The following is a 225,588-nucleotide window of genomic DNA, read 5'->3' on the forward strand; positions in this document are numbered from 1 at the left end:
GCCACCGCCCAGCTCTGGCTGCGGGCATCACCGAGGTCGAAAGCGACACGGATGTTGGTGAAATACACCTGATTCATCGCCACTTCGTTGGAGTCGACCAGGGTCAGGTCTATCTGGCCTTCATCGACCATGCGCAGCAGGTCGACCACTTCGACGGCGTCGGACTCTTCGTATTCGATCCCGGGATATTGGCGTTTCAGCTCGGCAAGCTGTTCGGCGTGGGTGCTGCCCTTGAGCACCATGATCTTCTTGCCGACCAGTTCACTGGCGTCGGTCGGCCGGGACTGGCCGTTGCGATAGATGATCTGCGGCGTGACTTCGAGGTAGGAGTGGGAAAAGCGCACCTGTTTCTTGCGCTGATCGCTGCTGACCAGGCCGGCGGCAGCCAGCACCGGGCCGTTGGGCTTGCCGATCTGGTCGAACAGGTCGTCGAGGTTGTCGGCGGTCTCGATCTTCAGCTCCACCCCCAAATCGTCGGCGAAGCGCTTCACCAGCTCGTATTCGAAGCCGGTCTCGCCGCTGCGATCCTGAAAGTAGGTGGCGGGGCTGTTACGGGTGATCACCCGCAGCACACCATCCTCCTTTACGCGCTCGAGGGTGTTGGGTTTATCAACACAGCCACTGAGCATCAGGAAGAGTCCGGTAGCGATCAGCCATTTGGCGTACCGCGGACGCAAAGCCGTTGGGAAAAACATGTGCGCAGTATACGCAAAGCGCAACGGGCGCCATATCTCGACAGTGGAGGGGGAGTCTGCTAGCGACTGAAAAAGCGCCCGCAACCCCGCAGGAACGGGGCCGGACAGCATTTTGTGACAGAAAAAATAAGCGGCTGTCCTGCAGGCTCGAATTCTGACTCCAGAGGCAGAAACACAGATTGAGGTCCGAGTGCAACCGTGCGTAGCGTTTCGGGTGATGTTGAGGGCGGTTTAGGCTAGAATGCACGGCCTCAAAGCACACCCCTTCCCGAGGCTGTCCCGAAGATGTTGATCCTGCGCGGCGCTCCTGCCCTTTCTGCCTTTCGCCACAGCAAACTCCTTGAGCAACTGAGCCAGAAGGTTCCAGCTGTCAGTGGCCTGTATGCTGAATTCGCTCACTTCGCCGAAGTCACCGGCGTCCTGACCGGCGACGAACAGCAGGTGCTTGCGCGCCTTCTGAAGTACGGCCCAAGCGTTCCGGTTCAAGAGCCGACCGGTCGTCTGTTTCTGGTGCTGCCGCGTTTCGGCACCATCTCGCCATGGTCCAGCAAGGCCAGCGACATCGCCCGCAACTGCGGCCTGAGCAAGATCCAGCGCCTGGAACGCGGCATCGCGTTCTATGTGGCCGGCCAGTTCAGCGAAACCGAAGCGCAGCAGGTCGCCGACGTCCTGCATGACCGCATGACCCAGATCGTTCTGGGCAACCTCGAACAGGCTGCCGGTCTGTTCAGCCACGCCGAGCCGAAGCCGTTGACCGCCATCGACATCCTTGGCGGTGGTCGCGCCGCGCTGGAGAAGGCCAACGTCGAGCTGGGTCTGGCCCTGGCCGAAGACGAGATCGATTACCTGGTCAACGCCTTCAACGGTCTCAAGCGCAACCCGCACGACATCGAACTGATGATGTTCGCCCAGGCCAACTCCGAGCACTGCCGCCACAAGATCTTCAACGCCAGTTGGGATATCGACGGCGAGAGCCAGGAAAAAAGCCTGTTCGGCATGATCAAGAACACCTATCAGATGCACAGCGAAGGCGTGCTGTCCGCATACAAGGACAATGCCTCGGTGATCGTCGGCAACGTCGCCGGCCGCTTCTTCCCGGATCCGGAGACCCGCCAGTACGGTGCGGTGCAGGAGCCGGTGCACATCCTGATGAAGGTCGAGACCCACAACCATCCGACGGCGATCGCTCCGTTCCCGGGTGCTTCCACCGGTTCCGGTGGCGAGATCCGCGACGAAGGCGCAACCGGTCGTGGCGCCAAGCCGAAGGCCGGCCTCACCGGTTTCACCGTATCCAACCTGCAGATTCCGGGCTTTGAACAGCCGTGGGAAGTGCCGTACGGCAAGCCTGAGCGCATCGTCAACGCGCTGGACATCATGATCGAAGGCCCGCTGGGTGGCGCCGCGTTCAACAACGAATTCGGCCGTCCGGCCCTGACCGGCTACTTCCGTACCTTCGAACAGTCGATCACTACGCCGCACGGTGACGAAGTCCGCGGCTACCACAAGCCGATCATGCTCGCTGGCGGCATGGGCAACATCCGTGAGCAGCACGTGCAGAAAGGCGAGATCGTGGTCGGCTCCAGGCTGATCGTGCTCGGCGGCCCGGCGATGCTGATCGGCCTGGGCGGCGGTGCTGCCTCTTCCATGGCCACTGGCGCCAGTTCGGCGGATCTGGACTTCGCTTCGGTTCAGCGTGAAAACCCTGAAATGGAACGTCGCTGCCAGGAAGTCATCGACCGTTGCTGGCAACTGGGTGACAAGAACCCGATCAGCTTCATCCACGACGTGGGTGCGGGCGGTCTGTCCAACGCCTTCCCGGAACTGGTCAACGACGGTGACCGTGGTGGCCGTTTCGAACTGCGCAACATTCCAAACGACGAGCCGGGCATGGCCCCGCACGAAATCTGGTCCAACGAGTCCCAGGAGCGTTACGTGCTGGCGGTCGCTCCGGCCGACTTCGAGCGCTTCAAGGCCATCTGCGAACGTGAGCGCTGCCCGTTCGCCGTCGTCGGTGAAGCCACCGCCGAGCCGCAACTGACCGTGACCGACAGCCACTTCGGCAACAGCCCGGTGGACATGCCGCTGGAAGTGCTGCTGGGCAAACCGCCGCGCATGCACCGTTCGGTGGTCCGCGAAGCCGAACTGGGCGATGATTTCGATCCTTCGACCCTGGACATCGCCGACAGCATCGAGCGCGTCCTGCATCACCCGGCCGTGGCGAGCAAGAGCTTCCTGATCACCATCGGCGACCGCACCATCACCGGCCTCGTGGCCCGTGACCAGATGGTCGGCCCATGGCAGGTTCCGGTGGCCGACGTGGCCGTTACCGCCACCAGTTTCGACGTGTACACCGGCGAAGCGATGGCGATGGGCGAACGCACCCCGCTGGCACTGCTGGACGCCCCGGCGTCGGGCCGTATGGCCATCGGCGAAACCCTGACCAACATTGCCGCTTCGCGCATCAACAAGCTCTCCGACATCAAACTGTCGGCGAACTGGATGTCCGCAGCCGGCCACCCGGGCGAAGACGCGCGTCTGTATGACACCGTGAAAGCGGTCGGCATGGAACTGTGCCCCGAGCTGGGTCTGACCATTCCGGTGGGCAAGGACTCGATGTCCATGGCCACCCGCTGGAACGACAACGGCGAAGACAAGACCGTCACCTCGCCGATGTCCCTGATCGTGACCGGTTTCGCGCCAGTGGCTGACATCCGTCAGACCCTGACGCCGGAATTGCGCATGGACAAGGGCACCACCGATCTGATCCTGATCGACCTCGGTCGCGGCCAGAACCGCATGGGCGCCTCGATTCTCGCTCAGGTTCACGGCAAGCTCGGCCAGCAGGCTCCGGACGTCGATGACGCCGAAGATCTGAAAGCCTTCTTCGCCGTGATCCAGGGCCTCAACGCCGACGGTCACCTGCTGGCGTACCACGACCGTTCCGACGGTGGTCTGCTGACCTCCGTGATGGAAATGGCCTTCGCCGGCCACTGCGGTCTGAACCTGAACCTGGACAGCGTTGCGCAAAACTCGGCAGAAATCGCCGCCATCCTGTTCAACGAAGAACTGGGTGCGGTGATCCAGGTCCGTCAGGACGCGACTCCGGGCATCCTCGCGCAGTTCAGCGCTGCCGGTCTGGGCGACTGCGTTTCGGTGATCGGTCAGCCGATCAACAACGGCCAGATCATCATCACCTTCAATGGTGAAACCGTGTTCGAGGGTCAGCGTCGTCTGTTGCAGCGTCAGTGGGCCGAGACCAGCTACCAGATCCAGCGTCTGCGTGACAACGCCGACTGCGCCCGGCAGGAGTTCGATGCACTGCTGGAAGAAGACAACCCGGGCCTGGGCGTCAAGCTGAGCTACGACGTCAACCAGGACATCGCTGCGCCTTACATCAAGAAAGGCATCCGCCCTCAGGTTGCCGTGCTGCGTGAGCAGGGCGTCAACGGTCAGGTGGAAATGGCCGCCGCGTTCGACCGCGCCGGTTTCAGCGCGATCGACGTGCACATGAGCGACATTCTGGCCGGCCGTGTCGACCTGAACGAGTTCAAGGGGCTGGTGGCCTGCGGTGGTTTCTCCTACGGCGACGTACTCGGCGCCGGTGAAGGCTGGGCCAAGTCCGCACTGTTCAACAGCCGTGCCCGCGATGCGTTCCAGGGTTTCTTCGAGCGCAACGACAGCTTCACCCTCGGCGTGTGCAACGGTTGCCAGATGATGTCCAACCTGCACGAGCTGATCCCGGGCAGCGAGTTCTGGCCGCACTTCGTGCGCAACCGCTCCGAGCAGTTCGAAGCGCGGGTGGCGATGGTGCAGGTCCAGGAGTCGAACTCGATCTTCCTGCAGGGCATGGCCGGTTCGCGCATGCCGATCGCCATCGCTCACGGTGAAGGCCATGCCGAATTCGAAAGCGAAGAGGCGTTGCTGGAAGCCGATCTGTCCGGTTGCGTGGCGATGCGGTTCGTCGACAACCACGGCAAGGTCACCGAAGCCTACCCGGCCAACCCGAACGGCTCGCCCCGCGGGATCACCGGCCTCACCAGCCGCGACGGTCGCGTGACGATCATGATGCCGCACCCGGAGCGTGTGTTCCGCGCCGTGCAGAACTCGTGGCGCTCGGAAGACTGGACCGAAGACGCTCCGTGGATGCGCATGTTCCGTAACGCGCGTGTGTGGGTGAACTAAGCGCCGTGTACAAGCTCGCGTTTTTTGTTCCCGACAGCCATGTCGAGGTGGTCAAGGACGCCGTATTCGCTGCCGGTGGCGGGCGAATCGGTGACTATGACCGCTGTGCGTGGCAGGTGCCTGGATCGGGTCAGTTTCGGCCTTTGGACGGCAGTCAGCCGTTCATTGGTGAAGCTGGGCAGGTCGAGCGGGTCGAGGAGTGGAAGGTCGAGCTTGTCGTGGGCGATGAGTTGATTCGTGGGGTGGTGGCGGCTTTGAAGTCCAGCCATCCTTACGAGACGCCGGCTTATGAGGTTTGGCGGTTGGAGGATTTTTGATCTTCCTTGCCGTTTGAACAGAAAACCCGCTGAGAGTGATTTCAGCGGGTTTTTTGGTTTTTGGGGTCGAACGGCGCTGCGCGCCCACCCCGGATAAATCCCTCCACTCAGCCTGCCGATGGGGCCAGCACGTCAAAAGCGGTACTCGAGCTGACGCTCATCGTGTTGAGTGGTGGACCTATACCTTCGCACTCACCTCACTGCGATTAACCAACCCCTCCAGCGCCGCACTCAAACTCTGCGCCCGCTCACCCACCAGCAGGTGCCAGACGCCATCTTCCAGCGCGCTCACGCCCAGACATCCAAGCTCTTTCAATCGGCTTTCCGACAGCGCCTTCCCATCGGCCAGTTGCAGGCGAATCCGGCTCATGGCGATGCAGTCCAGTTGCAGCACGTTGTCGCTGCCGCCCAGAGCAGTCAGCCATTGCTGTGCGAGCGGTGCAGCGACTGCAACCGGTTCGCTGGTTTCGATGGCTGCGGCAGGCCCAGCCACCACGGCACGGCCCAATGCGGGCATCGCCAGTCGAATTTCATCGGCAATGCTGTCGGCCATCGGCCCGACGACCACTTGCAGACTGCCGCCCTTGCCCGGACGCACAACGGCCATCGCGCCCAGTGCTTTCAGATCGGCATCCGACGCTTTGTTGCGATCCACCATTTCCAGTCGCAGCCGCGTGGTACACGCGCCAACCGTCACCAGATTCTCTGCGCCACCGAGGGCCTTGATGTACGCGCCGGCGCGCTCGTTTTCGGTCAGCACCGCTTTGTCGGCGATGGCAACGTCTTCGCGCCCCGGCGTCTTCAGGTTGAACCGACGGATGCAGAAATTGAACACCGCGTAATAGATGACCGCATAGGCCAGGCCTACCGGAATCACCAGCCAGCCATTGGTGGACCTGCCCCAGCCGAGCACCATGTCGATGAAGCCGCCGGAGAAGGTGAAACCCAGATGAATGTTCAGCGCGTTGGTGATCGCCATCGACAGGCCGGTCAGCAGCGCATGCACCAGATAAAGCAGCGGAGCCAGGAACATGAAGGCGAATTCGATCGGTTCGGTAACGCCGGTCAGGAATGAAGTCAGGGCCATCGACAGGAAGATCCCGCCCATCACCTTGCGCCGTTCCGGCAGGGCGTTGCGGTACATTGCCAGGCACGCGGCGGGCAGGCCGAAGATCATCATCGGGAACATGCCGGTCATGAACTGGCCGCCTTTCGGGTCACCGGCGAAGTAACGCGACAGGTCGCCGGTGACCAGGGCGCCGGTGGTCGGGTCGGTGAAGTTGCCGAACACGAACCACGCCATGTTGTTGAGGATGTGGTGCAGGCCGGTGACGATCAGCAGGCGGTTGAACACGCCGAAGACGAAGGCGCCGAAGCTGCCGCTTTCCATCATCAGGCTGCCGAAGCTGTTGATGCCGTGCTGGATCGGCGGCCAGATATAGCCGAACAGCACGCCCAGGCCCACCGCCGCAAAACCGGTGACGATCGGCACGAAGCGTCGTCCGCCGAAGAAGGCGAGGTATTCCGGCAGCTTGATGTCCTTGAAGCGGTTGTACAGCGCGCCGGCCATCAGGCCGCTGACGATCCCGGCGAGCATGCCCATGTTGATGCTGGCGTCGAGCACCTTCAGCGTGGAGATCATCACCAGGTAACCGATCACCCCGGCCAGGCCTGCGGTGCCGTTGTTGTCCCTGGCGAACCCCACCGCGATGCCGATGGCGAAGATCATCGCCAGGTTGGCGAAGATCACTTGACCGGCATCGTGGATGATCGCGACGTTCAAGAGGTCGGTGTCGCCCAGACGCAGCAGCAGACCGGCAATCGGCAGGATCGCGATGGGCAGCATCAGCGCCCGGCCAAGGCGTTGCAGGCCTTCGATGAAGAGTTGGTACATGGCGTTTGTCCTTGTTGTTTTTGTCAGCGCAGTGGCCAATGTTGATGACAGGCATGCCGCACGGCGGCGGCGCTGCTCAGCTTGAGCAGGTCACGGGCGAGGCGTTGGCATTCGGCTTCGTGCAACTGGCGCACGCGATCCTTGATTTCACCAATTTGTACCGGGCTCACCGACAGTTCGGTCACGCCCAGACCGATCAACACCGGTGTCGCCAGCGGATCGCTAGCCAGTGCGCCACAGACGCCGACCCAACGCTTGTGCACCGCCGCACCTTCGCAGGTCATGGCGATCAGACGCAGCAGCGCCGGGTGCATGGCATCGACCCGAGCGGCGAGGCCGGCATGGTCGCGGTCCATGGCCAGGGTGTATTGCGACAGGTCATTGGTGCCGATGGACAGGAAGTCGGCATGTTCGGCCAGTTGTTCGGCCTGAAGCGCGGCGGCCGGGACTTCGATCATCACACCGATTTCCGGACGCTGGCTGACACCCAGTTCCAGACACAGCGCATCGACCCGCTGGCGGATGTGCAACAGTTCGTCGACTTCGGTGACCATCGGCAGCAGGATCCGGCAGCGCTGCAGCGGGCTGACTTGCAGCAGGGCGCGCAGTTGCTGATCGAGGATTTCCGGGCGGGCCTGGGCCAGGCGGATACCGCGCAGACCCAGCACCGGGTTGGCTTCCACCGGCAGTGGCAGGTAATCGAGTTGTTTGTCGCCGCCGACGTCGATGGTGCGGATGATCACCGATTTGTCGCCCATGGCATCGATCACGGCCTGGTAAGCGCTGCGTTGCTCTTCGACGTCCGGCGCGGTGTGGCGGTCGACGAACAGGAATTCGGTGCGCAACAGGCCAACACCATCGGCGCCGTTGGCGAACGCGTCTGCCGCTTCATGGCTGGACGCGACATTGGCGACCACTTCGATGGCCACGCCGTTGCGGGTTTCGGCCGGGAGATGGGCCTGGAGTTGCTGGGCTTCACGTCGTTGCTGACGGTCCCGTTGCGCTTGTCGGACGTCGGCCAGACGCTCGGCGTTCGGTGTCAGTTCGAGACGACCGCCGTCAGCATCGAGGACCACGGACTGGCCCTGGGCCTGATCGAGTAACGCCGAGCCCAGGGCGACCAGGCACGGCAGGCCTTTGCCCCGGGCCAGAATCGCCACGTGGGACGTCGCGCCCCCTTCGGCCATGCACAAACCGGCGACGCCTTGCGCACTCAGTTGCAGCAGGTCCGAAGGGGTCAGTTCGTGGGCGGCGACGATGGCGCCGGGCGGCACTTCGTAATGCCAGGCTTCGCCGAGCAGCGCGCGCAGCACCCGTTGTTTCAAGTCGCGCAGGTCATTGGCACGTTCGGCCAGCAGCGGGCTGCCAGTGTTTTGCAGCACTTCGCATTGCGTATCGATGGACAGGCTCCAAGCGTGGGTCGCCGCGGTGCCTTTGGCAATCGATCGTTGCGCGGCGTCGAGCAGGGCCGGGTCTTCCAGCAATGCCAGATGCGCGGCAAAGATCGCTTCCTCGTCAGCGTTACGCTGCTTTTTCGCCTGGGTGAGGGTTCCGTCGATTTCACTGCGAACCTGATTCAGCGCCGTATCGAGATTCTGCAATTGTTGCTCGGGCTGATGGTTGCCGGAGTCCGCCGGCAGGCTGATGGCATTCAAGCGAAACAGCGGCCCGCCCACCAGGCCCGGTGCGGCGCAAACACCCCGCAACACGCCGGCCTCGGCCGGGCGATGGCGGGGGGCGGCTACGGGGGGCGCCGCGTGCTGATCGTCGGGCAGCGCGGTGGTCAGTGCAGTGAGCAAGGCTTGCAACGCCGCTTGCGCATCGGAACCCTGGCAACTGACCTGCACTTCATCCTGCTCGCCAATGGCCAGCCCCATCAGGCCGATCAGGCTGTTGCACGGTGCTGACTTGCCGGCGAAATGCAGTTGCGACTGGCTCTTGAAACCCAGCGCCGTCTGGCGGATCAACGCCGCCGGGCGTGCATGCAGACCGCCACGGTGGGCGACCCGCACGTGGCCATGAACTTCCGGGCCGGAGGGTTCTTCTGCGTTCGCTGCTACGCTGCGGCGAGCGACGATGTGCAGCAGCGGCTCGCCGGTTTTTACCGTTTTCAGGGTGATGGGCCGCGCCTGGAAATCCTGGCTGTTAGTCAGGATCAGCAGACTGATCAGGCTTTTGCATCGGCGACCGACCTTGTCAAGGTCATAGCGCACCAGCGGCTGGCCACTGCTGACCCGCGTGCCTTCCTTGACCAGCATCGAGAAGCCCTCGCCCTGCAACTCGACGGTGTCGAGCCCCAGATGCAGGAGGATTTCCGCGCCGTTGTCGGCACGCACGGTCAGTGCGTGACCGGTACGGGCGACGTGGATCACCACACCGGCGCAAGGTGAATACAAGGTGTCGTTCAACGGATCGATGGCAATGCCGTCGCCCATTGCGCCACTGGCGAACACGGCATCCGGAACTTTAGCGAGCGTGAGCACCGGGCCGCTGAGCGGGGCGCTTAAAGTCAGCTCTTTATTGTTGTTGTGCATGGCTCGGTCTCATCAGGAAAACGTTCGGTTCGGACTCAGTGCGTACGAGTGACTTTGCTCAGGTGGCGCGGCTGATCCGGGTCCATGCCGCGGGCCACGGCCAGGTGGGCGGCCATCACGTAGAAACTCTGGATCGCCAGGATCGGATCGAGCGCCGGGTGTTCGGCGCGGCTCAGGGTGAGGTCGCGTTCGAGCACGTCATCCGGTGCGGCCAGCAGCACGCGTGCTCCGCGCTGGCGCATTTCCGCCGCCAGGCTCAGCAGGCCGGCCTGCTCGGCACCGCGCGGGGCGAAGACCAGCAGAGGATAGTTTTCATCGATCAGCGCCATCGGGCCGTGACGCACTTCGGCACTGCTGAAGGCTTCGGCCTGGATCGCCGAGGTTTCCTTGAATTTCAGCGCGGCTTCCTGAGCGATGGCGAAACCGGCGCCACGGCCGATCACCATCAAGCGTTCGCAACCGCGCAGGGCGTCGATGGCCGCGCTCCAGTCCTGTTGCGCGGCTTCGCGCAAGCCTTCCGGGAGAGCGTCATGTGCCTCGAGCAGTTCGCTGTCTTCCTTCCAGTGCGCGATCAGGCGGGCGCTGGCGCTGAGGGTGGCGATGAAGCTTTTGGTCGCGGCGACACTGCTTTCGGTGCCGGCCAGCAGCGGCAGGCTGAATTCGCACGCGGCCTCCAGCGGCGAATCAGGGGCGTTGACCATCGACACGCTCAGGGCACCACGTTTGCGCAGCAGACGCAGGCTGTTGACCAGATCCGGGCTCTGGCCTGACTGGGAAAACGCGAACGCGACCTGACCGCTGACCTTCAACGGCGCCTGCTGCATGGTCACCACCGACATCGGCAGCGAGGCCACCGGAATCCCCAGTTGCTGCATGGTCAGGTAGGCGAAGTAGCTCGCCGCATGATCGGAACTGCCACGGGCGACGGTCATCGCCACTTGTGGCGGCTGACGGCGCAGACGACCGGCGATCTCGATCATCGAAGCATCGAGCTGTTGCAGTTGGGCTTGTACGGCCTCGAACGAGGACAGCGCCTCCTCAAGCATTTTTGAAGTCAATGTCTTCTCCTTCGACCATGACGGCGGTCAGTGTGAGTGAGCGATCCAGCCGCACGCAGTCGGCCCGGGCGCCGGGTTGCAGGCGCCCGCGTTCGGTGATGCCGAGGTAGTCGGCGGGGAATTGCGAAAGACGTTGCGAGGCCTCGGCGAGCGGCAGACCGATCTTCACCAGATTGCGCAAGGCCTGATCCATGGTCAGGGTGCTGCCGGCCAGCGTGCCGTCCGGCAGGCGCACGCCGCCCAGGCATTTGGTGACCGTGTGGCTGCCAAGCTTGTACTCACCGTCGGGCATGCCGGCGGCGGCGGTCGAATCGGTGACGCAATACAGGCAAGGGATCGAACGCAGGGCGACGCGGATCGCGCCGGGATGCACGTGCAGCAGGTCCGGAATCAGCTCGGCGAATCTGGCGTGGGCGAGTGCGGCGCCGACGATGCCCGGTTCGCGGTGATGCAGCGGGCTCATGGCGTTGTACAAATGGGTGAAACTGGTGGCGCCGGCTTCAAGGGCGGCGACACCTTCCTCGTAACTGCCGAGGGTGTGACCGATCTGCATGCGAATGCCACGGCGGCTCAGTTCACGAATCAAGTCGTCGTGACCGGAGATTTCCGGGGCGATGGTGATTACCCGGATCGGCGCCAGCGCCAGATACGCTTCGACTTCAGCCATCAACGCGGTGTGGGCGAAATTCGGCTGTGCGCCAAGTTTTCCTGGATTGATGTACGGGCCTTCGAGGTGAACGCCGAGAACCCGGGCGCAGCCCTTCGGCCGCTGTTCGCAGAATTCGCCGACATCCTTGAGCACGCTGGCGATCTCGGCACTCGGCGCGGTCATGGTGGTGGCCAGCAGCGAGGTGGTGCCGAAACGCACATGGGTTCGGGTGATGGTTTCGAAAGCGCTGGCACCTTCCATGATGTCTTTGCCGCCACCGCCATGGACGTGCAGGTCGATGAAACCCGGCAGCAGATAAGGCAGGTCGTTGTCCGCCGGATCACAGGGCGTGCCTTCGATGGACACGATTCTGCCGTGTTCGTGGATCAGCCGACCGCGAATCCAGCCGTCAGCGGTGAGGATGTTGTCTTCGGACATTTCGCTTCTCTCGTTTGGCCTGGCTGCCGGTCAGCGGCGCAGCTCTGCAACAAAGTCGTAGTAGTCGTTGCGGCAATAGGTATCGGTGACTTCGATCGGCGTGTTGTCTTCCAGGTAGCCGACCCGGGTCATCAGCAGCATCGCGGTGCCGGGGGCGATGCCGACCAGCGCGGCGAATTCGTCCGACGCATTGATGGCCTGAATGTGCTGCAAGGCGCGGACGACCGGTTTGCCGATGCTGTCGAGGTGTTCATAGAGCGAGTCGCCCACCACTTGAGGCCTGGGCATGATCGAGGCGGGCAGGGTGCTCATTTCGATGGCCATCACGGTGTCGTCGGCCTTGCGCAGGCGTTTCATGCGCGCCACCTTGTCGTTCGGCGACAGGCCCAGGCGGATCAGTTCTTCGTGGGTCGGCAGGGTGATTTCCCGCTCGAGCCATTGCGAGCCGGGCACGAAGCCCTTGAGACGGAGCATTTCGCTGAATCCCGACAGGCGTGACAGCGGTTGTTCAAGGCGTGGGGTGATGAACGTGCCGGAGCCTTGCAGGCGGCGGATCAGACCCTGGTCGAGCAGGACTTCCAGCGCTTTGCGGGCGGTGACGCGGGAAATGCCCAATTGCTCGCTGAGGTGGCGTTCGGACGGCATCGCCTGCTCGGCTTTCCACTGCCCGGCATGGATCGCCGATTCCAGATTACGCGCCAGTTGCAGGTACAGCGGCGTAGGCTGAGAGTCGTCCGGGCGTAGGGCGTGGAGGTCATTCATGTAGGCGATTTCCGGCGAGAGTATAGGATTGTTGTGGCTCGCTTCTCGGGCGGAAATTAATACCACTTCAATACCATGTCAACGCAGTGGATTGGCCGTAAGCCCCATGAAATCGAGGGTTCAGGGCGGGGTGTTTTCAAGTGGTATTAGTGGTGGGCTGTAAAAAGCAAAAGATCGCGGTCTGCGCCAGTACCGGCTAATCAGAGTGGTATCACTCCTGCCGGTGCTGCCGAAAACGGCGATCTCTTGAATTATTTTTTTGATGGCGACCAGTGGTCGGGCGTTACGGGCGGATCTCGATCATCGTACCGTCCGGCACCAGGCCCCAGACTTCGCGCATGTCCATGTTGCGCATGGCAATGCAGCCGTCGGTCCAGTCCAGGGTATGGAACAGGTCTTCGGGGGTTTCTTCCGAGTCCGGCGTGCCGTGGATCATGATCATCCCGCCGGGCTCGACGCCTTCACGCCGGGCACGCGCCGAATCGCTGATGTTCGGGTAGGAGATGTGCATGGCCAGATTGAATTTTTCGCTGACCTTGCGCCAGTCGATCCAATAGAGCCCTTCAGGTGTGCGTTTGTCGCCTTCGATCAGCTTCGGACCTTTCTTCGCGCCTTTGCCCAGAGAAATGCGATAGGTCTTGATGGGTTTGCCGTTGGCGATCAATTGCAGTTGATGAGCGGATTTGAGCACCAGGATTTTTTCGATCATCGGCGTGTTCGAAGGCGTCACGGTGGTCACGAATGACGCTTGGGAAACAGTGACGAACGACAGACAGAACAGGGCAAGCAACCAGCGCATTGAAACAATTCCCCAGGAAGTGACGCAGATACTTTATTTATAGGTGTTTTCAGGTGATGGCAGGCTGGGCCAGCGGTGGAAACGACTCGGAGCGAACCGGGTAGAGCTCTGCACGGCGGTCAGCGAAGAAGCATTCTAAGGTACGTCCCACGGTGCGGAAAGCCAGCTCGTCCCACGGAATGTCGGCTTCCTCGAACAGCTGTACCTCGATGCTCTCGGGGCCGGCGGCAAAATCCAGATCTGCAAGCTCGGCGCGGAAGAACACATGCACCTGACTGATGTGCGGCACGTCGATCAGGGTGTAGATGCTCAGGTTGCGTACCCGGGCGCAGGCTTCCTCGGCGGTCTCGCGGATCGCGGCCTGTTCGATGGTTTCACCGTTCTCCATGAAGCCGGCGGGCAGTGTCCAGTAACCGAGGCGCGGTTCGATGGCGCGGCGGCAGAGCAGAACCTTGCTACCCCAGGTCGCCACACACCCGGCCACAATGTTGGGGTTCTGATAGTGAATGGTCTGACAGCTGTCGCAGACAAATCGCAGCCGCGAATCGCCATCGGGAATGCGCTGGGTCACCGGGTTGCCGCACTGGCTGCAAAATTTCATGCTGGAGTTCCTGAATGCTGCGCCTATCTTGGCGCGCAGAGGTGGCTGTCGGCAAGTTGTCGTTTCGCGACATGACGCCTGTCCGGGGCTTGGGCGGTCGCCATGATTGGTGCATGATGCAGGGCAAGGCACAGATCGAGAACACTTATGCTGGACGAGCTACTGCACCGGGTAAGCAATCACACGCCGCGCACGCTGGAGACCGACACGCGTTTTCCCGAGGCCGCCGTTCTGGTGCCGATTACTCGCAGTGACGAACCGGAGCTTGTCCTGACCTTGCGTGCCAGCGGGCTCTCGACCCACGGTGGCGAGGTCGCCTTTCCCGGTGGCCGGCGTGATCCGGAAGATCCCGACCTGACCTTCACCGCGCTGCGAGAGGCTGAAGAGGAAATCGGTCTGCCGCCCGGTCTGGTCGAAGTGATCGGGCCGCTCAGTCCGTTGATCTCCCTGCACGGCATCAAGGTCACACCTTATGTCGGAGTGATTCCGGATTTCGTCGAATACCAAGCCAATGATGCCGAGATCGCTGCGGTATTCAGCGTGCCGCTGGAGTTTTTCCGCAAGGATCCCCGCGAACACACCCACCGCATCGATTATCAGGGTCGCAGCTGGTACGTGCCGAGCTATCGTTACGGCGAATACAAGATCTGGGGGCTGACGGCGATCATGATCGTCGAGTTGATCAACCTGCTCTATGACGCCAGAATCAGCCTGCACCAGCCACCGAAAAGCTTTATCAACACCTGAAGCCATCGCGAGCCCTGAGGAACACACGATGAAATACCGCCTGGGCGACGCCCGAGTCGAAACCCATCCGCAGAGCTGGGTGGCCCCCAATGCCGTGCTGGTGGGCAAGGTCAAACTGGAAGAGGGCGCCAACGTCTGGTTCAACGCCGTCCTGCGAGGCGACAACGAGCTGATCCTGATCGGCAAAAACAGCAACGTGCAGGACGGCACCGTGATGCACACCGACATGGGCTATCCACTGACCATCGGCACCGGCGTGACCATCGGCCACAACGCCATGCTCCACGGCTGCACGGTGGGCGATTACAGCCTGATCGGCATTAACGCCGTCATCCTCAACGGCGCGAAGATCGGCAAGAACTGCATCATCGGCGCCAATTCGCTGATCGGTGAGGGCAAGGAAATTCCCGATGGTTCGCTGGTGATGGGCTCGCCGGGCAAAGTGGTGCGCGAACTCACCGAGCCGCAAAAGAAGATGCTCGAAGCCAGTGCCGCGCACTATGTACATAACTCGCAGCGCTATGCGCGGGATCTGGTCGAGCAAGAAGAATGACAACGTCCGAAAGACCTGTCGCCTCGCCTTGCGTCAGTATTTGCGCACTGGACGAGGACGACATTTGTACCGGCTGCCAGCGCACGGTCGAGGAGATCACCCGCTGGAGCCGGATGACCAATGACGAGAGACGGGTGGTACTCGGGTTGTGTCATGAGCGGGCGAAGGCCAGTGGCCTGGTCTGGATGGTCGGCAAAACGCCAGGGCAATAGCCGATTCGATTGGCGTCACCGAAGGGCTGAAGTAACCTGTGCGCCAAATTGACAGGTCACGTCCATGATTTTCCTCATCGCTTACATCAGCAGTGTCGTGCTGATCAACTTCGCCTTCTCCACCGCGCCGCACCTGGACATCATCTGGTCGGCGTGGGGCGGGCTGGTGTTCGTGCTGCGTGACATGGTGCAGATCCGCTTCGGGCATGGCGCGATTGTGGCGATGCTGGCGGCGCTGGTACTGTCCTACGTCACTTCCGATCCCTCGATCGCGCTGGCCAGCGCTACGGCTTTCGCGGTCTCCGAGTGCATCGATTGGCTGGTGTTCACCATTACCAAACGTCCGTTGCGTGACCGCTTGTGGATAAGTTCGGCGCTGAGCATTCCCCTCGATACGTTCATCTTCTTCGGCATGATCGATCTGCTCACGCCGCCGGTGCTCATCACCGCGCTGGCCTCGAAGTTCGCCGGGGTCACTGCGGTCTGGCTGATCATGGCCTGGCGCGAACGCAAACAGGCTGTCGCCGGCTGAAGCCAAACCCTCAGGTTCATGTAAAATGCCGCGCTTTCTCCCCATGGGAAGTGCGCCTTTGGCCGCGTCCCTCGATGATCCGCTTCTTTGAGGACCTGAGATGACCCGTATCGGAACTCCATTGTCGCCGACCGCGACCCGCGTATTGCTGTGTGGCTGTGGTGAGTTGGGCAAGGAAGTGGTGATCGAGCTGCAACGCCTTGGCGTTGAAGTGATCGCTGTTGACCGTTACGCCAATGCGCCGGCCATGCAGGTCGCCCATCGCAGCCACGTGATCAACATGCTCGACGGCGCTGCGCTGCGTGCGGTGATCGAAGCCGAGAAACCGCACTTCATCGTGCCGGAAATCGAAGCCATCGCCACCGCCACCCTGGTCGAACTGGAAGCCGAAGGCTTCACCGTGATCCCGACCGCCCGCGCCGCTCAACTGACCATGAACCGCGAAGGCATTCGTCGTCTGGCCGCCGAAGAGCTGGATCTGCCAACTTCGCCGTACCACTTCGCCGACACCTTCGAGGACTACAGCAAAGCTGTTCAGGACCTGGGTTTCCCGTGCGTCGTCAAACCGGTGATGAGTTCGTCGGGCAAGGGCCAGAGCCTGCTGCGCAGCGCCGATGACGTGCAGAAAGCCTGGGACTACGCGCAAGAAGGCGGCCGTGCCGGCAAAGGTCGCGTAATCATCGAAGGCTTCATCGATTTCGACTACGAGATCACCCTGCTGACCGTTCGTCACGTCGGCGGCACGACCTTCTGTGCACCTGTTGGTCACCGTCAGGAGAAGGGCGATTATCAGGAGTCCTGGCAGCCGCAGGCCATGAGCCCGATTGCGCTGGCAGAGTCCGAGCGTGTTGCCAAAGCCGTGACCGAAGCGCTGGGTGGTCGTGGCCTCTTTGGCGTCGAGCTGTTCATCAAGGGGGATCAGGTGTGGTTCAGCGAAGTATCGCCGCGTCCGCACGACACCGGTCTGGTGACCCTGATTTCCCAGGACCTCTCGCAGTTCGCCCTGCACGCCCGTGCCATCCTCGGCCTGCCGGTGCCGCTGATCCGTCAGTTCGGCCCATCGGCCTCGGCGGTGATTCTGGTGGAAGGTCAGTCGACCCAGACCGCATTCGCCAATCTCGGCGCCGCTCTTAGCGAACCGGATACCGCGTTGCGCCTGTTCGGCAAGCCTGAAGTCAATGGTCAGCGTCGCATGGGCGTAGCCCTGGCGCGTGACGAGTCGATCGAAGCGGCTCGCGCCAAGGCGACCCGTGCTTCTCAGGCGGTCGTTGTAGAACTGTAATCTCGCGGTCTGATTGCTCCCGCCCGTGCGGGAGCAATCAATGCGCTTATGGCACCTGATTCAGGTCGCTGTGGCGCGTTTCCTTCAGGCACAGCACAGCGATCAGGCTGAGCACCGCCGCCCCCGATACGTACCCGCCGACATAACTCAAACCACCCATCGCCACCAGTTTCTGCGCGAAGAACGGTGCCGCCGAGGCCCCGACAATTCCGCCGAGGTTGTAGGCCGCCGATGCGCCGGTATAGCGCACGTGTGTCGGAAACAGCTCCGGCAGCAGCGCACCCATCGGTGCGAAGGTCACGCCCATCAGGAACAGCTCGATGCACAGGAACAGCGCCACGCCCCAGGTCGAACCCTGAGTCAGCAATGGCTGCATCAGAAAGCCGGAAAGAATCGCCAGCACACCACCGACGATCAGCACGGGTTTGCGCCCGTAACGGTCACTCGCCCAGGCCGATAACGGCGTGGCGGCTGCCATGAACAGCACCGCGAAACAGAGCAGACCGAGGAATGTCTCGCGACTGTAGCCGAGCGTTGATACGCCGTAGCTCAGGGAAAACACGGTCGAGATGTAGAACAGCGCGTAGCAGACCACCATCGCGGCCGCGCCCAGCAGTGTCGGAGCCCAGTACTGGCTGAACAGTTCGACCAATGGCACCTTCACTCGCTCCTGGCGGGCGATGGCGTTGGCGAATACCGGGGTTTCGTGCAGCTTGAGGCGCACGTACAAGCCGACCATCACCAGCACGGCGCTGAGCAGGAACGGAATCCGCCAGCCCCAGCTGCGGAACTGTTCGTCGCTGAGGGTCATGGCCAGGGTCAGGAAAAGGCCGTTGGCCGCCAGAAAGCCGATCGAAGGGCCAAGCTGCGGGAACATGCCGAACCACGCCCGTTTGCCTTTCGGGGCGTTTTCGGTGGCCAGCAGCGCCGCACCGCCCCATTCGCCACCCAATCCCAGGCCCTGGCCGAAGCGCAGCACGCACAGAAGGATCGGCGCCCAGGTCCCGATACTGTCGTAACCCGGCAGCACGCCGATCAACGTGGTGCAGACACCCATCAGCAGCAGTGAGGCCACGAGCGTCGATTTGCGCCCGATGCGATCGCCGAAATGGCCGAACAATGCCGAACCCAACGGGCGGGCGAGGAAGGCGATGCCGAAGGTGAGGAACGCCGAGAGCATCTGTGCCGTGCCGGACGTCTGCGGAAAGAACACCGGCCCGATCACCAGCGCAGCGGCGGTGGCATAGACGTAGAAGTCATAAAACTCGATGGCGGTGCCGATGAAGCTCGCGGTGGCCACCCGAGTGGCGGAGTTGGCCGGTTGGGTCGGCGCGGTGTCGCTGTAAGCGGTACTGGTCGTCATGCGGTGATCCCTGACAGTCATGAGCTCCATTGGAGCGAATTATTATGGTCGACTACCCGGGGATGTGGGATAGGGCGCGAGCGCTGTTCCAGGTAGGAACAATCGTCGGTGTAATGCGGAAAGCAGCGGTGGACCGGCCGGAACCTGTCGGGTGCGGGGTAAGCACTCGGTTCGGCGGGGCTTGGGTAAGCGCCCCGATTATAGGAAGGTGGCTAACGAATGAACAAGGGGCGAACTAGCGGACAGCGGCGAGCACCGGTGCCGAGCTGGTGTGCCAGATGAGTACTTTGCTCACACGGTTCTCCTCGGTTTCGAGAATCTCCAGGCGATAGCGTCCGATCTTCAGGCACACCGCGCTTTCCGGGATGGTTTCCAGTGCTTCGGTCACCAGGCCGTTGAGCGTCCTGGGGCCGTCGCTGGGCAGGTGCCAGCCCAGGCATTTGTTCAGTTCGCGGATCGAGGCGGCGCCGTCGATGATCATGCGTCCGTCGGCCTGCGGATGGATGTGCGGATTGTCGAGGCTGTGCTCGCTTTCGAATTCGCCGACGATTTCTTCGAGAATGTCTTCCAGGGTGACGATGCCCAGCACTTCGCCGTACTCGTCCACGACCATGCCCAGACGTCGCTGCTGCTTGTGGAAGTTCAGCAGTTGCAGTTGCAGTGGTGTGCTTTCCGGAACGAAGTACGGCTCGTAACTGGCGGCCAGCAAGGCTTCGCGGGTCAGGCTGCGATCGTCCAGCAAGTGCCGGATCTGTCGGGTGTTGAGGACGGCCTCGACCTGGTTGATGTCACTGTGGAAGACCGGAAGGCGCGTGCGCTTGTTGTGGCGCAACTGCTCGGTGATCTCTTCGATGGAATCGTCGAGATTGATGCCGTCGACGTCGCTGCGAGGGACCAGGATGTCGTTGACCGTGATGTTGTCCAGCGCATGGATGCCGGAAACCGGGTGCGGCCGAGACGGATGTTCCGTGTCGTCAAGGCGTTCCGGCGGGATGTCGTCTTCACTCTGCTGCACGACCTGAGCCTTGCGCACCAGCGGGCGCATCAGCAAGCCACTGATGCTGCTCAGCAGCCATGCGAGGGGATAGATCACTTTCAGCGGCACCGCGAGCAACGAATTGCCGAATGACAGCACGGCGTCCGGATAGCGTTGGGCGAGGGTGCGCGGGAAGTAGTCGGCAAATACCAGCAGCACGGCGCCGGCACCCAGAACGGCTGCCCAGGGACCGTTTTCTTCACAGAGGAAAATCGCCAGCAGCGTGGCAAGTACCACGGCCAATGCGCGGCACAGGGTGTTGCACAGAATCAGGCTGTCGAGCGGGAAACCGAGTTTCGCCAGCGGCTTGTCGCTGGCGCGCGAGGCCGTCCGTTGCGCCAGCAGATGCTGTTGCGCGATCTCGACCGCAGTGAACAGCCCCGACCAGAGAATCAGCAGGACAAATACCGCGAGCATCGGCCCTATGGGCAAACCGTCCATTTATGCCGCCCGTCAGATATGCAGGATGTATTCACGGACCAGTTTGCTGCCGAAATACGCCAACATCAGCAGGCAAAAACCGGCGAGGGTCCAGCGGATCGCCTTGTGGCCGCGCCAGCCGAGGCGGTTGCGGCCCCACAACAGCACGCTGAACACGACCCAGGCCAGGCAGGCCAGCAGGGTCTTGTGCACCAGATGTTGGGCAAACAGGTTCTCGACGAACAGCCAGCCGGAAATCAGCGACAGCGACAGCAGCGTCCAGCCCGCCCAAAGAAAGCCGAACAGCAGGCTTTCCATGGTTTGCAGCGGCGGGAAGTTCCTGATCAGCCCGGACGGGTGCTTGTGCTTGAGCTGGTGATCCTGTACCAGCAGCAGCAACGCCTGGAACACGGCGATGGTGAACATGCCATAGGCGAGGATCGACAGCAGGATGTGCGCAAGTATGCCCGGTTCTTCGTCGATGATCTGCACGGTGCCGGTCGGCGCGAACTGGGCCAGCAACACGGTGATCGCTCCCAGCGGGAACAGCAGGACCAGCAGGTTTTCCACCGGGATTCGCGAGCAGGCCAACAGCGTCAGGGCAATGACCGCCGCGGCAATCAGGCTCGAAGCACTGAAGAAGTCCAGGCCCAGACCGATCGGCGTCAACAGGTGGGTCAGCAGGCTGGCGCCGTGAGCCAGCACGGCGAACACGCCAAGCGTGACCAGCAGGCGTTTGTCGGCCTTGGCGCCAGTGGCCAGGCGGGTGCCCTGATAAAGGGTCGCAGCGGCATAAAGAAGGGCGGCGGCGAGGGTGGTCAGCAAACTCGGTGACAAGGGGAGCATAAATCCTGTTAGGCAAGCCCGAAAGGGGCTGAGTTTGGCATAGAACCGCCATCGCACGAAAGACTCAACGAGCTGACAGCGAGGTGTCCGCCAGACGCAGTCTTCGCTATAATCCGCGACCTGCCCACGCCGCAGGCTCGCCGAGTACATGTTGATTCCGGTCCGGGCCGCCATTATCCCGGTCTACACAGGGCCTGAAAGGATCGCGCAATGTTTGAAAACCTAACCGACCGTCTCTCGCAGACGCTGCGCCATGTCACTGGCAAGGCGAAGCTGACCGAAGACAACATCAAAGACACCCTGCGTGAAGTGCGCATGGCGCTGCTTGAGGCCGACGTCGCCCTGCCGGTGGTCAAGGACTTCGTCAATTCGGTCAAGGAGCGCGCTGTCGGCACCGAGGTGTCGCGCAGCCTGACGCCGGGTCAGGCGTTCGTGAAGATCGTCCAGGCCGAACTCGAAAGCCTGATGGGCGCGGCCAACGAAGACTTGAACCTCAGCGCCGTACCGCCAGCCGTCATTCTGATGGCCGGTCTGCAGGGTGCGGGTAAAACCACTACGGCCGGTAAACTGGCGCGCTTCCTTAAAGAGCGCAAGAAGAAGTCGGTCATGGTCGTGTCGGCGGACATCTATCGTCCTGCCGCCATCAAGCAGCTGGAAACCTTGGCCAACGACATCGGCGTGACGTTCTTCCCGTCCGATCTGAGCCAGAAACCGGTCGACATCGCCAACGCGGCCATTAAAGAAGCAAAACTGAAATTCATCGACGTGGTCATCGTCGATACCGCCGGTCGTCTGCACATCGACGATGAGATGATGGGCGAGATCAAGGCGCTGCACGCGGCGATCAATCCGGTCGAAACCCTGTTCGTGGTCGATGCCATGACCGGTCAGGATGCCGCCAACACGGCCAAGGCCTTTGGCGATGCGCTGCCGCTGACCGGTGTGATCCTGACCAAGGTCGACGGTGACGCCCGTGGCGGTGCCGCGTTGTCCGTACGTGCCATCACCGGCAAGCCGATCAAGTTCATCGGTATGGGCGAGAAGACCGAGGCGCTGGATCCGTTCCACCCTGAACGTATCGCCTCGCGGATCCTCGGCATGGGCGACGTGCTCAGTCTGATCGAGCAGGCTGAAGCGACCCTCGACAAGGAAAAGGCCGACAAACTGGCCAAGAAGCTGAAGAAGGGCAAGGGCTTCGATCTCGAAGACTTCCGTGATCAGTTGCAACAGATGAAAAACATGGGTGGCCTTGGCGGGCTCATGGACAAGCTGCCGAGCATCGGCGGCGTCAACCTGTCGCAGATGGGCAATGCCCAGAGCGCGGCAGAGAAGCAGTTCAAGCAGATGGAAGCCATCATCAACTCCATGACCCCGGCCGAGCGCCGCGATCCCGAACTGATCAGCGGTTCTCGCAAGCGTCGGATCGCCATGGGATCCGGTACTCAGGTGCAGGACATCGGTCGCTTGATCAAGCAGCACAAGCAGATGCAGAAGATGATGAAGAAATTCTCCGCCAAGGGCGGAATGGCGAAAATGATGCGCGGCATGGGTGGAATGTTGCCCGGCGGCGGCATGCCGAAACTGTAAAAGAACTCGCCGGTCGTCGTACCGGCGCAGTCCCGCATGGAAGCGGGATTCACAGTAAACCCGCATTCGGCGGGAGCTGACCGGCCGTTTTCATCGACGGCTCTATCGCAAATCTGCACGGCATGCCATAGGCGCCGGAAAAAGTCATTTGCAAAAGTCCGGATATTCCTTAGAATATGCGGCCTTTCGGGCACCCATGCCCGCTGTGCATTTAGATTTGCAGCACCGACTACAGGAACGATGTTCACATGCTAACAATCCGTCTTGCCCTTGGCGGCTCCAAAAAGCGCCCGTTTTACCACCTGACCGTAACCGACTCGCGTAACCCGCGTGATGGTTCCCACAAAGAGCAGATCGGCTTCTTCAACCCGGTTGCCCGTGGTCAGGAAGTTCGTCTGTCCGTAAACGACGAGCGTCTGAACTACTGGTTGAGCGTTGGCGCGCAGCCATCTGAGCGTGTTGCTCAGTTGCTGAAGGAAAAAGCCAAGGCTGCAGCCTGAGCTATATGAACGCGACGCCAGAAAAAGCGGACGACCTTATCGTTGTCGGCAAGATTTTTTCGGTTCACGGCGTTCGCGGCGAGGTGAAGGTCTTTTCCTTTACCGATCCGATTGAAAACCTGCTGAATTACCGTAACTGGACGCTTCGGCGCGAAGGTGTGGTCAAGCAGGCAGAGCTGGTCAGTGGCCGTTCCACTCAAAAGGATCTGGTCGCCAAGCTCAAAGGCCTCGACGATCGTGATGAAGCCCGTCTTCTGAGCGGTTACGAGATTTGCATCTCGCGAAGCCTTTTGCCCAACCTGACTTCCGACGAGTACTACTGGTACCAGTTGGTGGGTCTGAAAGTCATCAACCAGGACGAACAACTGTTCGGCAAGGTTGATCACCTGTTGGAGACCGGCGCGAACGATGTACTGGTGGTCAAACCCTGCGCAGGCAGCCTGGATGATCGCGAGCGTTTGTTGCCCTATACGGAGCAATGCGTGCTGGCCATCGACCTTGAAGCAGGCGAAATGAGGGTGGAATGGGACGCGGATTTCTAAGCAATGGCAAGCCTGCGCGTAGAAGTCATCACGTTGTTCCCCGAGATGTTCTCGGCTATCAGTGAGTACGGCATTACCAGTCGTGCGGCCAAACAGGGGCTTTTGCAGCTCACCTGTTGGAATCCGCGGGATTACACGACGGATCGGCATCACACTGTGGACGATCGCCCGTTTGGCGGTGGTCCGGGCATGGTGATGAAGATCAAACCCCTGGAGGATGCTCTGGTTCAGGCCAAGGCAGCAGCCGGGGAGGCGGCGAAGGTGATTTACCTGTCCCCCCAAGGCCGTCAGCTGGCTCAGTCGGCGGTACGCGAACTGGCGAAATCGGATGCATTGATCCTGATTGCCGGTCGTTATGAAGGCATTGACGAGCGCTTTATTGAGGCTCATGTCGATGAAGAGTGGTCGATTGGGGACTATGTCCTGTCTGGCGGCGAGCTGCCGGCGATGGTCCTGATAGATGCGGTTACACGACTGCTGCCCGGAGCTTTAGGGCATGCGGACTCCGCGGAGGAAGACTCCTTCACGGATGGTTTGCTGGATTGCCCGCACTACACCCGACCGGAGGTGTATGCGGATCAGCGTGTTCCCGACGTATTGCTAAGCGGCAATCACGCACACATCCGGCGTTGGCGTTTACAGCAGTCCCTTGGCCGGACCTGGGAACGACGCGCCGATCTTCTGGAAAGCCGCTCGCTTTCTGGAGAAGAGAAGAAGCTGCTCGAGGAATACATCCGCGAGCGGGACGATAGTTAACAACGTATCGATGGTAGATCCCGACGATTTACCTTAGGAGCACAGCATGACCAACAAAATCATCCTTGCACTCGAAGCAGAGCAGATGAGCAAAGAAATCCCTGCCTTTGCCCCGGGCGACACCATTGTCGTTCAGGTGAAAGTGAAGGAAGGCGATCGTTCCCGTCTGCAAGCGTTCGAAGGCGTTGTAATCGCCAAGCGCAACCGCGGCGTGAACAGTGCGTTCACCGTTCGTAAAATCTCCAACGGTGTTGGTGTAGAGCGTACTTTCCAGACCTACTCCCCGCAGATCGACAGCATGGCTGTCAAACGTCGCGGTGACGTACGCAAAGCCAAGCTGTACTACCTGCGCGACCTGTCGGGTAAAGCAGCTCGCATCAAGGAAAAACTGGCTTAAGTCCAGCTTCCGATGCAGAAAAAAGCAGCCTACGGGCTGCTTTTTTGTTGTCCGCAATTTATCCGATGCATTTCAGCTTTGTAGTCATTGATGATGACAAACGCCCGGTACCGGTGTTGCCAGGTTTTGTTGCCTGGCGGTTTCGTGAGTGAGCGGGCTATGAAAGACTGTCCGCCATCCCTGTCTTGCCAGAGTTTTTATGCCCGCCATCGACCACCCGCTGATTGACCAGTTTCTCGACGCCCTGTGGCTGGAGAAGGGGCTTTCCGACAACACCCGCGACGCCTATCGCAGTGATCTCGCCCTGTTCAACGGCTGGTTGCAGGAAAAAGGCCTTGAGCTGATCAACGCCGGTCGCGAGTTGATCCTTGATCATCTGGCCTGGCGTCTGGAGCAGAATTACAAACCGCGTTCCACCGCCAGGTTTCTTTCGGGCGTACGTGGTTTTTATCGTTATCTGCTGCGGGAAAAACTGATCGCGGTCGATCCGACCTTGCGCGTCGACATGCCCCAACTGGGCCGGCCATTGCCAAAATCCCTGTCGGAAGCTGACGTCGAAGCGCTGCTGAAGGCGCCGGACCTGAGCGAAGCCATCGGTCAGCGAGATCGTGCCATGCTCGAAGTGCTTTACGCCTGCGGGTTGCGGGTGACCGAGCTGGTCAGTCTGACCCTGGAACAGGTCAACCTGCGTCAGGGCGTGTTGCGGGTGATGGGCAAGGGCAGCAAGGAGCGGCTGGTGCCAATGGGTGAGGAAGCAATTGTCTGGGTCGAGCGTTACCTGCGCGATGGACGTGCCGAATTGCTGGGCGGACGTCCCAGCGATGTGCTGTTCCCCAGTCAACGCGGCGAACAGATGACTCGCCAGACCTTCTGGCATCGCATCAAGCATCAGGCCAAGGTTGCCGGGATCGGCAAATCGCTGTCGCCACACACGCTGCGTCATGCCTTTGCCACACACCTGCTCAACCATGGCGCGGACTTGCGGGTGGTGCAGATGCTGTTGGGTCATAGCGACCTGTCCACCACGCAGATTTATACCCATGTCGCGCGGGCGCGACTGCAGGATCTGCACGCGAAACATCACCCGCGAGGTTGAGCATTCTGTATTGCGACAGGCGCATTCGGCCATGCGGGCCTTATGTGGTAGGCTTTGCCGGTTTGCACGATGGGCGGTTATGACCCGGTGTTCCGGCACGGGCGTTCTGATCGCTCCATTTGTCCGCCTTCAGGAGTTCTCATGCGTCTGACCCAGATTTTCGCCGCCGCAGCCATTGCGTTGGTCAGCACCTTTGCCGTCGCCGACGATGCGGCCGACAAAGCCATCCGCCAGAGCCTGGAAAACCTCCAGCTCGATGTTCCGGTGGACACCATCACCGCCAGTCCGCTGCCGGGCCTGTACGAAGTCAAGCTCAAGGGCAGCCGTGTGCTCTACGCCAGCGCCGACGGCCAGTACATCGTCCAGGGCTACATGTTCCAGCTCAAGGATGGCAAACCGGTCAACCTGACCGAGAAGACCGAACGCCTGGGCATTTCCAAACTGATCAACGGAATTCCGGTCGCCGAGACCGTGGTCTATCCGGCCGTGGGCGAGACCAAGTCGCACATCACCGTGTTCACCGACACCACTTGCCCGTACTGCCACAAGTTGCATGCTGAAGTGCCTGAGCTGAACAAGCGCGGCATCGAGGTGCGTTATGTGGCATTCCCGCGTCAGGGCCTGGGTTCGCCGGGCGACGAGCAGTTGCAAGCCGTGTGGTGCTCGAAGGACAAGAAAGCGGCCATGGACAAAATGGTCGATGGCAAGGAGATCAAGGCCGCCAAGTGCGATAACCCGGTTTCCAAACAGTTCGCTCTCGGTCAGTCGATCGGTGTGAACGGCACGCCGGCCATCGTATTGGCCGACGGACAAGTCATTCCGGGCTACCAGCCTGCGCCACAAGTCGCCAAACTGGCGCTGGGCGCGAAGTAATTCGCTTCGTCACGTCAAGGCGTGACGAGCGTGGCCCGGCGGCAGTTTGTCCGGGCCATCAATAGAGAGCCGCAATTGCGCGGTTGTTTTCACGGCCGGCCTCGCGTCGGCCGTTTTATGGGGAGTTCACAGTGAAACCGGTCAAAGTAGGCATCTGTGGGTTAGGGACCGTCGGTGGCGGTACCTTCAACGTACTTCAGCGCAACGCCGAGGAAATCGCTCGTCGTGCCGGGCGTGGAATCGAAGTGGCACAAATTGCCATGCGCACGCCAAAGCCTCAGTTCCAGACGACCGGTATTGCGATTACCAACGATGTCTTCGAAGTGGCCACGAACCCTGAGATCGACATCGTCATAGAGCTGATGGGCGGCTATACCGTTGCCCGCGAGCTGGTACTCAAGGCCATCGAGAATGGCAAGCATGTGGTCACCGCGAACAAGGCTCTGATTGCCGTTCACGGTAATGAAATTTTTGCCAAGGCGCGCGAGAAAGGCGTGATCGTGGCATTCGAGGCGGCGGTTGCCGGCGGCATTCCGGTGATCAAGGCGATCCGTGAAGGCCTGTCCGCCAACCGTATCAACTGGGTGGCGGGGATCATCAACGGTACCGGCAACTTCATCCTCACCGAGATGCGCGAAAAGGGTCGCACCTTCGAAGACGTGCTCGCCGAGGCGCAAGCGTTGGGTTACGCAGAAGCCGATCCGACCTTCGACGTTGAAGGCATCGACGCGGCGCACAAGCTGACGATCCTGGCGTCCATCGCATTCGGTGTCCCGCTGCAGTTCGACAAGGCCTACACCGAAGGCATCACCAAACTGACCACCGCCGACGTGAACTACGCCGAAGCGCTGGGCTACCGGATCAAGCACCTGGGCGTGGCACGCAGCACCGCCGCCGGCATCGAGCTGCGCGTACACCCGACGCTGATCCCGGCCGATCGCCTGATCGCCAACGTCAACGGTGTGATGAACGCAGTGATGGTCAACGGTGACGCTGCCGGTTCGACCCTGTTCTACGGAGCTGGCGCCGGCATGGAGCCGACGGCATCGTCGGTGATCGCCGACCTGGTGGACGTGGTTCGCGCCATGACCTCCGACCCGGAAAACCGTGTGCCGCACCTGGCCTTCCAGCCGGACTCGCTGTCGGCCCATCCGATCCTGCCGATCGAAGCCTGCGAAAGCGCCTACTATCTGCGCATCCAGGCCAAGGACCATCCGGGCGTCCTTGCTCAGGTGGCGAGCATCCTCTCGGAGCGCGGCATTAACATCGAGTCGATCATGCAGAAGGAAGTCGAGGAACACGACGGCCTGGTGCCGATGATCCTGCTGACCCACCGCGTGCTGGAACAGCACATCAACGATGCGATCGCCGCTCTTGAAGCCCTGGCGGGCGTGGTCGGTCCGGTCGTGCGGATCCGTGTCGAGCACCTAAACTAAAGCAGCGGCGAGCTACGAGCTGCAAGCTGCAAGCCTGACGCCGCGTTGCTCAGCTTGCAGCTTGCAGCTTGAAGCTCGAAGCTCAAACCGAAGGTTTGAAAACATGCGTTACATCAGTACCCGCGGCCAGGCACCGGCCCTGAATTTCGAAGACGTCCTGCTGGCCGGTCTGGCCACAGACGGTGGTCTGTACGTTCCGGAAAACCTGCCACGTTTCACCCAGGAAGAAATCGCTTCCTGGGCCGGCCTGCCGTATCACGAGCTGGCTTTCCGGGTGATGCGCCCGTTCGTCACCGGCAGCATTCCGGACGCCGATTTCAAGAAAATCCTTGAAGAAACCTACGGCGTGTTCGCTCACAACGCCGTGGCACCGCTGCGCCAACTCAACGGCAACGAATGGGTCATGGAGCTTTTCCACGGCCCGACCCTGGCGTTCAAGGACTTCGCTCTGCAACTGCTCGGCCGCCTGCTCGACTACGTGCTGGCAAAGCGTGGCGAGCGCGTGGTGATCGTCGGTGCCACTTCCGGTGATACCGGGTCGGCCGCCATCGAAGGCTGCAAACACTGCGAAAACGTCGATATCTTCATCCTGCACCCGCACAACCGTGTGTCCGAAGTGCAGCGTCGGCAGATGACCACCATCCTCGGTGAGAACATTCATAACATCGCCATCGAAGGCAACTTCGACGACTGCCAGGAAATGGTCAAGGCCAGCTTCGCCGACCAGAGCTTCCTCAAGGGCACGCGTCTGGTGGCGGTGAACTCGATCAACTGGGCGCGGATCATGGCCCAGATCGTTTACTACTTCCACGCAGCCCTGCAACTGGGCGGCCCGGCGCGTTCGGTGTCGTTCTCGGTGCCGACCGGCAACTTCGGCGACATCTTCGCCGGCTACCTGGCGCGCAACATGGGCCTGCCGATCAATCAACTGATCGTCGCCACCAACCGCAACGACATCCTGCACCGCTTCATGAGCGGCAATCAGTACGTCAAGGAAACGCTGCACGCCACGCTGTCGCCGTCGATGGACATCATGGTCTCGTCCAACTTCGAACGTCTGCTGTTCGACCTGCACGGTCGTAACGGCGCCGCGATTGCCGGTCTGATGGACTCGTTCAGGCAGGGCGGCGGTTTCAGCGTCGAACAGGAACGCTGGACCGAGGCGCGCAAGCTGTTCGATTCGCTGGCCGTGGACGATGCGCAAACCTGCGAAACCATCGCCGAAGTCTTCGAACAAACCGGTGAGGTACTGGACCCGCACACGGCCATCGGTGTCAAAGCCGCTCGCGAATGCCGTCGCAGCCTGGACATCCCGATGGTGATCCTGGGCACCGCCCATCCGGTCAAGTTCCCCGAAGCGGTGGAAAAAGCCGGTGTAGGAAAAGCTCTCGAACTGCCTGCACATCTTTCTGATTTGTTTGAGAGAGAAGAACGTTGCACCGTTCTGGCAAACGAACTGAAAGCCGTGCAGGCCTTTGTCAGTCAGCATGGCAACCGCGGCAAACCGCTTTAAGCCCTGAAAGCTGTCACATTTTGAAGCCCGTCTCCTGACGGGCTTTCTTGTTTTTGCATGCCACACTGCTCGGGTTTCGCCGATGAAGGATGGGCGAGTCGAAGACGAAGGATGTGGCAATGCGGTTTTACTCAGGATTGAAGCCGGCACTGAGCTGGTTGGTTTTGTTGGGCATTTCTTTTTTTATGCAGTGGAGCGGGGCGGCTCATCTGTCCATGAGTCCCCATGCGCCGGCGCTGGATGTTCCGCCGATCGAACTGGACGCCCGTGAGCGCCAATGGATACGCGATAACCCCAGGGTGACAGTGGCCTCGGTACAGTACCCGCTGTATCTGTTTCAGGACGAACATGGTCAGTGGAGCGGCTTGAACAACGATGTGCTCGAGCGCATCAGCGCCATGACCGGTTTGCAGTTCGTGCATCAGGAGTCGTTCTCCACCGACCATATGCTGGAGCGACTTGAAAGCGGTATTGCCGATATCAGCACGACCCTGGCAATGAACGAGGAGCGCCGGCAATTCCTGGATTTCAGCCATGCCTTCGGCGGGGCGGGATGGGTGTTCGTCGGGCATGCCGGCAGGGCGGCAGTCCGATCGTTTGACGACCTGCAAAAGCGGGTTCTGGTGCTGCCGGCAAGGCATGCTCTGGAGGACATCATCCGCCGGGACTTCCCCGCGATCGAGATACGTTCAGTCAAGACGTATGCCGAGGCCCGGGCGTTGGTCGAGAGTGGCGAGGCCTACGCAACGATCGAAAACGAGATCGGTGCGCAGCTGTATCCCTCTGGCTTGCTCAAGGTCGGTGGGCTGGTGGAGGGGAAGTGGGAAGCGGATCATCTGGCCGTGCGCAAGGGCATGCCGGAGCTGCTGAGCATACTGAACAAGGCGCTGGGGGCCTTTTCGGTCGCCGAACTGCGTGCCATGCGCCTGAAGTGGCTGGAAGGCATTTCGCCTGCTCCGGCGCCGTCGCTTGGAGCTCGCGTGCTCAAGTGGAGCTGTTGGGGCATGGGCGCCTTCGGGGTATTGGGCCTGCTTTCGCTGTTATGGAATCGTCGGCTCGCGACCGAAATAAAGCAACGAGGTGAGGTGGAAAAGAAGCTGGGCGATCAACTGGCCTTTCAGCATGCACTGATCGATGCCATGCCTGACCCGGTGTTCGTTCGCGATCTGCAGGGATGTCTGGTGATGTGCAACCGCAGTTATGAAGAGGCGCTGGGTGTGCGTCTGGAGCAGGTGCAGGGGCGGACGCTGCATCAACTTGACGTACTTCCGCAAGCCACTGCTTTGATGCTGCATGATGAGTTCATGGTGCAACTGCGCACTCGCAGGACACTGTTCAGCAAGCGGCAACTGATGTTCAAGAACGGCCCACGGCAGGTCTATCAGTGGACCGTGCCATTCTACGGTGCCGACGGCGCTTTACGCGGTTTGCTGGGGGGATGGACGGACATCACCCAGAGACAGGCCTGAAAGCGGACGGCGATGTCTGGTTGAAGATAGGAAACGTCCTATAAGACGTGGCTACTTTTCTGATGGGAGGCCTAGGACGACTGCCCTAGAGTGACAGACCCCTGCGGCAAGAAGCCGTGTTCGTCTTGCAAGAGGTCATCCGATGCGCTCGCTCAGAATCCTGCTTCTCGAGCCTGATCCATTTCAGTTGATGGCGTTGCATCAGATGCTCAACGCCATGGGAGTCTACGACGTGTTGACCGCGCCTTCGCTGGGTGCGGCAAAACGTTCGCTGGAGCGGCGAGGGGCCGTCGATATCGCCATCTGCAATCCGCAGCTCAAAAGCGGTGAAGGACTGGCCTTGATCAGGCATCTGGCTGCCCGACAGGAAGCGCAAGCGTTGATTCTGCTGGGGGTGGTGGCCCCCAGTCTGCTGGCCGACCTGGATCCTGTGCTGAGTGAGGGTGACGTGCGACTTCTGGGCAGGCTGTGTACACCGGTTTCTGCAGTACTGATGCGGAATCTGCTCGACAGTTACCTGTCACAGCCCCGACGTTCGGTCGGTTCCTGAAGCCGGCGGTTATTTTTCTGTCATCTTCTCCATGCATGCTCGAACAGGACGGTGACGCTGCGCAAGAGGTCGCCGAAGTACAGAACTTTCTTCTCGGGCCGGTGGTCATTGATTGTGTACACGCCCCAGGCACTGTGTTTTCGGACTATTGAGTGGAGATCGGGATGGAAAGTATCAGTCTATTGCTCGGTGAGGCTCTGAGCCCGTATCAGGTAACGCTGGCCCCGTGCGGTCTGCATGGCGAATGTCTGGTGACGCTGAAGAACGGCAGTGGCGCCATCGTGGTGGAACGAGAATTCAATCAGGCGCAATTGAGTGACAAGCGCCAGTTGACGGATGTGGTCGACGGTCTGCACCGCGACATCCTTATTGCCGAGGGCCGGCTGGAGCCCTGCGTGATCGCGGCATTGCGCAACGCCGCGCGGGACAAGCATCCGGCACTCTGAACAGATTTGTCTTTTGTGGGAACCTTCCTGCATCCCCGTCAGTCAGACCCGATAGCAGCAGGATCAAGCATTGTGCTCCGGTGCTTGTCGCTTGCTGCCACGGGTCTTTGATCAAGACCACGTTTAACCCCGAGTCGTCTCCCCACTTCTCGGGGTTTCTTTTTGCCCGAGATTTACTGCGCAGCCTGTTGCCGGAAGTAAATCCGTGCCTGTTCCAGATAGTCCGGGCGCATTTCAGGGTCGAGCCATTCGGCGTAGAGCTGACTCAGCTGTTCGTGGGGCAAGGTGCGCAGCAGTTGATCGATTTCACGGATCGCTTGCCGCCCCTCAGTGGTGTCGGTGCAGCCGACATGGCCGGAGATGTACTTGTCGGATCCGTGAATGGGAAAAAATTCCAGATCCTCTTCAGTGATTTGAACCTGGCGTGCCTGGTAGCGGATTTCCGGCCAGTAACCCAGTACCGCTTGCAGGCGGCCCAGCCGCTGCATCGAGAGCAGGCTGCTGAGCGCGTCGTTGCCGTAGTGAGGGGTCAACGAGTCATTCGGCGCCTGGCGCAGCAGAGTGTCGACGTAGTCTCCATAACTTCGCTCAGCCACTACCCCGATCTTTTTCTCGCCTGTGGCCATGTACGATGAAAGATCGACCTGGCCTTCGACCAGAAACGGTTCCAGTCCTTCGCGATCCTTGCGAAGAATCACCAGCCCATTACTGACGGCGCGGAAGGCGGGAATGGAGAACGCGATCCATTGCGCCCTTTCCTTGTTCCAGACCAGTGAGGGATCGCAGGCAAACGTGTGTTCATGCAGCATCTGACTGCCGCGGGCGCGGTTGACCCGCATCAGGGTGTGTTCGTATTGCGGCATGCCGGCTATCAGCATCGGCATCAGTTGATCGATGACCCCCTGGCCCTTTTTCGGACCTTCGAGAATGGTCAGAGGTGGCAGATCGCGCAACAGCCAGATCAGCGTCGGTTTGGCCTGCGCCCACGCTGGCAGCACCAGCAGAAAAAGCAGGCCGAACAGCCGCCAGGTCCACCAGTGGTGGGCGCGGTTGGAGGCCGGGACCTGTCGGTGTTTCAGCTCAGATGGCTCCGTCTTCGCGCAGCCGGGCGATCTGCTTCTCGTCGTAGCCAAGATCGTGGAGTACCTGCGCATTGTGTTCACCGAGCTGCGGTCCGACCCATTCGGACGTACCGGGTGTCTCAGAGAGTTTCGGCACGATGCCGGGCATCTTGAAGGGTTTGCCGTCCGGGAGTCTGGCGTGCAGGAACATCTCCCGGGCCAGGTACTGGGGATCGTTGAACATGTCTTCGGCGCTGAAGATCCGGCTGGCCGGGACGTCAGCCTGGTTCAGCAGATCCAGCACGGTTTGCAGCGGCAGCGAATTGACCCAGCGGTCGATCACGCCATACAACTCGTCGCGACGGGCGTCACGTCCGTCATTACTGGCCAGTGTCGGGTCATTGGCCAGGTCGTCGCGGCCGATGATCAGCATGAAGCGTTTGAAGATCGCATCGCCGTTGGCACCGATCTGTACATGTTTGCCGTCGGCGCTGGTGTGGATCGAGGACGGTGTGATACCCGGCATGATGTTACCGGTGCGTTCGCGGATGAAACCGAACACGTCGAACTCCGGGACCATGCTTTCCATCATCGCGAAAATCGCCTCGTACAACGCCACGTCGACGACCTGGCCGAGACCGCCGTTGACCTCGCGATGACGCAAAGCCATCAATGCGCCGATCACCCCCCATAACGCAGCAATCGAGTCGCCGATGGAAATTCCGGTGCGCACCGGTGGCCGGTCCTCGAAACCGGTAATGTAGCGCAGGCCGCCCATGGATTCGCCGACGGCACCGAACCCCGGCTGATCTTTCATCGGGCCGGTCTGGCCGAAGCCGGACAGGCGCACCATGACCAGTTTGGGGTTCAGCGCATGCAGGGTTTCCCAGCTCAGGCCGAGTTTCTCCAGGACGCCGGGGCGGAAGTTCTCGATCAGGATGTCGGCTTCGCCCAGCAGCTTTTTCAGGATCGCCAGGCCGTCGGGGTGTTTCAGATTCAGCGTCAGGGACTTTTTGTTGCGCGCCTGGACGAACCACCACAGGGAGGTCCCCTCATACAGCTTGCGCCACTTGCGCAGCGGATCACCCCCGTCCGGCGATTCGATCTTGATCACTTCGGCACCGAACTCGCCGCAGATTCGCGAAGCGAACGGGCCGGCAATCAAGGTACCCAATTCAATGACTTTCAGACCGCTGAGAGGTTTGTTGGCGAACGGCATGCGAAATCCTGTAGGACAAGGCTGGGCAGATACAGCGTTTTAACATAGCCGGCCGTCAGTCGCGCAAGGTTGATCGCCATCAATTCGTGGATTGCCTGCGGCATCGGTTAGACTTGCCGACTTTCCTCGTATCAAGAAGCCCGTTCATGGCCCAGCCGTCCACTACCTACAAATTCGAACTGAACCTCACCGATCTTGACCGCAACGTCTACGAGAACGTGAAGCAGACCATCGCCCGCCACCCTTCGGAAACCGAAGAACGCATGACCGTGCGCCTGTTGGCCTACGCGCTCTGGTACAGCGAGCAACTGTCCTTCGGTCGTGGTCTGTCGGACGTGGATGAACCTGCGCTGTGGGAAAAGAGCCTGGACGACCGCGTCCTGCACTGGATCGAAGTCGGTCAGCCGGATGTCGATCGCCTGACCTGGTGCTCCCGTCGCACCGAGCGCACCAGCCTGCTGGCCTACGGCAGCCTGCGCGTCTGGGAAGGCAAAGTGGTGCCGGCGGTCAAGGGCCTGAAAAACGTCAACATCGCCGCCGTTCCGCAGGAAGTCCTGGAAACCCTGGCTCAGGACATGCCCCGCGTCATCAAGTGGGACGTGATGATCAGCGAAGGCACGGTCTTCGTCACCGACGACCGTGGCCAGCACGAAGTGCAGTTGACCTGGTTGCTGGGCGAGCGCGGTTGAGTCCGCGCCACTCCCGAAAAATCCCACGAATTCAAGAGAAGTTGCTGTCACCCCATGCGTATCGATCCTCGCCCGTTGCCCGCCACACTGCCATTTCTCGGTGACTTGCCGCCGCTGCTGACCCGCCTGTACGCGGCGCGGGGCGTGCAGTCCGAGGCGGAGCTGGACAAGAGCCTGGCGCGGTTGATTCCGTTCCAGCAGCTCAAGGGGATCGAGGCGGCCGTCGACTTGCTGGTGACGGCGCTGGAGCAGCGTCAGCGCATCCTGATCGTCGGTGACTTCGACGCCGACGGCGCGACCGCCAGCACCGTGGGCGTGCTCGGTTTGCGCTTGCTGGGTGCGGCGCATGTCGATTATCTGGTGCCGAACCGTTTTGAATACGGGTACGGCCTGACCCCGGAAATCGTTGAAGTCGCGCTGACCCGTGAACCGCAGTTGTTGATTACCGTGGACAACGGCATTTCCAGCGTCGAAGGCGTGGCCGCCGCGAAACGCTCGGGACTGAAGGTCTTGATCACCGACCACCACTTGCCCGGCGATGAGCTGCCGCAGGCCGATGCGCTGGTCAATCCCAACCAGCCCGGCTGCGCATTCCCGAGCAAGGCGCTGGCCGGCGTCGGGGTGATTTTCTATGTGTTGATGGCCTTGCGCGCACGCCTGCGCAGCCTCGGCTGGTATGAGAGCAAGCCGCAACCGAACATCGGCGAACTGTTGGATCTGGTGGCATTGGGCAGCGTTGCCGACGTGGTGCCGCTGGACGCCAACAACCGGATCCTGGTGCATCAGGGGCTGGAACGGATTCGCGCCGGGCGTGCGCGGCCCGGGATCAAGGCGATCCTCGAAGTGGCCAAACGTGACGCGTCGCGCATCACGTCCACCGATCTCGGCTTCATCGTCGGCCCGCGCCTGAACGCGGCGGGGCGACTGGATGACATGAGCCTGGGCATCGAGTGTCTGCTGACCCACGATTTTGCACTGGCGCGGGAAATGGCCGCGCAACTGGACGGCATGAACCAGGATCGCAAATCCATCGAGCAGGGCATGCAGCGCGAAGCGCTGGCCCAGCTCAAGGATTTGCCGGTCGAGTCGATGCCGTTCGGCCTGTGCCTGTTCGACCCGGAATGGCATCAGGGGGTCATCGGCATTCTGGCTTCGCGGATGAAAGAGCGTTATTTCCGTCCGACCATCGCCTTTGCCGATGCCGGCGACGGCTTGCTCAAAGGGTCGGGGCGCTCGGTGCAGGGCTTTCATATTCGCGATGCGCTGAGCGTGGTGGCAGCGCAGCATCCTGATCTGATCAGCAAGTACGGTGGCCACGCGATGGCGGCGGGTCTGACCCTGCCGCAGGAAAATTTCCCGTTGTTCGCCGAGGCCTTCGATGCCGAGGTGCGCAGGCAGCTTCGCGAAGAGGACCTGACCGGGCGCCTGCTGTCGGACGGCACCCTGGCAGTCGAGGAGTTTCATCTGGAACTGGCTCGTGCCCTGCGTCACGCCGGGCCATGGGGCCAGCATTTCCCGGAACCGCTGTTTCACGGCGTATTCCAGCTGGTCGAGCAACGGGTGGTCGGCGAACGGCATCTGAAAGTGGTGCTGAAAAGCGAATGCGGTTCGGTGAAACTCGATGGCATCGCGTTCGGCATCGATCGTGACGTGTGGCCAAATCCGACCATTCAATGGGTGGAGCTGGCCTACAAGCTCGACGTCAACGAATTCCGTGGCAATGAGACGGTGCAGTTGATGATTGCCCACATCGAACCGCGTTGACCCTTTCGCGAGCAGGCGCGCTGTTGTTCTTGTAAGAGCGAGCCTGCTCGCGAAGGCGGACTTGCACACACACACAATACAGAATCACTCTGAACCCTCCTGCATCTCCGGATGTCGACTAGGCTCTAAGCACTGCTTGATTGGCCTTGTGACGTCTTGTCGATTTTTTTGCCCGCGGGGGCGGGTGCTGTACCTTTTCCTGTCACTCGTCGACTTTTCAAACAGAACCCTGGAGCCTGCCCACTGATTCGAGAGGTGCCCCATGAGTCTGCTGCTTGAACCCTTCACCCTTCGCCAACTGACACTGTCCAACCGCATCGCCGTATCGCCCATGTGCCAGTATTCCAGCGTCGACGGCCTGGCCAACGACTGGCATCTGGTACACCTCGGCAGTCGTGCGGTGGGCGGCGCGGGCCTTGTATTTACCGAAGCCACGGCGGTCACCGCCGACGGGCGGATCACTGCCGAAGATCTGGGATTGTGGAACGACGAACAGATCGCGCCGCTGCAACGCATCACCCGGTTCATCAGCGCACAGGGCGCAGTGGCCGGCATTCAACTCGCCCACGCCGGGCGCAAGGCCAGTACCCATCGGCCGTGGATCGGCAAGCACGGCAGCGTCAAGCCCGAGGATGGCGGCTGGACGCCGGTGGGGCCGTCGCCGATTGCCTTCGACCCGCAGCACACCCAACCGAAACAGCTGGACGAAGGGCAGATCAACCAGGTCATCGAGGATTTCGTGGCGGCAGCCAGACGTGCGCTGACCGCCGGTTTCAGTGTGGTCGAGGTGCATGCGGCGCACGGTTATCTGCTGCATCAGTTTCTCTCGCCACTGAGTAACCAGCGCCGCGACCAGTACGGCGGCTCATTCGAAAACCGTATTCGTCTGGTGCTGCAAGTGACCGAAGCTGTGCGCGCCGTCTGGCCGGAGGAATTGCCGGTGTTTGTGCGTCTGTCGGCCACCGATTGGGTCGAGGATGGCTGGAACCCGGATGAAACCGTGGAGCTGGCACGACGCCTGAAAGCGCTCGGTGCGGATCTGGTCGACGTTTCCTCGGGCGGCACTGCAGCCAATGCCGAAATTCCGGTGGGACCGGGTTATCAGACACGCTTCGCCGAAAGGGTGCGCAAGGAGTCAGGCATTGCCACCGGCACCGTGGGCATGATTACCGAACCGGCTCAGGCCGAACACATCCTGAGAACCTGTCAGGCCGATATCATTTTCCTCGCCCGCGAGCTGCTGCGTGATCCTTACTGGCCGTTGCATGCCGACGATGACCTGGGCGGTCGCAAAGCGGTGTGGCCGGCGCAGTATCAGCGAGCGACCCATCGGGATCAGCCGATTCACGAGTCTGATCTGCGGGATTGATTCCGACCTGTCGCAAAGCCTATAAAACCCGCCAATAAAAGGGCGGGTTTTTTCTTGCCTGCCGTCTGCAATTGCAAAGGAATGGATCGCAATGTTGATCGAACGCGCGCTGACTGAATCGGACTTGCCACTGTTGGCGTTGATCGACCGCAGTGAACAGGTCGAAGCGTGCTATCGCGTGGAAAACGGTGAGCTGATTCTGTATCCGGCGCATTTCGACATGCGCGGATGGCCGGAGGGAGAGGCGGAGGAGAATGCGCGGGTATTGGAAAAGTGCTGGCGCAGTGGCGGCTGGCTACACGGACTTTTCGATGGAGAAACACTGGTGGCGGCGGTGGTTGTGGATAACCGGGTTATTCACAATCAGGGCCTGAACATGCGCCAGATGAAGTTCCTGCATGTCAGCCGCGCTTACCGTGGGCAGGGATGGGGCGGGCGCCTGTTTGCCCGCGCCTGCGAATATGGCCGCAAGGTGGGGGCCGAGGCGTTGTATGTCTCGGCGACCGAATCGCGCAACACCGTGGAGTTCTACCAGCGTCAGGGTTGCCGGCTGCTGGCGCAACCGGATCCCGGGCTGTTTGCACTCGAACCCCACGATATTCACTTTTACTGTCGCCTGGACTGACGCCATCGCGAGCAGGCTCGCTCCCACAGGTTTTCGGTTGTTCACAATTTCTGTAATCAATCGATATCCATACGGGAGCTGGCTTGCCAGCGATGAGACCCGATCTGACGCTCGAGAATCATCAAGGGTACTTGCGCTTGTCCGGCGCCGGCGGGAAGTACTGGTACAACCAGGTCTCGCTCAATGTGCGGTCGTTGGTGCGGATGAACAGCCGCAGTTCCACCGGATCGACGCTGTCATTGGTCGGATACCAGTCGAACAGGATCCGGTAACCCTTGATGTCATCCAGCACCAGTACGCTGAAATCCTGCACCTTGCCGTTGGAGCAAGTCACCACTGGCTCGATCCCGGTGCCCTGCGGCAGGCGTTCGAGGCCGCCGCCGGTGAAGTCCACGGCAAAACGCCGGGCCCAGACCGGCGGGTAATGCTCGCCCGGTGCCCAGCCTTCGACGAAACCACCCATGCCCGAACGGGTCGCATGTACCCGCGCCAGCGGTGTGCCGACCGGCGGCAGTGCGCTCCAGTAGAGCTTGTAGCCGTAGTTCAGCGAATCACCGGCGGCGACCGGTTTCTTCGGCGTCCAGAACGCGACGATGTTGTCGAGGGTTTCGCCGGTCGTAGGAATTTCCAGCAGATCGACGGAGCCTTCTCCCCATGCGGTTGTAGGTTCAACCCACAGGCTCGGGCGCTTGCTGTACCAGTCGACGGTGTCCTGATAGTTGGCGAACTCGTGGTCGGTCTGCACCAGGCCGAAACCTTTCGGGTCGGTGTCGGCGAAGGCGTTGAATTGCAAGGTTGCCGGGTTGTTCAGCGGACGGCAGATCCACTCGCCGTTGCCGCGCCACATGGCCAGACGATCCGAGTCGTGGATTTGCGGGTGAATGGTGTCGCACATCCGGCGCTCATGGGTGCCGCAGCTGAACATGCTGGTCATTGGCGCGATGCCCAGTTGTTCGATGGCGGTGCGGGCATTGACGTGGGCGTCGACTTCCATGACTACGCGCTCGGCCTGGCAGTCGATGTCGAAGCGATAGGCGCCGGTCGCGCTCGGCGAATCCAGCAGGGCGTAGACCACGAAGCGGGTCGCGTTCTGATCCGGCGTTTCGAACCAGAACTTGGTGAAGTCGGGAAATTCCTCGCGCTTTTTGGCGTAGGTGTCGATGGCCAGTCCACGGGCGGAGAGGCCATATTGGCCAGTGGCATCCACTGCGCGGAAGTAGCTGGCGCCGAGGAACGACACCACGTCATGGCGATCGAGTTCCGGTGCCTTGAACAGTTTGAAGCCGGCAAAACCCAGGTCGCCCTTGAGCTGCTGGGTGTCGACCGAGGTATTTTCATAGTTGAACAGCTGAGGGCGGAAATGCACCTCGCGGGCCGTGCGGGTCTTGGGATCGACGCTGTACATGCGCACCGGTTGGCGGAAACCCATGCCGACGTGGAAAAACTGCACGTCGAGCTGACCCTTGTTCTCCTTCCACAGCGAATGCTCGCCGTCGTAGCGGATCGCGTTGAAATTCTGCGGGGTCATGGTCGCCAGGGTCGGCGGCAGCACCTGTTTGGTGTCCTGATAGGCGCTGCCGGCCAGTTGTTTGGCCTGGCGCTTAAGCGCTTCGAAGTCGAAGGCCTGGGCTTCACCGTCGGCGGCACCGCCAGAGGCGGCCCAGGCGCGAGAGGCCAGCAGGCCGGTGGCCGAAAGACCGGTATAGGCCGCAATGGCCATGGACGCTTTGAGCAAATTCCTGCGGTGCATAGATACAACCTGTCGTGGACAATCCCGCGCCGTTCCTGGCACGTACTGGATCAGAAATTACGGTTCGGACAAGCCTTCGGCCAAACGCTACGGACTAGTAACAGATGCGCGCTAGCTTAATCCGTTCGCTGATTTTGCAAAAATCATTGATAGCACGGCGATAGCGTCTCAATGAAACAAGACGTTACGGTTACTTGTCCCACAGCCTTTTCTGATTTAGAGGGCATTTCTGCTTTTTTCGACTAATTACTCTAAAAACCGCTTTTCAGCGCCGAATTAATTTCTATTCTATGGGCAAGGCCGGTCTCGACCGATCCGACCGGCAGGGCTCAAATCGCTGCTAAAGGAGCAGGGCGATGGAGTTTTCGAGAAATTTCTGACGTACTGGAAAAGGACATCGTCCATGGCAAAAGGACAAGGCATCACCGAAATGTTGGGCATCTTTCCCTGCCTCACCCACGTCCGGCGAAGACGCCGGCTCAGTCCCGATGAACTGAAGCTGGTGGAGCGTTACCGGGAGTTGTCGGAAAGCGACCGGATTGCGATGCGGTATCTGGTGGATGCGATGAGGAGTGTTTCGCGGTTTTGAAGTGAAAAAGCAAAGGGGCGGACTGTGAAATTCGCCCCTTTTTCATTTTTGAGACTTACCGGGGATGCTGCGCCTGTACCAACTCAGGCATGTCCCGCCATTTCACCCAGGCCTGTTGTTGCCAGTGGAGCAGCGGCACGGTGACGCCGGCCCAATGCACCGAGCTCAGGCTCGGGCAGTTTTCCGCTGTTGTTGAGCTGGTTTCCCGCAGGATGGGAATGACTTCATTACTCAGCCATTGGCGCAGGTTGCGGTTTTCCGGGATGAAATGGTGAACCAGCAGCGCATACATGCCGGATTCGCTGACCATCGGCGTCTCGACAACTTTGCCGTACCTGTTCAGTCGGACGGTACGGCGTTGGTCGGGGTCGAGTTTCAGCGTGACGCGTGGGTTCAAGGGATGGCCCATCATGCGGCCCAGATCTTGAGCGCAGAACCAGGCTTGATGATCAAGCAGGAGAGCGTGGAGGAAGCGGTTGTGGCGAGTGAAAACCGTAGGGATAAAGTGCGTCTGGGTCTCAGGTGAATTTTGCGCGTGCATAGTCAATTTCTACTCCATGTTGAAATGAGAGCCGCCACTAATCCTTCGACAGATTTGGGTGGCGAACCGCGCGGCGTTCGAAGTCGGAACATTCTCGATCAACATGGAAGCCGAGAGGCCCGCGCCACGCGGTCCGCCATAACGCGAATCCGAAAGGCAAAAAAACCTCGGTTTCTATGGAGGACGCAGTTGCGCCATGTTGATGATGTACCGGCTTCGACCCCGGGCCGCTGATAGGGCAGCGACGGGATAAAGCCTATCGGTCAGGCGCTAGCGGCGCCAAGTCTACTCTGCCGACGGATGTTGTAGGAATTGCAGCTATTTCAAGAAGGGCGGATCTGTAGGAGTTTCCTGTATTTGCCGTGAGCTTACGAAAGCTCCACTTCTCCCCGTGAGTTTCCTATATCTATCCAACTGAAACCGATTACTGCGGTGACCCGGAGCAGACCATTGAACAAACACAGCAAGGGCAGCCGTCCGAAAGATCCTGAAGATTGTTTCGACAAGGTGCGCGGAAAAGCGGATATCAAATGGCGTACCGACGATTTGATGGTTTTGCTTCGCGGAGACGATGCCGATCAAGCCCCGGAATCAAACAACGATGCCGGGGCTATTCAAATCAGCGGCTAACTTTCCACGCATCCCCGGCCGGCGCCTTCCCATGGTCATACGGCTTGCCGATCCACATGTAAACCAGCCCCAGCCCAATCACGATTGCCGTGCTCAGCACCATCGCGTAGTTGATGTACCACGCGGCATCCGGCGTGCGCGGCCAGGCCATGTTGATGATTGCGCCGACGCCGTACACCAGCGCGCCGATGTTCACCGGCCAGCCCCAGGCGCCGAGGGTGAATTTGCCGCTGGGTTTCCAGCCCTTGCTGCGGGCGTACAGGGCGGCGAGGACGATCATCTGGAACGCAAGGTAGATGCCGATGGCGGCGAAGCTGACGATGGTCGCTACGGCGTCTTGCAGGAAGAAGCCGAGGGCGATGATCAGGCCGGGCAGGACGCCGGACACGAACAGCGCAGCAACCGGCACCTGGGTCGCAGGAGAAATCTTTTTCAGCAGTCGGCTGCCGATGACCATTTCATCGCGGGCGTAGGAATACAGCAGACGACTCGCCGCCGCTTGCAGGCTGATGACGCAGGAGATGAAGGAAATCATCACCACGCCCATCACCACTTTCGAACCGACCGTGCCGAAGGCGTTGTTGAGGATGGTGGTGACCGGGTCCTTGTCGGTGCCGTTGATCACCGCTTGCATGTCCGGCACGGCGAGGATCAGCGCCAGGCAAGCGAACATCGCGGCGATGCCGCCGATGTAGATGGTCATGCGCATGGCTACCGGGATTTTCTTGCTCGGGTTCGGGGTTTCTTCGGCCACGTCGCCGCAGGCCTCGAAGCCGTAGTAAAGGAACATCCCCGCCAACGAAGCGGTGAGGAATGCCGGCAGGTAGGAGCCGTCGACGCTGATATCGAAGGTGTTGAACAGCACGCTGATCGGCTGGTGACGCTCGAAAATCAGCAGGTACACGCCGACGATCACCGCGCCCACCAGTTCGCAGAGGAAGCCGAACAGGGCAATGCGTGCCAGTGTCTGCGTGCCGCTGAGGTTCACCAGTGTGGCGAACAGCGTCAGTACCAGGGCGATGACGATGTTGGTGTTGTTGCTCGGTTCAAACCCCAGCATGGCCGCGAGGTACGGGCCGGCGCCGACCGCAACGGCGGCGATGGTCACACACAGGGCGATGGAGTAGATCCAGCCGACCATCCATGCCCATTTTTTGCCGACCAACCGACGTGCCCAAGGGTAGACACCGCCGGAAATCGGGAACTGCGAAACCACTTCGCCGAAGACCAGGCACACCAGTAATTGGCCGCAACCGACCAGCAAGTAGGCCCAGAACATCGGCGGCCCGCCGGCCGCCAGGCACAGGCCGAACAGGGTATAAACCCCTACGACCGGTGACAGATACGTGAAGCCCAACGCGAAGTTTTCCCACAGGCTCATGCTGCGGTTGAAGTTGGACGTGTAGCCCAGTTGGCGCAGTTGTTCGGCATCGCTGTCGGCAACGGCGGTTGAGAGATCGGGTGATGCACTCATGTGTGTCTGCTCCGTGAAATCGGCAGATTTCGGATGGCCGAAACCGTGGCGGGGCTTGGTGAGCGCCGCCCGGATCGGTGGTTATTGTTTTGAATGCCTGGTGGTGCGTAGTGCCGGTTTCCTTCCTGAAACCGGGGTGACGTCATCGCTGGCAAGCCAGCTCCCACAAGAGCTGCACTGAACCCTGTGGGAGCTGGCTTGCCAGCGATGCTTTTAGTGCTTGAACATCACATGCCGGACCGTGGTGTAGTCCTCCAGCCCGTACATGGACATGTCCTTGCCGTAGCCGGACAGTTTCTGACCGCCGTGGGGCATTTCGCTGACGAGCATGAAGTGGGTGTTCACCCAGGTGCAGCCGTACTGCAAACGGGCGGACAGGCGATGGGCACGTCCTACATCCGCCGTCCATACCGATGACGCCAGGCCGTAGTCCGAATCGTTGGCCCACTCCAGTGCCTGAGCTTCATCAGTGAACTTGGTCACCGACACCACCGGCCCGAACACTTCGCGGCGGACGATTTCGTCGTCCTGCTGGGCGTCGGCCAGAACGGTCGGTTCGAAGAAGAAACCGTTACCGTCCACAGCCTTGCCGCCGGTGATCAAACGGATGTGCGGTTGTGCCACGGCGCGCTCGACAAACCCGGCCACGCGGTCGCGATGCTGGGCGGTGATCAGCGGTCCCAGTTCGGTCGACGGATCATCCTGCAAGCCGTACTTGATGCTGCTGACCGCCGCGCCGAGCTTCTCGACGAATTTGTCGTATATGCCTTGTTGTGCGTAGATCCGGCACGCAGCGGTGCAATCCTGGCCGGCGTTGTAGAAGCCGAAAGTACGAATGCCTTCGACGGCGGCGTCGATATCGGCGTCGTCGAAGATGATCACCGGGGCCTTGCCGCCCAGTTCCATGTGCATGCGTTTGATGCTGTCGGCGGTGCTGGAAATGATGTTCGAGCCGGTAGCGATGGAACCGGTCAGCGAGACCATGCGCACTTTCGGATGGGTCACCAGCGGACTGCCCACGCTCGGCCCACGCCCGAACACCAGGTTGAGTACGCCGGCCGGGAAAATATCCGACGCCAGTTCGGCCAGACGCAACGCGGTCAGCGGAGTTTGTTCCGACGGCTTGAGCACCACGGTATTACCGGCGGCGAGGGCCGGGGCGATTTTCCAGGCGACCATCATCAGCGGGTAGTTCCACGGCGCGATGGAGGCGATCACGCCCACCGGGTCGCGGCGGATCATCGAGGTGTGGCCGGGCAGGTATTCGCCGCCGGCCGAACCGCTCATGCAACGGCTGGCGCCGGCAAAGAAACGGAACACGTCGGCAATCGCCGGAATCTCGTCGTTCAGCGCGGCGCTGTAGGGCTTGCCGCAGTTGTCCGATTCCAGTTTCGCCAGTTCTTCGCCATGGGCTTCGATGGCGTCGGCGAGTTTGAGCAACAGCAGCGAACGGTCTTTCGGCGTGGTCTGAGACCATTCGGCGAAGGCGCTGTCGGCGGCGCGCACGGCAGCATCGACCTGGGCTTCGGTGGCTTCGTTGATTTCCACCAGCACTTCACCGCGTGCCGGGTCGAGCACCGGTTGCGCCGGGCCTTCGCCGTTGACCAGTTGGCCGTTGATCAAGAGTTTGGTTTGCATGGGGTAGTCCTCTTTGAAGCAATTGTTATTTTTCTGAAGAAACCGGGTTTCATTGTGGGAGCGAGCCTGCTCGCGAAAGCGCCAGGTCAGTCGACATCAATATTGGCTGTGCCGGCCCCTTCGCGAGCAGGCTCGCTCCCACATTTCGTTCCGGTTTCTTCGGTTATTCGGTTACTTCCCGCCACTGCCCGCCACGCTCTCGCCACCCCGGGTCAGGTAGTAGGCACCGAGGATCGGCAGCATGGTCACCAGCATCACGAGCATCGCCACGACGTTGGTCACCGGCACATCCCGTGGGCGGCTCAATTGGTTGAGCAGCCACAGCGGCAAGGTGCGTTCGTGGCCGGCGGTGAAGGTGGTAACGATGATTTCGTCGAACGACAGCGCGAACGCCAGCATGCCGCCGGCGAGCAGGGCCGAGCCAAGGTTCGGCAGAATGATGTAGCGGAAGGTCTGCCAGCCGTCGGCGCCGAGATCCATCGATGCTTCGATCAAACTGTGTGAGGTGCGGCGCAGACGGGCGATGACGTTGTTGTAGACGATCACCACGCAGAAGGTCGCGTGGCCGACGATGATGGTGAACATCCCCGGCTCGATGCCCAGCGTCTTGAAGGTCGCCAGCAGCGCGATCCCGGTGATGATCCCCGGCAGTGCAATCGGCAGGATCAGCATCAGCGAAATGCCCTGTTTGCCGAAGAAGTCCCGGCGGTACAACGCCGCTGAAGCCAGTGTGCCGAGCACCATGGCGATCAGCGTGGCAATGGCTGCGATCTGCAACGACAGTTTGATTGCCTCCAGCACGTCCGGCCGGGAAAACGCCACGCTGAACCAGTGCAGCGTGAAGCCTTTCGGTGGAAAGCTGAACGCCGCGTCTTCGGTGTTGAAGGCGTAGAGGAAGATGATCAGGATCGGGAAGTGCAGGAACACCAGCCCACCCCAGGCTGCAATGCGCAAGCCTGTTGAAGCCTTTTCCCCCTGCTTTTCTGAATTAGAGCGCATCGAAGGCCCCCAGACGTTTGACGATGGACAGGTAAATGGCGATCAGCACGATCGGCACCAGCGTGAACGCCGCAGCCATCGGCATGTTGCCGATCGCGCCTTGCTGCGCGTAGACCATGCTGCCGACGAAGTAACCCGGCGGGCCCACCAGTTGCGGCACGATGAAGTCGCCCAGGGTCAGCGAGAAGGTGAAGATCGAACCGGCCGCAATCCCCGGCACCGACAGCGGCAGAATCACCTGCATGAAGGTCTGGCGCGGTGTGGCCCCGAGGTCGGCGGAGGCTTGCAGCAACGACGGCGGCAGGCGCTCCAGCGAGGCCTGGATCGGCAGGATCATGAACGGCAGCCAGATGTAGACAAACACCATGAACCGCCCCAGGTGCGAGGTCGACAAGGTGCTGCCGCCGACCCCGGGAATCCCCAGAATGAACTGCAGAACCGGCTCCAGCCCCAGGTGCTGCACGAACCACTGCGCCACGCCGCCCTTGGCCAGCAGCAATGTCCAGGCATAGGCCTTGACGATATAACTGGCCCACATCGGCATCATCACCGCGATGTAGAAAAACGCCTTGGTCTTGCCGGTGGTGTAGCGCGCCATGTAGTAGGCAATCGGGAACGCGACGATGGCGCTGGCGATCGACACCACGACGGCCATGCTCAGGGTGCGCAGGATGATGTCGAAGTTCGACGGCTGGAACAGCGCGGCGAAGTTGGCCAGGGTCAGGTCGGGCGTAACCGCCATGGTGAAGTCGTCGAAGGTGTAGAAGCCTTGCCACAGCAGCACCAGCAGCGAACCGAGATAGATCGCGCCGAACCACAATAGCGGCGGCACCAGCAGCATCGACAGGTACAGGTTCGGCTTGCGATAGAGCAGGTTGGAAAACCTGCGCAACGGCGCCGATTGAGGAAGGGCGAGGGCGGTCATGTCATACCCCGCTCGCAACGGTGTCGTGCAGCGCAATCATCGCTTCCCGCGCCCAGCGTGCGCTGATGCGCTGACCGGTCTGGTGCTGCGCGCCGTTGTCGCCCCACTGATTGTTGGCCTGGCTGATGCTCAGGGTCTGGCCGTTATCCAGTTTCAATTCATAGCGCGTGGCGCTGCCTTGGTACTGAATGTCGTGGAGCAGGCCGCTGACTTCGATTTCATGGCTGGCCAACGGGCCTTCGGCGAAGCGCACGTGTTCCGGACGGATCGAAAACGGCTGCGGATGACCGCTGAGCTGGCGCGCCAGATCGCCGCGAATCACGTTCGAAGTGCCAACGAATTCGGCGACAAACGTCGTGCCGGGCTTCATGTACAGATTGCGCGGGGTGTCGACCTGCTCGATGCGGCCCTTGTTGAATACGGCCACACGGTCGGACATCGACAGCGCTTCAGTCTGGTCGTGGGTGACGAAGATGAAAGTGATGCCGAGCTGGCGCTGCAGCTTTTTCAGTTCGCTCTGCATCTGTTCGCGCAGCTTCAGATCGAGAGCGCCCAAGGGTTCGTCGAGCAGCAGCACCCGAGGGCGATTGACCAAGGCGCGGGCGAGGGCGACGCGCTGGCGCTGGCCGCCGGACAACTGCACCGGCTTGCGTGCGCCGTAGCCGCCGAGGGCCACCATGTCCAACGCTTCTGCGGCGCGTTTGTGGCGCTCGGTCTTGTTTACGCCTTTGACTTTCAAACCGTAGGCGACGTTGTCCAGCACGTTCATGTGCGGGAACAGCGCGTAATCCTGAAACACCGTGTTGACGTCGCGCTGATAGGGCGGCAATCCGGCAGCTTCAGCGCCGTGAATGCGGATCGAACCGGCGCTCGGTTGCTCGAATCCGGCGATCAGGCGCAGGCACGTGGTCTTGCCCGAACCGGAAGGGCCGAGCATGGAAAAGAACTCGCCGTCCTGGATATCGATGGAAACCCGGTCAACGGCTTTCACCTCGCCGAACTGCCGGGAAACGTTGGTGAACTGGACTGCAAGCGTCATGATGCGGTGCTCCAAAAAGGCGAGGGCCGTCGCAGCGGCCCTGCCTGGACTTCTGAAAAACGAACAACGGTTATCTGTTGCCAGGTGAGATCGCGGTATTGGCGGTGATCTCATGTGGGAGCGAGCTTGCTCGCGAAGACGGTGGGTCAGTCACCTGCAATGTTGGATGTGATACCCACTTCGCGAGCAAGCTCGCTCCCACAGGAAAGATCGATTACCTGCCACCCATGATCGCAATGTAGTCCTGCGTCCACCGGCTATAGGGCACAAACTTCCCGCCCTCGGCCTGCGGGGTTTTCCAGAAGGCGATCTTGTCGAACTGATCGAACCCGTTGGTCTTGCAGCCTTCAGCGCCGAGCAACTCACTGCCCTGACACGCCGCCGGAACCGCCGGCAACGAACCGAACCAGGCCGCCACATCGCCCTGGACTTTCGGTTGCAGCGACCAGTCCATCCATTTGTATGCGCAGTTCGGGTGTTTGGCTTCGGCGTGCAGCATCGTGGTGTCGGCCCAGCCGGTGGCGCCTTCTTTCGGCACGGTCGAGGCGATCGGCTGCTTGTCGGTGATCAGGCCGTTGACCTGGTACGGCCAGGCGCTGGACGCGACCACGCCTTCGTTCTTGAAGTCGCTCATCTGCACCGTGGTGTCGTGCCAGTAGCGGTGAATCAATTTCTGCTGGGCGCGCAGCAGTTCCAGTACGGCTTTGTACTGATCTTCGGTGAGTTGATACGGATCCTTGATCCCCAGCTCAGGCTTGGTGGATTTCAGGTACAGCGCCGCGTCGGCGATGTAGATCGGGCCGTCGTAGGCTTGCACGCGGCCCTTGTTAGGCTTGCCGTCGGGCAGGTTCTGTTCTTCGAATACCACGCTCCAGCTGGTCGGCGCGGTCTTGAACACGTTGGTGTTGTACATCAACACGTTCGGGCCCCACTGGTACGGGGTGCCGTAGGTCTGTTTGTTGACTACGTACCACGGCGCGTCTTTCAGGCGCGGGTCGAGGGATTTCCAGTTCGGGATCAACGCGGTGTTGATCGGTTGCACACGCTTGCCGACGATCAACCGCAGCGAGGCATCGCCCGACGCGGTCACCAGATCGTAACCGCCCTTGGCCATCAGGCTGACCATTTCATCGGAGGTGGCGGCGGTTTTCACGTTGACCTTGCAGCCGGTTTCCTTCTCGAAACCGGTCACCCAGTCGTAAGCCTTGTCGCTTTCACCGCGTTCGATGTAGCCGGGCCAGGCGACGATATCCAGCTGGCCTTCGCCGGCACCGACTGCCTTCAGCGGATCCGCCGCCTGAACGCCGGCGCTGGCCAGCAGGGCCGTGGTGATTGCACTGAGCAGTGCGGTCTTGTGCACGAACATGGTGAACCCTCTTCTTTAAATTATGGTCGGGGCAGTTGTGAACGCGGTGGAGCATGCCGTCAGCGGCTTGTTATTAGCGTAGTCAGAGATGCTGGCCGTGGCGGGCCATGATGTGCCGCACCACGCTGTAGTCCTGTAGTGAATCGCTGGATAAGTCTTTGCCGTAACCGGAGCGTTTCAGGCCACCGTGAGGCATTTCGCTGACCAGCATGAAATGGCTGTTGATCCAGGTGCAGCCGTATTGCAGGCGTGCGGCAACCTGCATTGCTTTGTCGAGGTTCTGGGTCCACACCGACGAAGCAAGGCCGTATTCCGAGTCGTTGGCCCAGTCCACCGCTTGCGCCAGTTCGTCGAAGCGGGTCACGGTCACCACCGGGCCGAACACTTCGCGCTGGACGATTTCATCGCTCTGTTTGCAACCGGCCAGCAGCGTTGGTTGATAAAAGAAACCTGCGCCAGAGTGCGCCGCTGCACCGGTCACCCGTTCGATGTGTGGCTGGCCGAGGGCGCGCTCGACGAAACTGGCCACCCGATCGCGCTGGCGGGGGCTGATCAGCGGGCCGATTTCGTTATCGGCGTCACGCTTGCCGGCAAAGCGCAGGCTGCTGACCGCCGCGCCCAGTTCGGCCACCAGTTTGTCGTGAATCCCGGCCTGGGCGTAGATCCGGCACGCGGCGGTGCAATCCTGCCCGGCGTTGTAATAACCATAAGTGCGCACGCCTTCGACCACGGCTTTCAGGTCGGCGTCGTTGCACACGATCACCGGGGCCTTGCCGCCGAGTTCAAGGTGTGTGCGTTTGAGGGTTTTGGCGGCGGCCTGGAGGATTTTCTGGCCGGTGACGATATCGCCGGTGAGCGACACCATGCGTACCTTCGGATGCCCGACCAGATGACTGCCAACACCTTCGCCGCCACCGCAGACAATGTTGATCACCCCACGCGGCAGGATTTCGGCCAGCGCCGGCGCCAGCGCCAGGATCGACAGCGGCGTGTGCTCGGACGGCTTGAACACCAGCGTATTGCCGGCGGCGAGGGCCGGGGCGATTTTCCACGCGGCCATCATGATCGGGTAGTTCCACGGCGCAATCGAGGCAACCACGCCAATCGGATCGCGGCGCACCATGCTGGTGTAGCCCGGCACGTATTCGCCGCTGAGCTGACCGGTCTGGCAGCGCACGGCGCCGGCGAAAAAGCGGAATACATCGACGGTGGCGGTCAAATCGTCCTGCCGTGCCAGGTGCAGCGGCTTGCCGCAGTTCAGGGCTTCGAGGCGGGCGAGGTGGTCGGCATGTTTCTCGACGGCGTTGGCGATTTCCAGCAGGAAATTTGAGCGTTGTTGCGGGGTGGTGCGCGACCATTCGGCAAAGGCGCGGTGGGCGGCGAGGATGGCGGTTTCGACCTGCTCGGTGCTGGCTTCGGCGATCTGGGTCAGGACTTCGCCGGTGGCCGGGTTGAGGATCGGCTCGACAAAACCCTGGCCGGCGACCAGTTCGCCGTCGATCAGCAACGCGGTGTGCATGTGGGTCTGCGCGCCAGCCATTTTCCGGGATCTCTTTTCTTGTGTGGTCATATTGCTCCCTTGTCCGGGAGCCGACCGTCTTATTGATGCAGCAAGACTAGTGCGCGGCTCCGGGGTCGACAAATTCTAAATACTGAATGTGGCATTCGATTAAATAGATGGCTTGCGTCCGCCGTGAGGCTGCTCGCGGGCCACGGTCAGGAACGGATCGACCAAAGCCGGGCGGGCGGTGCCGCGACGCCAGGCGAGGCCGACGTCGAGGGTCTGGCTGAGGTCGGCAATCGGTCGGGCCTCGATGATGTCGCCTTCCAGCGACCAGGGGCGGTAGGTCATGTCGGGCTGTATCGACACGCCGAGGCCCGCCGCCACCAGACTTCGCACCGCCTCTGTAGACGCCGTTCTGAGGGTGATTTTCGGTTGCAGCCCGGCACCGCGCCAAAGGCGTTGAGCGTTGCGATCCATCTCGTCGACATTCAGTTGAATCAACGGCTCCCGGGCGACATCGGCGAGGTTGATGCTGTCGTGTTCCAGCAACGGATGCTGGGCCGGCAGCCACAAACGGTGCGGCGAGTGGGTCAGCACTTCGGTCTGCAGGGCGTGACGGTCTTCGAGGTTGGAGAGGATCAGCACCCCGACATCGATCTCGCCGCTGACCAGCAGATGCTCGATGTACGGCCGTTCGTCCTCCATCACCCGGATTTCGACATTGGGATAAGCGCGCTGGAATCGAGTGAGCAAATCCGCCAGGTAATAACCGGCCACCAGACTGGTCACGCCAACGATCAACTGCCCGGCGACCTGATCGGTGCTCTGTTGCAGGCTGCGCTTGGCGTTGTCCACGGTGGCCAGAATCAGGTGCGCCTGGCGCAGGAACTGGTGCCCCTGATGGGTGAGCGTCATGCCCTTGGCGTGGCGGTTGAACAGGCTGACGCCGATTTCTTCCTCCAGTTGCTGGATGGCCAGGGTCAGGGTCGATTGGGAAATGAACGCGGTTTGCGCAGCGGCGGAGATCGAGCCGGTCTCGGCCACGGCGATGAAATGGCGGATCTGACGCAAGGTCATCATGGAAGATTTACCCGGTGGGCGGTTTTTATAGATTGCCTCGAGTGTATATCGATTTTTCAGAGGGGCGTTGCGAGCGAAGCTGCAAGCAAGACGTGAGTCGCACGCCTAAGGTTCTACGGGGGCGATGCCGAGGCTGTGGGTTGCAGATCATCTACCAACGCATGACCGATCCAACGCCCCTTTTTGCCATTACGTCACTGGCACGCCCCCTCCGGTTACCTGAAAGTCCCGGTCCAGAGCCCATCCCGTTTCCATCGGATGGACCGGGCGCGGCAAACCGTCTTATAAATGAAACACCGCCCTCAGCTATACTCCCCCGCATTTCGACCTGGCCCCGAGGACTGACTGTGAAGAACTGGACGTTGCGCCAACGCATTTTGGCGAGCTTTGCGGTGATTATCGCCATCATGCTGTTGATGGTGGTTGTCTCGTATTCACGGTTGTTGAAGATCGAAGCCAGCGAGAGCAGCGTGCGTGATGACGCGGTTCCCGGTGTCTATTACAGCTCGATGATCCGCGGCAGCTGGGTCGACAGCTACTTGAAGACCCAGGAGTTGCTGGGGCTCAAGGAAGACCAGGGCGTCAGTGCCGAAGACGCGGCAAATTACAAGGCGTTCGAGGCCAGGCTTCAGATGTTCATGGGCAGCTACCGCAATACGCTGCTCACCGACGAGGATCGCACCGAGTTCGCCGCATTCGAGAAGGATCACGACGATTACATGCAGATCCAGGATGTCGTACTGGACCTGCACAAACGTAATCAGGAAGTCGAAGCCATCAAGATGTTCAACGAGAAGTTGACTCCGGCGTGGATCAACGGCCGCATGAAGCTCAACGACATCATTGACGAGAACAAAAAGGTCTCCGAGCAGGCCATGAACGCTATCAATGATGCGGTGGCGGGTGCCAAGTTCAGCATGTTCGTTTCACTGGTGGTGGCGGTGCTCGCGGCGGGCCTCTGTGGCTTGCTGCTGATGCGGGCAATCATGGCACCGATGAACCGCATCGTGCAGATCCTGGAAACCATGCGCACGGGCGACCTGAGCAGCCGTTTGAACCTTGAGCGCAAGGATGAGTTCGGCGCCGTGGAAACCGGCTTCAACGACATGATGACCGAGCTCACCGCGCTGGTGTCCCAGGCCCAGCGCTCGTCAGTGCAGGTCACCACATCGGTGACCGAGATCGCCGCCACCTCCAAGCAACAGCAGGCCACCGCCACTGAAACCGCTGCAACCACCACTGAAATCGGCGCCACCTCCCGCGAGATCGCGGCCACCTCCCGTGATCTGGTGCGCACCATGACCGAAGTTTCCACCGCCGCCGATCAGGCCTCGGTGCTGGCCGGTTCCGGGCAGCAAGGCCTGGCGCGCATGGAAGAAACGATGCACTCGGTGATGGGCGCGGCGGATCTGGTCAACGCCAAACTGGCGATCCTCAACGAGAAGGCCGGCAACATCAATCAGGTGGTAGTGACCATCGTCAAGGTCGCCGACCAGACCAACCTGCTGTCGCTGAACGCCGCGATCGAAGCGGAGAAGGCCGGTGAATACGGTCGCGGTTTTGCCGTGGTCGCCACTGAAGTGCGGCGGCTGGCGGATCAGACCGCCGTGGCCACCTATGACATCGAACAGATGGTCCGCGAGATCCAGTCGGCGGTGTCCGCCGGGGTGATGGGCATGGACAAGTTCTCCGAGGAAGTGCGTCGCGGCATGGCCGAAGTGCAGCAGGTCGGCGAGCAGTTGTCGCAGATCATCCATCAGGTACAGGCGCTGGCGCCGCGGGTGCTGATGGTCAACGAGGGTATGCAGGCACAGGCCACTGGCGCCGAGCAGATCAACCACGCGCTGGTGCAACTGGGTGATGCCAGCAGCCAGACGGTCGAGTCGTTGCGTCAGGCCAGTTTCGCCATCGACGAACTGAGCCAGGTGGCCGTGGGCCTGCGCAGCGGCGTTTCGCGATTCAAAGTCTGATGAGCGAAATCACCGCCAGACGCAACGCTGCACCTGTGGCGAAGCAGGCCCTGTTCCTGCTGTTTCGCATCGGCAGCGAGCGCTATGCCTTGCGCGCCACTGAGGTGGCCGAAGTGCTGCCGCGCCTGCCGTTGAAGCCGATTGCCCGGGCGCCGCACTGGGTGGCGGGCGTGTTCGCCTACCGCGGCTCGGTCGTGCCGGTGATCGATCTGAGTGCCTTGACCTTCGGTCAACCCGCCGAGGTACGCACCAGCACACGTCTGGTGCTGGTGCATTACCGTGCGGACGATTCGCAGCCGTCGCAATGGCTCGGGCTGATTCTCGAACAGGCCACCGACACCCTGCGTTGCAACCCGGATGATTTTCAGCCGTACGGTCTCGACAATCGTCAGGCACCGTACCTGGGTCCGGTGCGGGAGGATGCTCGCGGGCTGGTGCAATGGGTGCGGGTCAACGACTTGCTGGATGAGTCAGTGCGTTCGTTGCTGTTTCCGACGCCGCCGCTGGACCCGAAGCGACTTGAGGAACAGCCATGAGCAGAGATCAGCGCTTCTTCGACTTCCTCAAGGAACGCATCGGTCTCGATGTCGCTTCAGTGGGGCCGGCGATTATCGAGCGGGCCGTACGCCAGCGCATCACCCTGTCGCAGACGGTCACGGCCGACGAGTACTGGCAAACGCTGCAAGGCTCGCGGGATGAACAGCAAGCGCTGATCGAAGCGGTGATCGTCCCCGAGACCTGGTTTTTCCGTTACCCGGAATCCTTCGCCACCCTGGGCAAACTGGCGCGCAAACGCCTGGCCGAGCTGAACAACATGCGGGCGCTGCGCATTCTCAGTCTGCCGTGCTCCACGGGTGAAGAACCCTATTCGATTGCCATGGCATTGCTGGATGCAGGTCTCAAACCCCATCAATTCAAGGTCGACGGCATGGACGTCAGCCCCCTGTCGGTGGACAAGGCGCGACGGGCGCTCTACGGCAGGAACTCGTTTCGCGGCCAGGAGCTGGACTTTCGCGAGCGGCACTTCCTGGCGGAGAACGAGGGTTATCGGGTGAATGAAATCGTCCGCGAACAGGTACGCCTGCAAGTGGGCAACGTGCTCGATCCGGCGTTGCTGGCCAACGAGCCGCCGTTCGATTTTGTGTTCTGCCGTAACCTGCTGATCTATTTCGATCAGCCGACCCAGCAGCAGGTATTTGCGGTGCTCAAGCGCCTGACCCATGTCGACGGCGTGCTGTTCATCGGCCCGGCCGAGGGCAGTCTGCTCGGGCGGCTGGGCATGCGTTCGATCGGCATCCCGCAGTCTTTCGCGTTCAGTCGCCACAGCGATCCGCAGCCCGAACCGTTGCCGATGCCGGTCGCGATCCCGACGCCGTTGCCCGTGCGCCAACCGGTGCGCAGTGCGCCACCGCCGCCGGTGCGCAGTCGCCCGTTTGCCGCTGTGACGCCGATGTCCGCCACCGCCAACAGTACCCATCCCGACGCCGCGACCCTGCTGGCCCGCATTGCCGCCCTGGCCAATGAAGGCAAAAGCCCCGAGGCCCGTGCCGCGTGTGAACAATACTTGCGCAGTCATGAGCCGGTGGCCCAGGTGTTCTACTGGCTCGGGTTGCTCAGCGATGTCGCAGGCTCTGCGCTCGAAGCCCAGGGCTACTATCGAAAAGCCCTGTACCTTGAACCGCAACACCCCGAAGCCCTGATGCACCTGGCCGCGCTGCTGCAGGCCCAGGGGGATGCGGCGGGTGCCAGACGATTGCAGGAGCGTGCCGCCCGCAGCGGGCGCACCGCCGACAGTGAGCGTAAACGATGATCCCGTCCGACACCTTGAACGTCACCCACGAAGACGCCCGGGCGATCGACGATTGCTGGAACCGCATCGGCATCCACGGCGACAAGTCCTGTCCGTTGCTGGCAGAACACATTCATTGCCGCAATTGCTCGGTGTACTCGGCCGCAGCCACGCGCCTGCTCGACCGCTATGCATTGCAGCAGGACGAGCGCGATCCGGTAGCGACCCAGGTCGAGGCCGAGCTGAAAACCCGTTCGCTGCTGATGTTCCGGCTCGGCGAAGAATGGCTCGGCCTGGCCACCCGCAGTCTGGTGGAGGTCGCGCCGATGCAGGCGATTCATTCCTTGCCGCACCAGCGTTCGCGGGCCCTGCTTGGCGTGGCGAACGTGCGCGGCGCGCTGGTGGCATGCCTGTCGCTGGTCGAACTGCTCGATCTCGATAGCAGTGCTGCCCCGGTAACGGGGGCGCGGATCATGCCGCGCATGCTGATCATTGCGGCTCAGGGCGGGCCGGTGGTGGTGCCGGTGGACGAAGTCGATGGCATTCACGCGATCGACGAACGCATTCTTGATGCCGCCTCGCGCTCCGGGGCGCAGGCCAACGCCAAATACACCCGCGGCGTGCTGCCTTTCAGAGGTCGCAGCTTGCGCTGGCTGGATGAAGAACAGTTGCTGTCTGCCGTGACCCGGAGCCTCACATGACCCCCGAGCAAATGCGCGACGCCTCCCTGCTGGAACTGTTCAGCCTCGAAGCCGAAGCCCAGACCCAGGTCCTGAGTGCCGGGCTGCTGGCGCTGGAGCGCAATCCGACCCAGGCCGATCAGCTTGAGTCCTGCATGCGTGCGGCGCACTCGCTCAAGGGGGCTGCGCGGATTGTCGGCATCGACAGTGGCGTCAGCGTCGCCCACGTCATGGAAGATTGTCTGGTCAGTGCCCAGGAGGGGCGCCTGTTCCTGCGTCCGGAACATATCGATGCGCTGTTGCAGGGCACCGATCTGCTGATGCGCATCGCCACACCAGCCAACGGCCCGCTACCGGCGGACATCGATGCGTATGTGGCGTTGATGGGCAAGCTGCTTGATCCGGCAGGGCCGGTGGTCGAGGTTGCCGCACCGGATACGCCGGCGATGGCCGAATTGCAGCTGGAGCCTGCGCCTGCGCCGTTGAGTGAGCCGGTGCCGGTTGATGCCCCTGTCGAGATTCCTTCGGTGGAACCTGCACCCGCTCCGCGCAAGAGCAAGCGCGCTGCCGAAGGCGGCGAACGGGTGCTGCGGGTGACGGCCGAACGCCTGAACAGCCTGCTCGATCTGTCGAGTAAATCCCTGGTGGAAACCCAGCGCCTCAAGCCGCACCTGGCCACCATGCAGCGCCTCAAGCGCATGCAGAACAACGGCCTGCGGGCGCTGGAAAGTCTCAATGTGCATCTCAAGGAACATGCCCTGAGTCTGGAGGCTCAGGAAGCGCTGGAGGATGCGCGACGTCTGCTCGCCGAGTCCCAGCAATTGCTCTCGGAGAAAAACGCCGAACTCGACGAGTTTGCCTGGCAGGCCAGTCAGCGTGCGCAAGTGCTGTATGACACGGCGCTGGCCTGCCGCATGCGGCCATTTGCCGATGTGCTGTCCGGGCAGGTGCGCATGGTGCGGGACCTGGGCCGCAGCCTCGGCAAACAGGTGCGCCTGGAAATCGAAGGCGAGAAAACCCAGGTCGACCGCGACGTGCTGGAAAAGCTCGAAGCGCCGTTGACCCACCTGCTGCGTAACGCAGTGGACCACGGCATCGAAACGCCGCAGGAGCGTTTGCTCAGAGGCAAACCCGAAGAGGGGGTGATACGCCTGCGGGCTTCGCACCAGGCTGGCCTGCTGGTGCTGGAACTGAGTGATGACGGCAACGGTGTGGATCTGGAAAAAGTCCGGCGCAGCATCGTCGAGCGTCAGTTGTCGCCGGCGCAAACCGCCGCGCAGTTGAGCGAAGAGGAACTGCTGAGCTTCCTGTTCCTGCCCGGTTTCAGCCTGCGGGACAAGGTCACTGAAGTCTCCGGCCGTGGCGTCGGTCTCGATGCGGTGCAGCACATGGTCCGCCAGTTGCGCGGCGCGGTGGTGCTGGAGCAGACGGCAGGCGAGGGCAGTCGCTTTCATCTCGAGGTACCGCTGACCCTGTCGGTGGTGCGAAGCCTGGTGGTGGAGGTCGGCGACGAGGCCTACGCTTTCCCGCTGGCACACATCGAACGCATGTGCGACCTGGCACCGGACGACATCGTGCAGGTCGAAGGCCGTCAGCATTTCTGGCACGAGGGGCAGCATGTCGGTCTGGTCGCGGCCAGTCAGTTGTTGCAGCGCCCGGCCAGTCAGAACAACAGCGAAACGCTGAAGGTCGTGGTGATCCGCGAGCGCGAGGCGATCTACGGCGTGGCGGTCGAGCGCTTCATCGGCGAGCGGACGCTGGTGGTGCTGCCGCTGGACGAGCGACTGGGCAAGGTGCAGGACATTTCCGCCGGGGCCTTGCTCGATGACGGGTCGGTGGTGCTGATCGTCGATGTCGAAGACATGCTGCGCTCGGTGGACAAGTTGCTGAACACCGGGCGCCTGGAGCGCATCGCGCGCCATGGCCGTCAGGGCACAGAAGCGGCGCGCAAGCGGATTCTGGTGGTCGACGACTCGCTCACCGTGCGTGAACTGCAACGCAAGCTGCTGCTCAATCGCGGCTATGACGTGGCGGTGGCCGTGGACGGCATGGACGGCTGGAACGCCCTGCGTTCCGAGGATTTCGATCTGTTGATCACCGACATCGACATGCCACGCATGGACGGCATCGAACTGGTGACGCTGCTGCGTCGTGACAATCGCCTGCAATCGCTGCCGGTGATGGTGGTGTCCTACAAGGATCGCGAAGAGGACCGGCGCCGGGGACTGGACGCCGGGGCGGATTATTATCTGGCCAAGGCCAGTTTCCATGACGACGCCTTGCTCGATGCGGTGGTTGAACTCATCGGAGGAGCGCGGGCATGAAGATCGCGATCGTCAACGACATGCCCCTGGCGGTGGAGGCCCTGCGCCGGGCGCTGGCCTTCGAGCCGGCGCATCAGGTGCTCTGGGTCGCCAATAATGGCGCCGAAGCGGTGCGGCTATGTGCGGAAAATACGCCGGACCTGATCCTGATGGACCTGATCATGCCGGTGATGGACGGCGTCGAGGCGACCCGTCGAATCATGGCCGAGAGCCCCTGCGCGATTGTCATCGTCACCGTCGACCGCCAGCAAAACGTGCACCGGGTGTTCGAGGCCATGGGCCATGGTGCGCTGGACGTAGTCGACACGCCGGCCCTCGGCGCCGGCGACGCCCAGCAGGCGGCGGCACCGCTGCTGCGCAAAATCCTTAACATTGGCTGGCTGATCGGCGAAAAGACTGCGCGCTCGCGGCCGGCCCAGAGCACGCCGCGCAGTTCGGCATCGCGCCAGCGACTGGTGGCGATCGGTTCGTCAGCGGGTGGCCCGGCGGCGCTGGAGGTTCTGCTCAAAGGCCTGCCGCGCAGTTTTTCCGCCGCCATCGTGCTGGTGCAGCATGTCGATCAGGTGTTCGCCGCCGGCATGGCCGAATGGCTGGCCGGCGCCAGTGGCCTCGACGTGCGCCTGGCCCGGGAAGGCGAGCCGCCGCAGGCGGGTGCGGTGCTGCTGGCCGGCACCAATCATCACATCCGGTTACTCAAGAACGGCACGCTGGCCTATACCGCCGAGCCGGTCAACGAGATCTATCGCCCCTCGATCGACGTGTTTTTCGAAAGCGTCGCCCACTACTGGAATGGTGACGCTGTCGGGGTTTTATTGACCGGGATGGGACGCGACGGGGCCCAAGGGCTTAAGCTCATGCGTCAGCGGGGCTATCTGACCATCGCGCAGGATCAGCAAAGCAGTGCCGTGTACGGCATGCCCAAGGCCGCCGCGGCCATCGATGCAGCCGTAGAAATCCGTCCACTGGAAAAGATTGCGCCACGATTGCTGGAGATTTTCCCCAAATGAACGTATTCATCCGCAATCCGGGCCTTTGCAGCACTCAGGTGACCGCCCATGAATGACTTACAGATCGATGACATCAAAACCGACGAGAACGCCGCCATGGTGTTGTTGGTGGACGATCAGGCGATGATTGGCGAAGCCGTGCGCCGCGGGCTGTCGAATGAAGAGAACATCGACTTTCACTTCTGCTCCGACCCACAGCAGGCTGTGGCCCATGCGGTGCGGATCAAACCGACGGTGATCCTGCAGGATCTGGTGATGCCCGGTCTCGACGGTCTGACGCTGGTGCGCGAATACCGCAATCATCCGGCGACCAAGGACATCCCGATTATCGTCCTGTCGACCAAGGAAGACCCGCTGATCAAGAGCGCGGCGTTCTCCGCCGGGGCCAACGATTACCTGGTGAAACTGCCGGACAACATCGAACTGGTTGCGCGCATCCGTTACCACTCGCGCTCCTACATGACCCTGCTGCAGCGGGATGCGGCGTATCGCGCGCTGCGGGTCAGCCAGCAGCAGTTGCTCGACACCAACCTCGTACTGCAACGCCTGATGAACTCCGACGGCCTGACCGGGCTGTCCAACCGCCGGCACTTCGATGAATACCTGGAACTGGAATGGCGCCGCTCGCTGCGGGACAAGAGCCAGTTGTCGTTGCTGATGATCGACGTTGATTACTTCAAGTCCTACAACGACACCTTCGGTCATGTCGAAGGCGACGAAGCCTTGCGCAAGGTCGCCACGGCGATCCGCGAGGCCAGTGCCCGACCGTCCGACCTGCCGGCACGCTATGGCGGTGAGGAGTTTGCGCTGGTGCTGCCCAACACCTCGCCGGGCGGGGCGCGGCTGGTGGCGGAAAAGCTGCGCCAGACCGTCGCCGCACTGAAGATCCCGCACAATGCGCCGGCCGAAGGTTCCAGCCTGACCATCAGCATCGGCCTGGCGACCATGGTGCCCGAGGCGGGCAGCGATTGCCGGTTGCTGATCTCGGCGGCGGATCGTGGTCTGTACCAGGCGAAGAACAACGGGCGCAATCAGGTAGGGATCGAATGAACCATCGGGTTCATTCGCCTCAAGAGCCGCCGGACGGGCTGCCGTGACAGCTTGATTACGTTATACTCGCCGGCTTTCAAAAGTTTGCCAACGAGTGCTGCCCGCCATGGAAATCAATCCGATCCTGAACACCATCAAGGACTTGTCCGAGCGCTCCGAATCTATTCGGGGGTATCTTTGACTACGATCAAAAGCATGAGCGTCTGATCGAAGTCAATCGCGAGCTTGAAGATCCTGCCGTCTGGAACAAGCCCGAATACGCCCAGGAACTGGGCCGCGAGCGCTCTGCGCTGGCGCAGATCGTCGAGACTCTGGACGAACTGGCCACCGGCCTGGCCGACTCCCGCGAGCTGCTCGACATGGCCGTCGAAGAAAACGACGAAGGCGCGGTCAACGACGTCGTCGAAGTGCTGCAAGGCCTTGAAGAGTCCCTGGCGCAGCTGGAATTCCGTCGCATGTTCAGCGGCGAGATGGACATGAACAACGCCTACCTGGACATCCAGGCTGGTTCCGGCGGCACCGAAGCCCAGGACTGGGCCAACATCCTGCTGCGCATGTACCTGCGCTGGGCCGACAAACGCGGTTTCGACGCGACCATCATGGAGCTGTCGGCCGGTGAAGTCGCCGGGATCAAGGGGGCCACCGTACACATCAAGGGCGAATACGCCTTTGGCTGGTTGCGTACCGAGATCGGTGTACACCGTCTGGTGCGCAAGAGCCCGTTCGACTCCGGCGCCCGTCGCCACACCTCGTTCTCGGCGGTGTTCGTATCCCCCGAGATCGACGACCGCGTCGAGATCGACATCAACCCGTCGGATCTGCGCATCGACACCTACCGTTCTTCCGGTGCCGGTGGTCAGCACGTAAACACCACGGATTCCGCGGTACGTATCACCCACGTCCCGACCAACACCGTGGTCAGTTGCCAGAACGAACGTTCTCAGCACGCGAACAAGGACACCGCCATGAAAATGCTGCGGGCCAAGTTGTACGAGCTGGAAATGCAGAAACGCAACGCCGCCTCCCAGGCGCTGGAAGACAGCAAGTCCGATATCGGCTGGGGTCACCAGATCCGTTCGTACGTTCTCGATGACTCGCGCATCAAGGACCTGCGTACCGGCGTCGAGCGCAGCGATTGCCAGAAAGTCCTGGACGGCGACCTCGACGGTTACCTGGAAGCCAGCCTGAAATCGGGGCTGTAAGCCTGCAATACAGGATCGCCTGACACCGCGATTCCTGTAGGAGCCAGCCTTGCTGGCGATCCCCGGGCCGTCAGGCTCGGGGGCAACGAACCTGTGATGGAAAATTTAAAGACATGAGCGACCAACAACCCGATTCGCAAGCCCTGCAACAGGAAGAAAACTCCCTGATCGCCCTGCGCAAGGAAAAGCTTGCTGCCGAGCGCGCCAAGGGCAATGCCTTCCCGAACGACTTCCGTCGCGAAAACTACTGCGATGCGCTGCAGAAACAGTACGCGGACAAGACCAAGGAAGAGCTCGCAGAGGCTGCGATCCCGGTCAAGGTTGCAGGTCGCATCATGCTCAACCGTGGCTCGTTCATGGTGATCCAGGACATGACCGGTCGCATCCAGGTCTACGTCAACCGCAAGACCCTGTCCGAAGAAACCCTGGCCGCGGTGAAAACCTGGGACATGGGCGACATCATCGCCGCCGAAGGCACCCTGGCCCGTTCCGGCAAGGGCGACCTGTACGTCGAGATGACCAGCGTGCGCCTGCTGACCAAGTCCCTGCGCCCGCTTCCGGACAAGCACCACGGCCTGACCGACACCGAACAGCGCTACCGTCAGCGTTACGTTGACCTGATCGTCAACGAAGACGTGCGCCAGACCTTCCGCGTGCGTTCGCAAGTGATCGCGCACATCCGCAGCTTCCTGATGAAGCGCGACTTCCTCGAAGTCGAAACACCGATGCTGCAGACCATTCCTGGTGGCGCCGCGGCCAAACCGTTCGAAACCCACCACAACGCGCTGGACATGGAAATGTTCCTGCGTATCGCGCCGGAGCTGTACCTGAAGCGTCTGGTGGTCGGTGGCTTCGAAAAAGTGTTCGAGATCAACCGCAACTTCCGTAACGAAGGCGTTTCGACTCGTCACAACCCTGAATTCACCATGTTGGAGTTCTACCAGGCTTACGCCGACTACGAAGACAACATGGACCTGACCGAAGAACTGTTCCGCGAACTGGCGCAACTGGTGCTGGGCAGCACCGACGTGCCTTACGGCGACAAGGTGTTCCACTTCGGCGAGCCGTTCGCCCGTCTCTCGGTGTTCGACTCGATCCTCAAGTACAACCCCGAGCTGACCGCCGATGACCTGAACGACATCGACAAGGCGCGTGAAATCGCCAAAAAGGCCGGCGCCAAGGTGCTGGGCTTCGAAGGTCTGGGCAAGCTGCAGGTGATGATTTTCGAAGAGCTGGTCGAGCACAAGCTCGAGCAGCCGCACTTCATTACCCAGTACCCGTTCGAAGTCTCGCCACTGGCCCGTCGCAACGACGAGAACCCGAACGTCACCGACCGTTTCGAGCTGTTCATCGGTGGCCGTGAAATCGCCAACGCCTACTCCGAGCTCAACGATGCGGAAGACCAGGCCGAGCGCTTCATGGCCCAGGTGGCCGATAAGGATGCCGGCGACGACGAAGCCATGCACTACGACGCCGATTTCGTTCGCGCGCTGGAGTACGGCATGCCGCCAACGGCCGGTGAAGGTATCGGTATCGACCGTCTGGTGATGTTGCTCACCAACTCGCCGTCGATCCGCGACGTGATCCTGTTCCCGCACATGCGGCCACAAGCGTAAGTGCTTCAATAAAAAAGCCGCCTGAAATGGGCGGCTTTTTATTGCCTGTCTGGTACAAACGTATCAAATGGTTAATTTTGAACAAAACAACAGAGGTATGCCTGTCGTGATCGGTGCAATGGCTCAAGAAGGTGCAGCGGGTATCGCCACTGCGGTCGCTGAAAGTGTTCAGTACCAGGGTCGCAAGGCCAGCCGACAGGGCAGCGAGCAGCGTCGCCAGGACATTCTCGATGCGGCGATGCGCATTGTCGTGCGCGATGGCGTGCGCGCCGTGCGCCATCGTGCGGTGGCGGCCGAGGCTGGCGTGCCGTTGTCGGCCACCACTTATTACTTCAAGGATATCGATGACCTGCTCACCGATACCTTCGCCCAGTACGTCGAACGCAGTGCGGCCTACATGGCCAAGCTGTGGATCAACAACGAAGGCCTGCTGCGCGAAATGGTGGTCAGCGGCGACGGCAGCCCGGAGTCGCGCTCACAGCTGGCGGATGATATCGCCCGGTTGATGGCCGACTACGTGCACCGGCAACTGGTCAATCGCCGGGAGCATTTGATGGCTGAACAGGCTTTCCGCCAGGAGGCACTGCTCAACCCGCGGCTGGCGGAACTGGTGCGTTCCCACCAGCAGATTCTGTTGCAGGGCACCTGCCAGTTGTTCCAGGTGCTGGGCTCGCGCGAGCCGAAGCAGGACGCCAAGGTGTTGACGGCGATTATCGGACGGATGGAATATCAGGGCCTGCTCAACGACGCCGAGCCTTTGGCCGAAGAGGACATGCTCGGCATTCTGACGCGCTATATGCACCTGGTACTCGCGTCGGTGTAACGCAATCCCCTGTGGGAGCGAGCTTGCTCCGGGCGGCGATCCGACGATTGCGATTTGTCATTCAAAGTCTTCATTGGCTGACACTCCGCCATCGCGAGCAAGCTCGCTCCCACAGGTTCGCTGGTGAGTTCGGGTCTAGGGAGTGTCGAATGAAAGCCTGGCGTGGCGCATTGATCGCGCTGTCGTTCCTGCTGCTCAGCGGTTGTCTGGTGACCTTCAAGGAGCCGCTGCCCGCCCGTGAGCCGGCGCCCAAAGGGCTGCTCGGGCAATGGGCGAGCACCAATGCCTGGGGCGAACCGATGAATCTCGAGCTGACACGCCTGGGCAATGACCGCTATCAGGCGGTGACCTGGTTCAAGGCGCGGCCTCGGGAGCGTGAAGCCTACCCGTTCACCGTGTCGCACCATGGCAACCGCTGGTACCTGTCGGCAAAGGTGCCGGCGCAGTATGGCGGGCACTTCACCATCGCCGGTTTCGAGATCAACGACAAGCGCGAACTGGTGATCTACAACCTCGACCTCGAACAGATCAACCAGGCCATCGCGCAGAAAAGCCTCGACGGGCAAGGGTTCCAGACCGATGACGGTGACGGTGTGCTGGTCGACAGCGCGCTGGAAAAGGTCTTTGCTTACCTCGACGATCCGGCCAACTCCGACGTATTCGTCGAAACGGCGCGCTATCAGCATCAGGCCAAAACCAAATAATTCAGTTCGTCACGTTTTCTACAGGAGTTTCGGGTGGACGATTACCAGCAGACGATACGCACGCTGTCCGATCGCATTGTGCTGGCGCAGACGCCGATCCGCGTGCTCGATGCGGTCAAGTGGGACGAGAACATCCGCAAGGGGTTCCTGAAAGCCAAGGGCAAGGAAATGCCGGCGGTGGATCGGGACTATTACCTCAACCGGCCGCTGACCTTCGATTCGAGCAAGGTCAAGCTGGAATTTCAGAACATCGAACGGGATATCACCCGCCAGCTCGGTCAGTTCAACCCGGTCGGCCAGATCATGCGGCGCATGTGCAAGGAATACCGCATGGTGGTGCGCATGCTCGAAGCGCGCGGCACCGAAGATTTCGGCCTGATTTCCCAGGAACTGTACGGCGCCGCATCCGATGCGTTCCATGCCGGTGACCCGACGCTGGCCGACCTTGGCCTGATGATGTCGGACTATCTGAATAACATTGATGGCCGCGGCGATCTGAAGGACGAACCGAAGACGCTCACTGCCAAGGATGCCGTGCACTTGCTGCAAACCCGGTTGAACAAGGTGTTCGGCGAGGCGGAGGAAACCATCCGGGTGTTCGAGTCCGACGGGATCGTCGCCGATGCGGCGGCGGGGGCCGACTACATCAAGATCCGCACCGACGCGATGTTCAACGATCGCGACGTGCGTGCGCTGGAAGTCCACGAGGGATTGGTGCACGTCGGTACCACGCTCAACGGCCTGAACCAGCCGATCTGCACCTTCCTGTCCAAGGGGCCGCCCTCGTCGACGGTGACTCAGGAAGGCCTGGCGATCCTGATGGAAATCATCACGTTCGCTTCCTATCCAAGCCGCCTGCGCAAACTGACCAATCGCACCCGCGCCATTCACATGGTCGAGGAGGGCGCGGACTTCTTGCAGGTCTTCGAGTTCTTCCGTGAACAGGGCTTCGAGATGGCAGAAAGTTACGGCAACGCCAGTCGGGTTTTCCGTGGATCGACGCCGACCGGTCTGCCATTCACCAAAGACTTGTCCTACCTCAAGGGCTTCATCATGGTTTACAACTACATTCAGTTGGCCGTGCGCAAGGGCAAGCTCGAGCAGATTCCGCTGTTGTTCTGTGGCAAGACCACGCTGGAGGACATGCGAACCCTGCGACAACTGGTGGACGAAGGCCTGGTGGTGCCGCCCAAGTATCTGCCGGATCAGTTCCGTGACATGAATGCGTTGTCGGCGTGGATGTGCTTCTCCAACTTCCTCAATCACTTGAGCCTGGACCGGATCGAGGCCGATTACTCCAACATCCTGTAGGCCCATTGATCATTCCCGCGCTGTGCGCGGGAGTCCGAACCTTGCGAGATTTCACCGGATGAGAATCCTCGGCATTCTTTGCCTGCTCCTGACCCTCGGCGGTTGCAGCTCTTTGCTGTTCTACCCCGAGCCAGGCCAGATATTCACCCCGGAAAGGGCGAAGCTCGAATACCGCACCGTCACCCTGACCACCGCCGACGGCCTCAAGTTGAACGCCTGGTGGCTGCCGGCCAGACCCGGTGTCGAGGTCAAGGGCACGGTGCTGCACCTGCACGGTAATGGCGGCAACCTGCCAATGCATCTGGGCGGGAGTTGGTGGTTGCCAAAAAACGGCTATCAGGTGCTGCTGGTGGACTATCGCGGCTACGGCTTGTCCGAAGGCAAACCGAGCCTGCCGGCGATCTATCAGGACATCGACGCCGCGTTTGCCTGGCTGGATCAGGCGCCGGAAGTCAAAGGCAAGCCACTGATCCTGCTCGGCCAGAGCCTTGGTGGGGCGATGGCCGTGCATTGGCTGGTGCAGCACCCGGAAAGACAAAAACAGCTCAAGGCCTTTGTGCTCGACGGGGTCCCGGCCAGTTACCGCAGCGTCGGCCAATACGCCCTCAGTACATCGTGGATGACCTGGCCCTTCCAGGTGCCGCTGTCGTGGCTGGTGCCGGACAGCGACAGCGCAATCCATTCGATGCCGCAGCTCAAAGGCGTGCCGAAACTGATCTTCCACAGCATCGACGATCCGCTGGTGCCCCTTTCCAACGGCATTCGCCTGTATCAGGCTGCGCCGCCACCCCGGGTTCTGCAATTGACTCGCGGTGGGCATGTGCAGACCTTCGGCGATCCGGTGTGGCGTCAGGTCATGCTGCGTTACCTTGACGACCCCGAGCATTTCAACGGCTTGCGCCGCCTCGGTGAAATCCCGAATTACCCGCAACCCCCGAATTCTGAAAACGAGAGTCCGCAATGACTGAAGAACGCAACGCCATCCCGCTGATCATCACCGGTATCTGCAGCATCCTCGGCACCGTCGGCGCCCTGTGGTACTACGGCTACCTGCACTTCGCCAAACCCGAGGATGCGTTGCTGCTCAACGAATTCACCATGCTCAAGACCATTCCCGGCGAAGACTACAAAGTCTCGCTGACCCCGGCGCCGCAAGTGGCGCAATGCATCGATGGCGTACTGGTGCTGTTCGACACCGAACAGAAAGGCCTGACCGGCGTGTTGGTCAACAGCCAGAAAAAGGCCGTGCGTTGTATGGGGCAGGAGACGCCGCAGAAGCTGGAAGAGTGATTCTGCAGGCATAGCCCTCACCCTGACCCTCTCCCAGGGGCCAAGCCGAACACCGTAAACGAAAAGCCCCGCCTGATCACTCAGGCGGGGCTTTTCACATGCCAGCGTGAAGCTTAGTTCGAGCTGACCGCCGAACGCGGCATGACCGGCTGGTTGTCGTTGGAAATGGTCACTTCCACCCGACGGTTCATCGCACGGCCCGAGACGCTGCCGTTATCCGCCACCGGGTATTCCTTGCCATAACCCTGAGTCACGATGCGCGACGGATCGACGCCCATCTTGATCAGTGCGACCTGTACGGAAGTGGCACGACGCTCGGACAGCGACTGATTGTAGTTCGCCGAACCGGTGCTGTCGGTATAACCCTCGACGATCACTTTGCGATCCGGGTTTTGCTGGAGGAACTGCGCCAGTTTGTTGATGTTCACCAGGCCGCTGGATTTCAGGTCGGCCTTGTTGGTGGCGAACAGCACGTCACCGAAGGTCACCAGCGTACCGCGATCAGTCTGCTTGGCGTTGAGGCTGTCCTGCAGTTGCTTGATCTGCTGATCACGGGCATCCAGACGAGCCTGGGCACGTTGGGCGGCGGCGTTCTTCAGGTTGTTTTCAGCGGTGCGCAGGGCGATGGTCTGCTTGGCCACTTCCACGCGCTGGTTGGTCAGGTAGGCCAGCTGGTCGACCTTGGATGCTTTTTCCTTGTCCAGATAGGCCTTGTCAGCCTTGTCCAGGTAATCGCTGGCGTCCTTGGTTTCCAGTGCCGCCACTTTGCTCGCCTGCGGGTTGGCCTGCAGGCCGGCATAGTTGGTGCGGGCCTGTTCCAGGTTCGGGTTGGGCGGCGTGGAGCAGGCAGCCAAGGCAACGCTTGCGGCCAGGAGAGCGGGGATCATCAGTTGTTTACGCATAATCGTTCGTCCTTTCTATCGATAAGAGATTCAGCCTTGCGGTCGGGATGCGCGCTTACTGCACGGTGCGCTGACTTTCCTGACGCAGTTCCTGAACACCTTTCTGGGAATCCTTCAGCGCCTGCTCGGCTTTCATCGCCTGAGCCTTGCGTTCGGCAACGCGGGCGTCCCACTCGGCTTGCTCGGCGAGCGTGCGGGCCTCGTCATACTTCTTGTCGTGCATGGCGATTTCGGCTTGCTTGAGCTTGTCCTGCGCCTGCTTCATTTCCACGGCGGCGAACTCGGTACCACCGGCGCTGACCGCGCTGTTGACCGCCGATTGAGTCACGGCGTACTGCTCGGTCGGAGGATTGCCGGCGCATCCGGCCAGCACGAAGCTGGTACCGATGGCCAGGGCGGCCAGTTTCAGACCGCGCAGGTGAGAGAACGAGGTTTGGGTCTTCATGGTCTTCAACTCCATTGGTTAACTCCTTGGAAGCTTCGAAATCCATCCTGGTAGCGGAGCCGCAACCGTCATGTGCAAGTGCGTTTTGAAACGCTCGTTCCAGGCGTGGTTACCTGTTCCGACCGAAGGCTTTTTTTAAAAGTTCAGAAAAGATGGCTCATCGCCCAAAAAAAATCTGACCGAACGGGCAAGGCTCTAAAGCGGGAACTTTGGCGGTGCTGAGGGGTACGCGCAGGCGTTTAAAATGCCAAAAACACACCTGTTTGCAGGCGGGAATAAAGTCAATGTGGGAGCGAGCCTGCTCGCGAATCCGGTGGCACAGTCACTATCGATGTCGACTGATGCCCCGCTTTCGCGAGCAGGCTCGCTCCCACAGTTTTGATCTCATTGGTGTCAGTGTTTTTGTTTGCCGGCAGCAGCGCAGAGGTCTTGCAAATGCCTTCTCGAAAGCGCGAGAAAACGCGGCGTCGGGCCGACGTCTTCGTACAGCGGATCACCTTCTTCATCGGTGGCGACCACGGTCGAACCTTTCACATACGGCAGGCTCGCTTCGAACTCTTCAAGCGCCGCGCCGATCAGTTCACCGAGCAGTTCTTCGGCATGGCGTTTGGGGTACATCTCGGCGATTGCCGCCAGGCGTGCGGCAGCTTCCACATCCAGATGAATCGTGTAGCCGGTGTCGGTCAGGCGACCCTTGGCGGTTTCTTCCCAATGCTGGGCAAGTTCACGGATTTTCATGATGACCTCATGTCTTGCCTGCTCGTGGCAGGTCAGGGTGAGTGTCCGCCGTCAGCCGGCGGCAAGCCGTTGTGGGGCTTACTGTTGAGACTAGCTTCAAGGAACAAGGTTTAAAGTCCCTTCGTCGTCTGCTTGTAAGAAGCGTCCCGGAGCGGCACTCTCTGCTCATCCACTCACTTGCGATCCGTTACCGATTACTGCTGGAGAGATGCCGATGACCGATATTGATGCACGCTTGCGCGAAGACGTTCACCTGCTCGGTGAGCTGTTGGGCAATACCATCCGTGACCAGTACGGCGAGGCGTTTCTCGACAAGATCGAGCAGATTCGCAAGGGCGCCAAGGCCGACCGCCGTGGCTCGATGGACGCCGAACTCAGCGCCAGCCTCAATCAATTGAGCGAGGACGAACTGCTGCCGGTGGCGCGGGCGTTCAACCAGTTTCTCAACCTGGCGAACATCGCCGAGCAGTACCAGCTCATCCATCGCCGCGAAGAGTCGCAGGCCGCGCCGTTCGAATCCCGTGTACTGCCGGAGCTGCTCGCCCGCCTGCGTGAAGAAGGGCACAGCGCCGACTCACTCGCCCGACAATTGTCACGGCTGGAAATCGAGCTGGTGCTGACCGCGCACCCGACCGAAGTGGCCCGGCGCACGCTGATCCAGAAGTACGACGCGATTGCCGCGCAACTGGCGGCGCAGGATCACCGCGACCTGACCAGCGCCGAGCGCGCGCAGATCCACAGCACCCTGCAACGCCTGATTGCCGAAGCCTGGCACACCGAGGAGATCCGCCGCACCCGCCCGACTCCGGTGGACGAGGCCAAGTGGGGGTTTGCGGTGATCGAACATTCGCTGTGGCAGGCGATTCCCAACCATATGCGCAAGGCCGATCAGGCGTTGTTCGCCGCCACAGGCCTGCGTTTGCCGCTGGAAGCCGCGCCGATCCGCTTCGCTTCGTGGATGGGCGGAGACCGCGACGGCAACCCGAACGTTACCGCAGCCGTGACCCGCGAAGTGCTATTGCTGGCGCGCTGGATGGCGGCGGATCTGTATTTGCGGGATGTCGATCACCTGGCAGCCGAACTGTCGATGCAGCAGGCCAGCGATGCGCTCAAGGCCAGGGCCGGTGACAGCGCCGAACCCTATCGAGCGGTGCTCAAGCAATTGCGTGAACGCCTGCGCGCCACGCGCAATTGGGCCCATGCCTCGCTGACCGCCACCACGCCGGCACCGGCTGATGTGCTGCACAACAATCGCGACCTGCTCGATCCCCTGGAGCTGTGCTACCACTCGCTGCACGAGTGCGGCATGGGCGTGATCGCCGACGGCCCGCTGCTCGACTGCCTGCGTCGGGCCGTCACGTTCGGCCTGTTCCTGGTGCGTCTGGATGTGCGTCAGGACGCGTCGCGCCACAGTGCGGCGATGACCGAAATCACCGATTACCTCGGCCTCGGGCGTTATGAGGATTGGGACGAAGAGCAGCGCATCAGCTTCCTGAGCCGCGAGCTGCAAAACCGCCGACCGCTGCTGCCGGCGTATTTCAAGCCTTCGGCCGACACCGCCGAAGTGCTCGCCACCTGCAAGGAAATCGCCGCCGCACCGGGTGCGTCGCTGGGCTCCTACGTGATCTCCATGGCCGGCGCCGCCTCTGATGTGCTGGCGGTGCAATTGCTGCTCAAAGAGTCCGGTGTGCTGCGGCCGATGCGCGTGGTGCCGTTGTTCGAAACCCTCGCCGACCTCGACAACGCCGGTCCGGTGATCGAGCGCCTGTTGCTGCTGCCGGGCTACCGCGCACGCCTGCAAGGCCCGCAGGAAGTCATGATCGGTTATTCCGACTCGGCCAAGGACGCCGGCACCACCGCTGCAGCGTGGGCGCAATATCGGGCGCAGGAGCGGCTGGTGGAGATCTGTCGCGAGCAGCAGGTCGAACTGCTGCTGTTCCACGGTCGCGGTGGCACCGTGGGCCGTGGCGGTGGCCCGGCTCACGCGGCAATCCTGTCGCAGCCGCCGGGCTCGGTAGCCGGACGGTTTCGCACCACCGAACAGGGAGAAATGATCCGATTCAAATTCGGCCTGCCGGACATCGCCGAGCAAAACCTCAATCTCTATCTGGCGGCCGTGCTCGAAGCTACCCTGCTGCCACCGCCGCCACCGACGCCGCAATGGCGGCATCTGATGGATGAACTGGCCGCCGACGGTGTCGCCGCCTACCGCGCCGTGGTGCGGGAAAATCCTCAGTTCGTCGAGTATTTCCGCCAGTCGACGCCGGAGCAGGAACTGGGGCGTCTGCCACTGGGCAGTCGTCCGGCCAAGCGCCGCGCCGGTGGTATCGAAAGTCTGCGGGCGATTCCGTGGATCTTCGGCTGGACCCAGACACGCCTGATGCTGCCGGCCTGGCTCGGTTGGGAAACCGCACTGAGCAAGGCACTGGAGCGCGGTGAAGGCGAACTGCTGGGACAGATGCGCGAGCAGTGGCCGTTCTTCCGCACCCGCATCGACATGCTGGAAATGGTGCTGGCCAAGGCCGATGCCGACATTGCCTTGTCCTACGATGAGCGACTGGTCGAGTCGGACTTGTTACCTTTGGGTGTGCACTTACGCGACCTATTGTCGCAGGCATGTGCCGTGGTCCTCGGCCTGACCGGTCAGTCGCAACTGCTGGCACATAGCCCGGACACCCTGGAGTTCATCCGCCTGCGCAACACCTATCTCGACCCGTTGCATCTATTGCAGGCTGAATTGCTGGCCCGTTCGCGACAGCCGAACGTTGAGCAGGACAGCCCGGTAGAACAGGCGTTGCTGGTGTCTGTGGCGGGGATTGCCGCCGGTTTGCGAAATACCGGCTAAGGTTTTCTGCGGGGGACGAGGTACCCGGGGTTCGCGTCGGGTGCCGTTTATCGAGCGTGGGAAACAGGCGGGCAAGCGACAGTTAATGACGGGGTTGCGACTTGGGGAACCGCGTCGCAAGGTCGCGGCAGACGCCGGTTTCTCCGACTTTTGGCGTCTTGTGTGGGGGCAGCCTGCTGTGTATCTTGGTCAGCCTCTGGCCGTTTGAGCGGTCACGACCCTATTTCCAGGATTTCGCCCCATGAGGCGAATCCGTTGTTTTGCAAAAGCTTTTTATAAAAAAATTGAGGAGCACATCTAATGCGCGTCATTCTGCTGGGAGCTCCCGGGGCCGGTAAAGGTACTCAGGCTAAGTTCATCACCGAGAAATTCGGCATTCCGCAAATCTCCACCGGCGACATGCTGCGTGCTGCGGTCAAGGCCGGCACCGAACTGGGCATCAAGGCCAAGAGCATCATGGATGCCGGTGGCCTGGTGTCGGATGACCTGATCATCGCACTGGTAAAAGACCGCATCGCTCAGGCTGATTGCGCCAACGGTTTCCTGTTCGACGGTTTCCCGCGCACCATTCCTCAGGCTGAAGCGCTGGTGACTGCCGGTGTCAACCTGGATGCCGTGGTTGAAATCGCCGTTGATGACGAAGAAATCGTTCAGCGCATCGCTGGCCGTCGTGTTCACGAGGCCAGCGGCCGCGTGTACCACATCGCCTACAACCCGCCGAAAATTGCCGGTAAAGACGACATCACCGGTGAAGAGCTGGTGCAGCGCAAGGACGACACCGAAGAAACCGTGCGTCATCGCCTGTCGGTCTACCACTCGCAGACCAAGCCGCTGGTGGATTTCTACCAGAAGCTGTCGGCCGCCAACGGCAAGCCGAAGTACAGCCACATCCCGGGTGTCGGTTCGGTTGAAGCGATCACCGCCAAGGTGCTTGAAGCGCTGAGCTGAAAAACCTGATCCGCTGCATCATCCACGGCCCGCTTGCGGGCCGTAGTTGTTTATACTGGCGCACTTTTCCCCACCTGATTTACGGACACATCGATGAGCACCTTGCTGGCCCTGGACACCGCGACTGAAGCCTGCTCCGTTGCCTTGCTGCATGACGGCAAGGTCACGAGCCATTACGAGGTGATTCCGCGCCTGCACGCGCAGAAACTGCTGCCGATGATCCAGCAACTGCTGGCGGACGCCGGCACCACCTTGCAGGCAGTGGACGCGATCGCCTTCGGTCGTGGCCCGGGCGCGTTCACCGGTGTGCGCATCGCCATCGGCGTGGTGCAAGGCCTGGCGTTCGCCCTGGATCGTCCGGTGTTGCCGGTATCGAACCTGGCGGTGCTGGCGCAACGTGCTTATCGCGAGCACGGTGTGAAACAGGTTGCAGCGGCCATCGATGCACGTATGGATGAAGTGTATTGGGGCTGCTACCGCGAGACGGCGGGAGAGATGCGTCTGGTCGGTACCGAGGCGGTGTTGCCGCCGGAAACTGTCGCACTGCCGGATGATGCTGCCGGCGGCTGGTTCGGTGCGGGCACCGGTTGGGGCTATGGCGAGCGGCTGGCTGTTACGGCGAGCGGTACCGATGCAAGCATGCTGCCCCATGCCGAAGACCTGCTGACCCTGGCCCGGTTCGCCTGGAAGCGTGGCGAGTCGATTGCGGCGGACGACGCTCAACCGGTTTACCTGCGCGATAAGGTCGCCACGCCGAAGGCCCGCTGATTCACCCCGACCCTGTGGGAGCGAGCCTGCTCGTGAAGGTGTCGTGTCAGCATAAATTGATGTTGAATGTGCCGGCCTCTTCGCGAGCAAGCTCGCTCCCACAAGGTGTGGCGTTATGGCTGAACGCTGCCAATCGTCCGTTTCCAACCCCGCGCTTTAAACCTTTTGTCTTTTATGTGTTCTAGTTATCACTCGGCGATTTGCTAAGTCGGTCAGGTGCCGCTAAATTGCCATCATCGATACCGAGCATGACTTTATGCGTATAGACGGCGTTTCCACTCATTCCTATCCCATCAAGCGCAAGCCTCGCAAAGGCAATCCGGCGCTGGATGAGTCCGTCGACGATATCGAAGGTGAACTGGAATTCCCCTCCGAGGCACAACTGGCCGCCCGTGCTGCCAAATCTGCCGCGCAACGCCTGAGCAACCTGCCCGCCCGTCAACAGGACATGATTTATCACCGTGCGATGAAAAAGAGCGTGGCCATGGCCCTGGCCAGCTACCTGAGCACCGCCGGTTTTGTCGATTGGGAAGCGGACGTGCTGGGCCTTGATCTCTACATCTGATGGATCTGCCTTACTACCTCGGATGCCCGTCCTGGAGTGAAAACGCCTGGCGCGAGTATCTGTATCCGGCAGATGCCAGGACCACCGATTTCCTCGGCCTGTATTCGCAAGTGTTCAACGCCGTGGAAGGCAACACGACTTTCTACGCCAGTCCGTCGCCAGCCACCGTGCAGCGTTGGGCCGAAGTCATGCCCGAGCACTTTCGTTTCACCGCCAAATTCCCCGGCGACATCAGCCACGGCGGTGATCTGCGCGATCAACTGACCGCCGCGCAAAGCTTCATCCAGCTACTGGCTCCTCTCGGCGAGCGCGTGTCGCCGCTGTGGCTGCAACTGTCGAAAAGCTTTACTCCGCAGCGATTGCCAGAGCTGGCAGCCTTTATCGATGCGTTTGATCGACCGCTGGCGGTGGAAGTGCGCCATGAACAGTTCTTCGCCAAAGGCGAAAGTGAACGCCTGCTCAATCGCCTGTTGCTGGATCGCGGCGTCGAGCGCATCTGCCTCGATCCGCGTGCGTTGTTCAGTTGTCTGTCCACCGAGTCTTCGGTGATTCACGCGCAATCGAAAAAGCCCCGCGTGCCGACGCGTCCGGCAGCGTTCACCCAATTCCCGCAGGTGCGCTTCATCGGCCATCCCGAACTTGAAGCCAATGATCCGTTTCTGGTGCCATGGGTGGCGAAGATCGCCGAGTGGATCGAAGAGGGCCGCACGCCGTACATCTTCCTGCACACCGCCGATAACATTCTGGCGGCGAAGCTGGCGCAACGGTTCCATGCGCAACTGATGCAACGTTTGCCTGGCCTGCCATCGCTGCCTGAGCTATACAGAGAACCCGCCGCCGAGCAACTTGACCTGCTCTGAGGCGGATTTTTTTTCCTGCCCGGGAGCCTGTCCATGGACGTCCAAGCCCTAAAAGAACAAACCCGCAAAGCCGAAGCCTTCAAAGCGCTGCATGCGCGTCCCGGGATTTTCGTGATCCCCAATCCGTGGGATGCAGGTTCGGCGAAGATGCTTGCCAGCCTGGGTTACCAGGCGCTGGCGACCACCAGTGCCGGTCATGCGTTTTCTCAAGGAAAACCTGATGGTGCGTTGGGGCTCGAACAGACTCTGGACAACGTTCGGGCGATTGCCGCCGCCACGGACTTGCCGGTGGCGGTGGATCTGGAAAACGGTTTTGCCGACGACCCGACCGAGTCCGCGCAAAGCTTGCTGCGCGCAGCCGAGGCGGGTGCGGTGGGCGGTTCCATCGAAGATGCCACGGGACGTCCGGATGCGCCGATCTACTGTTTCGAACACGCCGTGGCGCGGATCGAAGCCGCGGTTGCGGCGGTGCGCACGCTGCCGTTTCCCTTCATCCTGACGGCCCGCGCGGAAAACTACCTGCACGGTCATCCCGATATCAACGACACCATTCGCCGTTTGCAGGCGTTCGCCGAGGCCGGTGCCGACGTGCTCTACGCACCGGGGTTGAGAACGGCTGAAGAAGTGTTGGCCGTGGTGCGCGCAGTGGCGCCGAAACCGGTCAACGTGCTGATGTCCGGTGGCCTGAAATTGACTGTGCAACAGTTGCAGGACATGGGCGTGAAGCGCATCAGCACCGGCTCGGCGCTGGCACTGGCGGCGTTTGGCGAATTTTTCCGGGCTGCCGAGGAAATCCAGCAGTCGGGCACGTTCGATTTCACCACGCGATCGATGCCGTACGCCAGGGCCAATCAATTCTTCAAGGGTTGAAGCAAGGCGGGATCAGGCAGCGATGCGCAGGTTCTGCTGAACGATCGGGCGTACCCAGCCGTTATCGAAGTCCAGGGCTTTTTGCTGTTCGATGATGTCTTCCGGCGGGAATGGCGGGTATGGCTGCAGAAGGTCCAGGTCGAACTCGGCAATCGGCAGATACAGCGGCTTCTTCTGCGGGGCAGGGCCAGGCTCAGGCAGCGGCTGGCCGTTGTTGATCACGATCGGGCGTACCCAGCTGCTGTCGAAGTCCTGCTGCTTCTGCTGAGTCTTGATGTCCTCCGGCGGGAACGGAGGGTACGGCTGGGCCAGTTCCATGTCGATTTCGGCGATCGGCAGGAACAGCGGCTCAGGCGGGCGAACCGGGGTGTCCACTACGTTGCATTCGCGCTGGTCGATGATGTGGGCGTGGAGTTCGCTGCCGATGGTCGGTTCTTCAGGGCTTTCCAGATCGACCGGCGGAAAAGTACCGCAGGCCGGCACCCCATCACTCGATTGTTCGGCCAGTGCCTGGGCAAAGAAATCCTGCCACAGGTGACTGACGCCGCCCAATGCTTGAGTGTTATGACGGCTGAAATCGCCTGTGGGCGAAATGTAGCCAATCGATGTGGGAAGAATGCCTGACATTTTTTTCGGTCGACGCTCAGCTCTGGCAAAATGCGCGTTGATTGGGTTATCGGCGGTTTTTGCCGATCCTTAACTTTTTTGAGCGTGTTTTCATGATTGAGCAACCCGCGGCCTGCCGCATCCATGTCGAAGCACTCGGCCCGACGTTCGAGGCACAGGCCGGGCAGTGGGCCGAGCGCCTGAATCTGCCGTTGCAGCTGGCCGATGGCGAGTTTGCCTTGCAGGTCGGCGAGCAGGGCCTGCAGTTGCAACAGCTGGGGCCGGATGCGCCGGGCCCGGTACGGGTGGACTTCGTCGAAGGTGGGGCGGCCCATCGCCGGTTGTACGGTGGCGGCAACGGACAGATGATCGCCAAGGCCGTAGGCATCGCCCAGGGCGTGCGTCCACGGGTGCTGGATGCCACGGCCGGCCTGGGCAAGGATGCGTTCGTACTGGCGAGCCTGGGGTGCGAAATGAGCCTGATCGAACGTCAGCCGCTGATCGGCGCGTTGCTGGAGGATGGCCTGGCCCGGGCGGCGGAAGATTTCGACGTGGCGCCCATCGTGGCGCGGATGAAGCTGCTCAAGGGCAACTCCATCGACGTGATGCGCAACTGGGAAGGTGAACCACCGCAGGTGATCTATCTCGACCCGATGTTCCCGCACCGTGAGAAAACCGCCCTGGTGAAGAAGGAAATGCGCCTGTTCCGCCCGCTGGTGGGCGATGATCCGGATGCGCCGGCCTTGCTGGAAGCGGCGCTGGCGCTGGCCTCGCACCGCGTGGTGGTCAAGCGTCCGCGCAAGGCACCGTGCATCGAGGGGCCCAAGCCGAGTCATGCGCTGGATGGCAAATCCAGTCGTTATGACATCTACCCGAAGAAAGCGCTCAAACCCTGAGACCGAGTCACCGCCCTTCGCGAGCAGGCTCGCTCCCACATTGCAATGCATTTCAAATGTGGGAGCGAGCCTGCTCGCGAATGGGCCAGCCCAATCTGCGGATTTCTAGGGCCTGTAGGCCCGCATGAACAGCCCGACCACTTCCTGCACATGGCTTTCTGCTGCCTCGCCGGTCAGTGGTTCACCGCAGCCATAGAGCAGGCGGAAATTCCCCGCACCCTTGATCAGGCAGAAGAAGTGCTCGGCGGCGTTGTGCGGGTTGTCGATGCTCAGCACGCCGGTTTCATCGATCCGTCGCAGCAGCCTTTCCATGCCCTGCACCATGCGCTGGGGGCCGGCCTCGAAGAAAATCAGTGACAGCTTCGGATCCTGACTGCCCAGGGCCATGATCAGGCGATGCAGGTTCACTGACTCATCGCTGTTGATCAGGTGATGGAAGCCTCTGGCAATGTTCAGCAACACATTTTCCACCGCGATGCCGTCCGGCAATTCGAAGAACAGCGGTGGCAATTGCTCCTCGCATCGGGCCACGACGGCGGCGGAAAACAGCGTTTCCTTGTCGTTGAAATGGCTGTAGACCGTCAGCTTCGACACGCCAGCCTCGGCAGCCACCGCGTCCATGCTGGTGTTGGCGTAGCCGTGACGCAGAAACAGGATTTTCGCCGCTTCGAGAATGGCCTGGCGCTTGGCCGGATCCTTCGGGCGGCCGGGGCCGTTTGGTGCTGAAAGAGTGTTCGGCATTCTTCGCTTTTAATACTGGACTGGTGAGTTTGCTATTAATAACATACCGGCCAGTATAATTATTCCAAGCCACCTTAGCGAAAGGTCCTTCACCATGTTCCGCCATGCGTTGTCTGTCGCGTTGCCAGTCGGTCTGGCTGTTTTTTTGTCGGCATGTGGCCAGGAGGAGGTCGCGCAAGTCAGCGTCCGACCCGCCATGGTGGTCCAGCCAGAGCCTTCGGTGCAGGCAATGGAAAGCTATCCGGGCGAGGTTCGCGCCCGGTATGAACCGGATCTGGCGTTCAGGATCGGCGGTAAAGTCAGCCGACGACTGGTCGAGGAAGGTCAGCGGGTGAAGGCCGATCAGCCATTGGCCGAGCTCGATCCGCAGGACGTGCGCCTGCAACTGGAAGCCACTCGCGCCCAGGTCACTGCCGCCGAAGCCAACCTCAATCTGGTGCGCGCCGAGCGTGATCGCTACAAGACCCTGATGGAGCGGCAGATGGTCAGCCGCTCGGCCTACGACAATGCCGAAAATCTCTACCGTTCCGGTGAAGCGCGCCTCAAACAGATCAAAGCCGAATTCAACGTCTCGACCAATCAGGCCGGCTATGCCGTTTTGCGCGCGTCCCAGGACGGAGTAGTGGCCAGGCGTACGGTGGAGGTCGGGCAAGTCGTGGCGGCGGGGCAAACCGTATTTACCCTGGCGACCGATGGTGAACGCGAAGTGTCGATCAGTCTGCCGGAACAAAGCTTCGGACGGTTCAAGGTCGGTCAGCCTGTTTCTGTGGAACTCTGGACTCAACCGAACCAGCGCTTCGCCGGCAAGATCCGTGAACTGTCGCCGGCGGCCGATCCGAAATCCCGTACCTTCGCCGCTCGCATCGCCTTCACCACCGGCAACGTGCCGGTCGAACTCGGCCAGAGCGCCCGGGTGTTCGTGCAGACCGCAGACGTCATCCCGCTGTCGGTGCCGCTCTCGGCCCTGACCGCAGAAAACGGTGCGACCTACGTCTGGGTCGTCAGCGCCAACAACACCTTGAAAAAGACCCCCGTGCGCGTCGGTCCGTTCGGCGAGAAAACCGTGCCGGTTCTCGAAGGCCTCAACGCCAGCGACTGGGTCGTGGCTGCCGGCGTCCATGTTCTGCTGGAAGGGCAGCAGGTGCGTCCCGTGGATCGCTCCAACCGTGTGGTCAAACTGGCGGACAAGGAGTAAGTCCCGATGCGCTTCAACCTTTCCGAATGGGCGTTGCGTAATCGCCAGATCGTACTGTTCCTGATGCTTCTGCTGGCCATCGTCGGCGCATTGTCCTACACCAAGCTCGGTCAGAGCGAAGACCCGCCGTTCACCTTCAAGGCCATGGTCATCCAGACCCGCTGGCCCGGCGCCACGGCGCAGGAAGTCTCGCGTCAGGTCACCGAGCGCATCGAAAAGAAGCTGATGGAAACCGGCGAGTATGAACGCATCGTTTCGTTTTCCCGCCCCGGCGAATCCCAGGTCACCTTCATCGCCCGCGACTCGATGCATTCGGCGGAAATCCCGGACCTCTGGTATCAGGTGCGCAAGAAGGTCGGCGATATCCGCCAGACCCTGCCGCCGGGGATTCAGGGCCCCTTCTTCAACGATGAGTTCGGCACCACTTTCGGCAATATCTATGCGCTGACCGGCGACGGTTTCGACTACGCCGTGCTCAAGGATTACGCCGATCGCATCCAGATCCAGCTGCAACGGGTCAAGGACGTGGGCAAGGTCGATTTGTTGGGGCTGCAGGACGAGAAGATCTGGGTCGAACTGTCCAACGTCAAACTCGCCACCCTTGGCCTGCCGCTGGCAGCGGTTCAGCAGGCGTTGGAAGAACAGAATGCGGTGTCCACTGCCGGCTTCTTCGAAACCGGCAGCGAACGCCTGCAACTGCGGGTCTCGGGGAATTTCCAGACGGTCGACGAAATCAGGAACTTCCCGATCCGGGTCGGCGATCGCACGTTCCGCATCTCCGATGTCGCCGATGTGCGACGCGGCTTCAACGATCCGCCAGCGCCACGCATGCGTTTCATGGGCGAAGATGCGATTGGCCTGGCAGTGGCGATGAAGGACGGTGGCGACATTCTGGTGCTGGGCAAGGCGCTGGAAAGCGAATTCTCTCGCCTCCAGAAAAACCTGCCGGCCGGGATGCAACTGCGCAAGGTTTCCGATCAGCCGGCGGCGGTAAAAAACGGTGTCGGTGAGTTCGTCCAGGTGCTGGTCGAAGCGCTGGCCATTGTGCTGCTGGTGAGCTTCTTCTCCCTCGGTGTGCGCACCGGCATGGTGGTGGCGCTGACCATTCCGCTGGTGCTGGCGATGACTTTCGCCTGCATGTATTACCTCGGGATCGGTCTGCACAAGATCTCTCTCGGGGCGCTGGTGCTGGCGTTGGGCTTGCTGGTGGACGACGCGATCATCGCCGTGGAAATGATGGCGATCAAAATGGAGCAGGGTTTCGACCGGATCAAGGCCGCCAGTTATGCCTGGACCAGCACCGCGTTCCCGATGCTGACCGGTACGCTGATCACTGCCGCAGGCTTCCTGCCGATTGCCACTGCCCAGTCCGGCACCGGTGAATACACCCGCTCGATTTTCCAGGTCGTCACCATCGCGTTGCTGGCTTCGTGGGTGGCGGCGGTGATGTTCGTGCCGTACCTCGGGGAAAAGCTGCTGCCGGATCTGGCGAAAATTCATGCGGCCAAACACGGTGGCGACGGTCAACCGGACCCCTATGGCACGCCGTTCTATCAAAGGGTTCGACGGCTGGTGGAATGGTGCGTGCGTCGGCGCAAGACGGTGATCGTGCTGACGGTGGGGCTGTTCGTCGCTTCGGTGATGCTGTTCAAGTTTGTCCCCCAGCAGTTTTTCCCGGCCTCCAACCGCCTGGAACTGATGGTCGATCTCAAACTGGCGGAAGGCGCTTCGCTGGCCAACACCACTGCCGAGGTCAAACGTCTGGAAGCAATGCTCAAGGACCGCGCCGGCATCGACAATTACGTGGCCTACGTCGGCACCGGTTCACCACGTTTCTACCTGCCGCTGGATCAACAACTGCCGGCGGCGAGCTTCGCCCAGTTCGTCGTGCTGGCGAAAACCATCGAAGAGCGTGAAGCACTGCGCACGTGGCTGATCGATACCTTGAACGAACAGTTCCCGGCACTGCGCTCGCGGGTCACGCGGCTGGAGAACGGCCCACCGGTCGGCTATCCGGTGCAGTTTCGCGTGACTGGCGAGCACATCGAGGAAGTCCGTGCGCTGGCCCGGAAAGTCGCAGCCAAGGTGCGTGAGAATCCGCACGTGGTGAACGTGCATCTGGACTGGGAAGAGCCGAGCAAGGTCGTGTACCTGAACATCGATCAGGACCGCGCCCGGGCGCTTGGGGTGAGTACGGCGAATCTGGCGAAATTCCTTCAGAGTTCGCTGACCGGTTCCAGTGTCAGCCAGTACCGCGAAGACAACGAGCTGATCGAAATCCTCCTGCGCGGCACCGTGCACGAGCGTACCGAGCTGTCGCTGCTGCCGAGTCTGGCAGTGCCGACCGACAATGGTCGCAGCGTCGCGCTGTCGCAGATCGCTACCCTGGAATACGGTTTCGAGGAAGGCATCATCTGGCACCGCAATCGCTTGCCGACCGTGACCGTGCGGGCCGATATCTATGGCAAGGAGCAACCGGCGACGCTGGTGAAGCAGATTCAGCCGACCCTCGATCCGATCCGTGCGCAATTGCCTGATGGTTATCTGCTGGACGTCGGCGGCACCGTGGAAGACTCCGAGCGCGGCCAGAAATCGGTGAATGCCGGTGTGCCGATGTTCATCGTCGTGGTGCTGACGTTGCTGATGGTGCAACTGCGCAGCTTCTCACGTACGGCGATGGTGTTCCTGACGGCGCCGCTGGGGTTGATCGGGGTGACGCTGTTTCTGTTGGTATTCCGCCAGCCGTTCGGGTTCGTGGCGATGCTGGGGACGATTGCGCTGTCGGGGATGATCATGCGCAACTCGGTGATTCTGGTGGATCAGATCGAGCAGGATATTGCGGCGGGCTTGAAGCCTTGGCAGGCGATTATCGAGGCGACGGTACGGCGGTTCCGGCCGATTGTGCTGACCGCGCTGGCGGCGGTGCTGGCGATGATTCCATTGTCGCGCAGTGTGTTTTTCGGGCCGATGGCGGTGGCGATCATGGGCGGGTTGATTGTGGCGACTGCTCTGACGCTGTTGTTTTTGCCGGCGTTGTATGCGGCCTGGTTCCGGGTTCGCAAGGAGGCTTGATTGGGTTGGGTGAGCGTGGCGGCCTTCGGGCCGACCATGCTTTGGGTGTTCTTTGTGAATATCCGTTTGTTCGGTGTTGCGGCTGGCGGTTTCGCCCTGACGGCGAGTCACTTTTTTCAAACGCCGGAATGCCGGCCCAGCAAAAAGTAACCAAAAACGCTTGGCCCCGGCGTTCGGCACCTCGCTTTGGCTCGGTGTTCCTTCGTTACGGGATTCATCCGGGGGCATCGCCTACGGTTTGCTTCGCTGCACCTCCTCTCGATGTGTTTGGCTTCGCCAAACGGCGCTGCGCGCCTGCCCCCGGATAAATCCCTCCACTCAGCCTGCCGATGGGGCCGGCACGTCAAAAGCTTTGCTCGAGCTAACGCTCATCGTGTTGAGTGGGGCGGCTGCGCCGCATCCTGCGGTGTCTCCTACAAGCTTTTCAGAACTCTCTGATATTGAGGCCGTCCGGTCCGGGGTGTTGTACTCGGTCCTCCGTTTTTGTGAGTGGTCGAGAGGTTTTTCATGAAGAAGCCGCCAGTGTTGAAAGGACGGTCCGACCCGGTGTTCGACTTGTTGGCGCGGGCGCCGCACAAGCAGCATCTGGAGGATTATCTGGCGCTGCTCAAGCCTCTCGATGATCGGGGGCGTTATTTGCCTTTCGAGGATTTACGCTATCGCTGGGCGCCGGGGCTGGACGCTCGTTTGTGTTGGGCACTGGTGAAGAGGGCGAGGGCTGCGCAGTACATCAATCTCCTGCCGTTGGGTGAACCGCTGCAGTGGGGCAAGTATTTGTTGACACCGTCGGCACGGAAAACCCTTTCGACCGTCGATCTGCAGACGACTTCCGCTTCGCTGGAATGCATGACCGGGCAGATCGGCGAACGGTCGCATTTCAGTTATTTGCTCAATGATCTGATCGAAGACGAAGTGATCGCCAGCAGCCAGTTGGAAGGTGCGGCAACGACCACGCGAGTGGCCAAGGACATGCTCAAGTATCAACGGCAGCCGCGCACGCCGGATGAGCGCATGGTCATGGGCAATTACAGGATGATGAATTTCGCCTGGGAAAACCGTTACCAGCCCTTGAGCGTCGACTTGATCGCGGCAATGCATCGGGTGGGTGTCGAGGGGATCGATGACGCGCAATACAGTCCCGGTTTTTTCAGGACGAACGATGAAGTGGTGGTACAGGATGGCGAGGGCAACACGGTGCATGCACCGCCGCCGGCTGTCGGGCTGGTGATGCGTCTGCAGAGGCTCGTACGCTGGATCAATCAGCCACTCGGTTCACCTCAGGAAAGGGACTGCCTGCACCCGTTGATCAAGGCGATCACGCTGCATTTTTCTCTGGGCTACGAACATCCGTTTCGCGATGGCAACGGACGGGTTGCGAGGGCGTTGTTCTACTGGTTCATGTTCAAGCACGAGTTTTCGGCATTTCGCTACATTGCGATCAGTCCTTTGTTGCGCAATGCGCCGGTGAAGTACGGGCGGTCGTATCTGCATAGCGAGGCCGATGAGCTGGATCTGACGTATTTCATCGAGTTCCAGTGTTCGGTGATTCAGCGTGCAGTCACTCGTTTCACGGATGTTTACCGCAAAAGTCTGGCGTACACGCACGACTTTGAGCGCTGGCTGATGGCGTCGGGTTTTTTCGAGCGGCTGACGCCAAGGCAGCGGGCGCTGTATCAGGTGGCCAAGAGCGGAGTGGCGAAGGAGTTTACGGCGAGCAACGTAAGGGAACACCTGGGCTGTTCTTGCAGCACCGCGATGTCAGCCCTGAATGGACTGGTCGAGTTGCAGGTCTTCGAGAAAAGGAAAATGGGCAGCGAGTGGGTGTTCTTCTTACGCAGTCCAGCCGGTGTGTTGAAGGACGGGAGCGAGTTGTCTCGCTCCCGTGCAGCGTCGGCCTAGAGCGTACCAAACACCTTCTTCGCCAGACTCGTCGCCGCAGCGGCCGGGTTCTTGCGGATGGTTTCTTCCTGTTTGCCGATCATCTCGAACAGGCCGTTCAGCGCTTGTTCGGTCACGTAGCTTTCGATGTTGGCGCTCTTCGCGTCGACCACACCCAGCGTTGCAGCCTGGCCGGCGAACGAGTTGTACTTCTGCGCCACGCCTACTTTGTCGGTCGCCTGTTTGACGATCGGCAGGAACTTCGCGCGGATCTGTTCGCGACTGGTTTTGTCCAGGTATTGGGTGGCGGAATCGTTGCCGCCGCTGAGGATGCCTTTGGCGTCGGCCACGCTCATTTTCTTCACCGCATCGACCAGGATCGGCTGAGCCTGGGTCACGGCGGTTTCCGCGGCCTTGTTCATGGCGGTTTCCAGCTCATCGACCTGGGCGCCCATGCCAAATGCTTTCATCTTGCCGGCAACCTTGCCGAGTTTGCCCGGCAGCTCGATTTTCACCTCCGGGTTGTTGCTGAAGCCGCCGGGGGTGCCGAGTTGTTTGACGGCCAGTTGCGCGCCCTGGGTCAGGGCGTCCTTGAGGCCGCCGGTGGCGTCGCCTTGCGACAGGTCACCGAGGGACAGTGCCAGCACGTTGGCGGAGATCATCAGGCCTGCGCACAGGCCGGCGAAGCGAAGGGTAGGGCGGAGCATGCAGGCTTCCTTGTTCGATAAGCGTTAGCGGGCAGCGTCGACGCGGATCTTCAGTGGCTGCGGATCCTTGCCATCCAGCTGCACGGCATGGTTTTCGGTGGTGATGAACATCAGCTCGCCATTGACTTCGATGCGGGCACTGACGGAGTAGCGATGGCCAGGTTTGACCTGGGCCGGATCGTAGCTCAAGTGGAACGGCAGAGGAACCTGGCCTTTGACCGGGCCTTTCTGTTCATCGAGCACGACGGCAGGTGCATCGGCCAGCGAAACGTCCTGCAGGCTCACGCTCAAGGTCGCGCTTGACGGCAGAGCGATGCGTTGCAGGTAGAACACTTCGCCGTCGAGACTCGCTTTGCCGCCCGGTGTGGTGGACTGGCAGGCGCTGAGCAATGTGGCCGCGGCCAGCAGGGAAATTTTTTTCATCGGAATTCTCCGTATCGACGGCGCCAGAAGAAGCCTGACGCCTTCAGGAATCTAGTCGTTTTGCGTGGAGTCGGCGGGCTGATCGGCCGCATCTTCGCTGCGATGCAAGGCCACCTGACGGATCGACAGACGAATTTCCGCCGGCAGTACCCGCTTGGCTGCACCTTCGGCCAGTTCGCCGAGCAGTTCGTGATAGCTCAACTTGCCTGCTTCGTCGCGACGCAACACATCGAGGTCGAGCATGGTCTGGATGAAGTGACGGAACAGGCTCTTGTCGAAGAACTCGGGCGCGTTCAGGCCATGCAGGATCGACAGGCGCTGGGCCATGACCGTGCACAGATCTTCCAGCTCTTCGGCGCTGAGAGCGTTCTGACCGGCGTTGAGCAGCAACGATACCGTCATGTAGAAGCGCTGCAGGGTCTGGGCGATGCTCTTCGACAGCAGGGTCAGCAGCACGAAATGCCGTGAACTTGGAGCGGGGCGCAGGTAAACGTCTTTCTCGAAGCGCAGCAGGCCTTGTTCGACAAAGGCCTCCAGCCACTGATCGATCACCGCATCCAGTTCTTCCAGGCTCCAGCGGATGAACAACTCCGCCTGCAGGTACGGATACAGCGCGCGGGTGTAGCGCAGGATCTGTTCGCGGCTCATGCGCGAAGTGCTCTGGAAGAAACTCGCCAGCAACGCCGGCAGGGCGAAGATGTGCAGCACGTTGTTGCGGTAGTAGGTCATCAGGACGGCGTTCTGCTCATCCAGATAGAGAATCTTGCCCAGCGCATCGTTCTGCTCGGACAGCAGATCCATGTCCTTCACGTGTTCGATCAGCGCCCGGCCATCGCCTTCCGGCAGGGTGGTGTGCGGCGAGTACGGGACTTTGCGCAACAGCGCCAGGTACAGATCCAGCACTCGCGCCATGGCGCGGTCGTCCAGTGCTAGGCGAGTGGTCGACAGCAGCGCCAGCGCCACCAGATTGACCGGGTTGATCGCCGCTGCTTCGTTCAGATGCTGCGCGACTTTCTCGCCGAGACGGTTGGTGGTTTCGTTGAGCCACGCAGGCTTGTACTGCGGGCCCAGTTCCTGCTGGCGCCAGCCCGGTTGTTCGCTGTCGAGGAATTGCGCCAGTTTGATCGGCTCGCCGAAGTTCACCGCCACCTGGCCAAAGCGCTGCTTGAGGGCGCCGATGACTTTGAAGATGTCGAAGATCGATTCTTTCTTCTTGCTCGCGCCACGCAGTTCGCCGAGGTAAGTCCGGCCTTCAAGTACGCGCTCATAACCGATGTACACCGGCACGAACACGATCGGCATCCGCGAGGAACGCAGGAAGCTGCGCATCGTGATCGCCAGCATCCCGGTTTTCGGCTGGAGCATGCGCCCGGTGCGCGAGCGCCCGCCCTCGACGAAGTACTCGACCGGAAAGCCTTTGGTGAACAGGGTGTGCAGGTATTCGTTGAACACCGAGGTGTACAGCGGGTTGCCCTTGAATGTGCGGCGCATGAAGAACGCGCCGCCACGACGCAACAGACCGCCTATTACCGGCATGTTGAGGTTGATCCCGGCGGCAATGTGCGGCGGGGTCAGACCGTTGCGGAACAACAGGTAGGAGAGCAACAGGTAGTCGATATGGCTGCGGTGGCACGGCACGTAGATCACTTCGTGACCCGGGGCGACCTTCTGCACGCCTTCGATGTGGTTGACCTTGATCCCGTCGTAGATCTTGTTCCAGAACCAACTCAGTACCACTTCCAGAAAACGGATCGCGGTGTAGGTGTAATCCGAAGCGATCTCGTTACCGTAGCGCAGGGCCTGGGCTTTGGCTTTTTCCAGGGAGATGTTCTCGCGCTCGGCTTCGTCGAGAATGGCCTGCCTGACCAATGGCTGGTTGAGCAGGCCCTTGACCAGATTGCGCCGGTGGGAAATGTCCGGGCCGATCACCGCCGCTTTCAGGTTGCGGAAGTGCACCCGCAGGATCCGCTGGGCCATGCGCACGGTGCGCTCGTGGCCCTTGTTGTGTTCGATCAGTTCGCGCAGGTGGATCGGAGCGGAGAACTGCACCCGGGTCTTGCGTCCCAGCACGATGATGCTCAACAGCCGGCGCAGACGCCCGGTGACCGCCCAGCTGTCGGCGAACAGCAGCTTCCAGGGGCTGTTTTCGCTGTCCGGCGACTGGCCCCAGAACACGCTGACCGGAATGATCTGCGCGTCTTCGGCGGCATTCTGGCTGAGGGCGCTGACCAGCCGGGTCAACGTCGGCGGTGCGCCGCGTTTGTCCTGACGGCCGAGCCAGTCCGGGTCCGGCGTCAGATAAAAGAACGCCGCCGGTTCGATCAATGAACCCACGGACACCGGCAGCACCGGGCGTGGCAGGCCGGCCTTGGTGCACTCGGTGTCGACCACGGCCAGGTCGGTCAGCGAAGGGTTTTGCAGGACATAGAACACCGGACGACTGCGGTCGAGGTTGAGGGTGAACGACGACTGATTGATCGTCTCGGAGCGAACCCAGAGATACAACAGTCGGCGCAAGGTGCCAAAAACAAGACGGCGGAACGGGGAACGGGTCATACGGCTTCTGCGTGAGTGGATAAACCGAGCGTTTGCTCGGGAGGTCAGGGGGCGTTCTTCATGAGTTTTCGTGCCGCGCCGCGCCTGCTGTTGTGCAGGGCAAGGCGCGAGAAGCGTGGTTTGGTCATTCCAAATAAGCTTCGAGCAACGCAGCCCTGCACAACAGCAGGTGCGGCCCTTCGGGTCCGCTTTAAGGCGACAACGCGGCGCGAAAACTCATGAAGAACGCCCCCTTAGTTTGCCGTATTCATCGAAAATCGGCAAAAAAGCGGCGAAGTAATCTCCTGTTGAGAGTTTCGTCGCCTGTCATATACTCGGCGGTCTGTCGCCGGGGCCCTTTTATGGACGTCGGACGCAGGCTGACGTTCCGCAAAGGCTTTCCTGCGAAAAGCCTGTTCAATAATAAAAAAGGAGTATGAACAGATGGCAACACGTGAAACCGGCAGCGTGAAGTGGTTCAACGATGCCAAGGGCTACGGCTTCATCCAGCGCGAAGACGGGGTGGACGTGTTCGTGCACTACCGCGCGATCCGCGGCGAAGGCCACCGTTCGCTGACCGAAGGTCAGCAGGTCGAATACGCGGTGGTGGAAGGGCAGAAGGGGTTGCAGGCTGAAGACGTTGTAGGTCTGTAACGCAAATCTTCAACACCGAAAACTCTGTGGGAGCGAGCTTGCTCGCGATAGCAGGCTGACATTCAGCATCATTGTTGACTGAAAGGGCCCCATCGCGAGCAAGCTCGCTCCCACAGGTTTTGTGCATTGTCTGTTACGCAGTTTTCCAGGTGATTTCTTCTTCACCATCGGCGCTGATCCGGATCCAGCGATCGGCCGATTCCTCACCTTCTTCCTCGACCCAGCTGCCAGGCGCGCAGCGCACCTCGACGTTCAGCGCGGCGAAAGCGGCCCGGGCGCAGGCGATGTCGTCGTCCCACGGGGTTTCATCGCTTTCCAGGTACAGGCTGTTCCACTTGCCCACGGCTTTCGGCAGCCAGGTCACCGGGATGTTGCCGGCCTTGCACTTCCAGGTCTGGCCTTTCTGTACCCAGTCGCTGCATGGGCCAAGGGCTGCGCCCAGCCAGGCGGAAATGGCCTTGTGGTCGACGTCGGCGTCTTTCAGGTAAATCTCGATGTCCGGTTGGCGCATGGATATCCTCACTGCGGGTCTGAAAAATCCATTCGCGGATTTAGCCGGCCCCGGGCTGCTTGCCCGAGTCCAAAAGTTATTGAAGAACGAAATAATCGTAGCGCATCGACACGGTGGTCACGAACGGCTCAGGCTGTTCTATCACCGCCGCACGGCGTTCGGCACTGGCGCGCCAGCCGTGAGGCGTCATCGCCAGCAGGTTGGCGCGATCCTCGGGCTTGTCCAGCGTCAGTTTGAATTCCAGTGTTTCACTATGGACCAGTGCCATGCCCTCCGGCACCAGGGCCAGGTGCTTGTCGTCGGTGTACTCGCGCACTTCGTCGTACAGGCGTTCGCGCAGTTCCATCAGATGGCCGCTGGTCGGGCCGACTTTCATCAGGCCGCCGCCGACGCTGAGCAGACGTTTGGCCTCCTCCCAGTCCAGCGGACTGAAGACGCTGGCCAGGAATTGGCAGCTGCCGGAAGCCAAAGGCACCCGGGCCATGCTGGCGATCAACCAGGTCAGCGCCGGATTGCGTTTGCAGGCGCGTTTGACCGCTTCCTTCGAGATGTCCAGCGCGTAGCCGTCAGCGTCCGGCAAGGCTTCGGCGATCTGCGCGGTGTAGTAGCCCTCGCCACAACCGATATCGACCCATCGGGCCGGCGCATAACCCGCCGCCAGTTCCGCCAGGCGCCAGGCCACCGGCGCATAGTGCCCGGCGTTCAGGAAGTCGCGACGGGCCTCGACCATGGCCTGGTTGTCGCCGGGATCGCGGCTGTTCTTGTGCTGCACCGGCAGCAGGTTCAGGTAACCCTGACGTGCGCGGTCGAAGCGGTGGCCGGCGGGGCAGACCACGCCGTTGTCCACCGCGTTCAGCGGTTCACTGCAGATCGGGCACGCGAGCATCAGGCGAGCAACTTGATCAGGGTCTGGTAGTAGATCTCGGTCAGCAAGTCGAGATCGGAAGCCAGCACACGCTCGTTGACCTGGTGAATGGTCGCGTTGACCGGGCCCAGTTCAACCACTTGGGTGCCCATGGTTGCGATGAAGCGGCCATCGGACGTGCCACCACTGGTGGACGCCTTGGTCTCGCGGCCGGTGATCTGTTTGATGCTCGACGACACCGCATCGAGCAGCGCGCCCGGTTCGGTGAGGAATGGCAGACCGGACAACGCCCAGTCGATGTGCCAGTCCAGGTTGTGCTTGTCGAGAATGTCGGCGACGCGCTTCTGCAGGCCTTCGACCGTCGACTCGGTGGAGAAACGGAAGTTGAACAACGCCACCAGATCGCCCGGGATCACGTTGGTCGCGCCGGTACCGGAATTGACATTGGAAATCTGGAAACTGGTCGGCGGGAAGAAATCGTTGCCGTGATCCCAATGCTCGGCAGCCAGCTCGGCCAGGGCCGGTGCGGCGAGGTGGATCGGGTTCTTCGCCAGGTGCGGATAGGCCACATGGCCCTGTACACCGCGCACGGTCAGTTTGGCGCCGAGGGAGCCACGACGACCGTTCTTCACCACGTCGCCCACCAGCGTCGTGCTCGATGGCTCGCCGACGATGCACCAGTCCAGACGCTCGTTACGGGCCGCCAGACGCTCGACCACGGCCTTGGTACCGTGATGCGCCGGACCTTCTTCGTCGCTGGTGATCAGGAATGCGACCTTGCCCTTGTGATCCGGGTAGTCGGCGACGAAGCGTTCGGCGGCCACGGTCATCGAGGCCAGGCTGCCTTTCATGTCCGCCGCGCCACGGCCACAGAGCATGCCGTGCTCGTCGATCACCGCGTCGAACGGGTCGATCTGCCACGCAGTCACCGGCCCGGTCGGCACCACGTCGGTGTGACCGGCGAAGCACAGCACCGGGCCGTCGTTTTTGCCGTGAGTCGCCCAGAAGTTATCCACATCTTCGATGCGCATCGGTTCCAGCTGGAAACCGGCATCGCCCAGGCGCTGCATCATCTGCGTCTGGCAATCGGCGTCGACCGGCGTCACGGACGGACGGCGGATCAGGTCGATGGCCAGTTGAAGGGTCGGCGAGAGGTCGGCGTGGGCCGTCATGGAAAACTCCGGATGCTGTAAATGTGGGAGCGAGCTTGCTCGCGATGACGATGTCCTGTTCAACATAAGGGTTGAATGTGACGGACTCATCGCGAGCAAGCTCGCTCCCACAGGTCTAGTGGCAGGCCATCGGGGCCTTGGCCCCGCAAAATGGCGGTTATCTTAAAGCAAAACGGCGACCATTGGCCGCCGTTTAGTGCTTCGTCGAGGAATTAGACGACAGGTGCCGGTTCAGGCGCTGCCGCCGGTTTCGGCAGCGACGACAGGAACGCCATGATCAGCGCTGCCACGTATGGCAGCGACTGCACCAGCAGCATGGCCACCCAGAAACGCATGTCGTTGCTCGGAATGCCCTGCACCAGGAAAATCCCCAGCGCCGCGCCCCACAACAGCAGCATGATGAACAGCTCTTCCCGGGCTTCGGAAATCGCCACCCAGAAGCCGTGGTTATCGGCGTTCTTCGGGGTGCGGAAGAACGGAATGCTGCTGGTGAAAAAGCCGTACAGCACCGCTTTGGCGATGGTGTGCGACAACGCCAGGCCGGCCAGTGCCGCGCAGAACGCATCTTTCAGGTTCACGCCCACGGCGCGACGGTAAAGGAAGATGATCTTGCCGACCTTGAAGATGAACAGCGCCAGCGGCGGGATCGCGAAGATCAGCAAGGGCGGATCGACCCGCTGCGGTACGATGATCATCGCCGCCGACCACAGCAATGCGCCGACGGTGAAGAAGATGTTCATGCCATCCGCCACCCACGGCAGCCAGCCTGCAAGGAAGTGATAACGCTGGCCGCGAGTCAGTTCGGTGTCCTTGCCGCGCAGCAGGCTGCGGGTGTGACGCTTGATGATCTGGATCGCACCGTAGGCCCAGCGGAAACGCTGCTTCTTGAAGTCGATGAAGGTGTCCGGCATCAGACCTTTGCCGTAACTGTCATGGTAATACGCCGCCGACAGGCCTTTTTCGAATACCCGCAGGCCCAGTTCGGCGTCTTCACAGATACACCAGTCGGCCCAGCCCAGTTCTTCCAGAACCGAACGACGGGTCATGGTCATGGTGCCGTGCTGGATGATCGCGTCGCGATCGTTTCGGGTCACCATGCCGATGTGGAAGAAGCCTTTGTATTCGGCGTAGCAGAGCTTCTTGAAGGTGCTTTCGTTCTGGTCGCGATAGTCCTGCGGCGACTGCACCACGGCGATTTTCGGGTCGGCGAAGTGCGGCACCATGTGCTTGAGCCAGTTCGGGTGCACGCAGTAGTCGGAGTCGATCACCGCGATCACTTCGGCGTCCTTGGCGGTGTGCGGGATCAGGTAGTTCAGCGCGCCGCCCTTGAAACCGGCCAGGGGCGAAACGTGGAAGAACTTGAAGCGTGGACCGAGGGTTTCGCAATAGTCGCGCACCGGCTCCCACACCGCCGGATCCTTGGTGTTGTTGTCGATGATCAGGACTTCGAAGTCCGGATAGTCGAGATTGGCCAGGGCGTTGAGGGTCTGTTTGACCATCTCCGGCGGCTCGTTGTAGCACGGCACATGGATCGACACTTTCGGGCGGTAGTCCGAATCGCCGACCACCGGCAGGAATTCACGGCGACGCTTGTGGATCCACACCGCCTCGGCCAGTTCATGGGCCTCGGTCAGCAGCACAATGAACACCCCGAGCGCACCGAGCGCCAGCAGGAAGCCCACTGTCAGGCTGAACCACGTGCTGTATTGCTGGCTGTAGTCGTAACCGATCCACACCAGAACCGACCCACACAGGAATGCAATAAAGGTCAGGAAGGTACGACCGCGCTGGCGCAGGGCCGAGCCGTCGATCATCAGCAGGGTCAGCGACAACAGCGCCAGCACCACCGAACCGATTGCCAGCACCCGCCATTGCGGGATCGCTACCACCGGGCCCTCGAAGTTGAATTTCTGCTGGCGTGCGGCGTTGAACACGCCCCAGTAGGCGCCGACCGAGCCTTCGTCACTGGCCTTCCATGGCTGGTCGAATGCTTCGATCACGAAGTAGTTGAAGCCCTGGCGGTTGAGTTTGTTGACCAGCGTGCGCAGGTAGATCGCCTGATCCGCCGGCGACGCATCGGCGCCACCACGCATGCGGCCGTTGCTCGGCCAGCCCACCTCGGACAGCAGCAGCGGCTTTTTCGGGAACATCTTTTTCAGGTCGCGGGCGCGGTCGAAGACGAACTGCCCGGCCTTGTCCACCGGAATGAATTCCCAGTAGGGCAGGATGTGGGCGGCGATCAGGTCGACGTGCTTGGCCAGTTCCGGGTGTTCTTCCCAGACGTGCCACTGCTCGGACGTGGTCACCGGCACTTTCACGGCGGCACGTACGCGGTCGAGCAGGACGCTGAGTTCTTTGGCGGTGATTTCCTTGCGGAAGATCGCCTCGTTGCCGACCACCACGCGAACCACGCTGCGCGAAGTGTTGGCGAGTTCGATGGCGCGGGTGATTTCCCGTTCGTTGCGTTCCTGGTCGGGGCTGATCCAGATCCCCAGGGTCACGCGCAGGCCGAACTCTTCAGCCAGTTTCGGGATGTCTTGCAGGGAGCCGTCGACCGAGTAGATACGGATGTTGTCCGTCAACTTGCTCATGATCTCCAGGTCGCGGCGCATTTCGTCGTCAGTCGGATACTGATCCTTCTGCGGAAATTGTCCCTGCTGGAACGGTGAATAGGAGAAACCGGAGATCTGCTCCGGCCAGTTCGGCGCGGAGACGGGGCGGTTGATCAGCGCCCAGAAACCGGTGAACAGGGCGGCGATTGCCAGAACCACCACCAGGTTGAGTCCAAATTTACGCGATGACATAGCTGTGTCGGGTTCCAAGGTCTGTGGAACGAAGGGTCGGCTGGTTGACGCCTGAGGGCGCGCATCCTACACCGGCAGTTCGCCGAGTCCTACAACAGACAGGGAAATGCCGGACGTTGGGCAATCCAACCCGACTTAAGTTCTGTGGTGAGGGAGCTTGCTCCCGCTGGATTGTGAATCGATCCCTTTTTTCAGGGGCGCTACCGGTCCCGACGGGAGCAAGCTCCCTCGCCACAGGCCTGTCAAAAGCATAGGTGTGTTCGCCGTTCATAGCGCAAAGGTGCTCTTGGCCGCCGACGGCCCTATAATGCGCGCCGGTTTTTGGGGTAATGGTCATGAGTACAGAAGATCCGCGGTTTGCAGGCATCGCCCGTTTGTATGGCGTTGAGGGAATGGCGCGTCTGCGCGCCGCCCACGTGGCGATTGTCGGCGTAGGCGGCGTCGGTTCCTGGGCGGCGGAAGCCATGGCCCGTTGCGGGGTGGGCGAGATTTCCCTGTTCGACCTCGACGACGTCTGCGTCAGCAATGCCAACCGGCAGTTGCATGCACTGGACAGCACCGTCGGCAAGCCCAAGGTCGAGGTGATGGCCGAACGTCTGCGCGGGATCAACCCGGACTGCAAGGTGCACGCCGTGGCGGATTTCGTCACCCGCGACACCATGGCCGAGTACATCACGCCGGACATCGACTGCGTGATCGACTGCATCGACGCCGTCAACGCCAAGGCTGCGCTGATCGCCTGGTGCAAGCGCCGCAAGATCCAGATCATCACCACCGGCGGCGCCGGCGGGCAGATCGATCCGACGCTGATTCAGGTCTGCGACCTCAACCGCACCTTCAACGATCCACTGGCCTCGAAAGTGCGCTCTACATTGCGCCGCGACTACGGTTTTTCGCGTACCGTGACCCGTCATTACAGCGTGCCGTGTGTGTTCTCCACAGAACAACTGCGCTATCCGAAACCGGATGGCAGCATTTGCCTGCAGAAGAGTTTTGTCGGTGATGGCGTGAAGCTGGACTGCGCCGGCGGATTTGGCGCGGTAATGATGGTGACGGCGACGTTCGGCATGGTCGCGGCGACCAAGGCCGTGGACAAGATTGTCGCGGGCGTCCGGCGGCCTGCGGATCGGGTCAAGCCTCAGGCCTGAAACCGAGGGCTGCGCAGCAGCCCTTTTACCGGGCCAGCTCGTTCATCCGTTGCAACACGGCATTCAAGCCATTGCTGCGCGAAGGAGACAGCTGGCGCGACAACCCCAGCTGATTGAACCAGTCCGGCAGATCCACCTGCTGCAACTCGTCGGCGGTCAAACCGTTGACCCGCAGCAGCAACAACGCCACCAACCCGCGAATCATCCGTGCATCGCTGCTCGCTGCGAACTGCCAGCGGCCATCGCGCAACTCCCCGACCAGCCACACCTGACTTTCGCAGCCGTGCACCCGGTTGGCCTCGCACTTGTCCGTATCGCTCAACGGCGGCAGGCGATCACCAATCTGCATCAGCAGGCGCGCCCGTTGTTCCCAGCCGGCAGCATTCTGAAACGTTTGCAGGGCTTCGGCAGCCTCGACCGGCAGGCTCATCGCAACAGCTCCAGCGCCTGGTCCAGCGCGTCGAAGAAGCGCTCCAGATCTTCGGAATCGTTGTACAGCGCCAGCGACACGCGGATCGCCCCGGCCAGTTCGAAACGCTTGAGCAGCGGCATCGCGCAATGATGCCCGGCGCGCACGGCAATGCCTTGTTCGGTCAGCAAGTGCGCCAGATCGGCGTTATGCACGCCTTCGACGACAAAACTGGCCAGCGCCAGTTGTGGCTTGCCCAGCAGGCGAATGCCATTGCGGGCGGCGAGGCCGCGCAACAGGTAATCGTGCAGCGCCGCTTCGTGGGTGGCCACCGCGTCCTGATCCAGCCCCGCGAGGTAATCGAGGGTCGCACCGAGGCCGATCACGCTGGCGATCGGCGGCGTGCCCGCTTCGAAGCCCAGCGGCGCAGGGCGGAAACGGGATTCGTGATAATTGGCTTCCAGCACCATTTCGCCGCCGAACTGCCACGGCCGCAGTTGTTCGAGCGCTTCGTTGCGCCCGAACAGCACGCCGAGGCCATCGGGGCCGTACAGCTTGTGGCTGGAAAACACATAAAAGTCGCAACCCAGGGTCTGCACATCATGGCGGCCGTGGACCACGCCTTGAGCGCCATCGACCACGGTCAGCGCGTTCTGCGCCTTGGCCATCGCCAGCAGCGCCGGCAACGGTTGCCACGCGCCGACCACATTGGACAATTGGCTGACCGCCAGCAGGCGGGTGCGCGGACCGATCAGGTGAACGGCGGCGGCGAGGTCGATCACACCGTCATCGTCCAACGGCAGGATCACCAGTTTCAGGTCGCGACGGTGTGCCAGTTGCTGCCACGGCAGCAGGTTGGCGTGATGCTCCAGGGCGCTGATGACAATTTCATCGCCCGGTTGGAAAAGATGTTCCAGGCCATACGCCAGGAGATTCAGCGCGCTGGTGGCGCCGTGGGTGAAGATGATCTGCCCGCTGTCACCGGCATTCAGCCACTGGGCGACCTTCAGGCGACTGTCCTCGAACGCCTGCGTAGCGTGAGCGCCGGGCAAGTGCTGCGCGCGGTGCACATTGGCTGCGCCATTGGCGTAGTAATGCGCCAGCGCGTCGAGCAGGGCCTGGGGTTTTTGCGTGGTGGCGGCGTTGTCCAGGTAGGTCTGGTCCTGCCGTTGCAGGGCGGCGATGGCCGGGAAATCGGCGCGCCAGGGGGAGGGGATCATCACGGTTTCAAGCCCTGGTGAATATGGGCGGATTAACGCCGAACCCTGTGGGAGCGGGCTTGCCCGCGAATGCGATCGTTCGAACGCCATCGCGGGCACGCCGGTTCCCTCAGGTGTGCGTCTGGCGCTTAGTTGTGAGCGTGCAGCGCTTCGTTCAGTTCGATCGCCGATTTGTGGGTCTTGCATTCCACGGCACCGGTTTCCGAATTGCGACGGAACAGCAGGTCGGTCTGGCCGGCCAGCTCACGGGCCTTCACGACTTTGACCAGGTTGTTGTTTTCGTCCAGCAGTGCGACTTTGGTGCCGGCGGTGACGTACAGACCCGACTCGACGGTGTTGCGGTCGCCCAGCGGGATACCGATACCGGCGTTGGCGCCGATCAGGCAGCCTTCGCCGACCTTGATCACGATGTTGCCGCCGCCCGACAGGGTGCCCATCGTCGAGCAACCGCCGCCCAGGTCAGAACCCTTGCCGACGAACACGCCAGCGGAGACGCGGCCTTCGATCATGCCCGGGCCTTCGGTGCCAGCGTTGAAGTTGATGAAACCTTCGTGCATCACGGTGGTGCCTTCACCCACGTAGGCGCCCAGACGCAGACGTGCGGCATCAGCGATACGCACGCCGGCCGGTACCACGTAGTCGGTCATTTTCGGGAACTTGTCCACCGAGAACACTTCCAGCAGTTCGCCACGCAGACGGGCTTCGAGTTGCAGCTCGGCCAGTTCGCTCAGGTCGATCGCGCCCTGGCTGGTCCAGGCCACGTTCGGCAGCAGCGGGAAAATCCCGGCCAGGCTCACGCCATGCGGCTTGACCAGGCGATGGGACAGCAGGTGCAGCTTCAGGTAGGCCTCTGGGGTGGAAGTCAGCTGATTGTCTTCGGCCAGCAGGGTCGCGACCAGCGGCTTGTGGCTTTCAGCCAGACGGGTCAGCAACTTGCCTTGTACCGCGTCAACGCTTTTTACCGCTTCAGCCAGTTGCGCAGCTTGTGCGGTGGTGAAAGCGATGGCCTGGTTGCCTTCGGTGTAACCGAGAATCGGCGCGACCGCTGCGACCAGTTCAGCGGACGGGTTGAGCAGCGGTTGGGCGTAGAACACTTCCAGCCATGCGCCTTGACGGTTTTGAGTGCCGACGCCGAAGGCCAGGCTGAACAGGGATTTGGACATGTGAATACCTCTGCGAAAAGTGACGGGCTGCTTACTTGAGCGCGGCCGCGTAGATATCTGGCTTGAAGCCAATCAGGGTTCGGTCACCGAGATCGAGCACCGGGCGCTTGATCATCGAGGGTTGAGCGAGCATCAGTTCGATGGCTTTCGACTGGTCGAGATCGGCTTTGCGTTCGTCGTCGAGCTTGCGAAAGGTCGTGCCTGCACGGTTCAGCACCGTTTGCCAACCGTGTTCGTCGCACCATCGGGTCAGATGTTCACGGTCGATGCCGGCGGTCTTGTAATCGTGAAAATCGTAGCTGACAGCGTGTTCATCGAGCCAGTTGCGCGCCTTCTTCATGGTGTCGCAGGCCTTGATGCCGAAAAGGTGCAACGTTTTGCTTGAAACGGTCAAGGAATCGTCCCCTTTACAGGTGCTGGGAAAAAATGGTGTCGGATTATGCCATGACCAGACGGTTTCGCGGCGCCGAGGTTGCTTTTGCAATGGGGCCTGCGACATAGGTGCAACGGTCAGCCACAGCCCAAGCGGCTAATATGGCAGTTCAACGCTGTCGATTGTCCGGGATTTCCGCTTTATGCAAACCGCTTATACCGTCCTGATCCTGCTGATGCTGGTCAGCGTCTCGCGCCTGGTGGGACGGGTGATTCCACTGCCGTTGCCGCTGGTACAGATTGCCGCCGGTGCCCTGTTGGCCTGGCCGACTCTGGGCCTGCATGTGGCGCTGGATCCCGAGTTGTTTCTGTTTCTGTTCCTGCCGCCGCTGTTGTTTTCCGATGGCTGGCGTATGCCCAAACGCGAGTTGTGGCGTCTGCGCGGGCCGGTGCTGACGCTGGCGGTCGGTCTGGTGCTGTTTACGGTGGTCGGTGCCGGCTACTTCATTCACTGGCTGCTGCCGACGATACCGCTGCCGGTGGCCTTCGCACTGGCGGCGGTGCTGTCGCCGACCGACGCCGTGGCCGTGTCGGCCATATCACAGAACCGCCTGCCGACGCCGCTGATGCACATGCTGCAAGGCGAAGCGTTGATGAACGATGCTTCGGGTCTGGTGACGTTCAAGTTCGCCCTGGTTGCGGCAGTCACCGGTGCATTCTCGCTGGCCAATGCCAGTCTGACGTTCGTGCTGGTGGCGGTGGGCGGGCTGGCGGTCGGTGTCGTGCTGAGCTGGCTGGTGGGCCGTTTGCGCGCCTGGATGATCGCCCGGGGCTGGGATGACCCGGCCACCCACGTAGTGTTCATGTTGTTGCTGCCGTTCGCCGCTTATGTGCTGGCCGAACGATTGGGCGCGTCGGGCATTCTCTCGGCCGTGGCGGCGGGGATGATGCAGAGCTGGCTCGATCTGCTGCCGCGCCAGACCAGCACCCGCCTGCTCAATCGCAGTGTCTGGTCGTTGCTGGAGTTTGCCTTCAATGGATTGATCTTCCTGCTGCTCGGCCTGCAACTGCCGGACATCATCAAGGCCGTGGTCAGCCACGAAACCTCATTGTGGCCGACCCTGTTCTACCGCTGCCTCGATGTGGTGGCAATATTCCTGGCGCTGGTGCTGCTGCGTTTCATCTGGGTGCAAAGCATCTGGCGTCTGTCGGTGTTGTTGCGGCGGTGGCGCGGCAAGGGCGAACTGACACAGGTGCCCACGGCTCGTTCCTGTTGGTTGCTGACCGTCGGCGGAGTGCGCGGTGCGGTGACGCTGGCCGGCGTCATGTCGGTGCCGATGCTGATGGGCAGCGAGGCCTTTCCCGAGCGCGACCTGCTGATCTTCATCGCCGCCGGGGTGATCCTGATGTCGCTGGTGGCGGCCTGCATTGCGTTGCCGTTGCTGTTGCGCGGGATTCAGAAAAGCCCCGACGACAAGCGCCGCCAGGAAGTCCGTGATGCCTGGCGCAAGACCGCCGAAGCGGCGATCCATGCGCTTGAGGTCGAAGAGGTCAACCCGCAGGACGCTGCGCAAGCCGCACTGTCGGCGGAGCTCAAGGCGCGGATCATGTCCGAGTACCGTCATCAGCTTGAGGTCTTCAATGACTCTGTCGAGGCTCAGGCGCTGGCCTTTCAGATGGACTTGCTTGAGCGCCGTTTGCGACTCAAGGCGCTGCGTGCGCAGCGTCTTGAGTTGTACAGCCTGAGTCGTCAACACCAGATCGGCGACGACGTGTTGCGTGAAGTGTTGGGTGAGCTTGACCTGAGTGAGGCGAATCTGGGGCAGGTCAAATAGGGAAAGTTACCCGGGGATAGAGCAATCTCATCAGGCGTTTGTCCTTTTTGCTGATTTTGCGGTTGATCGGCACTTCCCAGTCGCCCACCGTCAATGTGTTGGCGACCGGGTGGTGCATGATCGACCTGCGATCGTATGAGGTGTAGATCGCATCCAGCGTGTCGAAGGACGCGAACAGGTTTCTGTCGACCTGCTCCTCGGTCAGCGGGTTCATTTCACGGTTCTTGTAGAACTCATACACCTTGGGCTTATCCCACGGAATATTGGCTTTGGGGTGTTGATGCTCGTGCATCGCACCCAATGCGTGGCCGAACTCGTGTATGACGATTACCTCGAAGTCTTCATGTTCCGGTTTGACCCCCAGATTCATGGTGGGATGGTCGGGGTGGATCAGCAGTGCGTCGGTGCCCAGCATCGAACTGTTGTCGTTGTTTTTTGTGGCAATGCGGATGTCGCCTTGCAAATCGTCGACGAAATCGAACTTGAGGTTGATGTACGGCAGCCACCGGCTGGCGGCGCAGATGATTTTCGCCTTGTGCTCTGCATCGGGAGCGTCCATGAAGGCGATTTTCAGTGTGCGGCCATTGGCCCACAGCTTTGAGTAATGGAGTACGGAGCGCTTGCGGCGAGTGCCGGAACGCTGGCCGGCATTGGCGGGGTTTTCGTTGATGGCTGCGATGTAGGCGGCTTGATCATCGGGCCACTGAATGAGCTGACAATCCAACAGATCGTTCATGTCGACTTCTTCCTTGAAGTGGGTTCGCGAGGGCGCACGGCTGTGCGCCGCTCAAGACTAACGTCTGGCCGACAGGCTGATGGGCGTAAATAGTTGAGCGATCTGTAACCGGATGCAAAAGGCGCCCGTGCCGGATCACCCGGCCCGGGCGTTCAGGCATTACTTGTGACGCAGGACGAAATCGCGGATGCGTTCGGCCGCTTCCACACATTCCGCCAGCGGTGCGACCAGCGCCATGCGCACACGACCGGCGCCCGGGTTGACGCCGTCGACATCCCGGGACAGGTAGGAGCCCGGCACGACCGTCACATGTTCCTCGGCAAACAGATCACGGCAGAACACGGCATCATCCCCTTGCACGTTCGGCCACAAATAGAAGCTGCCATCCGGACGCTGCACGTCCATCACCGGGCCGAGGATGGCCAATACGGCATCGAACTTCTCGCGATACAGCGCCCGGTTGGCGCGCACATGCACTTCATCGTTCCACGCGGCAACGCTGGCCAGTTGGGTCTGCACCGGCATCGCGCAGCCGTGGTAGGTGCGGTACAGCAGGAAGCCTTTGAGGATCTCGGCGTCACCCGCAACAAAGCCCGAGCGCAGGCCGGGGAGGTTCGAGCGCTTGGACAGGCTGTGGAACACCACGCAACGCTTGAAGTCCTTGCGACCCAGCTCGGCGCAAGCGCTGAGCAGGCCCGGCGGTGGCGTCTGTTCGTCGAAGTACAGCTCGCTGTAGCACTCGTCGGCGGCGATCACGAAGTCGTATTCGTCGGCCAGGGTGATCAGTTTTTTCAGCACATCGACCGGAATCAGCGCGCCGGTCGGGTTGCCCGGCGAGCACAGGAACAGGATCTGGCAGCGTTTCCAGATGTCCGGCGACACCGCGTCGAAGTCCGGGTTGAAGCCGTTTTCATCCAGGCATGGCAGGTAGTGCGGCTTGGCGCCGGCGAGGAACGCCGCGCCTTCGTAGATCTGATAGAACGGGTTCGGGCTGACCACCAGTGCGTCTTCGCCACGATTGACCACGGTCTGGGTGAAAGCGAACAGCGCTTCACGGGTGCCGTTGACCGGCAGCACATTGCGCGCCGGGTCGATCCAGCCTTTCGGCACGTTGAAACGACGTTCGCACCAGGCGGCGATCGCTTCGCGCAGGGCCGGAATGCCGAGGGTGGTCGGGTACACCGCCATCTGATCCAGGTTGTTGGCCAGCGCTTCGGCGACAAAACCTGGCGAGCGGTGTTTCGGCTCGCCGATAGACAGCGCGATCGGGCGCTTGTCCGGGTTCGGCGTGACGCTGCCGAGCAGGGCGCGGAGCTTTTCGAACGGGTAGGGCTGCAGCTGGGTCAGAGCGTTGTTCATCAGTGCTGGGTCTCGTGCAAAGCGGTTGAATCCGGGCGCTCAGTCAAATGCTGATGCGCGACAGTTTGATGTCGGGTTCCTGATTGACGCTGAGCTGTTCGACGATGGCATCCTGCAAACGGCTGCACAGCAGCGGGTCGGACAGCGGCTGGTTGTGGGCGTCGGTGATGAAGAACACGTCCTCGACCCGTTCCCCGAGGGTGGCGATCTTGGCGTTTTGCAGCGACAGGTCGAACTCCAGGAAAATCCCGCCGATCCGCGCCAGCAGGCCCGGCCGGTCGGGTGCAGTCAGTTCCAGAACCGTTACCGGGCGCTGGGCATCGTTGTGGATCGTGACTTGCGGAGCAAAGGCAAAGTGCTTGAGCTGGCGCGGCACCCGGCGCTGGATGATCGTCGGATACTCGTCCGGGTTGCGCAGGGCTTCGGTCAGGCCGTCGCGGATCTGCTTGATCCGCAGCGGATTGTCGCCGATCGAATCGCCATCGGTGTCGAGCACGATGTAGGTGTCGAGGGTGAACTGGCTGCTGGAGGTGATGACCCGGGCGTCATGAATGTTCAGGTTGAGCTGATCCATCGCGGCCACGGTCACGGCGAAAAAGTCGTGCTGGTCCGGCGCGTAGATGAAGATCTGCGTGCCGCCCTCGAATTCGCGCTGGGTGGTTTCCTTGATCAGCACCAGCGGCCCGCCGTCGGCCGGCTGCTGCAGAATCGCATCGCTGTGCCAGGCCACGTCGCCGGCCGTGTGGCGCAGGAAGTAGTCATCGCCCAGTTGCGCCCACAACTGCTCGACGTCGTCCGGATCGGTGCCGCCGCGTACCAGAATGTCCAGCGCCGCGCTTTGGGTCTGGCGGATCTGTTCTTCGCGATCCACCGGGTTCTCCAGGCCGCGGCGCAGGGCGCGTTTGGTCTCGGTGTAGAGCTGGCGCAACAGGCTGGCACGCCAGGAGTTCCAAAGGGTCGGGTTGGTCGCGTTGATGTCGGCCACCGTCAGTACATACAGGTAGTCGAGCCGGGTTTCATCGCCGACTGCCAGGGCGAAGTCGTGGATGACTTGCGGGTCAGACAGGTCCTTGCGCTGGGCGGTGGTCGACATCACCAGGTGGTTCTGCACCAGCCAGACGATCAGGCGGCTGTCCCATACCGGCAATTGATGGCGCTGGCAGAACGCCTCGGCATCGACCGCGCCGATCTCCGAGTGGTCGCCATGCCGGCCCTTGCCGATATCGTGATACAGGCCCGCCATGTAGATGAGTTCGGGCTTGGGCAGTTTGGCCATGAGCTTGGCGGCCAGCGGAAACTTCTCCGACACCTGGGTGTACTGCAATTTGCGCAGGTGTTTGATCAGGTTCAGCGTATGCGCATCGACCGTATAGATGTGAAAGAGGTCGTGCTGCATCTGCCCGACGATGAAACCGAATTCCGGCAGATAGCGCCCGAGGATGCCGTAACGGTTCATCCGTCGCAGGTTGCGGTGAATGCCGATCTTGCACTTGAACAGTTCGATGAACAGGCTGGTATTGCGGATGTCGTTGCGAAAATTGTCGTCGATCAGGTGACGATTTTCCCGCAACAGGCGAATGGTATCGGCGCGCACACCCTTGATTTCCGGCTGCTGGGCCATCAGCACGAAAATCTCGAGCATCGCGAACGGCGTGCGGCGGAAGACGTTGTCGTTGCGTGCTTCGATGTAACCGTCATGGAGCTGGAAGCGCGAGTTGATCGGCTGTGGCGGTGCTTCGTCTTCCGGGGCGAGAATGACTTCCTCGAAGTGCTGGATGATCAGGTCGCTGAGCTGGGCAATGCTCATCACCACGCGGAAGTATTGCTGCATGAAGTTTTCGACGGCCTGCTTGGCGTCGTCGCCCTGAAACCCCAGCAATCCGGCGATGGTGCGTTGGTGATCGAACAGCAGCCGGTCTTCGGCGCGCCCGGCCAGCATGTGCAGGGCATAGCGCACCTTCCAGAGGAATTCCTGGGACGATGCCAGCAGGGCGTTTTCACTCTCGACCAGGAAGCCTTCGCCGGCGAGGGCGCGCAGATTCAGGGTGCCGTACTGGCGCCGGGCGACCCACAGGATCGTCTGGATGTCCCGCAGTCCGCCGGGCGAGCCCTTGACGTTGGGTTCCAGGTTGTATTCGGTGTCGTTGTACTTGTGGTGGCGGGCCTTCTGTTCGGCGCGCTTGGCCAGGAAGAACTCCTTGCTCGGCCACATGTGCGCGGTGCTGGTGACATCGAGCATGCGCTGGCGCAGGCGCTCCGGGCCGCAGATGGTGCGGCTTTCCATCAGGTTGGTGACCACCGTCAGGTCGGCGCGGGCCTCTTCGGCGCATTCCTCCACCGAGCGAACGCTCTGACCGACCTCCAGGCCAATGTCCCACAGCAGCGTCAGAAACCGCTCGATGGAGTCGCGGAAAATTTCGTGATCGGCGCTGTCCAGCAGAATCAGCAGGTCGATATCGGAATAGGGATGCAACTCACCGCGACCGTAGCCGCCGACCGCGACCAGCGCGATGTCGGCGTCTTCGCTCCAGCTGAACTGGTCCCAGGCCTTTTGCAGGATGTTGTCGACGAACCAGGCGCGATCCTCGATCAGCCGGCGGATGTCGCGGCCACTGCGAAAGCGTGCGTCCAGCACCTCGCGGGCCTGGCGGATCGCCTTCTTGAACGCGGCGATGGGGCTCGCTTTCAGGGCCAGTTCAGCCTGGAACTGGCCGCGGTCGAAGAGTTCGGGATCCACCTGCGGCATCGATTGGCTTTCCTTCTATAGGCTGGGAGCGGTTTGCGGATCAGGCCGATACGCGCGGGATCGTGTCATCGCTGCGCAGGGTGAAGATTTCGTAACCGGTGTCGGTGACAAGCAAAGTGTGTTCCCACTGCGCCGACAGCTTGCGGTCCTTGGTGATCGCGGTCCAGCCGTCGCCCAGCACCTTGGTGTCGGCCTTGCCCTGGTTGATCATCGGCTCGATGGTGAAGGTCATGCCGGCCTTCAGTTCCATCCCGGTGCCCGCACGGCCGTAGTGCAGTATCTGCGGCTCTTCGTGGAAGACCTTGCCGATGCCGTGGCCACAGAATTCGCGCACCACGGAGAAGCCGTTCTTTTCAGCGTGCTTCTGGATGATCTCGCCGATATCGCCGAGGCGGCAGCCGGGTTTGACGATCTCGATCGCCTTGTACATGCATTCCTGGGTGACCTGGGACAGCCGCTCGGCCCAGACCGGCACAGTGCCGACGTGGAACATGCGGCTGGTGTCGCCGTGGTAACCATCCTTGATCACGGTGACGTCGATGTTCAGGGTGTCGCCGTTTTTCAGCGGCTTGTCGTTCGGGATGCCATGGCAGACCACGTGGTTGATCGAGGTGCAGATCGACTTCGGGTAGCCCTTGTAGTTGAGCGGGGCCGGGATCGCCTGCTGCACGTTGACGATATAGTCGTGGCAGATCCGGTTCAGCTCATCGGTGGTCACGCCCGGCTTGACATGCTCGGCAATCATTTCCAGCACATCGGCGGCCAGTTTGCCGGCGACACGCATGCCAGCGATGTCCTCGGGAGTTTTGAGGGTGACGGTCATACAGGCTCTCTCTGCGCTCGACGGCGCTTGCTGATACGGACAGGGCAGCGGTTTTCGCCATGCCACCCTGAAAAACGCGATTCTAACAGACCAAAGGCGCAAATCCGCGCCTGCGTGCATCGCTTCTCTCTATACAATAGTGCGCGCAAGGCCGATTCCAAGGGGGGCGGGATCCATGTCCCTGACGCGATTACAGATTCCGGGTTCCGTTTGCGGCCTTGCTGTGGTATAAAATGCGCCGCTTTCCGGGGATAGCTCCGGGAACATTAACCCACACACGTGTCGACACGATGACCTGGGTGCCTTTGATCCTCGGATCAGGGGTTGGTCATTGGGATACGTGGAGGCCCAACCCGACTTATCAAGGAACTATCATGTCCCAAGTCAACATGCGCGATATGCTGAAGGCCGGTGTGCACTTCGGTCACCAAACCCGTTACTGGAATCCGAAAATGGGCAAGTACATTTTCGGCGCGCGTAACAAGATTCACATCATCAACCTTGAAAAAACCCTGCCAATGTTCAACGAAGCTCTGGCTTTCGTAGAGCGTCTGGCCCAGGGCAAAAACAAGATTCTGTTCGTCGGCACCAAGCGTTCCGCTGGCAAGATCGTCGCTGAAGAAGCAGCACGTTGCGGTTCGCCGTACGTCGATCACCGCTGGTTGGGCGGCATGCTGACCAACTTCAAGACCATCCGTGCTTCCATCAAGCGTCTGCGTGACCTTGAAGTACAGGCCGAAGACGGTACTTTCGCCAAGCTGACCAAGAAAGAAGCGCTGATGCGCTCCCGTGATCTCGAGAAGCTGGATCGCTCCCTGGGCGGCATCAAGGACATGGGCGGTCTGCCAGACGCTCTGTTCGTGATCGACGTCGACCACGAGCGCATCGCGATCACCGAAGCCAACAAGCTGGGCATCCCGGTCATCGGCGTTGTCGATACCAACAGCAGCCCGGAAGGCGTTGACTACATCATCCCAGGCAACGATGACGCAATCCGCGCCATCCAGCTGTACATGGGTTCGATGGCTGACGCTGTTATCCGTGGTCGCAACAATGTTGCCGGCGGTACTGTTGAATTCGCAGCTGAAGAAACTCAGGCTGCAGCTGAGTAATTGACGCCCTGGCGTTGACTCAGTAAGCAAAAAGGGGGCTTGGCCCCCTTTTTGCCACCTCGAAAACCATTTGTCGGCGCCCGATTGTGGCAGCGCTCCCCCAGCATCTGTAACGTGCGGCGGGTATAAGGTGTTTCGGGAAGAATTGAACGCCCGTTCGATCGGGTGGAATGGTTGAATACCTATCCAAGAGGAATTTGAAAATGGCAGCAATTACTGCAGCGTTGGTCAAAGAACTGCGCGAGCGCACCGGCGAAGGCATGATGGATTGCAAGAAAGCCCTGGAAAAGGCTGGCGGCGACATCGAAAAAGCCATTGATGACATGCGTGCTTCGGGCGCGATCAAGGCTGCCAAGAAAGCCGGCAACGTTGCCGCTGAAGGCGCTATCGCTGTCAAGACCGACGGTAAATCCGCCGTTCTGCTGGAAGTTAACTCGCAGACCGACTTCCTGGCTCTGCAGGATGACTTCAAGAACTTCGTCAGCGAAAGCCTCGAAGAAGCCTTCGCTCAGAAGCTGACCGATGCCGCTCCGTTGATCGCTTCCCGTGAAGCGGCTCGTGAAGCCCTGGTTGCCAAGTGTGGCGAAAACGTCAACATCCGCCGTCTGGCGCGTGTTGAAGGTGACGTTGTAGGTGCTTACCTGCACGGCAACAAGATTGGTGCAGTGGTCGTTCTGAAAGGTGGCGACGTCGAGCTGGCCAAGAACATCGCCATGCACGTTGCGGCTTCGAACCCGGAATTCCTGGATGCTTCGGAAATCTCCGCCGAGGCCATCGAGCGCGAGAAGAACGTATTCCTGCAACTGAACGCCGACAAGATCGCCGGCAAGCCGGAAAACATCGTTGAGAACATGATCAACGGCCGTATCACCAAGTTCAAGGCTGAAGCCTCGCTGAAAGAGCAGGCGTTCGTCATGAACCCGGAAGTCAAGGTTGGCGAGCTGGCCAAGAAAGCCGGTGCCGAAATCGTTTCCTTCACTTACTTCAAAGTAGGCGAAGGCATCGAGAAGCCAGTTGACGACTTCGCTGCTGAAGTTGCTGCTCAAGTGGCTGCCGCCAAGCAATAAGACGGTTTTCGACTGTCGCCCGAAAGAGGCTGCCCGCTCACGCGCGCAGCCTCTTTTCAGATAGGGTTGCCAGTTTTTAATTGGTTTCCCCTTGGAACTGACTTACAAAGCCATGTTCCGATGGCGCTGAAGCAGCGCCACGCTAGAGTGAACGCAGCTGCAAACAGCTCGCAAAGAATTTTTAAATACGCCGCAGGAGAGATTCGCAATGGCTCAGCAGGGCAGTGGTTATCAGGCTCGCTATAAACGCATTCTACTCAAGCTTAGCGGCGAGGCCCTGATGGGGTCGGAAGAGTTCGGGATCGACCCGAAAGTGCTGGACCGCATGGCGCTGGAAGTCGGCCAGCTGGTCGGCATCGGTGTTCAGGTCGGCCTGGTGATTGGCGGTGGCAACCTGTTCCGTGGCGAGGCGCTGAGCAAGGCGGGCATGGATCGGGTCACGGGCGACCACATGGGCATGCTGGCCACTGTGATGAACGCCTTGGCCATGCGCGACGCGCTGGAACGTGCCAATATCTCGGCCATCGTGATGTCGGCCATTTCCATGGTCGGTGTGACCGATCACTATGATCGTCGCAAGGCCATGCGCCATCTGAACTCCAAGGACGTGGTGATTTTCGCGGCCGGTACCGGCAATCCGTTCTTTACCACGGATTCTGCAGCCTGCCTGCGTGCAATCGAAATCGACGCGGACGTCGTGCTCAAGGCGACCAAGGTCGATGGTGTCTATACTGCCGACCCGTTCAAAGACCCGCATGCCGAGAAGTTCGATCATCTGACTTACGATGAAGTACTGGATCGCAAGCTGGGCGTAATGGATCTGACGGCTATCTGCCTGTGCCGCGATCACAAGATGCCATTGCGCGTATTCAATATGAACAAGCCCGGCGCCCTGCTGAACATCGTGCATGGTGGCGCTGAAGGAACCCTGATCGAGGAAGTTCAACAATGATCAATGAAATCAAGAAAGACGCCCAGGCGCGCATGCACAAGTCGCTGGAGTCGCTGAATCACGCTTTCGGTCAGATTCGTACCGGCAAGGCCCACCCAAGCATCCTGGGTAGCGTGATGGTGCCTTACTACGGTTCGGATACCCCGTTGAGCGGTGTTGCAAGTGTCACCGTGAAAGACAACCAGACCCTGCAAGTCGTGCCGTTCGAGCGCAACATGCTCGGTGCCATCGACAAGGCCATTGGCAGCGCCGGTCTGAACCTCAATCCGACGAACCTGGGTGAGCTGCTGCTGATCAAGATGGCGCCGCTGACCGAGGAAACCCGCAAGGGCTTCACCAAGCAGGCGCGTGCCGCTGCCGAAGATGCTCGCGTTGCGGTACGCAACATTCGTCGCGACGCCATGGGAGAGCTGAAAAAACTGTCCAAGGACAAGGAGATCAGCGAGGACGAAGAGCGTCGTGCAAGTGCCGAGATCGACAAGCTGATCAAGGACTTCGAAGCTCAGATCACCAAGGCGACTGACGAAAAAGAAAAAGACCTGATGGCCGTATAAGGGTCGAGCTTTAAATGGAAAAGACCAAGCAGACTGCGCCGTCCGCGGTGCCGCGCCATGTCGCGATCATCATGGATGGCAACAATCGCTGGGCGAAAAAACGCTTCATGCCGGGCGTCGCCGGGCACAAGGCGGGTGTGGATGCTGTGCGGGCGGTGATCGAAGTGTGCGCCGAGGCCAAGGTCGAGGTGCTGACGCTGTTCGCCTTTTCCAGCGAGAACTGGCAGCGCCCGGCCGATGAAGTGAGTGCCTTGATGGATCTGTTCTTCAAGGCACTGCGTCGTGAGGCCAAGCGCCTCAACGACAACAACATCAGCCTGCGCATCATCGGTGACCGCTCGCGTTTCCATCCTGAGCTTCAGGCCGCCATGCGCGAAGCGGAGGCCATGACCGCAGGAAGCAATCGATTCATCCTGCAGATCGCTGCCAACTACGGTGGTCAGTGGGATATCGCGCAGGCTGCGCAGCGTCTGGCCCGCGAGGTTCAGGCCGGGCACCTGCGGCCGGATGACATCACGCCTGATCTGCTGCAAACCTGCCTGGCGACTGGTGACCTGCCGTTGCCGGACCTGTGCATCCGCACGGGCGGCGAGCATCGCATCAGCAACTTCCTGCTTTGGCAGTTGGCTTATGCCGAGTTGTACTTCTCCGACCTGTTCTGGCCGGACTTCAAACACGATGCCATGCGCAATGCGCTGGCCGATTTCGCTTCGCGTCAGCGTCGTTTCGGTAAAACGAGCGAGCAGATCGAAGCTGGAGCCCGGGTTTAATGCTTAAACAACGAATCATCACTGCGCTGATCCTGCTGCCGATCGCTCTGGGCGGATTTTTCCTGCTCGAAGGTTCGGGCTTTGCGCTGTTCATCGGTCTGGTTGTCAGTCTGGGTGCCTGGGAATGGGCGCGCCTGGCCGGTTTCACTGCGCAATCGTTTCGCGTTGGTTATGCGGCGGTCGTCGCACTGATGCTTTTCGTCATGTATATCCTGCCAGGGCTGGCCCCCTGGGTGCTCGGTGCTTCGGTGATCTGGTGGGTGGTGGCGACCTGGCTGGTGCTGACCTATCCGCGCTCCAGCGAGCGCTGGGCCAGTGCCGCGAGCAAGCTGGTGATCGGCCTGCTGATTCTCCTGCCGGCCTGGCAAGGGCTGGTCTACATCAAGCAAAACCAGTTGGGTAACCTGCAGATCCTGGCCGTGATGGTGCTGGTCTGGGGGGCCGATATCGGTGCCTATTTCTCCGGTCGCGCGTTCGGCAAGCGCAAGCTCGCCCCGCAAGTCAGCCCCGGCAAAAGCTGGGAGGGCGTGTATGGCGGTCTGGCGTTGAGCCTGGTGATCACCACGCTGGTCGCACTGTTTCGTGACTGGACGGTGGCCCAATTGTTCAAGGGCTTGATCGGTGCGGCACTGATCGTGTTCATTTCCGTGGTGGGTGACCTGACGGAAAGCATGTTCAAGCGTCAGTCCGGCATCAAGGACAGCAGCAATCTGCTGCCGGGCCATGGCGGCGTACTGGATCGTATCGACAGTCTTACGGCCGCGATTCCGGTATTCGCGGTATTGCTGTGGATGTCGGCACCGTGAGCCGCCCGCAACAGATTACCGTTCTGGGGGCGACCGGTTCGATTGGCCTGAGCACTCTGGATGTCATTGCTCGTCATCCCGAGCGTTATCAGGTTTTCGCCTTGAGTGGCTTCTCGCGCCTGAGCGAGCTGTTGGCCTTGTGCGTGCGCCATGTGCCGCAATTTGCGGTGGTGCCGGAAATCGCCGCAGCCCGTGGCTTGCAGGATGACTTGCGTGCCGCCGGACTGCCGACGCGCGTACTGGTGGGTGAGGAAGGTCTGTGCCAGATCGCGTCTGCTCCCGAGGTGGATGCCGTGATGGCCGCCATTGTCGGCGCTGCCGGTCTGCGTCCGACCCTGGCGGCTGTCGAGGCCGGCAAGAAGATTCTTCTGGCCAACAAGGAAGCGCTGGTGATGTCCGGCGCTCTGTTCATGGAGGCTGTGCGCAGGAGTGGCTCGGTCCTGCTGCCTATCGACAGCGAACACAATGCGATTTTCCAGTGCATGCCGCAGGATTTTTCTCGCGGTTTGAGTTCGGTCGGTGTGCGTCGGATTTTGCTGACAGCCTCTGGCGGTCCCTTCCGGCAGACGCCGATGGCCGAACTGGCGCATGTTTCACCCGATCAGGCCTGCGCTCATCCGAACTGGTCCATGGGGCGCAAGATTTCCGTGGATTCGGCCAGCATGATGAACAAGGGGCTCGAGTTGATCGAGGCCTGCTGGCTGTTCGATGCCCGGCCGTCGCAAGTCGAAGTGGTGATTCACTCGCAGAGCGTGATTCATTCTCTGGTCGATTACGTGGACGGCTCGGTACTGGCGCAGTTGGGCAATCCCGATATGCGTACCCCGATCGCCAATGCGCTGGCCTGGCCTGAGCGCATCGATTCGGGTGTGGCACCGCTGGACCTGTTTGCCATCGCCCGGCTGGATTTCGAGGCGCCCGATGAAGAGCGGTTTCCTTGCCTGCGTCTGGCACGCCAGGCCGCCGAGGCGGGCAACAGCGCGCCAGCGATGCTTAATGCCGCAAACGAGGTGGCAGTGGCAGCGTTTCTTGAGGGGCGGGTTCGCTACCTTGAAATCGCGAGTATCATCGAGGAAGTGTTGAATCTCGAGCCGGTGGTTGCTCTGAATGATCTCGATGCGGTGTTCGCGGCGGATGCGGCGGCTCGCAGGCTGGCCAGCCAATGGCTGACTCGCCACGGTCGATAGCTCTGAAGAGGGCATACGGCATCACGCGAAACGGAACAGGATTGCGGAGAAAGTAGATGAGCGCGCTCTATATGATTGCCGGCACCCTGATCGCCTTGGGTGTGCTGGTCACCTTTCACGAATTCGGCCATTTCTGGGTCGCGCGTCGCTGTGGCGTCAAGGTTCTGCGTTTTTCCGTGGGCTTCGGCATGCCCTTGCTGCGTTGGCACGACAAGCACGGAACCGAGTTCGTCGTCGCCGCCATTCCGCTGGGCGGCTACGTCAAGATGCTGGATGAGCGCGAAGGCGAAGTGCCCGCCGATCAGCTCCATCAGTCGTTCAATCGCAAATCCGTTCGTCAGCGCATTGCCATCGTCGCCGCCGGCCCGGTTGCCAACTTTCTGCTGGCCCTGGCGTTCTTCTGGGTTCTCGCCATGCTGGGCAGCGAACAGGTGCGTCCGGTCATCGGTGCAGTAGAGTCCGGCAGTATCGCGGCGAAGGCCGGGTTGGGGGCGGGCCAGGAAATCATTGCCATCGACGGCGAGCCGACTTCCGGCTGGGCTGCTGTCAATCTGCAGCTGGTACGTCGTCTGGGGGAAAGTGGTTCGCTCCAGGTGTTGGTGCGCGAACAGGGTTCCACCGCTGATTCGCCGCGCGAGCTTGTGCTGGATCATTGGCTGAAAGGGGCAGAGGAGCCGGACCCCATTCGTTCGCTGGGTATTCGTCCGTGGCGTCCGGCACTGCCGCCGGTGCTTGCCGAGCTTGATCCGAAAGGTCCGGCCCAGGCGGCCGGGCTGAAAACCGGTGATCGTCTTTTGGCTCTGGATGGCAAGGCGCTGGACGACTGGCAGCAAGTGGTCGACACGGTACGTACGCGTCCTGATACCAGAATCATGCTGCATGTCGAGCGCGATGGTGCTCAAATCGACGTCCCGGTGACGCTGGCTGCGCGCGGCGAGGCCAAGTCGCCAAGCGGTTATCTGGGGGCGGGGGTGAAGGCGGTCGACTGGCCGCCGGAAATGGTCCGGGAAGTCAGTTACGGTCCATTGGCCGCGATTGGCGAGGGGGCCCGTCGCACGTGGAGCATGAGCGTCCTGACGCTGGATTCACTGAAGAAAATGCTGTTCGGCGAGCTCTCGGTAAAAAACTTGAGTGGACCGATAACGATTGCTAAAGTGGCGGGCGCTTCTGCCCAGTCGGGCGTTGCTGATTTCCTGAATTTCCTTGCTTATCTGAGTATTAGCCTGGGGGTTCTGAATTTGCTGCCCATTCCCGTACTGGATGGGGGGCATCTGTTGTTTTATCTGATCGAGTGGGCGCGTGGTCGTCCCTTGTCGGATCGGGTGCAAGGTTGGGGGATACAGATCGGTATCAGTTTGGTGGTCGGAGTGATGTTGCTTGCTCTGGTCAACGACCTGGGTCGCCTGTAACGCTTCGCTGAATCGCGAATCTGCCGCATTTTGCGGCAGTTTGTTTATTGCCAGTTGGAATAAGAAAGGACTTCATGAAACGTCTGCTGCTAACTGCGGTTCTCACCGCATTGATGATCGCCGAAGTTCACGCCGAGTCCTTCACTATCTCTGATATTCGCGTCAATGGCCTCCAGCGGGTCTCCGCGGGTAGCGTTTTTGGTGCCTTGCCGTTGAACGTCGGCGAGCAGGCGGATGATCGTCGCCTGGTGGAATCCACTCGTGCGTTGTTCAAAACCGGTTTCTTTCAAGATATCCAGCTGGGCCGCGAAGGCAATGTTCTGGTGATCACGGTCGTCGAACGCCCGTCGGTCGCGAGCATCGAAATCGAAGGCAACAAGGCGATCTCCACCGAAGACCTGATGAAGGGGCTCAAGCAGTCCGGTCTGGCGGAAGGCGAGATCTTCCAGCGTGCGACCCTCGAAGGCGTACGTAACGAGCTGCAGCGTCAGTACGTGGCACAGGGCCGTTACTCGGCCACCGTCGATACCGAAGTGGTATCGCAGCCGCGTAACCGTGTCGGCCTGAAAGTGAAGATCAACGAAGGCGCCGTTGCTGCCATCCAGCACATCAACGTGGTCGGCAACACGGTTTTCCCTGAAGAAGACCTGGTCGACCTGTTCGAACTGAAAACCACCAACTGGCTGTCGTTCTTCAAGAACGACGACAAGTACGCCCGTGAAAAACTGTCCGGTGACCTGGAGCGTCTGCGTTCCTACTATCTGGATCGCGGCTATATCAACATGGATATCGCTTCGACCCAGGTTTCCATCACTCCGGACAAGAAGCACGTCTATATCACCGTCAACGTCAACGAAGGCGAGAAATACACCGTTCGTGACGTCAAGCTCAGTGGCGATCTGAAAGTTCCTGAAGACCAGGTCAAGTCGCTGTTGCTGGTGCAGAAAGGCCAGGTGTTCTCGCGCAAGCTGATGACCACCACTTCGGAACTGATCACTCGTCGCCTGGGCAACGAGGGCTATACCTTCGCCAACGTCAACGGTGTTCCGCAGCCGCACGACGATGACCATACCGTGGACATCCTGTTTGCTGTCGATCCGGGCAAGCGCGCCTATGTCAACCGCATCAACTTCCGTGGCAATACCAAGTCCGAAGACGAAGTACTGCGCCGTGAAATGCGCCAGATGGAAGGTGGCTGGGCTTCGACCTACCTGATCGACCAGTCCAAGACCCGTCTCGAGCGTCTGGGCTTCTTCAAGGAAGTCAACGTCGAGACCCCGGCCGTTCCGGGTGTCGATGACCAGGTTGACGTGAACTATGCGGTCGAGGAGCAGGCTTCCGGTTCGATCACCGCCAGTGTCGGTTTCGCCCAGAGCGCCGGTCTGATTCTCGGTGGCTCCATCACTCAGAACAACTTCCTGGGTACCGGTAACCGCGTCAGCGTCGGCCTGACCCGCAGTGAATACCAGAGCCGCTACAACTTCGGCTACGTTGACCCCTACTGGACCGCCGATGGCGTGAGCCTGGGCTACAACGCGTTCTATCGCACCACCGACTACAAAGATCTGAACATCGACGTAGCCAGCTATGCGGTAGACAGCCTGGGTGCCGGCGTGAACGTCGGTTATCCGATCAGCGAGACTTCGCGTCTGACCTTCGGTCTGTCCGCTCAGCAGGACAAGATCAAGACCGGTCAGTACACCGTTGACGAAATCTTCGACTTCGTCCGTCAGGAAGGCGATCAGTACCTGAACTTCAAGGCGTCGGCCGGCTGGTCCGAGTCGACCCTGAACAAGGGCGTACTGCCAACCCGAGGCCGTTCCCAGAGCCTGACCCTGGAAACCACCATTCCTGGTAGCGATCTGTCGTTCTACAAACTGGATTACCGTGGCCAGCTGTTCCAGCCACTGACCGAAAACTACACCCTGCGTCTGCACACCGAACTGGGTTATGGCGATGGTTACGGTTCGACCGACGGCTTGCCGTTCTATGAAAACTACTATGCTGGTGGTTTCAACTCGGTTCGCGGCTTCAAGGACAGTACTCTGGGACCTCGCAGTACCCCGAGTCGCGGTTTCGACAAGACTGGTAACGTAGGTACCATTGCCGACCCGGACCAGGATCCGCTGCCGTTCGGTGGCAACGTATTGATCCAGGGTGGTGTTGAAGTCCTGTTCCCGCTGCCGTTCGTGAAAGATCAGCGCTCCCTGCGTACCTCGGTATTCTGGGACGTCGGTAACGTGTTCGATTCGACCTGCAAGTCGACCAGCAACGCTGACGGTACAAAGGCCAACACTCAATGCAACGACATCAGCCTGAGCAACATGGCCAGTTCCGTCGGTGTTGGCGTGACCTGGGTTACCGCACTGGGACCTTTGAGCTTCGCGTTGGCCACACCGATCAAGAAACCGGATAACGCTGAAACTCAAGTGTTCCAATTCTCCCTCGGCCAGACGTTCTAAGCGTCTGACCCAAGACAACGACAATGGATTTTGTAGGAGTGCATCGTGCGTAAGTTGACTCAATTGGTTCTCCTGGCCTCCGTACTGGTGGCAGGCCCGGCGTTCGCCGACATGAAAATCGCTGTTCTGAACTATCAGATGGCGCTGCTGGAATCCGATGCTGCGAAGAAGTACGCCGTGGATGCGGAGAAGAAGTTCGGTCCGCAGTTGAACAAGCTCAAGACGCTGGAAAGCAGCGCCAAGGGTATTCAGGATCGCCTGATGGCAGGCGGCGACAAGATGCAGCAGGGCGAGCGTGAGCGTCTGGAGCTGGAATTCAAGCAAAAGGCCCGTGACTTCCAGTTCCAGTCCAAGGAGCTGAACGAAGCGAAAGCCGTTGCCGACCGCGAAATGCTCAAGCAACTGAAGCCGAAACTGGATAGCGCAGTGGAAGAAGTCATCAAGAAAGGTGGCTTTGACCTGGTGTTCGAGCGTGGCGCAGTGATCGACGTCAAGCCTCAATACGACATCACGCGCCAGGTTATCGAGCGCATGAACCAGCTGAAGTAACCCATGACCGTGACTATCAAACTCGGCCAGTTGGCCGAGTTCCTCGGCGCCACCCTGAGTGGCGATCCCGAGCAGCAAATTACTGGGCTGGCCACCTTGCAGGAGGCTGGCCCAGCTCAGTTGAGCTTTCTGGCAAACCCTCAATACCGAAAATACCTGGCAGGTTCGCAAGCGGCGGCATTGCTGCTCAAGGCCGCGGATGCCGAAGGTTATGCCGGTAATGCATTGGTGGTGCCGGATCCTTACCTCGCTTACGCACGTATTTCCCACCTGTTCGATCCGAAACCAAAATCCGCTGCCGGTATTCATCCGAGTGCGGTCATCGCACCGGACGCGGTGGTTGATCCGACTGCCAGCATCGGCCCTTTCGTGGTGATCGAAGCGGGCGCACGGATCGGGGCTGGTGTAACCCTCGGTGCGCATTGCGTTGTCGGTGCCCGCAGCGAAATCGGCGAGGGCGGCTGGCTGGCGCCACGGGTGACGCTGTATCACGACGTACGCATCGGTAAACGTGTAGTGATCCAGTCCGGTGCAGTGCTTGGCGGTGAAGGCTTCGGCTTTGCCAATGAGAAAGGCGTCTGGCAGAAGATCGCCCAGATCGGTGGTGTGACCGTCGGCGACGATGTCGAGATTGGCGTGAATACCGCCATCGACCGCGGCGCCCTGGCTGATACCGTGATCGGCAATGGCGTGAAGCTCGACAACCAGATTCAGATTGCCCACAACGTCCAGGTTGGCGATCACACTGCGATGGCGGCCTGTGTGGGAATTTCCGGCAGCACGAAGATCGGCAAGCACTGCATGCTCGCTGGCGGTGTCGGCCTGGTGGGGCATATCGATATTTGCGACAACGTTTTCCTGACCGGGATGACGATGGTGACTCACTCGATTACCGAGCCGGGGGCCTACTCATCCGGTACAGCCATGCAACCGGCTGCCGAGTGGCGCAAAAGCGCGGCACGCATCCGTCAGCTTGATGATCTTGCACGGCGTTTGAAACAGCTTGAAAAGCGCGCAGGGGAAGTGACCCCTGGCGGCAATGCTTCATCTGAAGGCTGATACCATTTCCATATCAAGTATGCACGGCCTCTGGACTGCCTCCTTGATTTGCTAGAGGAGTGCGCATCAGTCGCGCTCCCAATCTTTACATAGGCTTCCCCCCGAAATGATGGACATCAACGAGATTCGCGAATACCTGCCTCACCGTTACCCGTTCCTGCTGGTGGACCGGGTAGTGGAGCTGGACACCGAAGGCAAGCGCATTCGCGCCTACAAGAATGTCAGCATCAACGAGCCGTTCTTCAATGGTCACTTCCCGGCCCATCCGATCATGCCGGGCGTGCTGATTATCGAAGCGATGGCTCAGGCTGCCGGGATCCTCGGTTTCAAGATGCTCGATGTGAAGCCGGCCGATGGCACCCTCTACTATTTCGTCGGCTCCGACAAACTGCGCTTCCGTCAGCCGGTGCTGCCGGGCGATCAGTTGATCCTTGAAGCCAAGTTCATCAGCTGCAAACGCCAGATCTGGAAATTCGAATGCCAGGCTTCGGTCGATGGCAAGCCGGTCTGCTCCGCTGAAATCATCTGTGCGGAACGCAAGCTATGAGTTTGATTGACCCTCGCGCAATCATCGATCCTTCGGCCGTGCTGGCCGAAGGTGTCGAGGTCGGCCCATGGTCGATCGTCGGCGCAGGTGTGGAAATCGGCGAGGGAACAGTGATCGGGCCCCACGTGATCCTCAAAGGTCCGACCCGAATCGGCAAGCACAACCGCATCTACCAGTTTTCTTCGGTAGGTGAGGACACGCCTGACCTCAAGTACAAGGGCGAAGATACCCGTCTGGTGATCGGCGACCACAATGTGATCCGTGAAGGTGTGACCATTCACCGTGGCACGATCCAGGACCGTTCCGAAACGACCCTGGGCGATCACAACCTGATCATGGCTTATGCCCACATCGGTCACGACAGTGTCATCGGCAACCACTGCATTCTGGTCAACAACACCGCACTGGCCGGCCATGTTCACGTTGATGACTGGGCGATCCTGTCTGGGTTCACCCTGGTACACCAGTATTGCCACATCGGTGCCCACAGCTTTTCCGGCATGGGCACGGCCATCGGCAAGGACGTTCCGGCGTTCGTCACGGTATTCGGCAACCCGGCCGAGGCTCGCAGCATGAACTTCGAGGGCATGCGTCGTCGCGGCTTCAGCGAGGATGCCATACACGCCCTGCGCCGCGCCTACAAAACGGTTTACCGCCAGGGGCTGACCGTCGAGCAGGCGCTGGCCGAGCTGGCGGAACCTGCCACTCAGTTCCCGGAAGTCGCGGTATTCCGCGACTCCATCCAGTCGTCGTCTCGCGGCATCACCCGCTGATCATGGCCAGTCTGCGTATAGCGCTGGTGGCGGGTGAGGCTTCCGGCGATATTCTGGGTGCCGGTCTGATGCGTGCGCTCAAGGCGCAGCATCCGGCGGTCGAGTTCATCGGCGTCGGCGGTCCTTTGATGCAGGCCGAAGGTCTGAATTCCTACTTTCCCATGGAGCGCCTGTCGGTCATGGGGCTGGTGGAGGTTCTTGGGCGGCTGCGTGAATTGCTCAAGCGTCGCAAGGATCTGATCGCCACGTTGATCGCCGAAAAACCGGACGCCTTCATCGGCATCGATGCCCCGGATTTCAACCTCAATATCGAACTCAAGCTGCGTCAGGCCGGGATCAAGACCGTGCATTACGTCAGTCCGTCGGTATGGGCGTGGCGGCAGAAGCGGGTGCTGAAGATCCGCGAAGGCTGCGACCTGATGCTTACGCTGTTGCCGTTCGAAGCGAAGTTTTACGAAGAGAAGGGCGTACCGGTGCGGTTTGTCGGTCATACGCTGGCCGATACCATTCCACTGGAAGCCGACCGCACCGCCGCGCGGGCCGAACTGGGGCTGCCGGACGGTCCGCTGGTTGCCCTGATGCCGGGCAGCCGGGGCGGCGAAGTCAGTCGTCTGGGGGCGCTTTTTCTCGATACCGCCGAACGCCTGCGCGCCATGCGTCCGGGTTTGCGCTTCGTCATTCCATGTGCCAACCCCGAGCGTCGAGCCCAGCTCGAAGAACTGTTGGTCGGTCGTGATCTGCCGGTGACCCTGCTCAACGGCAAGTCCCATCTGGCGCTGGCAGCGTGTAACGCGGTTCTGATCGCGTCCGGTACCGCCACGCTCGAAGCATTGCTGTACAAACGCCCGATGGTGGTGGCCTATCGGCTTGCACCGCTGACGTTCTGGATTCTCAAACGCATGGTCAAGAGTCCATACGTTTCCTTGCCGAACCTGCTGGCCCAGCGCTTGCTGGTGCCGGAGTTGTTGCAGGATGATGCGACGGTCGAGTCGCTCGCCCAGACCCTGGCGCCGTTGATCGACGGTGGGGAGGAGCAGACCCGCGGCTTCGACGAGATCCACCGCACCCTGCGTCTCGACGCTTCGAATCAGGCGGCTGACGCCGTTCTGAACCTGATCGGTCAAACACGATGAGCAAGACAAGCATGCAGATGGGCCTGGATTTCACGTTGGTTGCCGAAGTCGAAGAGCTGGTGGCCGGTGTTGATGAGGTCGGTCGCGGCCCGTTGTGTGGCGCGGTGGTCACGGCGGCGGTCATCCTCGATCCCAATCGGCCGATTCTCGGCCTCGATGATTCGAAAAAACTCACCGAAGCCAAACGTGAAAAGCTCTACGACGAAATCTGCGAAAAGGCGCTGAGCTGGTGCATCGCCCGCGCCGAAGTCGAAGAGATCGACGAACTGAATATTCTGCATGCCACCATGCTGGCGATGCAGCGCGCGGTGGCCGGGCTGCACATTCAGCCGAAACTGGCGATGATCGATGGCAACCGCTGCCCGAAACTGCCCATGCGTTCCGAGGCGGTGGTCAAGGGCGACAGCAAGGTGCCGGCCATTGCGGCGGCGTCGATTCTGGCCAAGGTCAGCCGTGACCGCGAGATGGCGGCGTTTGAATTGATCTATCCGGGTTACGGTATCGGTGGTCACAAGGGCTATCCGACGCCCGTTCATCTGGAAGCGCTGGCACGCCTGGGGCCGACGCCGATTCACCGGCGCTCGTTCGCCCCGGTCCGGCAGGCCTGGGAAGCGCTGGAAGGTCTCGCGCCGGTCTAGCGGCGAGGCTGATGTTTTATTCCGGGCCCGGTACAATCCGGGCCTTGTTGTCTCTATGTAACTGGACAGGATCACTATGCCGGCTTCATTCGTTCATCTACGCCTGCACACTGAATACTCCCTGATCGACGGCCTGGTGCGGATCAAACCGCTGGTCAAGGCCCTGACCGGCATGGGCATGCCGGCGGTTGCGGTTACCGACCAGAACAACATGTGTTCGCTGGTCAAGTTCTATAAAAACACCATGGCTGCGGGGATCAAGCCGATCTGCGGCGCCGACCTCTGGCTGTCGAACAAGGATCCGGACGGGCCATTGAGCCGGATCAGCCTGCTGGTCATGAATGCCCAGGGCTATCGCAATCTGACCGAACTGATTTCCCGGGGCTTCATCGAGGGTCAGCGCAACGGCATGATCATTGTCGAGCGCGATTGGGTGGCCGAAGCCAATGAAGGCCTGATCATGCTGTCCGCTGCGAAAGAGGGCGAGATCGGCATGGCGTTGATCGGTGGCAACCCCGCCGAGGCCGAGGCCCTGACCCGCGAGTGGATGTCGGTGTTCCCGGATCGCTTCTATCTGGAAGTCCAGCGCACCAATCGTCCCAACGACGAAGAACAACTGCACGGCGCCGTGGCTCTGGCCGAGAAGCTCGGAGCACCGCTGGTCGCCACCAACGATGTGCGCTTCATCAAGCAGGAAGACTTCGAAGCTCACGAAACCCGCGTCTGCATCGGTGAAGGCCGGGCCCTCGACGATCCGCGCCGTTCGAAGAACTACAGCGACCAGCAGTACCTGAAAAGCGCCGAGGAAATGGCCGAGCTCTTCAGCGACTTGCCGGATGCGGTGGAAAACACCGTCGAGATCGCCAAGCGCTGCAACATCGACGTGAAGCTGGGCAAGCACTTCCTGCCCGATTATCCGATTCCCGATGGCATGACCATCGACGAGTACTTCCGCAAGGTGTCGTTCGACGGCCTGGAAGAGCGTCTGGCGGTTCTGCTGCCCAGGGAGACCACCGAAGACTATGAGGCCAAGCGTCAGGTCTATGTCGACCGGCTGAATTTCGAGCTGGATATCATCATCCAGATGGGCTTCCCCGGTTACTTCCTGATCGTGATGGACTTTATCCAGTGGGCCAAGAACAACGGCGTGCCGGTGGGGCCGGGCCGGGGATCGGGTGCCGGATCGCTGGTGGCCTATGTGCAGAAGATCACCGACCTTGACCCGCTGGAATATGACCTGCTGTTCGAACGTTTCCTCAACCCGGAACGGGTTTCCATGCCCGACTTCGACGTCGACTTCTGCATGGACGGTCGCGACCGGGTGATCGACTATGTGGCCGAAAAGTACGGCCGCAATGCGGTAAGCCAGATCATCACCTTCGGTTCCATGGCGGCCAAGGCTGTGGTGCGGGACGTGGCCCGGGCTCAGGGCAAATCCTTCGGCCTGGCCGATCGACTGTCGAAGATGATTCCGTTCGAAGTCGGCATGACCCTGGAAAAGGCCTACGAGCAGGAAGAAATCCTGCGCGACTTCATCAAGGTCGATGAAGAAGCGGCGGAAATCTGGGAGATGGCGCGCAAGCTCGAAGGCGTGGTGCGAAACGTCGGCAAGCACGCCGGTGGCGTGGTGATCGCGCCGACCAAGCTGACCGACTTCTCGCCGATCTATTGCGATGAGGCCGGTGACGGTCTGGTGACCCAGTTCGACAAGGACGACGTCGAGGCGGCCGGTCTGGTGAAGTTCGACTTCCTCGGTCTGCGGACCCTGACGATCATCGACTGGGCGCTGAAAACCATCAACCGTGACCGCGCCAAGGTCAACGAGCCGCCACTGGACATCGCGTTCATCCCGCTGGATGACAAACCGACCTATCAGTTGCTGCAAAAGGCTGAAACCACCGCGGTGTTCCAGCTCGAATCCCGCGGCATGAAAGAGCTGATCAAAAAGCTCAAGCCCGACTGCCTCGAAGACCTTATCGCACTGGTGGCACTGTTCCGCCCGGGCCCTCTGCAGTCCGGCATGGTGGACGACTTCATCAACCGCAAGCACGGTCGCGCGGAACTCGCGTATCCGCACCCGGACTACCAGTACGAAGGCTTGCAGCCCGTACTGGCGCCGACGTACGGCATCATCCTGTATCAGGAACAGGTGATGCAGATCGCTCAGGTCATGGCCGGCTACACCCTCGGTGGTGCGGACATGCTGCGTCGGGCGATGGGTAAAAAGAAACCCGAGGAAATGGCCAAGCAACGGGGCGGTTTCATCGAGGGGTGCGCGAAGAACAACATCGACGCGGATCTGGCCGGTAACATTTTCGACCTGGTAGAGAAATTCGCCGGTTACGGCTTCAACAAGTCTCACTCTGCCGCCTACGGCCTCGTCTCGTACCAGACCGCCTGGCTGAAGGCTCACTACCCGGCGCCGTTCATGGCCGCGGTACTGTCGGCGGATATGCACAACACCGACAAGGTCGTGACCTTGATCGAAGAGGTGCGCACGATGAAGCTGCGCCTCGACGCGCCGGACGTGAACACTTCGGAGTTCAAGTTCACGGTGAACGACGAGGGCCGCATCGTGTATGGCCTGGGCGCGATCAAAGGCGTCGGCGAAGGCCCGGTGGAAGCGATCACCGAGGCGCGTCAGGAAGGTCCGTTCAAGGATCTGTTCGACTTCTGCGCCCGTGTCGACCTCAAACGCATCAACAAACGCACGCTGGACGGTCTGATCCGCAGCGGCGCGCTGGATCGCCTCGGTCCGTTCTTTCATGACGAGCAAAAGGCTTATCAGGCCAATATCGACCGCAATCGCGCGGTGTTGCTGGCGGCGATGGAAGAAGCCATCAAGTCGGCCGAACAGACTGCGCGCACTCGGGACAGTGGTCATGCCGACCTGTTTGGCGGGTTGTTCGTCGAGGAAGACGCAGACGTTTACGCGCTGCATCGCAAGGCCAAGGAACTGACCCTCAAGGAACGCCTCAAGGGCGAAAAGGACACCCTTGGCCTGTACCTGACCGGCCATCCGATCGACGAATACGAAGGTGAGATCCGCCGGTTTGCCCGTCAGCGCATCATTGACCTGAAGCCGGCCCGGGATACCCAGACCGTGGCGGGGATGATCATTGCCCTGCGGGTGATGAAGAACAAGAAAGGCGACAAGATGGGCTTCATCACCCTCGACGACCGCTCCGGCAGGATCGAGGCGTCGCTGTTTGCCGACGCCTTCCACTCCGCGCAATCGCTGTTGCAGACCGACGCGATGGTGGTGGTCGAAGGCGAGGTCAGCAACGACGACTTCTCCGGTGGCCTGCGGCTGCGGGTCAAGCGGGTCATGAGCATGGAAGACGCACGCACCAACCTGGCCGAAAGCCTGCGTCTGAAATTGCAGACCCAGGATCTGAAGGGCGATCAGCTACGCTGGTTGGGTGATTTGCTCAAGCGTCATCGCGGGGCGTGCCCGATTACCATGGAGTACACCAGTCCCGATGCGAAGACTTTGCTGCAATTTGGAGAAACCTGGCGGATCGATCCGGCGGATGCCTTGATTCAAGCCCTGCGTGACCAGTTCGGGCGAGACAACGTCTTCCTCCAATACCGTTGACCGGCAGGTGAGATCAGACCGCCTGCCCGCAACCTGAATTTTTAATCTCGACCTCAGCGCGCCTCTCCCTTAAGGTAGGGCGCGAATAGACAACCGGCCGGCCCCAAGCTCATTTGGGACACGCCCCAAGACGGACGCCTATGAACCCGAATTTCCTGGATTTCGAACAGCCGATCGCCGACCTGCAAGCCAAGATCGAAGAGTTGCGCTTGGTCGGTAATGACAATTCGCTGAATATTGGCGATGAGATCTCCCGCCTGCAGGACAAGAGCAAGACGCTGACCGAAGACATTTTCGGCAAGCTGACCAGCTGGCAGATCGCACGTCTGGCGCGTCACCCGAAACGTCCATATACCCTGGACTACATCGAGCACATCTTCACCGAGTTCGACGAACTGCACGGTGACCGCCACTTCTCCGACGACGCGGCCATCGTGGGGGGCGTGGCACGTCTGGAAGACCAGCCAGTGATGGTGATCGGTCACCAGAAGGGCCGCGAAGTCCGCGAGAAGGTCCGCCGCAACTTCGGCATGCCGCGTCCAGAAGGCTACCGCAAGGCCTGCCGCCTGATGGAAATGGCCGAACGCTTCAAAATGCCGATCCTGACCTTCATCGACACCCCGGGTGCCTACCCGGGCATCGACGCAGAAGAGCGCAACCAGAGCGAAGCGATTGCCTGGAACCTGCGCGTCATGGCCCGCCTGAAAACCCCGATCATCGCCACCGTGATCGGTGAGGGTGGTTCCGGCGGTGCGCTGGCGATCGGCGTCTGCGATCAGTTGAACATGCTGCAGTACTCGACCTACTCGGTGATCTCGCCGGAAGGCTGTGCTTCGATTCTGTGGAAAACCGCAGAAAAGGCGGCGGATGCCGCTGAGGCCATGGGTATCACGGCCGAGCGCCTGAAAGGCCTGGGCATCGTGGACAAAGTGATCAGCGAGCCGCTGGGCGGCGCTCACCGCGATCCGGCTGCCGCCGCAGCTTCGATTCGGGCCGAGCTGAACTCGCAGCTGGAAATGCTGAAGAAGTTCGACAACGAAACGCTGCTCAAGCGTCGTTACGATCGTCTGATGAGCTACGGTCTCTAAGCCGAGCCGTTTCGGCCATCGATGCAAAACACTGTGGGAGCGGGCTTGCCCGCGAATGCGATGTAACATTCAACAACTGTGTTGGCTGTTTCACCGTATTCGCAAGCAAGCCCGCTCCCACATTTGGTTTGTGAACAGGTAGAAAAATGGGTCAGCCCTCGATTGATTTGCCTTCCAGGCTTTTGCGCAATCTCAAGCCCTGGCTCGGTGCTGACCATTGGCGCATTGCTTTCTCCGGCGGACTCGACTCCACCGTTCTGCTGCACCTTCTGGCAACGCTCGCCAAAACCGAATCCCTCCCGGCGCTAAGCGCCATCCATGTCCATCACGGCCTTCAGGCTGTGGCTGATGCGTGGCCGGCGCATTGCCTGGCTGTCTGTGACAGCTTGGGCATTCCATTGCAGGTCGTTCACGTGACTGTGCAAAAAGGCGCCAGTCTCGAGCGTTTGGCGCGGGATGCCCGTTACGCGGCATTCAGTGCAGCGATTCAGACTAATGATGTGTTGCTGACCGGCCAGCATTGCGACGATCAGGCTGAAACGCTGCTGTTCCGATTACTGCGAGGCGCCGGCGTGCGCGGGCTGTCCGGCATGCCGGCGCAACGAGCCTTGGGGCAGGGCAGTCTGGTTCGGCCGTTGCTCGACATCCCGCGTTCCGAAGTGGAGGCGTACGCCCGGGAACAGGGATTGCGCTGGATCGAGGATCCGTCCAATCAGGATCGACAGTTCTCGCGCAATTACTTGCGTCATCAGGTCATGCCATTGTTGACCGGTCGCTGGCCGCAGGCTCACGTCAGCATGGCCCGCAGTGCGGCGCACTTGCGCGAGGCGCAGGGTTTGCTCGATGAGCTGGCGCAGATCGATATGGCTCAGGCGAGCGTGCCCGGTGCATTCGACTGGTCGGGGTTGCCATCACTGGAATTTGCAGCCATTGCGGGTTTGTCCGATGCGCGCCAGCGAAATGCACTCAGTCACTGGCTTGAGCCGCTGACCCGGCTGCCGGATACCGACCACTGGTCGGGTTGGAGCGATCTGCGGGATGCCGGTAACGATGCCGCTCCGGTCTGGCGTCTGGCGGATGGAGCGTTGCACCGAAGTGCCGGTCGCCTGTGGTGGCTCAGTGGGCAATGGTTGCTCAGCCCGGTGGTCTGCGGCGACTGGCACGAGCCGTCACTGGCGCTACGCTTGCCCGATAACGGACGTGTCATGTTCAGCGGTCAGACGCCTGTCGGGGCGTTGCAAATCCGCTATCGGCAGGGCGGTGAGGTGATGCATCTGGCGGATCGCGGTCATCGTGATCTCAAGCGTCTGCTCAATGAGCGCGCGGTGCCTGGCTTCATGCGTGGCAGATTGCCGCTGCTGTTTCGCGGTGAACAATTGCTTGCCGTGGCGAACCTGCCGGGGCTCGATGGCAATGCGCGGGAAGGCTGGCGTTTGCATTGGCAGCCTTCGGACGAAGATCAAGGTTTGAGATGAAGGGGGCATTCCGGTAGACTACGCTCCCTTCTTGATACAACTTCTGTGGATTCGCCTGAATTGCAGGAGTTGCCGATTACCAAGCAGTCTTTGCTGGGCGATTCCAAAAAATGTGTAGCGAGCAACGTACCGGTGTTTTCACTTCCGGTCTGTCCCAACGCGGCGGTTTTTTTGAAAGGTGCACTGTGATTAATGCAGGTGATCGGGGGCTTCGGCCTTCCTTCGCTTTCCCCGGCGGCTCGGACCGCTTTAACGCAGACTTCTAGGGTTTTTCATGACGCGCTACATATTCGTCACGGGCGGTGTTGTTTCTTCTTTGGGGAAAGGCATTGCATCGGCTTCATTGGCGGCCATCCTGGAGGCGCGGGGGCTTAAGGTCACCATGCTGAAGCTGGATCCGTATATCAACGTCGATCCGGGCACCATGAGCCCGTTCCAGCACGGTGAAGTGTTCGTCACCCACGACGGCGCCGAGACCGACCTGGACCTGGGTCACTACGAGCGGTTCATCCGCACGACCATGACCCAGAACAACAACTTCACCACCGGCCGTGTCTACGAGCACGTGCTGCGCAAAGAGCGCCGTGGTGACTACCTGGGTGCAACCATCCAGGTGATTCCGCACATCACCGACGAAATCAAGCGTCGCATCATCAAGGGTGCCGGCGATGCCGACGTGGCACTGGTGGAAATCGGCGGTACCGTTGGCGACATCGAGTCGCAACCGTTCCTCGAAGCCATCCGTCAACTGCGTGTGGAAGTCGGTTCCAAGCGCGCGATGCTGATGCACCTGACCCTGGTTCCGTACATCGCCACCGCTGGCGAGACCAAGACCAAACCGACCCAGCACTCCGTGAAAGAACTGCGTTCGATCGGCCTGCAGCCGGACGTGCTGATCTGCCGCTCCGATCATCCGGTGGACGTGTCGTCGCGTCGCAAGATCGCGCTGTTCACCAACGTTGAAGAGCGTGCGGTGATCTCTCTGGAAGACGTCGACACCATCTACAAGATTCCGGCCGTGCTGCACGCCCAGGGTCTGGATGACTTCGTCGTCGAGCGTTTCGGTCTGCAATGCAATGGCGCCGACCTGTCCGAATGGGAAAAGGTCGTTGATGCCAAGCTCAATCCGGAGCACGAAGTCACCATCGCGATGGTCGGCAAGTACATGGAATTGCTGGATGCCTACAAGTCGCTGATCGAAGCGATGAGTCATGCCGGCATCACCAACCGCACCAAGGTCAACCTGCGTTACATCGATTCCGAAGACATCGAGAACCAGGGCACTGCGCTGCTGGAAGGTGCCGACGCGATCCTCGTACCGGGCGGCTTCGGTCTGCGCGGCGTGGAAGGCAAGATCACTGCCGTTCAGTACGCTCGCGAAAACAAGGTTCCGTACCTGGGTATCTGCCTGGGCATGCAAGTGGCGGTCATCGAATTCGCCCGTAACGTGCTGGGCTGGAAAGACGCCAACTCCACCGAATTCGATCGCGCCAGCGGTCATCCGGTCGTGGGTCTGATCACCGAGTGGGCAGACGCCACCGGTGCCGTCGAGGTCCGTACCGAAGCGTCCGATCTGGGCGGCACCATGCGCCTCGGCGCTCAGGAGTGCCTGCTCGAAGCCGGCTCCAAGGTTCACGACTGCTACGGCAAGGATGTGATTGTCGAGCGTCACCGTCACCGTTACGAAGTGAACAACAACCTGCTGCCGCAGATCATCGAGGCAGGCCTGAAGATTTCCGGTCGTTCTTCCGATGCAGCGCTGGTTGAAGTGGTCGAGGCCCCGGATCATCCATGGTTCGTCGCTTGCCAGTTCCACCCGGAATTCACCTCGACGCCACGTGACGGTCACCCGCTGTTCAGCGGTTTCGTGAAAGCAGCGTTGGCTCAACACCAGAAGAAGGCGTAACCCGATGGCACAGAAGATCATCCGCGTCGGCGACATCGAGATTGCCAACGACAAACCCATGGTGCTGTTCGGCGGCATGAACGTGCTGGAAAGCCGTGACATGGCCATGCAGGTTTGCGAAGAGTATGTGAAGGTCACCGAGAAGCTCGGTATCCCTTACGTGTTCAAGGCCAGTTTCGACAAGGCCAACCGTTCTTCTGTGACCTCCTATCGCGGTCCTGGCCTGGAAGAGGGCATGCGCATCTTCCAGGACATCAAACAAGCCTTCGGCGTACCGATCATCACCGACGTCCACGAGCCTGACCAGGCCGCGGTCGTCGCTGAAGTCTGCGACATCATCCAGCTGCCGGCCTTCCTGTCGCGTCAGACCGATCTGGTCGTGGCGATGGCGAAAACCGGTGCGGTGATCAACATCAAGAAAGCCCAGTTCCTCGCACCTCAGGAAATGAAGCACATCCTGAACAAGTGCGTGGAAGCGGGTAATGATCAATTGATCCTCTGCGAGCGGGGTTCGAGCTTCGGCTACAACAACCTCGTGGTCGACATGCTCGGCTTCGGCATCATGAAGAAGTTCGAGTACCCGGTATTCTTCGACGTGACCCATTCGCTGCAAATGCCTGGCGGTCGTTCCGACTCCGCCGGCGGTCGTCGCGCCCAGGTCACCGACCTGGCCAAGGCAGGCATGAGCCAGTCGCTGGCGGGTCTTTTCCTCGAAGCACACCCGGATCCGGACAACGCCAAATGCGACGGCCCTTGCGCCTTGCGTCTGGACAAACTGGAGCCATTCCTGGCCCAGCTCAAAGCCCTGGACGAACTGGTGAAGAGTTTTCCGACGGTAGAAACCGCGTAAACCTCAATTCTCCGGTAAAGTACCGCACGATTTGTCGCTCATGCCCTCGGGCATGAGCGTTGTCGTCTGCAAGCTGCCCGCTGTAAACCACTTGCCGACGGTCAAAAGATTTCCTCTAGCTGCGTCGTTTTCGTCAACTTTGGAGTGTTTACAACAATGGCAAAAATCGTCGACATCAAAGGTCGTGAAGTTCTCGACTCCCGTGGCAATCCCACCGTGGAAGCGGACGTGCTTCTCGACAACGGCATCATCGGCAGCGCCTGCGCGCCGTCCGGTGCATCCACTGGCTCGCGTGAAGCGCTCGAGCTGCGTGATGGCGACAAGAGCCGTTACCTGGGCAAGGGCGTGCTCAAGGCGGTAGCCAACATCAACGGTCCGATCCGCGATCTGCTGCTGGGCACCGACCCAAGCGACCAGAAAGCCCTGGATCACGCGATGATCAAGCTCGACGGTACCGAAAACAAGGCGAACCTGGGCGCCAACGCCATCCTCGCCGTTTCCCTGGCCGCGGCCAAGGCAGCTGCACAGGATCAGGATCTGCCGCTGTACGCACACATCGCCAACCTGAACGGCACCCCGGGTGTGTACTCGATGCCGGTTCCGATGATGAACATCATCAACGGTGGCGAACACGCCGACAACAACGTCGACATCCAGGAATTCATGGTTCAGCCGGTCGGCGCCAAGACTTTCTCGGAAGGTCTGCGCATGGGCACCGAGATTTTCCATCACCTGAAAGCTGTTCTGAAGGCTCGTGGCCTGAACACCGCCGTGGGTGACGAAGGTGGTTTCGCGCCTAACCTGTCGTCCAACGAAGACGCCCTGTCGGCCATCGCCGAAGCTGTCGCCAACGCTGGCTACAAGCTGGGCACCGACGTGACCCTGGCCCTGGACTGCGCTGCCAGTGAGTTCTTCGAAGACGGCAAGTACAACCTGTCCGGCGAAGGCAAGTCTTTCGACGCCGAAGGTTTCGCCGACTACCTGAAAGGTCTGACCGAGCGCTTCCCGATCATCTCCATCGAAGACGGTCTGGACGAGTCCGACTGGGCTGGCTGGAAGATCCTCACCGACAAGATCGGCGACAAGGTGCAACTGGTCGGCGACGACCTGTTCGTGACCAACACCAGGATCCTGAAAGAAGGCATCGACAAGAAGATCGCCAACTCGATCCTGATCAAGTTCAACCAGATCGGCTCCCTGACCGAAACCCTGGAAGCCATCCAGATGGCCAAGGCTGCCGGTTACACTGCCGTGATCTCGCACCGCTCGGGCGAAACCGAAGATTCGACCATCGCCGACCTGGCCGTGGGCACCTCGGCCGGCCAGATCAAGACCGGCTCGCTGTGCCGTTCCGACCGCGTTTCCAAGTACAACCAACTGCTGCGTATCGAAGAGCAGTTGAATGGCAAGGCCAAGTACAACGGTCGCTCCGAGTTTCGCGGCTGAGCAGTAAATGATAGAAAGACACCGGATTGTGTCGGAAAAGTCGTGACAGCGATGGATTTGCCACTAATCTGATGCCTTATATGCACAAGCCTGGATATTCCAGGCTTCGTGCTATCAGATGCTTCAAAGTTTTTGCGTGGCTGTCTTTTTTCACTGGATACCTGATATTCGATGCGCAGTCCTTACTGGTTGTTTCTCGTCTTGCTCTTGCTGCTGGCCGGTTTGCAATACCGCCTGTGGGTGGGCAATGGCAGTCTGGCGCAAGTTGCCGAACTGAATCAGCAGATCGCTGATCAACACGCCGAGAACGAAGCCCTGCTGGAGCGCAACCGGGTGATGGACGCTGAGGTCAGCGAATTGAAGAAAGGCATGGAGACCGTTGAAGAGCGGGCTCGTCACGAACTGGGCATGGTCAAGGACGGCGAAACCCTTTACCAGTTGGCCCAATGATCGATTCCCTGCCGGCCTTCTGGGCCGTGATTCCTGCCGCGGGCGTCGGTGCCCGTATGGCTGCGGACCGTCCCAAGCAATACCTGCAACTGGGCGGGCGCACAATTCTCGAACACAGCCTCGGCTGTTTCCTCGATCACCCGAGCCTCAAGGGACTGGTGGTCAGTCTGGCTGTCGATGATCCTTATTGGCCTAGCCTGGCCAGCGCCAGCGATCCGCGAATTCAACGGGTCGATGGCGGCGCCGAGCGTTCCGGTTCGGTGCTCAACGCCTTGCTGCATTTGCACGCGCAAGGTGCCGATGATGAGGATTGGGTGCTGGTGCATGATGCGGCACGGCCCAATCTGAGCCGTGACGATCTGGACAAGTTACTTGCAGCACTTGCCGACGATTCAGTGGGCGGACTGCTGGCCGTGCCAGCGCGCGACACCCTGAAGCGGGTCGACAAGCACGGTCGTGTGGTCGAAACCGTGGACCGCAGCGTGATCTGGCAGGCCTACACGCCGCAGATGTTCCGCCTCGGCGCACTGCACCGCGCATTGGCAGACAGTCTGGTCGCCGATGCGGTCATCACCGATGAAGCCTCGGCGATGGAGTGGGCCGGCATGGCGCCGCGTCTGATCGAGGGCCGTGCGGATAACCTGAAAGTCACCCGCCCGGAAGACCTGGAATGGTTGCGCCAGCGCTGGGCCAACCGTCGTTAAATCCGATACTCCGGCTGTTCGGCCAGACCTTCCTTGAGGAAATCCACCAGCTTGCGCACCTTCGGCGACAAGTGCCGTTGTTGTGGATACAACGCCCACACCGCCGTATTCGGCGGTTGATGCGCCTCCAGCAGCGAAATCAACGCGCCGCTGTGCAGATGCTCCAGCACGTAATAATCCGGCAGCTGACACAGACCGACGCCTTGTAGTGCCGCATCCAGCACCGCTTGCCCACTGTTGCAACGCCAGTTTCCCTGTACCCGCTGGGAAAATTCCCGCCCGTTCTGCTCCAACTGCCAGATATCCGAGCTGCCGATCAGGCAGTTGTGTCGGCTCAATTCCGACAAACTGTGTGGCCGACCGTACCGTTCGAGGTAGGACGGCGACGCGCAAAGATACATGCGTCGTGGTGCCAGCCGTGTCGCCACCAGTCGGGAGTCCTGAAGACGCCCGAGACGGATCGCCAGATCCAGCCCTTCATGAACCAGATCGAGTTGCCGGTTGGTCAGCTCGATATCGATGCGCAGTTGTGGGTAGTGCCCCATGAACCGGGTCACCAGCGGCACGATAAAACGCTCGCCATACGCCACGGCACAGGTCATGCGCAGCATGCCTTTGGGTTCGCTGGTCAAGTCGCCGACCGCGCGCAACGCTTCTTCGCGTCCGTCCTGCAGACGCTGACAATGTTGCAGAAAGGTCTGGCCGGCCTCCGTCAGCGTCACTCTGCGGGTGCTTCGGTACAGCAGGCGCGTCTGCAAACGCTCTTCCAGCCGCACTATTTGACGGCTGATATGTGAGGAAGAAACGCCCAGGCGCTCGGCAGCGGCGGTGAACTGACTGCATTCGGCAACGGCGACGAACTCGTCGATGCCTTCCCAACGGTTTTCGGACACCTGGATTATCCCTGTATGGCAATAATGTTTTGCTTTTGTCCGGATTATTCATCAATCGACGCTGAACTACACTGGCGGTCTGGTTTTTTATTCAATGGATTCACTGGAGAGTCAGCATGATCAAGTCCCGCGCCGCCGTTGCCTTCGAGGCCAAAAAGCCGCTGGAAATCGTAGAAGTGGATGTCGCCATGCCCAAGGCTGGTGAAGTGTTGCTGCGCGTGGTGGCTTCCGGGGTTTGTCACACTGACGCCTACACCCTGTCCGGTGCTGACCCGGAAGGTATCTTCCCGTCGATCCTCGGCCATGAAGGTGGCGCCATCGTCGAAGCGATCGGCGAGGGCGTGACCTCGGTCGCCGTCGGCGACCACGTGATCCCGCTGTACACCCCGGAATGCGGCCAGTGCAAATTCTGCAAGTCGGGCAAGACCAACCTGTGCCAAGCGATTCGCGCCACTCAGGGTAAAGGCCTGATGCCGGATGGGACTTCGCGTTTTTCCTACAAGGGTCAAACGATTTTCCACTACATGGGTACTTCGACCTTCTCCGAGTACACCGTACTGCCGGAAATCTCGGTGGCGAAGATCTCCAAGGATGCACCGCTGGAAAAGGTCTGCCTGCTCGGTTGCGGCGTGACCACCGGTATCGGTGCGGTGATCAACACCGCCAAGGTCAAACCGGGCGACACCGTGGCGATCTTCGGTCTCGGCGGCATCGGTCTGTCGGCCGTGATTGGTGCAGTGAAGGCCAAGGCCTCGCGCATCATTGCCATCGACATCAACCCGGCCAAGTTCGAAATCGCCCGGCAACTGGGTGCTACCGACTGTGTGAATCCGAAGGACTTCGATCGTCCGATCCAGGAAGTGATCGTCGACATGACCGATGGCGGTGTCGACTTCTCCTTCGAATGCATTGGCAACGTGCAACTGATGCGCGCAGCCCTCGAGTGCTGCCATAAGGGTTGGGGCGAGTCGGTGATCATCGGCGTGGCCGGTGCCGGCCAGGAAATCGCCACCCGTCCGTTCCAGCTGGTGACCGGTCGTGTCTGGCGTGGTTCGGCGTTTGGCGGCGTGCGTGGTCGTACCGAATTGCCAAGCTATGTCGACATGGCGCAGAGCGGCGAAATCCCGCTGGATACCTTCATCACCCACACCATGGGCCTGGAAGACATCAACAAGGCCTTTGACCTGATGCACGAAGGCAAAAGCATCCGTACCGTCATTCATTTCTGATCAATCGCGATGCCACGGCTGCCAATGTGCAGCCGTGGTTGCGTAGGAGTCCTACATGAATCTGGAAAACATCTCCTGTCAGAAAAGTTTCGGCGGCTGGCACAAGCGCTATCGCCATCGTTCCGACGTATTGGGCTGTGACATGGTGTTCGCCGTGTACCTGCCGCCGCAGGCAGAGCAGGGCGGCAAACTGCCAGTGCTGTACTGGTTGTCGGGCCTGACCTGCACGGACGAGAACTTCATGCAGAAGGCCGGCGCCATGCGCATGGCCGCAGAACTGGGGTTGATCATCGTGGCGCCGGACACCAGTCCCCGTGGCGCCGAGGTACCGGGTGATCCGGATGGCGCATGGGATTTCGGCCTCGGTGCCGGGTTCTATGTGAATGCCACGCAGGAGCCGTGGTCGCGGCATTATCGGATGCATGACTATGTCGTGCAGGAATTGCCTTCACTGGTTGAGGCCCATTTCCCGGCCTCGGACAAGCGCAGCATCAGCGGTCACTCCATGGGCGGTCACGGTGCATTGGTATGCGCGTTGCGCAATCCGGGGCGCTACCGGTCGGTGTCGGCGTTTTCGCCGATCAACAACCCGATGGATTGCCCGTGGGGGCAGAAGGCATTCTCCCGTTATCTGGGCGAAGACCGGTCGAAATGGCGCGAATGGGATGCCTGCGCCTTGATCGCGGAGGCGCACGAGAAACTGCCATTGCTGGTCGATCAGGGTGATCGTGATGATTTTCTCGCCACCCAGCTCAAGCCCGAAGCCCTGCAACAAGCGGCAAAACAGGCGGGGCATCCGCTGACGTTGCGCCTGCAACCAGGCTACGACCACAGCTATTTCTTCATCGCGAGCTTCATTGACGACCACTTGCAGCATCACGCACGCGCTCTAGGCGCCTAACGCCTGACAAAGCAGGTAGAATCACGCCCTGACAAAATTCGGGGCGTTTTTTTATGCGTATTGGCCACGGCTATGATGTGCACCGTTTCGCTGAAGGCGATTTCATTACTCTGGGCGGCGTGCGAATCGCACACGGCTTCGGGCTGCTCGCTCACTCCGATGGTGACGTCCTGCTGCATGCGTTGAGCGATGCCTTGCTTGGGGCGGCCGCGCTGGGTGATATCGGCAAGCATTTCCCGGACACCGACCCGCAATTCAAGGGTGCCGACAGCCGTGTGCTGTTGCGCCATGTGGTCAGCCTGATCCACGCCAAGGGCTGGAAAATCGGCAATGTCGACAACACCATCGTTGCCCAGGCCCCGAAAATGGCTCCCCATATCGAATCGATGCGCGCGCTGATTGCCGCGGATCTGCAAGTAGAACTGGATCAAGTGAACGTGAAAGCCACCACCACCGAGAAGCTCGGCTTCGTCGGTCGCGAAGAGGGCATCGCCGTGCATTCCGTTGCCTTGTTGCTGCGCGCATGAACGAACTGCAACTGCTCGGCCCGCGGGCCTATGGCGACGTTCTCGGCACCGCAGTGCTGAAAGCCATCGCCGAAGATTTCCAGGTCGATGAGGTGCTCGACATTCCGTTCAGCGGTGACGGCGAGCATCTGTGGATCTGGGTGGAAAAGCGCGGCCTGAACACTGAAGAGGCCGCACGACGTATCGCCAGGGCAGCCGGCGTGCCGCTGCGCACGGTCAGCTATGCCGGCCTGAAAGACCGTCAGGCACTGACTCGCCAGTGGTTCAGCGTGCAACTGCCGGGCAAGGCCGATCCGGATCTGTCGGCAGCGGAAAACGACACGCTGAAGATCCTCAAGACCACCCGTCACAAGCGCAAGCTGCAGCGCGGTGCGCATTCGGCCAACGGTTTCACCTTGCGCCTGACCCAGTTCAATGGCGACAAAGCCGCCATCGACGCGCGTCTGCAACTGATCGCCAAACAAGGTATCCCGAACTACTTCGGCGCTCAGCGTTTCGGCCATGATGGCGGCAATGTCGTCGATGCCCGTTCATGGGCGGCGCGCAAGGCTCTGCCGGAGCAGCGCAATGTGCGTTCGCGCCTGCTGTCGGCCGCACGCAGTTTTCTGTTCAACCAGGTGCTGGCGGCGCGTGTTGCCGATGGCACCTGGCAGCGCGCCCAGGTCGGCGATCTGCTGGCGTTCACCGACAGCCGCAGCTTTTTCCCGGCAGGTGAAGCCGAGTGCAGTGACCCGCGCCTGGCGATTCTCGATCTGCATCCGACCGGCCCCCAGTGGGGCGAAGGTGACTCACCGGCCGCCGGTGCTGTCCATGATCTGGAGCAGGCGATCGCCGCACGCGAGGCGGATCTGCGCGATTGGTTGATTAATGCCGGTATGAGCCACGAACGTCGTATCCTGCGGCTGCCCATTGGCGGGTTGACGTGGCATTATCCCGAGCCTGACATTCTGCAACTGGAATTCGTCCTCCCGGCCGGATGCTTCGCCACCGCATTGGTGCGTGAACTCGTTGATCTGGTGCCGGTGGGGCAGACGGACAGCCCATGCGTATTCTGATTTCAAATGATGATGGGGTAACCGCACCCGGTCTCGCCGCGCTTTACGCTGCGCTGGCGGATTACACCGAATGCGTGGTTATCGCCCCGGAGCAGGACAAAAGCGGCGCCAGCAGTTCGCTGACGCTGGATCGTCCTCTGCACCCGCAATACCTGGACAATGGCTTCATCAGTCTCAACGGTACGCCGACCGACTGCGTGCATCTGGGGCTCAACGGCCTGCTGGAGCGCGAACCGGACATGGTGGTTTCGGGCATCAACCTCGGCGCCAACCTGGGTGACGACGTGTTGTATTCCGGAACGGTGGCGGCAGCCCTCGAGGGGCGTTTTCTCGAACGTCCATCGTTCGCCTTCTCGCTGGTTTCCCGGCAGGTGGACAATCTGCCCACGGCCGCCCACTTTGCGCGCAAGCTGGTCCAGGCCCATGCGGGGCTCGATCTGCCACCGCGTACGGTACTGAACGTGAACATTCCCAATCTGCCGATCGATCACATTCGCGGCATTCAATTGACCCGCCTCGGGCACCGCGCCCGTGCGGCAGCGCCGATGAAAGTGGTCGATCCCCGCGGCAAGGCCGGTTACTGGATCGCCGCCGCCGGAGACGCAGAGGACGGCGGGCCGGGCACCGATTTTCATGCAGTGATGCAGGGTTACGTTTCCATCACTCCGTTGATGCTCGATCGCACCTTCAATGATGCGTTCAGAAGTCTCGACGGCTGGCTGGAGGGGCTCGACTGATGGCTCGTGAACAAGACGACCGGTTGCGCAGCGGTATCGGGATGACCTCCCAGCGAACCCGTGAACGCCTGATCCAGCGTCTCTATGAAGAAGGCTTGTCCAACGCCAATGTGCTGGAAGTGATCCGCCGCACGCCGCGCCATCTCTTCGTCGACGAAGCGCTGGCGCACCGTGCCTATGAAGACACCGCGCTGCCGATCGGCCACAACCAGACCATCTCCCAGCCTTATATGGTGGCCCGCATGAGCGAGTTGTTGCTCGAAGCGGGTCCGCTGGACAAGGTACTGGAGATCGGCACCGGTTCCGGTTACCAGACGGCGGTGTTGTCGCAACTGGTCGAACGGGTGTTCTCCGTCGAGCGGATCAAGGTGCTGCAGGACCGGGCCAAGGAAAGGCTGGTTGAACTCAACCTGCGTAACGTGGTGTTCCGCTGGGGCGATGGCTGGGAAGGCTGGCCGGCACTGGCGCCTTACAACGGCATCATCGTGACGGCCGTGGCGACCGATGTTCCGCAGGCGCTGCTCGATCAGTTGGCACCGGGCGGGCGAATGGTCATTCCGGTCGGCTCGGGCGAGGTTCAGCAATTGATGTTGATCGTGCGCGAAGAAAACGGCTTCTCGCGACACGTTCTCGGAGCGGTGCGCTTCGTGCCATTGCTCAACGGGCCGCTGGCCTGAGCATTTGTTTTTCGGCGCTGAATTCCTTGCGAGTGCACCTGTCTTACAGCGGCACCGATTGTTTAAACGGAATTCATCATCCATGAGCAAACGTGTGCGCCGGGCGATAACGCTTCATTAAAGGTAAAGCCGGATTCGCCCGTTATACTTGCGACGTTACAGGCCGGAACCGGCCATCCACATTTTTCAGCCACCACAAAGGGAGCGGCGGGTGAGTCTCACAGTCATTGCGCAGCGTATGGGTAACACGAGCTTTCAGCGCCTGGTGACTGGCCTTGTCTTGAGCACCTTGCTGGTCGGTTGCTCCAGCACTAAATCGAACAACGTGCGGGTCGTGGATCGCAACAACGCGGTGGCCCAGCGTCCTACAGTGACGACCGGGCAGTATGTAGTCCGTCCGGGTGACACACTGTTTTCCATCGCGTTTCGCTACGGCTGGGACTACAAAGCCCTCGCTGCCCGGAACAACATTCCTACGCCGTACACGATCCACCCGGGTCAGACAATTCGCTTCGACGGCCGCCCGGGTTCAACGCCGACAGCGGTGGTGAGCAACAGCGGTTCTGCACCGTCCTCGTCCAGCAAAACCACGATAATCCGGCGCCAGGCGAATGGCACGACGACCACCACAACCACCGGTTCCGGGGCCGCTTCCACGACGGTTGTACCGTCCGTCGCCAACAAGCCGGCACCGGCTCCATTGCCTCCTCCGGGCCCGGCCCCGACCGGCTGGGGATGGCCATCTAATGGCATTCTGATTGGTAAATTCTCTTCAAACGGTAGTTTGAATAAAGGAATTGATATCGCCGGAGATTTGGGACAGCCTGTTTTAGCTGCGTCTGATGGGACGGTGGTTTACGCCGGGAGTGGCTTAAGGGGCTACGGCGAATTGGTCATCATCAAACACAGCGAAACCTACGTCAGTGCTTACGGACACAACCGTCGGCTGTTGGTACGGGAGGGGCAGCAGGTCAAGGTCGGACAGACAATTGCCGAAATGGGGTCAACGGGTACGGACCGGGTGAAACTGCATTTTGAGATTCGCCGACAAGGTAAACCTGTAGATCCGCTGCAGTTCCTGCCAAGACGTTGATTTGCAGACCAGCCTGTTCCGTCGCGTAGAGGGGACAGGCTCCAGCGTTGCCAAGGATAAAGGCGCCGCTTGAGCTTGGGGTCGAACTCACCAAAGGACTATAACAATGGCTCTCAGTAAAGAAGTGCCGGAGTTTGACATCGACGATGAGGTTCTCCTGATGGAGACCGCCATCGATTCGGATTCGATGTCGAATGATGAAGGGGCTGCTCCACCTTCCGTTCGTGCCAAATCCAAACACTCCGCTTCACTCAAGCAACACAAATACATCGACTACACTCGGGCACTCGATGCCACGCAGCTGTATCTCAACGAAATCGGCTTTTCCCCACTGCTCTCCCCGGAGGAGGAAGTTCATTTTGCGCGACTGTCGCAAAGTGGCGATCCTGCCGGGCGCAAGCGCATGATCGAAAGTAACCTGCGGCTGGTGGTCAAGATCGCCCGGCGTTACGTCAATCGGGGGCTGTCGCTGCTGGATCTGATCGAAGAGGGCAACCTCGGGCTGATCCGGGCGGTGGAAAAGTTCGATCCCGAGCGCGGCTTCCGCTTCTCGACCTACGCGACCTGGTGGATCCGTCAGACCATCGAGCGCGCGATCATGAATCAGACCCGGACCATCCGGCTGCCGATCCATGTGGTCAAGGAGCTCAACGTGTACCTGCGGGCCGCACGGGAGTTGACGCAAAAGCTCGATCACGAACCTTCACCCGAAGAAATCGCCAACCTGCTGGAAAAACCGGTGGGCGAGGTCAAGCGCATGCTGGGCCTGAACGAGCGGGTTTCTTCGGTCGACGTCTCGCTGGGTCCGGATTCGGATAAAACCCTGCTGGACACCCTCACGGATGACCGTCCGACCGATCCGTGCGAACTGCTTCAGGATGACGATCTGTCGCAGAGCATCGATCAGTGGCTTTCGGAGCTGACCGACAAGCAACGCGAGGTGGTGGTCCGCCGCTTCGGCCTGCGCGGTCACGAGAGCAGCACGCTGGAAGATGTGGGCCTCGAGATCGGCTTGACCCGGGAGCGGGTCAGACAGATCCAGGTGGAAGGCCTCAAGCGTCTGCGCGAGATCCTGGAGAAGAATGGCCTGTCGAGCGAGTCGCTGTTTCAGTAAGCGTTTCGCCTGCTCGCCCCCAAAAAGCCCCGATCCGTTCGGGGCTTTTTGCTGCCTGGCTTTGACACGCTTTTCGGATCATGACGGACGGTCATCTGTTCCCGGGTTTGTAGTCTCTCGGTGTAAGCCCTGGCTTACTCTTTCGTAAGTGTTCGTTATTTTTACACTGCGGAGGACATCCATTGATCTGTAAGCGTGCTTTTAAGCTACTGATTAATATGAATATTTTTAGATGTTAAATGCTTATGACACGACGTTTTACCGGAACGGGCCGGTTGCTCGAGCCAGGGAACTCTTTAGTATTCGGGGTGTGTCGACGGATAGACACGCCCTTCAAGGAAGAGGGGAATGGACATCGCAGGACGCGATTCATCAGGACGATGAAAAGGAACACAGGGAATAGGGAAAAAATGTGGGCGGGTCAAACCGCCCCTTTTTTTTGTCTGTAGAAAAGCAAGACGCAGAAAAGCAAAAAGGCCCTCGTGGGGCCTTTTGCGTGAACGCGGGAGTAATCAGCGTTCGAGGTCTTTGATCTTGCCTTTGACCCCATCCCATTCTTCGGCGTCCGGAAGCGAATCTTTCTTTTCGGTGATGTTCGGCCAGATTTCGGCCAGTTCAACGTTCAGCTGGATGAATTCCTGCATTTCTTCCGGAACCTCGTCCTCGGAGAAAATGGCGACGGCCGGGCATTCAGGTTCGCACAGTGCGCAGTCGATGCATTCATCCGGGTGAATCACCAGGAAGTTCGGGCCTTCGTAAAAGCAGTCCACCGGACAGACTTCTACGCAGTCGGTGTACTTGCACTTGATGCAGTTGTCGGTGACGACGAAGGTCATTTCTAATTTTCTCCTCAGGCGGCGGCAGCGTTGCCCCTTCACGGTTGGGGTCGCCAGGTTCGGGAGCGATGTCTGTCGGCCAGGCTAATAGCCGACAGCATCCCGAACCGCGCGAGATTCTAACAGCTTGAAGCCGTTTGCGTTATATCCGCTTCTTCAGTGCTTATATCCGGTTCTTCAGTGCATATAGCATTTCGAGCGCGCGACGTGGTGTTACGTCATCCAGATCCAGTTTGGCCAGTTCGTCCAGCACCGGGTGCGGCAGACTGGCGAACATATCGCTCTGCTGTGGCGTCGCCGGTTTGCCTTTGGCCGCCGGTTTCGGCGCTTCATGGGGCAGTGCGGTATCTTCCAGGCGGCGCAAGTGTTCACGCGCACGGGTGATGACCTCGTTCGGTACGCCGGCCAATTGTGCCACCGCCAGGCCGTAGCTTTGGCTGGCCGGTCCAGGCAGCACGTGGTGCAGGAACACGATTCGCTCGTTGTGCTCGGTGGCGTTGAGGTGCACGTTGGCCACCACAGGCTCGGCTTCCGGCAACACGGTCAGCTCGAAATAGTGCGTTGCAAATAGAGTATAGGCGCGCAAATGCGCCAGACGTTCGGCTGCCGCCCATGCCAGGGACAGACCGTCGAAGGTGCTGGTTCCGCGGCCGACCTCGTCCATCAACACCAGGCTGCGCTCGGTAGCGTTGTGCAGGATATTGGCGGTTTCGCTCATTTCCACCATGAAGGTCGAGCGGCCGCCCGCCAGGTCATCGCTGGAGCCGATCCGCGTGAAAATCCGGTCTACCAGCGACAGTTCACAGCTGGCTGCCGGCACGAAGCTGCCGATGTGAGCCAGCAGCACAATCAATGCAGTCTGGCGCATATAGGTGGATTTACCGCCCATGTTCGGGCCGGTGATCACCAGCATCCGGGTGCTGTCGTCCAGGCTCAGGTCGTTGGCCACGAACGGCGTGGTCAGCACCTGCTCGACCACCGGGTGACGACCCTGGGTGATACGCATGCAAGGTTCGTTGACGAAGGTCGGGCAATTCAGGTCGAGATTCAGTGCGCGTTCGGCAAGGTTGCTCAGCACGTCCAGTTCAGCCAGCGCTCCTGCGGTGTCCTGCAACGGCGGCAACTGGTCGATCAAATCTTCCAGCAGCGCTTCGTAAAGCATCTTTTCGCGAGCCAGGGCGCGGCTCTTGGCCGACAGCGCCTTGTCTTCGAACTCTTTCAGCTCGGGAGTGATGAAGCGCTCGGCGCCCTTGAGGGTCTGACGGCGGATGTAATCTGCCGGTGCCGATTCGGCCTGCTTGCTCGGCAATTCGATGAAGTAGCCGTGAATACGGTTGTAGCCGACTTTAAGGTTGGCCAGACCGGTGCGGGCCTTTTCCCGGGCTTCCAGATCGATCAGGAACTGGCCGGCGTTTTCGCTCAGTGATTGCAGTTCGTCGAGTTCGCTGTCGTAACCGGTTTTCAGCACGCCGCCGTCACGGATGACCGCAGGCGGGTTGTCGATGATGGCTTTTTCCAGCAGCGCCGCCAGTTCCGGATAAGTGCTGGTGATAGTCGCCAGGCGTTGCAGGTGCGGCGCTTCCAGATCGGTCATCGCCCCTTGCAGTTCCGGCAGCGCGCCCAGTGCGTCACGCAGACGAGCGAGGTCGCGAGGGCGGGCATTGCGCAGGCCGATCCGCGCCAGAATCCGTTCGATGTCGCCGATTTCCTTGAGCTGCGGCTGCAGTCTTTCGAAGCGGTAACCGTCGAGCAGGCAACGGATCGAAGTCTGGCGCGCCAGCAGCACGGTCAGATCACGCAACGGGCGATTGAGCCAGCGCGTCAGCAAGCGGCTGCCCATGGCGGTCTGGCAGCGATCGACCACCGATTGCAGGGTGTTGTCGCGGCCACCGGCCAGGTTGGTGTCGAGTTCCAGGTTGCGACGGCTGGCGCCGTCCAGCACCACGGTGTCATCCAGGCGTTCATGGCGCAGACTGCGCAAGTGGGGCAGGGCGGTGCGCTGGGTTTCCTTGGCGTAGGCCAGCAGGCAACCGGCGGCACCGATGGCCAGGGTCAGGGTTTCGCAGCCGAAGCCTTTCAGGTCCTGGGTGGAGAATTGCTGGCAAAGACTTTTCAGCGCCGAGTCGCGCTCGAAATCCCACGGCGCACGGCGACGAACGCCACGGCGTTTTTCCGCCGGCAGATCTTTCGGCCAGTCATCCGGGATCAGCAGCTCCACCGGATTGACTCGCTCCAGCTCCGCCAACAGGTTCTCCCAGCCTTTGATCTCCAACACCGTGAAGTTGCCGCTGGTGATGTCCAGCACTGCCAGGCCGAACAGACGCTCATCGCCCAGCACTGCTGCGATCAGGTTGTCGCGACGCTCATCGAGCAATGCCTCATCGCTGACCGTGCCCGGGGTGATGATCCGCACCACCTGACGCTCTACTGGCCCTTTACTGGTGGCCGGATCGCCGACCTGTTCGCAGATCACCACCGATTCGCCGAGCTTGACCAGTTTCGCCAGATAGCCTTCCGCCGCGTGATATGGAATCCCGCACATAGGAATTGCCTGCCCCGCCGACTGCCCGCGAGCGGTCAGGGTGATGTCCAGCAACCTGGCCGCTTTCTTCGCGTCTTCGTAGAAGATCTCGTAGAAGTCGCCCATGCGGTAGAACATCAGCTGGTCCGGATGCTGATTCTTCAGGCGCCAGTATTGCTGCATCATCGGAGTGTGGGAGGACAGGTCGGAGACGGCTTTATTCATCGGATTGTCAGGTAACTCGTTGGAAGATGTGGGGCAAAAGCGAGGCCGTGGCCGGGCTTTTCCGCGATGGGCGCAAGGTTACCATGGGCGGTCTGTCGGACGCAGGCATCGCGGCCCGGTGACATCTATCTGGCGCAAAAAGGTCGACTATGCACGATTTATGCAAATCAGCATTTGTCTTCCGAAAAAACTTCAAGCACTATGCGCGTTATGCAAAAACGCAACGTATCTACCGTCTTAAGAGCACTGCTCGACCAGCACGGGATCTCCCCCACGGAGCTCCACCGTCGCACCGGCGTGCCTCAATCCACTCTCTCGCGGATTCTCAGCGGGAAGATCGTCGATCCTTCGGATAAACACATCTCGAAGATCGCCGAGTACTTCGCCGTGAGCACCGATCAGTTGCGCGGGCGCGCGGAAGTCGCCCCGGTCGCTGGCGGCGGGCGCGAGCCGTTGCATTCCGAACTCAAGGACATAAGCCTGTGGGACGATGACACGCCCGTCGACGACGACGAAGTGTCGGTGCCCTTTCTTCGCGAGGTTGAATTGGCTGCTGGATCAGGAAGATTCGTCATCGAAGAGAGCGAACGCTCCAGCCTGCGCTTTGGCAAGCGCAGCCTGCGCCATAACGGCGTGCAGTTCGACCAGGCCAAATGCGTGACCGTACGGGGCAACAGCATGTTGCCGGTGCTGCGTGACGGCGCCACCGTCGGGGTCAACGCGGGCAAGTGCGGGATCGGCGACATCATCGATGGCGACCTGTACGCGATCAACCACAACGGCCAGTTGCGGGTGAAACAGCTCTATCGCCTGCCCACCGGTATCCGCCTGCGCAGCTTCAATCGCGACGAGCATCCGGACGAGGACTACAGCTTCCAGGACATGCAGGAAGAGCAGATCGTCATCCTCGGTCATGTCTTCTGGTGGGGCATGTACGCCCGGTAACGATCCCTCTCTCAGATAAAACCCGCCCACGGCGGGTTTTTTTTCGCCTGCAGAAAACCGGACAACCCTTGTTTGGCGGGGCTTCCATGCATCTGCGCAATTCTCATGCATAAATAAATGCATTTGCGCATTGACTGGATATGCATACATGCATATTCTTGCCACCAAGCCGCTCGACAAAGCGGCTGGCAACAACCGCTCTTTAGTTCCACAAGAACAGGCAGCGATGAACCGGCCTCAACGGTTCAGAGGGTTGGCAACTGACCCGGGTGTGCAGCGTAAAGCACCAGAAGCAGTTATCCGGCGGGCAGGGACCGCGGTCGGAAAAACAATTTGAATGGACTCGTACCGCGCCAGTAGCGCCGAAAAGTCAGCTTCCTTCACGAACACAGGATTGAAGGAAGGCGAAGGAGCGCATTACTGAAAAGCCCGGTGAAATGCCGGGCTTTTTGGAATGCCTGCCTCAAGAGAAAACGATTGAACCCAACACACACCACTCATCCATCACACCAGGAGGCGTGACATGACAAACGAGCAACAAGCGTTGGCGGACATGCCGATCTGGCTGGTCATCCTGCTTGCCGTGGCGGGCGGGGTGTCCGGCGAAATGTGGCGCGCCGACAAGGACGGCGCCCGCGGCTGGCCGCTGCTGCGACGCCTGGCCCTGCGCTCCGGCGCCTGCATGATCTGCGGCGTCTCGGCGATCATGCTGCTATACGCTGCCGGCATGTCGATCTGGGCCGCCGGCGCTTTCGGTTGCCTCACTGCAATGGCCGGTGCCGACGTGGCCATCGGTCTCTACGAACGCTGGGCCGCCAAGCGCATCGGCGTCTGCGAAGTTCCGCCACCGCGCGATCCACAGTAACCCACCCCTTTCTTGTCTCGCTGCACGCTGTGCGGCGGGATTTTGCGTGGACATTCGAAAAGGAGGTCATGCATGTCTGCACCGATCCAGCAGCCTTCGCAGCTGTTCACCGCAATGGCGACAGTCTTGCGCAACAACATCGACCTGAACGTGCAAGTCGGTAATCATGATGACTTCACGGCCCCCGGCGACAAGGCCTGGGTGCTGATCGACATCGAACGCAATGCACCGGGAGAGCGCGCCGCCAACGGGCGAATCGCCCATGTGCTGACACTCTCGCTGCAAGTCATTCCGGCGCTTTCCGCCACGGCGTTTGCCGCGTGTGACCTGATCGCCGCCCTGAAAAACCTGATCACTGACAACCGTTGGGGCCTGCCCGGCGAACAGTGCGATCTGCCCATGAACATCGATGGTTTGCCGTCGCTGGCGATTCGCGCCGATCAGCCCAACAAGGCCTGGACCCTGACATTCAACCAGACCCTCTACCTCGGCCCGACCTCGCTCGACGACCCGCTCGGTACACCGAAATTCGCTCGCACCTGGGAAGTCAGTGACATCGACGACCCCGACCAATACACCTCGCTGGAGGCCTGACCGATGTTCGACGCGTTACTGCGGATGCAATTGGGCCCGATCATCGAACGGCTGGCGGAGATGGACGCGGAGATCGAAGACTTGCATCGGCGCGCCGAGAGTTTTTGCCGCATCGGCGTTTGTCAGGAGGTCGACGCTGCGAGCAACACCTGCAAGGTCAGCCACGGTGGATTGCTCACGCCGGCCATCAAGTTCTTCAACCCGAGCGCCGGCGCCCAGAGCGAATCGCGGATTCCCAGCGTGGGTGAACAGTGTCTGCTGTTCAACTACGGCAGTGGCGAAAGCGGTGCACAAAGCGTGGCGTTGTTCGGCTTGAACAGTGACCGCTTTCCACCCGCTGCGACGATCCCCACGCTGACGCGACGGGTGCATGGCGATGGCAGCGAAAGCGGCTACGACGACGCTTCTCACACCCTGCACTGGCAAAACGGCCCGGCCGCGTTCAGCGGCTCTCGCGAAGCGCTGGAACTGAGTATCGGCCCGGCGCGGCTGGCGATGACGGCGCAAGCGATCACCCTGCAATTGGGCGCCACCGGCCTGACCATCGACGCCTCGGGCGTGCACTTCAGCGGCCCGTTGGTGGATCACCAGGGTCGCGTCATCAGCCCCTGAATCAAGAGCCTCCCATGATCGGAATCGATAGAGACAGCGGGGCCACGGTCGACGACTGGCTGCAATTCGTGCAGCGCGCGACACGAGCCCTGACCACGCCGCTGGGCACCCGGCAAAAAAGGCCCCTTTATGGTTCGTTGATCCCCACGCTGCTGGGGCAAAACCTCGGCGATGACATTCTGCTTCTGGCCCAGAGCCACGCCGCGCAGGCGTTCTACAACCCGCAGAACGGCATCGGCGATTTCCAGCCCGGCGTGATCGTCGCCACCCGACAGGGCGCCGGCCTGCTGCTGCGTTTCGCCGGCACCTGGAAAAACCGCCAACAGACTTTCGAGGTCGTGACATGAGCATGTTGATCCCTGGCCAGAACCAACTGGCCGAACCTTCGCTGATCAAGGTCGAGGCCTTCGAGGATTTGCTGGTCGAGTTCAAGACCTTCGTCCTGGAATACGTCGGATCCCGCTCGCCGCAGAGCGCTGCGAAACTCAAGACCAGTCTGGAAAACGAAAGCGAACTGCTGACGATGGCGCTCGAAGCGTTTTGCGTTCGCCTGCAAACCCACGAACGCAAATACAACGCCCGCATCAAGCAGATGCTGGCGTGGTGGGCCACCGGCAGCAACCTCGATGCGCGGCTGGCGGACATGGGCCTGGAGCGACAGTTGCTCGACCCGGGCGACCCGGCGGCATTCCCGCCAGTGCCGGCGATTTACGAAAGCGACGATGACGCCCGGCTGCGCTATTACCTGGCGCCCCATGCCCCGGCGGCAGGTTCGCGGATGCAGTATCGCCGCGAAGTCTTCACCCTCGGTGAACGGCCGGCGGTGAAAGTCGAATCCACCGATGCCGGTGTCGTCAACGTCACCTACACCTTTGCTCCGGACGGTCTCGCCGCACAGGTCAAGGATGGCAACGGTCGTCGCACCGCACCCGGAGAAGTGCAGGTGACTGTGCTGGCCCGCGAGGCGGACGGTACACCGTCCACCGCACTGCTCGATGGCGTGCGTCGACACTTTGCCCGGCCGGATGTTTGCCCGGAAACCGACAAGGTCACCGTCAAGGGCGCCGAGATTCAGCGCTACAAAATCCGCGTGGTGGCGAAGATAAATTCCGGCCCGGATTCGGGCCTGACCAAAGTCGCCGCCGAGCAACATCTGCAAGCCTACGCCAACAGCTGCCATCGCCTGGAAGGCCGGGTCGATCCGAGCTGGATCGACTACACGCTGCACAGCGCCGGCGCCGTGCAGTTGCAGATTCTTGAACCGCTGACACCCATCGTGTGCAGCGCGTTTCAAGCGCCTTACTGCACGGCGGTCGAAGTCGAGGTGCAGACGCTATGACGGACCAGACACCGCGTCCGACCCTGCTGCCAGCCAACAGCTCGGCGCTGGAACGGGCGCTCGATATCGGCTTCGGCGCGTTGCTTGACCGCATCGTGCCGTCGTTTCCCGAACTGATGAACCCGAGCGAAACACCGGTCGCGTTCCTGCCGTATCTCGCAGCGGATCGCGGCGTAAATGAGTGGGATGCTGATGCAAGTGAGGCTGAAAAGCGCCTGACTGTTTCGCTTTCCTGGCAGATAGAGCGCCAGGCAGGCACAGGCAAAGCTTTGAGTCATGCCGTGGAGTCACTGGGTTTCACGCCGAATATCTGCGCATGGTATCAGCAGCGGCCGACAGGTCTCCCTTATTCCTTTGACGTCCAGGCACTGATCGGGACTCGCTGGTCGAGTGGTGATCACAATCGTCTGATACGGCGAATCAATGCGGCTAAAAGCGAGCGTGATGAGGCAACCATCACCATCGTTCACAGCACCCGTGCAGGGTTGCAACTGGCGGCGGGCTTCGATCCGGCTCTTGGTATTCATGACAATGATCAGACAGGTGTTTTGCCAGAAGTCAGGTTGCCGTCTCTGTTGGGGCTCTGCGCGGGTGCATCGATCCCCCTCTCCGATAGCGAGTTGTCTCTTGGTTCAGCGCTACCTGCGTGAATGACGACGCACGACCAACCCGCGCTGGGATCGCCAGCGCATCACAATAAATGATTGAAGGGCGCAGTTATGACGGATGACGTTACGCGCCTGGTTCGCTTCACCTCGGCGGGATTGAGTGAAGTGTTGCAGGCAAAAAACCAGGGCTTGAAGGGTGAGATCACTCATATCGGTGCCGGCACAGCTCGCTATGATCCGAAAGGCTCCGAGACGGCCCTGCGCGATGAGCGTCAGCGAGTCGCGATAGTTGATTATGAGGATTTGGGTTCAGGGCAACTCAGAATGGGTGCGCTATTCAGCGGTGCCGATGAATATGAAATCGGTGAGTTTGGATTCTATCTCGCAAGTGGCACGTTACTGGCTGTTTACTCAGTGGCCGGAAAGTTACTGACCTATAAGGCAAGCGCTGCTCGTGTATTGCAAAAGTTCACGCTTGATGTATCTCCACTGCCGGCGGATAGCGTAACCGTCCTGGTGGGTACAGAGAATCTCAATGTTTTATTGAGTGAAGAGTTTACGGCGTTGGCATGTGCTGATATCGACAATATGGCGCGTCATGTTCAACTCTTATTGCGCGTGATGTCGCTTGAAACCAAATGAATGTTCGTGGCAGCAGTTGTTGATTGGCGATTGAATTCGTCAGGATGCTGTACCGGTATATTAACAAGACAGGAAATTTAAAGGTGAGTCTAGAAACCACTGTTGCATCGCTGGTCACGGCTGCAAACAATTTGACCAATGTCGTGAATGGGAAAATCGGCAGCATTAATACCACCATGGCCACTGCCTTGAATCAGTTCAATGAGTGGCGAAGTCTGAAAGATGTTGAAGGCGATCCCTTCGCTCTCGGCACGATTCGTCGAAACATACTGCAGGGCTTCGTCACCGGCACCGGAGGTGTTCAAACAGTAGGGGCACAAGGGGATTTTACTGCGACAGACCTGGGCACCAGCCTGAATGTCTATATGCATTTCAAGATTCCGTTGAATATCAATGTCAACTCCGAAATGTTCTGGTTCAATATTAAGGGTTACACTTATGGTACTGCAAAGATTATTGAAGAGACGCTTGTAGGTTATTGCTATCAGCCAACGCGTACACTGCAGAATGTGTCAACTTTTGGCAATATGACGCCCGCGGTCTATGTCGATGCGAGCGGTAATATCGTCATGCGGATACTGGTTCCGAATATTTATTACACCACTATTCGAATCGATACAATGCGAGTGGGTAACGGCCGCCTGTTTAATTTGGGTGATTTGAAAACAAAGTTGTCTTTGGCCGAGACCGTTTCATTCAATTAAGGAGCTGATATGACTGAGCAACCATCAAATGGTATGAATGATCTGCCTCTGGCAGTACCTACGCCTGAAGTCGAGTGGGCAGCAGTTCGTAATCGCCGAGACCAGCTTTTACGCGCAACAGACTTTACTCAATTGCCTGACTATCCGGTTACGGCTGAGCAACTGGCCCAGGTCAAGACTTACCGGAAGGCACTTCGGGATATTCCTGAAATGGTCGAACATCCATCTGAACTGGTATGGCCTGATCTGCCTTCATTTGTGAAGTAAGTCCTTACACCGCGTAAGCGGTTTTTTTTCGTTCGCAAAAAGCCCCTTTATGGGTTTTTTGCGTTTTTGCGTCTGGAGAAGTTCGCAAATGTCTACTCGCCAAACCTACACCGTGCTCGTTCCATTCCCCACCGGCGGTGGGCACTGGTCCAGCGTCGGCCAGGAACTCGATCTGCTCGATGTCGAGGCCAGTGCCCTGCACAGCGCCGGTCGACTGGAGCTGAAAACACCTACCACCAAGGCCGTGAAGGCCGCTGCCAAGAAGGCTGACTGACTATGGCTGAGGTTCTGAACTTCGAGCACAACGGCATTACCGTCAATGCCACCGAATCCCCCGAGGCCATGGGTGGCCTGGGCGACAACGTCATCGGTCTGGTCGGCACTGCGCCGAAAGCCGATCCGCTGATTCCGCGCAACGCACCGTTTCGCATCAACAGCTTCACCACCCACGCGCTGCTCGATCCGACCGGCTCGGAAGAGGGCACCCTGTACCACGCGGTCTACCAGATTCTCAAAGTGGTCAAGGTGCCAGTGTACGTGGTGATCGTCGAGGCGGGCGCGACCCCGGCCGACACCGTCAACGCGGTGATCGGCGGCATCGAGCCTGCCACCGGCCGCAAACTCGGTCTGGCCGCATTGGGCAGCGTCCCGGAAGACCTGACCATCATCGGCGCGCCAGGCTTCACCGGCACCAAGGCAGTGGCCAGCGAGTTCGCCTCGTTCGGCAAGCGCATCAAGGCCCGTGTGGTGCTGGACGGCAAAGACGCTTCGGTTGCTGACCAAGTGACCTACAGCCAGGAACTGGGCGGCGCGGATCTGGGTTTCGACCGTTGCCTGGTGGTGCACAACATGCCCGCCGTGTATTCGAAAGCCGCGAAGAAAAACGTCTTCCTCGCACCTTCCAGTCTGGCGATTGCCGCGCTGGCCAAGGTCAAGCAATGGGAAAGCCCGGGCAACCAGGTGACCTACGCCGAAGACGTGTCCCGGGTCGTTGAATACAACATCCTCGACACCTCCACCGAAGGCGATCTGCTCAACCGCTACGGTGTCAGCTACTACGCCCGCACCGTGCTGGGCGGCTTCTCGCTGCTGGGCAACCGCTCGATCACCGGCAAGTTCATCAGCTACGTCGGTCTGGAAGACGCCATCAGCCGCAAGCTGGTGAAGGCCGGCCAGAAGGCCATGGCGAAGAACCTGACCAAGTCGTTCATGGATCAGGAAGTCAAACGCATCAACGACTGGCTGCAGACCCTGGTCGCCGACGAAACCATTCCCGGCGGCAGCGTGTACCTGCACCCGGAACTCAACAGCGTCGAGAAGTACAAGAACGGCACCTGGTACGTGGTCATCGACTACGGCCGCTACGCGCCGAACGAACACATGGTTTATCAACTCAACGCCCGCGATGAAATCATCGAGCAGTTCCTGGAGGACGTTCTCTAATGTTTACCAACCGCGTAAGACAGGCCATCGCGGCCACCCTGCAAGGCCTGCCGCTGTCGGCGACCGTGGAGGAGTTCACTCCGCCGAAAATCGATTTCGACATGGAAAACATGGCGGGCGGGCGCTTCATCGTCGAGGAAATGGCCAAGAGCGCCAAACCGTTGAATGCGCAAATCAAGCTGCAGGGCACTGGCGCCGAAGTGTTGCTCGCCATGGGTGTGAAACTCGGCGACGACATTCTGCTGAACGTGCGTGAAGCCGGTCAGGACCAGGACGGCAACACCTGGTTCACCTATCACACCATCGGCGGCAAGCTCAAAACCATGGGTGAAGACGCCATCAAAATGGGTGGTAAGGCCCTGACGACGTTGGACTTTTCCTGCCGCACCTACACCCGCCTGGAAAATGGCATTCCGGTGATCGACATCGACGTGCGCACCCAGAAGTTCGTACTCAACGGCGTCGACATCCTCGGTGATGCCCGTCGTGCGGTGCTGATGCCGTAAGACTCGGCCAGAAAGGCAACAACCCACCCTGTGGGAGCGAGCCTGCTCGCGATGAGGCCATCAAATTCAAATTCAATGTTGACTGACCCGCCGCCATCGCCAGCAGGCTGGCTCCCACAGGTTGTACTCAAGAACACCCAAGGAATTCCTTTCATGTCGTGGATGCCACCCAAGCATGACCTGCTGTCGCCGATCACCGGCGACGACGGCTCGCAGATCGAATCGATCCAGCTCAAGCCGCTGTTCTACGCCGCCCAGAAAGAAGCGCTGGAACGCGCCGGCGACGATGAGGACGACCAGTTCTTCGAACTGGCGCTGCTGGCCACCGGCCTTTCGGTCAAGGAACTCGACCAGCTCAAGCGCCCGGACTACGTGACCATTGCGCAGTACGTACACGAGATGTCGACCCGTCCGGCGTCGTACTTTCTCGATCAGGTCGAAGAGGCGGAAAAATCCGACGATCCCGACCAGGTGCAACTGCTGCAACCGCTTGCCGTCACCGGCCGCACCGTGACCTCGCTGAGTCTGGAAATGCCGGCGCTGCGGGCCACCAAAGTGATGAAGAAACTGAAAACGGCCAAGGAACGCGCCGAGTTCATCACCGCCCATTGCACCGGCCTGATGATCCCCGATCTGGCCCTGATGAGCGTCCCGGACTGGACGCAATTGCAGGTGCGCATCGATGATTTTTTAAACCAGCCGGCGGCCTTCTTTCGGAACGCGACATCGAAGTAATCCTCGATATCGTGCCGCTCATTTACCCGGTAAGTGAGGCGGAAATTCTGGAGTGGGACGCCGAAAAGGCGTTGCGCCGCTACGACATAGCGATCACTCGCCTTGGCGTGAAAAAGGAGTAGAGCGGCATGGCAGAGAGCAAATTTGCGCTCATGAATGCCGGTGACAGCGCCGGCGCAGGATTTGGCAGTATCCCGCTGAGCACTGCCTCGCTGAATGCAACTGCCGGGCAACTTGTCATGGAGCAGGCCAGCGGTCTGCGCCAGGCATTGCTGACAGCCAGCGGAAAAATCGTACTGCTGACGACGGCAATCGAAGCATTGAGCGTGACCCTGGCCGCCTTGCGTGCGTTGCCACAGGCAGCGAATGCCGGAGCGAAGAGTGAGTCGGCCGGAGGACAAAAAACACCGGAAAAATCTTCCGCTGGGCCTGAGCTTCCCGAGACGCGCAAAGCAGCGATGGCGATGGATTCGGCGGCGTCCACGCTTGCGAGTGTGGCGCAGCTCTCCCGCAATGACGGGAAAGACATGGCACTCACGAGCCTGAAAATGGCCAGTGCCACTTTGGTGGCTGCCGGAGGCACGACCGGGGTCGAACTGGTCAGGATTGAAACCCTGGCAGCCAAGGCAGGAATCGGCAGCGAAGCGGTAGACGCCGAGGGAAAGAAACGTGAGTTGCTGACTTTTGCCAGCGATGCGGCCATCACTGCATCGGCCTTCAAGGTTACAGGGCTGGAAGCCGGCGAAATGTTGAAGGTCTGGCGCACCTCGATGAAGCTCTCGCGGGATCAAGCCCTTGATCTGGCGGACGCGGCCAATCATCTCGGCAAGATGCCCGGCGATGTGCAGACAGCGGATATTGGTTCTGTTCTGCAGCAGTCGGGCGAGGCGGCAATCAGCGCAGGCTTGCAACCTGAACAGGCTGCGGCGTTGACGGCGGCGTTGCTCAACAGCGGCGCGAAAAAAGACGATGCCGGCAATGCGCTGAAGAACATTTCCAGTGCACTGGGCAAGGGCGATCAAGCATCCATGGCCGAGAAAGGTGCCTGGAAGCAGTTGGGCCTGGATCCCAAGGCAGTGGCCGAAGCCATGCGTGATCCTGACAAACAGAATGCCCAAGGCGCCGTGCTATCGGTGCTTGCGGCGCTGAATGCCAGACCGGTGGAACAACGCTCGACACTGGCCCGGACCTTGTTCGCGGACAGTGGAGAGGCCGCGTTGTCGCTGTCCCAGGACCTGGGCAAGGTGAATGAAGCCTTTTACCTCGTGAGCGACAAAAGCCAATACGCGACATCGAAGCTGGGCGATAAAAGCTCGGTGAGGCAGTCCGCACTGGCACTTGCCGAGACTCAGCAGGGGCAGTGGAACATCAAGAATGCCCGTGAGGAACGTTTGTCGGTCGCCAAAGGCAATGCACTGGCGCCGGATATCGAAAAAACCGGTGAGAGCCATTCGATAGACACGCTGAGCGATCTGGCCGAAACCTACCCGAAAACCACGGGGGCCGTTCTGACGGCGACGGCCTGGATCAAACCGGTGTTCGACGCCGTGACCGATGCGGTGGGCGGTGAGCTGAAAGACCGGGGAGGCAAATGGATCGTTGATAAAGCTGCCAGTTACCTTCCCGGTCGTTCAAAGCGCGGCTTGTCTGCAGCAACCTCTGCGACGGCCGTGGCTGAAACTCAGGGTCTGGCTCTGGCCAGTCGCAGTGCCAGCGCTGGCAACGGTCTGAAAATACTCGAACAGACTGCAAGCGTTGCTGTTCCGCGGCTGGAACCTGTGCTCGCATCGGTGCAGCCGGCCTCGCGCTGGATGCCTTGGCAGGCGAAGGCGGCGATGGGGGTTTCGGCTGTCGCCGCAGGTATTGCCAGCGGTGACAAACAGCAGATCGGCAAGGGGCTCGGTGAAGCAGGTGGCGCCTGGGCCGGCGCGGTCGCCGGCAGCTCGATCGGCGCCTCCATCGGAAGTGTGGGGCTGGCGCCGGGCATTGCACTCGGCGGTCTGATTGGCGGACTGGTCGGGGGATGGCTGGGCGCTGAAGGAGGAGGCTTTTTAGGTGAGAAACTCATGTCCACCGCGTCGGACAAACTCGCCCCTCCTGCCGAAGTCGCCAAAGACCTCCCTGGCGCACAGACGCAGAACCAGCAGGTTTCCTTCGCTCCGACCATCCAGGTCTCTTGTCCTGCCCCTGACACGGCCCAACAGATTCAATCGATTATCGAGCAACAGCTGTCCGGCCAGTTCCACGGCCAATTCATGCCGCTGCTGACGGGTAACCCACTCGGGACGCGCCGCGACGCCGCCCTGACTGACGGAGCCGGTACATGAAACAACAAATGGCACTGGGCAGTTTCATCTTCGGCCTGTCCCGGGATTTTGCGTACAGCACGCTGTCGCGAAAGTCCGATGGCGGCTGGACGGAACTGCCGATCCTGACCAGCAAACCCAAGTCCCACCAGACCGGGCAGAAGCCCGAAACCCTGACCCTCTCCGGTACCTCGATGTACGCCGTAGCGATGAACCGACTCGATGAGCTGCGTGCGCTGCAGGCACTGAGATCGCCACTGCCGTTGATTGACGGCATCGGTCGCAATTGGGGCCTGTGGCGCATCAACAGCATCCAGGAGAGCCAGAGCGAGGTCATCGACGATGGCACTGCGATGGTCATCAAGTGGGTCATCGAACTGGCGGAGTTCAACAATGCATAAGGTACGAAGCGTGGCCGGCGATTCGGTGAATCTGTTGTTGTACCGCGAAACCGGTCGCAGCGATGACGCCGCCGAAGACGCCCTGTGGCAGCTCAACCCGACGCTGGCCGAACACGGCCCGGTGCTGCCTGCGGGCGTCTGGGTGGTGCTGCCGGAGCTCGACTCGAAACCCGCCGCAATCAAACCGGTTTCGGCCTGGGATTAAGGAGGCTGCATGGCACAGGGATTCACCCCGGTCGTGGAAATCTACGGGGCCAACGCGGCGCTGCTCAACCAGCGCCTGATCAGTTGGGAGCACGTCGATGCCGCCGGTATCGAGTCTGATCAGCTGACGCTTACGGTCGATCTGGAAGGGCTTGAAGGCCTGCCAAAACTGGGTGGAAAAATCGGTCTTCGGGTCGGCTATCGCGAATCTGAAATAGTCGATAAGGGCCTGTTCAAAGTGACGCGCCTGACACCGACCCTGTTCCCGTTTCGCCTGACACTGGTCGCCACGGCCGCACCGTTCAGCGTCGCCGACGAGACTGGCTTCAAGCAGCGGCGGACGGCCAGTCATGGCCCGACCACGCTGGGTGCACTGTTTCGTGAACTGGTTTCACGCCACGGGTTTTCACCCCGGGTGGCGCCGGATCTGGCGCTGATCAGGATCGATCACATCGACCAGTCCAACGAAACCGACATGGGTTTCCTGACGCGCCTGGCGAAGAAGTACAAGGTGATCGCCAAACCGGTGGGCGAGCTGTATGTGCTGGCACGGCCCGGTCAGGTGAAGTCACTGTCGGGCAAGGTACTGGCGGACGTGCGTCTGTCGGTAACCGAGAACAATCGCCCCGGCGATCACGCGTTCATCGGCGCTACCCTTGAAGAGACCGCCCGCGCACAGGCACAGGGTTGCAAGACGAGTTTCTGGGATAACGCCAAAGGTGTGATGCGCCAGGTGCTGACTGGCGAGGCGCCCTACAAGACCTTGCGCCAGACTTGCCAGAGCGAGGAGGAGGCCAGGGCCATCGGCGAGGGCGAAGTGCGCAAGATGCTGCGGGAAAAGTACAAGGTGAAGATCACCTGCCCGGGCAATCCGCTGTTGTCTGCCGAAGGCCTGCTGTTGCTCGACGAGACCTGGCCGGACTTCCTGCGCGGTCGCTGGTCGATCGAAAAAGTGACTGCCAGCGGCAAGCGCGATGAAAGCTATCGCTGCGTCATCGAAGCTACGAGCCTCGATCCAAAAGCCTGATCGTTCAGGCATTCCCAGCCAAAAAAACCTCTGGAACGCTCCCATGAAGATCTCCCCGATCCTCACGCAGCTGCGTGCGCAATGCCCAAGCCTTGCCGGCCATATCGCGACAGGCGTCGACCTGGCGCTGCTGCAAGGCAACCCGAATCTGCCGACACCGTCGGCCCATGTTTTACCGCTGGCCGACCTGGCCAGCGCCAGCACCGCACAGAACTCCGCCAGCCAGCCGATCCGTGACCGCTTCGAAATCATCCTGGTGCTCGACACCACGGATGCCACAAAAGCGCTGGATCTGTTGCACGACCTGCGCGCCGAACTGTGGCGTGCACTGGTGGGCTTCAAGCCCGGTTCCGACTACAGCGCCATCGTTTATGACGGCGGCGAAACGCTCTCGATCAACAGCAGCCGCGCTTTTTACCGGCTGCGCTTTTTTGCCGAGTTCCAGCTGGGCCGCAATCTGCCAAGTCAGCCTGCGGAGAGTTGGCACGAACGCGAACTGGACGGTTTGTCGTCCTTTACCGGGGTCACCGTGCGGGTCGATGCGATCGACCCTGCCGACCCCAACCTGAAACACCCGGGCCCTGACGGGCGCGTGGAAATGACTTTCTCTGGAGACGTAACCCCATGAGCAACCGCATCACCGTAGTGCCGGCCGTCGGCCGTGCCGTGCCGGACCCGGAAGCCGGCGACCTGCTGCCCCTGGAGGGCCGTGAAGTGCTGGACAGCGCCTGGTGGCGCCGGCGTCTGGCCGACGGCGATATCACCCTCAAAACCGCAACAGCCAAACAAAAGGGAGCCAAATAATGGCGATCGGATTCAGCAACATCCCCGCGGACATTCGTGTACCGCTGTTCTATGCCGAAATGGACAACTCGGCCGCCAATAGCGCGTCCTCGTCCATGCGCCGCCTGATCGTGGCGCAGGTCAACGACAACATCGCCCCGAGCGAAACCGGCAAACTGGTGCTGGTTTCCAGCGTGGCACTGGCCAAGAGCATTGGTGGCCAGGGTTCGATGCTGGCGTCGATGTACGAGACTTTCCGCAAGGCCGACCCGATCGGTGAGATCTGGTGCCTGCCGCTGCACAACGCCACCGGCGCCATCGCCAAGGGCGTGCTGACCCTGACCGGCACCGCGACTCAGGCCGGTTTGCTCAACCTGTATGTCGGCGGCGTGCGTGTGCAGGCCAACGTGGTCAACGGTGCCACCGCTGCCCAGGCGGCCACTGCCCTGGCACAGAAAATCAACGCCACCGCCGATCTGCCGGTGAGCGCAGCCGCCGCTGAAGGTGTTGTCACCCTGAACGCCAAATGGACCGGCGAAAGCGGCAACGACATCAGCCTGCAATTCAACCGCCTGGGCAAGAGCAACGGCGAAGAAACCCCGGCAGGCCTGACTACCGCCATCACTGCCATGACCGGCGGCGTCGGTGTACCGGATCAAGTGGCTGCCGTTGCGGCACTGGGCGATGAGCCGTTCGAATTCATCGCGCTGCCATGGTCCGACCTGGCCACCCTCAACACCTGGCAGGCGGTGATGGACGACAGCACCGGTCGCTGGTCGTGGGCCAAGCAGCTGTTCGGTCACGTCTACAGTGCCAAGCGCGGCACCGTCGGCACGCTGGTGGCCGCCGGTCAGGCGCGCAACGACCAGCACATGACCATTCAGGCGCTGGAGCCGGGCGTTCCGCAACCGGTGTGGGTACAAGCTGCGGCACTGGCTGCACGCACTGCGGTGTTCATCTCCGCCGACGCCAGCCGTCCGACCCAGAGCGGCAGCCTGCCGGGCGTCGATCCGGCACCGGCCAGCGAGCGTTTCACCCTGACCGAGCGTCAGTCGCTGCTCAACTACGGCATCGCCACCGCGTATTACGAAGGCGGCTACGTGCGCATCCAGCGCTCGATCACCACCTACCAGAAGAACGCCTACGGCCAGGCCGACAACTCGTACCTGGACAGCGAAACCATGCACCAGTCGGCGTACATCGTGCGTCGTCTGCAAAGCGTGATCACCAGCAAGTACGGTCGCCACAAACTGGCTTCCGACGGCACGCGCTTCGGCGCCGGTCAGCCGATCGTCACCCCGGCGACCATTCGCGGTGAGCTGATCGCCCAGTACGCCAAGCTCGAACTCGAAGGCCACGTGGAAAACGCCGAGCTGTTCGCCGAGCACCTGATCGTCGAGCGCGACGTGCAGGATCCGAGCCGCGTGAACGTACTGTTCCCGCCGGATTACATCAACGGTCTGCGCGTGTTCGCACTGCTCAACCAGTTCCGTCTGCAGTACGACGACGTCGCCTGATCGGCCCGTTTGACACTGTGATTCGGCCCACCTCGCGTGGGCTTTTTATTTGAAGGGAGTAACACCATGGGTCAACTGATTGCAGGCACCTGCTACGTCAAGGTCGACGGTGCACAACTGACCATCAATGGCGGCTGCGAAGCCCCGCTGATGGCCGTCAAACGCGAAACCGTCGTGCCGGGTTTCTACAAGGAAACCGACATCGCGCCGTCGTTCAAGGTGACTGCGCTGCACACCGCCGACTTCCCGCTGAAGAAGCTGATCGAAGGCACCGACATCACCGTCACCTGCGAATTCAGCAACGGCAAAGTCTATGTACTGGCCGGTGCCTACCTGGTCGAAGAGCCAGTTTCCAAAGGCGATGACGCCACCATCGAGCTGAAATTCGAAGGCATCAAGGGGACCTGGCAATGAGTGGCGCCGTGAAGCTTCAAGTTGCGATCGAAGCTCACGGCGAGCCCCTGACCGAACTCGTCCTGCGCCGTCCGACGGTGCAGGAGGTACGAGCGATCAAGGCGCTGCCGTACAAGATCGACAAGAGCGAAGAAGTCAGCCTCGACATGGACGTGGCGGCCAAATACATCGCCGTGTGCGCCGGCATTCCGCCGTCGTCGGTCAACCAGCTGGACCTGGCTGACCTCAACGCGCTGAGCTGGGCCGTTGCGAGTTTTTTCATGAGTGCGGCGTCGGAGCCATCACCGACCTGATCGCGGTCGCCTATGACCTGGCCTGGTTCTGGAAGGTTGACCCCGAACAGATGATGGCCAGGCCACTGGATGTGCTTCGCGAATCGCTGGAGCACGCGCAACGGATCAATGCGATGCAGCAGGTGCAGTGATGGCAGAAGAAACCAAAGCTAAAGCGTCGGTGCTGCTGACTGGCATCGACGAACTGTCACCCAAGCTCGGCGCCCTGCGAGTGAAGGTCGACGACTTCAAGAAAAACCTCGAGCAGACCGGCCTCGGCAAACTGGACATCAGCGGTCTGTTCAAGGGCGGCAGCGTGATCACGCCGTTCGTGGACGGCATCAAATCCGCCGCCGCCTTTCAGGGCAAGCTGAGCGAGGTCAGCGAGACGGCGAAAACCGTCGATCTGCCTGCCACGCCAAAGGCTGCGGCACAAAACATGAACGTGTTCAGTGCGTCCATGGAAAAGGTCTCCGCTGCGGTAGACGCCGCACTGGTGCCGGCGGTGGGCGCATTGGTGGTCGGGCTGGAGCCGGTGCTGACCCAGGTCGGCAGCCTGCTCGCCGACAACCCGAAACTGGTCGAAGGCCTGGCGGCAGGGGCGATTGCGTTTTCCGCCATGCAGACCGCCGTCACCGGTATGACCCAGGTGATGGACGTCATGAGCATGGTGCTCAAGACCAACCCGATCATGCTGATCGCCATGGGCATTGCCGTGGCGGCCGGGTTGATCGTGGCCAACTGGACACCGATATCTGCGTTCTTCACCGGAATGTGGGAGGGCGTGAAAAACGCCGGAGCCAGTGCAATGGCTACGTTGCGCTCGGTACTCGACTGGAGGCCGCTGGAAACACTGGCGGCGCTGTGGGAACCGGTTACGGGTTTCTTCTCCGGGGTTTGGGAAAAGGTCAAAGCGATCACCGCTCCGGTGATCGAATTCTTCAAGTCGGTTTTCTCATGGTCGCCTGCGGGCCTGATCCTGGAAAACTGGGGGCCGTTGACCGGTCTGTTTTCAGCGATCTGGGAACTGCTCAAGGCCTTGAGTGTGCCGGTGATGGCGTTCCTCAAGGGGCTGTTCGACTGGACGCCGCTGGGGATGATCATCAACAACTGGGGCGCGATCACCGGTTTCTTCGCCTCGATCTGGGCCGCGTTGCAACCAGCGGCGCAAGCCATCAAGGACTTCTTCGGCACGCTGTTCGACTATTCCCCGTTGGGGATGCTCGTCAACAACTGGGGCAGCGTCGTGACCTTTTTCGAACCGGTGTGGGCCGCGTTGCAAGCGTCGGCGCAACAGATCAAAAGCTTCTTCCAGAGCCTGTTCGAATGGTCGCCGCTGGAGCAGATCGCGCAGTACTGGCAGCCGATCAGCGAAGTGTTTTCGGCGCTGTGGGGCGTGGTGCAGGCATTGGCCGCGCCGGTGCTGGAGTTCCTGCACAACATGTTCGAATGGACACCGTTGGGGCAGATCATCAAGAACTGGGGCCCGATCACCGAATGGTTCGGCGAGCTGTGGCAAAAGCTGCAAACCGTCATCGCACCGATCAAGGAACTGTTCGATGGCGGCTTCGCCGGGCTGATCGCCAAGGTCACCGGCAAGGTCGAAACCCTGACCCAGGCACAGCGCCAGACCAATGCCGAAGGCAAGGGCGAACTGGCACCGGCCTTCTTCGGCGCCAGTCCGAAAACCGAGGGCGGCAGTGCGTTGCAGGGTGGTTCCTTGCCGCAATCCTCCAGCGCCCTGATCCAGCAAAGCGCTGCCAACAACCGCACGCAACTCGAAGGCGGCCTGACGGTGCGCTTCGAAAACGCGCCGGCGGGGCTGCGCACCGATCAACCGCAAACCAATCAACCGGGGCTGGCGCTCAGTTCGCGCATCGGCTATCGCTCGTTATCGGCAGGAGGTTCCAATGAACTGGCGTGACCGTTTGTTGCCGGCATCCTTCCGGGGTGTCGGCTTCTGGATCGACCAGGCGAAAACCCCGGTCGGCCGCAAGGGGCAGTTGCACGAGTACCCGCAACGCGACCTGCCGTTTTTCGAGGATCTCGGCCAGCAGACCAAGACCCATGACCTGACGGCATTCATCATCGGTGCCGATTGCCTGGAGCAGCGCGACAAGCTGCTCCAGGCTTTGGAGCAGGGCAGCGGCGAGCTGGTGCATCCATGGCTGGGCCGTCTGCAGGTCAAGGTCGGCGAGTGCGACATGACTCACACCCGCCAGGATGGCGGGATGGTGACCTTCTCCCTGAAGTTCTACCCCGATCGGCCGCTGCCGTTTCCGACGGCAACAGTCAGTACGCAAAAAGTTCTGCTGATCAAGGCCGACAGCCTGCTCGGTTCGGCGGTGGCGCGTTTCGAACAGGCGATGACCCTGATCAAGGCGGCGCGGATCGGCATCGCCAATCTGCGCAACAGCCTCACCGGCGTATATGACGTGATCAAGGAGCAGCTCAAGCCGCTGATCGCGCAATACAAGCAGATCACCGAACTGGTCAGGGCCGTCAAGGAACTGCCCAAGGAGGTGGCGGCGGAGTTCAAGGGCTTGCTCGGCGATATCAAAGAGCTGAAGGCATTCGCGAAGGAGGGCTACCGTGGCGTGATTGCCGACGTGTCCCAACAGATCGAAGCCATCCGCAAGGCCGACGCACCGAAGATCACCACCGGCAAGGACACCACCGCTGCGGCGCAGGCCCTGGCCAATCTGGTGCAGGACACCCTGATCGTCAAAGCGGCGCAATGGGTGGCGTCGATGCCGGTGGCCTCGACGCCGGTGAAACTGTCGTCGACACCTTCGCTGGATCAGCAGTCGAAACAGCCGGTCAGCCGTCAGGAAGTACCGGTCACGGATGATCTGCAAGCGTTGCAAAAAGAACTGATCGAAGCGCTGCAAAAGGCCCAGGACAAGGCCGATCCCGCGCACTACCAGGCCATCGCCGATGTGAAGGAAGCGCTGATCGCGCACCTCAAGGCTGTGGCTTCGTCCGGTGTGCGGCTGGTCAGCAAAACCTTCCAGGAAACCTTTCCGGCGCTGGTCGTGGCCTACAAGCAGTTTGGCGATGCCACTCGGGTGACCGAGGTCATTCAGCGCAACGGTTTGTCTCATCCGGGCTTCTCACCCAACGAAGTCAAGGTTTCCAGGGAGTGAGTCATGAACGAGACTGACAACCGCGTGACGCTGACCGTCAACAGCATGGAATACGGCGGCTGGAAAAGCGTGGAAATCACTGCGGACCTGGAGCGCCAGTTCCGCACCTTCAAACTCGACATCACCTGGCAATGGCCGGGGCAAACCGTGGATCAGCGGATCAAGGCCGGTGACCCGTGCGAAGTGCGGATCGGCCAGGATCTGGTGCTCACCGGTTATGTGTTCAAGGCCCCGATCAGTTATGACGGGCGGCAGATCAGCCTGAGCATCGAAGGCAGTTCCAAGACCCAGGATCTGGTGGATTGTGCGGCGCGAAACATCCCTGGCCAATGGCAGGATCAATCGCTGTTGAACATCGTCCAGGCCCTGGCCGGGGAATACTCGCAGTTTGTGGTCAACGAGATTCCCGAGACTGCACGTCTGAGCAAACACACGATCGTGCCGGGTGAAACGGTGTTTCAGTCGATCGACCGTCTGCTCTCGCTGTACCGGGTATTTTCCACCGATGACGCCGAAGGCCGGCTGGTGCTCGCCAAACCCGGCAGCGCCGGCCGCGCCAGCGATGCACTGGAGCTGGGCAAGAACATTCTCTCGGCCAATGCGCCGATGGATTTCAGCCAGGTGTTTTCCGAGTACCGGGTGATCGGTCAGCAGAAGGGCAACGACAAGAAGAGCGGGGCGGCGGCCAGCGAAGTTGAATCGACGGCGACCGACCTGAGCTTCAAGCGTCGGCGCACCACGATCATCAACGAAGGCTCGCAACTGACGTTCGAACTGGCCCGGCAACGGGCGCAATGGGAGAGCGCGACGCGTATGGGCCGGGCGCTGACCACCACTTATCAGGTGCAGGGCTGGCGTCAGTCCAACGGTGACCTGTGGCGCCACAACACGTTGGTGCGGGTCAAGGACCCGGTGCTTGGGTTCGATGAAGACATGCTGATTTCCAAGGTGACGTATTCGCTGTCGGCGCAGGGTTCGGTGACCACCCTGCAAGTCGCACCACCGCATACCTTCGATGCGAACCCGACTCCCCCGAAAAAGACCTGAGCCCGACACCGCCCTCCAAGGAAAACCCTATGAGCCTACTGACACGCCTGCTGGCGCGCGGCACTGTCGTGCTCGCCAGTTCGGCCTCCAAGCTGCAATCGCTGCAAATGCGCCTCACCGCCGGTGAAGTGAACGACGACATGGAGCACTTCGAGCCCTACGGCTTCACCAGCCACCCGCTGGCCGGTGCCGAAGGCGTCGTCACCTTTCTCGGCGGCGACCGTTCTCATGCCATCGCGCTGGTGGTAGCTGACCGCCGTTATCGCCTGCAATCGCTGGCGGCCGGCGAAGTGGCGATCTACACCGACGAAGGTGACAAGATCCACTTCAAGCGCGGGCGGATCATCGACATCGAAACCGCCACGCTCAACATCCACGCCAGCACGGCGGTGAACTTCGACACGCCGGTGATCAACCAGACCGGCAAGATCGTTTCCAAAGGTGATCAGTTGGCCGGCGGCATCAGCCAGATCAAGCACGTGCATGGCGGCGTGCAGGGCGGCAGCGGCCAGACCGGCGTGCCGGCGGGAGGTCAGTGATGCTTTTCAGCCAGAACCTTCACGCCGCGCTGACCCGTGCGGTGCTGATCAGCCTGTTCACCTGGCGCCGCGCCGCCGACGACGATGCCCTCGATGACGAGGAGCGTTACGGCTGGTGGGGCGACACCTTTCCCACCGTGGCCGACGACCGCATCGGTTCGCGGTTGTGGCTGCTGCGTCGGGTCAAGCTGACCCGGCAGACCCAGATGGACGCCGAGTTCTATGCCCGCGAAGCCCTGCAATGGCTGATCGACGACGGCCATTGCAGCGCCATCGACATCATCAGCGAACGCCTCGACGCCCAGCGCCTGAACCTGCGTACGGTCCTGACCCTGGCCGATGGCGAACGCCTGGACATCAACCCCGATAACAGTTGGCAGGTGATCTATGCCGTTTGAAACCCCTTCGCTGCCGGTGCTGATCAAGCGCACCCAAAGCGACCTGGCCGGCGATTCGCTGCGCCAGTCCGATGCGCAAGTCCTGGCCCGTACCGTTGGTGGGGCCGCTTACGGTCTGTATGGCTACCTTGACTGGATCGCCGAGCAGATCCTGCCCGACACCGCCGACGAGTCGACGCTGGAACGCATCGCCGCGCTGCGCCTGAACCAGCCGCGCAAACCGGCGCAGGTCGCCACCGGCAGCGTCAGTTTTACCGCCACCGCAGGCGCGGTGCTGGACGTCGATACGCTGCTGCAATCGAGCGATGGCCGCACCTACAAAGTCACTGCCGCACGCACCACGGTCAATGGCAGCAACACCACCACCATCGCGGCGCTGGAGGCGGGCAGTCTCGGCAATGCCGATGCCGGGCTGGCGCTGACTCCGGTGCAGCCAGTGAGCGGCGTGGTCGGCAACAGCTTTGTCGTGCTGGCGCCGGGTCTCAGCGGCGGTGTGGCGCGGGAAAGCCTGGAATCGCTGCGTTCGCGGGTGATCCGCTCCTATCGCGTGATCCCCCACGGCGGTTCGGCCAGCGACTATGAAACCTGGGCGCTGGAAGTACCGGGCGTAACGCGGGCCTGGTGCCGGGGCGGCCTGCTCGGGCCGGGCACGGTGACGGTGTTCATCATGCGTGATGAAGATCCACAACCGGTGCCCAACGACGAGCAACTGGCGCAAGTCCAGGACTACATCGAACCGCTGCGACCAGTGACCGCGCAAGTGCATGTGCAGCGACCGGTTCAAGTGCCGGTGGTGTACCGCTTCAAGAGCGTCAACCCGGACACCACCGCCGTGCGCGCCGCTGTTGAAGCGCAACTGCGCGACCTGCACAACCGTGAAGCCGATCTCGGCGCGCCGTTGCTGATCAGCCATATCCGTGAAGCCATCAGCAGCGCTGGCGGTGAGTACGATCACACCTTGACCGCGCCGGCCGCTGATGTGCCTGCCGCTCAAAGCGAACTGCTCACCTTCGGAGGTTGCGTATGGGGGGCATAAGATCCGCCGCGCAATATCAGGCGCAGCTTCGCGCACTGCTGCCCAGCGGCCCGGCCTGGGACCCGGAGCGGGTCCCGGAACTCGATGAAGTGCTGCAAGGCGTGGCCGTCGAACTGGCGCGTCTCGATGCCCGCGCCGCCGACCTGCTCAACGAGATGGACCCGGCCGGCGTCAGCGAGTTGGTGCCGGACTGGGAACGGGTGATGAACCTGCCCGACCCGTGCCTGGGCGCCACACCGCTGTTCGATGACCGTCGTCTCGCCGTGCGCCGCCGCTTGCTGGCGGTCGGCAGCCAGGCCGTCGGCTACTACCTGGAAATCGCCAGAAGTCAGGGTTACCCCAACGCCACCATCACCGAACTCGAAGCCCCGCGCATGGGCCGCTCGCGCTTCGGCGCCGCGCATTGGGGCACCTGGGAAGCGCAGTTCATGTGGACGCTCAACACCGGTGGCCGGCTGCTGCTCGGCCGGCGTTTCGGCGCGAGTTACTGGGGCGAGCGCTTCGGCGTGAACCCGGGCTCGGCGCTTGAATGCCTGATTCATCGGGCGGCGCCGGCGCATACCAAGGTGCATATCAACTATGACTAGGAAGGAGTGACGGGATGGACTACCCGAAAAGTGTGCCCAGCTCCGGGCTGGTGGATGGGCGCTTTGCCGATGAAAACCCGCTGTTAGGAACACCGGGTTCGCTGATTCCCGCGACGTGGGGTAACGGTGTAACGGAAGAGTTGCTGAACGTGATCCGTGCGGCGGGGATGGTGCCCTCCGAAAGTGAGTCGGATCAGTTGCTCAAGGCGCTGAAGAACGTTCTGTCCCAGGACGCAATGCCGTTTGCAGCCTTGGCGTTTCCAACAGTGGGCACGAACGACGGGCGCATTTCGGTCAGTGCCGCGAGCGCTTCGGCTGGCGGCACGGTATCGGTGCCGGGCGGCGTGCTGGTCTGCCTCGGTGAAGAAGTCGCTGCCGGCATGACGGCGCGTCCGCGCACGTTGCTGACCTCCGCCTGGACCTCGTCCGGCCTGGATATCAACAGCACCTATTTTCTAAGAATGCAGGTGCGCAACGGGGCACTGGTCTGCTACACGCAAAAAGGCCTTGATACCGATGTCATTCCGGCGGGGATGAAAGCGGGAACCGGGAGCAATGGCGGCGGTTTCGACTCCACCTGCATCGACATGCTGGTGGCCAGAGTAGTGACAGCCGGGGCCGGGACTTTACCCAAACTCACGTTGTTGGCGAACAAGGCGCGGCTTGAGGCGGTGGGTGTCTGGTCCGGTGCCAATGGCAGCTTCTCGCTCCCGTTGAACTGGGCGCGCAAACCCCGGACCTACATGGCCGGGATCTGCGATTTTGACGACAACGTCAAAACCGATTACGGCGTGATCAGCGAGGAAGTCGGGGTCAATTTCAATGGTGTGCAGATCATGCCCGAGGGTGGCTTCACTGATCGTTACACGGCGCGTGTGGCCATTTCGGCGTGGTCACAGAACCTGAGCACTTCAGGCCGGATTAACGCTCGTGTCAGATGGGAGGTTTGAGGATGAAGGCCATTATCGAAAATGGAGTGGTGACGGCTTTGCTGACCGGTGATGTCGATTGCGGCGTTCCGGTGCCGGTCGGCCTCCCGGTTTCCACAGGCTGGCTGTTCGACAACGAGCGTTTCAGTGCGCCGCCGCAGGTCGATGTTTCGCCGGATTTGAAAACCGACGCACAGCGTCAATGGCGCACGGCAGAGCTCGCGGCCACCGACTGGCTGGTAACCCGTCATCGCGACGAACTGGACATCGGGGCGCAACCAACTCTGAGTGGCAAGCAGTTCTCGAAATTGCAGGCCTGGCGCCAGGCGCTGCGCAATTGGCCGGGCACCGTCGAGACGGCGGATGACCTGTCGCGCCCCGAACCTCCCAAGTGGCTTGCCCGGACGTCCCAGCGGGCACCGTGAAGACGTGCTTGCAGCGCTTGAACGACGCCCGCCCTGTGCGGGCGTTTTTCATGCGCGCGCAGGTGAACCGCCGATCGCTGGAGTCACAATAACTACTTACAGGAATTGAACAGTGGACTATCCAAAAACCGTCCCCAGCGCCGGTCTGGTGAATGGGAAATTTGTCGATGAAAACCCTCTGACCGGAACGCCGGGATCGCTGATTCCGGCGGATTGGGGGAACAGTGTCACGCAGGAAATTCTCAATGTGATCAAGGCCGGGGATCTGACCCCGGACGAGAAGAAATACGATCAACTGTTGCAAGCGATCCAGAGCGTTTCGGCCAAGGGCTGGAGCCTGGATTCGGCATTGCCTGTCGGTTCTTTGCCGTTGCCGACCGTCGCGACGCCTGACGGGCGCTTGCCGATCACTCCAACGGCGGTGTTGACCAGCGGCGGGCGTGTGTCGATTCCAGCAGGCGTGTTGTTGAGCATTGGCCAGGAGGTCGTTGCGGGACAACTTGGCAGGTCTCGCACGTTCACCACACAAGCCTGGAGCAGTGCGGATCTGTTGCCTTCAACCGGGTACTTCCTGAGGGCACAGGTCATTGGCGGGATGCTGACTTTCTACATGCAGCGCGGGACGATCTATGACCAGGCCCCTGAAGGATTGAAGGGCACAGTCAACAGTGCGGCGGGGGGCGGTTTTCAATCGACGCCGCTGGATATGTGTTTGGCCTGGGTCGTGACCGCAGGACCCGGTTCGGTACCGATCGTCAGACCGGTCTATAACCGCAAACATCTGACATGGAGCCAGACGGTCAACGGCAATGGCGTGGTCTATTTGCCTGTTGATCCCCACGCCCGGGCGGCCCGTCTGGTGGTGGGCAACCCGACACCGCATCCGACCGGCATTACCGGCGTGTCCTTTGCCCCGGGTGGCTGGCTGGGTGGCAACTATTGCTACCTGAATCCGACCGTAGGGACTTCGGGCAATTGGGACGGCTGGGCCACTGCTGGTGCGACGGCGTGCATCTTCACCAGCAACGTGCTCAACGACACCACCGTATCGACGCTGACTGCCAGCTTCGAACACAACGAATTGCGCTCTCTCTGGCAGGTCTATCAGGCCGAACACACGTTGGGTGCCAGTAATGCTTCCAGCGATGAACTGCTGTTCAGCATGGGCCTGAAAAGCCTGTCCCCCGGCGACTATGCCAACGGGATCGCGATCAATTTCGCCTCGGCGGTCAACGTCAATTTTTCATGGGAGTTGATCCGATGAACATCATTCAGGAACTGCATCAATTCGAAGAAGGCTTGCGTCCGCCCCGACCATCTGCCGCCCATGACTGGGACGGCAAAGCCTGGGTACTGGATATTGTGCGGGCCGGGCAGCTGGATCAGCAGGAAGGCGAGCAACTGTGCGTGCGTGTCGATGCGGCCGCCGACAATGCCCGAGCCGTTCTTGCGGGTGATCCGCTCAAGGCGCTGGAATACGCTCAGGCTGCCGTCGACGCGCAGTCCTTTCAGGACGCGGGCTACCCGAAAAACGACGTGCCCCTGTCCGTCGCGGCCTGGGTCGCCAGAGGGCGGAGCGCCAGACAAGCTGCCGATCAGATCCTGGATAAGGCGACCCGGCTCAGTGACAGCCTCCTGACCCTGCGAACCTTGCGTCTGAAAGCCAAGACCCAGATCCGCGGCTACGCGAGCAAGAACCAGATGGATCAGGCCCGCGCCGCCACGGACGAGGTACTGCTGGCCATCCGTGAGCTGACGGCCAATCCGACCCCGTAATCCCATCACGCCTCACCCAAGCCCACGTCACCGTGGGCTTTTTGTTTTCAGGAACAGAAGCGTTTGCGCCGTTGCGAAAGCCTTCGCGCCGCCGCGTTTCATTTGTCATGACAGAGGAACGAACATCCCATGGATTATCCAAAAAGCGTCCCCAGCGTCGGCCTGGTCGACGGCCGCTTCGTCGATGAAAACCCGGTGGCGGGAACGCCCGGGTCGTTGATTCCGGCGGTGTGGGGCAACAGCGTTACGCAAGAGATTCTCAACGTGATTGCCGGTGCCGGGATGACCGCCGTCGAGGCCGATAACGGCCAGTTGTTCCAGGCCATTCAGTCGATTGTCGGCAAGGCAAGTCCGATGCGTTCGGTGATCACACGGCTGACAGCTTCCAAAGCACTGACCGAACAAGAGCTTGGCCTTGTGCTGATCGACAGCAGCCCGGCAGCCACCACGGTGACCTTGCCGGCAGCCAGTCTCGGTCTGGGGGTGCGTGACGTTATCGTTCGCCGTGTCGACAACAGTGGCAATCGACTGGTTGTTCAGGCTTCGGGTACGGACCGTATACGCTTTCATACCCACCTTTCGTCCAATGGTTACCCCTTTCTGGTGCTGATGGGCAACGGCGACTGGTGGCATCTGCGCAGTGACGGTGCCGGCGCCTGGTGGCCGGTTGGACGCTTCGACAACACACCATTGGGCCGACCGGTTTTCGAGACCACCACTGTGCTGGGGCCGGGCGGTTACGGGGCGCTTAATGGAGCATTCCTCGATCGGGCGCAATGGCCCTGGCTCTGGGATTTTGCTCAGGCGTCCGGCGTGCTGACCACCGAAGCTGGCCGGTGGGGCAGGGAAGGGGCATGGACCAGCGGCGATGGCGCGACGAACTTTCGTATCCCGGAAGTGCGCGGCGAGTTTCTGCGGGTACTCGATGAAGCGCGAGGCGTGGATGCCGGTCGTGTCGCGGGCAGCCTTCAAAACCATGCCCTGCAGAGTCACAACCATTATCTGCCTACCAGCACAGGCTCGGCCGCGCGTCCCGCTCCCTCCATTCCGGACAACCTCTGGAGTGTTTCGACGGACGTCAATTTTTACCCCACCAATGGAACGATCGCTACGACGTATCCGAACCCGGCATTCGACTCCGATACCTACATCGGGTCGATCGGCAATTTCTCATCTGAAACCCGTCCGCGAAATATCGCGTATCCCGGCCGTATCAAACTGATCTGAGGCATACATGTTCAATTATTTGATAGACGACAGCGGTGCGCTGACAGGGCCCGTCGAGTTTCCCCTTGTGCCAGGTATCGGCGTACAGCTGCCTGGCAACGCCGTGACGCTGAGTATCGAACTCTCTGCGGCACCGGATGGATATGCCTGGGCCTACGACAACGGTTCTCTGCAACAAAAGCTCGACTTTCGCGGTGATGTTTATCACACCGATACGGGCATTCGGGAAACCTGGACCGCATTGGGTGATCTGCCGGAGGGCTTCACCACGCAGCCATGGCCGGGCGGATTTCATTCGTGGGTCGATAATGCCTGGCAGCTCGATACAGCTGCTCGATCGGCAGATCTCAAACGGATCGCTTTGACTCGGCGCGACACGCTGCTACGCGACGCCGTCCTGCGCATTGCGCCCCTGCAGTACGCCGAAGACATCGGCGACGCCAGCCACGAAGAACAGTTGCTACTGCTTGAGTGGAAGCTCTACAGCGTGGAGCTGAACCGCATCGAAAAACAGACCGGTTTTCCGGAACAGATCACCTGGCCGGCAGCACCAGGCGCAACCGTAACCCGCTGACAGAAGTACAGGGAACAGTGCAATGGACTATCCAAAAAGCATCCCCGGCGTCGGCCTGGTCAACGGTGGTTTTATCGATGAAAACCCCGTTGCCGGCACGCCAGGATCGTTGATCCCCGCGGCCTGGGGCAACAGTGTCACACAAGAAATTCTCAACGCCATCAAGGCCGCCGGACTCACCCCGGACGAGAGCAAAACCAACCAGCTGGCAACGGCCATCGGTGCGCTGGTCGACTTCACCAAACTGAAGAACACCCCGACCACGCTGGCGGGCTATGGCATCACCGATGCCGTGGGACGGTTGCTGGCTGTGCGGCAGATCGAGACGGTCGGTATCACGGTTTACAAGCCGAACCCGAGGGCGAAGCGGATTCGTGTGCGTCTGGTCGGGGCGGGTGGTTCGGGGGGCGGATGTGCGCCTGTAACCGCCACCTATCAAAGCTTCGGAGGCGGTGGTGGAGCAGGAGCGTATGGCGAAAGCCTGTTTGATGTGACGGCGGAAATGCAAACTGGTGTTCCTGTTTCACTGGGCGCCGGCGGTGCCGCACGCACCACGATGGGGGCTTCGGGAGGCGGCGCTTCCTTCGGCAGTTACATGAGCGTTGCAGGAGGTGCCGGCGGGCAAACCCTGTCGATCGTGCTGACGGGAACTTCGTCCGGTTGCGTCCAGGGTGGTGCGGGTGGGCAATCGGTTTCTGGCGGGAATCTCACTGCTGCGCGTGGTCAGCCGGGTGGTTATGCCATGAGCAACGCCAACTGGGGACTGCTGGCGGGCACCGGTGGTGCGAGTCAGTTCGACGGAGGTGCTCCATTCACGGGCGCGAACATTAATGCGAATTCCGGCTTTCGCGGTTCGGGTGGCGGCGGAGCTTGCTCCAATAGCGCATCCGTCGCGTATCCGGGTGGAGTGGGTGGCAATGCCTTCTGTGAAATCTGGGAGTACGAGTAATGGCCCGTTATGCACGTATTGAAAACGGTGTCGTGGCCGAAGTGATCGACACCGGTGACTACGCGATCGAGCAACTGTTTGCGCCGACGTTCGTCGCGGCGATGGTGCAGGTGCCCGAAGGCGTCAGCGTCGAAATCGGCACGTCGATGGACGAGTTAGCTCCCTCCATCGAGCCTGGGTTCGAACCACAAAATCCTGTTGTCGCCGAGGCCCCCATAGTCGAGGAAAACGATCCTCTGGCCTGGCGTCAGTCGGCTCTCGCAGCCACCGAATGGCGGGTCACCCGCCACCGCGATGAGCAGGAGTTGGGGCGCGGCACCACGCTCAAGGTCCAGCAATACCTGGAACTGCTCGAATACCGCCAGGCCTTGCGCGACTGGCCCGATTGCGGCGCATTTCCGTCCCCCGTTACGCGGCCATCAGCGCCGCAGTGGCTGACCGGCCCGATTGGCTGATGCCAATCGCAATCCGTGTTTTCAGATAAGGAGATAAGCCTTGGACTATCCCAAGAGTGTGCCCAGCGTCGGGCTGGTCAATGGACAGTTTGCCGATGAGGATCCGGTCGCCGGAAAGCCCGGTTCGCTGATTCCGGCGGCGTGGGGCAATGGTGTCACGCAGGAAATCCTCAGTGTTGTTCAGGCGGCCGGCATGACGCCGAACGAGGCGTCGAACAATCAGTTGCTCGGTGCGCTACGCAGCGCGACGTTGTTCAACACAGCCCCACAGTTTGATAGCGGACGCTCGGCGGCCACTTCGGAGTTTGTGCAACGAGCGTTGGGCAATTATGCGAGCGCACGCGGGATTTCCGCGGCGGCACAGTTGACGCTCAGCGATGTCGGTTGCTCGATCGGCCTGGGCGGTACGACGGCTTATACCGTCACGCTTCCAGACGCCGCCTCGGTACCGAGCGGCGCCACGATCAGCCTGCATTGCCGAAACGCTGCAAGCGTCACCGTTGCGAGCAAGACCGGTACGCAGATCAGTCCACAAGGGGCTTACCTGGGGTCGATCGTGATGAACAGCGGCGAGAGCGCAACCTTTGTCCGGGAGTCGGGTGTCTGGGTCGTTTATGGCACCGCTGCGCTGAAGTACTCGGCGGCCTACGCATCGCAGTTCGCCACGGCGGGGTATCAGAAGTTTCCCAGCGGTTTGATCGTGCAGTGGGTGACAGGCGGCTCGGATGCGAACGGCATCATGACAGTGTCGCTGCCGATCACGTTTCCCAACGCAATTCTCGGCGGCGTCGCCAATGAAGGCTACCCGGCAGGTTGGGGCGCTTCCAACGTGACTGTCTGGGCGTTCGACGGAGCGAATTCCACGACGTCGACTGTGGTCGCACGGGTCCGGAATGTCTGGGGTTCAAACGTGAAGGCCGACCCGGGTATTTCAGGCCGCATATTGGTATGGGGGCGATAACCATGACGACTATTTACTTTTATGCGAAGACACGAGGATTCGACCTGGTCGACAACCCCGGTCCCGAGTTGCCCGACGGGGCCGTGGAAATCACCCGCGCCCAGTACGCCGAACTGTTTGCCGGTCAGGCAACGGGCAAGGTCATCAGCGCCAGTGCCAGCGGTCAGCCCGTACTGATCGACCCGGTCATCTCTCCGGCAGCGCTGGCTTCCCGAGAACGTGCGTGGCGCAACAACGTCCTGCAAGCCACTCAATGGCTGGTATGGCGTGACGCCGAAGAGCTGGAAGCCGGCGAAGGGACGACGCTGCGTACCGAAGAATTCAAACAGCTTCTCGCCTATCGGCAAGCCCTGCGTGACTGGCCAAATGATCCTGATTTTCCGGATGCTCACTCAAGACCGGTAGAACCTGATTGGCTGGAACGCCTGGTGCGGGCAAACGACTGAGACGGATTGCCGACTGCGGCAAAACGGCCAATCTGAGGAAAATCAATATGGATTACCCAAAAAGTGTCCCGGGTTCAGGCCTGGTCGACGGCAAGTTCGTCGATGAAGACGCGGTCGCCGGCAAGCCCGGATCGCTGATTCCTGCCAGCTGGGGCAACAGCGTTACCCAGGAAATTCTCGGCGCGATTACCGCCGCCGGACTCAAGCCTGATGAACAACAGACTGACCAACTGGCACAGGCGATTCGCCAATTGTCGAAACCTGATCCGCTGCAACAGTTTCCGGTGCAGGTGTATCGCCGGAACGTACTGATCAATGGTGGATTCGATGTCTGGCAGCGCGGCGCCACCAACCTCGGGCCAAACATCGGTGGTTATGTGGCTGACCGTTTCCGCTGCGACTGGAACGGCAATGCAGGCGTGACCATCTCTCAGCAGAGTTTTACGCCCGGGCAAACGGAAGTTGCCGACGAACCACGCTTCTACCTGCGCTGGCAGCAGACTCAGGCAGGCGTCGGTGCCACTGTTCACAGAATCTCCCAGGCCGTCGAGTCGGTCAGGACACTCGCCGGGAAAACCGTCACCGTGACTTTCTGGGCGCGGTCCGATGCCGCTCGGCCATTGAGTATGTCGGTGAATCAGAACTTCGGTACTTCCGGTTCCGAATCCGTTGAAAAAGTGGTCGGTGTTTTTCAACTGGGCACATCGTGGACGAAATACAGCGCAACCTTTCGCCTGCCAGGCATTTCGGGGAAGATGCTGGGTGCGAGCAACTTTTTGAGGCTGGCGTTCGATCTGTCTCTGAATGTGTTGCAGACCGTTGATATGGCCCAGATTCAGATGGAAGAAGGGCCGGTGTCCACGCCTTTCGAATATCGCCCCTTGGCTGAGGAATTGATGCTTTGCCAGCGCTACTTCGAGAAGTCTTTTGCCACCTCGCTGCCGGTAAAGGCGAATAGCGGCCCAAGCACCTGCATCTCCTCATTCACACAAATATCCGCGCCCAACGCCGGTCAGTACGCAATGACAGTGGGAATGCTGGTGCAAAAGAGAGTGATGCCCACTGTTGTCATGTATTGCCCGGGGGATACCAGCAATCAAGTCTGGAATCAGAGCATGGGCAAAGCCTGCACCGGCAGCTTTTTGCAAGGGCTGACCGAACGAGCCATTTCATTTGCAACCGTTACACCCGTCGGTAGCGTGCCAGGACAGACATTACAGATTGAATGGACTGCGGACGCAGAACTTTAGGAGCACGCATGGATTACCAAATGACCGTCAATGGCGTCTTGCGTCTGAGCGACTCGGCATTCATTCCGCAGGATCCGGCCAATCGTGACTGGCTTGAGTACCAGCAGTGGCTGCTGTCGGGCGGCCAGGTGCTGCCGCTGGAAGACACAATCGAAAAGACTACCCCGGACGGCTCAGTGAAAAACCTGGCAAAAAAATGGCTGGCAAGCATCAGCCTCCAGCCATGATTCAATCGGCGCATCCAGGGAGGATCAAGCATTATGCAAATCACCGAAAACAACCTCAGCAACATCATGCCCAACGCCCGCTCCCAAGCGGGCGTTTTTGTTTCGCCGCTCAACGACGCCATGGCGCGTCATCGCATCGATACGCCCAAGCGCGTCGCTGCGTTTCTTGCCCAGGTCGGCCATGAGTCCGGGCAACTGCGCTACGTACGCGAGCTGGGCGACAACCAGTACCTGAGCAAATACGACACGGGGACGCTGGCCCTGCGCCTGGGCAACACCCCGGAAGCCGATGGCGACGGACAGAAGTATCGCGGTCGCGGGCTGATCCAGATCACCGGCCGCACCAACTATCGCCAGTGCAGTCTCGGGCTGTTTGGCGATGAGCGTCTGCTGTCGTTGCCTGAACTGCTCGAGCAACCGCAATGGGCGGCAGAGTCCGCCGCGTGGTTCTGGGAACAGAACGGTTTGAACGAACTGGCGGACCGCGACCAGTTCAATACCATCACCCGTCGAATCAACGGCGGGTTGAATGGCTTGCAGGATCGCCTGGACCTCTGGGCACGGGCGAGGGCGGTGTTATGTCCATCTCCTGGCGTGTGAGCGGTGTTGTATTGCTGGTTCTGGGGGCTGCCGCACTGGCATGGCAATTCCAGGACTGGCGTTATGGCCGCCAACTGGCCGAGCAGGCCCGACGGCATGCCGAAGCCCTCAACCAACTGACTCAGGCTGCTGCTTCGGCGCAGCAGGCCGAGCAGGACAAACGTCTGGCCCTGGAGCAACGGCTCGCGGCCAGTGAACAAACCCACTATCGAGCACTCAGCGATGCCCAACGTGATCAGGATCGCCTGCGCGATCGCCTTGCCACTGCTGATCTGCGCCTGTCAGTCCTCATCGACGCAGGCGACGCTGCCAAAGGCTGCGGTGTGCCAGCCGCCTCCGGCACCGGCGGCGTGGATCATGCAGCCGTACGCGCCCGACTTGACCCGGCGCATGCTCAACGAATTGTCGCCATCACCGGCGAAGGCGATCGTGGATTGATTGCCTTGCAGGCCTGCCAGGCCTATATCAGAGCGCTGGCGCCCGCACATTTTGAATAAGCTTGTGTATTGAAAGCGCAACCGGCTCGTGTACGGTGGTACTCATTCCATCCGATCCGGAGCGCGCCGTGAAAGAAATCACTCAACTGGCGGCCGAACTTGGCCGACGCCTGCAATTGCTCAATGCCCATGTCACCACGGCGGAGTCCTGCACCGGTGGCGGCATCGCCGAAGCGATCACCCGGATCCCGGGAAGCTCGGCATGGTTCGAAGCAGGCTATGTGACGTATTCCAATCGACAGAAAACCCAGCAATTGAACGTGCCGGCGGATCTGTTTTCCACCGTCGGCGCGGTCAGTCGCGAGGTGGTCGAGGCCATGGTGCAGGGCGCCCAGGATAAAAGCAGGGCGCGATTCGCCGTGGCGGTCAGCGGCGTGGCGGGGCCGGACGGCGGCTCGCCGAACAAGCCGGTGGGCACGGTATGGCTGGCCTGGGGCGTCGGCGATACGGTTTTCAGCGAGGTTCAGCACTTCCCCGGCAACCGCGACGACGTCCGCCGACAAACGGTGAAGGCCGCGCTAGAGGGGCTGCTGCGACTGGCGGCACGAGAAATCGAAAATCAGGGGTAGGCGATCCGGAACGGCTGTGGAATAATACTGGCTACTTATACAGGTGTTGGCCGTCAGGCCTTATTGATTACGTGAGGACTTTAATGGACGACAACAAGAAGAAAGCCTTGGCTGCGGCCCTGGGTCAGATCGAACGTCAATTCGGCAAGGGTGCCGTAATGCGTATGGGCGATCAGGACCGTCAGGCGATCCCGGCCATTTCCACCGGCTCTCTCGGTCTGGACATTGCACTCGGCATCGGCGGCCTGCCAAAAGGCCGTATCATCGAGATCTACGGTCCTGAATCTTCCGGTAAAACCACTCTGACGCTGTCCGTGATCGCCCAGGCCCAGAAGGCCGGCGCGACCTGCGCATTCGTCGACGCCGAACACGCCCTCGACCCTGAGTACGCCGGCAAACTGGGCGTCAACGTCGACGACCTGCTGGTTTCCCAGCCGGACACCGGCGAACAGGCCCTGGAAATCACCGACATGCTGGTGCGCTCCAACGCCGTTGACGTGATCATCGTCGACTCCGTGGCTGCGCTGGTGCCGAAGGCGGAAATCGAAGGTGAAATGGGTGACATGCATGTGGGCCTGCAGGCCCGTCTGATGTCTCAGGCGCTGCGTAAAATCACCGGTAACATCAAGAACGCCAACTGCCTGGTGATCTTCATCAACCAGATCCGCATGAAGATCGGCGTGATGTTCGGCAGCCCGGAAACCACCACCGGTGGTAACGCGCTGAAATTCTACGCTTCGGTTCGCCTCGACATCCGCCGTACCGGCGCGGTGAAGGAAGGCGACGAAGTGGTCGGCAGCGAAACCCGCGTCAAGGTCGTGAAGAACAAGGTGGCTTCTCCGTTCCGTCAGGCGGAGTTCCAGATTCTCTACGGCAAGGGCATCTACCTGAACGGTGAGATGATCGATCTGGGTGTGCTGCACGGTTTCGTCGAGAAGTCCGGTGCCTGGTATGCCTACGAAGGCACCAAGATCGGTCAGGGCAAGGCCAACTCGGCCAAGTTCCTGGCAGATAACCCGGAAGTCGCGGCGAAGCTCGAGAAACAACTGCGTGACAAGCTGCTGTCGCCATCGGTGATTGCTGAGTCCAAGGCCTCGGCGGTCAAAGAGACCGAAGATGACCTGGCTGACGCTGATCTCTGATTGCACCGATGACAAGCACCGTACTCGATACCCCTGTCGCGGTGCGGCGAACCGCAATGGACCTGCTTGCACGCCGCGAGCATGGTCGAGTCGAGCTGACGCGTAAACTGCGTCAGCGCGGCGCTCCACTCGAAATGATCGAAGCAGCCCTCGACCGCTTGACGGAAGAGGGGTTACTTTCCGAAGCCCGCTATCTGGAAAGCTTTGTTTCGTACCGCGCACGCTCAGGTTATGGTCCCATGCGAATCCGCGAGGAACTGAGCCAGCGTGGCCTGCAGAGAGCCGATATCGAACTCGCCTTGCGCGAAAGTGATATCAACTGGCAGGAACAGTTGAAGGAAACGTGGCAAAGGAAGTTCTCCGGACAGCTTCCCGTCGATGCCAGGGAGCGAGCCAGACAAGGCCGGTTCCTGGCTTATCGGGGATTTTCGATGGAGATGATCAACCGCTTGTTCAGCGGCAGAGGGATGGACGATTAAATCGATTCCAGCTTCAATCAAAAAATAAAAAAGCGGCCCGCTATTTCGATAGCGGGCCGCTTTTTTTGTCTTCAGATTACCTTCGACGGTTCCCGGGAGAGTTGCGCTGTTTGTGGCCTGGATTGGGTCCAGTTTTCCGGCAGATTGATGAAGTCCACCAGTTCCCGCAGGCGTCCGTGGTCCCTGGCGTTGAAGGCGAAGGCCAGGCGTGTGAGATGACTGAATCGGGCTTCGTCGTGTTCTTCTCCGGCATAGGCGTGTTGATGAAACCGGTCGCTCAGGCACAGATCGGCGAAGGCTTCCTGCATGTGGTCCATTGCCTGGTCGCTGAGCCTGTGGTTCATGCGAATCACGAATTGTCGTTTGAGCCAGCGGCTGGAGTGGAAGTTGCCATAGAACTGGTTGATCTGCTTCACCGCCTCTTCAACGCTATGAACCAGTCGCATCAGTTTCAGATCGGTTGGCAGGATGTAGCGGTTGTCCTCCAGTTGCTGGCGGATGAAATCCAGCGCCCCTTGCCAGAATGTGCCACCTGGAACATCCAGCAAAACCACCGGAACCAGCGGGCTTTTTCCGGTCTGGATCAGGGTCAGCACTTCCAGCGCTTCATCCAGCGTGCCGAAGCCTCCGGGGCACAGCACCAGGGCATCGGCCTCCTTGACGAAGAACAGTTTGCGCGTGAAGAAAAAATGGAAGGACAACAGGTTCCCCGTGCCGTTGACGGTGGGATTGGCATGCTGTTCGAAGGGCAGGGTGATATTGAACCCCAGGCTGTTGTCGCGACCGGCACCTTCATGGGCCGCGGCCATGATCCCGCCACCGGCACCGGTGATCACCATCATGTCTGATCGCGCCAGGGCTGTGCCCAGCTCGCGGGCCATTGCATAAAGAGGATGCTCGACGGGGGTGCGCGCCGAGCCGAACACCGTGACCTTGCGGCGGCCCTTGAACTGTTCGAGCGTTCGAAACGCCTGTTCGAGCTCACGCAATGCTTGCAGGGTGATCTTGGCGTTCCAGCGGTTGTGATCTTCCTGGGCCATGCGCAGCACGGTCAGGATCATGTCACGGTAGATGGGCGAATTCGGACTGTCGGGCGAAACCAGGTTGAGTAATTCTTCGACCTTGCCGGTGAGGTCGTGGCCGCTTTCCTGAAAATGACGGCTGAGCAAGTCATTCGGTTGGTAAGGCATGCAACATCTCCTTCTGCACAGAGCCTTCGGCCCTGACGTGCGGCGTCAGTGCCGCGCTGCAAGAAAAAACAAGCGCCCGGCAGCTCCTTTCCTGCCGTGAAGTGTTCAACGGGAATACATTGAATCTAGACCCATGAAGCATTTTTCGCTGCATCAGCATTGCGCCACAAAGTCTTGCGCGGCAACTGCTTATTGTCGATTTGCGAAGTGCTTTCACCGCTCGTCCGATGTCGCGCCGAGGGCAAAATGCTCTGATTTACTAAGTTAAAGGCGCCGTACGACAACTTTGCGTCAGCGAGCGTACGCAAGGTGCGCGGGATTCAAGGATTTGCGGGTGGCAAGGAGGCAGGACACATGGCCAGAGTCATTCTGGAGATCGATACGCAGCTGTATCGAATGTTGAAGGCATCGGCCGAGGCCAATCATGTGAGTCTCGAAGAGGAGTGCTGCCGACGTCTTTCAGGAGGGGAGCGCCGCTCGCGTTATCTGCAGGCCTTGCTGGCGGAACTGCGCGCCGAAGATGAACAGCGGCGCGCCAATTCGCGATGATTACTTCTTCTTCACCGGAGTCGCTTTCGGGCAGTCCGATTCCTGATAGCTGGCCGAACCGATCGCCCGGTTGGTCTTCACTTCGCTGAAGTCATAACGCATGACGGCACCTTTGGCCATCAGCTTGCGGTACGACGGATTGTTGCAGACCGAAGCGCCGAGCTGGAAGTACACGGCTTTGGGATCGGCACGCATCTTTTCGGCATGGCTTGCCTGGACACTCAGGTGATTGATCAGCGTAGTGCCTTCGACGGTGTAACCCTGATCGAGGATGTCTTCGTTGATCGCCCTTGGTGTACCGACGCTGCTTTGTGCGGCGACGTTTTGCAGCTCTTTGTTCAGGTTCTGCTCTTTCAGGGACGCAGCCTGTGCGCTGAAGGACAACGCCAGCGCGATGGCCGCGGTAGGAACGATAAGGCGCAGCATGAAACTCTCCTGATTCAGTGACTGGTGGTTCGACCAGCTCCGGGGCTGTGCGTTCAGTGGCGGCGAATTATAGGGGAGCCGGTCGGGAGGGTACAGGCTTGTGCCCGCTGCTCTGATAAACTGCCGGCCTTTATCGCCTTGCCGAGAGTTGTTCGTGTCGAGTTTTCCTGTCAGTCGGCGTAGCCCGCAATGAACCATGCCCCCAACGCCGTGGCCCGCCTGCGCGATCAGCGCGAGGACGAGGGCATCAAGCCGATTCAGGCCCGTGGTTTCCGCTCCGAGCGTTGCCGCGACTGCCGGGTAATCATCAGTCATTGCCTGTGCGCCTGGCGCCCGACCGTTGAAACCCGCTCCGGTGTCTGCCTGATCATGACCGGCAAGGAAGTGTTCAAGCCGAGCAACACCGGTTGGCTGATCGCCGACATCGTGCGGGACAATCACGCCTTCATCTGGTCGCGGACCGAACCCGACGAGCAACTGCTGGCGCTGCTGAACGACCCGCAATGGCAGCCGTATCTGGTGTTTCCCGGCGAGTACGTCGAGCCTTCGCGGGTCACCAATACCGTGGATCTCGATAGCAGCAGGCGCCCGCTGTTCATTCTGCTGGACGCGACCTGGACCGAGGCACGCAAGATCTTCCGCAAGAGCCCGTACTTCGATCGCCTGCCGATCCTCAGTCTGTTGCCCGACAAACTGTCGCGATACCGCCTGCGCCGCTCGACCCGCAGTGAGCATTTGTGCACCGCCGAAGTGGCGGCGCTATGCCTGGAACTGGCGGGCGATACCGATGCCGCATCGGCGCTGGACGCCTATTTCGATGTATTCAGCCAGCATTATCTGGGCGCCAAGCAGCAGCGCGAGGTGAATGTATCGACGCCGGCCCATGCAGAATTGCTGCCTTTTATAGCCAGTCCGCCAGCGGTATCTGCCTGATCCTGGCCCATACTGCTAAAGCAGTGGCCATGTTGCTTGACCACCCCGGCTTCGCTGGGCATCCTTGGCGCCGATTGGGGTGCGGCCAAGGTTTGAAACGCCGTTTTTGTCCGTGATTGGCGTTGAACGTGCCCCTGTGGGTGCCGCTGCACAAGCGTCGGCATCTTGAGTTGCCTTGGCGAGCCCCGAATGCATCGGGGCTGCCATCAAAAACAGGATCATTTGAAAAATGGCCACATACGACATCCTGATTGCCGATGATCACCCTCTTTTTCGTAGCGCACTGCATCAAGCGGTGACGATGGGCCTCGGTCCGGATGTACGAATGGTGGAAGTCGCGAGCATCGCCGAGCTGGAAACCCGCCTGACCGAGAAGGCCGACTGGGATCTGGTATTGCTGGATCTGAACATGCCGGGCGCTTTCGGTTTTTCCGGACTGGTGATGTTGCGCGGGCAGTATCCGCAGATACCGGTGGTGATGGTCTCGGCGCAGGAAGAAGCTTCGGTGATGGTCAAGTCGCGGGAGTTCGGTGCCAGCGGTTTCATTCCCAAGTCGAGCGACCTGAGTGTGATTCAGGAAGCCGTGCGCAAAGTGCTGGACGGCGATGTGTTCTGGCCGCCACAGGCGTTCGAGGCTGTCAGTGTGTCCGATGAGGCCAAGGCGGCCAGCGATGGCCTGGCGAGCCTCACACCGCAGCAGTTCCGGGTGTTGACCATGGTCTGTGAAGGCCTGCTCAACAAGCAGATTGCGTATGAGTTGAACGTGTCGGAAGCGACCATCAAGGCCCACGTTACGGCGATCTTTCGCAAGCTGAACGTGCGGACTCGCACCCAGGCGGCTTTACTGCTGCAACAACTTGAGTCAATTCCAGGCCAGTAAAAGCTGGCGCCTTCACGCTTTTTTGACTTTCGTTGAACTAGCTTCCCCACTCCTTTTTGGTCGGTTGTTTACTTTATGTCACCTTTCAAGGGCCAGACGGGCCTGAAACGCATCCTCAACGCTTCCGGTTACTCGCTGGACGGCCTGCGCGCAGCCTTCACCGGCGAAGCGGCATTCCGGCAACTGGTGCTGCTCAATGTGGTATTGATTCCGCTGACGTTTTTCCTGAACGTCAGCCGTGTCGAGCAGGCGTTGCTGATTGCCGTGTGTCTGCTGGCACTGATCGTCGAACTGTTGAACTCTGCCGTGGAAGCGGCCATCGACCGCATTTCCCTGGAACTGCATCCGTTGTCCAAGAATGCCAAGGACATGGGCAGCGCCGCGCAATTCGTGGCGCTGAGCATGATTGCCCTGGTGTGGGCGGTGATTCTGCTTTAAGCGATCGCCGGCAGGACGATCTCGTCGCTGCGCCGGACACCGGCGGTGAAGGCGCGGCACAGCTCGAGAAACTCGCGCATGGCGGAGGTCTGGTACTTCTGCTTGTGCCAGATGAAGTAGAACTGCCGCGCCAGATCCAGGTCCGGCGTCTCCACCGGCACCAGACTGCCGCGCCGGAAGGCGTCGCGCAGCGCCAGACGCGAAATGCAGCCAATCCCCAGACCTGATTCCACGGCGCGCTTGATCGCTTCGGTGTGTTCCAGCTCCAGACGAATGTTCAGCGCGCTGCGATGGTGACGCATGGCCTGATCGAAGGTCAGGCGGGTGCCGGAGCCTTGCTCGCGCAGAATCCAGGCTTCGTGGGTCAACTCTTCCATGGTCGCGCTGCCGCGCCGGGCCAAGGGATGCTGCGGGGCGCAGAACACCACCAGTTCATCCTCGACCCAGCTCTGCACTTCGATGTCCGGATGACTGCAATCGCCTTCGATTAGACCCAGATCAATTTCGTAATGAGCGACCTGTTGCACGATATTGGCAGTGTTCTGTACGTGCAGCTTCACCTGGCTTTCCGGATGACGCTGCATGAAGCCGCCGATCAGCAGGGTGGCCAGGTAATTGCCGATGGTCAGCGTCGCGCCTACCGACAGCGAGCCGAAACCGGATTTGCCGTTGAGCAGGTCCTCGATTTCCTTGGCCTGATCGAGCATGGCCACCGCTTGTGGCAGCAATTGCTTGCCGAGGGCGTTGAGACTCAGGCGCTTGCCGGCTCGGTCGAACAACTGGCAACTGGACTGACGCTCCAGTTCGGTGATCGAAGTACTGGCGGCCGATTGCGACAGGTTCAGCAGACCCGCAGCACGGGAAACGCTTTCCTGCTGGGCGACGGCGACGAAGACTTGCAGTTGACGAAGAGTAAATCGCATATCGATATAACCGATAACCGTTATCTTGATAATCCAGTTAACAGATATTGTGGGTGCTATTAGAATGCGATGCAATTGCGCACCGTCGGCATCCTGCAACAGCAGCCGGGCAAGCGCAGATCAATCTCCAGGAGTCCCCCGTACATGAGCAACATGAACCACGAGCGTGTCCTCAGTGTTCATCACTGGAACGACACTCTGTTCAGCTTCAAGTGCACCCGCGATCCGGGCCTGCGCTTCGAGAACGGTCAGTTCGTGATGATCGGCCTGCAACAGCCCAACGGCCGCCCGCTTATGCGCGCTTACTCGATCGCCAGCCCGAACTGGGAAGAGCATCTCGAGTTCTTCAGCATCAAGGTGCCGGATGGCCCGCTGACCTCCCAGCTGCAGCACCTGAAGGAAGGCGACGAGATCATCATCTCGAAGAAGCCTACCGGTACGCTGGTTCTGGACGACCTGAACCCGGGCAAGCACCTGTACCTGCTGAGCACCGGCACCGGTCTGGCGCCGTTCATGAGCGTGATTCAGGACCCTGAAACCTACGAGCGCTTCGAGAAAGTGATCCTGGTTCACGGTGTTCGCTACGTCAACGAAGTCGCCTACCGCGAATTCATCACCGAGCACCTGCCACAGAACGAGTTCTTTGGCGAGGCGCTGCGTGAAAAGCTGATCTACTACCCGACCGTGACTCGCGAGCCGTTCGAGAATCAGGGCCGTCTGACCGACCTGATGCGCAGCGGCAAGCTGTTCAGCGACATCGGCCTGCCACCGATCAACCCGCAGGACGACCGCGCGATGATCTGCGGCAGCCCGAGCATGCTTGACGAGACCAGCGAAGTGCTCGACAGCTTCGGCCTGAAGATCTCGGCGCGTATGCGCGAGCCGGGTGACTACCTGATCGAGCGTGCGTTCGTCGAGAAATAATCCCGACGATGCCAACAGAAAAGCCCGCGTTGCCTGAGAAGGCAGCGCGGGCTTTTTCGTTTTCGGGGTTCAGTCAGCGGCGGGAATGACTTCCAGGACGCGGATCCGATCCGGCACCGGATAATGCCAGCGCACGTCCAGATCCCAGAACTGCGCGCCGTATTCACGCTCCGGCGCGGGCGTCTGGTACGCCGGACGCGGATCCTGGGCCAGGCATTGCTCGATCAGTTCGACCAGAGGTTCGCCGAGGCGCCGGGCGTGGGCATGCGCCTGATGCAGCGCCGCGTCCGTCCATTGCACCTCGATCAGGTGTGGCGCGGCACTGGCGATACTGTTCGAAGCGCCCGCAATGATGTCGGCGTAAGGCACGTAGGGTTTGATATCGAGAATCGGCGTGCCGTCCAGCAGGTCGATGCCTGAGATAAACAGACGATCGGCCTCGACCTTGTCCAGCTTCACCACCGACTGACCGATGCCGTTCGGCCTGTGGGTGGCACGGGTGGCGAACACCCCCATGGCCTTGTTGCCACCCAGGCGCGGAGGGCGGACTTTGAGGCGCGGCTTGTCTTCCAGCGCCTGATGGAACAGAAACAGCAGCCAGACGTGACTCACCTGCTCCAGCCCCTGTACCGCATCGCCCTGATCGAACGGAGCCACCAGTTCCAGCACGCCACGGGCGGCAGGGGCCAGTTGTGGCTGGCGAGGGATCGCGAATTTCTCCTTGAAACAGGAGCGGACAAAGCCGACGGGGGAGACGCTGTAGGACACTGCCTTACGCTCTCACACGCAGCGTGAGCCCTTTGAGGAAATTGCGCAGCAACTGGTCGCCGCACGGACGGTAGTTGGTGTGGCCGACCTTGCGGAACAGTGCGCTCAGCTCAGGCTTGGATACCGGAAAACCGGCGGAAGTGAGGATCGCGTGCATGTCGTCTTCTTTCAGTTCGAACGCCACGCGCAGCTTCTTCAGAATGATGTTGTTGGTCACCGGCACTTCGATGGGCAATGGCGGACGGCTGTCGTCCTTGCCGCGTTTGAGGATGACCAGACCGTCGAGAAAGTGCGCGAGGACTTCGTCCGGGCAGTGCACGAAACCTTCTTCGTCCTCTTCCTTCTTGTCGAGCCAGGCCACCACATCGGCGAGGGTCACCTCCATGCCGCCGAGTTTGATGACTTCCACGACCTTTTTGTCGCTGATGTCGAGCATGTAGCGCACGCTGCGCAATACGTCATTGTGAACCATGTGTGTAATCCTGATCTTTCGCTTTGGGCAACGCGCAGGCGCGATGCCGGAATGTAGGGTGGCAACCCGGGCCTTAGAATTTCTCTTTTGCGCTCAGGTAGCGCCATTGGCCGACCGGCACCTTGCCAATGGACACCCCGCCGATGCGGATGCGGCGGATGCCGATCACTTTCAGCCCGACGGCTTCGCACAATCGGGTGAGCAGACCCGGCTGCGGGTTCTTCATGGCAAAGCGCAGGCGGTTTTCGCTCTGCCAGCTGGCCTTGACCGGCGGCAGTTCAGTGCCCTTGATGCGCAGGCCGTGCTGCATGCGATTGAGGCCGTGTTCGGTCATCTCGCCTTCGACTTCCACCACGTATTCCTGCTCGATTTTCGCCGCGTCGGCGGTGAGCTTGCGCAACACCTTCCAGTCCTGGGTGAACACCAGCAGGCCGCTCGAACCGGGTTGCAGGTCGGCGCTGGCGGTCAGGCGCAGAAAATGTCCGCGCAGCGGACGTTTACCGTAGCGGTGCTCTTCGCTGAGGCTGTCGGCGGACAATGACTGCATGGCAGCGTCGATGTCCTGGCCGGCCGGGACGTTGAGCAGGAGGGTCACCGGCTCCGGCGCGGTGGCCTTGGCGTCCTTGTCGAGTTCGACCTTCTGGTCGGTGACCTTGAACTGCGGCTCGTCGATGACTTCGCCGTCCACGGTGACCCAGCCGCCCTCGATGAACAGTTCGGCCTCCCGGCGGGAGCAACCGACCAGTTCGATGAGACGTTTGGAGAGGCGAATCGGATCAGTCATGACGGGGCCGTAACAAAAAAAGGGTGGGCATTGTACCTGCCTGGCGCCGGTTAGGCCCGGTTCCATTTTCAATCAGGCATGAATCGAGTGCTGCTGGTTCCGGCGCAAACGCATATGCAGTAACGGATAGGGCTGACCCATGCCATCGACTTCCGAGCGGCCGATCACCTCGAATCCCTGCTTGAAGTAAAACCCCAGAGCCTGCGGGTTCTGTTCGTTGACGTCCAGTTCGTCAGCGTTGAGGTGCTCCATGGCGTATCTCAGCAGTGTTTTGCCGAGGCCCTGGCCGCGATGCTCAGGGTCGATGAACAGCATCTCGATCTTGCCCGCCGCCACCCCGGCAAATCCGGTGATGCGCTGGTGACTGTCCTTCGTGCAGATCAGCATCACCGCATCGAGATAGCGGGTCAGCACCAGATTGCGCAGCAGCTCGATGTAACTGTCGGGCAGAAAATCATGGGTTGCGCGGACCGAGGCCTCCCAGACCCGGGTCAGTTCCTGGTAATCGCTGAGTTTCGGCGTGTGGATGACCGGATGGTGACGCATGCCCGTTAGCCTCTCTGTCATGGATGAGGGAGTCCTTCCCTGCACAAACGATAGCCGTAAAAAAGCCCCGCATCTCGTAGAAGAGGGCGGGGCTTTTCGTATTTTTTGCGTTTAGATCTGTTCGGCCCAGAGGTCGTATTCGTCGGCGTCGGTCACCTTGCACCAGACCTTGTCGCCCGGCTTGAGGTTGCTGCCGTTGTCGATGAACACGTTGCCGTCGATTTCCGGGGCATCGAAGAAGCAGCGGCCGACTGCGCCTTGCTCGTCGACTTCGTCCACCAGTACTTCGATTTCACGGCCGATGCGCATTTGCAGGCGCGCCGAGCTGATTTCCTGCTGGTGCGCCATGAAGCGTTCCCAGCGATCCTGCTTCACGTCGTCCGGCACGACTTCGAGGTTCAGATCATTGGCCGGCGCGCCTTCGACCGGCGAGTACTGGAAGCAGCCGACGCGGTCGAGCTGGGCTTCGGTCAGCCAGTCCAGCAGGTACTGGAAGTCTTCTTCGGTTTCGCCGGGGAAGCCGACGATGAAAGTCGAACGGATGATCAGGTCAGGGCAGATTTCGCGCCAGTTCTTGATCCGCGCCAGGGTCTTGTCTTCGAACGCGGGGCGTTTCATTGCTTTCAGGACTTTCGGGCTGGCGTGCTGGAACGGGATGTCCAGGTACGGCAGGATCTTGCCGGCGGCCATCAGCGGAATCAGCTCGTCGACGTGCGGGTACGGGTAAACGTAGTGCAGACGGACCCAGACGCCGAGGGTGCTCAGCGCCTCGCAGAGTTCGGTCATGCGGGTCTTCACCGGCGCGCCGTTCCAGAAACCGGTGCGGTATTTGACATCCACGCCGTAGGCGCTGGTGTCCTGGGAGATCACCAGCAGTTCCTTGACGCCGGATTTGACCAGACGCTGGGCTTCGTCGAGTACGTCACCGACCGGGCGGCTGACCAGTTTGCCGCGCATCGACGGGATGATGCAGAAGCTGCAACTGTGGTTGCAGCCTTCGGAAATCTTCAGATACGCATAGTGGCGCGGGGTCAGTTTGATGCCTTGTGGTGGCACCAGGTCGATCAGCGGGTTGTGATCCTGTTTCGGCGGCACGACTTCATGGACGGCGCTGACCACTTGTTCGTACTGCTGCGGACCGGTCACGGCCAGCACGCTCGGGTGCACTTCGCGGATATTGCCTTCTTCCACGCCCATGCAGCCGGTGACGATGACCTTGCCGTTTTCCTTGATCGCTTCGCCGATGACTTCCAGGGACTCGGCCTTGGCCGAGTCGATGAAGCCACAGGTGTTGACCACGACCACGTCGGCGTCCTGATAGGTGGACACCACGTCATAGCCTTCCATGCGCAGCTGGGTCAGGATGCGCTCGGAGTCGACCAGTGCTTTCGGGCAACCCAGAGATACGAAGCCAACCTTTGGATTGGCCGGCGCAGGAGTGGTGGACATGTCTAACCTCGGTGTCTTGTGACGTCGCTCGCCTGTTTGGAAGTCGACGGACGGGCGCTTGAAACGCGCCTCTGATCAAAAAGTGCGCAATTCTAGCGATGAGCAACGCACTTGACCAGCTTTATGCAGGGAAATACGACGAGTGCTGCGCTATGCTTCGCGCCGTTGGGCTTTACCAATTTTTTACAGTCAACAAAACGTCTGTAACAACAGGTAAAACAGCGCATGCTGCACCACAAAGCATAGTGCTTCGTTCAAAGAAGCCGGTTCGAGAATCAGGAGTGTTGGATGGGTCAGGCAAGTAGTCAGGCGGCGGGCGCCGAGCATTCGGCTGCAAAACCGCTGAGCATGCTGGTCGCGGCAGTCGGGGTAGTTTACGGCGACATCGGCACGAGCCCGTTGTACACCCTCAAAGAAGTATTCACCGGCGGTTACGGCGTGCCGGTCAATCACGACGGAGTGCTGGGCATCCTGTCGCTGATTTTCTGGTCGCTGATCTGGGTCGTGTCGATCAAGTACATGATGTTCGTGTTGCGGGCGGACAACCAGGGTGAAGGCGGGATCATGGCGCTCACCGCACTGGCGCGACGGGCGGCGGGGGAGCGCAGGAAGCTGCGGTCGTTGCTGGTGGTCTGCGGCCTGATCGGTGCGGCGTTGTTCTACGGCGACAGCATGATCACTCCGGCGGTGTCCGTGCTGTCTGCAATCGAAGGTCTGGGGCTGGCATTCGAAGGCATCGACCATTGGGTCGTACCGCTGTCGCTGGTGGTGCTGGTCGGGCTGTTTCTGGTCCAGAAACACGGCACGGCAAGGATCGGCATCCTCTTCGGGCCGATCATGGTCATCTGGTTTCTGGTGCTCGGCGCCCTTGGCGTGTATGGCATCAGCCACTCCCCGGAAGTGCTCAAGGCGCTGAACCCGGTCTGGGCCGTGCGCTTTTTCATGGTGCACGCCGGCATGGGCGTGGCGATCCTGGGCGCCGTGGTGCTGGCGCTGACCGGTGCCGAAGCGTTGTACGCCGACATGGGCCATTTCGGCCGCAAGCCGATTGCCCGGGCATGGTTTCTGCTGGTGCTGCCGGCACTGGTGCTCAACTATTTCGGTCAGGGCGCGTTGCTGCTGGACAACCCGGATGCGGCGCGCAACCCGTTCTATCTGCTGGCACCGGGCTGGGCGCTGATCCCTTTGGTCGGTCTGTCGACCCTGGCCACGGTGATCGCCTCGCAGGCGGTGATTTCCGGTGCGTTCTCCCTGACCCGTCAGGCCATCCAGCTCGGTTACATTCCGCGCATGTACATTCAGCACACCTCCAGCGATGAGCAGGGGCAGATTTACATCGGTGCGGTGAACTGGACGCTGATGGTCGGCGTCGTGTTGCTGGTGCTCGGTTTCGAGTCGTCCAGTGCTCTGGCGGCGGCTTACGGTGTGGCCGTGACCGGCACCATGCTGATGACCACGATTCTGGTGTCGGCGGTCATGTTGCTGCTGTGGAAGTGGCCGCCCGTGCTGGCCGTGCCCGTGCTGATCGGCTTCCTGCTGGTGGACGGTCTGTACTTCGCCGCCAACGTGCCGAAGATCGTTCAGGGTGGTGCGTTCCCGGTGATCGCCGGTATCGCCCTGTTCATCCTGATGACCACCTGGAAACGCGGCAAGCAGCTGCTGGTCGAGCGCCTGGACGAAGGCGCGCTGCCGCTGCCGATCTTCATCAGCAGTATCCGCGTCCAGCCGCCGCACCGGGTGCAGGGCACCGCGGTGTTCCTCACTGCCCGTTCCGACGCCGTCCCGCATGCGCTGTTGCACAACCTGCTGCACAACCAGGTATTGCACGAGCAGGTTGTGCTGCTGACCGTGGTTTACGAAGACATCCCGCGTGTGCCGCCATCCCGGCGATTTGAAGTCGAGGCCCACGGAGAAGGCTTCTTCCGGGTGATCCTGCACTTCGGCTTCACCGACGAGCCGGACGTGCCGCAGGCATTGAAACTGTGTCATCTGGAAGACCTCGACTTCAGCCCGATGCGCACCACCTACTTCCTCAGCCGCGAAACGGTGATCGCCTCGAAACTCGAAGGCATGGCCCGCTGGCGTGAAGCGCTGTTCGCGTTCATGTTGAAGAATGCCAACGGCAATCTGCGGTTCTTCAATCTGCCGCTGAACCGGGTCATCGAGTTGGGGACGCAGGTGGAGATGTAGGTTCTGCCTTGAATGAAAAGCCCTCGTCAGCCTTTTGGCTGGCGGGGGCTTTTTCGTTTCTGTGCATTTATCAGAGTCCAGTGAAGGTCCCTGTGGGAGCGGGCTTGCCCGCGAATGCGGTGTATCAGTTTACAAATCAGTTGCCTGACCCACCGCCATCGCGGGCAAGCCCGGCTCCCACAAGGATCTCTGGCGTCTGCCAGAACGAAAAAGCCCCCGCAACCGTAAGATTGCGGGGGCTTTTGTTGGAGGGCCTCAGATCACTCTGCCGGCTGGTCCTTGGTCTGCCGCTTCTCGATCAGATCCACCAGACGTTTGGCCAGCGCCGGATAGTTTTCGTCGAAGTGGTGGCCGCCAGGCAGCTTCACCGCTTCGCCCACTGCCGTCTTGTCGGTGCAGCCGCTTTCATCCGTTTCTTCTTCGCCGTAGATGCACACGACCTTGGCCGGCGGCAGTTTGGCCATTTCCGGGCCGGTGGCGGCTTCCTTGCCGGCGTTGCCGAGCCAGCCTTCGACTTCGATTTCGAAGCTGCCGGTGCGGGCGAAGGCCAGCAGGATGATTGCGTCGACGCGTTGCTGTTCGGTCTCTGGCAGGCGGTTGTAGATCGCCGGCAGGACGTCGGCGCCGAACGAGTAACCGGTGAGGATGAAGCGTTTGGTGCCCCATTTCTGACGGTAGTGCTGCATCAGTTCGGTCAGGTCCAGCGCGCTCTGTTCCGGGCTCTTGTGCTGCCAGTAGTAACGCAGGGTGTCGATGCCGACCACCGGGTAGCCGATCTTGGCCATTTCACCGGCCACGTCGCGGTCGAGATCTCGCCAGCCGCCGTCGCCGGACAGGAACAGGGTCACGGTGTCCTTGGCCTGGCCGGCCGGGACTTCCACCACCGGGATCTGCAGGCCGCCGTTGGCCTTGTCGCCACCGACGAGGAGCTTGCGCAGTTCGTTGTTCAGCACTTGCGGCAGGTTGATGTCGTAGTCGCTGATGCTGGTTTCGGCGTTCGGCTGGTCGCGCACGAAACCGGCGCTGGTGTCGTCCGGGTTGTCGTTCCAGGCCACCAGCCAGTGACCGTGGGCGGCGGATTTCGGCAGCAGGTGGGTGCAGCCGCCTTTTTCCAGGGCCAGATCGACCGACACGGCCTGGGCCTTGTCGTCCTTCTGTTCGGACAGCCAGCGCCAGGCCAGCACCGCGCCAGGGCCGATGCCGCTGACCAGGGTCGCCGGGCCGTTCAGTTCGCGCAGGCCGGTTTGCAATGCGCGGCTCTGCAGCAGGCAGTCCTTGGGCAGAATCACTTGAACGATCTGCGCCGAGGCGCTGCGGCTCAGGGTGGTCAACTGATTGTCGGAGAGCTTCTTGTCGTCCTCGACCGCCACCAGCACCTGAGCCTTGGGCTTGGTGCCGGGGATGACCCGAGTCATCACGGTGCCATCCGCCGGTTTCAGCTGTTCGAGGGTCGGTTCCGGTGCCGGGCGTTTGAGGTACCAGTAACCGCCGCCGGCAATCAGGGCCAACACGATCAGTGCGGCCAGGATGTACTTCAGGGAGCGTTGAATCATCAGCGTTTCACCAATCCAGTCAAGCCGCCCGCGATCAGGGCAGCAGTATCGGCCAGTGCCACCAGCGGATCGAGTCCGGCGGGCACTGCCATATAACGGGGTTCCCAGTCAGGCTGGAACTTGTCTTTGAAGCGGCGCAAGCCTTGGAAGTTGTACAGCTGCTCACCACGGCGGAAAACCATCGAGCCCAGACGCTGGGTCAGCGGTGCACCACGACGGGGTTGCAACCCCGACAGCGGCACCATGCCCAGGCTGAAGCGCGCGTATCCGTGACTCTTATAGTGTTGAATCAGACCGACCATCAAAAACTCCATGGTCAGCTTGGGGGCGTCCGGGTGCGAGCGCATCAGGTCGAGGCTGGCCAGGTCGTGGCTGTAAGTCTCGAGCAGGTTGGCGAACGCCACCGGGCGGCCTTCGAAGCGAATGACCGCGATGCGGAAATGCTTCAGGTAATCGTCGCTGAAACGGCCCAGGGAGAAGCCTTTTTCGCGCACATTCTTGCCGGTCAGCCAGGCATCGGAAATCACCTTGAGCTCATCCATTGGCGCCTGGCCCGGCTCGAAGATTTCCAGCGACAGGCCGTCGCGGCTGCCACGGTTCCAGGTGTAGCGCAGGTCTTTCATCTCCTTGCCCTTGGCCTCCAGGTCAAAGCGATGCAGGTCGACCCGGGCCTCCTCACCCAGCTTGATCGCGGTCAGGCCGATGTCCATGTAGTACGGCAGATTCTCCGCGCGTACCTGGTAAAACACCGGACGGGCGTGGTGGATGTCGCACAGGTCGCGGAACTGCCAGATCATTTCCGCCCGCTGCTGGCCGGGACCGATCGGGTCGTACAGCGCCACCAGACTGCGACCGCGACGGGCGTACATCAGGAAGGCTTGATCGTTGGGGTGGAACAACAGCGCCTTGTCACCGGTCAGGGCCAGGCCGCCGTCGGGTTGCGAAGACGCCATCAGGATTTTCGAGGCGCGCTCCAGCTCTTCCGGGGACGGCAGATGAATCACCGGGCGGGCGGTGCGCAGCAGCCAGGTCAGGGCGATCACCAGCAACAGTACTGCAGCGCCGAGCAGCGAGCGCAGACCGCGCGGGGCATCGGCGTCGAGGGTGAACTGCCACCACAGTTGATGGCTGTACGGCACGTCCTGGTAGGCGAAGAGCAACAGCCAGGTCGATGCGCCGAGTACGCACAGGCTCGCCACCAGATACAGCGGCGAGAACGGCACTTCGGTCAGACGGCTGGGGCGATAGAACGAACGACGGAATACCCCCAACAAAGCCGCAGTGAGGGTCATCAGGGTCGCTTCTTCCCAGTCGAACCCCTTGAGCAGCGAGAGCAGGGCGCCCACCAGCAACAGAATGGTGGTCAGCATCCACGCGGCCGACAACCGCCGGCGCAGGCCTTGGGCAAGCATCAGGCAAAGTACGCCGATCAGACTGGCGCCGAAGTGCGAGGCATCGACCAGACGATGGGGAATCAGATAGGCAATGTGTTCCAGGCGCGTGTCGATTTCAGGTGTCGCGCCGGAGAACAGCAGCACCACGCCGGACAGGAACACCAGGACCGCGAGGATCGGTGCCGCGAGGCCGGAAGCGGCACGCATGGTCTGGGTCTGGAACAGACGCTGACCTTCGTTGATCAGCAGCAGTACGCAGGCCACCAGCAACGGCAGTACCACGTAGATCATGCGATAGAGCAGAAGCGCGGCGGCCAGTGGCGCCGCACCGAGTTTGTCGGCGAAGGCGGCCAGCAGGATGGCTTCGAAAACCCCGACACCTCCCGGTACGTGGCTGAGCACGCCAGCAGCCAGGGCCAGCAGGTACACCAGCAGGAATGCGCCGAAAGGTGGCGCTTCCGGCAGCAGCATATACAGCACGGTGGCGGCAGCGGCGACGTCGAGGGCGGTAATCACCAGTTGCAGGAATGTCAGGCGGCGGCCCGGCAGGCGCAGGGTGCGGCGGCCGACCTTGACCAGCAGGTTGTCGCGGTAAGGTTGTTCCGGCAGGCGCCGACGGTAGATGCCCATGGCCAGAATCGCGCCCAGCAGCAGGACGGCAGAGGCAATCGCGGCGAGCAGCCCTTCGGACAGACCCAGAGCCTGAGAGGCGGCCGGCAGGTTGCTCAAGGTGGCCAGCGCGGCCAGCGGTGGCAGTGCGCAGCCCAGCGACAGGCTGGCGAACAGGGTCATGTGGGCGACTTCCGACGCGCCCAGACCAAGACGTGCATATAAGCGGTAACGCACCGATCCACCGGACAGCATCGACAGACCGATGGCATTGCCGATCGCGAAAGCCGTGAAACCGCCGAGCGCCAGTGTGCGCGGCGGGATGGTCACGCCGGCATAGCGGCTGGCCGACCATTCGTAGCCCAGCAGAATGATGAAACCGGCCACGGTTGCGCCGAAAGCGCCAAGCAGGGCAGGTTTCGGCACATCGAGGATCGAGTCGTGCAGGGCGTAGAGATCGAGTTCGCTGAGCAGATGTCGACAGGCAATCAGCGCGATGGCGAACAGCAGCAAGGTGACCGCCAGGCCGATCGGTTGACGGTATTTGCTGATTCGATCCAGCAGGCGCATGCGCTCGGGCTTGATCGATGGATTCACGGTGAGGGTGTCTTGTGGATCAGACGAGTTGGCGCGCATCAATCACCTCTTGGATTGTGCGCGACAGGATGGGGGTATCCAGCCAAGTTACCAATCCCTGTAGAAAAAAATAATCACAAAATACTACGCCTCTCGTCGGGTATCGGCGAGGGCAGGTCTCGGATTGCAGACCTCTTGCCTGCGACTCAAGCATAGTCGCAACGTGGCGGGTCTGATGATCCTGAACGGTTCACTGCACGATGACAGATCATTGTTGCGAAAGGACTTTTTCCACAGATACAAAAAAGGCCACTCTTTCGAGCAGCCTTTTTTGATGTTTGGTTGCGGGAGCCGGATTTGAACCGACGACCTTCGGGTTATGAGCCCGACGAGCTACCAGACTGCTCCATCCCGCGTCTGTGTGGCGGCATTCTACAGGCGAACGGCGAGGTGTCAACCGATAATCCCGGGAGTGGTCAAATAAGTGTGAATTCGCGGCAAACGGTCGCAGGGGCAGCGCTAAGTTTCGGAATCGGAACGATTTCCGTAGAGTGCAAGTGGATCCGAAAAAACAGACGCGCACAAAAAAGGCCAATCTTTCGATTGGCCTTTTTCGATATCTGGTTGCGGGAGCCGGATTTGAACCGACGACCTTCGGGTTATGAGCCCGACGAGCTACCAGGCTGCTCCATCCCGCGTCTGATGAGGCGGCATTCTACAGAGAATCGCCGGGGTGTCAACCTTGAATCCGGATAAAATCTGTTCTGGTTCAAGTGGTTAGCTCTTTTACCAGGATGCCGTCGAGGCCGCAGCTCAGGTGGGGCGCGGCTTTCAGCTCTATCGGGTGGTTATTCTCGATTGAGAAAATAAATTCACAGACAATTTCCTACAGCTGGAAAAGAACCTTCATACCACTGGTGCTATATACAGGTGTCAGTGAGATACTGCCCCTCCGGCTTGCCATGTTTTCCTTTCTGCCATGACTCAGCGAAAAATCATCCACATCGACTGTGACTGTTTCTACGCCGCCATCGAGATGCGTGACGACCCGCGCCTGGCCGGCAAACCGCTGGCGGTGGGTGGTTCGGCGGAGCGGCGCGGGGTGATCGCCACCTGCAACTATGAGGCGAGGGCTTACGGGGTACGCTCGGCGATGTCTTCCGGGCATGCCTTGAAACTGTGCCCGGACCTGACCATCGTCAAGCCGCGAATGGATGCCTACCGCGAGGCTTCGAAAGAAATCCATACCATCTTTCGCGATTACACCGACCTGATCGAGCCGCTTTCACTGGACGAAGCCTATCTGGACGTCTCGGACAGCGCGCATTTCGCAGGCAGCGCTACGCGAATCGCCCAGGACATCCGGCGCCGGGTTTCCAACCAATTGCATATCACCGTCTCGGCCGGCGTAGCGCCGAACAAGTTTCTGGCCAAGATCGCCAGCGACTGGAAAAAACCCAATGGCCTGTTTGTCATTACCCCGGATCAGGTCGAGGACTTCGTCAGTGGACTGCCGGTGAGCAAGTTGCACGGTGTCGGCAAGGTCACTGCGGACAAGCTGGGCAAGCTCGGTATCAGCGACTGTCTGCAACTGCGCGAGTGGGAAAAGCTGGCGCTGGTTCGCGAGTTCGGCAGTTTTGGCGAGCGACTGTGGAGCCTGGCCCGTGGGATCGATGAGCGTCAGGTGCATAACGACAGTCGCCGTCAGTCGATCAGTGTCGAAAACACTTACGACGTTGATTTGCCGGATCTGCGCAGTTGCCTGGACAAGCTTCCTGAGCTTCTGGAGACCCTGAAAACCCGCATGGCGCGGATCGACAGCAGCTATCGGCCAGGTAAACCGTTCGTCAAAGTGAAATTTCATGATTTCACTCAGACCACGCTGGAACAGGCCGGCGCCGGGCGGGATCTGGGCAGTTATCAGTTGATGCTGACGCAGGCGTTCAATCGTGGCGGCAAACCGGTGCGGCTGCTCGGGGTAGGGGTGCGGCTGGAGGACTTGCGCGGCGGCTTCGAGCAGATGGAGTTGTTCGAGCGGTAACCCATGTAAAAAAGCCCGAAACAGGTTCGGGCTTTTCCAGTCAGCGTTGTCAGTTCGGACCGGGATCCGCCACCAGCCGCCCGGCATCCTTGGTCAGCGACTTGAGAAACTCCGCCTGCAATTCCGGATCGTTACGGGTCAGTTCGATCAGGCTTTGCTCCAGCTCACTGGCTTCTTCTTCCAGACCCAGTTCCGACAGACGCTTGACCCGATGCACCCACTCGCTCACTTCGTCGTCTTCCAGATCATCGTAGATCAGGCCGTGGGCTTCCAGCAGCTTGCCGCGCAGATGGCTGCTGATGGTCAGGGACGAGTCGGAATGCACGTCATCCTTGGCGTCCTCGACACTGATCGTCAATTTGCCCACGTGATTCAGATCGTTGTCGGCAAACGGGCTGTCCAGCAGGTTCAGGCGCAACACACCATTACGATCGGTGGTCATGTCAAAGGTCTGCTTGCCGGCCTTGACCTGCACCGGGCGCTCGCTCCACGGCAGGCTCGAATACTCCATGCGCTTGTCGCGCTGGACTTCATCGATGCCGGCCAGGTTCTGCTGCGCACGGCCGTGAGACGGCACGTTCATGAACGGGTTGATTCCGGCGAATCCGTAGCTCAGCCAGTCCTTGGTCACGCTGTCCGGCAGATTGCCGAGGGCGAACACGTTGACCACGTTGGCGCCGACGCCGGCCACAATGGCCACCGCGCCGAGCGGGATCTCGTAGATTTCCCGCCAGGGCTGGTAGGGCGTGTAACGGTCATAGCGACGGGTCACTTCGTATTCAGTGACTTCGAAGGTTTTCTGCTCGTTGATCTTCACGCGGCGTTGCGGCAGCTCGAGCACCTTGGGCTCACCGACATCGATCTGCAGGCTGTGGTCGAGCAGTTTTCGCTCGACCCGCTCTTCGTGCTCGCTGCGCTGTGACATGTGGTTGGCACAGCCGCTGACCAGCAGGGTGCCGCACAAGGCGGCACCACCGAGGCCCAGGGTGTTTCGCTTGAACATGAGGTCTCTATCTGGTTTCAGCGGCGGATACGGGCCTGCAGGAAGGACAGTACGTCGGCAACCGGCAGCGATTGCGCCTGGCCTTCGGTACGGCTCTTGTATTCCAGGTTGCCTTCGGCAAGGCCGCGGTCGCTGACCACGATCCGGTGTGGAATGCCGATCAGCTCCATGTCCGCGAACTTGATGCCCGGGCTGGTTTTCTTGTCGCGATCGTCCAGCAGCACTTCGAAGCCGGCTGCGGTCAGTTCTGCGTACAGCTTGTCGGTGGCTTCGCGTACCTGCTCGGTTTCATAGCGCAGCGGTACCAGGGCGATCTGGAATGGTGCCAGGGCGTCGCTCCAGATGATGCCGTTTTCGTCATTGTTCTGCTCGATGGCTGCCGCCACCACGCGGGATACACCAATGCCGTAGCAACCCATTTCCAGGGTAACCGGCTTGCCGTTCTCGCCCAGCACTTCGCACTTCATCGCCTTGCTGTATTTGTTGCCCAGCTGGAAGATGTGCCCGACTTCGATGCCGCGCTTGATTTCCAGGGTGCCCTTGCCGTCCGGGCTCGGGTCACCGGCCACGACGTTGCGTAGGTCGGCCACGGTCGGAACCGGCAGGTCACGCTCCCAGTTCACACCGAAATAGTGCTTGTCGTCGATGTTGGCACCGACACCGAAATCGCTCATCAGCGCCACGGAGCGGTCGATGATGATCGGCAGCGGCAGGTTCAGCGGACCGAGGGAACCGGCACCGGCGCCGATGGCGTCACGCAGTTCGGCATCGGAAGCCATCACCAGCGGGCTGGCGACGCCAGGCTGATTGGCTGCCTTGATTTCGTTCAGCTCGTGGTCGCCGCGGATGATCAGGGCGATCAGCTTGCCTTCTTCCTCGGCGTGCACGATCAGGGTCTTGACGGTCTTTTCGATCGGCAGACCGAATTTTTCCACGAGCGCGGCGATGGTCTTGGTATCCGGAGTGTCAACCAGGCGCAGTTCTTCGGTCGGCGCGGCGCGGGATGTTTCACGGGGTACGGCTTCGGCCTTTTCGATGTTCGCGGCGTAGTCGGAGCCGTTGCTGAAGACGATATCGTCTTCGCCGGACTCGGCCAGCACGTGGAATTCGTGGGAGCCGGCACCGCCGATGGAGCCGTTGTCCGCTTCGACCGGACGGAACTTCAGGCCCAGGCGGGTGAACACGTTGCAGTAAGCCTCGTGCATGCGGTCATAGGTGACCTGCAGCGACGCGAGGTCGGCGTGGAACGAGTAGGCGTCCTTCATGATGAATTCACGGCCGCGCATCAGGCCGAAGCGCGGGCGGATTTCGTCACGGAACTTGGTCTGGATCTGGTACAGGTTGATCGGCAGCTGCTTGTAGCTGCTCAACTCGTTGCGCATCAGATCGGTGATCACTTCTTCGTGGGTCGGGCCCGCGCAGAAGTCGCGACCGTGACGGTCTTTGATGCGCAGCAGTTCAGGACCGTATTCTTCCCAGCGCCCCGACTCCTGCCACAGCTCGGCCGGCTGGGTACCCGGCATCAACACTTCCAGAGAGCCGGCGGCGTTCATCTCTTCGCGAACGATGGCTTCCACCTTGCGCATTACCCGCAGGCCCATCGGCAGCCAGGTGTACAGGCCCGAGGCGAGTTTGCGGATCATGCCGGCGCGCAGCATCAGCTGATGGCTGATGACGACCGCGTCGGAAGGCGTTTCTTTTTGTGTGGCGAGCAAAAATTGACTGGTGCGCATGGTTGGCCGTTGTCGGTTGCTATGACTGGAAATGACGGAGCAGTGTACCGGCGAGAGCTGCCGACGTACAGAAGTGCGGTCCCGGCGCAAACCCTTCCGCCGGGTGCGAGATGTCTTACGATTCTTCGGCGACCGGCGTCGACACGGGTTCCGGGGTCGGGGTCGGGCCTTCGCGGCGGCTTTCCTGGAACCAGTGCAGGGCGATCAGCACCAGGGTCGGCACGCCGAGTGCCGCCGTGATCATGAAGAAATTGTGATAGCCGAACTTCTCCACCATGACGCCGGAGTAGCCGCCGATCAGGCGTGGCAGCAGCAGCATGATCGAGCTGAGCAGGGCGTACTGGGTGGCGGAGAACTTCAGGTTGGTCAGGCTCGACAGGTAGGCGACGAACGCCGAGGTGGCCATGCCCGAGCTGAAGTTGTCGAGGGAGATGGTCACCACCAGCATCTGCAGGTTCGGGCCCATGTCAGTCAACATCACGAACAGCAGGTTGGTGGCTGCCGAGGCGGCGCCGCCGATGAACAGGATCGGCAGGATGCCGAAACGCACGATCAGCAAGCCGCCCATACCGGCGCCCACCAGCGTCATGATCAGACCGAAAATCTTGCTGACACTGGCGATCTGATCCTTGGTGAAGCCCTGATCGATATAGAACACGTTGGCCATCACGCCCATCACCGTGTCCGACATGCGGTAGGTGGCGATCAGGCCGAGCAGCAGCAAAGCCTGCCAGCGGTAGCGCAGGATGAAGTCGTTGACCGGTGTCAGCACCGGCGCCAGACCGCGGCGCCCCATGGTCGACAGGCACAGGCCGGTCAGCAGGGTGTAGAGGATGGCGCGCAGGAAGGCCCGGTCTTCCAGCAGCAGGTCGAGCGGGGTCATGGTGCCGAACAGCACACTGGCAAAGTCAGTGTTGTAGAGCTGGGTAAACATGGCGGGTACGGAGACCAGCAGGATGATCAGCACGAACACCGACATCAGCTGATGCATGAAGCTGTAGCGTCCGGCCTGCAACTGGGTGCGCAGCGGTACCGGTGGCTCGCGCATCAGCAGCGTGGTGATCAGGGCGGGAACCATCAATACGCCGAACAGCACGTAGGTGCCGGTCCACGCGGAATGCTGATAGTTGAACCCGGTGGAACCGAATCCTTCTGCAAAGAACAATGCACCGGCCGTCGCCAACAGGGCGGCGACCCGGTAACCGGACATATAGCTGGCGGCCAGCGCGGCCTGACGGCTGTCTTCGGCGATTTCCAGGCGATAGGCGTCGACGGCGATGTCCTGGGTGGCGGAGGCGAAGGCGACGATCACGGCAATGGCGATCAGCCAGGACAGGTGTTTCTGCGGGTCGCAGAAGCCCATGCCGACCAGGCCGAGGATCACCAGCGACTGCGCGAGCACCAGCCACGAACGGCGTCGCCCCAGCTTGCCCAGCAACGGCAGGCGCCATTGATCGAGCAGGGGCGACCAGACCCATTTGAAGGCGTAGGCCAGGCCGATCAGGCTGGCATAGCCGATCGTCTCGCGGGCTACACCGGCTTCACGCAGCCAGACCGAAAGTGTCGAGAACACCAGCATGTACGGCAGGCCGGCGGCGAAACCCAGCAACAACAGCACGAGCGTCGAAGGACTGGCATAGGCGGCGAGCGCGGCGCGCCAGGTTTTACGGGGCATGGGCTGAAGTCTGCCTCAAGATTTCGAAAACAAAGCGCGCACTCTAACCGCTGTGCTCTACCGGACGCCAGCCATGGCGCCGAATATCCACACGATTGTTCAGGATCGTAACGCCCTCCATACGCAATCGCGCCCGCTGCTCATCGCCCGAAGGGCTGCCCGCCGGCAGGCTGATCCGACCGCCGGCACCGAGCACGCGGTGCCAGGGCAGCTTCGTGTCGCCGGGCAACTGACTGAGCGTACGGCCGACCCAGCGGGCGGCGCGCCCCAACCCGGCCAGTTCGGCCAACTGACCATAGCTGACGACCTTGCCTTCGGGCACTTGGGCAAGGGTCGAATAGAGTGCCGTGCGTCGGATTTGCGGGTCGTTTTCGCAGGCGGGTATCGGGTCTGTCACGGGCGCGGTTCCTGAACAAGATCGATTCATCGGTCAAAGCGTAATCCGTGACCGGGCAATTGAGAAATGAACTCAATAGAAATAGCCGGGTCACTCCTTGTCAGAGGATTATTCCTACGGATAATGCCGACCTTTTTTTCGCAAACCCGAGCCCCCGATTCGCTTATGTTGTCCAGAACCCTGCTGTGCCTTGCTGTCTTCAGTGCGTCCACGCCCTTGCTTGCCGATACCGTCTGGTTAAAGAACGGTGACAGGCTGAGCGGCAAAATCACCCTGTTCGACGGCGGCAAACTGTTGGTCCAGACCCAGTACGCCGGCGCGGTCACCATTGACTGGAAACAGGTCAAGACACTTGAAAGTGATCAGGAGCTACTGGTCAAGCAGGACGCCTACAGCGGCGAGAAGGCCAAGTCGCTGACCGCCGCCGAAGACGGCAAGGTCACCCTGGCCAACGGTGAAGCGCCGAAAACCGTCGAGCTGGCGAGTATCCAGCAGATTCTCAAACCCAAGCCTGTGGTCGAGGATCTGGTGTGGAAGGGCAACGTCGACCTGGCCCTGGATTATCAGCGTGCCGAAAAAGACACCAATGACTACGATGTCGGCTTCAAGACCTCGGCGCGCCATGGACGCTGGCGTCATACGGCCGAGGGCGAGTACAACCGCGAAGTCCAGGATGAGGTGGTAACCACCAACAACTGGCGTGCCGAGTACGCGCTGGACCGCTTCCTGACCGACAAGTGGTTCTGGCAGGGGCGGTTGAACTACAAGCGTGATTACGTCGAAGAGCTGTCGCGTCAGCGGGTGGTCGGTACCGGTCCGGGCTATCAGTTCTGGGACGACGAACTGGGCGCGTTCTCGCTCGGCTCGCTGCTCAACCGGACGGATTACGAGTACAGCGACGGCGGCAAGGACAACTTCTATTCCGTCGCCATGAAGTGGGACTACAACCGTTACCTGATCGGCAAGAAAGTACAGTTCTTCACCACCGGCGAGCTCGGCAAGCCGCTGTCGGACGTTGCCAACTACGCCCTGGATTCGGAAGTGGGCCTGCGCTACAAAGTGACGGACTGGGCCTCGCTCAATCTCAAGGCCGAGCGGGACATCATCAGCGGCACCAAGGATGCGGATCTGAACAAGACCCGCTACACCGCCGGGTTCGGCGTGGCCTGGTAACGCTGTTCAATAAAAATCGCAGCCTTCGACGGGCTGCGATTTTTTTTGCCTGCACAAAACAGACGTCCATAAAAAAGCCCCGCTTTTGAGGGCGGGGCTTTTCAGCAAAGAAGCTGCAAGTTAGATAACTTGTACTTCTTCAGCTTGCATGCCCTTCTGACCGCGGGTAGCGATGAAAGAAACCTGCTGGCCTTCTTTCAGGCTTTTGAAGCCGTCGGACTGGATGGCTTTGAAGTGAACGAACAGGTCGTCACCGGATTGTGGAGTGATGAAGCCGAAGCCTTTTTCATCGTTGAACCACTTGACGGTACCGGTTTGGCGATTAGACATGGTGTAACTCCTTGAACAAAGATAACTGCGACTCAGGAAGAACCCTGGCCGAGACTGAGTGCAAAGAGCAGGAAAAATTCTTGTAGATGGTTGGATCGAAATTCAACATATCGTGGAGAGATTCTCAGTGACACAAGCAGCACAGTGGCGCCACCTTAACCCTTTTTCCGGAACGTGCCAATGCTTCTTGCGAAGGTTTCTCCGTTTTAAGGATCGGCGGTGTGACGGTTCGTCGCCAGGCCGCGAAATTCCTGCATGTTCGGCGAGATTTGCACCACGGACTTTGAACCCGGCGGCGCGCCCGGTAAGATGCCGGACCAGATTTTTCCACCTCGCTATTCAGGACACCCCGCCATGAGCATCAAATCGGACAAGTGGATTCGCCGCATGGCGCAGGAACACGGCATGATCGAGCCGTTCGTCGAGCGCCAGATACGCGGCAGCGACGATAGCCGGGTGATCTCCTACGGCGTGTCGAGCTACGGCTACGATGTGCGTTGCACCAACCATTTCAAGGTGTTCACCAACATCAATTCGGCCATCGTCGACCCCAAGAATTTCGACGCCGGCAGCTTCGTCGATGTCCACAGCGACGTCTGCATCATTCCTCCGAACTCCTTCGCCCTGGCCACGACCGTTGAATACTTCCGGATTCCACGCAATGTGCTGACCATCTGCCTGGGTAAAAGCACCTACGCCCGTTGCGGCATCATCGTCAACGTCACCCCGCTCGAACCCGAGTGGGAAGGCCAGGTGACTCTGGAGTTCTCCAACACCACCAACCTGCCGGCGAAGATCTACGCCAACGAAGGCGTGGCGCAGATGCTGTTCCTGGAGTCCGACGAGGAATGCGAAGTCTCCTACAAGGACCGTGCCGGCAAGTACCAGGGCCAACGTGGCGTGACCCTGCCACGCACTTGAGCCGTCCATCCGGCGGTCGGCGGGAATTCTTTGGCGGGTAGACACTCTATGAGGTGTACTGCCCGTTTCGCGAACAGCGTAGCGGGCCTTCGCCGAGGAGTGCTCCATGAAGATCGATCCGCAAATCACTGCCGAACTGGCAAGGCTCGAGCCCAATCAGGTTGGCGTATTGGCCTGGTCGTTGCTGGCACACCCACCCGTCACCCTGGCTGGCGGAATTCCTCACCAGCCTGATCCCGATACCCCCAACGAAGAACCGACCGAGCCCGGCGAGCCTACGCTGCCGGACAAACCACCACCGGCACCCGTCGCGTGACTGAATGGACGGGCCCTCGGCTGAATCCTGTAAAGAACCTCAGCCGACGGGCCATATTTCATTGTCACCAATGACAAAGATCCGACAGTCGTCTTCCTTGTCCACCGGATACCCGCCGGTGAAAGCTCCGAAGGCCGGCAGCAGGCTGACGCGTGCTCCCAGCCTGAAGCATGCCAGCCGCAGACGCTGACGTCCCTTGCCGTTCAATCGATAGACCGGGTGTACGTGTCCGGCGAGAACGTGCCGTTCAGGGTGCGGATCAGGTTCGTGCTGCAATGCAAAGGGCCCGAGCAGCAACGGCTCCGGCACCACTCGAATATCCAGCGTCTGCGGCGGATCACCGGCACGTTTGTCGTGATTGCCGCGAACAAGTGTGATCGGCAGATCAGCGTGGCGTGAACGCCACTCGGCCAAGGCACTCAAGGTGTCCGAGGCATGCGAGCCGGGGCCGTGCAGAAAATCCCCGAGAAAGATCAGTTGCCGGCAGGGCAGTCGCCCCAGTAAGTGTTCGATCACGGCAATGTTCGCTGTCGTGGTGCCCTGCGGTACGGGTTGCCCCAAGCGACGATAGGCTGCCGCCTTGCCGAAATGCACATCGGCAATCAGCAGCGCCTGCTGCGCCGGCCAGTACAGTGCCTTTTCCGGCAGCAGCCAAAGGTCTTCGCCTGCCAGGCGCACGGGATAGGCCGCACTCATCAGGTCAGCTCCTTGTCGGCGGTTTTTTCCAGATCGCCGACCATACGCCGGATGCGGTCGGCGAGTTTTTCCGAACTCATGCTTTCACGCATGCGTTCTACCAGCAGCGGAAAGCCGAGGGGTGTCGGGCGTTTGATCAGGTGCATGTCCAGGGTCATACCGTTGATTCGCTCCAGCGTCTGTTCCAGTCGACGAATATCCAGTTCTTCTCGCAAGACTTCTTCCCCGGCCTGCGCCAGAAGCAGGTTGTCGGCGTCGTATTGTTTGAACACCTCGAAAAACAATCCGCTGGAGGCCTGCACCTGACGGGTGCTTTTGGGCGCGCCGGGGTAGCCGGCGAACACCAGACCGGCAATCCGCGCGATTTCCCGAAAGCGGCGCAGTGCCAGTTCGCCTGCGTTCAGGCTGGCGAGTACATCGTGCAATAAGTTCTCGGGGCCGAGCAGGGGGCCATCCAGGTGCAAGGTCCAGTCAACGGGCGTGGCGCTGAGCAATTCCAGTCCGTAGTCGTTGACCGCAATCGAGAAGGTCACAGGCAGTCGCTGGCTGACCCGCCACGCCAGCAGGCTGGCCAGTCCCAGATGCACTTGCCGCCCGGCGAATGGATAGAGGAAAAGGTGCCAGCCTTCGCGGGATTTCAGCACCTCGGCCAGCAGGTTGTCGGTCGTCGGCAGACCCGACCAGTGCATCTGTGTTTCCAGCAACGGTCGCAAGGCTTGCATTTCCGGGCCTGCAAACTCGCCGTTTGCCGCTGCGCTGAACCGGGTGACCACTGCTTGGGCGAGTTCGCTGGACAGCGGCATGCGCCCGCCATTCCAGCGTGGCACGGCGGCTTTTTTCGCCGTGCTGCGTTTGACATAGGCGGTCATGTTTTCCACGCGTACCAGCTCCAGCAAGCGGCCGGCGAACAGGAAACCGTCGCCGGGTCTGAGGCGGGCGATGAAGCCTTCCTCGACGCTGCCCAGTTGTTTGCCGCCTCCGCCCTTGCTCCAGAATTTCAGATGAATGCTGGCGTCGCTGACGATGGTGCCGATGCTCATGCGATGACGCCGAGCCAGGCGCGCGTCCGGCACTCGCCAGATCCCGTGCTCATCCGGCTCGACCCGGCGGTAATCCGGGTATGCCGTCAGAGACATCCCGCCGTGGCGTACGAAAGCGAGCGCCCAGGCCCAGTCGGCGGGCGTCAGGTCGCGATAGGCCCAGGCTCCACGGACTTCTTCGTACAGCTCATCGGGAAGAAAGCCACCGCCCAATGCAATGCTCACCAGGTGTTGCACCAACACATCCAGCGGTTTGCGGGGAGACAGGCGCGGCTCGATCCGCCGCTGGGCCACGGCATCGCGGGCGGCGGCGGCTTCGATCAGCTCCAGACTGTGAGTCGGCACCAGGGTCAGCCGCGACGTTCTGCCGGGCGCATGGCCCGAGCGTCCCGCACGCTGCATCAGGCGCGCCACGCCTTTGGCCGAACCGATTTGCAGCACCCGTTCCACCGGCAGGAAATCCACCCCCAGATCAAGACTTGAAGTGCAGACCACCGCTTTGAGTTGGCCGTTCTTCAGGGCCTGTTCGACCCAGTCGCGGGTTTCGCGGGACAGCGAACTGTGATGCAAGGCAATCAGCCCGGCCCAGTCAGGCCGTGCTTCCAGCAAGGCCTGATACCAGATTTCCGACTGTGCGCGGGTGTTGGTGAACACCAGGGTGCTGGCGCAGAGGTCCAGTTCGGCGACCACCTGCGGCAGCATCTTCAGACCGATGTGGCCGGCCCAGGGAAAACGTTCGATCTGCGGTGGAATCAGCGTATCGACTTGCAGGTCTTTTTCATTCTGACCCCGGACACTCACGCCCCCGCCCTGTGGGATCAATACCTGTTCGGCGTGGGACTGATTGCCGAGCGTCGCCGATATGCCCCACACGATAAGCTCCGGATGCCAGCGGCGCAGGCGGGCGAGGGCCAACTGCAGTTGCACGCCGCGCTTGTTGCCGAGCAATTCGTGCCATTCATCGACCACGATCATGCGCAGGGTCGACAGCGCGGTTTGTGCGTCGGCGCGAGCGAGCATCAGGGTGAGACTTTCCGGCGTAGTGATCAGCGTTGTGGGAAGGCGTCTGTTCTGCCGGGCGCGTTCGCTGCTGCCGGTGTCGCCGGTGCGCAGGCCGACGCTCCAGGGAATTTGCAGATCGTCCAGCGGCCCTTGCAAGGCGCGCGCGGTGTCGGCGGCCAGCGCGCGCATGGGGGTGATCCACAGGACGGTCAGCGGTTCGGCAGGTGGCGGGCGTTTGCGGGGGGTGTTTGCGGCAGGTCTGGAGCGGGCAAACCGATCGAGCGCCGCAAACCACACGGCGTAGGTTTTACCGGCCCCGGTATTGGCGTGGAGCAATCCCGACTCACCGCGTTTGACCGCCACCCACACTTCTTTCTGGAAAGCGAACGGTTTCCAGCCGTGGGCGCTGAACCAGTGTCTGGCGAAGTCGGTGGAAGTGCCCATGCCGGCGACGTGTGCTCTGAAGGTGTTCCTTCAATGACCGCGCCGGCCGGGCATTAGTTTTACTTGAGATTGCCGCTGAGGAACTGTTTCAGGCGTTCACTCTTCGGATTGCCCAATACGTCCTCCGGTGCGCCTTCTTCTTCCACCAGCCCCTGATGCAGGAACAGCACCTGGCTCGACACCTTGCGCGCAAAACTCATCTCGTGCGTCACCATGATCATGGTTCGGCCTTCGTCGGCCAGGCCTTGAATCACCTTGAGCACTTCGCCCACCAGTTCCGGATCCAGCGCGGACGTCGGTTCGTCGAACAGCATGACTTCCGGCTCCATCGCCAGGGCCCGGGCAATGGCTACGCGCTGTTGCTGGCCGCCTGAGAGGAACGCCGGATACTGATCGGCCACCCGCGCCGGCAGGCCGACCTTGTCCAGATAACGCCGGGCGCGGTCGTCCGCCTCAGCCTTGCTGCAGCCCAGCACCCGGCGCGGCGCCATGGTGATGTTTTCCAGCACGGTCATGTGGCTCCACAGGTTGAAATGCTGGAACACCATCGCCAGGCGCGTGCGCAGACGTTGCAGTTCCTCGGGGTCGGCGACGTGCATGCCGTGACGGTCGGTGACCATGCGGATCGCCTGGCCGTCGAGGCTCATCGCGCCGTCGTTGGGTTGTTCGAGAAAGTTGATGCAGCGCAAAAAGGTGCTTTTGCCCGAGCCGCTGGCGCCGATCAGACTGATCACGTCACCGGTTCTGGCTTTGAGCGAAACGCCTTTGAGCACCTGATGGTCGCCATAGCTTTTGTGCAGGCCTTCTACGGTCAGTTTGTACATGGGACAGGCATCCTCAAGGCGAAAGTAAGTAGCCGCTGCGATAGGCTTCGGCGCCCGCGACGTGGGCGATCACCATGCCGGCGGTTGCCATGCGCCGCAGCGAGCGGGCGTACAGCAGACCGGAAGCGGTGCAATGGACGGGGGTGACCCGGTCGTGGATCGGGTCGATGATTTCGGCGATCTGCTGCCCGGCTTCCAGGTGCTGGCCGGGTGTGGCGGTGTACACCAGCAGGCCGCCGACCGGGGTGGTCACTGGCTCGACACCGGCCAGCGGAGTGGCCGGGAAGGGGAGCTCCGGCAATGGTTTCGAAGCGCCGACGATGGCGCCGAAGTGAGTCAGGTAGTCGAGCAGTGCCTGGCAGTCACGGCTGGCCACCGGATGGCTGACGTCGCCCTGGCCACGCAGTTCGACCGTGACCGAAAAACTGCCGAGGGGAATCTCGAAGTGCTCGCCAAAGCGCTCCTTCAATTGCCACCACAGCAGGGTGAAACACTCGTCGAATGACTGGCCGCCGGAGTCGGTGGCCAGCAGGCTTGCCCGGGATTCGATGTAGCGCGCCAGCGGCTCGACCTGCGGCCAGGCCTCGGGCGTGGTGTAGAGATGGACGACGGATTCGAAGTCGCAGTGCAGGTCCAGCACCATGTCCGCATCACAGGCCAGCCGTTGCAGGGTCAGGCGCTGGGATTGCAGTTGCGTGGTGGCGGTATGGCGGTCGAGAGCATTGCGCAGGCTGGTGCGGATCAATTCCAGGTTGCGCTGCGGGTCGTCGCCCAGTTGCGACTCGATTTCGTTGCCGATCTCTTCGCTGAGGTCGACGAACCAGCGGTTGAAGTTCTGCCCGCTCTCCAGTTCGTAGCGGCCCAGCGGCACATCCATCAGCACTTGTTCGAGGCCGACCGGATTGGCGACCGGCACCAGCACGATTTCGCTGATCAGCCGCCCGGCGGCTTCCAGCTCCGCCAGACGTTGTTTGAGGTGCCAGGCCACGAGCATGCCGGGCAGTTCGTCGGCATGCAGCGAAGACTGGATGTAGATTTTGCCTTTGGCCTTGTCCGGGCCGAAGTGAAAACTGTGGATCTGTCGTGCGGTCCCCGGCAGCGGGGCCAGCAGATCATGTATCTGGTGGCGCATCTCAAAAGGGTCCTAGTGGGTCGGGCCGAGAAAGGCCAGCCATCGGCGTTCGGCGAGGCGGAACAGGCCGACCAGCGCAAAGGTGATGGTCAGGTAGATCAGCGCGGCGATGCCGAACGACTGGAAGGTCAGGAAGGTCGCCGAGTTGGCGTCCCGCGCGACCTTGAGGATGTCGGGGATGGTCGCGGTGAAGGCCACGGTGGTCGAGTGCAGCATCAGGATCACTTCGTTGCTGTAGTAAGGCAACGAACGGCGCAGCGCCGACGGCATGATCACGTAGGCATAGAGTTTCCACCCGGTCAGCCCGTAAGCCTTGGCCGCTTCGACTTCGCCGTGGTTCATGCTGCGGATCGCCCCGGCGAAAATCTCCGTGGTGTAGGCACAGGTGTTCAGGGCGAAGGCCAGGATCGTGCAGTTCATTGCATCGCGGAAGAAACTGTCGAGCAGCGGTTGCGCGCGCACGGCAGCCAGGCTGTAAATCCCGGTGTAGCAGATCAGCAACTGGATATAGAGCGGCGTGCCACGGAACAGGTAGGTGTAGAACTGCACTGGCCAGCGGATGTAGAAGTGCGGCGAGACGCGGGCGATCGACAGCGGAATCGACACGATGAAACCGAAGAAGATCGACGCGCTGAGCAGCCACATCGTCATCGCAAGGCCAGTGATGTTCTGGCCGTCTGTATAAAGGAAGGCTTTCCAGTATTCCTGCAGAAGTTCGATCATCGTACGGCCTCCCGTGCACCGGCGGCGTAGCGGCGTTCGAGCCAGCGCAGAATGAAGTTCGAGGCACTGGTGATCAGCAGGTAAATCAACGCGGCGAGAACCAGAAAATAGAACAGCTGATAGGTACTCTTGCCGGCGTCCTGCGCGGCCTTGACCAGATCGGCCAGGCCGATGATCGAGACCAGCGCGGTGGCCTTGAGCATCACCATCCAGTTATTGCCGATGCCTGGCAGGGCGAAGCGCATCATTTGCGGGAACACCACGAAACGAAAGCGCTGGCCGCGCTTGAGACCATAGGCGGTGGCGGCTTCGACCTGACCGCGTGGTACGGCGAGAATCGCCCCGCGGAAGGTTTCAGTGAAGTACGCGCCATAAATGAAGCCCAGGGTCAGGACCCCGGCGCTGAACGGGTCGATCTCGATGTATTCCCATTCCAGGTAATCGGTGAGCGTCGTCAGCCAGGTTTGCAGGCTGTAGAAGATCAGCAGCATCAGCACCAGGTCCGGCACCCCGCGAATCAGCGTGGTGTAGAGCTGGGCGGGCAGGCGCAGCAGTTTGACTTTTGACAGCTTGGCACTGGCGCCGAGCAGGCCGAGCAACACGGCCACCAGCAGCGACAACGCCGACAATTTGATGGTCATCCAGGTGCCTTCCAACAGCAACGGGCCAAAGCCCTTGAGGCTGAAGGCGGAGAGCCCCAGATTTTGTAAGAGGTTTTCGAACATAAATCAGCAACCTGACTGAATGAAAAAGGCGCCCATCGAGGATGGGCGCCGGGGCATTATTTGCCGCTGTACAGATTCAGATCGCCAAAGTGTTTCTTTTGAATCTCGGCGTATTTGCCATCATCGTGTAACGCTTTGATACCTTTATCCAAAAGCGCTTTCAGCTCGGTGTTACCTTTCTTAATACCGACAGCGGTCTTGGCTGGCAGCAAGTGGTTGTCGACCGGCTCGCTGACGGCATAGTCGGCACCCTGTGGCGACTTCAGAAAGCCCAGTTCGGCCTGCAACATGTCCTGAATGCCCGCATCGAGACGGCCGGAAGTCAGATCGGAATACACCTGATCCTGGTTCTGATAGGCCTGGGTTTTCACGCCGGCCTTGTCCAGCACGGCTTTGGCATAGGCTTCCTGGATGGTGCCTTGCTCGTAGCCGACGGTTTTGCCTTTCAGCGAAGCGACGTCGTTGGTGATGCCGGAACCCTTCTTCGACACGTAGGCAGTCGGGCCGGAGAACAGCTCGCTGGAGAAGTCGATGACTTTTTCACGGGCTTCGGTCACGGTCATCGACGAGATCACACCGTCGAATTTATTGGCCTTGAGGCCCGGAATCATGCCGTCGAAGTCGCTTTCGACCCATTTGCACTTGACCTTCAGCTCGGCGCAGATCGCGTTGCCCAGATCGATGTCAAAGCCCACCAGGCTGCCGTCGGCCGCTTTCGACTCGAACGGTGCGTAGGAAGGATCGACGCCAAAACGCAGCTCTTTGTATTCCTTGGCCAGCGCGGAGCCGGCGGCCATGCACAACGCCAGTGCAGAAAGGGTCAGCAATGCTTTTTTCATTATTCAATCCCTAAGAACCAATATGAGCGCTTGTGGCGCAGAATGATTGTTACTGGAACGCTTACGACTTATAGAAAGTAGCAATTTCCGAACCAGAGTCCCGAACAAGTGTTTTAAAAGGTGTAGAAAGTGCATGCCGGGGGCGGTCAGTGCACGAAAACGGGCGCGTTGGAAGGGATGCACCAGAATGGTTCGGAGGCGATCTTTCCCACGCTCTGCGTGGGAAAGATCGGGGAGGCGTGAAGGACGGGGATCAGACCAGCAGATTCTGCAACGTCGCCAGGTTGTCGGCTTCTTCCACGGTCTTGTCCTGGCGCCAGCGCAGCATGCGCGGGAAACGCACGGCGATGCCGCTCTTGTGCCGGCGCGACAGGGCGATGCCTTCGAAACCCAGTTCGAACACCAGGCTTGGCGTCACGCTGCTGACCGGACCGAATTTTTCCACGGTGGTCTTGCGAACGATGCTGTCGACTTCACGCATTTCCTCATCCGTCAGCCCGGAATAGGCCTTGGCGAACGGCACAAGGGCGCGGGTGCTGGACTCGGGCGGACCGTCCCAGACGGCAAATGTGTAATCGCTGTACAGACTGGCGCGCCGGCCATGGCCACGCTGGGCATAAATCAGCACCGCATCGACGCTGAACGGGTCGACTTTCCATTTCCACCACACGCCCATGTCCTTGGTGCGCCCGACGCCATACATCGCGTCGCGGGCCTTGAGCATCATGCCCTCGACCCCCAGCCGCCGGGAGGCTTCCCGTTGGCGGGCGAAGTCGAGCCAGTCGCTGCCGGTCAGCACCGGTGAGGGCAGTAGCACCGGGTTGTTGCATTGGGTGATGACACGCTCCAGTTGTTCACGCCGCTGGACCTGCGGCCGGTTGCGCCAGTCTTCGCCCTGCCACTCCAGAAGGTCATAGGCGAGGACCACCACCGGCACGTCTTCGAGGATCTTTTTGTCCAGGGTCTTGCGACCGATCCGTTGCTGAAGCAGGGCAAAGGGTTGCACCGCCGGTGGTGCCGTTGAATCTGGATCAAAGGCTTCGGCGTCAGGCCGGGTGTTTTTCCAGACCACGATTTCGCCGTCGATCACCGTGCCGTCAGGCAGGCCCTCGACCAGCGAGTCGAGTTCGGGAAAGCGTTCGGTCACCAGTTCTTCGCCCCGGGACCAGATCCACAAGCGAGCGTCGCGCTTGACCACTTGCGCGCGAATGCCGTCCCACTTCCATTCCACCTGCCAGTTGTTCGCCGGGCCAAGCAAGGCGTCGAACTGTTCCACCGCTTGCGACAGACCGTGGGCGAGAAAGAACGGATACGGCTGGCCGCCGCGCTGCGCATGTTCGTCGCTGGACTCCGGGGCAATCAGCTTCAGATAACTGGCGGCATCCGGACGGTTGGACAGGTCGGTGTAGCCCACCAGCCGTTGTGCCACGCGTTTGCTGTCCAGCCCGGCCATCGAGGCCAGCGCCCGGGTCACCAACAGTTTGGAAACGCCCACCCGGAAGCTGCCGGTGATCAGTTTGATGCACAGCATCAGGCTCGGCCGGTCGAGTTGCGCCCACAGTGCCGGGAGCTGTCGGGCGAGGTATTCCGGGGTTTCACCGCGCAGCGGCAGCAGTTTGTGCTCGATCCATTCGGCAAGGCTCGCCTCGGACGTGTGCGGGTTTTCCGGGAGTACCAGCGAGATGGTTTCCGCCAGATCGCCGACCGCTTGATAGCTTTCCTCGAACAGCCACGGCGCCAGGCCGGATACTTCTACCGCCAGATCGCGCAGGATCCGCACCGGAACCAGTTGCCGGGGCCGTCCGCCGGACAGGAAGTACACCGCCCACGCAGCATCTTGCGGTTGCGCCTGGGCGAAGTAGGCCTGCATGGCCGCGAGTTTGGCGTTGCTGGAGGTGGTGGCGTCGAGTTCGGCGTATAACCCGGCGAAGTCTTTCATGGTTGCACCTCGGCAACGGTGGGTTCGACGGCGACATTGTCTTGTTCGTCATCGCCGTATTCAGTGTTGAAGCCTTGGGCATCCAGCCCTTGCTCACGCAAATGGCGAACCAGCACACCGATCGAGCCGTGGGTAACCATCACCCGTTCGGCGCCGGTCTGCTCGATGGCCCACAGCAGGCCGGGCCAGTCGGCGTGATCGGAAAGCACGAAACCGCGATCCACGCCGCGCCGCCGACGAGTGCCGCGCAGGCGCATCCAGCCGCTGGCGAAACTGTCGCTGTAGTCGCCGAAACGCCGCATCCAGCTGCTGCCGCCCGCCGATGGCGGAGCGATGACCAGTGCCTGACGCATCAGCGGATCATTTTTTTTCACGTCGCCGGCGTAGATCGTCGGCGGCAGATACACGCCGGCCTCGCGGTAGACCCAGTTCAGCGGTTCCACCGCGCCGTGGCTGAGGATCGGGCCGAGGGTTTCATCAATTCCGTGAAGGATCCGCTGGGCCTTGCCGAATGCATAGCAGAACAGCACGCTGGTCTTGCCCGCCTCGATATTGGCCTGCCACCACTGATTGATCTCGCCGAACACCTGCGCCTGCGGCTGCCAGCGGTAGATCGGCAGACCAAAGGTCGATTCGGTGATGAAGGTGTGGCAGCGCACCGGCTCGAAGGGCGCGCAGGTGCCGTCGGGCTCGATCTTGTAGTCGCCGGACGCAACCCAGACTTCACCGCCGTATTCCAGGCGTATCTGCGCCGACCCCAGCACATGCCCGGCAGGGTGAAAGCTCAGGGTGACACCGTGGTGGGACAGACGCTGCCCGTACTCCACGGTTTGCAGATTGATGTCCTGGCCCAGGCGCGCCCGCAGAATCCCTTCGCTGGCGCCGGCCGCCAGATAGTGCGTGTTGCCGGTGCGGGCGTGATCGCCGTGGGCATGGGTAATGACCGCGCGCTCGACCGGGCGCCACGGATCGATATAGAAGTCCCCGACTGGGCAGTACAGGCCTTCGGGGCGAGCGATAACAAGGTCCATGGCGTTACCGAAATGGAGGGACTTGTCAGCTATGAGGTTGGCGCGAAGTCAGAAGTTCTATCGAATTTTTTAACTGCCACATGATCGTTCCCACGCGCGTGGGAACGATCGAAAGGGGCGGCGCCTATTTCCCGGGAGTCAGCGTCAGCCGCGTCTTGCCATACACCCGCTCAAAGTTCTGCGGCTGCATCGGCAAGCCGATGTACTGGCCCTTGAGCCAGGGATCAATCCCGTTGAGGTAGTTCGGACTGGCCGGGTTACCCGATTGCCCCGTACCGTTCTGGCCCGTCAGCGGTTCGCTCTGACTGAAGTCGACGATGAAACGCATCGACGGCGCCCGGGTGGTGTTGAAATCCTGGCCCCAGGCAAACGCCGCGGTATTGAGCGTCGTGTGATCGCCGCCAGCCGCGACAGGACCGCGAACGGTCTGGCCGTTGGTGCTCTTCCATTCGTAGCGGTGCAGTTTGCCCCACTGCCAGGCTTTGTGATCGCCACCCAGTTGGCTGTCGCCGGCGCTGATCGCCGCCGCGAGGCTGCGGGCGAGGATCGCCGGTTTGTCTTCTTTCTGCGGCGTGCGTGCGTCGTCCCAGAACGGGCTGTCCTCGCGGCCCAGCAAATGATCGGCCTGGGCCGAGTAGGACAGATCGCCATTGGCGATAAACGCTTTCCACGCCGGGCTGTTTTGCGGGCCGAGTTCGTCGAGGAAGATCTGTTTCATGCTTTCCTGCAGGAACAGCTCGTAGATCGCCGCATCGGCGGAGGTCGGGCTGAGCTTGCCGTCAAACGCCATCAGGCGGCTGTAGGCCTCGCGGGCCTTGCTGCGGTCGGCTTCCGGCAGGGCGTCGATCGCCTGCTTCAGCGGCTGCGCCATGCCCGGAGCTTCGAACATCTTCTTCAGTTTGGCGGCGAACGTGGTGGTCTGGTCGTACTGCATGGCGATCATGCTGCGGCCGTCCAGTTTGCCGCTGCCGGCCATTTCCGCAAGGCGCTCGCCGCGCTCCGGCGCCGCCCAGGAGTTGGACAACTGCATGCCGTAGCCGTGAGGAATGACCCGCTGGTTGGCGGTGCCGAGCCAGCCCTGCGGCGGATCCTGATCGTACGGGTGCAGCATCGGGTCGGCGTAACCGTCCCAGTCGTAGCGACCGTCCCAGCCCGGCGACGGCAGCAGGCCTTCGCCTTCGCGGCGGTTCGGGAAACGCCCGGTGACTTGCCAGCCGATGTTGCTGGCGTCGGCAAACACCAGGTTCAGTGCGATGGCGCGGATTTCCCGGCTGGCGTCGGACGCGCGTTCAGCGGTTTGCGCACGGCTCAGATCGAAAAACGCATCGAGGGATTTGTCGTCGGTGAAGCTCGGGGTCTGCAAGGCCAGGCCGAAACCTGCGCCCTGGGCGCCAGCCTGAGCACTGTTGAGCAGCGCACCGTGGCGGGTTTCGTACACCGCTTCGCGAATCGGCCGCTGGCCTTTGACGAAGTAGGTTTCGTTGCGCACGCCCAGCGGTTGCCACTTACCGTTGACCTCGTAGGTCAGGCTGCTGCCCTGGCGGCGGATTTTTTCCAGGAACAGGTCCTGGTTGTCACCGAAGACGCTGGTCGCGCTCCATGCCACTTTGCCGTTGAAACCGCCCAGCACCATCGGCAGACCGGCCACGGTCACGCCGGCGGCCTGGTATTTCGGTGCGTGAATCTGCACGAAACTCCACAGCGAAGGCGCGGCCAGCGGCCCGTGGCTGTCGCTGGCCAGCAGGCTCTTGCCGCTGCGGCTGCGTTGCGGGGCAATCGCCCAGTTGTTCGAAGTACTGGCGCCGAGCAGGTTCATCGCCGCCAGTTGTTCACTGGCGTTGCTCAGCTCGCTCAGGCCCGGAATCTGCCCGTTGAGCTTGATGCCTTGCAGCTTGTCGGCTTCGGCCAGCGGCAGGTTTTCATCAGGAGCGGACGGGGTCAGCCACGCCAGTTTGTCGGTGGTGACCGTCTGCGCCAGCACCAGCGAAGCGATTTCCTCCGGCAGGTTGGCCGACTGGCTGAAGTTCAGCAGGCAGAAAATCAGCGCCGAATCTTCCGGTTTCCAGTACTCGGGCTTGTAGCCGCTGGAGGCCAGATCCCCCGGCAACTTGTCGGCGTAGCGGAACAGGTAGGCGTTGACGCCCCGGGCATAGACTTCGAAAAAGCGCTTGAGCCGTGGCGACGAGGCCTTGTACAGCTCGCCGGCGCTTTTCTTCAGGTTGACGGCGCGCATGTAGCGGTCGGCGTCGAGCATCGACGCACCGGACATTTCCGCCAGACGCCCCTGGGCCAGCAGGCGCAGGGTGACCATCTGATTGATGCGGTCGCTGGCGTGCACGTAGCCGAGGGCGAACAAGGCGTCGTGGAAGCTATTGCTTTCGATCAGCGGCATGCCCATGGCATTGCGCCGTACCGAAACGTTCTGCGCCAGGCCCTTGAGTGGCTGTACACCGGAGGTCGGCGGGAGGGTGTCCTGAGCGTTCCAGGTCTGGCAACCGGAGAGGCTCAGGACACCGGTCACTGCTGCGGCAACGCCGAACCGGGGAAGAAAATGTGAAAGGGCTGGCGAGGCCATGGCAAAGCTCCTGCGGGGGTAGAGGCTGGGGGCGCAATAAAGCCGCTACGTTAGTGAGCAGGAGGGGGCCGCGCAAGCGGGGCGAGCGGTTATTTCTTCCCGTTGATCGTTCCCGCGCACGGGAACGATCAGGCCAGGTCACTCAAGCCTTCGGCGGATTGATCTTCTGCACCAACGCGTAGGCTTTCACGGTCGCCGGGCGGTCCTTGATGTGGTTGAACCAGCGCAGCACGTTCGGGAAGTCTTCCAGGTTCTGGCTCTGCCACTTGTGGGAGACGATCCAGGGGTAGATCGCCATGTCGGCGATGCTGTATTCGCTGCCGGCGACGAACTCGTTTTTGGCCAGTTGTTTGTCCAGCACACCGTACAGGCGAGCGGTTTCATCGATGTAGCGCTTGATCGCATAGGGAATCTTTTCCGGGGCGAACTGGCTGAAGTGATGGTTCTGCCCGGCCATAGGCCCCAGCCCGCCCATCTGCCAGAACAGCCATTGCAGCGCCACCTGGCGGCCACGCAGATCCTTGGGCAGGAACGTCCCGGTCTTTTCGGCGAGGTACAACAAAATCGCCCCGGACTCGAACAGCGACAACGGCTCGCCGCCATCGGCCGGCTCATGATCGACGATGGCCGGGATGCGATTGTTCGGCGCGATCTTCAGGAAGTGCGGCTGGAACTGCTCGCCCTGGCTGATGTTGATCGGGTGCACGTTGTAGCGCAGGCCGGCCTCTTCGAGGAACAGGGAAATCTTGTGGCCGTTGGGCGTGGTCCAGTAATACAGGTCGATCATGGAAAGCTCCAAATCAGGAAAGGTACGGACAGCAAACGCCGGCTTCAGGTTGTCCCGTGTGCGTTCGATAGCTTGCTTGGTTACAGGAGGTGATGTTCAAGTACGGGAAATTCAATGACCCCGCGTGAGAAAAATCGCCATGGAGCTTAAGGCCAACGCTGCACTGATCATCATCGACCAGCAAAAGGGCATTCTGGAGCCGCGTCTGGGTCGACGGAATAATCCGTTGGCCGAAGAACGGATCCTCGATTTGCTGAACTTCTGGCGGCGCAGCGGGCGGCCGGTGATCCATGTGCAGCACCTGTCGCGCTCAGCGGATTCGGTGTTCTGGCCCGAGCAGTCCGGGGTGGAATTTCAGGAAAGATTCCTGCCGCAGGACGGTGAATGGCTGATCCGGAAACAGGTGCCGGATGCATTTTGTGCGACGGGGCTGGAAGCGAAGCTGCGTGAGGCGGGGATCGGGCAGTTGATTATCGTCGGTGTGGCGACGAACAATTCCGTGGAGTCCACGGCACGCACGGCGGGCAATCTTGGGTTCGACGCCTGGGTGGCGGAGGATGCGTGCTTTACCTTCGACAAGGCTGATTATTTCGGGACGCCGCGCTCGGCTGAAGAGGTGCATGCCATGTCGCTGGGGAATCTGCATGGGGAGTATGCGACGGTGGTCAGTTCGGTGCGGATTCTGGCGGCTGGCTGAAAGCCTCCGATGAATGTGCCGGTCCCTTCGCGAGCAAGCCCGCTCCCACATTTGACTGCATTCCGTCAGAACGAATGCGATCTACTGTGGGAGCGGGCTTGCCCGCGAAGGCGGTGTCTCAGGCGAAGAGGCTCTGCGCCTGAACCATCAAGCGCCGTGGCACTTCTTGAATTTCTTGCCGTTGCCGCACGGGCAAGGGTCGTTGCGGCCGACATCCTTCAGGGCGTTGCGCACCGGCTCCTGGTGGGCGTGGCCGCAGTGCGGGCCGTGGACATGGCCATGGTCGTGATCATGGTGGTGATGGTCATGATCGTGGTTGCAGTCAGGGCCATGGACATGAGGTTGCTGGGTCATCGGGGTCACTCCGTAATCAAATCGGCGGGGATTATCACGCCATTGCGCTCCAGGTGCACGTAGTGAGCGATGAATAAACCGGTTTCCATCTCGCCCTGCAGCCGGTAGGGAACCTGCTGGTGCGGATTCTTCAGCATTTTCACCACGTCCTTGACCTTCGGCCACAGGTTGGTGCGGATCGGCACCTTGTAGAACGCACTGCTTTTGGCGCCGACGGTGATCCAGTGCTCATGCTCGCCCTCGGCCAGCAGCATGTCGGCCAGGTGCACGCGGTATTCGAGGCCGCGTACGGTCAGTTCGCTGGCATTGGGATTGTCGATGCGAAAGTGCAGGATGAACTTCTGCTCCAGCAATTTGGCGCGCACCACTTCGACTTTCACCAGGTGCACGGCGGGGTCGACGGTGTCGTCGGCGAACCATGAGGCACAGCCCCCGAGCCCCAGAAACAGCAGCAGCGTGAAGGCTTTGAATGTGTGCCATTGACTGACCATCGCAGAACTCCCTTTTGCGCCCAGTCTAGTCGCCACTCACCTCACGCGCCGAAATAGCCCGCGCAACACTTCTTGAACTTCTGCCCGCTGGCGCAGGGGCAGGCATCGTTACGACCGAGCTTGAGCTGCACGGTCGGGTCGATGAAGTACCAGCGCCCGCCGTTCTGAACGAATGCGGAACGCTCGCGATGGCTGTGCTCGCCCTGGCTGTCATGCCAGCGTGCGGTGAAGGTGACGAAGGCGTGTTCCGGCTGGCCGCCGAAGACTTCCGAACTTTCGACGTCGAGGCCGAGCCAGGTGCTCGATGCACTCCAGTTGCTGATGGACTGGCGATCGAGCCCGGCCTGCTGGGCGGGCAGGGTGGTCGCCACCAGATAATCGATCAGGCCCAGCACATAGGCGCTGTAACGCGAACGCATCAGGGCTTCGGCGCACGGTGCCGGATGGCCGGCGTGATAATGGCCGCAGCAGGCATCCAGCAGGTTGCCGCTGCCGCAGGGGCAAATGGCTGTACTCATTGCATTACCACCAGTATTTCCCGAAGTTTTCCGGATTGGCCCAGAACCGTGAGTTGAGCCAGTCAGGGACTTGTTTGTAATCAAGCAGATCATAGGTGAACAGGGTCAGGACCTGTTCGTCCCGGGCGAAGCGTTCGCTGGCCTGGAGGGCGAGCGAATAGAAATCGGTTTCCTGCCAGCCGCTGGCCGGCAGGTCGGCCAGCACGGCGATGCGGCTGGCGTTGAGGTTGCGGATCCCGCCCAGCAGATTCAGGCCATCACGCTTGGGCAAATGCTCCAGGCAATCGACCACCAGTGCCAGGTCGAAACGCTGTGCGGCCAGCTCTGCCGGCAAGGCGCCGGGCGCCGCATGGGCGACACAGGTATCCGGATGCGCGTCCTTGAAAGCGGCCAGCGCCGGAAATTCGCTGGCGCCGATCAGCAGCAGGCGTGCCGGGGCGTAGCGGTCGAGCAGAGCGGCCAACGCCTGCTGTGGCGTGCGGGAAGAAATCGCGACGTTCATCGAAGCTCCTCAATCAGATCGCCAAGACTAGCCTGCCCGGGCGTCGAGGCCTAGACCTCTGTTCCGCGGGTTTGCGACAGCGGCATCAAAGTCCTGTGAACAGGCTCGCAAACAGCGGTGGCCTATCGCTGGCGGAGATTAAAACTCCGGTCTTTACTCCCTGAATCGGTTACAAGCCGATCCCTCAGGAGAAAACTAGATGAGCATAGTTCGGACAGCATTACCCTTGGTTCTGCTAACCAGTGTGTTGACTGGTTGCGCAGGTTTGCAGAAAACCGACTGGCCGACCTGTGCGGCTGTCGGAGGTGTCGTCGGCGCGGGTCTCGGGGCGACGGAAAGCTCGTCGTGGGCCGGCTATGGCGCGTTGCTGGTCGGTGGTACGGCGGCGGCCTATTGCTGGGTGCACGGCGATGGTGATGAAGACGGCGATGGTGTGCCGGACAGTCGCGACAAGTGCCCGCACACGCCTCGCGGTACCAAGGTCGACGCAGACGGTTGCCCGTTCCCGGCCCCTGCGCCCGTGGTTGAAGAGGCGGTCGTGGTCAAGGAAGAAACCATCGTCATCCGCGATGTGCACTTCCAGTTCGACAAGGCCACGCTGACGCCTTCCGACAAGCAAGTGCTCGACAAGGTCGCCACGCGCCTGAAACAGGAATCGAGCACGGCGCGTCTGACCGTGACCGGCCACACCGACAGCGTCGGCAGCGATGCCTACAACAAGAAACTGTCGGATCGTCGCGCGCACTCGGTGGTGGAATACCTGATCCATGACGGTGTGCCACGTGCGAGCTTCGTTTCGGTGACCGGTGCCGGTGAAAGCCAGCCAGTGGCAGACAACAAGACCGCCGAAGGCCGCGCATTGAACCGTCGTACCGAAATCAAAATCGAGCGTTGACACCCTCGCATCCGCGGCTTGTGCAGTCGCGGATGCGGGTCTTTACTCCTGTGTAACCGGTATGGGCCGGTGACACAGGAGCTTTCACAATGAATGGTTTCTCAAGGTCCGTCTTGCCGGTCCTGCTGCTGGGCAGCCTGTTGACCGGTTGCGCAACCCACAGCGATGGCACTGCTCCCCTCAATCAACGTACCTGGCCGATCTGCAGCGTCATTGGCGGACTGGTCGGCGGCGGTCTCGGCGCCATCGAAAACGGCGGCTGGGCCGCGGGTGGTGCAGCGCTGGGGATCCTCACCGGCGGGCTGATCTGTTATGCCCAGGATGGCGACGAGGACGGCGATGGCGTGTTCGACCGCCGCGACCGTTGCCCTGATACGCCGCCCAATACTCCGGTCGATCACCGCGGTTGTCCGCTGCCGCAATACCCGGTCACCGAGAAACCCGCCGAACCGGCACCGCAGACCGAAGTCATCACCCTCAACGATGCCGGCAACGTGCTGTTCGACTTTGACAAATCCGACCTCAAGCCTGCGGCGAAAAGTCAGCTGGATGCGCTGATGGACAAACTGCGCAATGCCGACGTCGTGAGCATCAAGGTAATCGGTCATACCGACAGCAAAGGTACCGATGCCTACAACCAGGCCCTGTCGGAGCGCCGTGCGAGCAGTGTCGCCGCCTATCTGTTGAGCCAGGGGCTGGCGCCGGAAAAACTCACCAGTGAAGGGCGTGGCGAGCGTGAACCGGTTGCCGACAACGAGACCGAAGAAGGACGGGCGCAAAACCGTCGCGTGGAGTTGCACATCAATCGTTAGGAATTGTCTGTAGTCCGCAGGCTAGAGCTGTCGGTCGACGATCATCGTCGATTCGGCAGCGATCCGACGAGTGCCCGGAACTTTTTTATTTGCCCCTCTGGCTTATCCCGTATGGAAGCCGTTACTGTGCGCCCAAAGAATAATTCGCAACACGGGGGAGCGTATGAAGGTGTTCTGTGGGCTGGGGCGATTGTTGACCCTGGTGTTCTGCTGTGTGGTACTGGCCAATCAGCTGGTGCCGTTTGTTCATCCGATGCACCTGCTGGTCAATCTGGCGGGTGTTCTGCTGCTGGCCATTCATCTTCTTGAAGTGCTGCTGTGCAACGCCAGCCTTAAAGGCCGGCCGCACCCATGGCGTGATCGTGGCCGTGTCCTGCTGTTCGGCGTTTTCCACCTGCAAACCATCCCGGCCCCGGCCGCTCCGGAGGCTTCCCATGCGTAAACTCTGCCTGCTCGCTGCATTCATCAGTCCTCTGGCCTGTGCCCAGGTCATGAATGTCGAACCCAATTCCCTGATGCGTCTGCCCAACACCACCAGCACCCTGCAACTGGAAAAACTGGTGGTCGCCGATTACGGCACCTTGCTGGTGCCCTCGAACGTGACCGAGCTGAGTGTCGGCGAACTGCGATTGGGGCGCGAAGCGCGCATCGCCATCGTG

The 225,588-nt window shown here is 60.9% G+C and carries 222 protein-coding genes and 2 tRNA genes (2 of these 224 running past the window's edge); 146 read left to right on the top strand and 78 right to left on the bottom strand.

The features are described 5' to 3' along the window. Window positions 1-695: the 5' end (the start) of a membrane-bound lytic murein transglycosylase MltF gene (gene mltF / locus NWV16_RS05855; protein WP_082302468.1), read on the bottom strand. 766 nt of this gene lie to the left of the window's left edge; the window shows 695 of its 1,461 coding nt (coding positions 1-695); it begins with the start codon at window positions 693-695; its stop codon lies beyond the left edge, outside the window. Window positions 696-980: 285 nt separating this feature from the next. Here mltF and purL point away from each other — a divergent pair, with 285 nt between their 5' ends. Beyond that, window positions 981-4,877 (top strand): phosphoribosylformylglycinamidine synthase, encoded by a 3,897-nt coding sequence (gene purL, locus NWV16_RS05860; protein ID WP_260522316.1) that lies wholly within the window; start codon window positions 981-983, stop codon window positions 4,875-4,877. A gap of 5 nt (window positions 4,878-4,882) precedes the next feature. Beyond that, a complete protein-coding gene (locus tag NWV16_RS05865; protein ID WP_260522317.1) occupies window positions 4,883-5,194 on the top strand; it encodes a YqfO family protein in 312 nt (103 codons plus the stop codon). Window positions 5,195-5,372: 178 nt separating this feature from the next. Here the strand turns inward: NWV16_RS05865 and nagE are convergent, their stop codons facing one another. From nagE to NWV16_RS05900, 7 genes are all read right to left on the bottom strand, one after another. Then, complete coding sequence (gene nagE, locus NWV16_RS05870; RefSeq protein WP_260522318.1) at window positions 5,373-7,088, bottom strand: N-acetylglucosamine-specific PTS transporter subunit IIBC; 1,716 nt, start codon at window positions 7,086-7,088, stop codon at window positions 5,373-5,375. 23 nt (window positions 7,089-7,111) lie between these two features. Further along, on the bottom strand, window positions 7,112-9,622 hold the full coding sequence (gene ptsP / locus NWV16_RS05875; protein WP_260522319.1) for a phosphoenolpyruvate--protein phosphotransferase: 2,511 nt from the start codon (window positions 9,620-9,622) through the stop codon (window positions 7,112-7,114). Between the two features lie 35 nt (window positions 9,623-9,657). After that, a complete protein-coding gene (locus tag NWV16_RS05880) occupies window positions 9,658-10,668 on the bottom strand; it encodes an SIS domain-containing protein (protein WP_260523485.1) in 1,011 nt (336 codons plus the stop codon). Then, window positions 10,661-11,767 carry an N-acetylglucosamine-6-phosphate deacetylase gene (gene nagA, locus NWV16_RS05885; protein WP_260522320.1) on the bottom strand — a complete coding sequence of 369 codons (1,107 nt, stop codon included), beginning with the start codon at window positions 11,765-11,767 and terminating at the stop codon, window positions 10,661-10,663. The genes NWV16_RS05880 and nagA overlap by 8 nt, the downstream gene beginning before the upstream one ends. A gap of 30 nt (window positions 11,768-11,797) precedes the next feature. Next, the gene (locus NWV16_RS05890; protein WP_260522321.1) at window positions 11,798-12,529 is read right to left on the bottom strand and encodes a GntR family transcriptional regulator; all 732 of its coding nucleotides are present in this window, start codon (window positions 12,527-12,529) and stop codon (window positions 11,798-11,800) included. 283 nt (window positions 12,530-12,812) lie between these two features. After that, a complete protein-coding gene (locus NWV16_RS05895; protein WP_260522322.1) occupies window positions 12,813-13,328 on the bottom strand; it encodes a murein L,D-transpeptidase family protein in 516 nt (171 codons plus the stop codon). 49 nt (window positions 13,329-13,377) lie between these two features. Continuing rightward, entirely contained in the window at window positions 13,378-13,929 is a 552-nt protein-coding gene (locus tag NWV16_RS05900; RefSeq protein ID WP_260522323.1) for an NUDIX hydrolase, read from the bottom strand. Window positions 13,930-14,076: 147 nt separating this feature from the next. Between NWV16_RS05900 and NWV16_RS05905 the strand changes: the two genes are divergently transcribed. From NWV16_RS05905 to purT, 5 genes are all read left to right on the top strand, one after another. Continuing rightward, window positions 14,077-14,676: a CoA pyrophosphatase gene (locus tag NWV16_RS05905; protein ID WP_260522324.1), complete on the top strand. Its 600-nt coding sequence runs from the start codon at window positions 14,077-14,079 to the stop codon at window positions 14,674-14,676. 28 nt (window positions 14,677-14,704) lie between these two features. Then, window positions 14,705-15,229, top strand: coding sequence for a gamma carbonic anhydrase family protein (locus tag NWV16_RS05910; protein WP_007954617.1), 525 nt, complete (start codon window positions 14,705-14,707; stop codon window positions 15,227-15,229). Continuing rightward, window positions 15,226-15,441: a DUF1289 domain-containing protein gene (locus NWV16_RS05915; RefSeq protein WP_082302406.1), complete on the top strand. Its 216-nt coding sequence runs from the start codon at window positions 15,226-15,228 to the stop codon at window positions 15,439-15,441. The genes NWV16_RS05910 and NWV16_RS05915 overlap by 4 nt, the downstream gene beginning before the upstream one ends. A gap of 64 nt (window positions 15,442-15,505) precedes the next feature. Then, a complete protein-coding gene (locus NWV16_RS05920; protein WP_007954619.1) occupies window positions 15,506-15,973 on the top strand; it encodes a preQ0 transporter in 468 nt (155 codons plus the stop codon). A gap of 100 nt (window positions 15,974-16,073) precedes the next feature. Beyond that, entirely contained in the window at window positions 16,074-17,255 is a 1,182-nt protein-coding gene (purT, locus tag NWV16_RS05925) for a formate-dependent phosphoribosylglycinamide formyltransferase (RefSeq protein WP_085697261.1), read from the top strand. A 46-nt stretch (window positions 17,256-17,301) separates the two neighbouring features. Here the strand turns inward: purT and NWV16_RS05930 are convergent, their stop codons facing one another. From NWV16_RS05930 to NWV16_RS05940, 3 genes are all read right to left on the bottom strand, one after another. Further along, complete coding sequence (locus tag NWV16_RS05930) at window positions 17,302-18,618, bottom strand: MFS transporter (RefSeq protein WP_260522325.1); 1,317 nt, start codon at window positions 18,616-18,618, stop codon at window positions 17,302-17,304. 235 nt (window positions 18,619-18,853) lie between these two features. Further along, the gene (locus tag NWV16_RS05935) at window positions 18,854-20,095 is read right to left on the bottom strand and encodes a transporter associated domain-containing protein (protein WP_260522326.1); all 1,242 of its coding nucleotides are present in this window, start codon (window positions 20,093-20,095) and stop codon (window positions 18,854-18,856) included. Window positions 20,096-20,107: 12 nt separating this feature from the next. Beyond that, window positions 20,108-20,920, bottom strand: coding sequence for an inner membrane protein YpjD (locus NWV16_RS05940; protein ID WP_260522327.1), 813 nt, complete (start codon window positions 20,918-20,920; stop codon window positions 20,108-20,110). A 210-nt stretch (window positions 20,921-21,130) separates the two neighbouring features. Here NWV16_RS05940 and ffh point away from each other — a divergent pair, with 210 nt between their 5' ends. From ffh to NWV16_RS06005, 12 genes are all read left to right on the top strand, one after another. Continuing rightward, the gene (gene ffh, locus NWV16_RS05945; protein WP_260522328.1) at window positions 21,131-22,507 is read left to right on the top strand and encodes a signal recognition particle protein; all 1,377 of its coding nucleotides are present in this window, start codon (window positions 21,131-21,133) and stop codon (window positions 22,505-22,507) included. Window positions 22,508-22,755: 248 nt separating this feature from the next. After that, on the top strand, window positions 22,756-23,007 hold the full coding sequence (gene rpsP / locus NWV16_RS05950; RefSeq protein ID WP_065259645.1) for a 30S ribosomal protein S16: 252 nt from the start codon (window positions 22,756-22,758) through the stop codon (window positions 23,005-23,007). A 5-nt stretch (window positions 23,008-23,012) separates the two neighbouring features. After that, the gene (rimM, locus tag NWV16_RS05955) at window positions 23,013-23,549 is read left to right on the top strand and encodes a ribosome maturation factor RimM (protein ID WP_065259646.1); all 537 of its coding nucleotides are present in this window, start codon (window positions 23,013-23,015) and stop codon (window positions 23,547-23,549) included. Between the two features lie 3 nt (window positions 23,550-23,552). Next, window positions 23,553-24,305 (top strand): tRNA (guanosine(37)-N1)-methyltransferase TrmD, encoded by a 753-nt coding sequence (gene trmD, locus NWV16_RS05960; RefSeq protein ID WP_260522329.1) that lies wholly within the window; start codon window positions 23,553-23,555, stop codon window positions 24,303-24,305. A gap of 46 nt (window positions 24,306-24,351) precedes the next feature. Beyond that, window positions 24,352-24,702: a 50S ribosomal protein L19 gene (gene rplS / locus NWV16_RS05965; protein WP_065259648.1), complete on the top strand. Its 351-nt coding sequence runs from the start codon at window positions 24,352-24,354 to the stop codon at window positions 24,700-24,702. Window positions 24,703-24,901: 199 nt separating this feature from the next. After that, entirely contained in the window at window positions 24,902-25,798 is an 897-nt protein-coding gene (gene xerD, locus NWV16_RS05975) for a site-specific tyrosine recombinase XerD (RefSeq protein ID WP_260522330.1), read from the top strand. A 141-nt stretch (window positions 25,799-25,939) separates the two neighbouring features. Beyond that, the gene (gene dsbC / locus NWV16_RS05980; RefSeq protein WP_065259650.1) at window positions 25,940-26,671 is read left to right on the top strand and encodes a bifunctional protein-disulfide isomerase/oxidoreductase DsbC; all 732 of its coding nucleotides are present in this window, start codon (window positions 25,940-25,942) and stop codon (window positions 26,669-26,671) included. A gap of 131 nt (window positions 26,672-26,802) precedes the next feature. Further along, on the top strand, window positions 26,803-28,107 hold the full coding sequence (locus tag NWV16_RS05985) for a homoserine dehydrogenase (protein ID WP_011332618.1): 1,305 nt from the start codon (window positions 26,803-26,805) through the stop codon (window positions 28,105-28,107). Window positions 28,108-28,210: 103 nt separating this feature from the next. Further along, entirely contained in the window at window positions 28,211-29,620 is a 1,410-nt protein-coding gene (thrC, locus tag NWV16_RS05990; RefSeq protein ID WP_260522331.1) for a threonine synthase, read from the top strand. A 119-nt stretch (window positions 29,621-29,739) separates the two neighbouring features. Beyond that, window positions 29,740-31,089 carry a transporter substrate-binding domain-containing protein gene (locus NWV16_RS05995; protein WP_260522332.1) on the top strand — a complete coding sequence of 450 codons (1,350 nt, stop codon included), beginning with the start codon at window positions 29,740-29,742 and terminating at the stop codon, window positions 31,087-31,089. Window positions 31,090-31,231: 142 nt separating this feature from the next. Next, window positions 31,232-31,639 (top strand): DNA-binding protein, encoded by a 408-nt coding sequence (locus NWV16_RS06000; RefSeq protein WP_260522333.1) that lies wholly within the window; start codon window positions 31,232-31,234, stop codon window positions 31,637-31,639. Between the two features lie 164 nt (window positions 31,640-31,803). After that, window positions 31,804-32,085 carry a DUF3509 domain-containing protein gene (locus NWV16_RS06005; protein ID WP_065259654.1) on the top strand — a complete coding sequence of 94 codons (282 nt, stop codon included), beginning with the start codon at window positions 31,804-31,806 and terminating at the stop codon, window positions 32,083-32,085. A gap of 173 nt (window positions 32,086-32,258) precedes the next feature. Here NWV16_RS06005 and NWV16_RS06010 read toward each other — a convergent pair whose 3' ends face one another. Both NWV16_RS06010 and NWV16_RS06015 read right to left on the bottom strand, forming a co-directional pair. Beyond that, a complete protein-coding gene (locus NWV16_RS06010; RefSeq protein ID WP_260522334.1) occupies window positions 32,259-33,218 on the bottom strand; it encodes a TIGR02285 family protein in 960 nt (319 codons plus the stop codon). Further along, window positions 33,166-34,365, bottom strand: a complete 1,200-nt coding sequence (locus tag NWV16_RS06015; RefSeq protein ID WP_260522335.1) for a CaiB/BaiF CoA-transferase family protein — start codon at window positions 34,363-34,365, stop codon at window positions 33,166-33,168. Before NWV16_RS06015 ends, NWV16_RS06010 begins: the two co-directional genes overlap by 53 nt. A gap of 146 nt (window positions 34,366-34,511) precedes the next feature. On the opposite strand from NWV16_RS06015, the gene NWV16_RS06020 reads away from it, so the two are divergent. The 4 genes from NWV16_RS06020 to NWV16_RS06035 all read left to right on the top strand — a co-directional run bounded on the left by NWV16_RS06020 (window position 34,512) and on the right by NWV16_RS06035 (window position 38,812). Next, complete coding sequence (locus tag NWV16_RS06020) at window positions 34,512-35,054, top strand: YaeQ family protein (protein WP_065259657.1); 543 nt, start codon at window positions 34,512-34,514, stop codon at window positions 35,052-35,054. Window positions 35,055-35,108: 54 nt separating this feature from the next. Next, entirely contained in the window at window positions 35,109-36,818 is a 1,710-nt protein-coding gene (recJ, locus tag NWV16_RS06025; RefSeq protein WP_260522336.1) for a single-stranded-DNA-specific exonuclease RecJ, read from the top strand. A gap of 262 nt (window positions 36,819-37,080) precedes the next feature. Further along, the gene (locus NWV16_RS06030; RefSeq protein ID WP_260522337.1) at window positions 37,081-38,187 is read left to right on the top strand and encodes an NADH:flavin oxidoreductase/NADH oxidase; all 1,107 of its coding nucleotides are present in this window, start codon (window positions 37,081-37,083) and stop codon (window positions 38,185-38,187) included. 91 nt (window positions 38,188-38,278) lie between these two features. Next, window positions 38,279-38,812 (top strand): GNAT family N-acetyltransferase, encoded by a 534-nt coding sequence (locus tag NWV16_RS06035; RefSeq protein WP_260522338.1) that lies wholly within the window; start codon window positions 38,279-38,281, stop codon window positions 38,810-38,812. A 121-nt stretch (window positions 38,813-38,933) separates the two neighbouring features. On the opposite strand, the gene NWV16_RS06040 is transcribed toward NWV16_RS06035, so the two are convergent. Further along, window positions 38,934-40,562 carry a glucan biosynthesis protein D gene (locus NWV16_RS06040; protein ID WP_260522339.1) on the bottom strand — a complete coding sequence of 543 codons (1,629 nt, stop codon included), beginning with the start codon at window positions 40,560-40,562 and terminating at the stop codon, window positions 38,934-38,936. Window positions 40,563-40,965: 403 nt separating this feature from the next. On the opposite strand from NWV16_RS06040, the gene NWV16_RS06045 reads away from it, so the two are divergent. Then, window positions 40,966-41,151: a hypothetical protein gene (locus tag NWV16_RS06045; RefSeq protein WP_065259662.1), complete on the top strand. Its 186-nt coding sequence runs from the start codon at window positions 40,966-40,968 to the stop codon at window positions 41,149-41,151. A gap of 55 nt (window positions 41,152-41,206) precedes the next feature. On the opposite strand, the gene NWV16_RS06050 is transcribed toward NWV16_RS06045, so the two are convergent. Further along, entirely contained in the window at window positions 41,207-41,692 is a 486-nt protein-coding gene (locus NWV16_RS06050; protein ID WP_260522340.1) for a Bro-N domain-containing protein, read from the bottom strand. Between the two features lie 450 nt (window positions 41,693-42,142). On the opposite strand from NWV16_RS06050, the gene NWV16_RS06055 reads away from it, so the two are divergent. After that, complete coding sequence (locus NWV16_RS06055; protein WP_225739946.1) at window positions 42,143-42,322, top strand: hypothetical protein; 180 nt, start codon at window positions 42,143-42,145, stop codon at window positions 42,320-42,322. Here the strand turns inward: NWV16_RS06055 and NWV16_RS06060 are convergent. From NWV16_RS06060 to NWV16_RS06095, 8 genes are all read right to left on the bottom strand, one after another. After that, the gene (locus tag NWV16_RS06060; protein ID WP_260522341.1) at window positions 42,312-43,796 is read right to left on the bottom strand and encodes an APC family permease; all 1,485 of its coding nucleotides are present in this window, start codon (window positions 43,794-43,796) and stop codon (window positions 42,312-42,314) included. The two genes, NWV16_RS06055 and NWV16_RS06060, sit on opposite strands and share 11 nt — an antisense overlap. Window positions 43,797-44,009: 213 nt before the next feature. Beyond that, the gene (locus NWV16_RS06065) at window positions 44,010-45,434 is read right to left on the bottom strand and encodes a gamma-aminobutyraldehyde dehydrogenase (RefSeq protein ID WP_260522342.1); all 1,425 of its coding nucleotides are present in this window, start codon (window positions 45,432-45,434) and stop codon (window positions 44,010-44,012) included. A 171-nt stretch (window positions 45,435-45,605) separates the two neighbouring features. Next, entirely contained in the window at window positions 45,606-46,433 is an 828-nt protein-coding gene (locus tag NWV16_RS06070; RefSeq protein ID WP_260522343.1) for an ABC transporter permease, read from the bottom strand. Beyond that, the gene (locus NWV16_RS06075) at window positions 46,423-47,358 is read right to left on the bottom strand and encodes an ABC transporter permease (protein ID WP_260522344.1); all 936 of its coding nucleotides are present in this window, start codon (window positions 47,356-47,358) and stop codon (window positions 46,423-46,425) included. Before NWV16_RS06075 ends, NWV16_RS06070 begins: the two co-directional genes overlap by 11 nt. Before the next feature lies 1 nt (window position 47,359). Then, window positions 47,360-48,397, bottom strand: coding sequence for an ABC transporter ATP-binding protein (locus NWV16_RS06080; RefSeq protein WP_260522345.1), 1,038 nt, complete (start codon window positions 48,395-48,397; stop codon window positions 47,360-47,362). A 214-nt stretch (window positions 48,398-48,611) separates the two neighbouring features. Continuing rightward, entirely contained in the window at window positions 48,612-49,763 is a 1,152-nt protein-coding gene (gene ydcS / locus NWV16_RS06085) for a putative ABC transporter substrate-binding protein YdcS (protein WP_260522346.1), read from the bottom strand. 82 nt (window positions 49,764-49,845) lie between these two features. Beyond that, window positions 49,846-51,333 (bottom strand): gamma-aminobutyraldehyde dehydrogenase, encoded by a 1,488-nt coding sequence (locus tag NWV16_RS06090; protein WP_260522347.1) that lies wholly within the window; start codon window positions 51,331-51,333, stop codon window positions 49,846-49,848. 99 nt (window positions 51,334-51,432) lie between these two features. Beyond that, on the bottom strand, window positions 51,433-52,347 hold the full coding sequence (locus NWV16_RS06095; RefSeq protein WP_065259672.1) for a LysR family transcriptional regulator: 915 nt from the start codon (window positions 52,345-52,347) through the stop codon (window positions 51,433-51,435). 347 nt (window positions 52,348-52,694) lie between these two features. Between NWV16_RS06095 and NWV16_RS06100 the strand changes: the two genes are divergently transcribed. The 14 genes from NWV16_RS06100 (at window position 52,695) to NWV16_RS06165 (ending at window position 68,113) form a co-directional block, all read left to right on the top strand. Continuing rightward, the gene (locus tag NWV16_RS06100; RefSeq protein ID WP_260522348.1) at window positions 52,695-54,317 is read left to right on the top strand and encodes a methyl-accepting chemotaxis protein; all 1,623 of its coding nucleotides are present in this window, start codon (window positions 52,695-52,697) and stop codon (window positions 54,315-54,317) included. Further along, window positions 54,317-54,853, top strand: coding sequence for a chemotaxis protein CheW (locus NWV16_RS06105; protein ID WP_260522349.1), 537 nt, complete (start codon window positions 54,317-54,319; stop codon window positions 54,851-54,853). The genes NWV16_RS06100 and NWV16_RS06105 overlap by 1 nt, the downstream gene beginning before the upstream one ends. Then, the gene (locus NWV16_RS06110; protein ID WP_260522350.1) at window positions 54,850-56,127 is read left to right on the top strand and encodes a protein-glutamate O-methyltransferase CheR; all 1,278 of its coding nucleotides are present in this window, start codon (window positions 54,850-54,852) and stop codon (window positions 56,125-56,127) included. The genes NWV16_RS06105 and NWV16_RS06110 overlap by 4 nt, the downstream gene beginning before the upstream one ends. After that, window positions 56,124-56,807, top strand: coding sequence for a chemotaxis protein CheW (locus NWV16_RS06115; RefSeq protein WP_260522351.1), 684 nt, complete (start codon window positions 56,124-56,126; stop codon window positions 56,805-56,807). Before NWV16_RS06110 ends, NWV16_RS06115 begins: the two co-directional genes overlap by 4 nt. Continuing rightward, a complete protein-coding gene (locus tag NWV16_RS06120; RefSeq protein ID WP_260522352.1) occupies window positions 56,804-59,110 on the top strand; it encodes a hybrid sensor histidine kinase/response regulator in 2,307 nt (768 codons plus the stop codon). The genes NWV16_RS06115 and NWV16_RS06120 overlap by 4 nt, the downstream gene beginning before the upstream one ends. Further along, window positions 59,107-60,117 carry a chemotaxis response regulator protein-glutamate methylesterase gene (locus NWV16_RS06125; RefSeq protein WP_260522353.1) on the top strand — a complete coding sequence of 337 codons (1,011 nt, stop codon included), beginning with the start codon at window positions 59,107-59,109 and terminating at the stop codon, window positions 60,115-60,117. Before NWV16_RS06120 ends, NWV16_RS06125 begins: the two co-directional genes overlap by 4 nt. Before the next feature lie 48 nt (window positions 60,118-60,165). Further along, window positions 60,166-61,167, top strand: a complete 1,002-nt coding sequence (locus NWV16_RS06130) for a PleD family two-component system response regulator (protein WP_260522354.1) — start codon at window positions 60,166-60,168, stop codon at window positions 61,165-61,167. 106 nt (window positions 61,168-61,273) lie between these two features. Then, a protein-coding gene (gene prfB, locus NWV16_RS06135) for a peptide chain release factor 2 (protein WP_260522355.1) occupies window positions 61,274-62,369 on the top strand; the annotation gives its coding sequence in 2 pieces (ribosomal slippage) (window positions 61,274-61,345 and window positions 61,347-62,369; 1,095 coding nt in all). Between the two features lie 113 nt (window positions 62,370-62,482). Beyond that, window positions 62,483-63,985: a lysine--tRNA ligase gene (gene lysS, locus NWV16_RS06140; RefSeq protein ID WP_065259681.1), complete on the top strand. Its 1,503-nt coding sequence runs from the start codon at window positions 62,483-62,485 to the stop codon at window positions 63,983-63,985. 118 nt (window positions 63,986-64,103) lie between these two features. Next, on the top strand, window positions 64,104-64,808 hold the full coding sequence (locus NWV16_RS06145; protein WP_065259698.1) for a TetR/AcrR family transcriptional regulator: 705 nt from the start codon (window positions 64,104-64,106) through the stop codon (window positions 64,806-64,808). Window positions 64,809-64,957: 149 nt separating this feature from the next. Continuing rightward, window positions 64,958-65,512 carry a hypothetical protein gene (locus tag NWV16_RS06150; protein WP_260522356.1) on the top strand — a complete coding sequence of 185 codons (555 nt, stop codon included), beginning with the start codon at window positions 64,958-64,960 and terminating at the stop codon, window positions 65,510-65,512. Window positions 65,513-65,545: 33 nt separating this feature from the next. Further along, a complete protein-coding gene (locus NWV16_RS06155) occupies window positions 65,546-66,823 on the top strand; it encodes a flavohemoglobin expression-modulating QEGLA motif protein (RefSeq protein ID WP_065259683.1) in 1,278 nt (425 codons plus the stop codon). A gap of 58 nt (window positions 66,824-66,881) precedes the next feature. Continuing rightward, on the top strand, window positions 66,882-67,787 hold the full coding sequence (locus NWV16_RS06160) for an alpha/beta hydrolase (protein WP_260522357.1): 906 nt from the start codon (window positions 66,882-66,884) through the stop codon (window positions 67,785-67,787). Next, window positions 67,784-68,113 (top strand): hypothetical protein, encoded by a 330-nt coding sequence (locus NWV16_RS06165; RefSeq protein WP_065259685.1) that lies wholly within the window; start codon window positions 67,784-67,786, stop codon window positions 68,111-68,113. Before NWV16_RS06160 ends, NWV16_RS06165 begins: the two co-directional genes overlap by 4 nt. A 113-nt stretch (window positions 68,114-68,226) precedes the next feature. Here the strand turns inward: NWV16_RS06165 and NWV16_RS06170 are convergent, their stop codons facing one another. From NWV16_RS06170 to NWV16_RS06180, 3 genes are all read right to left on the bottom strand, one after another. Beyond that, entirely contained in the window at window positions 68,227-69,015 is a 789-nt protein-coding gene (locus NWV16_RS06170) for an OmpA family protein (protein WP_065259686.1), read from the bottom strand. Between the two features lie 55 nt (window positions 69,016-69,070). Next, entirely contained in the window at window positions 69,071-69,475 is a 405-nt protein-coding gene (locus NWV16_RS06175; protein WP_065259687.1) for a DUF4398 domain-containing protein, read from the bottom strand. A 378-nt stretch (window positions 69,476-69,853) separates the two neighbouring features. Next, complete coding sequence (locus NWV16_RS06180; RefSeq protein ID WP_065259688.1) at window positions 69,854-70,198, bottom strand: pilin assembly protein; 345 nt, start codon at window positions 70,196-70,198, stop codon at window positions 69,854-69,856. A gap of 214 nt (window positions 70,199-70,412) precedes the next feature. Here NWV16_RS06180 and ppc point away from each other — a divergent pair, with 214 nt between their 5' ends. The 6 genes from ppc to NWV16_RS06210 all read left to right on the top strand — a co-directional run bounded on the left by ppc (window position 70,413) and on the right by NWV16_RS06210 (window position 77,054). Continuing rightward, the gene (gene ppc, locus NWV16_RS06185) at window positions 70,413-73,043 is read left to right on the top strand and encodes a phosphoenolpyruvate carboxylase (RefSeq protein WP_260522358.1); all 2,631 of its coding nucleotides are present in this window, start codon (window positions 70,413-70,415) and stop codon (window positions 73,041-73,043) included. 300 nt (window positions 73,044-73,343) lie between these two features. Next, window positions 73,344-73,991, top strand: a complete 648-nt coding sequence (gene adk, locus NWV16_RS06190; protein WP_260522359.1) for an adenylate kinase — start codon at window positions 73,344-73,346, stop codon at window positions 73,989-73,991. 93 nt (window positions 73,992-74,084) lie between these two features. Continuing rightward, entirely contained in the window at window positions 74,085-74,759 is a 675-nt protein-coding gene (tsaB, locus tag NWV16_RS06195; protein ID WP_260522360.1) for a tRNA (adenosine(37)-N6)-threonylcarbamoyltransferase complex dimerization subunit type 1 TsaB, read from the top strand. Window positions 74,760-75,015: 256 nt separating this feature from the next. Continuing rightward, complete coding sequence (locus NWV16_RS06200; protein ID WP_065259692.1) at window positions 75,016-75,324, top strand: hypothetical protein; 309 nt, start codon at window positions 75,016-75,018, stop codon at window positions 75,322-75,324. Beyond that, window positions 75,324-76,184: a DUF72 domain-containing protein gene (locus NWV16_RS06205; protein ID WP_260522361.1), complete on the top strand. Its 861-nt coding sequence runs from the start codon at window positions 75,324-75,326 to the stop codon at window positions 76,182-76,184. Before NWV16_RS06200 ends, NWV16_RS06205 begins: the two co-directional genes overlap by 1 nt. 33 nt (window positions 76,185-76,217) lie before the next feature. Then, on the top strand, window positions 76,218-77,054 hold the full coding sequence (locus NWV16_RS06210; RefSeq protein WP_260522362.1) for an oxaloacetate decarboxylase: 837 nt from the start codon (window positions 76,218-76,220) through the stop codon (window positions 77,052-77,054). A 12-nt stretch (window positions 77,055-77,066) separates the two neighbouring features. Here NWV16_RS06210 and NWV16_RS06215 read toward each other — a convergent pair whose 3' ends face one another. Continuing rightward, window positions 77,067-77,681, bottom strand: coding sequence for an energy transducer TonB (locus NWV16_RS06215; protein ID WP_260522363.1), 615 nt, complete (start codon window positions 77,679-77,681; stop codon window positions 77,067-77,069). Between the two features lie 92 nt (window positions 77,682-77,773). Here NWV16_RS06215 and NWV16_RS06220 point away from each other — a divergent pair, with 92 nt between their 5' ends. Beyond that, complete coding sequence (locus NWV16_RS06220) at window positions 77,774-78,556, top strand: class I SAM-dependent methyltransferase (RefSeq protein ID WP_409519332.1); 783 nt, start codon at window positions 77,774-77,776, stop codon at window positions 78,554-78,556. Between the two features lie 105 nt (window positions 78,557-78,661). On the opposite strand, the gene NWV16_RS06225 is transcribed toward NWV16_RS06220, so the two are convergent. Further along, window positions 78,662-79,297 (bottom strand): TetR/AcrR family transcriptional regulator, encoded by a 636-nt coding sequence (locus NWV16_RS06225; RefSeq protein ID WP_260522364.1) that lies wholly within the window; start codon window positions 79,295-79,297, stop codon window positions 78,662-78,664. A 94-nt stretch (window positions 79,298-79,391) separates the two neighbouring features. Between NWV16_RS06225 and NWV16_RS06230 the strand changes: the two genes are divergently transcribed. The 3 genes from NWV16_RS06230 to NWV16_RS06240 all read left to right on the top strand — a co-directional run bounded on the left by NWV16_RS06230 (window position 79,392) and on the right by NWV16_RS06240 (window position 85,463). Beyond that, on the top strand, window positions 79,392-80,492 hold the full coding sequence (locus NWV16_RS06230) for an efflux RND transporter periplasmic adaptor subunit (RefSeq protein ID WP_260522365.1): 1,101 nt from the start codon (window positions 79,392-79,394) through the stop codon (window positions 80,490-80,492). A 6-nt stretch (window positions 80,493-80,498) separates the two neighbouring features. Continuing rightward, window positions 80,499-83,564: an efflux RND transporter permease subunit gene (locus tag NWV16_RS06235; protein WP_260522366.1), complete on the top strand. Its 3,066-nt coding sequence runs from the start codon at window positions 80,499-80,501 to the stop codon at window positions 83,562-83,564. Between the two features lie 507 nt (window positions 83,565-84,071). Continuing rightward, on the top strand, window positions 84,072-85,463 hold the full coding sequence (locus NWV16_RS06240; RefSeq protein ID WP_260522367.1) for a Fic family protein: 1,392 nt from the start codon (window positions 84,072-84,074) through the stop codon (window positions 85,461-85,463). Here the strand turns inward: NWV16_RS06240 and NWV16_RS06245 are convergent. From NWV16_RS06245 to plsB, 3 genes are read right to left on the bottom strand one after another with little or no spacing between them, the layout of a single operon-like run. Beyond that, a complete protein-coding gene (locus tag NWV16_RS06245; RefSeq protein ID WP_260522368.1) occupies window positions 85,460-86,149 on the bottom strand; it encodes a DUF4197 domain-containing protein in 690 nt (229 codons plus the stop codon). The two genes, NWV16_RS06240 and NWV16_RS06245, sit on opposite strands and share 4 nt — an antisense overlap. 24 nt (window positions 86,150-86,173) lie before the next feature. Continuing rightward, complete coding sequence (locus tag NWV16_RS06250; RefSeq protein ID WP_260522369.1) at window positions 86,174-86,572, bottom strand: YbaY family lipoprotein; 399 nt, start codon at window positions 86,570-86,572, stop codon at window positions 86,174-86,176. A 51-nt stretch (window positions 86,573-86,623) separates the two neighbouring features. Next, the gene (gene plsB, locus NWV16_RS06255) at window positions 86,624-89,128 is read right to left on the bottom strand and encodes a glycerol-3-phosphate 1-O-acyltransferase PlsB (protein ID WP_260522370.1); all 2,505 of its coding nucleotides are present in this window, start codon (window positions 89,126-89,128) and stop codon (window positions 86,624-86,626) included. A gap of 423 nt (window positions 89,129-89,551) precedes the next feature. On the opposite strand from plsB, the gene NWV16_RS06260 reads away from it, so the two are divergent. Further along, complete coding sequence (locus tag NWV16_RS06260) at window positions 89,552-89,761, top strand: cold shock domain-containing protein (protein WP_077044286.1); 210 nt, start codon at window positions 89,552-89,554, stop codon at window positions 89,759-89,761. Window positions 89,762-89,894: 133 nt separating this feature from the next. Here NWV16_RS06260 and NWV16_RS06265 read toward each other — a convergent pair whose 3' ends face one another. From NWV16_RS06265 to NWV16_RS06280, 4 genes are all read right to left on the bottom strand, one after another. Next, window positions 89,895-90,272, bottom strand: coding sequence for a hypothetical protein (locus NWV16_RS06265; protein ID WP_065261517.1), 378 nt, complete (start codon window positions 90,270-90,272; stop codon window positions 89,895-89,897). Between the two features lie 76 nt (window positions 90,273-90,348). Then, entirely contained in the window at window positions 90,349-91,158 is an 810-nt protein-coding gene (locus NWV16_RS06270; RefSeq protein ID WP_260522371.1) for a putative RNA methyltransferase, read from the bottom strand. After that, entirely contained in the window at window positions 91,158-92,309 is a 1,152-nt protein-coding gene (gene dapE, locus NWV16_RS06275) for a succinyl-diaminopimelate desuccinylase (RefSeq protein WP_260522372.1), read from the bottom strand. The genes NWV16_RS06270 and dapE overlap by 1 nt, the downstream gene beginning before the upstream one ends. Window positions 92,310-92,521: 212 nt before the next feature. Beyond that, window positions 92,522-95,113, bottom strand: coding sequence for a glycosyltransferase (locus NWV16_RS06280; RefSeq protein WP_065261520.1), 2,592 nt, complete (start codon window positions 95,111-95,113; stop codon window positions 92,522-92,524). A 329-nt stretch (window positions 95,114-95,442) separates the two neighbouring features. Between NWV16_RS06280 and tcdA the strand changes: the two genes are divergently transcribed. Next, window positions 95,443-96,261, top strand: coding sequence for a tRNA cyclic N6-threonylcarbamoyladenosine(37) synthase TcdA (tcdA, locus tag NWV16_RS06285; RefSeq protein WP_260522373.1), 819 nt, complete (start codon window positions 95,443-95,445; stop codon window positions 96,259-96,261). 25 nt (window positions 96,262-96,286) lie between these two features. Here tcdA and NWV16_RS06290 read toward each other — a convergent pair whose 3' ends face one another. The 4 genes from NWV16_RS06290 to NWV16_RS06305 form a co-directional block, all read right to left on the bottom strand. After that, window positions 96,287-96,691, bottom strand: coding sequence for a SufE family protein (locus NWV16_RS06290; protein WP_260522374.1), 405 nt, complete (start codon window positions 96,689-96,691; stop codon window positions 96,287-96,289). Next, complete coding sequence (locus NWV16_RS06295) at window positions 96,688-97,893, bottom strand: aminotransferase class V-fold PLP-dependent enzyme (protein ID WP_260522375.1); 1,206 nt, start codon at window positions 97,891-97,893, stop codon at window positions 96,688-96,690. The genes NWV16_RS06290 and NWV16_RS06295 overlap by 4 nt, the downstream gene beginning before the upstream one ends. A gap of 125 nt (window positions 97,894-98,018) precedes the next feature. After that, window positions 98,019-99,053, bottom strand: coding sequence for a 2,3,4,5-tetrahydropyridine-2,6-dicarboxylate N-succinyltransferase (dapD, locus tag NWV16_RS06300; RefSeq protein WP_260522376.1), 1,035 nt, complete (start codon window positions 99,051-99,053; stop codon window positions 98,019-98,021). 31 nt (window positions 99,054-99,084) lie between these two features. Beyond that, the gene (locus NWV16_RS06305) at window positions 99,085-99,447 is read right to left on the bottom strand and encodes an ArsC family reductase (protein ID WP_260522377.1); all 363 of its coding nucleotides are present in this window, start codon (window positions 99,445-99,447) and stop codon (window positions 99,085-99,087) included. Between the two features lie 181 nt (window positions 99,448-99,628). Here NWV16_RS06305 and NWV16_RS06310 point away from each other — a divergent pair, with 181 nt between their 5' ends. After that, a complete protein-coding gene (locus tag NWV16_RS06310; RefSeq protein WP_260522378.1) occupies window positions 99,629-101,260 on the top strand; it encodes a Na+/H+ antiporter in 1,632 nt (543 codons plus the stop codon). Here the strand turns inward: NWV16_RS06310 and NWV16_RS06315 are convergent. The 4 genes from NWV16_RS06315 to map form a co-directional block, all read right to left on the bottom strand. Continuing rightward, window positions 101,253-101,996 (bottom strand): M12 family metallopeptidase, encoded by a 744-nt coding sequence (locus NWV16_RS06315; RefSeq protein WP_260522379.1) that lies wholly within the window; start codon window positions 101,994-101,996, stop codon window positions 101,253-101,255. The genes NWV16_RS06310 and NWV16_RS06315 overlap by 8 nt on opposite strands. Before the next feature lie 159 nt (window positions 101,997-102,155). After that, a complete protein-coding gene (gene dapC, locus NWV16_RS06320; RefSeq protein WP_260522380.1) occupies window positions 102,156-103,355 on the bottom strand; it encodes a succinyldiaminopimelate transaminase in 1,200 nt (399 codons plus the stop codon). 43 nt (window positions 103,356-103,398) lie between these two features. Beyond that, window positions 103,399-106,101, bottom strand: coding sequence for a [protein-PII] uridylyltransferase (locus NWV16_RS06325; RefSeq protein ID WP_260522381.1), 2,703 nt, complete (start codon window positions 106,099-106,101; stop codon window positions 103,399-103,401). Between the two features lie 40 nt (window positions 106,102-106,141). After that, complete coding sequence (map, locus tag NWV16_RS06330; protein WP_065259186.1) at window positions 106,142-106,924, bottom strand: type I methionyl aminopeptidase; 783 nt, start codon at window positions 106,922-106,924, stop codon at window positions 106,142-106,144. A gap of 374 nt (window positions 106,925-107,298) precedes the next feature. Between map and rpsB the strand changes: the two genes are divergently transcribed. The 23 genes from rpsB (at window position 107,299) to ispD (ending at window position 133,459) form a co-directional block, all read left to right on the top strand. Then, window positions 107,299-108,036 carry a 30S ribosomal protein S2 gene (gene rpsB, locus NWV16_RS06335; RefSeq protein ID WP_260522382.1) on the top strand — a complete coding sequence of 246 codons (738 nt, stop codon included), beginning with the start codon at window positions 107,299-107,301 and terminating at the stop codon, window positions 108,034-108,036. Between the two features lie 203 nt (window positions 108,037-108,239). Next, on the top strand, window positions 108,240-109,103 hold the full coding sequence (tsf, locus tag NWV16_RS06340) for a translation elongation factor Ts (RefSeq protein ID WP_065259187.1): 864 nt from the start codon (window positions 108,240-108,242) through the stop codon (window positions 109,101-109,103). A 208-nt stretch (window positions 109,104-109,311) separates the two neighbouring features. Continuing rightward, window positions 109,312-110,055 (top strand): UMP kinase, encoded by a 744-nt coding sequence (gene pyrH / locus NWV16_RS06345; protein WP_011332683.1) that lies wholly within the window; start codon window positions 109,312-109,314, stop codon window positions 110,053-110,055. Further along, a complete protein-coding gene (gene frr / locus NWV16_RS06350) occupies window positions 110,052-110,609 on the top strand; it encodes a ribosome recycling factor (protein WP_065259188.1) in 558 nt (185 codons plus the stop codon). Before pyrH ends, frr begins: the two co-directional genes overlap by 4 nt. 14 nt (window positions 110,610-110,623) lie before the next feature. Further along, the gene (gene uppS, locus NWV16_RS06355) at window positions 110,624-111,379 is read left to right on the top strand and encodes a polyprenyl diphosphate synthase (RefSeq protein WP_260522383.1); all 756 of its coding nucleotides are present in this window, start codon (window positions 110,624-110,626) and stop codon (window positions 111,377-111,379) included. Beyond that, complete coding sequence (locus NWV16_RS06360; protein WP_065259190.1) at window positions 111,379-112,185, top strand: phosphatidate cytidylyltransferase; 807 nt, start codon at window positions 111,379-111,381, stop codon at window positions 112,183-112,185. The genes uppS and NWV16_RS06360 overlap by 1 nt, the downstream gene beginning before the upstream one ends. Next, on the top strand, window positions 112,182-113,372 hold the full coding sequence (gene ispC / locus NWV16_RS06365; RefSeq protein WP_260522384.1) for a 1-deoxy-D-xylulose-5-phosphate reductoisomerase: 1,191 nt from the start codon (window positions 112,182-112,184) through the stop codon (window positions 113,370-113,372). Before NWV16_RS06360 ends, ispC begins: the two co-directional genes overlap by 4 nt. A gap of 56 nt (window positions 113,373-113,428) precedes the next feature. Further along, on the top strand, window positions 113,429-114,781 hold the full coding sequence (gene rseP / locus NWV16_RS06370) for a sigma E protease regulator RseP (protein ID WP_260522385.1): 1,353 nt from the start codon (window positions 113,429-113,431) through the stop codon (window positions 114,779-114,781). A gap of 74 nt (window positions 114,782-114,855) precedes the next feature. After that, entirely contained in the window at window positions 114,856-117,243 is a 2,388-nt protein-coding gene (bamA, locus tag NWV16_RS06375; RefSeq protein WP_260522386.1) for an outer membrane protein assembly factor BamA, read from the top strand. 45 nt (window positions 117,244-117,288) lie between these two features. Continuing rightward, entirely contained in the window at window positions 117,289-117,792 is a 504-nt protein-coding gene (locus NWV16_RS06380; protein ID WP_065259194.1) for an OmpH family outer membrane protein, read from the top strand. A 3-nt stretch (window positions 117,793-117,795) separates the two neighbouring features. Further along, window positions 117,796-118,851, top strand: a complete 1,056-nt coding sequence (lpxD, locus tag NWV16_RS06385) for a UDP-3-O-(3-hydroxymyristoyl)glucosamine N-acyltransferase (RefSeq protein WP_260522387.1) — start codon at window positions 117,796-117,798, stop codon at window positions 118,849-118,851. Window positions 118,852-118,957: 106 nt separating this feature from the next. Beyond that, window positions 118,958-119,398, top strand: a complete 441-nt coding sequence (gene fabZ, locus NWV16_RS06390; RefSeq protein WP_003222142.1) for a 3-hydroxyacyl-ACP dehydratase FabZ — start codon at window positions 118,958-118,960, stop codon at window positions 119,396-119,398. Beyond that, window positions 119,395-120,171, top strand: coding sequence for an acyl-ACP--UDP-N-acetylglucosamine O-acyltransferase (lpxA, locus tag NWV16_RS06395; RefSeq protein WP_065259196.1), 777 nt, complete (start codon window positions 119,395-119,397; stop codon window positions 120,169-120,171). The genes fabZ and lpxA overlap by 4 nt, the downstream gene beginning before the upstream one ends. Before the next feature lie 2 nt (window positions 120,172-120,173). Further along, window positions 120,174-121,304, top strand: a complete 1,131-nt coding sequence (lpxB, locus tag NWV16_RS06400) for a lipid-A-disaccharide synthase (RefSeq protein WP_409519333.1) — start codon at window positions 120,174-120,176, stop codon at window positions 121,302-121,304. 11 nt (window positions 121,305-121,315) lie between these two features. Further along, window positions 121,316-121,942, top strand: coding sequence for a ribonuclease HII (rnhB, locus tag NWV16_RS06405; protein WP_260523488.1), 627 nt, complete (start codon window positions 121,316-121,318; stop codon window positions 121,940-121,942). Between the two features lie 76 nt (window positions 121,943-122,018). Next, window positions 122,019-125,540 (top strand): DNA polymerase III subunit alpha, encoded by a 3,522-nt coding sequence (gene dnaE, locus NWV16_RS06410; protein ID WP_260522388.1) that lies wholly within the window; start codon window positions 122,019-122,021, stop codon window positions 125,538-125,540. 140 nt (window positions 125,541-125,680) lie between these two features. Next, entirely contained in the window at window positions 125,681-126,628 is a 948-nt protein-coding gene (locus NWV16_RS06415; protein ID WP_260522389.1) for an acetyl-CoA carboxylase carboxyltransferase subunit alpha, read from the top strand. A gap of 146 nt (window positions 126,629-126,774) precedes the next feature. Next, window positions 126,775-128,103 carry a tRNA lysidine(34) synthetase TilS gene (gene tilS, locus NWV16_RS06420; RefSeq protein WP_260522390.1) on the top strand — a complete coding sequence of 443 codons (1,329 nt, stop codon included), beginning with the start codon at window positions 126,775-126,777 and terminating at the stop codon, window positions 128,101-128,103. A gap of 274 nt (window positions 128,104-128,377) precedes the next feature. Then, the gene (locus NWV16_RS06425) at window positions 128,378-130,009 is read left to right on the top strand and encodes a CTP synthase (RefSeq protein ID WP_260522391.1); all 1,632 of its coding nucleotides are present in this window, start codon (window positions 128,378-128,380) and stop codon (window positions 130,007-130,009) included. A gap of 4 nt (window positions 130,010-130,013) precedes the next feature. Further along, window positions 130,014-130,859: a 3-deoxy-8-phosphooctulonate synthase gene (gene kdsA, locus NWV16_RS06430; protein ID WP_260522392.1), complete on the top strand. Its 846-nt coding sequence runs from the start codon at window positions 130,014-130,016 to the stop codon at window positions 130,857-130,859. A 156-nt stretch (window positions 130,860-131,015) separates the two neighbouring features. Next, entirely contained in the window at window positions 131,016-132,305 is a 1,290-nt protein-coding gene (gene eno, locus NWV16_RS06435; RefSeq protein ID WP_065259204.1) for a phosphopyruvate hydratase, read from the top strand. 171 nt (window positions 132,306-132,476) lie between these two features. Further along, window positions 132,477-132,755, top strand: a complete 279-nt coding sequence (gene ftsB / locus NWV16_RS06440; protein WP_003222158.1) for a cell division protein FtsB — start codon at window positions 132,477-132,479, stop codon at window positions 132,753-132,755. Beyond that, on the top strand, window positions 132,752-133,459 hold the full coding sequence (gene ispD / locus NWV16_RS06445) for a 2-C-methyl-D-erythritol 4-phosphate cytidylyltransferase (RefSeq protein WP_260522393.1): 708 nt from the start codon (window positions 132,752-132,754) through the stop codon (window positions 133,457-133,459). Before ftsB ends, ispD begins: the two co-directional genes overlap by 4 nt. Here ispD and NWV16_RS06450 read toward each other — a convergent pair. Beyond that, the gene (locus tag NWV16_RS06450; protein WP_260522394.1) at window positions 133,456-134,352 is read right to left on the bottom strand and encodes a LysR substrate-binding domain-containing protein; all 897 of its coding nucleotides are present in this window, start codon (window positions 134,350-134,352) and stop codon (window positions 133,456-133,458) included. The two genes, ispD and NWV16_RS06450, sit on opposite strands and share 4 nt — an antisense overlap. Before the next feature lie 116 nt (window positions 134,353-134,468). On the opposite strand from NWV16_RS06450, the gene NWV16_RS06455 reads away from it, so the two are divergent. From NWV16_RS06455 to rpoS, 8 genes are all read left to right on the top strand, one after another. Further along, entirely contained in the window at window positions 134,469-135,581 is a 1,113-nt protein-coding gene (locus tag NWV16_RS06455) for an S-(hydroxymethyl)glutathione dehydrogenase/class III alcohol dehydrogenase (RefSeq protein WP_065259207.1), read from the top strand. Between the two features lie 55 nt (window positions 135,582-135,636). After that, entirely contained in the window at window positions 135,637-136,482 is an 846-nt protein-coding gene (fghA, locus tag NWV16_RS06460) for an S-formylglutathione hydrolase (protein WP_260522395.1), read from the top strand. A gap of 53 nt (window positions 136,483-136,535) precedes the next feature. Then, window positions 136,536-137,009 (top strand): 2-C-methyl-D-erythritol 2,4-cyclodiphosphate synthase, encoded by a 474-nt coding sequence (gene ispF, locus NWV16_RS06465; protein ID WP_042606995.1) that lies wholly within the window; start codon window positions 136,536-136,538, stop codon window positions 137,007-137,009. Next, a complete protein-coding gene (truD, locus tag NWV16_RS06470; protein ID WP_260522396.1) occupies window positions 137,006-138,064 on the top strand; it encodes a tRNA pseudouridine(13) synthase TruD in 1,059 nt (352 codons plus the stop codon). Before ispF ends, truD begins: the two co-directional genes overlap by 4 nt. Continuing rightward, complete coding sequence (gene surE, locus NWV16_RS06475; RefSeq protein WP_260522397.1) at window positions 138,052-138,801, top strand: 5'/3'-nucleotidase SurE; 750 nt, start codon at window positions 138,052-138,054, stop codon at window positions 138,799-138,801. The genes truD and surE overlap by 13 nt, the downstream gene beginning before the upstream one ends. Before the next feature lie 41 nt (window positions 138,802-138,842). Next, a complete protein-coding gene (locus NWV16_RS06480; protein ID WP_169432601.1) occupies window positions 138,843-139,478 on the top strand; it encodes a protein-L-isoaspartate(D-aspartate) O-methyltransferase in 636 nt (211 codons plus the stop codon). A gap of 211 nt (window positions 139,479-139,689) precedes the next feature. Continuing rightward, window positions 139,690-140,571 carry a peptidoglycan DD-metalloendopeptidase family protein gene (locus NWV16_RS06485; protein ID WP_082302394.1) on the top strand — a complete coding sequence of 294 codons (882 nt, stop codon included), beginning with the start codon at window positions 139,690-139,692 and terminating at the stop codon, window positions 140,569-140,571. Window positions 140,572-140,677: 106 nt separating this feature from the next. After that, complete coding sequence (gene rpoS, locus NWV16_RS06490) at window positions 140,678-141,685, top strand: RNA polymerase sigma factor RpoS (RefSeq protein ID WP_260522398.1); 1,008 nt, start codon at window positions 140,678-140,680, stop codon at window positions 141,683-141,685. A 512-nt stretch (window positions 141,686-142,197) separates the two neighbouring features. Here rpoS and fdxA read toward each other — a convergent pair. Both fdxA and mutS read right to left on the bottom strand, forming a co-directional pair. Further along, window positions 142,198-142,521 carry a ferredoxin FdxA gene (gene fdxA, locus NWV16_RS06495; RefSeq protein WP_007924025.1) on the bottom strand — a complete coding sequence of 108 codons (324 nt, stop codon included), beginning with the start codon at window positions 142,519-142,521 and terminating at the stop codon, window positions 142,198-142,200. A 163-nt stretch (window positions 142,522-142,684) separates the two neighbouring features. Beyond that, entirely contained in the window at window positions 142,685-145,267 is a 2,583-nt protein-coding gene (gene mutS / locus NWV16_RS06500) for a DNA mismatch repair protein MutS (RefSeq protein WP_260522399.1), read from the bottom strand. A 201-nt stretch (window positions 145,268-145,468) separates the two neighbouring features. On the opposite strand from mutS, the gene NWV16_RS06505 reads away from it, so the two are divergent. From NWV16_RS06505 to recX, 48 genes are all read left to right on the top strand, one after another. Further along, entirely contained in the window at window positions 145,469-146,212 is a 744-nt protein-coding gene (locus NWV16_RS06505; protein WP_260522400.1) for a helix-turn-helix transcriptional regulator, read from the top strand. Between the two features lie 148 nt (window positions 146,213-146,360). Next, entirely contained in the window at window positions 146,361-146,549 is a 189-nt protein-coding gene (locus NWV16_RS06510; protein WP_260522401.1) for a hypothetical protein, read from the top strand. Between the two features lie 186 nt (window positions 146,550-146,735). Beyond that, window positions 146,736-147,077, top strand: a complete 342-nt coding sequence (locus NWV16_RS06515; RefSeq protein WP_065259216.1) for a phage holin family protein — start codon at window positions 146,736-146,738, stop codon at window positions 147,075-147,077. 72 nt (window positions 147,078-147,149) lie between these two features. Further along, window positions 147,150-147,671, top strand: coding sequence for a hypothetical protein (locus NWV16_RS06520; RefSeq protein ID WP_260522402.1), 522 nt, complete (start codon window positions 147,150-147,152; stop codon window positions 147,669-147,671). A gap of 3 nt (window positions 147,672-147,674) precedes the next feature. Beyond that, entirely contained in the window at window positions 147,675-148,283 is a 609-nt protein-coding gene (locus NWV16_RS06525; RefSeq protein ID WP_260522403.1) for a phage baseplate assembly protein V, read from the top strand. A gap of 14 nt (window positions 148,284-148,297) precedes the next feature. Beyond that, on the top strand, window positions 148,298-148,630 hold the full coding sequence (locus tag NWV16_RS06530) for a hypothetical protein (protein WP_007954853.1): 333 nt from the start codon (window positions 148,298-148,300) through the stop codon (window positions 148,628-148,630). Next, window positions 148,627-149,622 carry a baseplate J/gp47 family protein gene (locus NWV16_RS06535; protein ID WP_260522404.1) on the top strand — a complete coding sequence of 332 codons (996 nt, stop codon included), beginning with the start codon at window positions 148,627-148,629 and terminating at the stop codon, window positions 149,620-149,622. Before NWV16_RS06530 ends, NWV16_RS06535 begins: the two co-directional genes overlap by 4 nt. After that, a complete protein-coding gene (locus tag NWV16_RS06540) occupies window positions 149,619-150,272 on the top strand; it encodes a phage tail protein I (protein WP_260522405.1) in 654 nt (217 codons plus the stop codon). Before NWV16_RS06535 ends, NWV16_RS06540 begins: the two co-directional genes overlap by 4 nt. A 69-nt stretch (window positions 150,273-150,341) precedes the next feature. Continuing rightward, window positions 150,342-150,872: a hypothetical protein gene (locus NWV16_RS06545; protein WP_260522406.1), complete on the top strand. Its 531-nt coding sequence runs from the start codon at window positions 150,342-150,344 to the stop codon at window positions 150,870-150,872. 83 nt (window positions 150,873-150,955) lie between these two features. Then, complete coding sequence (locus NWV16_RS06550) at window positions 150,956-151,576, top strand: hypothetical protein (protein ID WP_260522407.1); 621 nt, start codon at window positions 150,956-150,958, stop codon at window positions 151,574-151,576. Between the two features lie 9 nt (window positions 151,577-151,585). Next, window positions 151,586-151,843, top strand: coding sequence for a tail fiber assembly protein (locus tag NWV16_RS06555; protein ID WP_260522408.1), 258 nt, complete (start codon window positions 151,586-151,588; stop codon window positions 151,841-151,843). A gap of 88 nt (window positions 151,844-151,931) precedes the next feature. Continuing rightward, a complete protein-coding gene (locus NWV16_RS06560) occupies window positions 151,932-152,117 on the top strand; it encodes a hypothetical protein (RefSeq protein WP_260522409.1) in 186 nt (61 codons plus the stop codon). 2 nt (window positions 152,118-152,119) lie between these two features. Next, on the top strand, window positions 152,120-153,286 hold the full coding sequence (locus NWV16_RS06565; RefSeq protein WP_065259222.1) for a phage tail protein: 1,167 nt from the start codon (window positions 152,120-152,122) through the stop codon (window positions 153,284-153,286). After that, window positions 153,286-153,792: a phage major tail tube protein gene (locus NWV16_RS06570; protein ID WP_260522410.1), complete on the top strand. Its 507-nt coding sequence runs from the start codon at window positions 153,286-153,288 to the stop codon at window positions 153,790-153,792. The genes NWV16_RS06565 and NWV16_RS06570 overlap by 1 nt, the downstream gene beginning before the upstream one ends. 153 nt (window positions 153,793-153,945) lie before the next feature. Next, entirely contained in the window at window positions 153,946-154,527 is a 582-nt protein-coding gene (locus tag NWV16_RS06575; RefSeq protein WP_260522411.1) for a phage tail assembly protein, read from the top strand. Between the two features lie 128 nt (window positions 154,528-154,655). Then, window positions 154,656-156,854, top strand: coding sequence for a phage tail tape measure protein (locus tag NWV16_RS06580; protein ID WP_260522412.1), 2,199 nt, complete (start codon window positions 154,656-154,658; stop codon window positions 156,852-156,854). After that, window positions 156,851-157,234 carry a phage tail protein gene (locus NWV16_RS06585; RefSeq protein WP_260522413.1) on the top strand — a complete coding sequence of 128 codons (384 nt, stop codon included), beginning with the start codon at window positions 156,851-156,853 and terminating at the stop codon, window positions 157,232-157,234. The genes NWV16_RS06580 and NWV16_RS06585 overlap by 4 nt, the downstream gene beginning before the upstream one ends. Next, window positions 157,227-157,439, top strand: a complete 213-nt coding sequence (locus NWV16_RS06590; protein ID WP_260522414.1) for a tail protein X — start codon at window positions 157,227-157,229, stop codon at window positions 157,437-157,439. Before NWV16_RS06585 ends, NWV16_RS06590 begins: the two co-directional genes overlap by 8 nt. A gap of 9 nt (window positions 157,440-157,448) precedes the next feature. Further along, window positions 157,449-158,465, top strand: a complete 1,017-nt coding sequence (locus NWV16_RS06595; protein ID WP_260522415.1) for a phage late control D family protein — start codon at window positions 157,449-157,451, stop codon at window positions 158,463-158,465. Window positions 158,466-158,508: 43 nt separating this feature from the next. Continuing rightward, on the top strand, window positions 158,509-159,093 hold the full coding sequence (locus NWV16_RS06600; protein WP_260522416.1) for a hypothetical protein: 585 nt from the start codon (window positions 158,509-158,511) through the stop codon (window positions 159,091-159,093). After that, window positions 159,090-159,269, top strand: a complete 180-nt coding sequence (locus tag NWV16_RS06605; RefSeq protein ID WP_260522417.1) for a DUF2635 domain-containing protein — start codon at window positions 159,090-159,092, stop codon at window positions 159,267-159,269. The genes NWV16_RS06600 and NWV16_RS06605 overlap by 4 nt, the downstream gene beginning before the upstream one ends. Continuing rightward, entirely contained in the window at window positions 159,269-160,765 is a 1,497-nt protein-coding gene (locus tag NWV16_RS06610) for a phage tail sheath subtilisin-like domain-containing protein (RefSeq protein ID WP_260522418.1), read from the top strand. Before NWV16_RS06605 ends, NWV16_RS06610 begins: the two co-directional genes overlap by 1 nt. Window positions 160,766-160,831: 66 nt before the next feature. Then, window positions 160,832-161,179, top strand: a complete 348-nt coding sequence (locus NWV16_RS06615; RefSeq protein WP_007908779.1) for a phage tail tube protein — start codon at window positions 160,832-160,834, stop codon at window positions 161,177-161,179. Continuing rightward, window positions 161,176-161,472, top strand: coding sequence for a phage tail assembly protein (locus NWV16_RS06620; protein WP_003222226.1), 297 nt, complete (start codon window positions 161,176-161,178; stop codon window positions 161,470-161,472). The genes NWV16_RS06615 and NWV16_RS06620 overlap by 4 nt, the downstream gene beginning before the upstream one ends. A gap of 130 nt (window positions 161,473-161,602) precedes the next feature. Then, window positions 161,603-163,375 carry a phage tail protein gene (locus tag NWV16_RS06625; RefSeq protein ID WP_260522419.1) on the top strand — a complete coding sequence of 591 codons (1,773 nt, stop codon included), beginning with the start codon at window positions 161,603-161,605 and terminating at the stop codon, window positions 163,373-163,375. Continuing rightward, window positions 163,362-164,597, top strand: a complete 1,236-nt coding sequence (locus NWV16_RS06630; protein ID WP_260522420.1) for a DNA circularization protein — start codon at window positions 163,362-163,364, stop codon at window positions 164,595-164,597. The genes NWV16_RS06625 and NWV16_RS06630 overlap by 14 nt, the downstream gene beginning before the upstream one ends. A gap of 3 nt (window positions 164,598-164,600) precedes the next feature. Further along, on the top strand, window positions 164,601-165,644 hold the full coding sequence (locus NWV16_RS06635; protein ID WP_260522421.1) for a phage baseplate assembly protein: 1,044 nt from the start codon (window positions 164,601-164,603) through the stop codon (window positions 165,642-165,644). Between the two features lie 29 nt (window positions 165,645-165,673). Beyond that, window positions 165,674-166,183 carry a phage baseplate assembly protein V gene (locus NWV16_RS06640; RefSeq protein WP_260522422.1) on the top strand — a complete coding sequence of 170 codons (510 nt, stop codon included), beginning with the start codon at window positions 165,674-165,676 and terminating at the stop codon, window positions 166,181-166,183. Then, the gene (locus NWV16_RS06645) at window positions 166,183-166,581 is read left to right on the top strand and encodes a phage GP46 family protein (RefSeq protein WP_085729851.1); all 399 of its coding nucleotides are present in this window, start codon (window positions 166,183-166,185) and stop codon (window positions 166,579-166,581) included. The genes NWV16_RS06640 and NWV16_RS06645 overlap by 1 nt, the downstream gene beginning before the upstream one ends. Beyond that, window positions 166,571-167,617 (top strand): baseplate J/gp47 family protein, encoded by a 1,047-nt coding sequence (locus NWV16_RS06650; protein WP_260522423.1) that lies wholly within the window; start codon window positions 166,571-166,573, stop codon window positions 167,615-167,617. Before NWV16_RS06645 ends, NWV16_RS06650 begins: the two co-directional genes overlap by 11 nt. Beyond that, the gene (locus NWV16_RS06655; RefSeq protein WP_260522424.1) at window positions 167,605-168,204 is read left to right on the top strand and encodes a YmfQ family protein; all 600 of its coding nucleotides are present in this window, start codon (window positions 167,605-167,607) and stop codon (window positions 168,202-168,204) included. The genes NWV16_RS06650 and NWV16_RS06655 overlap by 13 nt, the downstream gene beginning before the upstream one ends. Before the next feature lie 14 nt (window positions 168,205-168,218). Beyond that, entirely contained in the window at window positions 168,219-169,154 is a 936-nt protein-coding gene (locus NWV16_RS06660) for a hypothetical protein (RefSeq protein ID WP_260522425.1), read from the top strand. 2 nt (window positions 169,155-169,156) lie between these two features. Beyond that, window positions 169,157-169,558: a hypothetical protein gene (locus tag NWV16_RS06665; RefSeq protein ID WP_260522426.1), complete on the top strand. Its 402-nt coding sequence runs from the start codon at window positions 169,157-169,159 to the stop codon at window positions 169,556-169,558. Between the two features lie 112 nt (window positions 169,559-169,670). Beyond that, window positions 169,671-170,822, top strand: a complete 1,152-nt coding sequence (locus tag NWV16_RS06670; protein ID WP_260522427.1) for a phage tail protein — start codon at window positions 169,671-169,673, stop codon at window positions 170,820-170,822. After that, window positions 170,819-171,334, top strand: coding sequence for a phage tail protein (locus tag NWV16_RS06675; protein ID WP_260522428.1), 516 nt, complete (start codon window positions 170,819-170,821; stop codon window positions 171,332-171,334). The genes NWV16_RS06670 and NWV16_RS06675 overlap by 4 nt, the downstream gene beginning before the upstream one ends. Window positions 171,335-171,463: 129 nt before the next feature. Further along, window positions 171,464-172,561 (top strand): phage tail protein, encoded by a 1,098-nt coding sequence (locus tag NWV16_RS06680; protein ID WP_260522429.1) that lies wholly within the window; start codon window positions 171,464-171,466, stop codon window positions 172,559-172,561. Window positions 172,562-172,568: 7 nt separating this feature from the next. After that, complete coding sequence (locus NWV16_RS06685) at window positions 172,569-173,135, top strand: tail fiber assembly protein (RefSeq protein WP_260522430.1); 567 nt, start codon at window positions 172,569-172,571, stop codon at window positions 173,133-173,135. A gap of 22 nt (window positions 173,136-173,157) precedes the next feature. After that, the gene (locus NWV16_RS06690) at window positions 173,158-174,084 is read left to right on the top strand and encodes a hypothetical protein (RefSeq protein WP_260522431.1); all 927 of its coding nucleotides are present in this window, start codon (window positions 173,158-173,160) and stop codon (window positions 174,082-174,084) included. Next, window positions 174,084-174,539, top strand: coding sequence for a phage tail assembly chaperone (locus NWV16_RS06695; RefSeq protein WP_260522432.1), 456 nt, complete (start codon window positions 174,084-174,086; stop codon window positions 174,537-174,539). The genes NWV16_RS06690 and NWV16_RS06695 overlap by 1 nt, the downstream gene beginning before the upstream one ends. Window positions 174,540-174,579: 40 nt before the next feature. Further along, window positions 174,580-175,500: a phage tail protein gene (locus NWV16_RS06700; RefSeq protein ID WP_260522433.1), complete on the top strand. Its 921-nt coding sequence runs from the start codon at window positions 174,580-174,582 to the stop codon at window positions 175,498-175,500. A gap of 2 nt (window positions 175,501-175,502) precedes the next feature. After that, a complete protein-coding gene (locus NWV16_RS06705; RefSeq protein ID WP_260522434.1) occupies window positions 175,503-175,946 on the top strand; it encodes a phage tail assembly chaperone in 444 nt (147 codons plus the stop codon). Window positions 175,947-175,993: 47 nt separating this feature from the next. Next, complete coding sequence (locus tag NWV16_RS06710; RefSeq protein ID WP_260522435.1) at window positions 175,994-177,196, top strand: carbohydrate binding domain-containing protein; 1,203 nt, start codon at window positions 175,994-175,996, stop codon at window positions 177,194-177,196. Between the two features lie 8 nt (window positions 177,197-177,204). Further along, window positions 177,205-177,423, top strand: a complete 219-nt coding sequence (locus NWV16_RS06715) for a hypothetical protein (RefSeq protein ID WP_260522436.1) — start codon at window positions 177,205-177,207, stop codon at window positions 177,421-177,423. 33 nt (window positions 177,424-177,456) lie between these two features. Further along, complete coding sequence (locus NWV16_RS06720; RefSeq protein ID WP_260522437.1) at window positions 177,457-178,023, top strand: glycoside hydrolase family 19 protein; 567 nt, start codon at window positions 177,457-177,459, stop codon at window positions 178,021-178,023. Continuing rightward, window positions 178,002-178,520, top strand: a complete 519-nt coding sequence (locus NWV16_RS06725; RefSeq protein ID WP_260522438.1) for a lysis protein — start codon at window positions 178,002-178,004, stop codon at window positions 178,518-178,520. Before NWV16_RS06720 ends, NWV16_RS06725 begins: the two co-directional genes overlap by 22 nt. A gap of 68 nt (window positions 178,521-178,588) precedes the next feature. Beyond that, window positions 178,589-179,089: a CinA family protein gene (locus NWV16_RS06730; protein WP_260522439.1), complete on the top strand. Its 501-nt coding sequence runs from the start codon at window positions 178,589-178,591 to the stop codon at window positions 179,087-179,089. An 83-nt stretch (window positions 179,090-179,172) separates the two neighbouring features. Beyond that, entirely contained in the window at window positions 179,173-180,231 is a 1,059-nt protein-coding gene (gene recA / locus NWV16_RS06735; RefSeq protein ID WP_260522440.1) for a recombinase RecA, read from the top strand. Between the two features lie 8 nt (window positions 180,232-180,239). Next, window positions 180,240-180,710 (top strand): recombination regulator RecX, encoded by a 471-nt coding sequence (gene recX, locus NWV16_RS06740; RefSeq protein WP_260522441.1) that lies wholly within the window; start codon window positions 180,240-180,242, stop codon window positions 180,708-180,710. Window positions 180,711-180,781: 71 nt separating this feature from the next. Here the strand turns inward: recX and NWV16_RS06745 are convergent, their stop codons facing one another. Continuing rightward, on the bottom strand, window positions 180,782-181,900 hold the full coding sequence (locus NWV16_RS06745; RefSeq protein ID WP_260522442.1) for a TIGR00730 family Rossman fold protein: 1,119 nt from the start codon (window positions 181,898-181,900) through the stop codon (window positions 180,782-180,784). Between the two features lie 354 nt (window positions 181,901-182,254). Here NWV16_RS06745 and NWV16_RS06750 point away from each other — a divergent pair, with 354 nt between their 5' ends. Beyond that, on the top strand, window positions 182,255-182,449 hold the full coding sequence (locus NWV16_RS06750; RefSeq protein WP_065259250.1) for a hypothetical protein: 195 nt from the start codon (window positions 182,255-182,257) through the stop codon (window positions 182,447-182,449). On the opposite strand, the gene NWV16_RS06755 is transcribed toward NWV16_RS06750, so the two are convergent. After that, window positions 182,450-182,875 (bottom strand): PA3611 family quorum-sensing-regulated virulence factor, encoded by a 426-nt coding sequence (locus NWV16_RS06755; RefSeq protein WP_065259251.1) that lies wholly within the window; start codon window positions 182,873-182,875, stop codon window positions 182,450-182,452. It abuts the gene before it with no gap. A 189-nt stretch (window positions 182,876-183,064) separates the two neighbouring features. On the opposite strand from NWV16_RS06755, the gene NWV16_RS06760 reads away from it, so the two are divergent. From NWV16_RS06760 to NWV16_RS06770, 3 genes are all read left to right on the top strand, one after another. Continuing rightward, a complete protein-coding gene (locus NWV16_RS06760) occupies window positions 183,065-183,808 on the top strand; it encodes a tRNA-uridine aminocarboxypropyltransferase (protein WP_260522443.1) in 744 nt (247 codons plus the stop codon). A 229-nt stretch (window positions 183,809-184,037) separates the two neighbouring features. Next, complete coding sequence (gene erdR, locus NWV16_RS06765; protein WP_065259253.1) at window positions 184,038-184,688, top strand: response regulator transcription factor ErdR; 651 nt, start codon at window positions 184,038-184,040, stop codon at window positions 184,686-184,688. A 75-nt stretch (window positions 184,689-184,763) separates the two neighbouring features. Then, window positions 184,764-185,126: a diacylglycerol kinase gene (locus NWV16_RS06770; RefSeq protein WP_003222276.1), complete on the top strand. Its 363-nt coding sequence runs from the start codon at window positions 184,764-184,766 to the stop codon at window positions 185,124-185,126. Here the strand turns inward: NWV16_RS06770 and NWV16_RS06775 are convergent. Beyond that, a complete protein-coding gene (locus NWV16_RS06775; RefSeq protein WP_260522444.1) occupies window positions 185,123-186,049 on the bottom strand; it encodes a LysR family transcriptional regulator in 927 nt (308 codons plus the stop codon). The two genes, NWV16_RS06770 and NWV16_RS06775, sit on opposite strands and share 4 nt — an antisense overlap. A 144-nt stretch (window positions 186,050-186,193) precedes the next feature. Between NWV16_RS06775 and fpr the strand changes: the two genes are divergently transcribed. Then, entirely contained in the window at window positions 186,194-186,973 is a 780-nt protein-coding gene (fpr, locus tag NWV16_RS06780; RefSeq protein ID WP_217893394.1) for a ferredoxin-NADP reductase, read from the top strand. Window positions 186,974-187,042: 69 nt separating this feature from the next. On the opposite strand, the gene tsaA is transcribed toward fpr, so the two are convergent. From tsaA to rimO, 5 genes are all read right to left on the bottom strand, one after another. After that, entirely contained in the window at window positions 187,043-187,741 is a 699-nt protein-coding gene (tsaA, locus tag NWV16_RS06785) for a tRNA (N6-threonylcarbamoyladenosine(37)-N6)-methyltransferase TrmO (protein WP_260522445.1), read from the bottom strand. Window positions 187,742-187,745: 4 nt separating this feature from the next. After that, window positions 187,746-188,213, bottom strand: coding sequence for a DUF1456 family protein (locus NWV16_RS06790; protein WP_260522446.1), 468 nt, complete (start codon window positions 188,211-188,213; stop codon window positions 187,746-187,748). 73 nt (window positions 188,214-188,286) lie between these two features. Next, on the bottom strand, window positions 188,287-188,997 hold the full coding sequence (locus NWV16_RS06795; protein ID WP_260522447.1) for an rRNA pseudouridine synthase: 711 nt from the start codon (window positions 188,995-188,997) through the stop codon (window positions 188,287-188,289). Window positions 188,998-189,069: 72 nt separating this feature from the next. After that, the gene (locus NWV16_RS06800; protein WP_260523489.1) at window positions 189,070-189,543 is read right to left on the bottom strand and encodes a GNAT family N-acetyltransferase; all 474 of its coding nucleotides are present in this window, start codon (window positions 189,541-189,543) and stop codon (window positions 189,070-189,072) included. A 111-nt stretch (window positions 189,544-189,654) separates the two neighbouring features. Continuing rightward, entirely contained in the window at window positions 189,655-190,992 is a 1,338-nt protein-coding gene (gene rimO / locus NWV16_RS06805) for a 30S ribosomal protein S12 methylthiotransferase RimO (protein WP_065259259.1), read from the bottom strand. 348 nt (window positions 190,993-191,340) lie between these two features. Between rimO and NWV16_RS06810 the strand changes: the two genes are divergently transcribed. Continuing rightward, window positions 191,341-193,182, top strand: a complete 1,842-nt coding sequence (locus NWV16_RS06810; RefSeq protein WP_409519374.1) for a potassium transporter Kup — start codon at window positions 191,341-191,343, stop codon at window positions 193,180-193,182. Window positions 193,183-193,442: 260 nt separating this feature from the next. On the opposite strand, the gene NWV16_RS06815 is transcribed toward NWV16_RS06810, so the two are convergent. The 4 genes from NWV16_RS06815 to NWV16_RS06830 all read right to left on the bottom strand — a co-directional run bounded on the left by NWV16_RS06815 (window position 193,443) and on the right by NWV16_RS06830 (window position 198,012). After that, window positions 193,443-194,735 (bottom strand): virulence factor family protein, encoded by a 1,293-nt coding sequence (locus NWV16_RS06815; protein ID WP_260522449.1) that lies wholly within the window; start codon window positions 194,733-194,735, stop codon window positions 193,443-193,445. Beyond that, window positions 194,735-197,374: a bifunctional lysylphosphatidylglycerol flippase/synthetase MprF gene (gene mprF / locus NWV16_RS06820; protein WP_260522450.1), complete on the bottom strand. Its 2,640-nt coding sequence runs from the start codon at window positions 197,372-197,374 to the stop codon at window positions 194,735-194,737. The genes NWV16_RS06815 and mprF overlap by 1 nt, the downstream gene beginning before the upstream one ends. 279 nt (window positions 197,375-197,653) lie before the next feature. Next, a tRNA-Met gene (locus NWV16_RS06825) sits at window positions 197,654-197,730 on the bottom strand. Between the two features lie 205 nt (window positions 197,731-197,935). Further along, window positions 197,936-198,012: transfer RNA gene (locus tag NWV16_RS06830), tRNA-Met, on the bottom strand. A 281-nt stretch (window positions 198,013-198,293) separates the two neighbouring features. Here NWV16_RS06830 and dinB point away from each other — a divergent pair. After that, the gene (dinB, locus tag NWV16_RS06835; RefSeq protein ID WP_260522451.1) at window positions 198,294-199,355 is read left to right on the top strand and encodes a DNA polymerase IV; all 1,062 of its coding nucleotides are present in this window, start codon (window positions 198,294-198,296) and stop codon (window positions 199,353-199,355) included. Between the two features lie 49 nt (window positions 199,356-199,404). On the opposite strand, the gene NWV16_RS06840 is transcribed toward dinB, so the two are convergent. From NWV16_RS06840 to NWV16_RS06855, 4 genes are all read right to left on the bottom strand, one after another. Continuing rightward, window positions 199,405-200,358 carry a hypothetical protein gene (locus tag NWV16_RS06840; RefSeq protein WP_260522452.1) on the bottom strand — a complete coding sequence of 318 codons (954 nt, stop codon included), beginning with the start codon at window positions 200,356-200,358 and terminating at the stop codon, window positions 199,405-199,407. A 17-nt stretch (window positions 200,359-200,375) separates the two neighbouring features. Further along, window positions 200,376-202,091 carry a proline--tRNA ligase gene (locus NWV16_RS06845; RefSeq protein WP_260522453.1) on the bottom strand — a complete coding sequence of 572 codons (1,716 nt, stop codon included), beginning with the start codon at window positions 202,089-202,091 and terminating at the stop codon, window positions 200,376-200,378. Between the two features lie 115 nt (window positions 202,092-202,206). After that, window positions 202,207-203,766: an AmpG family muropeptide MFS transporter gene (locus NWV16_RS06850; protein ID WP_260522454.1), complete on the bottom strand. Its 1,560-nt coding sequence runs from the start codon at window positions 203,764-203,766 to the stop codon at window positions 202,207-202,209. Window positions 203,767-203,809: 43 nt separating this feature from the next. Further along, window positions 203,810-204,193 carry an MGMT family protein gene (locus tag NWV16_RS06855; RefSeq protein ID WP_260522455.1) on the bottom strand — a complete coding sequence of 128 codons (384 nt, stop codon included), beginning with the start codon at window positions 204,191-204,193 and terminating at the stop codon, window positions 203,810-203,812. A 135-nt stretch (window positions 204,194-204,328) separates the two neighbouring features. Here NWV16_RS06855 and NWV16_RS06860 point away from each other — a divergent pair, with 135 nt between their 5' ends. Continuing rightward, window positions 204,329-205,336: a DUF481 domain-containing protein gene (locus tag NWV16_RS06860; protein WP_065259268.1), complete on the top strand. Its 1,008-nt coding sequence runs from the start codon at window positions 204,329-204,331 to the stop codon at window positions 205,334-205,336. Between the two features lie 120 nt (window positions 205,337-205,456). On the opposite strand, the gene NWV16_RS06865 is transcribed toward NWV16_RS06860, so the two are convergent. After that, window positions 205,457-205,666 carry a cold-shock protein gene (locus NWV16_RS06865; RefSeq protein WP_002554837.1) on the bottom strand — a complete coding sequence of 70 codons (210 nt, stop codon included), beginning with the start codon at window positions 205,664-205,666 and terminating at the stop codon, window positions 205,457-205,459. A 354-nt stretch (window positions 205,667-206,020) separates the two neighbouring features. Between NWV16_RS06865 and dcd the strand changes: the two genes are divergently transcribed. Together dcd and NWV16_RS06875 are read left to right on the top strand one after the other, a co-directional pair. Continuing rightward, on the top strand, window positions 206,021-206,587 hold the full coding sequence (gene dcd, locus NWV16_RS06870) for a dCTP deaminase (RefSeq protein ID WP_065259269.1): 567 nt from the start codon (window positions 206,021-206,023) through the stop codon (window positions 206,585-206,587). Window positions 206,588-206,693: 106 nt separating this feature from the next. After that, entirely contained in the window at window positions 206,694-206,903 is a 210-nt protein-coding gene (locus tag NWV16_RS06875; protein WP_065259270.1) for a hypothetical protein, read from the top strand. Window positions 206,904-206,942: 39 nt separating this feature from the next. On the opposite strand, the gene pdeM is transcribed toward NWV16_RS06875, so the two are convergent. From pdeM to NWV16_RS06930, 11 genes are all read right to left on the bottom strand, one after another. Beyond that, on the bottom strand, window positions 206,943-207,599 hold the full coding sequence (gene pdeM, locus NWV16_RS06880; RefSeq protein ID WP_260522456.1) for a ligase-associated DNA damage response endonuclease PdeM: 657 nt from the start codon (window positions 207,597-207,599) through the stop codon (window positions 206,943-206,945). Then, entirely contained in the window at window positions 207,599-210,085 is a 2,487-nt protein-coding gene (locus tag NWV16_RS06885) for a ligase-associated DNA damage response DEXH box helicase (protein ID WP_260522457.1), read from the bottom strand. The genes pdeM and NWV16_RS06885 overlap by 1 nt, the downstream gene beginning before the upstream one ends. Before the next feature lie 59 nt (window positions 210,086-210,144). Beyond that, window positions 210,145-210,909, bottom strand: a complete 765-nt coding sequence (locus NWV16_RS06890; RefSeq protein WP_260522458.1) for an ABC transporter ATP-binding protein — start codon at window positions 210,907-210,909, stop codon at window positions 210,145-210,147. Between the two features lie 13 nt (window positions 210,910-210,922). Then, on the bottom strand, window positions 210,923-212,041 hold the full coding sequence (locus NWV16_RS06895; protein ID WP_260522459.1) for a succinylglutamate desuccinylase/aspartoacylase family protein: 1,119 nt from the start codon (window positions 212,039-212,041) through the stop codon (window positions 210,923-210,925). A gap of 12 nt (window positions 212,042-212,053) precedes the next feature. After that, complete coding sequence (locus NWV16_RS06900) at window positions 212,054-212,764, bottom strand: ABC transporter permease (protein ID WP_011332767.1); 711 nt, start codon at window positions 212,762-212,764, stop codon at window positions 212,054-212,056. Further along, window positions 212,761-213,489 carry an ABC transporter permease gene (locus NWV16_RS06905; RefSeq protein WP_064593908.1) on the bottom strand — a complete coding sequence of 243 codons (729 nt, stop codon included), beginning with the start codon at window positions 213,487-213,489 and terminating at the stop codon, window positions 212,761-212,763. The genes NWV16_RS06900 and NWV16_RS06905 overlap by 4 nt, the downstream gene beginning before the upstream one ends. A 56-nt stretch (window positions 213,490-213,545) precedes the next feature. Beyond that, window positions 213,546-214,328, bottom strand: coding sequence for a transporter substrate-binding domain-containing protein (locus tag NWV16_RS06910; protein WP_085683295.1), 783 nt, complete (start codon window positions 214,326-214,328; stop codon window positions 213,546-213,548). Window positions 214,329-214,581: 253 nt separating this feature from the next. Further along, on the bottom strand, window positions 214,582-216,267 hold the full coding sequence (locus NWV16_RS06915; RefSeq protein WP_260522460.1) for an ATP-dependent DNA ligase: 1,686 nt from the start codon (window positions 216,265-216,267) through the stop codon (window positions 214,582-214,584). Then, the gene (locus NWV16_RS06920) at window positions 216,264-217,298 is read right to left on the bottom strand and encodes a ligase-associated DNA damage response exonuclease (RefSeq protein ID WP_260522461.1); all 1,035 of its coding nucleotides are present in this window, start codon (window positions 217,296-217,298) and stop codon (window positions 216,264-216,266) included. Before NWV16_RS06920 ends, NWV16_RS06915 begins: the two co-directional genes overlap by 4 nt. Before the next feature lie 124 nt (window positions 217,299-217,422). Next, window positions 217,423-219,873 carry a penicillin acylase family protein gene (locus tag NWV16_RS06925; RefSeq protein ID WP_260522462.1) on the bottom strand — a complete coding sequence of 817 codons (2,451 nt, stop codon included), beginning with the start codon at window positions 219,871-219,873 and terminating at the stop codon, window positions 217,423-217,425. 142 nt (window positions 219,874-220,015) lie between these two features. Continuing rightward, window positions 220,016-220,660: a glutathione binding-like protein gene (locus NWV16_RS06930; protein ID WP_260522463.1), complete on the bottom strand. Its 645-nt coding sequence runs from the start codon at window positions 220,658-220,660 to the stop codon at window positions 220,016-220,018. A 139-nt stretch (window positions 220,661-220,799) separates the two neighbouring features. Between NWV16_RS06930 and NWV16_RS06935 the strand changes: the two genes are divergently transcribed. Next, a complete protein-coding gene (locus tag NWV16_RS06935; protein ID WP_260523490.1) occupies window positions 220,800-221,357 on the top strand; it encodes a cysteine hydrolase family protein in 558 nt (185 codons plus the stop codon). Between the two features lie 147 nt (window positions 221,358-221,504). Here the strand turns inward: NWV16_RS06935 and NWV16_RS06940 are convergent, their stop codons facing one another. Genes NWV16_RS06940 through NWV16_RS06955 form a run of 4 tightly spaced genes read right to left on the bottom strand, consistent with a single transcriptional unit; the run spans window position 221,505 to window position 223,222 of the window. Further along, window positions 221,505-221,711 carry an SEC-C metal-binding domain-containing protein gene (locus NWV16_RS06940; protein WP_065261929.1) on the bottom strand — a complete coding sequence of 69 codons (207 nt, stop codon included), beginning with the start codon at window positions 221,709-221,711 and terminating at the stop codon, window positions 221,505-221,507. A 5-nt stretch (window positions 221,712-221,716) separates the two neighbouring features. After that, a complete protein-coding gene (locus NWV16_RS06945; RefSeq protein ID WP_260522464.1) occupies window positions 221,717-222,202 on the bottom strand; it encodes an LEA type 2 family protein in 486 nt (161 codons plus the stop codon). Window positions 222,203-222,243: 41 nt separating this feature from the next. Then, window positions 222,244-222,720: a YchJ family protein gene (locus NWV16_RS06950; protein WP_065261927.1), complete on the bottom strand. Its 477-nt coding sequence runs from the start codon at window positions 222,718-222,720 to the stop codon at window positions 222,244-222,246. A 4-nt stretch (window positions 222,721-222,724) separates the two neighbouring features. Continuing rightward, window positions 222,725-223,222 (bottom strand): DUF6231 family protein, encoded by a 498-nt coding sequence (locus NWV16_RS06955; RefSeq protein ID WP_260522465.1) that lies wholly within the window; start codon window positions 223,220-223,222, stop codon window positions 222,725-222,727. 199 nt (window positions 223,223-223,421) lie between these two features. Here NWV16_RS06955 and NWV16_RS06960 point away from each other — a divergent pair, with 199 nt between their 5' ends. The 4 genes from NWV16_RS06960 to NWV16_RS06975 all read left to right on the top strand — a co-directional run. Continuing rightward, on the top strand, window positions 223,422-224,117 hold the full coding sequence (locus NWV16_RS06960; RefSeq protein ID WP_260522466.1) for an OmpA family protein: 696 nt from the start codon (window positions 223,422-223,424) through the stop codon (window positions 224,115-224,117). A gap of 89 nt (window positions 224,118-224,206) precedes the next feature. Beyond that, window positions 224,207-224,929: an OmpA family protein gene (locus tag NWV16_RS06965; RefSeq protein WP_065261924.1), complete on the top strand. Its 723-nt coding sequence runs from the start codon at window positions 224,207-224,209 to the stop codon at window positions 224,927-224,929. Between the two features lie 163 nt (window positions 224,930-225,092). Beyond that, window positions 225,093-225,371 carry a DUF1145 domain-containing protein gene (locus tag NWV16_RS06970; protein WP_065261923.1) on the top strand — a complete coding sequence of 93 codons (279 nt, stop codon included), beginning with the start codon at window positions 225,093-225,095 and terminating at the stop codon, window positions 225,369-225,371. Then, window positions 225,364-225,588, top strand: the beginning of a protein-coding gene (locus tag NWV16_RS06975) for a collagen-like protein (RefSeq protein ID WP_260522467.1). It continues 534 nt past the right edge of the window; the window shows 225 of its 759 coding nt (coding positions 1-225); its start codon is at window positions 225,364-225,366; its stop codon lies beyond the right edge, outside the window. Before NWV16_RS06970 ends, NWV16_RS06975 begins: the two co-directional genes overlap by 8 nt.

It is taken from the genome of Pseudomonas sp. BW7P1, assembly GCF_024981055.1.
Taxonomy (GTDB): Bacteria; Pseudomonadota; Gammaproteobacteria; order Pseudomonadales; family Pseudomonadaceae; genus Aquipseudomonas; species Aquipseudomonas bananamidigenes.

Coding starts and splice junctions, on each gene's coding strand:
- purL (WP_260522316.1), top strand. CDS start 981: ATGTTGATCCTGCGCGGCGCTCCTGCCCTTTCTGCCTTTCGCCACAGC.
- nagE (WP_260522318.1), bottom strand. CDS start 7,088: ATGTACCAACTCTTCATCGAAGGCCTGCAACGCCTTGGCCGGGCGCTG.
- ptsP (WP_260522319.1), bottom strand. CDS start 9,622: ATGCACAACAACAATAAAGAGCTGACTTTAAGCGCCCCGCTCAGCGGC.
- NWV16_RS05880 (WP_260523485.1), bottom strand. CDS start 10,668: ATGCTTGAGGAGGCGCTGTCCTCGTTCGAGGCCGTACAAGCCCAACTG.
- nagA (WP_260522320.1), bottom strand. CDS start 11,767: ATGTCCGAAGACAACATCCTCACCGCTGACGGCTGGATTCGCGGTCGG.
- NWV16_RS05890 (WP_260522321.1), bottom strand. CDS start 12,529: ATGAATGACCTCCACGCCCTACGCCCGGACGACTCTCAGCCTACGCCG.
- NWV16_RS05895 (WP_260522322.1), bottom strand. CDS start 13,328: ATGCGCTGGTTGCTTGCCCTGTTCTGTCTGTCGTTCGTCACTGTTTCC.
- NWV16_RS05900 (WP_260522323.1), bottom strand. CDS start 13,929: ATGAAATTTTGCAGCCAGTGCGGCAACCCGGTGACCCAGCGCATTCCC.
- NWV16_RS05905 (WP_260522324.1), top strand. CDS start 14,077: ATGCTGGACGAGCTACTGCACCGGGTAAGCAATCACACGCCGCGCACG.
- NWV16_RS05910 (WP_007954617.1), top strand. CDS start 14,705: ATGAAATACCGCCTGGGCGACGCCCGAGTCGAAACCCATCCGCAGAGC.
- NWV16_RS05915 (WP_082302406.1), top strand. CDS start 15,226: ATGACAACGTCCGAAAGACCTGTCGCCTCGCCTTGCGTCAGTATTTGC.
- NWV16_RS05920 (WP_007954619.1), top strand. CDS start 15,506: ATGATTTTCCTCATCGCTTACATCAGCAGTGTCGTGCTGATCAACTTC.
- purT (WP_085697261.1), top strand. CDS start 16,074: ATGACCCGTATCGGAACTCCATTGTCGCCGACCGCGACCCGCGTATTG.
- NWV16_RS05930 (WP_260522325.1), bottom strand. CDS start 18,618: ATGACGACCAGTACCGCTTACAGCGACACCGCGCCGACCCAACCGGCC.
- NWV16_RS05935 (WP_260522326.1), bottom strand. CDS start 20,095: ATGGACGGTTTGCCCATAGGGCCGATGCTCGCGGTATTTGTCCTGCTG.
- NWV16_RS05940 (WP_260522327.1), bottom strand. CDS start 20,920: ATGCTCCCCTTGTCACCGAGTTTGCTGACCACCCTCGCCGCCGCCCTT.
- ffh (WP_260522328.1), top strand. CDS start 21,131: ATGTTTGAAAACCTAACCGACCGTCTCTCGCAGACGCTGCGCCATGTC.
- rpsP (WP_065259645.1), top strand. CDS start 22,756: ATGCTAACAATCCGTCTTGCCCTTGGCGGCTCCAAAAAGCGCCCGTTT.
- rimM (WP_065259646.1), top strand. CDS start 23,013: ATGAACGCGACGCCAGAAAAAGCGGACGACCTTATCGTTGTCGGCAAG.
- trmD (WP_260522329.1), top strand. CDS start 23,553: ATGGCAAGCCTGCGCGTAGAAGTCATCACGTTGTTCCCCGAGATGTTC.
- rplS (WP_065259648.1), top strand. CDS start 24,352: ATGACCAACAAAATCATCCTTGCACTCGAAGCAGAGCAGATGAGCAAA.
- xerD (WP_260522330.1), top strand. CDS start 24,902: ATGCCCGCCATCGACCACCCGCTGATTGACCAGTTTCTCGACGCCCTG.
- dsbC (WP_065259650.1), top strand. CDS start 25,940: ATGCGTCTGACCCAGATTTTCGCCGCCGCAGCCATTGCGTTGGTCAGC.
- thrC (WP_260522331.1), top strand. CDS start 28,211: ATGCGTTACATCAGTACCCGCGGCCAGGCACCGGCCCTGAATTTCGAA.
- NWV16_RS05995 (WP_260522332.1), top strand. CDS start 29,740: ATGCGGTTTTACTCAGGATTGAAGCCGGCACTGAGCTGGTTGGTTTTG.
- NWV16_RS06000 (WP_260522333.1), top strand. CDS start 31,232: ATGCGCTCGCTCAGAATCCTGCTTCTCGAGCCTGATCCATTTCAGTTG.
- NWV16_RS06005 (WP_065259654.1), top strand. CDS start 31,804: ATGGAAAGTATCAGTCTATTGCTCGGTGAGGCTCTGAGCCCGTATCAG.
- NWV16_RS06015 (WP_260522335.1), bottom strand. CDS start 34,365: ATGCCGTTCGCCAACAAACCTCTCAGCGGTCTGAAAGTCATTGAATTG.
- NWV16_RS06020 (WP_065259657.1), top strand. CDS start 34,512: ATGGCCCAGCCGTCCACTACCTACAAATTCGAACTGAACCTCACCGAT.
- recJ (WP_260522336.1), top strand. CDS start 35,109: ATGCGTATCGATCCTCGCCCGTTGCCCGCCACACTGCCATTTCTCGGT.
- NWV16_RS06030 (WP_260522337.1), top strand. CDS start 37,081: ATGAGTCTGCTGCTTGAACCCTTCACCCTTCGCCAACTGACACTGTCC.
- NWV16_RS06035 (WP_260522338.1), top strand. CDS start 38,279: ATGTTGATCGAACGCGCGCTGACTGAATCGGACTTGCCACTGTTGGCG.
- NWV16_RS06040 (WP_260522339.1), bottom strand. CDS start 40,562: ATGCACCGCAGGAATTTGCTCAAAGCGTCCATGGCCATTGCGGCCTAT.
- NWV16_RS06045 (WP_065259662.1), top strand. CDS start 40,966: ATGGCAAAAGGACAAGGCATCACCGAAATGTTGGGCATCTTTCCCTGC.
- NWV16_RS06050 (WP_260522340.1), bottom strand. CDS start 41,692: ATGCACGCGCAAAATTCACCTGAGACCCAGACGCACTTTATCCCTACG.
- NWV16_RS06060 (WP_260522341.1), bottom strand. CDS start 43,796: ATGAGTGCATCACCCGATCTCTCAACCGCCGTTGCCGACAGCGATGCC.
- NWV16_RS06065 (WP_260522342.1), bottom strand. CDS start 45,434: ATGCAAACCAAACTCTTGATCAACGGCCAACTGGTCAACGGCGAAGGC.
- NWV16_RS06070 (WP_260522343.1), bottom strand. CDS start 46,433: ATGCGCTCTAATTCAGAAAAGCAGGGGGAAAAGGCTTCAACAGGCTTG.
- NWV16_RS06075 (WP_260522344.1), bottom strand. CDS start 47,358: ATGACCGCCCTCGCCCTTCCTCAATCGGCGCCGTTGCGCAGGTTTTCC.
- NWV16_RS06080 (WP_260522345.1), bottom strand. CDS start 48,397: ATGACGCTTGCAGTCCAGTTCACCAACGTTTCCCGGCAGTTCGGCGAG.
- ydcS (WP_260522346.1), bottom strand. CDS start 49,763: ATGTTCGTGCACAAGACCGCACTGCTCAGTGCAATCACCACGGCCCTG.
- NWV16_RS06090 (WP_260522347.1), bottom strand. CDS start 51,333: ATGACCACACAAGAAAAGAGATCCCGGAAAATGGCTGGCGCGCAGACC.
- NWV16_RS06095 (WP_065259672.1), bottom strand. CDS start 52,347: ATGATGACCTTGCGTCAGATCCGCCATTTCATCGCCGTGGCCGAGACC.
- NWV16_RS06105 (WP_260522349.1), top strand. CDS start 54,317: ATGAGCGAAATCACCGCCAGACGCAACGCTGCACCTGTGGCGAAGCAG.
- NWV16_RS06110 (WP_260522350.1), top strand. CDS start 54,850: ATGAGCAGAGATCAGCGCTTCTTCGACTTCCTCAAGGAACGCATCGGT.
- NWV16_RS06115 (WP_260522351.1), top strand. CDS start 56,124: ATGATCCCGTCCGACACCTTGAACGTCACCCACGAAGACGCCCGGGCG.
- NWV16_RS06120 (WP_260522352.1), top strand. CDS start 56,804: ATGACCCCCGAGCAAATGCGCGACGCCTCCCTGCTGGAACTGTTCAGC.
- NWV16_RS06125 (WP_260522353.1), top strand. CDS start 59,107: ATGAAGATCGCGATCGTCAACGACATGCCCCTGGCGGTGGAGGCCCTG.
- NWV16_RS06130 (WP_260522354.1), top strand. CDS start 60,166: ATGAATGACTTACAGATCGATGACATCAAAACCGACGAGAACGCCGCC.
- lysS (WP_065259681.1), top strand. CDS start 62,483: ATGAGCGACCAACAACCCGATTCGCAAGCCCTGCAACAGGAAGAAAAC.
- NWV16_RS06145 (WP_065259698.1), top strand. CDS start 64,104: ATGGCTCAAGAAGGTGCAGCGGGTATCGCCACTGCGGTCGCTGAAAGT.
- NWV16_RS06150 (WP_260522356.1), top strand. CDS start 64,958: ATGAAAGCCTGGCGTGGCGCATTGATCGCGCTGTCGTTCCTGCTGCTC.
- NWV16_RS06160 (WP_260522357.1), top strand. CDS start 66,882: ATGAGAATCCTCGGCATTCTTTGCCTGCTCCTGACCCTCGGCGGTTGC.
- NWV16_RS06165 (WP_065259685.1), top strand. CDS start 67,784: ATGACTGAAGAACGCAACGCCATCCCGCTGATCATCACCGGTATCTGC.
- NWV16_RS06170 (WP_065259686.1), bottom strand. CDS start 69,015: ATGCGTAAACAACTGATGATCCCCGCTCTCCTGGCCGCAAGCGTTGCC.
- NWV16_RS06175 (WP_065259687.1), bottom strand. CDS start 69,475: ATGGAGTTGAAGACCATGAAGACCCAAACCTCGTTCTCTCACCTGCGC.
- NWV16_RS06180 (WP_065259688.1), bottom strand. CDS start 70,198: ATGAAAATCCGTGAACTTGCCCAGCATTGGGAAGAAACCGCCAAGGGT.
- ppc (WP_260522358.1), top strand. CDS start 70,413: ATGACCGATATTGATGCACGCTTGCGCGAAGACGTTCACCTGCTCGGT.
- adk (WP_260522359.1), top strand. CDS start 73,344: ATGCGCGTCATTCTGCTGGGAGCTCCCGGGGCCGGTAAAGGTACTCAG.
- tsaB (WP_260522360.1), top strand. CDS start 74,085: ATGAGCACCTTGCTGGCCCTGGACACCGCGACTGAAGCCTGCTCCGTT.
- NWV16_RS06200 (WP_065259692.1), top strand. CDS start 75,016: ATGCGTATAGACGGCGTTTCCACTCATTCCTATCCCATCAAGCGCAAG.
- NWV16_RS06205 (WP_260522361.1), top strand. CDS start 75,324: ATGGATCTGCCTTACTACCTCGGATGCCCGTCCTGGAGTGAAAACGCC.
- NWV16_RS06210 (WP_260522362.1), top strand. CDS start 76,218: ATGGACGTCCAAGCCCTAAAAGAACAAACCCGCAAAGCCGAAGCCTTC.
- NWV16_RS06215 (WP_260522363.1), bottom strand. CDS start 77,681: ATGTCAGGCATTCTTCCCACATCGATTGGCTACATTTCGCCCACAGGC.
- NWV16_RS06220 (WP_409519332.1), top strand. CDS start 77,774: ATGATTGAGCAACCCGCGGCCTGCCGCATCCATGTCGAAGCACTCGGC.
- NWV16_RS06225 (WP_260522364.1), bottom strand. CDS start 79,297: ATGCCGAACACTCTTTCAGCACCAAACGGCCCCGGCCGCCCGAAGGAT.
- NWV16_RS06230 (WP_260522365.1), top strand. CDS start 79,392: ATGTTCCGCCATGCGTTGTCTGTCGCGTTGCCAGTCGGTCTGGCTGTT.
- NWV16_RS06235 (WP_260522366.1), top strand. CDS start 80,499: ATGCGCTTCAACCTTTCCGAATGGGCGTTGCGTAATCGCCAGATCGTA.
- NWV16_RS06240 (WP_260522367.1), top strand. CDS start 84,072: ATGAAGAAGCCGCCAGTGTTGAAAGGACGGTCCGACCCGGTGTTCGAC.
- NWV16_RS06245 (WP_260522368.1), bottom strand. CDS start 86,149: ATGCTCCGCCCTACCCTTCGCTTCGCCGGCCTGTGCGCAGGCCTGATG.
- NWV16_RS06250 (WP_260522369.1), bottom strand. CDS start 86,572: ATGAAAAAAATTTCCCTGCTGGCCGCGGCCACATTGCTCAGCGCCTGC.
- plsB (WP_260522370.1), bottom strand. CDS start 89,128: ATGACCCGTTCCCCGTTCCGCCGTCTTGTTTTTGGCACCTTGCGCCGA.
- NWV16_RS06260 (WP_077044286.1), top strand. CDS start 89,552: ATGGCAACACGTGAAACCGGCAGCGTGAAGTGGTTCAACGATGCCAAG.
- NWV16_RS06265 (WP_065261517.1), bottom strand. CDS start 90,272: ATGCGCCAACCGGACATCGAGATTTACCTGAAAGACGCCGACGTCGAC.
- NWV16_RS06270 (WP_260522371.1), bottom strand. CDS start 91,158: ATGCTCGCGTGCCCGATCTGCAGTGAACCGCTGAACGCGGTGGACAAC.
- dapE (WP_260522372.1), bottom strand. CDS start 92,309: ATGACGGCCCACGCCGACCTCTCGCCGACCCTTCAACTGGCCATCGAC.
- NWV16_RS06280 (WP_065261520.1), bottom strand. CDS start 95,113: ATGTCATCGCGTAAATTTGGACTCAACCTGGTGGTGGTTCTGGCAATC.
- tcdA (WP_260522373.1), top strand. CDS start 95,443: ATGGTCATGAGTACAGAAGATCCGCGGTTTGCAGGCATCGCCCGTTTG.
- NWV16_RS06290 (WP_260522374.1), bottom strand. CDS start 96,691: ATGAGCCTGCCGGTCGAGGCTGCCGAAGCCCTGCAAACGTTTCAGAAT.
- dapD (WP_260522376.1), bottom strand. CDS start 99,053: ATGTCCAAATCCCTGTTCAGCCTGGCCTTCGGCGTCGGCACTCAAAAC.
- NWV16_RS06310 (WP_260522378.1), top strand. CDS start 99,629: ATGCAAACCGCTTATACCGTCCTGATCCTGCTGATGCTGGTCAGCGTC.
- NWV16_RS06315 (WP_260522379.1), bottom strand. CDS start 101,996: ATGAACGATCTGTTGGATTGTCAGCTCATTCAGTGGCCCGATGATCAA.
- dapC (WP_260522380.1), bottom strand. CDS start 103,355: ATGAACAACGCTCTGACCCAGCTGCAGCCCTACCCGTTCGAAAAGCTC.
- NWV16_RS06325 (WP_260522381.1), bottom strand. CDS start 106,101: ATGCCGCAGGTGGATCCCGAACTCTTCGACCGCGGCCAGTTCCAGGCT.
- map (WP_065259186.1), bottom strand. CDS start 106,924: ATGACCGTCACCCTCAAAACTCCCGAGGACATCGCTGGCATGCGTGTC.
- rpsB (WP_260522382.1), top strand. CDS start 107,299: ATGTCCCAAGTCAACATGCGCGATATGCTGAAGGCCGGTGTGCACTTC.
- tsf (WP_065259187.1), top strand. CDS start 108,240: ATGGCAGCAATTACTGCAGCGTTGGTCAAAGAACTGCGCGAGCGCACC.
- pyrH (WP_011332683.1), top strand. CDS start 109,312: ATGGCTCAGCAGGGCAGTGGTTATCAGGCTCGCTATAAACGCATTCTA.
- frr (WP_065259188.1), top strand. CDS start 110,052: ATGATCAATGAAATCAAGAAAGACGCCCAGGCGCGCATGCACAAGTCG.
- uppS (WP_260522383.1), top strand. CDS start 110,624: ATGGAAAAGACCAAGCAGACTGCGCCGTCCGCGGTGCCGCGCCATGTC.
- NWV16_RS06360 (WP_065259190.1), top strand. CDS start 111,379: ATGCTTAAACAACGAATCATCACTGCGCTGATCCTGCTGCCGATCGCT.
- rseP (WP_260522385.1), top strand. CDS start 113,429: ATGAGCGCGCTCTATATGATTGCCGGCACCCTGATCGCCTTGGGTGTG.
- bamA (WP_260522386.1), top strand. CDS start 114,856: ATGAAACGTCTGCTGCTAACTGCGGTTCTCACCGCATTGATGATCGCC.
- lpxD (WP_260522387.1), top strand. CDS start 117,796: ATGACCGTGACTATCAAACTCGGCCAGTTGGCCGAGTTCCTCGGCGCC.
- fabZ (WP_003222142.1), top strand. CDS start 118,958: ATGATGGACATCAACGAGATTCGCGAATACCTGCCTCACCGTTACCCG.
- lpxA (WP_065259196.1), top strand. CDS start 119,395: ATGAGTTTGATTGACCCTCGCGCAATCATCGATCCTTCGGCCGTGCTG.
- lpxB (WP_409519333.1), top strand. CDS start 120,174: ATGGCCAGTCTGCGTATAGCGCTGGTGGCGGGTGAGGCTTCCGGCGAT.
- rnhB (WP_260523488.1), top strand. CDS start 121,316: ATGCAGATGGGCCTGGATTTCACGTTGGTTGCCGAAGTCGAAGAGCTG.
- dnaE (WP_260522388.1), top strand. CDS start 122,019: ATGCCGGCTTCATTCGTTCATCTACGCCTGCACACTGAATACTCCCTG.
- NWV16_RS06415 (WP_260522389.1), top strand. CDS start 125,681: ATGAACCCGAATTTCCTGGATTTCGAACAGCCGATCGCCGACCTGCAA.
- tilS (WP_260522390.1), top strand. CDS start 126,775: ATGGGTCAGCCCTCGATTGATTTGCCTTCCAGGCTTTTGCGCAATCTC.
- NWV16_RS06425 (WP_260522391.1), top strand. CDS start 128,378: ATGACGCGCTACATATTCGTCACGGGCGGTGTTGTTTCTTCTTTGGGG.
- kdsA (WP_260522392.1), top strand. CDS start 130,014: ATGGCACAGAAGATCATCCGCGTCGGCGACATCGAGATTGCCAACGAC.
- eno (WP_065259204.1), top strand. CDS start 131,016: ATGGCAAAAATCGTCGACATCAAAGGTCGTGAAGTTCTCGACTCCCGT.
- ftsB (WP_003222158.1), top strand. CDS start 132,477: ATGCGCAGTCCTTACTGGTTGTTTCTCGTCTTGCTCTTGCTGCTGGCC.
- ispD (WP_260522393.1), top strand. CDS start 132,752: ATGATCGATTCCCTGCCGGCCTTCTGGGCCGTGATTCCTGCCGCGGGC.
- NWV16_RS06455 (WP_065259207.1), top strand. CDS start 134,469: ATGATCAAGTCCCGCGCCGCCGTTGCCTTCGAGGCCAAAAAGCCGCTG.
- fghA (WP_260522395.1), top strand. CDS start 135,637: ATGAATCTGGAAAACATCTCCTGTCAGAAAAGTTTCGGCGGCTGGCAC.
- ispF (WP_042606995.1), top strand. CDS start 136,536: ATGCGTATTGGCCACGGCTATGATGTGCACCGTTTCGCTGAAGGCGAT.
- truD (WP_260522396.1), top strand. CDS start 137,006: ATGAACGAACTGCAACTGCTCGGCCCGCGGGCCTATGGCGACGTTCTC.
- surE (WP_260522397.1), top strand. CDS start 138,052: ATGCGTATTCTGATTTCAAATGATGATGGGGTAACCGCACCCGGTCTC.
- NWV16_RS06480 (WP_169432601.1), top strand. CDS start 138,843: ATGACCTCCCAGCGAACCCGTGAACGCCTGATCCAGCGTCTCTATGAA.
- rpoS (WP_260522398.1), top strand. CDS start 140,678: ATGGCTCTCAGTAAAGAAGTGCCGGAGTTTGACATCGACGATGAGGTT.
- fdxA (WP_007924025.1), bottom strand. CDS start 142,521: ATGACCTTCGTCGTCACCGACAACTGCATCAAGTGCAAGTACACCGAC.
- mutS (WP_260522399.1), bottom strand. CDS start 145,267: ATGAATAAAGCCGTCTCCGACCTGTCCTCCCACACTCCGATGATGCAG.
- NWV16_RS06505 (WP_260522400.1), top strand. CDS start 145,469: ATGCGCGTTATGCAAAAACGCAACGTATCTACCGTCTTAAGAGCACTG.
- NWV16_RS06510 (WP_260522401.1), top strand. CDS start 146,361: ATGCATATTCTTGCCACCAAGCCGCTCGACAAAGCGGCTGGCAACAAC.
- NWV16_RS06515 (WP_065259216.1), top strand. CDS start 146,736: ATGACAAACGAGCAACAAGCGTTGGCGGACATGCCGATCTGGCTGGTC.
- NWV16_RS06520 (WP_260522402.1), top strand. CDS start 147,150: ATGTCTGCACCGATCCAGCAGCCTTCGCAGCTGTTCACCGCAATGGCG.
- NWV16_RS06525 (WP_260522403.1), top strand. CDS start 147,675: ATGTTCGACGCGTTACTGCGGATGCAATTGGGCCCGATCATCGAACGG.
- NWV16_RS06530 (WP_007954853.1), top strand. CDS start 148,298: ATGATCGGAATCGATAGAGACAGCGGGGCCACGGTCGACGACTGGCTG.
- NWV16_RS06535 (WP_260522404.1), top strand. CDS start 148,627: ATGAGCATGTTGATCCCTGGCCAGAACCAACTGGCCGAACCTTCGCTG.
- NWV16_RS06540 (WP_260522405.1), top strand. CDS start 149,619: ATGACGGACCAGACACCGCGTCCGACCCTGCTGCCAGCCAACAGCTCG.
- NWV16_RS06545 (WP_260522406.1), top strand. CDS start 150,342: ATGACGGATGACGTTACGCGCCTGGTTCGCTTCACCTCGGCGGGATTG.
- NWV16_RS06555 (WP_260522408.1), top strand. CDS start 151,586: ATGACTGAGCAACCATCAAATGGTATGAATGATCTGCCTCTGGCAGTA.
- NWV16_RS06560 (WP_260522409.1), top strand. CDS start 151,932: ATGTCTACTCGCCAAACCTACACCGTGCTCGTTCCATTCCCCACCGGC.
- NWV16_RS06565 (WP_065259222.1), top strand. CDS start 152,120: ATGGCTGAGGTTCTGAACTTCGAGCACAACGGCATTACCGTCAATGCC.
- NWV16_RS06570 (WP_260522410.1), top strand. CDS start 153,286: ATGTTTACCAACCGCGTAAGACAGGCCATCGCGGCCACCCTGCAAGGC.
- NWV16_RS06575 (WP_260522411.1), top strand. CDS start 153,946: ATGTCGTGGATGCCACCCAAGCATGACCTGCTGTCGCCGATCACCGGC.
- NWV16_RS06580 (WP_260522412.1), top strand. CDS start 154,656: ATGGCAGAGAGCAAATTTGCGCTCATGAATGCCGGTGACAGCGCCGGC.
- NWV16_RS06585 (WP_260522413.1), top strand. CDS start 156,851: ATGAAACAACAAATGGCACTGGGCAGTTTCATCTTCGGCCTGTCCCGG.
- NWV16_RS06590 (WP_260522414.1), top strand. CDS start 157,227: ATGCATAAGGTACGAAGCGTGGCCGGCGATTCGGTGAATCTGTTGTTG.
- NWV16_RS06595 (WP_260522415.1), top strand. CDS start 157,449: ATGGCACAGGGATTCACCCCGGTCGTGGAAATCTACGGGGCCAACGCG.
- NWV16_RS06600 (WP_260522416.1), top strand. CDS start 158,509: ATGAAGATCTCCCCGATCCTCACGCAGCTGCGTGCGCAATGCCCAAGC.
- NWV16_RS06605 (WP_260522417.1), top strand. CDS start 159,090: ATGAGCAACCGCATCACCGTAGTGCCGGCCGTCGGCCGTGCCGTGCCG.
- NWV16_RS06610 (WP_260522418.1), top strand. CDS start 159,269: ATGGCGATCGGATTCAGCAACATCCCCGCGGACATTCGTGTACCGCTG.
- NWV16_RS06615 (WP_007908779.1), top strand. CDS start 160,832: ATGGGTCAACTGATTGCAGGCACCTGCTACGTCAAGGTCGACGGTGCA.
- NWV16_RS06620 (WP_003222226.1), top strand. CDS start 161,176: ATGAGTGGCGCCGTGAAGCTTCAAGTTGCGATCGAAGCTCACGGCGAG.
- NWV16_RS06625 (WP_260522419.1), top strand. CDS start 161,603: ATGGCAGAAGAAACCAAAGCTAAAGCGTCGGTGCTGCTGACTGGCATC.
- NWV16_RS06630 (WP_260522420.1), top strand. CDS start 163,362: ATGAACTGGCGTGACCGTTTGTTGCCGGCATCCTTCCGGGGTGTCGGC.
- NWV16_RS06635 (WP_260522421.1), top strand. CDS start 164,601: ATGAACGAGACTGACAACCGCGTGACGCTGACCGTCAACAGCATGGAA.
- NWV16_RS06640 (WP_260522422.1), top strand. CDS start 165,674: ATGAGCCTACTGACACGCCTGCTGGCGCGCGGCACTGTCGTGCTCGCC.
- NWV16_RS06645 (WP_085729851.1), top strand. CDS start 166,183: ATGCTTTTCAGCCAGAACCTTCACGCCGCGCTGACCCGTGCGGTGCTG.
- NWV16_RS06650 (WP_260522423.1), top strand. CDS start 166,571: ATGCCGTTTGAAACCCCTTCGCTGCCGGTGCTGATCAAGCGCACCCAA.
- NWV16_RS06655 (WP_260522424.1), top strand. CDS start 167,605: ATGGGGGGCATAAGATCCGCCGCGCAATATCAGGCGCAGCTTCGCGCA.
- NWV16_RS06660 (WP_260522425.1), top strand. CDS start 168,219: ATGGACTACCCGAAAAGTGTGCCCAGCTCCGGGCTGGTGGATGGGCGC.
- NWV16_RS06665 (WP_260522426.1), top strand. CDS start 169,157: ATGAAGGCCATTATCGAAAATGGAGTGGTGACGGCTTTGCTGACCGGT.
- NWV16_RS06675 (WP_260522428.1), top strand. CDS start 170,819: ATGAACATCATTCAGGAACTGCATCAATTCGAAGAAGGCTTGCGTCCG.
- NWV16_RS06680 (WP_260522429.1), top strand. CDS start 171,464: ATGGATTATCCAAAAAGCGTCCCCAGCGTCGGCCTGGTCGACGGCCGC.
- NWV16_RS06685 (WP_260522430.1), top strand. CDS start 172,569: ATGTTCAATTATTTGATAGACGACAGCGGTGCGCTGACAGGGCCCGTC.
- NWV16_RS06690 (WP_260522431.1), top strand. CDS start 173,158: ATGGACTATCCAAAAAGCATCCCCGGCGTCGGCCTGGTCAACGGTGGT.
- NWV16_RS06695 (WP_260522432.1), top strand. CDS start 174,084: ATGGCCCGTTATGCACGTATTGAAAACGGTGTCGTGGCCGAAGTGATC.
- NWV16_RS06705 (WP_260522434.1), top strand. CDS start 175,503: ATGACGACTATTTACTTTTATGCGAAGACACGAGGATTCGACCTGGTC.
- NWV16_RS06710 (WP_260522435.1), top strand. CDS start 175,994: ATGGATTACCCAAAAAGTGTCCCGGGTTCAGGCCTGGTCGACGGCAAG.
- NWV16_RS06715 (WP_260522436.1), top strand. CDS start 177,205: ATGGATTACCAAATGACCGTCAATGGCGTCTTGCGTCTGAGCGACTCG.
- NWV16_RS06720 (WP_260522437.1), top strand. CDS start 177,457: ATGCAAATCACCGAAAACAACCTCAGCAACATCATGCCCAACGCCCGC.
- NWV16_RS06725 (WP_260522438.1), top strand. CDS start 178,002: ATGTCCATCTCCTGGCGTGTGAGCGGTGTTGTATTGCTGGTTCTGGGG.
- recA (WP_260522440.1), top strand. CDS start 179,173: ATGGACGACAACAAGAAGAAAGCCTTGGCTGCGGCCCTGGGTCAGATC.
- recX (WP_260522441.1), top strand. CDS start 180,240: ATGACAAGCACCGTACTCGATACCCCTGTCGCGGTGCGGCGAACCGCA.
- NWV16_RS06745 (WP_260522442.1), bottom strand. CDS start 181,900: ATGCCTTACCAACCGAATGACTTGCTCAGCCGTCATTTTCAGGAAAGC.
- NWV16_RS06750 (WP_065259250.1), top strand. CDS start 182,255: ATGGCCAGAGTCATTCTGGAGATCGATACGCAGCTGTATCGAATGTTG.
- NWV16_RS06755 (WP_065259251.1), bottom strand. CDS start 182,875: ATGCTGCGCCTTATCGTTCCTACCGCGGCCATCGCGCTGGCGTTGTCC.
- NWV16_RS06760 (WP_260522443.1), top strand. CDS start 183,065: ATGAACCATGCCCCCAACGCCGTGGCCCGCCTGCGCGATCAGCGCGAG.
- erdR (WP_065259253.1), top strand. CDS start 184,038: ATGGCCACATACGACATCCTGATTGCCGATGATCACCCTCTTTTTCGT.
- NWV16_RS06770 (WP_003222276.1), top strand. CDS start 184,764: ATGTCACCTTTCAAGGGCCAGACGGGCCTGAAACGCATCCTCAACGCT.
- NWV16_RS06775 (WP_260522444.1), bottom strand. CDS start 186,049: ATGCGATTTACTCTTCGTCAACTGCAAGTCTTCGTCGCCGTCGCCCAG.
- fpr (WP_217893394.1), top strand. CDS start 186,194: ATGAGCAACATGAACCACGAGCGTGTCCTCAGTGTTCATCACTGGAAC.
- NWV16_RS06790 (WP_260522446.1), bottom strand. CDS start 188,213: ATGGTTCACAATGACGTATTGCGCAGCGTGCGCTACATGCTCGACATC.
- NWV16_RS06795 (WP_260522447.1), bottom strand. CDS start 188,997: ATGACTGATCCGATTCGCCTCTCCAAACGTCTCATCGAACTGGTCGGT.
- NWV16_RS06800 (WP_260523489.1), bottom strand. CDS start 189,543: ATGCGTCACCATCCGGTCATCCACACGCCGAAACTCAGCGATTACCAG.
- rimO (WP_065259259.1), bottom strand. CDS start 190,992: ATGTCCACCACTCCTGCGCCGGCCAATCCAAAGGTTGGCTTCGTATCT.
- NWV16_RS06810 (WP_409519374.1), top strand. CDS start 191,341: ATGCTGGTCGCGGCAGTCGGGGTAGTTTACGGCGACATCGGCACGAGC.
- NWV16_RS06815 (WP_260522449.1), bottom strand. CDS start 194,735: ATGATTCAACGCTCCCTGAAGTACATCCTGGCCGCACTGATCGTGTTG.
- mprF (WP_260522450.1), bottom strand. CDS start 197,374: ATGCGCGCCAACTCGTCTGATCCACAAGACACCCTCACCGTGAATCCA.
- dinB (WP_260522451.1), top strand. CDS start 198,294: ATGACTCAGCGAAAAATCATCCACATCGACTGTGACTGTTTCTACGCC.
- NWV16_RS06840 (WP_260522452.1), bottom strand. CDS start 200,358: ATGTTCAAGCGAAACACCCTGGGCCTCGGTGGTGCCGCCTTGTGCGGC.
- NWV16_RS06845 (WP_260522453.1), bottom strand. CDS start 202,091: ATGCGCACCAGTCAATTTTTGCTCGCCACACAAAAAGAAACGCCTTCC.
- NWV16_RS06850 (WP_260522454.1), bottom strand. CDS start 203,766: ATGCCCCGTAAAACCTGGCGCGCCGCGCTCGCCGCCTATGCCAGTCCT.
- NWV16_RS06855 (WP_260522455.1), bottom strand. CDS start 204,193: ATGAATCGATCTTGTTCAGGAACCGCGCCCGTGACAGACCCGATACCC.
- NWV16_RS06860 (WP_065259268.1), top strand. CDS start 204,329: ATGTTGTCCAGAACCCTGCTGTGCCTTGCTGTCTTCAGTGCGTCCACG.
- NWV16_RS06865 (WP_002554837.1), bottom strand. CDS start 205,666: ATGTCTAATCGCCAAACCGGTACCGTCAAGTGGTTCAACGATGAAAAA.
- dcd (WP_065259269.1), top strand. CDS start 206,021: ATGAGCATCAAATCGGACAAGTGGATTCGCCGCATGGCGCAGGAACAC.
- NWV16_RS06875 (WP_065259270.1), top strand. CDS start 206,694: ATGAAGATCGATCCGCAAATCACTGCCGAACTGGCAAGGCTCGAGCCC.
- pdeM (WP_260522456.1), bottom strand. CDS start 207,599: ATGAGTGCGGCCTATCCCGTGCGCCTGGCAGGCGAAGACCTTTGGCTG.
- NWV16_RS06885 (WP_260522457.1), bottom strand. CDS start 210,085: ATGGGCACTTCCACCGACTTCGCCAGACACTGGTTCAGCGCCCACGGC.
- NWV16_RS06890 (WP_260522458.1), bottom strand. CDS start 210,909: ATGTACAAACTGACCGTAGAAGGCCTGCACAAAAGCTATGGCGACCAT.
- NWV16_RS06895 (WP_260522459.1), bottom strand. CDS start 212,041: ATGCGCCACCAGATACATGATCTGCTGGCCCCGCTGCCGGGGACCGCA.
- NWV16_RS06900 (WP_011332767.1), bottom strand. CDS start 212,764: ATGATCGAACTTCTGCAGGAATACTGGAAAGCCTTCCTTTATACAGAC.
- NWV16_RS06905 (WP_064593908.1), bottom strand. CDS start 213,489: ATGTTCGAAAACCTCTTACAAAATCTGGGGCTCTCCGCCTTCAGCCTC.
- NWV16_RS06910 (WP_085683295.1), bottom strand. CDS start 214,328: ATGAAAAAAGCATTGCTGACCCTTTCTGCACTGGCGTTGTGCATGGCC.
- NWV16_RS06915 (WP_260522460.1), bottom strand. CDS start 216,267: ATGAAAGACTTCGCCGGGTTATACGCCGAACTCGACGCCACCACCTCC.
- NWV16_RS06920 (WP_260522461.1), bottom strand. CDS start 217,298: ATGGACCTTGTTATCGCTCGCCCCGAAGGCCTGTACTGCCCAGTCGGG.
- NWV16_RS06925 (WP_260522462.1), bottom strand. CDS start 219,873: ATGGCCTCGCCAGCCCTTTCACATTTTCTTCCCCGGTTCGGCGTTGCC.
- NWV16_RS06930 (WP_260522463.1), bottom strand. CDS start 220,660: ATGATCGACCTGTATTACTGGACCACGCCCAACGGCCACAAGATTTCC.
- NWV16_RS06935 (WP_260523490.1), top strand. CDS start 220,800: ATGGAGCTTAAGGCCAACGCTGCACTGATCATCATCGACCAGCAAAAG.
- NWV16_RS06940 (WP_065261929.1), bottom strand. CDS start 221,711: ATGACCCAGCAACCTCATGTCCATGGCCCTGACTGCAACCACGATCAT.
- NWV16_RS06945 (WP_260522464.1), bottom strand. CDS start 222,202: ATGGTCAGTCAATGGCACACATTCAAAGCCTTCACGCTGCTGCTGTTT.
- NWV16_RS06950 (WP_065261927.1), bottom strand. CDS start 222,720: ATGAGTACAGCCATTTGCCCCTGCGGCAGCGGCAACCTGCTGGATGCC.
- NWV16_RS06955 (WP_260522465.1), bottom strand. CDS start 223,222: ATGAACGTCGCGATTTCTTCCCGCACGCCACAGCAGGCGTTGGCCGCT.
- NWV16_RS06960 (WP_260522466.1), top strand. CDS start 223,422: ATGAGCATAGTTCGGACAGCATTACCCTTGGTTCTGCTAACCAGTGTG.
- NWV16_RS06965 (WP_065261924.1), top strand. CDS start 224,207: ATGAATGGTTTCTCAAGGTCCGTCTTGCCGGTCCTGCTGCTGGGCAGC.
- NWV16_RS06970 (WP_065261923.1), top strand. CDS start 225,093: ATGAAGGTGTTCTGTGGGCTGGGGCGATTGTTGACCCTGGTGTTCTGC.